The sequence below is a fragment of the Algoriphagus halophilus genome, assembly GCF_900129785.1.
GTDB lineage: Bacteria > Bacteroidota > Bacteroidia > Cytophagales > Cyclobacteriaceae > Algoriphagus > Algoriphagus halophilus.
The window spans coordinates 980,416-1,211,101 of sequence record NZ_FSRC01000001.1; the positions used below are offsets into that span (position 1 = coordinate 980,416).

The window sequence follows — 230,686 nt, forward strand, 5'->3', positions numbered from 1 at the left end:
GAATTTGATCGAATGAAGTTGCAGCAAGAGTATATCGGGGATTTTTTCGCCCCCTTCGTCAAGGAAAGTCCCGTGAAAATTGGGATGAAACACCTCGAAAGTATCCCATTGCCGAATGGATGCATTTTTGTGATCGGTTTGGTAGAGTTAATTGTAATGCCGGATGAAATCATCAATTCACTGGGGCAAATGGATTTATCTAGCTATATGGGAGTCGGAATTTCAGGTTTAAATACCTATTACGGGCTGAATATGTTAGATAGCTTCCCTTATGTGCGGGAAAATGAGATTCCTGAATTTGAATGAAAAAATCTGATTTGCCTACCAAAATTTGTCCAGTCTGCCAACGATCCTTCTCTTGGAGAAAGAAATGGGAGAAAAACTGGGGGGAAGTAAACTATTGCAGTGAACGATGTAGAAGAAACAAACACCATGGAAAAAGCCATTAATCTTATTTTTCCCCATCAACTTTTCTCAACGGGTCCTTTATTGAAAAATGGAAATGAGATTTATCTGATAGAAGAGTTTTTATTTTTTAAGCAATACCGATTCCATCAACAAAAATTGGCATTTCATAGGGCATCCATGAAAGCTTACCAAGATTTTTTGGAAAAAGAGGGTTTAACCGTCCATTATATTGAAAGCCATTCCGAACTCTCAGATATCAGGAAATTTAGTAAAGAAATTAATGACAAAAAGATAACAAAGATCCATTGTATTGATCCGGTTGACAATTGGTTGGAGAAAAGGGTAGGGGAAATGTCGAGGTCCTGTGAATTAATCCTTCACGAAAATCCTGCTTTTTTGAATAACAAGGAAGAGCTATCAACGTTTTTCAAGGTGAATAAGAAATCTTTTTTTCAAACTTCTTTTTACAAACAACAGCGAAAGGATAGAGGAATTCTTTTGGATAAGAATCAAGAGCCGGAAGGTGGAAGTTGGACCTATGACACAGAGAATCGAAAAAAATATCCTAAAGGGAAAACTCCGCCATCAATAACGTTTCCAGATGCTACTGAACATTGGAAGGAAGCAATGGATTATACCCAAAAGCATTTTGGAGAGAATCCTGGAAAATTAAGCAAACAACCTATTTATCCCATTGACCGAAAACAAGCTGCCGAATGGTTGGATCAGTTCTTGAAAAACAGATTTCACGAGTTTGGGGCTTATGAAGACGCCATTGTCAAAGAGGAGTCATTTTTGAATCATAGCATGTTATCTCCCTTGATCAACGCAGGTTTATTGGTACCTAATGAAGTTATCGAAAAGAGTCTGGAATTTTCAAAAAAAGAGAAGGTGCCCATTAACTCAACCGAAGGCTTTGTACGTCAGATTATAGGCTGGAGAGAATTTATTCGGGGGATGTATGAATGCAAGGGAAGTTATTCCAGAACGAGAAACTTCTGGGGATTTAAACGAAGGATCCCTGCCAGTTTTTATGATGGAACCACAGGCATAGAACCCGTTGATCAAACCATCAAAAAGGTTTTAAATACTGGGTATTGCCATCATATCGAGCGATTAATGATTTTGGGGAATTTCATGTTGCTTTGTGAATTTGATCCTGATGAGGTATACCGATGGTTTATGGAGTTGTTTATTGATGCCTATGATTGGGTCATGGTGCCCAATGTTTATGGAATGAGCCAATTTGCGGACGGGGGACTTTTTGCTACCAAACCTTATATCGGAGGCTCTAATTATTTGAAAAAAATGAGCGATTATCCCAAAGGGGACTGGGAAAAGGTTTGGGATGGGCTATTCTGGAGATTTATTGATGAACATCAAGACTTTTTTAAATCCAATCCACGTATCTCTATGCTTTATTATTCTTGGGAGCGAATGGGCAAGGAAAAGAAAGAAGTACATCTAACAAATGCCGAGAATTTTTTGGGGAATTTGTAAAGAAAATACAATTGAATAACTATTGAAATAAGCTCACCGCATTCGGTGGATCACGAAATATTTTAAGATAGCCCTTCGGGCAGATAAATTTAGGATTAAGCTAATGCCAAGATATTTCATAGAATATCTCTGAATTACTTAGAAATAAAATGGAAATAGACTCCTTTCAGTCGCGAAATAATGGTTTCATTTCGGGCAAGTTTTAAAAATAGAGTATTCACCTAGACAAGTATTTGGGAGTTTATTTCGCGAAGCCTATCTCGCCAAATGCGTATCTCAGCGCAGCTATATCTCGCAAAGCGTATCTTTTAATTAAGATTTTGATAAAAGCACCTTTAATTTTAAATTTAGTTATAAGTGGTAATTAATTTGAAGTTTAGATGAACTAAATTGTAGGTATTGTTTTATTAAATCTTTTTTGTTTTGAATTATTTAACCTTTAAAACACTTTTTAAGAAGGATTCAATCTTTCTATTGCTCAAAATTTTTGTCCCAGTGATCGCCCTTTTATGGGTAATGTTTTCGGTTGGGAAAATGAATGGGGTCAGTTTTGGATACCTGTCTAGAGATGCCATTCAAACGCTTTGGCATGAACCTAATGCGGAGGTAGAATTTTATATAGGTCTTTTGTCCAATATTGGAGTGATATTTTGGTGTTTTACAGCAGCTATCCTTTTCTTTTCAGTAAAACTTGCTAGAGACTATGGAAAACCGAAAAAAGTGATCCAATTTTTCTTTTATTCCGGAATATTATCCGTATTCTTTTTGGTAGATGATTTGTTTTTAATGCATGATGTGATCATTCCCTATTTTTTACATATCAGTGAAAAATTTCTCTATCTATTCTACGGTATGAGTGTATTAGCGCTATTATATCTATTCCGGGAAATCATTGAAGAATCAGATTACTTATTATTCCTTATTGCTTTTATTTCCATGGCAGGATCTGTATTTACAGATGTAATTCTGACGCTTGGGGTTACTTTAAAAGAGATTTACTTATTTGAGGATGGCTTTAAGTTTATCGGCATCATCAGCTGGTTTATTTACTTCGCCCGTACCTGCTATAATCATTTAAAAAGTAGGGTTTAATATTTTTAAGGAAGATTTTTTAATATTCAAAGAGCATAAAAAGGTATTTGAAATACCTTTTTATGAATAATAAATTCATTAATTGCTTTTAATTCTATTATTAAATCATTAAGTTTAATTGATTTTTAGGTTAACTTTTTACAATACCAAATGGAAATTCTTTCTTGGAGGAGAGAAATTTCTTTAAAGAGATTTATTTAAACTTAATGAACAACAGGACCAAATCTCCCGCATTTTCTGTCTTGATTCCAGACGGTGATGAAGCCAACGCCCTCTCTGTCGTCAGGTGTCTAGCAGAAGTGAAGAATATCCAAGTATTTGTGATATCTGAACACAAATATGCCCCCATACGATTTTCCCGTTATGTAAAGAAGTTTATCCATCTTCCTTTTGGAGATAATGAAAATTATTTGGCTGGGATAATAGAAGCGATAAAAAAGACAAAGGCGGATGTTTTGCTGCCTGTTGGAGTTCGGGCTGTCCGTTTAATCATTGAAAAAAAAGAAACATTTGCCAAAGTAATAGCTAACATAAACACACCTGAAATCCACTCATTTGATATAGCAGATGACAAATGGTTACTTTCTCGATGGCTGAAAGAGAATAATATTGCTCATCCGGAAACCTTACTTTTTAGTCCAGGTGATAACTTGGAAGAGGTTATTTCAAAAATTAGCTTTCCCATCATCGTAAAACCAAGAGTGGGATGGGGAGGAAAAGGAATTGAAATTTTTGAAAATAATGATCAATTCGAGGAATGGTATTCCGGGTTTGATCATAAAATGGACTTGATCGTTCAGGACTACATCAAGGGATATGATATTGACTGTAGTTTATTAGGGAAGCAAGGGGAAATACTTGCATATACCATCCAAAGAAGTATCAAATATTCAGCAGATTACCCCTGGCCTTATGGATTGGAATTTAAGAACCAGGAAGAGATTTTGGCAATTGTGGAAGATCTGGTCGAAAAATTCAATTGGTCTGGTATCGTGCACATAGATTTAAGGTATGACGAAGTGGAGAAACGGGCCAACTTAATTGAGATGAACCCTCGGTTTTGGGCCAGTGTAACAGCTTCTATTTTTGCCGGTGTCAATTTCCCATATCTTGCTTGTTTAACGGCTTTGGGGGAAGAGCTTCCAATCATAAAATTAGAGGATAAAATTGTGGTGAGGTCAGGGCCAGCAGTTAAAATGACCTGGAAGAGAATAGTTAAAAATCAAAAGAATTTAAACTTCGATAATTCGTTTTTGGAGTTCATTGCGAAGGACCCTTTACCTACGATCATTGGTGAGACTTTAGAATATTATCAGAATTTTAGAAATCGGTAAAAGGGAAGTTTGAAATGCGAAGAACGAAGATAAATAGATTCCGTAAGTGCCACTGTCTATAACAGTGTGTATTATTAAGGCGATACGCAATATGGACAGGCTTAAGAGCCAACCTAATGAAATATAAATGAACGAAGACAATTCATTGCAGCATAAAATGTTCCTGGAACTGAAAGATGCTGAGCTCTTTCGTAAAGCGGAATCTTTTGGTATAGAATACCTCGGGAGCATTTTTGACAGGAATGTATATCCTTCCAAGAGTGATCTCCATGATCTTTCAATATTTGAGGAAGATTTTCCGGAAAATTCCGGAGATCCCCTTGAAACTTTAAATCTTTTAAATAGATATGGAGCTCCCGGGACAACAGCTCAAATTGGCGGTAGATATTTTGGATTTGTTCATGGTGGAGTTATTCCAGTGGGGCTAGCGGCAAAAAATCTGGCCACATTTTGGGATCAAAACGCAACAGTATACCAGAGCTCTCCCATCTCCTCAAAATTAGAAACTGTCGTTCAAAAGTGGCTTGTCCAACTACTTGCACTGCCAAATGAAACCGTAGCTGGATTTGTAAGCGGCACCTCGACTGCCAATTTTTGTGCCTTAGCTGCAGCGCGATACCGGATATTAAAGAATTTGAATTGGGACGTCACGAAAAAAGGACTTTTTAATGCCCCAAAAGTTAGGATTGTAGCTGGAAGACAGGTTCATTCCTCCATGCTGCAGGCAATTTCTTTGGCTGGTTTTGGAATTGATACTATTGAATTTGTGGAGGTTGACGATCAAGGAAGGATTTTGGTAGATAAAATTCCCAAACTTGATCATACCACAATTTTATCTCTACAAGCGGGAAACGTAAATACTGGTGCTTTTGACAACTTTGCTTCAATTTGTAAGAAAGCTAAAGAGCAAGGGGCATGGGTTCATATAGATGGTGCCTTTGGACTATGGGCCGGTGCTACCCAACATTTTAACCATCTTACTACCGGGTACGAATACGCAAGTTCATGGGCAGTTGATGCACATAAGACATTAAACTCACCCTATGATTCCGGTATTATATTTTGTACCGATGAGGAGGCACTAATTTCAACTTTACATATAAATGCTGCTTATCTGCCAAATGACAATGAAAGAAATGGCATGTATTACGTACCAGAAATGTCAAGAAGGAGCAGAGTTATTGAACTTTGGGCTATTTTAAGATATCTAGGCCGAACCGGTATAGAAGAACTGATACATAATTTACACAAGCGTGCCGTTCAATTTGCTGAATTATTGAATTCCGAAAAGGGTTTTCTTGTGCTGAATCAGGTCGTATATAATCAAGTTCTTGTGCAATGTGATACTGATTCCTTAACAGATAAAGTTCTTAAAGAAATTCAAGAAATGAGGGAATGCTGGGTGGGTGGTTCCAGTTGGAAAGGACGTAAGGTTATCAGGATTAGTATTTGTTCCTGGGCAACTACAGAGGAAGATGTAAAAAGATCTGTTGATTCATTTAGGAAAGCCCTTAAGAATATAAAAAATTAAAGGTCTGCCTTATCAAATCATAAGGGGCAAATACACGTCCGATATTACTGGACCCTTACACAGTATTTCCTGATGCGTATATTCGATCGGAATAAACTATATGAGAATAGTTAGATGGATGGTCGAACCTGGCTGTTTTAGAATTTAGTGGGAACCATTTTTCAGAATCAGAGCAACTAGAAATTAAGTCTTTGCTACCAACTACAATGGTGATATTTTGAAATAAACATTCCAAAACAAAGCTCAAAAATGAATTAGTATTCAGCAAAATTTGGCGGAGTCAGCAAATATTTGACTTAGGAGTACAACTATGAGACTTTCTTAAAGCTGCTAGAGGATTAAAAGCACAGTTTTTTTAACTTAAACAGAAGAAGATGAAAAGATTTTATAAATGTTCTCCTCAGTTACCCGTAAGAAATTTGCGGCAAACACTTGACTATTATCGTGATGTGCTAGGCTTTACAGAAGAATGGACATTTGGGGATTTTGATGGGGGGATCCGTAAAGATGACTTACGATTAATTTTTTCTCAGGATGAGACCTTTACAAACGATATCAATAACAAAAACCATCGACTAGACCTCATGTGGTTTGTAACAAATATTGAGGAAATCTATGCAGATTTCAAACGACTGGATGTCAATATTATCGACCAGTTACAGGAACAACCCTATGGACTTAAGGAGTTTGCATTTGTTGATATCAATGGATACTGCATCCGAGTAGCCGAAAGTGTGTAAAAATCTGAACAACTAGGGTTTATTAGTAGCCTGACCGCTGAGAAGCTTTTTTGTTGAGTAAAAAGGAAATAGTATTGACTGAATTTGGAGATGTGATTATCAATGAAATCGGAGCAATCCATCGAAAATCCATTCTGGAAAAGTTTTAATCTAATTAGCTTGAGGCCAAAGTAATTTTAAAAAGAGCTTGGCTACCATAATTGCACTAAGAAATAAATAAAAATGAAAGCAGCGATCACCACCAAAGCCGGAAGTCCTGAGGTTATTGAAATTAAGGAGGTCTCTACACCCCAAGTAAAACTAGGTTGGGTTTTAATTAAGGTAAAAGCTTTTGGCCTGAATAGGTCTGAGTTATTTACAAGACGTGGTGATTCTCCAGGAGTTGAATTTCCACGCATTCAAGGAATTGAATGTGTAGGAGTGGTGGAGGAAGATCCTTCAAACACCTTTGAAAAAGGACAGCAAGTGGCAGCAATCATGGGGGGGATGGGAAGATTTTTTGATGGGGGGTATGCAGAATATACCTTGGCACCAATAGAAATAATTTTTCCTTTTACAAGTAGTTTGGATTGGGGGACCCTTGGAGCAATTCCAGAAATGTTTCAGACAGTATCTGGATCTCTCCATCAGGCACTTGAAATCCAAAAGGGTGAAACACTTCTAATTCGAGGAGGCACTTCATCCATTGGAATGTTAGCCTGCCAACTTGCCAAAGGAAAAGGATTGACAGTGCTATCGACTACTAGAAATTCAGAAAAGAGGCAGGCCCTGCTAGATAATGGGGTTGACCATGTTATTTTGGATGATGGAATTGTAAAGTATCAAGTCAGAAAGATTTATCCCAGGGGTGTAGATAAAGTGCTGGAATTGATTGGTACAAGGACATTAAAAGATTCTTTGAAATGTATTGCGCCTAAAGGAATGGTTTGTATGACTGGAATATTAGGAAATGAATGGACCATGAAAGAGTTTACTCCGATGGGGGATATTCCATCACTAGGTAGGCTTACTGTGTATATGGGGGAATCCAATAATCTTTCTAAAAATCTGCTTCAGGAATTTATAAATGATGTGGAAAGGGGAACTATCCAATTACGGATTGATAGGATGTTTCAATTAGATGAAGTTGTAAAAGCCCATCAATACATGGAAGAAAATAAAGCAAAAGGAAAATTAGTAGTGAAGGTTGAATAGTGTTAATCCACCGATTTGATCGTTTCTATAAAAGGTGAGTGGCCTCTGCTTTTCGGTAAAAAGGATTCCAGAAGTTGACGTTGAACTTAAGTACTAAACTGCCTCTTGCAGCTTCTATTTTGGCTAACGATTCCGTACTTTAATCCTTTCAATTTTTTATTTTAATACCTGCGAAACCAAACAATTCATGGGGAAACTAAGGGAGATCGTCAATCGGAATGTTTCTGGCAAGAAAGTACTCCTGCTCTTTATTTTAACTAATACGGTTTATGCCATCATGTTATGGATTACGATTCCAAAAACAATGGTTTATTCAAATGGGCTGAAACTCCTAGATATGATGCCCTTGGGATATAGTCCCGAATATATCACGAAGCTTTTAGAGACCTTAGGAGAGCAGGGAAGACAGATTTATTTGACGACGCAACTTCCAGTGGATATGATTTATCCATTTCTCTTTGGTCTAGGTTATGGGCTGTTAATGGGGTATTTATTAAAGAAACTGAATAAATTAAATTCCTTTTTTATCTACCTCTGCTACCTACCCATAATTGCAGGATTAGCGGATTATGCAGAGAATTTTGGAATCATGATCATGTTGAACAGTTTTCCCAATTTATCTTCAATTTCCATGAAGGTGACCAATGTATGTACGATTGTGAAAAGCATGACAACGACACTCTTTTTTTCGATACTATTGATTTTGGTATTCGTAGTTGGGATAAAATCTCTTAAAAAGAGAAGCTACACAAATGGTATCTCAGAATAAATTGCTGGCAAAGAACCACCTTATCAACTGCATAGAAAATTCATATGAACAGGGAAAAATCTATTTATTGGAAATCAATATTTGTGGAAATGGTCTTGGATTCTGAAATAGATTTAAAGATCAGCTAGGGATCTTCTCAATTCGGATTGGAAGATCGTACACTCGTTTTCCACAAGCTTGGTATACTGCATTGGCAATAGCCGCTCCGGTGGGAGGCATGGAAACTTCTCCTCCTCCTTCTGCAGGTAACTCAGGATGGTCAATCATCACTACTTCCACTTCTGGAATTTCATCAAATCGGAAAATTGGATAACTCATCCAGTCTTTACTGGTAATTTGATCTCCCTTAAAATTAACCTGTTCCTTTAAGGTCCAACTGGCAGCCTGGATCATTCCACCTTCAAATTGATTGGTGATTCCATCTAAGTTGATAATCTGGCCAACGTCTCCCACTGCCCATAATTTTTTGAGTTGGAGAATTCCTGCAGCTGGATCCACTTTTACATGTGCCGCTACAGCTGCATAAGCAGTATTATTTTTATACCTGGAAAAGGCCATCCCTATTCCTTCTCCAGTATTGACCCTGGCAGCGTTGCATAATTGCTGAAGTTTTTGGATTACAGCGATGGCTCTTTCATCATTTAAATGAGTGATCCTAAATGCAAAAGGATTGTTATTGGCTTTTTCTGCAAGTTCATCCATAAAGGATTCAATAGCGAAAATATTCCCATAGGAGCCTAAGCTTCGCAAGGAGGATACTCTCAAGGGGCCATTAAAAAAATGGGCATTCACCTGCATGTTAGGAAAAGCATAGTAGGGATCGGCATTACGATGACCTCCTCCTAAATATCCTCTTTGAGTTAAGGGTATGGGACCCTCCAGATATCTGGTGTCCAACAAGGTTGCTGGATCCCGATTGGGTCTCATACTGTGGGTATCGGTCCACACCTCAGATTTCCATGCGGTGATTTTCCCTTGATTGTCCAGACTGGCATGCATCTTCATGATCATCGCTGTACCATAGGGCTCCCAGGTATGTTCGTCAGTTCTAGACCACTGAACCCGGACATGCTTTCCAGGGTATTCAGTGGCAAGAATGGCTGCATCTGCAGCTGCATCATCTGCGGCATTATGTCCAAAACACCCGGCACCAGGGATTCCAGTCACATGAATCTTTGATTGATCCATCTTCAACATGGCGGCAATGGCGCTACGCATGGGGTATATTCCCTGACTATGGGACCAGATATGTAAAATGTCACCATCGAACAGTGCGATGCCACAAGCAGGACCAATGGCCCCATGTTGAAAATAGGGCTTGGTATATTCTGCTTGATAGGTCTGGTTCTCAGCAAAGGCTTTGCTAACATCCCCCTGGTCCCGGATGCTCTCAGGAGGCTCAGCAATGGACTTTAAATGCTTGTATAAATTTTCTTCCTCAGGGAAAGCTGTCTCAGAGGTCCATTCCGAATGGTTTTTAAGGTACCGCTCTGCTTTAACTGCTTGATACTCCCGTTCAGTGATGACTCCAACAAAATTCCCTTTTACCACAGTTTTTAAAACTCCCGATACTTCAGAAGAGAGCCCATCTAGGTCAATGGATGTTAAAGAGGATTGATAGCTGGCAGGTCGTAACACACGGGCATGTACCATCCCGGGAAACCGAAGGTCTTGCACATAGATTTCTTCCCCAATGACCATTTTGGGAATATCCTTTCTGTGGATGGCTTTCCCAATGTATTGGTAAGAGGAGCTATCTTTTATTGGGACTGGTTTGCTTACTTCCATTTCAATTTGAGCCCCATCAAGGATTTCAGCAAAATTTAATTTTTGGTTTTGATACCCTACATTCCCTTTTGAAAATGAAAGCTTTTCTATTGGTGCATTCAGTTGACTACTAGCAAGCTCCAATAGTTTTTTTCTTGCAGTCGCTGCGGCATATCGAACAGACATGGCGCTGTTTGGAACTGACCCACTTCCGGCAGTGTATCCTTCGTCTGGCGTAACTCCAGTTTCTGCCAAATGGACTTCCACTTGGTCTAAATCCAGATCTAATTCTTCCGCTGCTACTTGACAAATCGCCATTCGAATTCCTTGGCCCAATTCAACTTTTCCAGAATAAATCAATACCCTTCCATCTTCCAATACTTGCAGCCAGGCATTGACTGCACTGGCATTTCTCATACTTCCGGGTAAATCCCCATTGTAATCAATCCGCTTGGCCATGGTTTTTTCTTGTTCCTCAAAACAAGAACTCAGCAATGGGAAACCCACGCTGATAAATCCAATATTTCTTAAAAATTTCCTTCTTGATGTTTTGGGGAGCTCCATTTTGATCCTTATTGGGTTTTTGCTGCAGTTTTGATGGCCTTAATGATTCTGGAATGAGTGCTACATCTACATAGATTTAACTGCATTCCTTCTCTGATTTCTTGGTCATTGGGGTTTGGATTTTGATTCAATAAGCCCACAGATGCCATCACCATTCCATTGAGACAATAACCGCATTGAGCAGCTTGCTCTTGAACGAAAGCTTGCTGGACTGGGTGAAGTTCTCCGTTTTTCCCTCTTAATCCCTCCAAGGTGATTATTTCAGCATTACCTAAAGAGGATATCGGTCGCATGCAAGAGGTAGTGGCTTCTCCATCGATTAATACCATACAGGCTCCACATTGGGATAACCCGCATCCAAATTTGGGTCCGTTGAGTTCCAATTCATCCCTTAAAACATAAAGAAGAGGGGTGTCTGCATCGGTTTCTACCTCTTTGACTAAGCCGTTGATCCGTAATTTGTACTGGGGCATTGCTAACTAGTTTAATCTTCAAGATAAGTAATTGATTGCTTTATAGAAACAAAAGATATGTTAGCGGGAATAAGGATGTTTATGTTAGAAAATAGAAAGTATTTGTACATTGAATGGTATTGACTTAAACCCAATTTTCTTTTTGAATGAACTATCTCAAAAATCAATTTTATCCATTTTTTAGGTTCTTTTGCCTAGTTGGAGTACCTCTTTTGATATTTTCATCTTGTAAGGAAGAAGAGACCTCGCCAATACCACCCAATATTTTGGTAATCATTTCTGATGATCAGGGATGGGGTGATTTAGGTGTAAATGGAAATCCCTCTGTACATACCCCCCGAATTGATGCGATGGCTAAAGCTGGAGTTCAATTTACCCGCTTTTATGTCAGTCCTGTTTGTTCTCCAACCAGAGCAGAATTATTAACTGGGAGATACCATCCAAGAGGAGGAATATATGATACCTCTTCGGGAGGTGAGCGATTGGATTTAGACGAAACTACGGTTGCTGAGATTTTTCAATCTGAAGGGTATAGAACAGGTGCTTTTGGGAAGTGGCATAATGGCACTCAACCTCCCTATCATCCAAACAATCGTGGATTTGAGGAATATTATGGCTTCGCTTCCGGGCATTGGGGCAACTATTTCAGTCCCATGCTGGAACGAAATGGAGAAGTAGTTCAAGGAGATGGCTTTATCATTGATGACCTGACCAATCAAACATTAAAATTTATTGAGGAAGAATCCAATCAACCCTTCTTTGCTTGGTTGGCACTAAATACGCCCCATAGTCCCATGCAGGTGCCGGATCTGTGGTGGGATCGCTATAAAAATGATTCTATTCCTCCGCATAGGTATCAAGATTCAGAAAGCCCAGATAAAACACGTGCTGCTTGGGCGCTATGCGAAAATATCGATTGGAATGTGGGAAGAATTTTAGATCGCCTGGATAGTTTAGGAAAGCTTGAAAACACCATTGTGATTTATATGTCTGATAATGGCCCCAATGGTTGGAGATGGAATGATGGGTTGAAAGGGATTAAAGGCCATACCGATGAAGGAGGAGTACGCTCCCCATTCATTGTTTTTTGGAAGGATCATTTACAGGCAAAAAAAATCCATCAAGTGGCTGCCACCATCGACGTACTACCTTCTTTAGTTGATATGGCTGGGATTTCGATGAAGGAAACCAAGAAATTGGATGGGGTCAGTTTAAAACCTTTGTTGATGGGAGAGGATCAAGATTGGGAACAACGTTTCATCTTTTCTCATTGGAATGGAGCCGTCAGTGTGAGAAACCAAGACTATCTCCTGGATAAAGAGGATCGGCTGTTTGATTTGAAAAATGACCCTGGGCAATTGGAACCCATCATAAATCCCTCTGATTCCTTGCGCTCTCTATTTGTTGAGGCAAAGACCAATTGGAAGAAGAACGTATTGAGTGAGTTGGATCGAAATAGAAGAGAAGTATTTCCTATTGGCTATTCAAAAAGTACATTTACGCATTTACCAGCGAGAGACGGAATAGCCCATGGATCTATCCAACGATCCAATCGCTTTCCAAATTCCTCTTTTTTTACAAATTGGATTTCGGAGTCGGACAGTATCACCTGGGATGCTGAGGTCTTAACCAGTGGCAATTACAAGGCAACAATTTATTATACCGCAAAGGAATCTGCGGTGGGGTCTATCGTTTCCTTGGAACAGGGAGAAAATCAATTGGAAGCTCCTGTTTTGACAGCTCACGATCCTCCATTTGTAGCCGTGGAATATGATCGATATCCTAGGCAAGAGTCTTATGAAAAGAACTTTAGACCCCTAGAACTTGGAGTAATTCATTTAGATGAAGGGGGCCATTCAATCGCCTTGAAGTCTAAGAAGATAAATGGACCAGAATTTATGGAGGTCCGATTATTGGTTCTTGAAAAACTAGATGAATAGAAATGAACGTCTTTTTTAAGGTTTGGAGGATGGGTTTTAAAAGTAAGATTATGGAATTTCTTTTTCTAATCATGCTTGGAACCGTATCCTCAATTTTTGCTCAAGAAAAGGGCATTCATACACAGGTGGTTCGACTGAATGACGGAAGAGCCATCATCGACAAAGCTTGGTTTGAACGTCAAGGGATTGCCGGTTCGGATGCGAAGAATATTAATGGAGCCAGTTTGATTAGGATTCCGGATTGGTTGACAAAAAATGAACGTGCAGATCCTTCCGCACAGTACTATCTTTATTTTTCCCACCATCAGGGAAATTACATCCGTATGGCATGGTCAAGTTCGATTTTGGGGCCCTATACACTTTTTAATGCAGGCAATCAGGAAGATCCTAGCTTTCCCGGAAAAGGAGTATTGGATTTAGGTCCAGAGGATAAAATGGAATGGGTAAATGGAGCCAAAATGCAAGGTCATGTGGCTTCTCCCCATGTTTTGTTAGATTCAATAAATCAGCAATTCATCCTGTTTATACATGCTCCCTCCAATGGAAAAGGAAGTAGTAATTTTTCTACAGAATCACAAAAAACCTTTATAGGGGTTTCCCATGATGGATTAAATTTTAATGGGAGCATCTCTGAAGAAGAAATGATTGGAGGAATAGGAGCAGGTCAATCTGGCTTTGGGATGGTCAATCAAATTTTGGCAAATGCCTATTTGAAGACTTTTGAATACCAGGGTGAACTTTATGGATTTACCAATCACGGGGTCATTTGGAAATCACCTTCCAAGGATAAACCTTGGATCACTGCCAATAGCCCTATCCAGGATGCCTGGGAAGAGGGGAAGACTTCCGAAAACCCTGTCTTTTTGAATTTGAAAGTCATAAAAACAGTCGACTCAACACGTAAGGAAGTTTCTACACCCAGGCATTTTACCACTAGAATGAGGAAAGATGGACATACTTTAGAGGTTTGGTACACGAGTAGAGGCGATGCGCCGGAGCGGATTTTTAGAACTACCATGGATTTGAGAGGAAATTGGATGGATTGGAAAACCACACTTCCTCATGAAGAAATGCTCCGTCCCGAATTAGAATGGGAAGGAGTAAATTTACCGGTTCAGGCCTCAAAAAATGGAGCCGAAAATCATGTGAATCAATTGAGAGACCCGGAATTGTTTCAGGACGTTGACGGAAAATGGTATTTACTTTATAGTGGTGGAGGGGAAGATGCCATTGGAATTGCAGCGGTGATAGACAATTGAAGCGAAAGAAATCATCATTAATTCAATTTAATAGTAGGCCATAAGAAACTTGAAGCGGATTCTTCTTGCTCTCCCTAACTTTCCATTTTACCTTTAGCCACCGGTAATTTTACCCTTTATTTTCTTTTGATTATCCTTTAAAACCTATGAACCAAAAATCATTTTGGCTAGTAGTGATTGCCTTGGTGATCACTTTCGGGGCACAGGCCCAAAACACATTACATCCAACCTCTTCCGAATACCAATATCCTACAGATCCTAAAGTAATGGAGAAGTTGGAGCATTGGAGAGATCAGAAATTCGGTATTTTAATTCACTGGGGAATTTATGCGGTGCCTGGGATTGTAGAATCCTGGAGCATTGTCAATGAAGATTGGATTAATAGAAAAGACACGACTCAGAGTTATGAAGACTATAAAAAATGGTATTGGGGCCTAAAGGAGGAGTTTAATCCTACAGGTTTTGATCCCTCACAATGGGCTGACGCAGCTGCCAAAGCAGGTATGAAATACGTGGTGTTTACCACCAAGCACCATGATGGATTCAATATGTTTGATACCCAATTCACCGATTACAAAATCACCAATGGTCCTTTCGGTTCCAACCCAAAAGCAGATGTGGCTAAACATGTATTTGATGCTTTTAGAGCCAAAGACATGATGATTGGAGCTTATTATTCCAAGCCAGATTGGCATTCCCAATATTTTTGGTGGGATTATAGAGCCACTCCAGACCGGAATGTGAATTACGATATCCGGAAACATCCTTGGAGATGGAACCAGTTTGTACAATTTACCCATAACCAGCTCAATGAAATTACCACCAATTATGGGGACATAGATATCCTTTGGCTAGATGGAGGATGGGTTCGCCCTAAGTCCACAGTAAATGAAGAAGTATTAAGTTGGGGAGCTCCTATACCAGAATTTAGCCAAGAAATTGATATGCCAAAAGTGGCAGAGATGGTACGAAAAAACCAAGAAGGAATTTTGATCGTGGACCGCACGGTACATGGGCCATTTGAAAATTATAGAACCCCGGAACAAGGTATTCCCGCTACCATGTCTCCAGATCCCTGGGAAAGCTGTATCACACTTGGAGGCGCTTGGGGATATGTACCTAATGATCGATTCAAGCCATCTAGAAAAGTCATTCATTTGTTGATTGAAATTGTGGCAAAGGGAGGAAATCTCCTATTGGGTGTAGGACCAACAGCGAATGGATTATTCTTGCCCGAGCAAGTTGAAAGACTGGAAGAAATCGGTGCCTGGCTAAAGGTGAATGGAGAAGGGATTTATAATACCAGAGCCATAGAATCATTTCAAGATGGAGCGTTTTATTTCACCCAAGGAAAAGAAAAAGAACTTTTTGCCCTGTTGCCTTTGGAAGAAGGAGAGGAGCTAGGAGAACGTATATCTTGGTCTGTAAATCCTCCAAAGAAAGGAAGCAAAATCCAGGTCTTGGGAGAAAAAGGTTCCTTAAAGTGGAAGACAGAAAATGGGAAAACGGTTGTTTCCATTCCAAAAAGCTTGCAAAAGAAATTAGCGGAGGTTCCTGCCTTGGTCTTTAAATATGAAGTGGAATAGCTGTTTCTTATTAAAGTATAGAATAGAAGTCAGTGAAGATTTTTTCACTGACTTTTTTAATTTTTAGTCATTCAGGTTTACAATTCATTTTTAGAACTTTAAATTTAATTCATGATCAAAAGCCTCGATTTATTTTTCGACAAACCATCCAAGTGGCAGGAAGAATATCTTTTTATGAGAAAGATCCTTCATGAATGTGGCATGCAGGAAGAGCTTAAATGGGGGAAACCTTGTTACACTTTCAAAGGAAATAATATCGTGTTGATTCATGGGTTTAAGGAATACTGTGCCTTACTTTTTCACAAAGGAGCTCTACTCCAAGATTCGGAAGGGATTTTAGTACAGCAGACAGAACATGTGCAGGCTGCTCGACAACTTCGGTTTACATCATTGGAGGAAATAAAAAAGTGGAAGCCTAGTATCAAGCACTATGTTATGGAGGCCATAGAAGTAGAAAAGGCAGGTTTGGAGGTGCCTATGAAGAAGACCTCAGAATTTGAAATGGTTTCAGAGTTTAAAGAAAGATTGGAAGGGGATGCTTCTTTAAAAAGTGCTTTTGAAAATCTGACTCCAGGTAGGCAAAGAGGGTATCTATTATATTTTTCTCAGGCCAAACAATCCAACACCCGACAAGCCAGAGTGGAGAAATACCTTCTAAAGATTTTAGAGGGTAAAGGCCTGAATGATTGATTTTTTGTTTAGCCCTACATTTAAGTAGTCAACCTATTTCGAATTTCTGCATTCTGCATAAGGAAGATTGACTTTTTATTCATTTTAAGCATTTAAAAAGGATAGTTACTTGAGTAAAAATCCGCATTTTAAGTGTCGAATAATATGATCCACTTTATATGAGAAAATTAAGCATACTGATTTTTATTATTTGCCTTAGCTCCCAGGGTTTTTCACAGCAAGTGAATACCCTAAAGTGGTGGAACCCTGCGGAGAGTGATATTCCTGTGATAGCAGGTCAAGCTTGGGCTGAGGAAGTTCCTTCTATTTACCATAGGCTTCCAGCGAGGTCCGAAAGTGAAGTAAGAGAAGCAGTTTGGAATCTTTCCAAGCAATCCGCTGGGCTTTCCATCCGCTTTTGGAGTAATTCAGATACCATTGCGGTCAGATACAAGGTTACAAGAGGGGTCTCAATGCCACATATGCCCGCGACTGGAGTAAGTGGATTGGATTTATATAGTAAATCTTATGATGGAGAATGGCTGAGGATTTGGGGTAAATATTCCATTAAAGAAGAATCGCAATACACTTTTATTCTTAATGAAACCAGTTCAAAGTATGCGCAATATGGGCGCGAATACCAGTTGTTTTTACCCCTTTATAATGAGGTGACCGAACTGGAGATAGGAGTGGGGCAAGAAGCTACTTTTGAGCCATTACCGGTCAGAAGGGAAAAGCCAATCGTAGCTTATGGAACTTCCATCTGTCAAGGAGCTTGTGCTTCTAGACCTGGTATGGCCTGGACCAATATTCTGGAAAGAAAGCTGGAAAGACCTGTGCTGAACCTGGGTTTTTCTGGGAATGGTAGGATGGAGCCAGAAATCATTGAACTGCTGACCGAGATTGATGCCAAAGCTTATATCCTAGATTGCTTACCCAACTTGAGTCCAGATCAACATGATGTATATCAATTGACCTTGGATGCGGTCCATCAATTGAAATCCAAACGTCCCAACGTACCTATTATATTGACCGAGCATGTGGGCTATGCAGATGCATTGACCAATATGAAAAACTTTGAACATGTAAAAAGGCTCAATGAGCAATATAAAAAAGCTTTTTTGGCATTGAAGGAAGAGGGGATCAAAGGAATTTTCTTGTTGGAAAAAGAAGCGTTGGGCCTGGGGTTTGACTCATTTGTTGATATTATTCATCCAAATGACTTTGGAATGATTGAGTATGCAAATGCTTATGAAAAATTGATCCTGGATATTTTGAGCGAAGAAAAAGGACCCATTTCGACTATGGTATCTACTAGCCAAAGTAGAGATATTGCAGTTTACAAGTGGGAGGAGAGACATCAGGAGATTTTGAGGATGAATCAAGAGCAAGATCCAGAAATCTTACTTTTTGGTAATTCCATTGTGAATTTTTGGGGTGGAGAACCTAAGTCAAAGGCTGTTAATGGACAAACTTCCTGGGAAGAAATCATTGAACCAGCAGGAATACGAAATTTTGGATTTGGCTGGGATAGAATAGAAAATGTTCTTTGGAGAATTTACCATGATGAACTGGATGGGTTTGATGCAGAGAAAATTGTCCTGATGATTGGAACCAACAATCTTGGGTTGAACAGTGAGGAGGAGATCGTGAAAGGGCTGGCAAACCTGCTCCAAGAAATAAAAGAAAGACAGCCGAATAGCGAGCTGATGATGGTAGGAATATTACCAAGGAGAGGAATGATTGAGGAAGTAAATCACATCAATCTAAGAATTTCTCAAATGGCAGATTTGGCCAATGTGACCTATATAGGAGTTGGTCAAGGCTTATTGACCGCAGAAGGAGAGCTGAATGAATCGCTGTTTACAGATGGCTTGCACCCCAATGAGGAAGGGTATCAATTAATCGCAAAGGAATTAATTCAGGGATTAAATAATTGAGAAAAAGGCAGAAAACTCTGCCTTTTCTTAGGACACACTACCCTGACAGCTACTTCCAGCTCCGGCTGTACATCCATAGCAATGTTGACTGATGGCAATATCCCGGTCCTGAAGTAACCCTTCTTGGTAATCTGAAATATGTTTGATGGAACTCTTTACCGGAAGATGAAGCATTTGATTGAAATCGCAATCGTATAAATATCCATCCCAACTTACCGAAAGCGTGTTGGTACACATCACATTGGCAACGGTAGCAGGATTATAGGCTTCCACTAAGGTATACATGTACTCCTCGTAATTATCGGATGCTATCAAATAGTCCAAAAACCTACTGATGGGAAGATTGGCCAAGGCAAATAAGTTGTTGAATTCGATACCAAAATCTTCTGAAAGGGCTTTTTTGAAATCAGCTTCCAAAGCTGCCTGATCCCCTGGTAAAAATGCTCCTGAAGGATTATAAACCAAATCTAATTTTAAATCAGTCCCTACTTTTCCATAACCTACCTCATTCAGGCTTTTCAATGCCTCTATTGATTGTTCAAAGACGCCATTTCCCCGTTGGGAGTCTGTCTTCCCTTTGGTCCAATGAGGCATGGAGCTGACTACATGAATCTTATGTTTCTTAAAAAACTCAGGCAAATCATGGTATTTTTTATTGGATCTTAGGATGGTTAGATTGGACCTAACAATAAAATCCTGCACCCCAATTTTACTTGCTTCCTCTACAAACCAACGAAAATCAGGATTCATCTCAGGGGCTCCACCAGTTAAGTCAAGGGTATGCGCTGAGGTACTTTTTAATACTTCCAGGCATTGGGACATGGTTTCGCGGGTCATTATTTCTTTTCGATCTGGTCCCGCGTCTACATGGCAATGTTTACAAACCTGGTTACACATATAGCCCACATTGATCTGAAGAATTTCCAGAGATTTTGGACGTAGTGGGAATTGTCCTGATGTGGCGATTTTTTGTTGAAAAGTGGGAAGTTCTCCTTCTGCAAAAGGACCATGGGATAAAATCTCCAATTGCTTTTCCGCCTTTGCCAAGTCACTCTTCCTACGATTTAGAGATTGAATCATCATTTACATTTCCAGTTTATTCACTTTATTCATCATCTGCACCCCATGAACAAGCGTTGCTCCTCCTCTGATGGCTCCGGCTACATGCAGTGCTTCCATCATCTCGCCTTTGGTAATTCCTCTTTGAAGGCCATCTCCTGTATATGCATCTATACAATAGGGACATTGGATGGTATGGGCCACCGCTAATGCAATCAAAGATTTTTCTCTTGCAGATAACTCTCCTTCTTCAAAGACGCTGTTATAATAATCGAAAAATTTGCTTCCCAGTTCTTCATTCCATTCTGAGATTTTTCCAAATTTCTTTAAGTCTGCAGGATCGTAATATGTTTTTTGCATGGTGAGGGGTAGCTTAATTTGAGTTGAATTAATGAGTTTTTACTTTTTTAGGCTATTTCAGGTTCTTTTAATATTCTTTTTGTCTCTTAATTGACATTTGATTCATTTAAAACTTCAATTCATAAGACATGATGTGAATTTCAAATCCTTTAAAATGGTTCAATTAGTAATCGAACTTACGAGATTTTTTGATCGGTGGACTTATATAAGTTTTATGTTTTAAGAGAGGTACTGAAAGCCAACCCATTTTTCGATAGATTTGTTAGATAACATTTTTCAATTCAAAGTGAATAGCATTCGACAATCAACTTTCGAACAAGATGAAAATGGAGTTTGGGAGATTTTCTCAAAAGTGATCAAAACTGGGGATACCTATGTTTTTGATCCCAATACACCTAAAGAAAAATTGAAAGAGTATTGGTTTGCTACTTACATGAAAACCTTCGTTTTGGAAGATGAAAATGGGGGTGTTTTGGCTACTTATATCATTAAACCGAATCAAATTGGATTAGGAAATCATATTGCAAATTGCAGCTATATGGTCCATCCTGATCACCAAGGGAAAGGTTTAGGCAGAGGTTTGTGTGAACATTCACTTGCCTTTGCAAAAGCACAAGGTTATCGTGCCATTCAGTTTAATATTGTAATCAGTACCAATCAAGCGGCCGTTCGCCTTTGGAAGAATTTTGGTTTTGAGATCATAGGAACGACTCCCAATGGATTTAGACACCAAAAATTTGGTTTGGTAGACACTTATATCATGTATAAAAAATTGTGAAAGTTAGATTTTGATGACCTTCAATTTGAGTTTTAAGCTAGTAAATGAGCTGAAAGGAGATAGGTTCTCATCATTGTTTATCGTGTAAAAAATAAATTCTTAGTGTATATGCTTTCTTGTCAAAAACACCTGTTTAATCTAAAGCCTGGGGTTCACTATTTAAACAATGCCTACCGTGCCCCATTACTTGGGAGTTCGGAAGAAGCAGGGATTCAATCTATTATCAAGCAAAGAAATCCTTTTGAGTTTACCCAAGATGATTTTTTTGATGGGGTAATGGAAGTAAGAACCTCATTCGGTTCGTTGGTAAATTGTAAAGCCAATGAAGTAGCTGTAATTCCGTCTACCTCTTATGGCTTCACTTCTGTGTTGAACAATGTGCCAGGAGGAAAAGGCAAAAAAGCAATTGTAGTGAAAGATGAGTTTCCAAGTGGGTATTTTTCTTTAGAACGTTGGGTCAAGGAACAAGGTGCAGAATTGGTCATTATAGGTCCTGATCAGAACGAAGCCCAAAAAGGTGCCTCTTGGAACCAGCGAATTCTGGACAGCATTAATCAGGACACTGCGGTAATATTAATTTCCTCTATTCATTGGATGAGTGGGGTAAAATTTGACTTGAAGGCCATAGGAGAAAGGTGTCAGGAAGTAGGGGCTTATTTTATTGTCGATGGGACTCAGTCCGTTGGGGCCCTGCCCATGGATGTGAAAGAGTTTAATATTGATGCATTGATTTGTGCAACCTATAAATGGCTTCTTGGTCCATATTCCATCGCCTTGGCCTTTATTGGAGAAAAGTTTCAAGATGGTATTCCTTTGGAAGAATCCTGGATGAATCGGGTGAATGCTCGAAATTTTAGTTCTTTATCTGATTATGCAGATCAATACCAAGCCGGAGCAGGAAGGTTCAATGTTGGTGAAACTAGTAATTTCATTATGATGCCTATGTTGAAAGCAAGTTTGAGCCAATTGCTGGTGTGGAAACCTGAAGGAATTCAGGAATATGCTCGGTTGTTAAACCAGCCGTTGAGACAATTTATGGAAGAAATCGGGGGTGTGGTTGAAAAAGATGCCTATTTAGCCTATCATTTGATTGCTCCCAAATTGCCCCAAAAACTTGATCTGATTTCTCTTAAAAATAAACTGGATGAACATCAGGTTTATTTATCTGCGAGAGGAGAAAATTTGAGGATTTCAGTGAATGTCTTCAACACCGAGGAGGATATTGCCAAATTGCAAGAGGTTATCAGGGGAGAATTGTAAAATGTATTGTAGGGGGCACCTGAAGCAATTGCCTAAACTTTTCTTTTTATTTAGTAGATTCAGGTTTACTTTTTTTAAACAATACATGGAAAAAAGAACCTGTTTAAATTGTGGTGAGCCCATACGAGGTAGAGTAGATAAGAAGTTCTGTGATGATTCCTGCAGGAATAATTACAACAACCAGCAAAATGCAATCACCACCAATTTGATTCGGAACATTAATTATGCCCTAAAAAAGAATCGGAATATTTTAGAAAGTTTGATCCAAGAGGGAGAGAGTTTGGCCAAATCACCAAGGGATAAATTAATGAGAGCAGGTTTCAATTTTAAATATTTCACGCATTTGTACACCAATAAAAAGGGAAATCAATACCATTACTGCTATGATTATGGGTACTTGGAGTTGGAGGGAGATTGGTTTTTGATTGTAAAAGGAAAAGAATAATCTAATCTAAATAGGGATGAAAAAGCGCGTTACAGGAGTAGGGGGTATTTTCTTTAAAGTGAAAGACCCAGCAAAAACCAAAGATTGGTACAGAAAACATTTGGGACTTCATACGGATGAATATGGGACCACTTTTGAATATAGGAGTGCTGATAACCCAGAACAGAAAGAATTTTTACAATGGTCTCCCATGAAGGACGATACCACCTATTTCAAACCTTCGGAAAAAGATTTTATGATCAATTACTGTGTGGAAAATCTAGAGGAATTGGTAGAGGAGTTGAAAAAAGAGGGAGTCACTATTTTAGATAAAATCGAAACCTATGATTATGGGAAATTTGTCCATATTTTGGATCCGGATGGACATAGCATAGAGCTCTGGGAGCCCAATAATGAGGTCTATGATGACATGGTTGAAGACAAAACAAAAAGCTAATTGAAAAATTAACGATGGAAATACAACATCAATTTGATGGTAGAAAAGGATCTTTTTTTGTGGAAGAAGGGGTGAGAAGGTTCGCTGAGATGGTCTATGTCATGGCTGGGCCAAAAAAGATGATCATCGAACACACAGAAGTAGATGAAACACTAAAAGGACAAGGCATAGGGGAGAAATTATTGGAGGCTTTGGTTGAATATGTAAGAAAGGAGGGGATTAAGGTATTACCTCTTTGCCCATTTGCGAAAGCTACTTTTAAGAAACGCGAAGACTTACAAGACGTTTTAAGTTAATTCATTGCGATAATGATTTCTATCCAACAAGAGCAAATCATCCAATTGGAAGAATTTATCCATGTTTTGGAGGCTTCTACTTTGGCCAAGCGTAGGCCCATGGATGATGTTACGTTATTGACTCAGATGGTGAAAGGTGCAAATCTTTGGGTGACAGCAAGAGAGGATGGAAAGCTGATCGGTTTTATGAGAGGGATTTCAGACTTCTGTTACAGGACATTTATCGCGGATTTAGCGGTGACCGAAGCTTATCAAGGAAAAGGGATTGGAACGGAAATACTTGCTAAAACACGAGAAATTGCACCTACTGCCCGTTTAATTCTGTTTGCTGCAGAAGATGCAGAAGGTTTTTATCAAAAATTGGGCTTTCACTTACATGAGCGATGTTATCAATTGAAGACTGGAGAGCCATTCTCCTGATTTTTTGTTAAACTGCTTCCAAATTTAACCAACCAACCATTCACCCATGAGAAAATTAGTTCTTTCGGGGTTAGCATTAATGCTATCCCTTGGTGTTTTTGCGCAAAAAACTTACATCCACGCAGGGAAATTAGTGGATGTGAAAACAAAAAAAATCCTGACTGAGCAGACCATTGTAGTAGAAGGAGATAAAATTGTATCTGTTAGTGCTGGATACCAATCTGGAGGAGGAAGTGATCAAACCATCGATTTGAAGAATAGTACCGTGATGCCTGGTTTAATGGATATGCACGTGCATATTGAAGGAGAGACAAGTCCGACCAGGTACGTGGATGGCTTTAGAGATAATGAGGCTGACATTGCTTACAAAGCGGTCCCTTTTGCGGAAAAAACACTGATGGCTGGTTTTACTACCGTTCGTGATTTAGGAGGTTCTGGAGTGAATATAGCCTTGAGAAATGCCATTGCCGCTGGAAGAGTAAATGGCCCTAGAATTTACACGGCAGGAAGATCCATTGCTCCGACAGGTGGTCATGCAGATCCAACGAATGGAGTTAAAAGAGATTTAATGGGGGATCCAGGGCCAGATCAAGGGGTGATTAATGGGCCCTATGAAGCAAGAAAAGCGGTGCGCCAAGCTGTGAAATACGGTTCTGATGTCATCAAAGTAACTGCCACAGGTGGTGTTTTGTCCGTAGCTAGAGATGGTTCAGCTCCACAATTTCAGCAGGACGAATTGGATGCGATTGTTCAAACTGCCAATGATTTTGGAATTCATGTGGCAGCACATGCGCATGGAGATGAAGGAATGCAACGGGCAGTGAAAGCTGGGGTTCACTCCATCGAACATGGGACTATGATGACTGATGAGACCATGGCACTTATGAAAGACAAGGGAACCTGGTATGTGCCTACTATTACTGCAGGGATGACTGCTGCTCAGTTGGCTGAGGTTCCGGGATATTATCCTCCTGTTGTGGCTGAAAAAGCAAGAAGAATAGGCCCACAGATTCAAGATACATTTGCTAAAGCCTATAAAAGTGGCGTCAAGATCGCTTTCGGGACGGATGCTGCAGTGTACCCACATGGAGACAACTACCGCGAATTTATGTACATGGTGGAGGCAGGAATGCCTCATTTAGAAGCGATTCAAGCAGCCACCATCACCAATGCAATATTCATGAATATTGAAGATAAATTAGGCTCTATCGAAGGAGGTAAAATAGCAGATATCATTGCTGTAAATGGAGATCCCGAACAGGATATAGCTGTGATGAAAGAAGTGGTATTTGTCATGAAAGAAGGAAAAGTCTACAAACAATAATTGAAAGCTCGAGTATTCGGGCTTTTTATGTCTTAAATTAAATCCTATCAACCAATCTAAATCAAACAATCATGAAGATAAGATTAGTACTAATCCTATTTCTCGTCACCGGTTTTGCTTTTGCACAGGAAAACCCTGAATCGGAAAAAGAGACTCCAAAAGCACAGGTGTTTGAATCCAAACAGTCTGTTACGATTGATGGCAAGACCATTAACTTGAATGCGAAGGCGGGGACCTTTGAATTGAAGGATGAACAAAATAGGCCGATCGCCCTATTTGGTTTTACCGCCTATTTTAAGGAAAACCCTGAAAAAGATAGACCGATCATCTTTTCTTACAATGGAGGTCCAGGTTCATCTTCCTATTGGCTTCATATGGGAATTATGGGTCCAAAACGAATTGTGTTAGATGACCCAAATTACAATCAGGCAGGACCTTATGAGCTTACCAATAATGAATTCTCCATATTGGATGTAGCAGATGTAGTCATGATGGATCCTGTTGGAACGGGTTTAAGTGTTCCGATCGGTGATGCTACTGGCAAGGATTTCTGGGGGGTAGATCAGGATATCAGAAGTGTCAGCTTATTCATTATGCAATTTCTAAAGGAATATGACCGATTGAATTCACCAAAATACATTTTGGGAGAAAGCTATGGAACTTTCAGAAATGCCGGTGTGATGAGCTATTTACTGAACCAAGGATATGCTTTGAATGGGGTGATCATGGTTTCTTCCGTATTTGATTTGAGGACTCTGTTTTTTGTTCCAAATGAGGATATTTCAAATATTGCTTATTTACCCACTGTAGCTGTAACGGCAAGATATCATGATAAAATAACCAACAAAGGGGCAGATATTGAATCCTTTGTACAGGAAGTAAGAGAGTTTACCGAAAATGAATATGCCCCAGCTTTATTTAAAGGCAATACCATTTCTGATACTGAGAAGAATTCCATTGCGCAAAAACTGGAAGGATATACTGGAATTGATGCGGAGATCTGGAAAAGAGCTGATTTAAAATTGAATGCAGGGGAGACCTTTCAGGAACTCCTAAGAGATGAAGGAATGACAGTGGGTAGATTGGATTCCAGGTATAAAGGGATCAATTTGGATCCATTGTCAATGTCTGCCTTTACAGATCCTCAAAGTGATGCGATTTCTCCAGCGTACACCAGTTTATTCTTGGATTACTTCCACGGAGCTTTGGGAGTAAGTAAGGATTTAATGTATGCTCCTTCTGCCTATAGTAAAGATGGGTTTAAATGGGATTGGTCCCATAGCGGAAACCAATATTGGGGAACAACCGGTGCGATTACTACCCTTCCTGATATGGCCGATGCGTTGAGTAAAGATCCAAATATGAAAGTGTTGATCATGAATGGTTACTATGATTTAGCCACAGTTTTTTATGGGGTAGAGCATTCTATTTCTCATTTAGGATTGCCAAAATCAGCCGCAGATAGAATTAAAATGACCTATTATGAAGCGGGACATATGATGTATACGCATTTACCCTCCGCAGCAAAATTTAGAGCAGATTTAAAGGATTTTATTTCTGATACTTTAAGAAAATAAAAATGGAATCCAGCGGCCTGTTTCAATCAACTGTAAAAATGGAATAGGTTGCTGGTTATTTTTTCTATAAAAAACGCAAAATGGAATATCTCCGAATGCGTTTTATCTTAAACCATTGAATAATTACTTTTCAGGGATTAATCAGAGACCAAAACTGGTGGGACTGACTGCTGAGATCAATTAACCTTCTTCTTCGTATTGGGTAAGTTGTAGTTTGATTTTGTCAAGTGTAAGAGGCTTTTCAAGAAAGCCTGAGACAATGCTATATTCATCTGCTTTTTGCCGATCTTGAAAATCAATGGAGCTGGAAAGTATGACGATTTTATTGTTTCTATCAGGGAATTTTTCTTGATAGATTTCCAGAAACTCCCAGCCATTCATTACGGGCATATTGATGTCCAGAAAAATCAGTATTTTTTTATGAGAAGGTATTTCCGAGACTCGTTCAATAGCAAATTGACCCTCAAGAAATTCCTCAATATTGTCCGAAACTTCAACTTTGCTTAATAACCTATTATTGATCAGGTTATTGATGGGGTCATCATCCACGAGAAAAATGGCGTCGAAGTGAATCATTGAACGATTTAAAGTAGTCAGTTGGGTATTATCAGCAAAATACAATTATTCCATATCCTAGAAAAAGTATTTTTACCCTTTTTTATAATTAAATATGACTAGCCTCTAATTTTCAGATAAATAAAAAAGGAGACTGAATCAGTCTCCTTCCTTATTTGAGGGGTTGGAATTACATCATTCCACCCATTCCTCCTCCGCCACCCATTGGAGGCATTGCAGGAGCATCTTCTTTCACATCAGCTACTACACACTCAGTAGTAAGTAGTAATGCTGCAATAGAAGCTGCATTTTCAAGTGCCAATCTAGTCACCTTTGTAGGGTCAATTACACCTACAGAGAATAGATCTTCATATTTGTCAGTACGTGCATTGTAACCGTAGTTTCCAGAGTTTTCTCTGATCTTGTTGATTACCACAGATGGTTCACCACCAGCGTTCAATACGATAGTTCTCAATGGAGATTCGATTGCTTGTCTGATGATATTGATACCAGTGTCCTCATCTTCGTTCAGACCTTTAAGATCAGCTAGTGCTTCGCTTGCTCTGATCAAAGCAACACCACCACCTACAACAACACCTTCTTGAACGGCTGCTCTAGTAGCATGCAATGCATCGTCTACACGGTCTTTCTTTTCTTTCATTTCTACTTCAGTAGCTGCACCGATATAAAGGATTGCTACACCGCCAGAAAGCTTCGCTAATCTTTCTTGAAGTTTCTCTCTGTCGTAATCAGAAGTAGTTTTCTCGATTTGAGCTTTGATTTCAGAAACACGTCCTTTGATCGCGTTGGCATCGCCAGCACCGTTTACAATAGTAGTGTTGTCTTTGTCAATGTTGATTTTTTCAGCTCTACCAAGCATGTCAACTGTAGCGTTTTCAAGCTTGAAGCCTCTTTCTTCAGAAATTACAGTACCACCAGTTAAGATAGCGATATCTTCAAGCATGGCTTTTCTTCTGTCTCCGAATCCTGGAGCTTTCACAGCAGCTACTTTCAGTGCACCTCTGATTTTGTTCACAACTAGCGTTGCCAAAGCTTCTCCGTCTACATCTTCAGAAATGATCACCAAAGGCTTACCAGACTGAGCTACTGGCTCAAGAACTGGAAGCAATTCCTTCATGGAAGAGATTTTCTTGTCATAGATCAAGATGTAAGGCTGCTCCAATTCAGATTCCATTTTCTCTGTGTTGGTCACAAAGTATGGAGAAAGGTAACCTCTGTCAAACTGCATACCTTCTACAGTTTTAACTTCAGTTTCAGTACCTTTTGCTTCTTCAACAGTGATCACACCGTCTTTACCTACTTTGTCCATTGCGTCAGAAATCATGTTACCGATTTCTTCGTCATTGTTAGCAGATACGGTAGCCACTTGAGCAATTTCCTTAGAAGTAGAGATTTCTTTAGAGTTCTCTCTCAATTTGGCAACAACGGCAGTAACTGCTTTGTCAATACCTCTTTTCAAATCCATTGGGTTAGCACCAGCAGCAACGTTTTTGATACCTACGTTGAAGATGGACTGAGCTAATACAGTTGCAGTAGTAGTACCGTCACCCGCATTGTCTGCAGTCTTGGAAGCTACTTCTTTAACTAATTGAGCACCCATGTTTTCGATTGGCTCGGAAAGCTCAATCTCTTTTGCAACAGAAACACCATCTTTAGTGATTGTTGGTGCACCGAATTTCTTATCTAGAATTACATTACGACCTTTTGGTCCCAATGTGGTTTTTACTGCGTCAGCTAATGCGTCAACACCTTTTTTCAGGCGGTCTCTAGCATCTGTGTCGAAAAATAATTCTTTAGACATATTTTTTGATTTTTTAGGTTAACGTTTAGGTGATTGCTTAAAGGATAGCGAAAATGTCAGACTCTCTCATGATAAGAAAATCCTTGCCATCTACATTCAGTTCAGTACCAGAGTATTTTCCGTACAATACGGTATCTCCTACTGAAACAGTCAAGGGCTCATCTTTTTTACCATTACCCACTGCTACTACAGTACCTTTTTGAGGCTTTTCTTTAGCAGTATCCGGGATATAAAGTCCGGATGCGGTTTTCTCTTCGGCTGCAGCTGGTTGTACCAAAACCCGATCTGCAAGAGGTTTGATGTTCACGTTTGACATATTATGTATTTGTTTAAATGTTAGATTAAAATGCATATGGCTATTAGCACTTCCTGTGCCAGTACCAGATATTTAAAAAAGGCTGACAAATCGGCTGTAAATGTCAGGTAGCATCCTTCTTCAATGCGACAGATTTCAAAAAATTAACTGTCAATTTTTCCAAAACTGTCAGTTTTTATGTCAGATTTTAGTATTTTTTGGTAAACCTATATCCTATGAAGACATTGCCAAAAAACTGGATTGCCGAAGGATTGATTGATTTTGAGTATAAGAAATATCAACTTCTGGCATACTTACAGGAAACAGATCAACAATTTGACGCTGCCAAGCTTTACCCAGTATTAGGGGAGCTGATTGAGCACCATCGGCTTTTGGATGATTTGAAAAAGGGAAAATCAGAGATGAAAAGTCTTTTCCCTAAAGCTATTTCATCGATCGATGTCCAAAATGCAAAAATCCATTATCAACCCCGAGAAAAAGAAGGCGAATTGATGCAGGAAATAGCAAATATCACCGAATACGCACTTCCATTATTTTCTCAGCAAATCCACAAAGGAAAAGAGATTTATCAGCATGTGGAGAGTCAGGTCAAATTTGAGCCGGTGGGAATTATGCCTATTTACACCCAAGAAGGATTTATCCTGGTTTCCAAAGAAAACAGAGCAGACATCCATGCTTACCAATACCAATCCAACTTACTTCAACTAGCAGGAGAGAAGTTTAGAAGCGTAAGTATGTGGCTCGTTGGGGTGTTTCAAAAAACCATCGTCAACACCTTGGAAAGAATAAAATTGCAATTGATCCGAGAGGTGAAGGAGCTTCCAAACCCAGCAACTTGGAGGGTGCATAGTGCTCAAGATTTCCCAATGGAGGAAACCTTGATTCCTATTAGTAAAAGGTTGCTTTTACAGCATGTTGCCAAGTAAGGGACCTTCAAAGGATGATGTTACTAAGCTAATACCTCCTCTTCTTCAAGCGGAGCTTTTTCCTGCTTAGGAAGTTCTTCTTTTTCACGGGAAGCAATTACCTCTGCACCAGGTTTGTCGAATAAGATTCTCCAGCCCTCTTTGAAGTTATTGGCCTTTTTAAGGTCCTTAAAGATGTCTACCCATTCATGAAAGACTAGGTAAATGGGATTGTAGGAAGTGACAGGTTTAGTAATTCCATAAGTTGGCCTTTCTGCTTCAGGCATAAAGGTCCCAAACATCCTATCCCAAATAATAAATGTAGAACCGTAGTTCTTGTCCAAGTAATGCTCGTCACTGGCATGATGTACGCGGTGATGGGAAGGGGTAGTGAATATAAACTCTATGGGCCTAGGTAATTTCTTGATATACTCTGTGTGAATCCAAAATTGGTACAGCACTGCGATCTGGTGACAGATAAAGAAGACAAAGGGATTAAATCCCATAAACATAACAGGGAAGAAGAAAATCACTTTGATGTGTTGTGTCCAACCCAACCTGAACGAAACAGATAAATTGTATTTGGATGAATTATGATGGGTAATATGAGTTGCCCACCAAAAGCGCTGCTCATGAGCTACTCGATGTGCCCAGTATCTGGCAAAGTCGATGGCTACAAAACATAGAGGAAAAGACCACCAGGTTAAAGGGATGGTAAAAGGAGAAATGTTGTAGAAGAATAAAGCAGACCCAAAGGTCGCTACTTTTATCAATGCACTGATTCCCACATTGACCAGCCCAATGGTGGAAGCAGCGAAGAAGTCTTTGGTGCTATAGGCATCTTTTTTTTGATAGGCACTGATTCCCCACTCGATGAATACAAGCAGGAACATAATAGGGGCTGCCCAAAGGATAAGATTAGGCCAATTTTCAAGATGTAAGTCTTCCAGACTTATCGGTTTAGAATTCATAAATAATCCGAAAATGAATAGGGTGATTGAATGATTCTGGTAGCTCAAAAACGAATCGGCGAAGACCAGAATTTGGTGACTAGGCTAGAAATTACGATTTCTAAAATACTAAAACAAAAAAAGTCTGCCCTTTTGAGGCAGACTTAACATTTGTTGACGAAAATATTAATTATTTCCAGTTGTGTCTTCGCTTGTAGCTGGAGTAGACTCAGTAGGGAGTAAGCTCTCATCTTCTCCAAATGCAGGGGCAACAACTTGTTGCTTGGCACTTTCAATGTTTGGGGAAGAAAATTGATTGGGTTGGCTTCCTGAATAAAAAGCAGAAGATGCCAATGATAAAACCAAGATAGATACTGCTAAAACCCAAGTAGCTTTTTCTAGCACATTTCCGGTACGAGTAACTCCCATGATTTGGGATGCACTGCCTCCAAAAGCTGCTCCAACGCCACCTTTAGAGTTTTGACCTAAGATGACAAGTATTAAAAGCACTGCCAAAATCAGGATTACGGTGATTAATAAAGTAAACATATAGTAGTGATTATTCTTTCAGTTTTTCGATCAAGTCCGCAAAGTAAGACCTTTTATCCGGAAATTTCAACATCAATTTCTCATAAATTTTCTTTGCCTTGGGCTTTTTCCCTTGGTTAACCAACAGCTTTGCAAAGGATTCAGATAATAAGTCGTCATTTATTTCTGTGCTACTTGCAGCTAAATTCTCATTATTTTGGTTGGCTTCAATCTCTTTGATCGTTGCAAGTTTGATTTCTTTCTTGCTAAATGCTTTGATCAAATCAATTTGCTCTCTTTTCTTGGAATCGAGAATCTCTTTTTTTTCCTTTTTCTTGATCGTCTCGATCAAATCATCATTCGGAGATTTTCTTCTTTTCCGAACAGGTTTCGCTTTAGGCTTTTCTGCCGCTTCAGCTTCTACCTTTTGACCTTTTAGATTTTCTCCTAGCTGTAAAAGGGATTTTGTTCGTTGATTCGGGTCTTTGGACGTTTTGACATCTTCAGGCAGGAATTCTTCTTTTTGGGAATTCCTTGGGCTAGCATCTGCCTCACGCTCTATTAATTCCTTTAACCAAATCCGATTAGGACTGGTAATCGCTGCATAGCCTAAGGATTCAGAAGGAGCTTTCGGGTCTTTGCAATATTCATAACGGGCTGCCAGTACATGAGGAATCTGGAAATACGGGAAATTCTCCTGAATTTTTTTCAGAGACAATAAGTCACTTCTGCTAGGAGTTCCTGATTTATTGATTAATTCTATAAACTGTGCCGCGTTCAATCTGCCTAATTTTGGGTTTAATATAGGAAATTTACCAGTTAGCTACCGTTGCCGTAAAGATATCCTGAATAATATTTTCAAATATTTCTTCAACTAGTTGGCTTTCAACATCCAGCAAGGTGGTCGTCCTGGGATCATAGTCTTGGAAGAATGAAAACGTTCTTCTCAAATTTTCCTCTTCGTTGGTCAGGTTAATGTATTCCACTTCCACCGCGATGGTCAGCCTCATTTGTCCGGCTCGATCTGGAAGGTTAGGATCATTACTGGAAACCGCCGACTGAGGAGTAAGAGAGTAACGATTAATAGCTCCAGCAAATTGTAAATCACCATTACTTCTCACCAGTTCCAGCTGAGTGTTTCGCTGATAATATTCTTTTAATGATTCGGTGAAAAGCTGCTCCATATTGGCAGGACCACCTCCGGAATCGTTAAAGAAATTCTCCACAGTAAAGGTCTTCACCAAGTCGTAATTGATATTCGTTCCAGTGAAGCTGTATTTTACCGAACATGCCTGTAATCCGAAGAATAAACAGCAAATGAGAAGAACTGGTAATCTACTGGTCAATTTCATATTGCTTGATCTTCCTATACAAGGTTCGTTCTGAAATCCCTAAGTCACTCGCAGCATATTTTCTTTTGTTATTATGCTTCCGCAAGGCTTTTAGGATCATCTCTTTTTCTTTTCTTTCCAAAGAAAGTGAATTATCATCTTCCTCATGGTAAATATCTTCAATTACATCGTCCTCGTAATTGCTGTCAGGTTCATTCTGGTTTTTTTGAGGCGCAATAACCAAGGGAACAGAATAATTCGGATTGCTTTCACTTGGTTCATTTTTAGGCGCAGAACTATCCATATCCTCAAATAAACCTTGATGCTTTTGAATGATACTTTGGCTCAAACCACCGTTTTGATAGGATTCCAGAACAAGCTTTTTAAGATCGTTCATGTCTTTTTTCATATCAAAAAGAACCTTGTAAAGTAAATCCCTTTCCGAGAAATCAGTGGTTTCAGACTTGCTGCTCTGATTACCTAACGTCATCGGTAGTCTAGAATTATCTGCGGGTAAATACTTTGACAAAGTTTCTGCATCTACCTCACGTGAATCTTCCAATAAGGAAATCTGCTCGGCCAAGTTTTTTAACTGTCTGATGTTACCAGGAAATGGATATCTTTTTAATAAGGCTTGAGCATCCAAATCCAGAGAAATGGGTTTTACATGGTATTTTTCAGAAAAGTCTGAGGTGAACTTTCTAAATAACAGCACCATGTCATCTCCACGTTCACGGAGTGGAGGAACATAGATCGGTACTGTATTTAAACGGTAATACAGATCCTCTCTAAACTTCCCTTTTTCCACTGCATTGAGCAGTTTGACATTTGTAGCAGTAATTACCCGTACATTGGTTTTTTGTACTTTAGAAGAGCCTACTTTAATGAATTCTCCATTCTCCAAAACTCTTAATAAGCGAGCTTGGGTTCCAAGGGGCATTTCACCTATTTCATCCAGGAAAATAGATCCGCCATCTGTTACTTCAAAATATCCTTTTCTTGCCTCATGGGCACCTGTAAAAGATCCCTTCTCATGCCCGAACAATTCTGAATCAATGGTACCCTCCGGAATGGCTCCGCAGTTGATTGCTATAAATTTCCCATGCTTCCTTAGGCTTAAGGAATGGATAATCTTGGAAAAGCTTTCTTTCCCACTTCCACTTTCTCCCGTAATCAAGACAGTCATGTCCGTAGGAGCAGCCTGCATCGCCACTTGAATGGCATGATTCAGCAAAGGACTATTGCCAATTATTCCAAACCGCTGCTTGACACTTTGTATTTCGGAATCTGTAATCATTGAAGAGTTGGGTTCACTGTAATAATTTCTCCAAACAGAGTTGCAGTGGTACAATCAGTCACTTTAACTAAAACGTAATCTCCTGGCTGGTAGTCTCCCGCTGGAATAATTACCACTTTATTGGCTGAATTTCTTCCGCGGTATTCCTGATCAGATTTTTTGGAGGTCCCTTCGATCAAAATCAACTGTTCTTTTCCAATGTCCAATTTGTTTCTCTCCAAGGAAAGTTGGCTCTGCTTAGAAATGATTTCAGAAAGTCTTCTCTTTTTCACTTCCAAGGGGATGTCATCCTCATATTTCTTCGCAGCCAAAGTACCCGGTCTTTCTGAATAGAAGAACATATAACTGAAGTCATACTTCACCAAGTCCATTAAGGTCAAAGTATCTTGATGCTCTTCTTCTGTTTCTGTACAAAAACCAGCGATCATATCAGAAGAAATACCACATTCTTCTCCCAGAATATCTCGAATGGCTTGTACTCGGTTTAAGTACCATTCCCGGTCATAGGTTCTATTCATCAATTCAAGTACTCGGCTATTGCCGCTCTGTACAGGAAGGTGAATGTATTTACAAATGTTATCGTACTTCTTCATGGTATAAAGTACTTCATCTGTAATGTCTTTGGGGTGAGAAGTAGAAAACCTAACTCGCAAATAAGGAGATACCTGCGCCACCATTTCCAATAAATTGGCAAAATTAACGACTGTACTTACTTCCCCTTCTTTTTTGCTTAATCGGGCTTTGTTGTTTTCCTCCGGAGACCATTTGTAGCTGTCTACGTTTTGGCCAAGGAGGGTTACTTCCTTATATCCTTTTGCAAATAAATCCTGGGCTTCCGCTACAATAGAATGGGGGTCTCTACTTCGCTCTCTTCCTCTGGTAAAAGGTACCACGCAAAAAGAACACATGTTGTCACAACCTCTCATAATGGAGATAAATGCAGTAATCCCATTTGAGTTTAGCCGAACAGGAGCAATATCCGCATAAGTTTCTTCTCTGGACAGAAAGGTATTGACTCCTTTATTCCCTTCTTCAGCAGAAGCGATGAGGTTAGGAAGATCACGATAAGCATCCGGTCCAACCACCACGTCAACAATTTTCTCTTCTTCCAGAAGTTTTTCTTTCAGCCGCTCTGCCATACATCCTAAAACGCCAATGGTCATTTCCGGCTTGCTTTTTTTAGCTTTATTGAAGTCGGTTAATCTCTTCCTGACGGTTTGTTCTGCTTTTTCACGAATCGAACAGGTATTTAGAAAGATCACGTCTGCTTGGTTGAAGTCAGAAGTAGTGTCAAACCCATTTTCTTTCATAATGGAAGCCACAATCTCTGAATCAGAGAAATTCATTTGGCAACCATAACTCTCGATGTATAGTTTTCTGGATTTACCAGTATTCTCATCTACAGTGGTTTTAAAGTCACATGCTTGTGCTTCCTCACCGGAGATGATGTCAATGTCTTTAATTAGATTATCCATGTATAGAAATACTTTCGGGATGCGAAATTAATAAAATGCAGACAAAATGGCAGATTATCTTACTCTTTTTCTTTGCTAATTAGGAAAGCTTATCAAGAGGAGCTCATTTTGGTAAAAGGAATCTTAAGCTGCTCACCAAAATGTTGGTGTTCCTCTGTGATATTCAAGTTTGAAATACCCAATCCGAGCAATCGAATGGCCTTTGGAAGACTTTCTTGAAAAAGCAGCTCTTGGGCAATTTCCCAAATCGTGTCATTTTCGGGGTATTGGTCTAAGGTCTTGCTTCTAGTCTGTTGGGTAAAGTCTGCGAATTTGATCTTTAAGGTTACAGTCCTTCCTTTTACTCCACTTCTTTCTATCCGCTTTGCAAGTTCCAAATAGATCGCATGCAATGCCTCAATTAATTCAGAATCGGTAATTAAGTCTCTTTCAAAGGTGTTTTCAGCACTTAAAGATTTTCGGACCCGGTGAGGTTGAACCTCAGAAAGGTGAATACCTCTAACAATATTGAAGTAGTGAAGTCCGGATTTCCCAAATTTTTTGGATAAGAACTGTAGTGAAAACTGCTTTAGATCCGCCCCGTTATGAATACCGATTTTACGCATTTTTTCAGCAGTTACTTTTCCGATGCCAAAAAACTTACCAATTGGAAGTTTCTCCAGAAATGCTTCTGCCTCCTCCGGAAGGATATACGCCTGACCATTGGGTTTGTTAAGGTCGGAGGCAATCTTGGCTAGGAATTTATTGTAGGAGACCCCTGCCGAGGCATTGAGCCCAGTTTTTTCTTTGATTTTGGCCCGGATTTGTTTCGCAATAAGAATGGCTGAAGTCAGGCCTTTTTTATTCTCTGTGACATCCAAAAATGCTTCATCCAGAGATAGGGGTTCAACCAGATCGGTATATTCGTAAAACACTTCTCTAATTTGCATGGAGAGCTCTTTGTACCGATCAAATCGAGGTTTGGCAAAAATAAGATTGGGGCATTTTCTAGCTGCTATACTGGATGCCATAGCAGAATAAACACCAAATTTTCTGGCTTCATAACTTGCCGCTGCTACTACTCCCCGGGATTCGTTTCCACCTACTACTAATGGTTTGCCCCTCCATTCAGGATGATCCATTTGTTCGACCGAAGCATAGAACGCATCCATGTCTACATGAATGATTTTTCGGTACACATTAGGACTGATTTCTTCCATTTAACACCTCTCTGATGGCTTGGGATTTAAGTTCGCATTCCTCGTACTCTTGAACGGGGTCAGAGTCGATGGTAATGGCACTTCCTACTCCAAAATAGAGTTTTTTGTGTTCAAAGTCTGCAATGATACTTCGAATTACTACCGAGAAATCAAAATCTCCTGATTCATTGATCCATCCAATTGCACCGGAAAACCATCCTCTTTTGAATGATTCCAGTTGTTCAATCAGTTTCATAGTTCTGATTTTAGGGGCGCCGGTCATGGACCCCATGGGAAATGTCGCATGAATAATCTCTTTCAAAGAGGCTTCTTCCTTTAGGGTTGAACTCACGGTAGTGATCATCTGAAAGACCCTGGGAAGCGCATAGACTCCAAATAATTCATCTACTTTAACAGAACCAATTTCTGATACCTTAGATAGGTCATTCCTAGTCAAATCTGTAATCATGAGATTTTCAGCTCTTTCTTTTTCGCTGGCCAGTAACCTTTCCTTATTTAATCGATCATCTTCTTCAGTGGCACCTCTTCGGATTGTGCCTTTAATGGGTTGTCCGATCAATCGAAGATGGTTTCTTTTGATGAACCTCTCAGGAGAGGCTGAAACTAGCCATTGGTGTTTTGCTTTAAATAAGGAAGCAAAAGGCATAGGAGAAGTGGCTTGTAATCTGAAAAATGCAGTCAAAGGGTCCCATTGTTCAAAAGATCCTTCAAAAGATTGACAATAATTCATTTCATAAGTTTCTCCTTCGATGATATACTCTTGAATTTTCTTGACAGTAGCGATGTACTCCTCTTTTGTAGTTTGTCTCTTGAATGAACAAGAGGTACTCCCTTCTTCTATAGTGGTGTTTTCAACCTGTTTCCAAAAGGTATTTGGTAATGTTGTTTTACTTTTTATCAGATTACCTTGAAATGAAAAACTGAGTTCTGGAGTAAAAAAACACAGGTCAGGTAAATTAAAGGGGGCAAGATTTTCACTATCCAGCTTTTCAATTTGATTTTTTAAATCATACCCCAAGATTCCGACTTTGGTAATGTTCCTTTGATCATTCCAGAGCTCCTCTTCTGTCAATTGGGTATTGCCTACAAACAAAGAATCTTGGAAGGGTTTCTCAGGATATTCATAACCGTTCCCCTGAAAAAGTGCTAAATAATCGAAGTGGTTATTTGCCCAAGAGATTAATTTTTGTTTCCAGTTTGGGAATTCAGGGCGATATGAAAAAGAGTATTCATTCATGGAAGGACAAAAAAAAGAGGAATTCTTATGAATTCCTCTTATCAATTTAATAATACTGATTATTCTGAAGCTTTTACATCTAAAGAAAGAGAAACAGTATTGTAAATAAACTTATCTTTTGCTTTGTCGACTGCTGTAGCTTCATCACCATAAGCAAGTCCCCAAGCAGTTCTATCGATGTTAAAACCAGCTTTCGCAACTACAGCACCATTTTCTAAGCTTACTGCAGCAGGGAATTTAATGTTTTTAGTAGTTCCTCTCATGGTTAAGTTTCCGCTGATCCAGTGAGTTGGGTTTTCTGGAGAAAGTTCAGAAGAAGAAAGAGGCGTGTTGTCTGTCTCAAACTGCTCAACATCTGCAATCACGTCACCACTATTGAATGGCTCTACTGAAGTGATTTCAAACGTAGCGTTTGGATGGTTTTCGGCATCAAAGAAATCTGCAGATTGCAAGTGACCATAAAGCTTACCGTAGCTCTCGTCTGTTTCTTCCATATCTTCGATCTTAAGACCGGTAATATCAAAAGTAAATTTACCTCCGGTGATTTCTTCTCCTTTCACAGCTAAAGTTCCTTCTACTGCTGGGATTTTACCGAAATGCTGTCCAGCTGGCTTGTAGCCTCTCCAAGCAATGGTAGTAGCATCTGGAACAATTTCTAAAGTTTTACCTTCTGCTGCAGCAACTTCCTGAGCTTCTGAAGTTTCTACGGTGTCAGCAGGTTTGCTACATGAGAAAGCGATCAATGCTGTAGCAATAAATAATCCTGATAGTTTAATAGTTTTCATTGGTTGTTTTATTTGATAAGGGTTGAATACGTTGCAAATTTATGTGTATATACATGTAAACTCAAAATTTTTAGAAAAGTTTCATATAAATAATTTTATGTCGCAAAATTTATCTACTTAGATTTGAGTGAAACCTAATTGTAAATACGTGATGGCATTAATTATTCCAGTGAATTCAAAAGAACCGTCTTTTGGTGAAAATTGTTGGCTCGCACCTAATTCAACAGTAGTAGGTGAGGTTATGATGGGTAAAAACTGCACAGTTTGGTTTAACGCAGTTATCAGGGGAGATGTTCATAAAATTGAAATTGGGGATGATACCAACATACAAGATGGGGCGGTAATCCACTGTACTTATCAGAAGTATCCTACGATCATTGGAAATAAAGTTTCGATCGCTCATAATGCCGTAGTTCATGGCTGTACCATTCATGACCGAGTGTTAATTGGAATGGGAGCTATTGTAATGGATGGGGCAGTGGTTCATTCCGGTGCAGTCATCGCTGCTGGAGCAGTGGTTTTGGCTGGAACTGTGGTGGAGGCGAATTCGATTTATGCAGGTATGCCTGCAAAAAAAGTGAAGGATACAGGGGACGCTATGCAGGAGGTCATTGATAGGACTGCTAAAAATTACCCGATGTATGCCTCATGGTTTGAAAAAGAATAAATATTTCTAAAATTTATCTGAAGTACCATAAAAAAATAGCTAGCATTTAATGGTTTAAATTATATTTTTTTGTAAATTTCTATTGTCAAATACATTTTTTATGATTCCTAAAGCAATTTTTTTATCGCTTAGTAGGAGGGCAGTTTTGATATCTTTAACGCTCCTCTTTTTAGTATTCAATTTTCTATTGAATTATTTTCTACCTTCTGAGTATGCCTTAGATCTCAAATTTGCCTACACGGTGGAACAAGCTTATATCGCTATTGGAAATCTTTCTAAGCCAGACAGGGACTTATATCGAGTTGGAATTTTAGCATTGGACTTCCCTTATATGTTTGTCTATGGTATGCTTGCAAGCGGCTTACTGTTTTTAGTTTGGAAAAAACCTAAAGTATTACTCATTCCTTTAGGAATCGTACTTTTTGACTTAATTGAAAATATACTGATCATCCATATTTTAGATTCTTATCCGGTAGAAAAGCCCATTATGGTAACTTGGGCTTCCATAATCACTACATGTAAATGGTTGTTAGTATGCCTACTAGCATTATTCCTACTTGTAGGAACGGTGAGGTTGTATTTGACTAAAAATTTTTCCATCCTACAGCACCAGAATTCTGAAGCGAAGGAAATCTAATATTGGAAGAAGCCCTAACGGATTTTATACGCTATTAAAAAATCCCTCACTATAGAATTGATATAATGAGGGATTGATGTTTATAATTTAGGGAGTCCAACTACTTGGGTCTTTTCTCCAGGCGGATAGGGACTTTAAAGTTTCATCCGTAATATAATTTTTTAGGATCGCTCTAGGAAGAAGAGCTTCGTAGTGGCTTAAACAGATCAACTTGGTGTTTGAATTTTTAAAATTCTGATCTGCTATATCAAAACCATAAGTGAAAATGGCAACCATTCCAAGAACTTCAAATCCAGCTTTCCTTAAGTCTTCTACTGCTTTTAATGAACTACCTCCAGTTGAAACTAGATCTTCTACTACTACTACTTTTTGGCCTGGAGAAACTTTTCCTTCAATCATATTTTCCATTCCATGACCTTTGGCCTTGGAACGAACATAAATGAAAGGGAGCTCTAGATCATTGGCAATTAAAGCGCCCTGAGGAATACCTGCAGTGGCAACACCGGCAATGGCTTCTGCATCCGGGAAATAATGCATCACACTTCTTACCAATTGTTCTTTGATAAGATTACGGACTTTTGGAAAAGATAAAGACAGTCGATTATCACAATAGATAGGGGATTTCCATCCAGAAGCCCAAGTAAATGGGTTTTCTGGTTGAAGGCGAATGGCTTGTATTTCCAGTAATTTATCAGCTACTTCTGCAGCTACACTCGAGTCTAAGATTTCCATACCCCAAAAATAAGTGATAAACTTTGCGGAAGGTTGTTGCTGCTGATTTTTTTATGCATTTTTGGCTCATTCTGTAAATTAAAGACTCAGTATTTCTATGAGAATTTTTGTAAACGACAAGCCTTTGGAACTCCTTTCATATGAAGAGTTGGATGCAAAGAAATCTTATGAGTCGATTTACCGCCAACCAGATGAATTGTTAAACCAAGTTTCTTGGAATGATGATATTCTTTTTCATGAGCCTTCCCATGATCTGGTTATCAAGTTATTATATGTGCTGAGAACACGGAAGCTTAAAAATCTGGATTCCATTACCTTGGTGACCAATGATAAATCTGCGCTGAAAAAGTTTGTGAAAAGTAGGTTTATGATCATTAAAGCCGCGGGAGGGGTGGTGACCAACAAGAAGAAAAAAGTTCTATTAATTTATAGATTGGGTAAATGGGACTTTCCTAAAGGAAAATTTGAGAAGGGTGAGACTCCTGAACAATGTGCTGTGCGTGAAGTAGAAGAAGAATGCGCCATCAAAGTGAAATCAAAAAAACACTTATACAACACCTGGCATACTTATACCCAGAACAGAAAGAGCATTCTTAAAAAGACTTTTTGGTATGAAATGGAATGTTTGGATGATAAAGGTATGACACCTCAAAAAGAGGAGGGTATTGATGATATTCGGTGGTTTTATGAAACAGATGCCAAAATTGCCTTGGTCAATTCCTATCCATCCATGCGCTACCTGTTTAAGCAATTCATAAAAAATCGACCTAAGGTTCAGATTTTGTAAGGAAGGAATTCGGAAATATCTCCTCCATAACGATGTACTTCCCGGATTACTGTCGAACTGATTGCCGCGAAAGGCGGAGAAGTAATCAAGAATACGGTTTCAAGGTCTTCGTTTAAATACCGGTTCATCTGACTGATTGTATTTTCATATTCAAAATCAGTCGTATTTCTAAGCCCTCTTACCAAATAAGATGCATGATGTTTTTTAGCTAGGGTAGAGGTCAGCTCATTGTAAACAATTACTTTTACCGAGTCTATTCCTTTATAAACATCTTCGATCTTGCTGACCATCACATCGATGTCGAAGTAGCGATTTTGTTTGGTGGAGTTGTAGCCGATCCCGATGATTACCTCATCAAAAAGTTTCAAACTTCGGATTACTATGTCATGATGTCCCATGGTAAATGGGTCAAATGAACCTGGAAATATGGCTACTTTTTTCATGGGTTAATCGAATTGCCAGTAAGTTTCAAATAATCCTCTGGATTTCAAATGTTTAAATCCATGGGGATAATTTTGATTGGAATGAGGAGTCATCATTCGGAAATGGTGGAAATAACTTTTTCCCCAATCTTCTGAGATTCCATTCTGCTCGGTTGCCCCAAATAAACTGATGCGAACATAATTCTTATCAAAATTTAGCTGGGCGATAAGGATGCTCACATATTTGAGGATATCTGCCTTATCTTGAATTTCAAAAATATTGAATACGCTTAGTTCCTGATCAGTAAATGCAGCAAGGTAGATGTACTGATCAAATACACATACCAGGATTTCCTGTCCTATCAAATTAAACCGCTCCTTGAAAAGGTAGGAAAGAAAGGAAGTACCTCCGTGATAAAAGCTTAAATCAGAAAATCTTGCTTCTAAGGATTTTTTCGCTTTTCCATTCAAATAAGAAACCAACTGGATGTTATTGCTATCTAGCGGCGTGGAAAAGTAAAAGTTATCCTTTTTCAGATCTCCAATAAATGATAAGTAAGTTTCTTCTTTTCCAGGTTGGAATAAAACCCCCGGAACCAAACAAAAGTCAGGTTGATGAAGGTAGATTTTGGTCGGAAGGTCCAACTTCAATAAAGGGTCCGTGACAAGAAGTCCATCTAACTTATCCCAACTAAACGTCGTGTAAAAGTGTATGCCAATATTCGCCTGATTGTTATCCTTGGCAAAAACAGCAAGGGAATTGGGATATAAAAAAAGTGATAAGCTCGTTGTGTCTTCCACATCAAACTTATCACTTTTGAATACTTTAAGATTGTTTTCCAAAATCCGTAGGGATTATTTCCAGTTTCCTTCAGTAGAAGCGTCAGTTCTGGAACCCACTTTAAGGGCTTTTTCGTTATTGTTTAGTCTTCTTTCAGGATTGATTGGAGCAGGGTCTCTGATCTCGAATACCGCAACTTCATAGCTGTTTCTTTCGATTTTGTCTGCAAAGAACTCGAATTGCTTTCCGCCTGAACCTGGAACCACAGCAAGTGCTTCTAAGTTGAAGTCTGGGTATTTTCTATCGTTGAATAAAGAGTCTAATACATTGACAGAACCCAAGGTGTCAAAAGTAACGGTGGTTTCTTCTTTACCGTATTCTAACAATTTAGTAGTTTCTGTTCTTTGTACTAACCATATTTTACCTTCCTTGATAAATTGCTTCAAGGAGTCCCAGTTGTCTGCATATTTCCCGTTGGCTGCTTGGTATGCTAATTCAGCATCACGTAGCATTTGGAGCTTTTCGATAATGGCAGCTTCTGTTGCAGCAATTCTCTTTTCAGTTTCCACTACATCATCTACGCCTTTCCAAAGAAGGTAACCAAGACCTAGAGCAGCTAAAAGGAAGACAAAGGATAATACTTTCGTTAGATTCATTTTGATTAAATTTTAAATCAAGGTAAGGTTGAAGGTTTTTAAAACGTGCTATTTTATGGAAATATTTCCAAAATTAAAATATCCTTTCCACAAACCTAGGTCTTCAAGTGAATTTATTCGCCAAAAGATTTGATGAAGGGAGTCCTGAGGCAGTGAACGGATATCTTCCAGGCTCATCCATGCCAATTCATTTAGAATCTGGAATTCCTTACTAAGTTCGGGATCTTCTCCGAGTTTCAAAGAACCTCCTGTGGATTTTACGTTAAAAAAATGCTCCATGGCATGTAATGGAGGGTCTAAATACTCATGAACGAACAAATATTTAGTAATTTTAACATTTAGGCCTGTTTCTTCTTCGAATTCACGGATGAGATTTTGTGCTGCATTTTCTCCGTAATGCATCCCACCTCCTGGGACAGACCACAAAATCTTTCCATTTCCCATCAAATGTTTGACCATTAATAATTTATTGTCCTCGATTAGGATTCCATTTACCCGTACCCGTAAATGATTTCCAAATTTTGATTCGATTTCTTTGCTGATTTCGTTTTTTGACATTTACATTCGTTTCTATGGCTAAAGATAATCAGCACTTGCCGAAGCCTTCGGATTTATTGATCAAAAATTTCCCATTTCCTCCCACATCGGGACAATCCAGCTTTTTTAAGAAAATGGATCAGTTCCTGTTAATGGACTCCGGTTCCAAACCCACCTTTGTATTGCGGGGATATGCAGGTACAGGGAAGACATCTGTAATTTCAGCCTTGGTGAAAAGTTTACCTCGATTGAATATGAGGGCCCTGTTGCTTGCTCCAACAGGAAGAGCGGCCAAAGTGATGGGGAATTATAGCAATAGAGCTGCCTATACCATTCACAAAATCATCTATAAGCCCAAAGGAGAAGATGGGAACCTGGGAATGGGCTTTATCCTTCAGAAAAATTACTATAAGGATACTGTTTTCATCATTGATGAATCTTCCATGCTTGCTGATGATGGAGGGATGTCTGGGACCTTACTGGGGGATCTGATCCGATTTACCTTTCAAGGAACCGGAAATCGATTGATCTTGGTTGGGGATACCGCGCAATTGCCACCAGTTGGAAGTGATTATAGCCCTGCCTTAGAGTCCGGGTATTTGCTTAGGCATTTTCGTCTAGATGCAGACCAAATTGAATTGACAGAAGTCATGCGTCAGAAATTGGAATCTGGTATTCTGTACAATGCGACCAACCTGAGGGATCAATTAAAAAAAGAGCAACCGGAAATACAGATTACTACCAATCGATTCAAGGATACCTTCAAGATGACCGGAGAAAGGCTGGAAGATGGGTTAAGATATGCCTATGATAAATATGGGACGGAAAACACCACCATCGTCACTAGATCGAATAAAGCAGCAGTTCAGTATAATCTATACATCCGGAAAGTGATACATTTTTTTGAAGATGAGATCAGTACCGGTGATTTGTTGATGATCGTAAAAAATAACTATACCTACATGACTGACTCGGATCGGGTGAATTTCTTGGCCAATGGGGACATGGCAGAAGTGATGAAAATCAGATCCTTTGAAGAATTATATGGATTCAGGTTTGCTACCTTGGAACTTCGGCTGTTGGATTATCCAGATGAACCTCACTTTGAGGCAAAAGTACTCTTGGACACCCTGTATTCTCCGAGTCCCTCTTTGACCAGAGATCAATATAGGAGTCTTTACCAGCAAGTTTCAGAAGATTATGCAGATGTCGCCAGCAAAGTAGAACGGCAAGAACTCATTCGAAAGGATCCTTATTTAAATGCCTTGCAAGTGAAGTTTGCCTATGCTTTGACCTGTCATAAGGCCCAAGGAGGGCAGTGGAAGGCGGTTTTTGTGGATCAAGGATATCTGAAAGAAGATCAAGTAGACAAGGACTTTACCAGGTGGTTGTATACAGCTGTCACAAGGGCTACGGAGGAATTGTATTTGGTGAATTTTAATCCACTATTTTTTGTTAAATCACCAGAAAGTGAAGATTAAAGTGAAGTATTCAAGCATTTTTGGCAAGGTATTTTCAATTTAAAAAACCATTAGTAGTCAATTTCGTTGTTTGATGCTATTCGAAAAAATTGAATATTTGGAAACTAAAAAATAGATTAACCATGAAAAAAATAGCGATTCTATTTAGCCTTTTTGCATTTGCCTTGGTCTTTCATGCCCATGCACAAGAAGCTTCTGGAGCAGCAATTACCTTTAAGGAAAAGTCAATTGACTTTGGAGATATTACTCAAGGTGATAAAGTTTCACATACGTTTGAATTAACCAACACTGGAAAAGCTCCCTTGATCATTTCCAATGTAGCGGCAACTTGTGGATGTACAGTTCCTAGCTGGCCAAAGGAGCCGATTGCTCCAGGTACATCTGCTGAAATTAAAGTCTCTTTTAACTCAGCAGGAAAAATGGGTAAGCAAAATTCAGTTGTTAGAATTTATTCCAACGCTTCTGAGCCAATAGAGAAGATTTCTTTGATCTCCAATGTATTGCCTAAGACCAAGTAATTAAGAGTTTAATACGAATTAAATCAAAATATACCTCTCGGATTTCCGAGAGGTTTTTTTGTGGGATAAAAATTAGGAATGAGCGTTTTTGGCTATTTAAACTTGTTCTGATCTTTTTTAAAGTTCTTCATCATCTTTCCAAAATGCTTGTCCCGTTTCCGTTTTTCTGCTATGGTGGATTCGAAATGGGCCTTTTCCCGCTCCATTTTGAGGTAGTTTTCATAGGAAGATTGATCCAATTCTCCTTTTTCCAAAGCGTTTAGGACGCTACAACCCAGTTCACTAGTGTGGGTGCAATCCTTGAATTTACATTCCTTAGCCAAGGCAATAATCTGTTCAAAAGTTTGATCTAAGCCTTCACTGGTATCTGTCATTCCAACTTCCCTCATACCGGGATTATCAATCAGGATTCCTCCATTTTCTAAAATCAATAATTCCCGATGGCTGGTCACATGTTTTCCACGGTTTGTACTGGTGCTGATGGCATCCGTTTTCATGGATTGTTTGCCTGAAAGGATATTGGATAGGCTGGATTTACCAACCCCAGAGGACCCCAGTAAGCAATAGGATTTACCTTTTTGAATGATCTTTTTAATCTCCTCAATACCAATGAAACTTTCATTACTTATTGTAAACAAAGGAACATCTGTGATTCTATTCCGAACTTTTGCTACCAAGGATTGCAACTCTGAATCTTCAATTAAATCTATTTTAGTGAGGATGATCATAGGGATTACCTTGGCAGCATAGCAAATACTGAGGTATCGTTCGATCCGATTGATGCTGAAATCCCGGTCTACTGCCAAAACAATAAAAGCGTAATCAATATTGGTGGCAATAATTTGTTTTTCCCCGTGTTTTCCAACTGCCTGTCGTTCGATGATCGTTTTTCTGGGAAATACAGCGTGTATCAACGCATCCTTTTCATTGAAAGGAGAAATGGCCACCCAGTCCCCGACAGCGGGGAAATCAGCCCGGCTATTGGCAGTGAATCTTAAATTGCCGATAATTTCACTGTCGTATTCCGAGTCAGCCGTTCTAACTAGGTACCGTTCTTTGTGTTCGGATATTACTCTTCCCACCAAAAAAGAATCAAGATGATGCTCTTTTTGATAAGTAGCCAGCGATTCGGTATATCCTAATTCTTCCAGAGTCATTTCAGTTACTAACGTAGTCAAACGGGAGTATAAAAATTCAACAGACTAATTCCAGTAGGTAAAAGCAAATTAATTTACCAAAATCCTTTAAATCTTGGGTGGATTCGGTTTGAAGATTTAGCTAAATGTGATCAGGGGTTTATTTTCCTAATTTCAATATCCTGAGCGCTCCTTGCACCACCAAAACAAAAACGATGCTCCCAATAATCAAATCAGGCTTATTGGAGTTTAGCCAATGCACCAAAATTCCAGCTATAATGACTCCTAAATTGATGATGACATCATTGGAAGTGAAAATCATGCTGGCTTTCATATGCGCTTCTTCCTTCCCTTTGGATTGTTGTAATAAATAGAGGCATATTCCATTTGCAATCAATGCCATGACAGAAACATAAATCATGGTGGTAAAGTGGGGAAGGCTTTCATTTCCAAAAAATCTTCTCAATACTTCCAAGAATCCAAATGCAGCCAATAGAATTTGAAAATAGCCTGCCAGCTTTGCAATTTTCTTTTTCCGAACCAGTGTTCCACCTACAGCAAAGAGGCTGATTCCATAAACAAAAGCATCGGCAAGCATATCCAGACTATCTGCCACCAATCCCATGGATTTTGAGATCAGACCAGTGGAAAGTTCAATGATGAAAAAGGAAAAGTTGATCGCAAGGACTACCCAGAGTAATTTTTTCTGTTGGGAAATTTCTTCAAAATCGAATTGTTCTATTTTTTCAGTTCTCAACCTATTCCCGCCCAAATTCAAATCCAAAATGGATCCTTCAATTTTTTCAGTCCCTCCATGATGGTAAACAGTTAATTTCCTGTTAGGAATATCAAATTTCAATTGTTTAATACATGCTAATCCATCTAGCTTCATCCGGATTAAATTTTCCTCAGAAGGACAATCCATTTTTGGAATTTCAAAGGTTGATTTTTCCATTCAGGGGGAAGCTTTGCAAGTGGTTTATAAATGTTATATAGGCTTTGTTTTTAGCCCACGGAACACCTTAGATGTAAGTTTATTATTTAGATGTTAATGATTCCCGTTTTATTATTAAAATAAATTAAGGTTGAGAGCATAATGCTCGAATGAAGGGGAAAAGTAGTTTGCTTTCGGGTAGGGAATTGTTTGAAATGGGAGATAGGGACATCCAGGCTTTATTAATTTTGGTCATAAGCTACCTAATCCACTTGTATGATCAAGTAGTAGAATCCTATTTTTAATTTCTCGGGAAAAGGAATTTCCTATGCTTATTTGGGCCTAAAACATTCAAGAAGCCCTCTTTTGTTCAAGAAACCTTCGGAGCCCAACTTGCACATAGCATTCCATCAGCAGCCAAATCGGGATGTTCGCAATCTGCCCGATTCATTCGTTGGCAGCTTTTGCAGTGCATGGATTTGTTTAATTGCTGAAGAATAGAAAATTGGTCACATGTGTATTCTTCACTGACTTTCAAATCATGTGTTTTGCACATGTGGGATTCGGAAAAAGAGTTGCAATGGTTGCAGCTGGACGCGATTCGGATAGACATGGCTTTAAGATTTTAATGTCTATGAATTTACTTTAAAAAACATATAAAACCTTGTTAACCAGTAAATATGGAATTGTAATAAATAAAAATAGGGAAGGGACTAGAAAACCTAATTGGAGGTATTCCACTTAAATCCTCCTCATAAATCATGTTTATATTATAGACACTACTTTAACAGGATTTAAAAATATCGCTTGCAATAAACATTCACTTACTACTTAATTTTTTCATAATCCACACTCGCTTTTGCAGTTCCTTTGGGGTTGGGGTCCAGGTAAAGTTCTTGTTCTTTTAAAAGTTTGATCTTTTTTGATTCCCCTTTAAGAATGGTGATTTCATTGATGATTTTTCCGTCTTGTTGAATTCTAACCGTAAATTGCCTGTCCCCAATATTTTCAACAATTGCAAAGCAATCCTGTCCTTGGTAAGGATTAATCGTCGCGTCTTGACCAGGTCCTTTTCCTGTCATAATCATACTTTGAGAGGGTTCGAGTACAAATGTTGTTTGCGCATGGACTTCATACGCGGAGACAAAAGTCAAGCAGAATAATAAAAACAAGCGATTCATAGTATGAAATAGTTTGTAGTTGGGTTTCAACAAATAGACAAGGATTAAGAAAAATGCCACTGGTTTTATATAGTACTTACAGTGGCTTGTTTTTGTTTTAACTAAAAAAATCTGGAAATATTATTTGCTAACGTCCAGATATGGCACATGCCTCTGGGCTTTCAAATATCGGTAAATTTTCTTAGTTGCGTTTCACTGTCAGGTAACTAAGGTGATGCATGTGGTATATCGTTTGTTACCCGGTGTTCCTTAACCCCTAGAAACAAGAGACCTACAAGCATCTACTTAGACGGAACGGCTAGGTGTCGGTCAAAGTATTCGATTATCTTACCAAACAGGTAGCGATCGTAATTTTGCTCACGGCTCCATCCATGTGTTGCACCCGGTGCAAACGCAAAGTCGAAGTCCTTTCCCTGTTTAATCAGTTCTTCAGCTAACACGGTCACTGTCTTGAAGGGGACCACATGGTCTTGCATACCGTGGATAAACAGGAGTTTATCCTGCAGATTTGATGCATACTTGAGTGCTTTTCTATCGAAGATCTCCGGGTGTGTCTGTGGGGTACGGACAATCGCAACATCGTCCGTGCCAAAGAACATCGGGTCAACAGCCGCTGCTGCAGCAACCCCTACCTGGAATAAGCCCGGCTTCATCAACAGCGAATAAACGGAGAGTGTGCCACCGTAACTGCTGCCCCAAATACCGATGCGATCGGGATCGACATAATCCAGTGACTCCATGTAGGCAACGGCACTTGCATAATCCTCAATGTCCTGGTCCGCAAAACCCAGCAGGAACTCTTCACGGAATGCTCTACCATAACCGTCGCTACCTCGTGAATCCACCTGCATGATAATATATCCCTTCTTGACCAACAGTTGCTGCACGAGGCTGTAGTTACCGGCCCAGCGGTTTCTCGCTGTATTCGAATACACGGGCCCAAACAGCACTGGATACTTCTTACCGGGCTGCATATTTGTAGGTTTCAGAATCCGTGCATGCAGCGTGTATTCATCTACAAGACTGGGGAAACTAACGTATTCCGCAGCCGCCCAGGTTCGCTCCGTGAAGGCGGGCAACGGGGAATTGGTTACTCGCGTAGCGTCACCACCCTCGCTGCTTACCACATAAAGCTCGGGCGGTGATGTGTCATTGCTGTGCATGAACACCAAGTGCCGGCCATCCGGTGAGGGGTAGCCATCGTTCCTGCCCGAAAGACGTGTCACCTGCTCTGGATCGCCACCGGACATCTTCAGGCGATACACGTGTTGTTCGTACGGATTGACGCCGTTGCCTGGATAAAACAGTGCATCACCAGCAATACTTGGAGCGGACAGTACATCGTAGGACGGATCTGTCAGGAGCTGCGGAAGATCCCCAGACGGTGAGGCATCGATCGTGTACAGGCCGTAGCGATCACCCATATCGCTTAAGAAAACAACCTTCTTTCCATCCGGATGCCAGGTAGACCCAAACGATGTATACATGCGGCTCTCTCGAACACCTCGCCAAATCTCGCGCAGTTGGCTTTCTCCGGGTGCACCTACAAACAACTTACGTTCAACCGCCGTGTCGGATGCGATATCCACCAGCAGCGCACCGCTTGGTGACCAGTTGAAGTCGATGACCTGGTTGGCATGCGGATCTGGCAAATCTAGGTATATAATGTTACCACTTTCTACATCGAGCAGTCCAACCCTACGAATCTCATTTGGATCGCCCGGGTAACTTCTGCGTACTACGTTGGGATTCGTTTCATCAGCGAGGTAATCCGGGAACGGTACCTTTCGCATCTCACGTCTGTCAACGATGTGAAATGCAATTGTTTTGCCATCCGGGGACCATTTGTACGTTGGTCCACTCCAGATGCCTGGACCGATTTCACGTTCCGGTCGACTGTAGCGCCCCTTCTGTAAGCTCGAGAGACTGGCGATGCCGATCTTGGTGAGCTGGCGATTCTGTTTGGAAGGGAAGTCAGCAAGCCAAAGGTCACCGTTCCGTATATATGCCGCTTGCTTGCCGTTTGGCGATATCGACAGGTTATGTGCATCTGCCTGGACGGGCATCAACTGGAGGTCGTTTCTCTGGCTCAGCGAAGTCTGCCATAAGTTGTTACCTCGCAGGCTGACGATTGTGTTCGCGTCGGTCCATGCAATATCGCGCACTGATGCGGATGCCGTATCGGAATTAAGGCGCACTTGCTTCCCATCGCTTGTGAATACCCAGAGGCCACGCCTAGGATTTCCTGGTTCACTCCAGGAAAAGGCGAAGTGCTTGCTGTTTGGTGCCCAAGTGGGTTGGGACGGGGTTGTTCCCGTCAATTTTGGCGTTGCGAATAGGTCATCAAGAGTGAGCTCACCTTCCTGTGCTGTTACTATTGAGGGCAACATCATCAGTAAGCCTGCCACTACCCATGTTTGCCAAAAAGAGATCTGTTGCATGTGTTTGTTTTAGTAATTGTCTAGTGAAATAATCTTATACTGCTCAAATAGCGCTCTCGCCAATGAAGCGTACGTTTTCTGAAGGTTTTCCAAGTCGGATTTTTTTGGTTTTCTCCTTACCTCTTCCCTGGAATATAACAGCTTGGAGTAAAGAAGCTTGGGGCCTTTCAGAGTACTTTTCTATTCGTCTGTAACAAAGAAGGCCACGAAGAACGAACCTTGCGGGAACCACTGTCCGACTCATGTTTTCTTAGGTGTTGTTAGCCTCTATTATTTATTTGATTCAAGCTTTTTTATTCTATCCTTATAGTAGTCTTCGCCACTAATTTCATATGCTATTCTTGCATACTTTAATGCGTTTTCTTTGTCTTTTTCAGATTCAAAATAATCTGCCATAGAATCATATACATTAGGACTTTTGGGATAATAGTCAATGTTTATTTTAAAGAAAGCATATGATTTTTCACTCTGACCCATCGATAATAATTGATAACCAAGTCGATTTATTACTTGTTCTTCCGGCATAACAGTATACCCAAAATGACTACTTAGTTCTTTATTTCGTTTATTAAAAATGTTGAGTGCTTCGTCTACAGGCGTATCAGCGTTTTTAATTTTCATCAAATCATTTTTATTTTCTGGGTACCAACTAAAGAGAAAACATAAAGCATCATAGGTTGATCTTAGAACAACACTATTATGGTCTTCATTGTCATAATACTTCCAATCAAAATTTAGTTTATTTTGATTAGTTTCACTTGCTGTCTTTGCAAAGGTCAAAATATGACGAATATGTTCTGTTGCTCTTGAGTTATCTTTTAAAACAGAAGTCGTGTCAAGATTTAAATTTAATCTTGACATCGTATTAGCAACTCCTACAAAAAGTGATTTTTGAAAAAATTGAGTGTTCTTTAAATAAGTCGAATACTCTTTTAAATAATCGTAATCGCCACCCCTCCATAGACTGGGTTCAATTGCTATATAGTTATTAAAACTAGCGGAATTTAAAAATAATGAATTTAATACAAGTAAACCCCCAATTGAATGTCCAAAAAAGGTGCGATAAGGTGTTGTAGGATATTTGCTATCTACATAAGGAAGCAATTCATTTTGAATAAACTGAGTAAATTTCTCCCCACCACCAGGTAAAGGGGAAGCAGGACTTGGATTGTGGGGTTTTGTTGGTGTTAAATCTCTTAGTCTGTTAGTATTATTATCTACTCCAATAATAATCATTTCGGGTACTTTAACCCCTTCAAGTTGCTGCAGAATTGCTCTAATTTTAAGTAGCTGTGTATCTCCATCTAAAACGATGAGAACCGGATATTTTTTGTTCTTGTCAGATGTTACACTTTCCGGTACATGTACCCAGATCTTTCTGTATTCACCTAATGTTTTTGAATATAAACTATCAACAAGCCCTATTTCAAATAAATACTGTTGGTCCTTTTTTGATTGAGAAAATAATGAATTATGAATAATCATTATTAGTGAGATTGTAAGTATTATTAGTGGCTTATTAATCATATAATTTATTTTTTTTTAGTATTTGAGGCTAACGGTTTGGCTATGCGTAGTGCGGGATTAGGATGTACTCCATTCTCAGCCAACCAATATGTTTGTTAATTTTCACCGACTTTCATTTCAATACTACAACCTATATTACGTATTGGTTTTGTGGTAAAAGGTTTTTTATATTTTATTTTTTATGTTTATCCTCTGTTAATGATGATTATTTTATTTTAGAATAAGAGCGATTTTATCAGAATTACGCCATTTAGTTGTTATCTAGTTATAAGAATACTAAAGCTTCATTAAGCTAATCAGTTTACCCAATAGCTACTTGCTTTATTCCAAATTTTTTAATTTTAGAAGTTAAGGTAGTTCTAGGAAGGTTCAGTAAATGGGCAGCGCCATCTTCACCTGAAATTCTCCAGTTTGTAAGATTTAAAGCATTTATAATATTGTTTTTTTCTATTTCTATAATATCATCATTAGTAAGTATGCTGGGACTTTTAGAGTTTTCAGGGGTTTTATTTTCTGAATTAGGCAAAATGGAATCAAGATTAAAATTTCCATCCTTGGAAGTGATAACACCTCGTTCAATAATATTTTGAAGCTCTCTGACATTTCCCGGCCAATGATATAACGATAGTTTATTCAAATCCCTTTTCGTTAATGGCATTACATACAGGGCTTTGTTTTTGGTGAATTTTTCAAAAAAGGCATTAGCAATCAGTGTAATGTCATCTCCTCTTTCTCTTAGAGGCGGTATATTGATGGGAAAAACATTAAGTCTGTAAAAGAGATCTTCTCTAAATTTACCTTCTTCAATTTGTTTTTGAAGATTTCTATGGGTTGCTGCAATTATTCTAACGTCCACTTTTTTGGTTTCCGAACTTCCAACAGGCTCGAAAGTACCTTCTTGAATCACCCGTAATAATTTTGCTTGTAATGGCAATGGAAGCTCGGCTATTTCATCAAGAAATATGCTTCCTTGATCTGCTAATGAAAACCGGCCTTCTCTTGCTGTTAATGCTCCAGTAAAAGCCCCTTTAACATGTCCAAAGAGTTCACTTTCGATTAATTCAGCAGGTAGCGCGGCGCAATTTAATGTGATCATAGGTTTAGAACTTCGATCACTTGACTCATGTACCGCTTTAGCAAATAATTCCTTTCCTGTGCCAGTTTCACCAAGAATCAATACATTGGCATTAGTCCTTGCAACCTGTATTACTTGTTCAAGACATTTTTTGATAGGCTCACTGTCACCAATAATATAATTGAATTGTTGTGCATTTACTTTTTCTTTGAGCATGGCAGTTTCAGCATGTAATTCTTTAATTTTCATATTGCTGGATACCTCATCTTTAATGTTTCTTATAAATAATGCATAGTATAGATTATTCTCAAATAGGTAGGAGGATAGATTTATTTTGGTGGGAAAGGACTCGCCCTTACAATTGAGACATACAAAAGGTTCTTCGAAATTTAGTGAGCCATTTGTGTCACATAAATTGTTGTAATTTAGAATTGATAATTCAAAGGTTTTGGAGGAATGAGCATCAAATAGATTCTTAACATCTATACCTAAAAATACAAGGTCTTTAAATTCGAATAGTTGATTAGCAGCATCATTAGCTTGAGTAATTTTAAACTCTGAATTGAATTCAATGATAGCATCGGTTGTGCCATTCACTAATCTGTATAATTTAGATTCACTTTCAATTACTTTTTTTTGGATTAGTTCACGCCTTAACTCTGCAGCTGCTCTTGATGCAAATATTTTAAAAATCGCAAATACTTCAGGAATTTCAGGCATGGGTTTATTGTCTAATAAGGCCAAATGGCCAAGTATTTTCCCATCTATATCTCTTAAGGAAATGCCCATATAACTAACTGCTCCTAAAGGCTTAAGATCAGGGTCTTTTGGGTAGAGATCAATTACTTTATTAGGTATATGACAAATGTCGTGACCATTTAAAACGGGTTCACACGGGGTATTGGGTACGGAATACTCATATTTATCTACGTATGCCCCGTCCAACCAAAAAGCCAGGGCATTCAATTTATTTTGGTCCTCCCAGTATTCTGTGACCCATACGCCATAGACATCTAAAATTTCAGCTAAATGCTTTACCAAAGCTTCAAAAAATTCTTTCCCTGTAAATTGAGAGGTACTTTCTACAATTTGTTTTAAAGCAATTATTGAGGGTGTGCTTTTTTGTGGTTGCATGATGAAAAATAATTACTGACGAATTTAAGTTACCTGAAAAATGAATTATGACGAAATATCGTCAACACTATTTGATAATATTTATTTTAAAACACTGATAATCAGTGTATTGTGTTTTAGGTATGAGGCATGTTTATTCCTAAACATTATAAACAAAAAAATATTTTAAAAATGGAAACATTACAAAAAACAGTAAACGGATTCAAATCTCAAGATATTATGGATACCGTTGGAGCAATTCAATCTAACCCTGAAATTGCAAAATTTAAATTTAGAGCTAGAAACAAATGGATTTCTGGAGGACACAACAGAAGTACTATTCAAGATTTTTATGGTGCTTGTAGAGAAGACGAAACCAGAAAGGAACCATTTGTTTTTGACAACAGTGAACCACCAATTTTATTGGGAAACAACGAAGGTGCTAACCCTGTAGAATTTATTCTTCATGGTTTGGCTGGTTGTATGACCACAACCATGATGCTTCATGCTGCTGCCAACGGAATTTCTGTGGATCATGTAGAGTCAAGTTTAGAAGGAGATCTCGATGTTCAAGGTTTTTTAGGATTGGACGAAACTATTAGAAATGGGTATCAGAAGATCAAAGTGAACTTCAAGATAGAAGGAGACCTTACAGAGGAAGAAAAGCAAAAATTAATTTCCTTTGCATATATGTCACCTGTTTTTGACATTGTTACGAACAAAGTTCCAGTGTCCTTATCACTTAATGCGTAAAGGAAGAGTTGCATTTTGTAACTTATATTAAATAATAAAGGACCATAAGGGCCTTTATTATTTAATATTAATTTGTCTTTTGTAAACGTTCAGTATATGCCGTGTTTTACTACGCTATATACATTGTTGGCATTTCGTAAATTATTTTTTCATGTTTTCTAATTTGATTTTGAAGCCATAATAAGCATTAATTAGAAAAAGTAAATTTGTGAGAGGCCCTATTATTAATGCTTGTTTCCAGCCGATAAAACCCATGAATGATATGGAAAAAGCAATAAGTGCAATACTTGCAAAGCCAACAGCAGAAAATCGAATCCATTTATTTAATAACAAGTCATAGAGATATAGATGTATCAGACCTCCAAGGAAAACTATATTTCCAAATACAAAAACGACGATAGCCATTTGATTAGCCATTTCTGCAATTTCAAAAGGCGTATTTTGATAACCGCCAAGCATAATTGGATATAAACTGAGTGAAATTAATTGGCCAACAGAAACTAACGTCCAACTAATCTTTTTAAAGTTAATAGCGAAATAAATTGCTCCAATTGCAATCATAGTCATAAAAACAAATTCGGCTTTCCAATGGCCTGCATAAATATCCCAATTCTCGTTTATATAATTATGTCTTTCAAGGGGATCTAATGGCGCTTTACTCGAAAGATAGATATAAATTCCAATGGTAATGTTTATAAACAAATTTCCTAGTATCCAAAGTGTTTTTGCTAATTTCATATCTTATTATTTATAATGAATACCAACGTTTTGGCTATGATGAGTGGGGATTAGAAAGCACTAACCTTTCCTCTCGCACATAGCCACGCCTTTATTTAAATTTAAAACTTGTTGCGGACTTTCCAATCCCCACCAAAGTATCCTGACCGTTAAAACCCCATTCATTTATAGCATTTGTTAGCAATATTTTAATCAGTTAGTATTTTAACATTCAATAATTTGGCAATATCCTTGGCCGAATTCTTAGACAATTCAATTAGTTCACCGTTCGCATTCTTCTTGGAAGTTCTCACTCCCTTCAGAGGAATTAATTTGATCAATTTTCCGCTCTTGAGTTGTAAGTGGATTGAGCTTGCGATAGTATCGGATCCTTGAATTGCTCCGTTGGAATTTTTTAGTCCTGAATTCCTTTTATTCTTTATCAAGACGTGACTTATATCGTCAATTTGAATGAATTTTTTACCTGTGAATTTATTCAACACAGCCATTCCAGTCTGATTATTGATTATCAATGTTCGAAAATTAAGTGCTATTAAATCTATAAATCCAAAGAAAAGTAAAAGCCCGAATGCTCCAAGTATGGATATTAGAATGTTAGCTATAAAAGTATTGGACATTTTCATATTAAGAAAAGCTAATACAATTAAAGCCATCCCAAGAATAAAAAGGAAAAGGAATTCGAACATGGTTATTGGGAATTTAAAGCTCACCTTCGTTTGCCCATTTCCTATTCGTTCTACTTCAGTAATTTTCTTCAATTGTGAATTTTCAATTATTGCTAACGTTTGTGTATTAGCCTGTGCGTTTAGTTGCCACGAAGCTACACATTTGGATAAAAATAAAGCATTCTGAGGTAAAGCGTAATTCGTTTTTAGGAAGCTTTGTTTGGTGATTTGGGTGAGGTGGGGGATTCTGAACCGAAACGGCTAGCATGGCTTAACACCGTGTTAGGCAACGTGATATTTAAGGAGTAAATCCACTTCCGTTTTTAATTTCGGAAGATGATTGATCAAAATCGACCAAATGTTTTCATCTGATATACTATCGTAAGCGTGAATCACTTAATTTCTTAATCCTACAATTGCACGAGCATTTTTTATTTTCTCTTCAAATAAATCATCCCTTTTTAAGATTCGATTAACTGCTTCTCCAATGATTTCAAGGTTACGTTCAACCGCTCTTTTCAACATTGTATTTTCCTTATAATCGAAAAAGTTAAACTCTTCTTCTGGAAAAAATGATTCAATTTCCTCAATTGATAGTTTGATGTCAAACAACCACTTTTCAATTCTCTCATCCATAGATCAACTGTTTTGTTCTTTCTATAGAGCGGATCAAAACAGGGTTTTTTAAAGTTTGTTCTTCAACTAAATCGACTTTCCGTTTCAATAAGCCCTCAAGCTTACTTTTAAAGTCCATGTAGTTTTCAAAATAACGACCTAAATCAAACTTACGGAAGCTAACAAGCAAGTCCACATCACTTGATTCTGTAAAAGCATCAGTTTCAGCAGAACCAAAAAGGTATAGCTTATCCACTTCGTGCGAAGAGCATAATTGAATGATTTTATCAATATTGTTTTTTACTATACCCATATCTCATAAATACGAAAATGATTGAAAAAGGAAACTAAGGCTATGATAATGTTGCCTAACGCCAAGATGAATTTGGTTTGAAAGATAATATGTGAATGTTTACCGTTCCCCGAGCATGTTTGCTTTGCCTTTGTTAGGTACAGGCTTTTTTATTTTTAAGTCCTTTATTTCAGTGAATTTTGAAAAGTAGTTCTCCTGACTGTCGAAGGTGTAGCCATTGGTTTCGAGTCCAAGTTTAAAATCTCGGGTTTCGATTTCTAGAACTGTTGGATCTATTGAATACTCTCCAACTCTCATTCTGAAGTATCTCGCAATTTCAATACGAACTCCAAGTTTCAAGAGTATCCACATAGGATAAAGCCAAATAGGTTCAACAATCTCTTGACCTTTTCTAAGTTCAAGTTTACTGATGTCTGAGAAAGGAATGGGGATGGAAATAGATTGATTGTTCTTGAATACTCTTAGCAGAAGTCCATTCGTGAATGTTTGAAGGATTCCTTTCGCATTCTCCATCAACTCTATTCGCTCCACTGAATCAAAGGACTTAATGAAATAAGTGGTGCTTCCGATCAAACCATTTTTCACTTCTTCTCCAATTATCTGAAGAAGTTTGTATTACGGGACGTCATGTGAATTGAAGTACGTCATTTCATTTTCAGCTTGCACCTAACGGTTTGCATATGGCTTTTGGCGGTTTCGGAACACTTTCTCCCCCCTGAAACCAAAGCCTGCTTAGGAGCGAAAACCTTATTTTAAGACGTTCAACCGGCATAAGCTATATGTGATGTTATGTGGTGTTTATTATTCTTTCGCAAAAAATATCCTAACATTATTATCGGTTTTAACCGGGATACCTTTGATTTTTCCGGGTATCCATCTTGAATAATTAGTTTTTAGTTCCTTTACCGCAATTTTGAATAAATAATCTCTAAATTTCTTATTCTCTTCCAAATGAGGCACAAAATTGCTTATATAAAAGTCTGAGATTGTGCTGTCTTTTTCTATTATAAAGCCTATGTCAAAAAAAGGCCAACCTCCGTATTCAGTTTTATCTTCCACGATATTTAGATTATTTACTTTTATAGTTGTTAAATAATCTCCATTTCTTTCTAATTCTTTTGGTAGTCTTGGCCTTTCGTCACAATCCCAATATCTCACAAGTATATTTTCTGATTGAGTACGAAATAAGAAAAGACTATCAGCTTTTTCATGCAGATCTTCTTTGAAGCCTATTCCATATTTCTCAATAATTACTTTATCCATGAAATCCCCATAACAACCCTGTGTTTGACCTTCATAAATTACATCACTTATTAAGTCAAAATCGAATGTCAATCCATATTCTTTGCAAAGTTTCCTTAACTCACTTTCATATCGAATATCTCCAAAAAGAAACCCAATAGGTTGGGTGAATACAACCCTTCCATTTTCTATATCTTTTTTAGCTCTTTCTATTTCAAAAATGCAGAGTGTATCATTTGAATTAGGGTTATTTAAATATTGAATTCTCTCAAGTAATTCATCTACATAAAATTTCTGCTCGTCCTGTGAATAACCATCAATTGAAATTAGTAAGAAAATTAGGAATAGGTACCTCATATTATTTCAATGCCACATAACGTCCCGTATAAAAAATTGTGCTAGCTGGCGAGCTGGATTGTCCGCAGGACAATCCGCTAAGCAAGAGAGAAGGGAGTTTCGATTCGAGACAGGCTTAAGCATTGTTTTTATATATTGTTGGCACACGTTTATTTTCCAGTCCGATAGTCCGTATTGGAGAAGTCAAAACCAGAAAAATCTTTAAAAAGTAAAATATTTTTCTCCTGTGTTAAGTAATCTTTTAAAACTTCATGCTTCCCTTTTGGAAAATTGATTTGTTCACCTGTAGTTAAATATGTGTTTCCCCCAAATTCACACGTACACAATTTGCCTCGTATCGCTGTTGCGTAAACTCTTACTTCTTCACGGTAGCCTTCTTGCCATTCCTTTTTAATTTCCTGGATCTTCTTCCTATTCTTTTTAACTAATACTCGCAATTCAGTAAGATATTCGCTGTAATTATCAGGAAAATTGAATTCCGTATCAGTAGTCATTGTATAAGGATAAGAAACCTTTCCAAGACAACAAGATTCCAATTGTTCGCTCCCATAAAATTCGTGTAGAAAAAGGGAAGAGATTTTAGGTTCTTTATATTCATCTACTTTCTCATACTTTTCCAATTCCGCAATCCAATAGTAAATAAAAGTTCCGTGAGAATCTTTATTTCTGTCCATTTCAAAAGTCAGAATCACGAATTCTTTTTCAGTCAGATTTTGAGTAAATCCGCTGAATGAAATTAGTAGTAGAAATATTAAAATTACCTTATTTTTCAATTTAGAAACGTTTTTTTATATGTGTGCCAACGGGATTCAGCTTGGAGACGGCGGGCAATCGGAGCCGTTCTCTTACAGCCTACTCCTAACTCATATAAGATCCTAAACTTTCTATTTACTCGGAACCGCCCGCTGTCTTCCAAGGTGATGTTAGCAGAATTCATTTTATCCCTTCCTGTAATACTTAATTTCCTTAACCCTCCACTTACTTTTATCTTTTTCAATCAGAATTAATGTAGATGTACCAGTTTTTTGAAAACCACCATCTTTCCAAATGGTAATGTAGTAAAAACCTTGAGTAAGGCTGTCGTTGAAACTCACTCTACTAATTTCAGATCTAAACTTGAAATTTTCATTGGTATAATTTTCTTTAAAATCTATCGGTTCAATTCTGTATTTTTCATTTAAGTAAAGACTATTAAAACCAATATATCTTGACTTAAGTGTTGCAAAGTTCTTTGTGGTAGTCAAATCAAAGTAAACAATATCACTAGTATCATAGATATTAATTAACCAATGATTTTGCTTAATAACTTCAGGTAACGAAATCAAATTACCATCAAATTCTGCAATATGACTAATTCTACATTTCTTTTCTACAAGCTCCTTGAAAATCAATTCCGATGAATTATCGTCTTCATTGAATGGAATTGTATCATAAAAACTACTTAAATCATCTTCAATCCACTTACAGTAGTTTGAATAATAAAATGATTCAAATACCTCTGGAAGAGTTTTTGAAAGCGAGGTAATTTCCTCATTTTCATACACATAATTACCTTTACAACTAAGTAAAAGTATCATCTTTAAAATCATGAATTTCCTCGGTCTCAACTTTTCTTTTTTTGATTTTCTGCTAACGGTCCTCAGCTTGGAGACGGTGGGCATTCGGAGCCCTTCGCTTCCAGCCTACAACTAACTTGTTAAAGGGATAGATTTTCATTTTTACTCGGTTCAGCCCGTTGTCCTCTAAGGTGGTGTTATAGCGCGTATTTCCTTTTTTAGAGTTCAATGGAGATTTTTACCTTCCCACCTAATCCTTTTTCAACAATTTCATAGAGGGTTTTCAGTGTCAAGTTACTTCCGTTGTTCTCCACCCTTGAAATGTAGGTTCTTTTCTTATCCACCAATTCCGCTAATTGCTCTTGGGTGAGATTTTTGTCCTCTCTTGCCTTCTTTAATTGCAAGCCAATTTTGAATGACTCAACATCCCTTTCTAATTCATCCCTGCGTTCGGTTCCTTTGACCCCGTACACATCATCTTTGATATCTTTCCAGCTCTTTGTATTCATTTTCCTTTCTTTTTTCCTTTTTTAACTTCCTTTTCAGCATAATATTCATCCATCAGTTTGGCAGCCTTTTCGATTTCCTTGGTTGGTGTTTTTTGGGTTTTCTTTTGAAAGCCATTGAGAAGTATCACTAGCTTTCCTTCATCGAAAAAACAAAACACCCTCCATATATTAGATGCCAACTGAACCCTGGCTTCATATAGCCCTTTCTTTGTTTTGATAGCTTTCAGGTAAGTTTCTGGAACTCTTTCCAAAGTTTCAATCGCTTCAATGACCTTAAAAACCTTGTTTTGAACTTTTTCTGTTTGGGCTTTTAAAAAGTTCTCAAAATGGTCCTGATAAGCAATGACCTCCCTTACTTTTTCCATAACGTAAATGTAACTTAAAAGTTACTAATCTCAAATTGCGAAAGCCTATTATTTGAGTAATTGACTTTCAAAAACATCTTAGGTTAGTTTGAAATCCATTAATTCAATAGATTAAAATTAGGACATTACAATCCTCCTTTTTTCAATTTCTCAACAAGCCAAAAATTAAAATTGGCAAATAACTTACCAGAATATTTAACAAAGCTATGCTATACTTAAATTTTTGAATTTTAGCTACTCCAATAATTAGGAGACCAAATGACTAAAGCCAGAGCAAATAAATTATCCCATAATTTATATTTTCCAACTTTGGTTCTACCCCGAAAATAAAAATTGAAATTTGATAGATTAGGACAATATTCAATGGGAAAAACGAAAGGGAGCAAATATTGGACATTTTTCTTAGAGTGGATTCTCCTTTCCAAATCTTGCCACAAAATTTAATAAGTCCTGGTATAATTAAGCCAAGCATCAAGAAAGATAATCCAATACCTAAAGGCAATGCAAAAAAGAAAGCCCAAATCCTTCCTCCTTCATCAAAAATAGAGGCTATATCTGGATATGCATCTAACCCGAAGATTAAACCGTTTCCTATTATTGGCAGTATCAGAAAAGGTTGTTTTTCTCTACTTGCTAATTCTTCAAAAGTAACTCTAGGGTTAATCCAAATGCTTTTGTATGGATTCATGTTCTAGTATGCGCTATAACGACCAGCTATGATGAGTGGGGATTAGAAAGCACTAATCTCTCGTCTCGCACATAGCCACGCCTTGATTTAAATTTAAAACTTGTGGCGGCCTTTCCAAGTGCCGCCAAACTATCCTGACCGATAAAACCCCATTCATTCATAGCAAATGTTATGCACCTTTACCCTCTTCGTTCTTGCTATGTTGGGCAATAATGTTCGCCATTTTCTCATCTTGAGCCTGTTCCTTCTCCTTCTGAAATTTCTTAATCCAGAAAGCAATAGCAAAAACAGGAACTGAAAATGTTAAGAACCAAGGAGCAACTAAACCCGACTTAGAAAAGCCAGCTCCCAGAAGTTGAAAACTGATGAGTTGAAAGTCAAATTCGCTAGTTGTCCAGTTCAGTTTGAACTTGATAAATGTAAACAAGATTCCTATAATCCAAAGCCATTTACGTTTCATTGGTGTTCGAATAGCCGCTACTAAAGTGAAAATGACAAAACCAACGGAGGCAATAGCCAGGATGAAAAATATGTAGTTAATAGCAGGCTTTCCAGAAAACGTAAAGGCATGGATTTTCGACAAGGGTGCTTCCATCCATCTTGCGTCAAATCCTGTTACTGTTAGTTTGTTCCCTTCTTTTAAGATGTTGAAGAAGAAATAGATTGACTGTTCATCAAGTTCTTGTTCGTACTCAACAATATAGTTTGTTGTTGGATTGTCGCCCATGAAAGAAGTATATCGACCATTTATCATGTTCAGCGAGTCCAACTGTAGTGAACTGATTCCAGATGCAATGTTAGACATGAAGGTTCGGCCTTCTTCGTTCTGCATGTTCTCAGCGACTTTGGTTAGACATTCGTCAATTTGATTTTGTTGAATATCTGTGATGAATGTTCTTGCAAACTGATCTACTTCGGTTGGGACAATCTTGCTCAGTTCAATGTTCGGATTGCAGGAAATGAGAGTTCCGAGCATTAGGGCGGTTAGTATTCTTTTCATTAATTCGTCTTGTATTTATGGTGCATAACGGTTAGGCTATGCCCAGTAAGGGATTTCTAAGAGAAAACCTTTTGGATTGCACTGAGCCAAAGCGTTGCATTTTGTTTTTATCTTATTTATTTTAAAAGCCAAATCAACGATTTGGCGGGTATGTTATGACAGCCAACTTTTCAATTTAGCAATGAAACCCTTTTTGGGTATAGCCATTGTTGTATGCTGGCTTTTTTTAATTTTCAGATTGTCCTTTGACTCGATTATCGTTTTCTCTGTATCACCCCATTCCCATCTGTAAACGCAGATATCATCACTTTCACATTTAGGGCAAGTCTTTAACCAACTTTGGAATTTTGAAACTTCAATTTCGGATGTAGTCAAATACTTTTTAATTCTTATGCGTACAGATTCAATTTCTTCTGTATCTATCCAATTAGAAATTGGTAAGAGGTTTTCCAGTTCGTCTTTCTTAATCAAATCCGTTATCAGTTCTGGTAAAAATTTAAAAGAAAGATATTGTTCAATTTGATTTTCATCTAGCCTTGAATGTCCGCAATTTCTGCATCGCCATCCACTCATTTGCCCAGTTCCGTATTGGTAAAATTTTAATGATGTTGGTGCAGTGTCAATCCGGTGTTTCGCTAAACTCCAACATAGGTTTTTGATTGTGTCAAATACTTGGTTGTTCCAAATACCCAGTTTGTCAGTTCCACCAACATATAAGTCATTTATCGACCCCATTCCACCGTACGCACCTAGATGATGTTTTACATCTTTTTTAGACTCCCACAGTTCAATATCCGTACTTATCCAATTAGCCCAATGTGAATTATCAGACTCTTCCAAAAGTCGTTTTAATATTCTTAATGATATTTTATAATGGTCTGTCATTCTGCTTGCATACAACGGTTTGTGTATGGTGTCGTAGCATCCCACAGGGTGCTATGCACCATACACATTGTTGTGTTTTCGTGCTTTATTTTCAGGTGTTATTTCAACTCTAGTTGATTCCAATTACAGCCCAATGTTTTTTGGTGGATACTTTTTGAATGTTGCCGCATGCGATTTCAACTGTGCACCTAAAGAAGCTAACCAGGCATTTCTACGATGCCCTACAGGCATTTCTTCTTTTGGGTCTATGTATAAATTGAACAGCCAAGGTGCTAGGCCAACATCCTGAATAGTTGCATAGTCAATCCACATATGAGGTGCTTGTGGGATAATGACTTTAATGTGTTCTTTGTATTCTCGCATTCGAATGCCCATCAGTTCAGTACCCCACCAAAAATAAACCGATTCCCGATTCCCCTTTCCATTATCGTGAAACAGGAAACTTGATTGGTCAATAAAATCATAATATCTGTCATCAGGGAGTTCGTCTTGAGAAATGCCTGCAAGGCGTAGGCTAGTGCCGAACAGATCCATTAAATCAAAAACATCATCACTTGCTCTTCCAGGGCTTATCATTCCTTTCCAATAGGCAATACCCGGTACGCGAACACCACCTTCGAATGTTGTTCCTTTAGCTCCTCTAAACGGAGTATATCCACCATCTGGCCAGGCATCCATTTGCGGGCCGTTGTCTGAAGTGACGAAGACAAAAGTGTTTTCTAATTCACCTGCTTCTTCCAATGCTTTAAGAATTCGACCAATATGCATGTCTACTTCAACAACAGCATTTTTATAGGGGTATTTGGCAGCACTAAGCCCTGGATAATCAGGGTTGTCAAAATTATCGGCATGCACTTTCATAAAGCAATGCTCAATAAAGAAGGGCTTATCCGATCCAGACAATTCCTTAATCTTAGAAATGGTAAAATCGGCCAATTTATGGTCAGCACGTCCCATGTCTCCCAGGCTTTTGATTTCCTCCAGTTCGTTGGTTGTCCCGTCTTTAAAGCCATGCGTCAAGTGATTAGCTGGACGAATAGTTTCAAACGCTTTAATAAGTTCTTCATTAAGCACCAAATCAGGGAAACGTCTTGGGTCAATTCCTTGAGTAATCTCTTTTTGGGCCGGATAATAGCCGTAATATTCATCAAAACCTACATCGTGCGGGCGCATGCCTTCAGCTTCACCCACATGCCATTTTCCTGTAAGCAGGGTATAATAGCCGTTGTCGCTCAGTAGTTTGGGTAGGCTTACTTCATCGGCCCATGGATTCTTAGTTATCTTATCGCCTGCCAATATAGGACGAGTTAATCCCGTGCGAACAGGAAGCCTTCCTGTTAAAATGGCTGACCGTGTTGGGGTACAGGTTTGTTGGGAATAACAGGAGGTCAATTTTAAACCTTCAGCAGCCAGTTTATCCATTGCTGGTGTCGCGGCACCAATAGCAGCTCCACCTCCATAAGCGCCAGGTTCTCCATACCCCAAATCATCAATAATGATCCATACTATATTTGGTTTCTTACCCGTTTTTTTCTCAAGCTCAGCTAGTTTTTGAGTTATGTCTTTATCTTGTTCAGGGTGAGGAATCGAGGGTTCAAAATTCTCGACCGTCTTAATCGCTCGATTAAAACTTTGGGCGTTTGATTCAAAATATCCTATAACCAGAAAGAGTCCGATTAACGTTAAATGGAGAGCTTTTCTTTTCATATTATTACCATTTTATATTTAATCTTGCATGAAACACAACGTTTTGCAGCTACCCGAAGGTGGTGATTTCGAAGCACTTCACTGTCATGCAGGCAGAAACTTTGATAGAAGCACAAAGCTTGATTTAACCACTGAACCGCCACTTTTGGGTAGGTGCTGTTATGCACAGTAGCTTTTGATTATTGTTTCTGATTCTCTTTTCATTTCTTCGAATGTCCTTACAAATTCGTCACACCGTTCTTTTGCAATTGGGCTATTCTTTTTTACAAATCCTGCTCGTTTGCCTAAAAATTCAAAATTGTCCTGATAATCCCAACATAAGTCCCACGAACAGCCTTCAAAGTTCGGAAAAGCTGCTTGAAGAAAGGCATATTCATTTGTCTTAAATGTTGCCCGTCCAATTTTAATTTTCTTTAATTTTTTCAAATGTAGTATTGGTAGAAATGAAGGAAATTCTGTCTTGCTAATAATAAAACCTAATGAGAAAACTTCAAGGTTTGGAAGTCCCTTTAAGAACTCAAAGTTTTCTATCGGTTGATTCCAGTCAAGTGTTCCGTCAATATGTAAATACCTTAAACTATTAAGTCCTTTTAATCCGTCAAAATTTGAAACTCTACGCAGATTCTCAAAATGCAAAGATTTTAATTTTGTCAATTTAATTAATGGTGTCAAGTCTGAAAAGCCAGAAACGTATTCAAGTATAACTTCTTCTAAATTTATTAGGTCACCAAGAAATTCAATGTCCTTAGCTCGGAAAAATGTTACCCTAATTCTTTTGAGATTTGTCAATTTACGAATTGCTTGAACTTGTTCTTTACTTGGGTCGTGTAGAGTCATTTCTTCAAGATTTTGACATTCAAAAACTTGTTCCCAATGCTCTTTTTCTTGAGTCTTACTTATGGTTAAGATTTTCACTTCGTCTTTGTTTGCAATTTCAAAGTCCGCTATAAATGCAAATCTTTCTCTATTTGGAATTGTCGTCCAATAGTCGCCCGTCCTGTCTAAAAAATCTCCAAAATGATGTTTCATTGTCGTGTCTTGCTATTGTGCATAACGGTTTGGCTAAAGCTAGTGCGGCTTTGCGTGAATTCTTAAAGAACCGAGATCGACATTGTCAACCGTATCATAGTCTGCCGAAGGCGAAATGACCGCATTAGCTTTAGGTATTGTTAGCGCCAGTGTTTGTATTCATTTTTTGATTTTCAAGTCGCCTGAAATTGGATAGGTTTTAGTTATATCGTTAAGCTGTCTTACCATTTCGGAAATAATTGTCTGGTCAAAATTTATCTCAAAATCAAGTTTGTTTCCTATTCCTGCATCGTCCATTACAGAGCAGTCAGCTTCAAAATGTCCGATCCCATCTCCTTTAATTTTTATTTCAACCTGTCCTTCCATTGTATTAAAGGATGCCGTTCCGTCCAACTTGTCATAAAGCTGCGAAAGACTTTTTTTGAATCTTTCAAAGTCAGTAGTCATTAAGTCACACTCAAATTGTCCTGAGAAACCACCTGCCTTGACGATCACATTTGATTTAATCCAATTCCTGTCCCAGTCGAGTTCAGCGTTTGGATAATTCAAATTCATCAATTCAATTCTAATGAAGTCTCCGCTGTCCTTTAGTTCAAAATATATTGTTTCGTTGTCGGTCATTTTACATTGGCGCTAACGTTTGTATATCCCCAATTGGGTATATCATCCGAAATAGGATCGGTATCCACAGGTAGTTGGTGATATTTCTCATTTATGTTAACTTAGTAAACTTAGTTAAATGTCCAATTTATCCAAGGGACTTTGTATTTGATCAAATCCTTTTGTGGTAATATGGGTGTAAATTTGTGTTGTTTTTGGGCTTTCATGCCCCAACAAACTTTGGATGTATCTGAGATCAGTACCATTCTCCAAAAGATGGGTAGCGAAGGAATGCCTTAGTGTATGAGGTGTTACTTTTTTTCTGATGTTGGTTTTTGATACTGCTGCCTTTACAATGGATTCAATACTGGTAGTGGAATATTTTATTGGTTTCTCTTTTGTACTCCCTTGTCCCTCGAAAAGGTAATATATAGGTCTTTCTCTTTTGATGTATTCCCTTAAAATTGTTAATGTTCTTTTTGATAATATCGTGTACCTGTCTTTTTTACCTTTGGCTTGTTTGATGAATATCTGCATTCTCTTGGAATCTATGTCATTGATCGTTAAATCAATTAATTCGGATACTCTCAATCCTGCAGAATAGATGGTCATCAAAATTGCTTTGTGCTTTAAGTTTTTCGTTGCATTAAAAATGGATATGATTTCTTCCTGACTGCAGACTGTGGGTAATTTTTTTTCTCTGATTGGCCGATCCACATGGTAGAATTTACGCTCGCCACCTTTTACTTTTTCAAAATAAAATTTAATTGCATTGATCGCTTGATTTTGTAATGAGCTTGAAACTTTCCGCTCCGTTACCAAATATCTTGAAAATTCCAATATTTCTTTCTCGCCTAAACTGTCTATTTCAAGATCTGGAAAGTGGTTTATAAACTCTTCAAAAAGGGGGATGTAAGCTCTTATAGTACTTGGGCTATATCTCCTTTCTTTAAGCTTGTTCACATAGGCCTCTGGACATTTTTTATAATCTGGAATAGATAAAGGACTGGTTTTTGGTTTTATTTTATTCGCTTTTTCCTGCTTAAAGATGAGTTTTAAACCTAATTCTTCAATTTTCTTTTTTACTTCTGCTTCATACTGCTTGGAATAAGGAATTGTCCACCATTTGTTTTGAGTGTCCCATTTGTAATAGGGTATTGTTTTGAGATACCTAATTAGTTCAATTTTAAAACCAAAAATCAATTTGATGCGTCCACTGTTGGCATGCACCATTACTACCTCATTTTCCTGAATGACGCCTTTTTTGGTAACTGGGCTTGATATTTCTAAGTGGATTTGTAGTATTGAAATCCTGTTACCAAAATACCCCTTTACCTTTTCCAGATTCCCAGGATAATGGGGGATTTCCCAAAGAAAAAGATCTTTATTCCAACGTGAATAAAGAATGCCTCTCACAAAGCTGATATCAGCTTCATTTTTTGGCATTTTCAAGAGAATCTTTCTCCCCTTTACTTCTATTTCAACTGCTTTATTCATTAAAAAAATATTCAAAAGTTGCGTATATACAGCTATATGGTAAATATGCGAAATAATTCTAAATAATTAGTTCATCTATTAATTATTGTATTATTGATATCGTAGTTATTCCTTGAGTAGTTAATTCGAGATTTATGTTCTTAGATTTAAATTACAAGCTGAACTGAATTCCCTGAATTCAGGTTTACCAATCTTAACGCACTATTTCATGGCTAAAAAAGCAGCACGCAAAGTGACCATGGGTCAGGTATTTAAAACCATCATCTGGCCCAGAAGAAAGCATTTATTTTTAGGTCTTTTTTTGATCATTATCAGTAGACTCGCCAGCCTAGTGCTCCCAGGAGCCAGTAAATACCTGATAGATGATGTGATACCCAGCAATGACCTGACCATGCTCAAATGGTTGATTATTGCCGTTGTGACCGCCATCGTGATCCAGTCGGTCACCTCTTATGCCCTGACTCAAATCCTGAGCGTGGAAGCACAAAACCTGATCGCCAAGTTAAGGTCCCAGGTCCAAAGTCACATCATCAAACTTCCTATCCGATTCTTTGATAATACTAAAACTGGAGAATTGGTGTCCAGAATCATGTCGGATGTGGAAGGAGTGAGGAACCTGGTCGGAACGGGCTTTGCCCAAATGGTAGGGGGGATCTTGACGGCTATCATTTCGCTGTTTTTACTGATCAGCATATCTCCTAAAATGACCTTGTTTGTGCTGCTTCCTGTGGTGATTTTCGGTTTGGTGTCCTTAAAAGCCTTTGGAAGAATCCGACCGATATTCAGGGAAAGAGGAAAGATTAATGCGCAGGTGACAGGAAGGCTTACCGAAACCTTGGGAGGAATACGAGTGATCAAAGGATTTAATGCCGAGCAACAGGAAATCAAAACCTTTGCCAGAGGGGTAGAAGAGCTGTTTTTGAATGTAAAGGCAAGTTTGACGGCTACCAGCTTTGTGACTTCTGCAGGAGCCTTATTGCTTGGGCTAGCTTCTGCAGGGATCATGGGTTTGGGCGGTTATATGATCATGCAAGAGCAATTGACATTTGGGGATTTCCTGGCTTTTACCCTTTACTTGGGATTTATGATTGCTCCGATTGTTCAGATGTCAAACATTGGAAGCCAGTTGACTGAAGCTTTTGCAGGATTAGATAGAACTGAGGAAATCATGAATACTCCTTTGGAGGCAGACGATAACCTGAGAACTTTGTCTTTGGCCAAAATTAAAGGAGATATGGTTTTTGACCGAGTTTCTTTTTCTTATGAAGAAGGAAAAGAGGTGGTGAAAGAGGTAAGTTTTGAAGCACCTGCTGGATCTGTGACTGCCTTGGTAGGGACTTCAGGTTCAGGAAAGACTACTATTGCCGGACTGGCAGCTACGTTCTTAACTCCAGACTCTGGTAGTATTTACCTGGATGGAAATGATTTGGCTACGGTGACGCTGGACTCTTTCAGGGCCCAATTGGGTGTGGTATTGCAGGATGATTTCCTCTTTGAAGGGACTATTCGGGAAAATATTCTGTTCCCAAGACCTGATGCCTCGGAGGAACGATTGCTTCAGGCAGTTCATGCAGCACATGTACAGGAATTTACAGATCGCTTTGAAGATGGTTTGGAAACCTTGATAGGAGAACGAGGGGTGAAGCTTTCCGGCGGACAGCGACAAAGAATTGCCATTGCACGAGCCATCTTGGCTGATCCAAGAATATTGATTTTGGACGAGGCTACTTCAAATTTGGATACGGAATCAGAAACTTTGATTCAAGCGAGTTTAAAAGACTTGATGAAGGGAAGAACCACCTTTGTGATTGCACACCGATTGAGCACGATCAGACAGGCAGACCAGATTTTGGTGATCGAACAAGGCAAGATTGTAGAAAGAGGGAAGCACGAAGAATTGATTGCTTTGGAAGGAAGGTATTATCAATTGTATACTTATCAGGCGAGAATATAGGATATAAGATGTATGATGTAAGAAGTCATAAATCAGTTTAGAGTGTTCAGGTCCCAGTATTCAGAACTAAAAGTTAAGAGTAAGACTGCCAACTCCCCCTTTGAAAAGGGGGTAGGGGGATTGATAGTTGAAGTGAGAAGTAGGTAGTACGAAATAGGAAATCTGAAGTATTGAGAACTGCCAACTGAATACCGACCACTAACCACTGATTCACATTTCCTTGATCAAAGGGATTATATCTGAAATCTGTTCGGCTTGATAAAAGTGTTCGTGTTCAATTTCATGGTGGATCATTTCATGCTTCCACGTCACATGAAATGGGATATGAATGGCATGACCCCCGAGTTTTAATACAGGGAGTATATCTGATTTTAAGCTGTTTCCCACCATTAAAAATTCGGATGGATAAACATCCAAATGCTTGATGAGCTTTAGGAAATCAGTTTCCTTTTTTTCGCTCATGATTTCTATATGATGGAAATAAGCCTCTAAACCTGATTTCTTGAGTTTCCTTTCCTGATCTACCAAGTCGCCTTTGGTAGCCATTACCAGTCTATAATCCGAACTCAGTTCTTTTAAGACCTGCTCTACTTCGGGAAGCATTTCCACTGGTTTACTCATCATTTCTTTTCCAATATCCATGATTCGCTCTATCATGCTTAATGGAATGTTCTTTTCAGATACCCGAATGGCGGTTTCAATCATAGATAGCATGAAGCCTTTGATGCCATAGCCATAGATGTTAATGTTTTCAATCTCAGTATGATATAATTCCTTTAAAGAGCTGTGTTGAGGCATGAAATCCTCTAACATCTCCGTGAATTTTTCTTCAGCCTCCCGAAAAAATGGCTCATTGACCCAAAGGGTATCATCTGCGTCGAAAGCGATAACTTTAATCATGAAATTTTAAAATTGAGATGTTGTAAAAATTGAGGATTAGGGAATAAAATGATTAGTTCCATTTTAAAAATAAAGATACTTTAAAACCAAAAAATCATTCGATTGTTCAAAATAGATAGCTTTTGATTAAAATTGCTTTCTAGCCCTCCTCTTGTGATCACGATTCATCTCCTACCAAGGTTCAGGGCAGGTGGCAATGGACTTCGAAATTGTTTACACAGGGTTACGAGCTTCGTTCCTCTGCTTTTCACCCTGTGCCAATGACATTTAATCCCGAAGAGGTTTTGTTGCCAACGATTGATTAATTGGTATAACTACCCACTGTGATTGCCTACTGCCCACTTTCCAAAGACTGCATCCAATCCAACAACACCTCTCTCCATCCAGAAACAGGGCCTTTACCTAGGCCAAAGCCGAAACCATGTCCACCGGTAGGATAGATATGCAGTGAAGCAGGAACTCCCTTGGCATGAAGGGCTTTGTAATATAAAAAGCTGTTTTCGATCGGAACCCCTTTGTCATCCTGTGCATGTACCAAGAACGTAGGAGGGGTGTCTTCAGTGACGTTCAGTTCACCCGAAAAACGATCGATCAACTCTTGTGGAGCGTTTTCTCCGATTAAGTTTCTTCTAGATCCTGAATGGGCACTGGCATCCCTGAATGAAATAACCGGGTAAGCTAAAATTGAAAAGTCTGGACGTGCCGGTAATGCATCGATCGCATCTTTTGGTCTATCCACCTCATGCTCATATTGGGTACTTGCTGTCGAGGCTAAATGTCCACCAGCAGAGAATCCCAAGACACCGATTTTGTCTGGATCTATTTGCCAGTCGTTTGCATGATGTCTTGCCAGTCGAATAGCTCTTTGTGCGTCGAGTAAGGGAACCTCCTTCCCATCTGTCAGTGATTTGGAATCGGGGAGTCTGTATTTAACGACAATTCCAACTATTCCTTGGGTGTTTAGCCATTTGGCAAAATCCCTTCCTTCCCAGTCATAAGCTAGAATATGGTATCCACCTCCAGGAAAAATGACTACTGCTTGTCCTGTTCGTGATTGCTTACTTGGTAAAAAGACTTCAATCTGAGGAATCTGAACATTTTCAATTCGAATAATTCCTTGCTCCACGGCTTTTTCTTCCAAACCCATATCCGTTTGAAGGGGTGGAGTGCCTTCCCATAGTGGTAAAACGATTTCTTGAGCAAAAGAACTGCTAAAGGTCATACTGAGTAAGAGACCGAAAAATAGTGATTTCATAGGTTCATTTATTGGGCTTCAATTGGAAAGATAAACTCTCCAAACAATTTGGTTTTGAGGGTTTAAAATACTCATTTATTTGAGTTCTTTGGTAGTTTTTGGTCCCGCTATTTTGAAAGAGTTAGTTTTTGTATCTATTTCTAATCCCCATCTTTCCAAATTGGGTAGTTCCAAACTTTTTTCCCGGTATTCATCTGGAGTCATAATGGGAATCCCATAGATGATCGGAAAATACCGTTGGCAGGATTCGCAAGTGAGTAATCCTTCTATGATTTCCTGATACTCAGTTTCTTGGATGACTTGGATCTTTAAGTCGCTTTTGTCAAAAGGACAACAAAGTTTATCTACTAATTTTCGATTCATGTAAATGCTATTTAAGTTGTTGGAGATAGGTTTGGACAGCCATTTCAGGGTCTGTAGAGTTTAAGATTCCGGAAATAACCGCAATTCCTTCGAAGGAGAAATGGCTAAGTTTTTCCAGGTTCTCTGGGTTGATTCCGCCTGAAAGGAAGATCGGCAATGAAGTCAATTTCCTGGCTTGCTGGATACTTTCAGGGTGAACTAACTCACAGGTATCAACTGAGGAAGAAGGGAATACTGAACAAAAGCTGATGTATGATAATTGATTTTCCTCCGCCCATAAGATCAGTTCCTCTTGATTGCCTACAGTTAGTCCAATGATTTTACTTTTTAAAGATTCCCTTATTAGCTCAAATTCTTCTGGTACTTTGTCTAAATGTACCCCATCCAAATTGCACTTTTCGGCTAATTTCCAATCCTCATTGATCAGTACTGGAACTTGATAAGTCTGTGCAATTTTTTTGATATCCTGACAGAATTTGATCTTGTCTTGTTCGGTGACTTGTTCAGGCCAGTGATTCCAAATTTGAAGTAGTTGAACCCCTCCTTTGAGTGCTTGTTGGGTTTTTTCAAGTAGTTCTAGCCAGGGTTGATTTGGATCCAGAACCAAATATATTCCTTCTAGTTTTTTCATGTCATACCTTGTTGTAAAGCTTTGAAGAATGCTCCCCAATAAGGGTCAATTCCATTGAATTCAAAATTTGATGATCCACCGGACTTATCTAGTAAGGTATTCTTAGGACTATTTGTGAAAGTACCAATGGAAACGGCCGGAATTCCTTCATCTTTTAATCGGTTGATGAGTTTATTTTCACTTTCCGGGGTAACCGCCATAATCATAGATCCTGCTCCAATTGAAATAAGCGGGTCGATCCCGAAAAGTTCGGACACCTGTTGAACTTCCGTTGGAACAGGTATATCTGCAACATTTACAGTGAAACCCAAACCAGAGGCACTGGCCATTTCCTGAATTGCACCTAAAATCCCTCCCTCCGTAACATCATGCATGGCATGTAGCTCTTGGTGTGGAGTGAGTGTTTGATGTGCTAATCTTGCTTCCTTCAATACGGAAAGTTTCCAGAAGTTATCCGCCGCAGTTTGTTGGATCTTTTTTCCCAAAGCAGACTGAACTGTTTCCGGAAAGGACATAGCCAAGAGTGATGTAGATGAAATAGCTGCATGTTTGGTGAGGATAATAGCATCTCCATCTTTGGCTAATGAGCTAGTTAGAATTTGGTTTTTGGGAGCTTTCAAAAAGAAAGTACCCCCTCCGGAAATGGTAGATTCAATTCCAGGGATTTGCCCGGTATGCCCACCTGTGATGCTGATCTCCATTTCCTCACAAAGGGAATGAATATGTTGCCAATATTCCTGGAAATCTTCCCTGCTTAAGCTTAATGGTAAATTGAGCACAAACTGAGCATATTGTGGTCCGAAGCCCGTTGTACTCATATCATTGGCCAATAAATGTACCGAAAGCCATGCAGAAACCTTCATTCCCAGACTTGGGATCAATGAAAGAGGATCGCTCGAAATGGCCAAGGCATCTCCATTTCCAATATCCACCATGGCAGTATCTACTCCGAACCTGGGCCCATGAATGACCTCTTTTCTTCCAGCTCCACAGAAGTTTAAAACATCTTCTTTAAACACCTCCGAGCTGACTTTACCCGCTGAATTCTCAAAAGCTCCCATTAGACATCCAATAATTGAACATGGAACCCAAAGAAATCACCATAGGGGATTTTCCATTGTTTTTTAGGGAACCATTTTGGCAATCCAGTGGCGTTCCATTCGATTTTGTATTTCCGGTCAGGCAAGGCTTTTGCTACCAATGCTTCCAGGGATGCGGGAGTATAGAAATGGGCAGTCACATAATAATTGTTTCTTCCGAAAACCTGCTGGACTTTACGTCGGAGTAGTTTGGGGGTATTTCGGTTCATCATTCCAAAAATGATCCCATACTTTCCTACTCGAACCGCTTCTTGGATTACCTGAATAGGGTTTTTGTAATATTCGAAGGTGGTGACAAAAGCCAATGCATCAAAGGAATGATCCTTGAAAGGCATATGATGTGAATCAGCCATCACCAGGTCTCCGTCAAATAATTGTACCCCTTGTGCCAACATAAAAGGAGAAATGTCTCCTCCGGTAGCTTCCAATCCGATTTCATGCCACCAGCGGGTAAATCGGGTAGTTCCGCAACCAAATTCCAATAAGGTTTTCACCCGATGATCCTGTTTGATGAGTTCCTCCAAGGTCTTTTTTTGCCAGACTTCCTGGAATTTATAAGGGCCCTCGTAGTAATCTTCGTAATGGTCGGTATCATCCCGGTTGAAAAACCATTCTTTTCTACCTTGCCAATTTCGAAGCCCATCAGGAGCTACTTCAAATTTTTCTTGTTTGATCAGTTTACTCATTCGTCTATGTTCATAGACCTGAATGAATCCCAGAAATGGAGAGAAAGTGAAAAATAAGGAGGTTCACAATTCCTACGCTGGCATTATCCAGATCAGGTTTTCGGGTATCATCTCAGCCTTTTGGGCACCCCGTTGTAAATTTTGTTCTACACAAAGATAGAAAGAAGAAGGAAAGGGAAAAGTCTTTCCGCTTTTGAATTCAAATACCTGACTTAGGCTTTAAACTCAAAAATTTTCTCAGTAATCGCCCATCTCCAATTAGCCGGAGTACCTGGGAGATTGGTCTGATATTGTCCAAGGAAGGTCTCCCATTCCTGCACTTTTGGATTGCTCTCATCTAGTTTTGCCTTCTTTTCGAAAGAGAAATCCTCGTCACCCACCAAAATCATGGTTAGTCGGTTCTGCCATCGGTATATGCTCATTTGCAAAACTCCAGCAATCCGAATACTTTCAATGATTTCTGGAGCCACTGCCTTATGACATTCCACATAAGCTTGAATGGCTTCTTCTTCATTTTTCAGGTCGCAGATCAGTACATATGTTTGGGTTTTCATTGGGCAGAAGATTTTACTCGAACACTAAACAATCCTACAAATACAAAACAGATTAAAGGAAGAATAAAGGAGAAATTGACCTCAGGTACCCCTAAAATTAGCGTGTCATCGTAACCTGCCCCTCCAATATCCATGATCATTCCTTGTAAGGTAGGCATGATAGCACCTCCCACAATTGCCATTACTAAAAAGGCAGCAGCAAACTTGGAGTCTTCTCCAAGACCTTCCAAAGCGATACCATAAATGGTTGGGAACATCAAGGACATAGCAAAGGAAATCGCTACCAAACTATACAAACCTAACATCCCGGGAAGGAATATGGCTCCAGCAGTAAATAGAATGGCTAATACAGAGAATATGGCTAGTAACTTTGCCGGAGCAAAAAACTTAAATAAGTAGGTACAAATCCATCTTCCAATTAAAAATACCACCAAAGCAGAGTACCCATAATTCACTGCAGATGCATTGGAAATCCCTAATACTTCGGCGTATTGGTAGATATAGGTCCAAACCATGATCTGAGCACCTACATAAAACATTTGTGCAAAAGTTCCTTCCACAAAATTCCTTTTGGCCAATAACCTTTTCATGGTAGCAGCAAAGTCAATTCGGTTGTTAGCGTCTTTGCTTTCGGGCATTTTGGCTAAAGCAATGATGACTAAAATGGCCAAAACCACCAAACCAAGCATCACATAAGGATTTCGTATGACCATCAAATCCGCAGTTCTGATCACGGCCTTGGCGGATTCATCCAAGGCCGTGAAGATGATATTTCCATCCGCATCTGTTTCATTGGATTGGAGGGCATTTAGGATGAATTGTTTGGCTACAAACAAGCCTGCCAAAGCTCCCATTGGGTTAAAGGCCTGGGCTAAGTTCAATCGTTGGGTAGCGGTGGCTTCTGGCCCCATAGCCAAAATATAGGGGTTGGCAGTGGTCTCCAAAAAAGCCAAACCAAAGGTCAAGATGTATAAGGAGGCCAAGAAGAAACCATAACTTTCCCAAGCTGCAGCTGGGTAAAATAGGAGGGCTCCGAATCCATACAGACCAAGTCCTAGTAGAATACCTGTTTTGTAGGAGTATTTTTTAATAAAAAAGGCAGCGGGAAGTGCCATGGTAAAGTAGCCTCCATAAAATGCCATTTGTACCCAAGATGCCTGGGTGTTATTCAATTCCAACACTCTTTTAAAGGCTGCCACCATGGGGTTGGTGATGTCATTGGCAAAACCCCATAAAGCAAAGAGGGAGGTGATCAGAATAAATGGAAGAATTAAATTTTTGGGGACTAGGGCAGGTTTTTGGGTTGGGTTGTTCATTAAAGAGATCGGTCAAGGTGGGTATATCCTCCATCCACAAACAGGTGTTGTCCTGTCATATGGGAGGCTTTGTCAGAAAGTAAGAAAATGCTCATGGTAGCGATTTCCTCTGGAGTAGTCATTCTATTTCCTAAAGGAATATTTTTAGTAATATCCGCTAGCTTCTGTTCTGGGTTATCAAAAGTTTGAATCCAGTTTTGATAAAGGGGAGTGTAAACCTCAGCAGGGATTACCGCATTGACTCTGATTTTATATTTCAGTAATTCCACTGCCCATTCTCGGGTCAGGGACAATTGTGCTCCTTTGGCAGCGGTATAACCGGAAGTTCCTCCCTGGCCTGTAACCGCAGTCTTACTACTGATATTGACAATGGCTCCTTGCGTTTTTTTCAAATGAGGAAGCGCATAATGGGCCAGCTGGTAATAGTGGAATAAGTTTTTGGAAACTGAATTGGCAAATGCTTCTGGGGAACCATTTTCTAGGCCCACGCTATCGTTGGCGCCTGCATTATTCACCACACCGTCAATCCTTCCAAATTTCTCAATGGTCAACTTGACCGCTTTTTCGGCATCACTTGCTTCCAAGAGTCTGATAGGAATTTGAAGTGCTTTCATGGGGGCACGTTCTAAAATCAACTCTCCTTCCTCGATGGAAGGGTCAATGATGATCGGGATCGCTCCTTCATCAATCAATCCATTGGATATTGCTCCTCCAATTCCTTTGGCACCACCACTGATGATGATGACTTTATCTTTAAGATTTAAATCCATTTTGGGTTGTATTAATCTATATTATTCTTTTATCCCGTAAAAATCCACTGCATTTTCACCCATAATTAATTTTTTCTCAGAAGGTGAGAGCTTGTCGGTAAAACGATCTACCAACTCAAATACTTGTTCATATCCTGCAGCGACCAAACATACCGGCCAGTCGGAACCAAACATCAATCTCTTGGGACCAAAAGCCTCCAAAACAATCTCCATGTAATTTTCAAAATCATGGGGTTTCCATGTTTTCCAATCCGCCTCGGTGACCATACCGGATAGTTTGCAGGAAACATATTCCCGCTCTGCGATAGGGGCAAGTTCCTTTTTCCATTCTCTCCAGATTCCCAGCTTAATATTGGGTTTAGCCAAATGGTCAATGACAAATGGTTGCTCTGGACTTCGTTTCAAAAAATGAAGGGTAGCTTCCAGTTGATTAGGAAAGATCAGAATATCATACGTATATCCCCGCCTTCCTATTTTTTCAATTCCACGGATAAACTCTTTTCTAAGCATGTATTCCACCGGTTTGTCTTGCAAAACTTCCCGGTATCCTTTGAGCTTTTTGTGTTTGGAAAACTGGTCAAGATCCTTGTCTAAGGCATCACTACCTAAATCGGCCCAACCTACTACTGCTTTGATTTCCTTGAACTCCTCCGCTAAATCAATTAAAAATGCGGTTTCATAAAAACTTTCATCAGCCTGAACAGCCACACAGCCATCGAGCTGATGTTGGGAAAGTAAAGGGATCAGGTCATCCGGAAGAAAATTCTTCTGGATGACCTTCATATCTTCATTGATCCACTGATGTTTTTGTGGATTATACTTCCAGAAATGCTGATGAGCATCTATTCTCATGCTTCCGGATCATTGACTGCCACTTGCTTGGAAACGCCCAATCCATCGATTCCTAGCTCCACTACGTCTCCCTCCGCCAAATATCTTGGTGGGTCAAAGCCTAACCCTACTCCGGCTGGGGTTCCGGTGGAGATTACATCTCCAGGCAATAAAGTCATGTATTGACTGAGGTGTTCGATGAGGGTAGGTATATCAAATACCAAATCAGAAGTATTGCTGTCCTGAATCGTTTCCCCATTAAGCTTCAGCCAAAGTCTCAAATTATGAGGATCAGGAATCTCAGTTTTGGTAGCCAAAAAGGGGCCTAGTGGAGCAAAATTGTCCGCACTTTTACCTTTAACCCACTGCCCACCATGTCGAAGTTGAAAATCTCTTTCACTGACATCGTTATGTAAGCAATAACCTGCTACATAATCCATGGCATTTTCCTTACTGACATACTTGGCTCTTTTTCCAATCACTACCGCCAGTTCAACTTCCCAGTCAGTGGCAACGGAATTCTTTGGAATATAAATTGGATCAAATGGTCCGCATAGGGAAGAAGTAGCTTTCATAAAGATGATTGGTACCTCGGGAACTGGCATACCTGATTCAATGGCATGTTTCCTGTAGTTTAATCCAATGCATACAATTTTGGAAGGTCTGGCAACAGGAGAGGCAATTCTACTACCTTCAGGGATTTTAGTTAAGGTATCGAGGTTTGCTTCTAACCAAGCATCCAATCGATCGAGCCCATTTTCAGCAAAGAATTGCTCGTTCCAATCTTCGAGGAAGCCAGAACAATCCAGGTAGTTTCCTTCTTCATCTATAATTCCTGGCTTTTCCTGACCAGTGTCTCCAAATCGTATCAGTTTCATAATCTAGTGTCTAGAATTTAGTAAAAGGTATTTTGAATTGAGTATGTAGAATTAGTATCAAGAATTAGGGTAATGAACAAATGCCATATCGTCGATTGGATAATAGTCTATATTCCTAAATCAAGCATGTAAATTCAATTTATTTTACATTTTAAGTCCTAAGAACCCTCCGTCAATAGGAATATTGGTGCCTGTAATAAAGCTACCGGCATCAGAACTCACAAAATAGGCAAGGTTCGCAATTTCTTCTGGGCTAGCCATTCTTCCAATAGGTTGCGTTGCAGAAAGTTTTTCAAACATTTCCTTTTCCTGACCTGGATAGTTTTTGGCTAAAAACCCATCCACAAAAGGAGTGTGGACTCTTCCCGGAGATAGGCAATTGCATCTAATTCCATCTGCCACATAATCTCTGGCAATACTTAAAGTCATGGAATAGGCAGCTCCTTTGGTCATGGAATAGGCGAAGCGATCCGGAATCCCAATGGTCGCAGCAACAGAAGCCATGTTTAAAATAGACCCACCACCATTCTCTTTTAACTTAGGTAAGGCCGCTTTGGTACAGTTAAACATGCCTTTTACATTGACTTGAAATACTTTGTCAAAGTCTTCTTCAGAGGTGTTTTCAACTTTTCCAATATGGGATATCCCCGCATTATTAATGAGCACATCGATTTTTCCAGGAATGCTTTTGATGGCATTCTCAGTTTCTGAATAGGATGCTAAATTACATTTGATAAATGTGGCAGATTTTCCCTCGGCAGTAAGTTCTTTACTAATGGTTTCTCCAGCATCGTTGAGATCCAAGAAATACACATGACTTTCCTCCGAAGCAAATTTTTTTACCATTGCCAGACCTATACCACTGGCTCCTCCGGTTATTACTATGGTTTTATTTTTCATGATTTGAATAAAAAAAATTAAGATAATGTCGCTTTTTACCAACCGCAACGACTTTTGATTTTAAGCTACAGTTTTACTGTTTCACCGGTCTTTACCGATTCATCGCACGCAAAAGCGATCTTTAAACTGTTTAGGGCATCATCCAAATGATCATCCAAATTAAGGTCATCCCGAATAGATTTCAAAAAGAAAGATTGCTCTCGGTTACAAAGCTCCTGATGTCCAGGTTCATCCTTCATATCAATCCATTCGTCTTTTTTAGTAAACTTGTTTTCTGCATTGATGTCGGCATGGTGGACTCGAATGGATTCTGTTTTGGTATGGCTATCCACATCATCAGATTTTCCGGATGACCCGGCTTCTTTGGCAGTAATTGAAACCGATCCATTCGGGCCAAAAACATCTTTGACAAAGAATGCTGTCTCGCTGACCATTGGACCCCAACCTGCTTCATACCATCCGACAGAACCATCTTCAAAACGGATCTGTAGTTGACCATAATTGTAATTGTCATTGGCTATGGCATCGGTTAACCGGGCACCGATTGCAGATACAGATTTGGGCTTAGAACGGGTCATTTGACACATCACATCGATGTAATGGACTCCGCAATCCACAATGGGACTCAGGCTTTTCATCAGGTTTTTATGGACCTCCCACATATAGCCTTGGCTTTGCTGGTTCAAGTTCATCCGCATCACCAGAGGTTTTCCCATTTTTTGGGCTTCTTCTATAAATCTAATCCAAGAAGGATGATGTCTCAAGATATATCCTACGACCACCTTTTTGTTCTTTTCCTTTGCTTTGGCAATGATCTTTTCACAACCCAATACAGAATCGGCCAATGGTTTTTCTATAAAAACATGGCAATCAGCTTCCAGGGCAGCTAAAGCAAATTTTTCATGGGTGTCCGGATAGGTGCTGATGCAAACCGCATCTGGCGAAGTTTTTTCTAATGCAGATTCAAAATCTTCAAAGAGAGGATAGGCTGCTTGCAATTTTTGATTGAGTTTTTCTTTACTGTTTCCTCTGGCAACCAATCCGCAAATTTCAAACTCAGGAAATTGATGGTAAGCGGCGGCATGAGAAGCTCCCATGTTTCCGCAACCAACCACTAATATTTTGATGGGTTTCATGGATTTGAATTTTTAAGTTTTTCGATTTTGGAAGGAGATAGGTATTTGATTTTAATTTTCATGGTAACAGGCTTTAATGGTTCATCTTTGTCATCAGTTTCTAAATGAGCGATGGTTTCCACAACATCCATTCCTTGGACCACCTGACCGAACACGGTGTAATCTCCATCTAAGCGATGAACTCCTTCCGGATTTTGAATGATGTAAAATTGACAGCGCGCACTGATTTTTTCAGGATTTCCATCTCTTCCTGCACCTACAGCGCCATAAACATGGGTGAGTTCTGGAGTGATTTCCGGAGCAAGTAAATATTCAAGATCATTAAAGCCTTCTTCTGTATCAGGACATCCACCTTGATTGACAAAATTGGGTATGACACGGTTGAAAGTAAGTGTATCCCAATAGCCTGCATTTGCCAATTCAATGAAACTATCACGATGGTGAGGAGTTTGATCTGCAAGGGAAATTAAGATTTTTCCATAAGGAGTTTTGATCTCTCCAATTGGTACCTTGTTTGAGGTTTGACTAAAAGTTAAAGAACAAACCAACCAAACAAATAGTAAAGTCAAAATGCAGTGTTTATTTTTCCGGGACATTTCAATTTGAAAATTAAGCGTTGTAATAAATCTAGGTATGAAAATGGGGCATTTTGATCTGTTTTCAATGGGTTAACTAATATAATTCGTGCAATGGACAAGCAATCATCAATTCTTGACAATGAGTTAGAAAGGCTTTTGGCATTAAGCAATCTGGATTTAGATTATTACGATGCAAAGCATGGAATTGAATGGTTGACTGAAATGGCCGCCACTGTGGCCGGTACGCAAGTCTCTCTGGTCAATTTGATTGATTCCTATACCCAATGGAGTATTGCCTCGGTGGGAATAGAATTGACTCAGATGCCTAGGGAAGATTCTGTTTGCCAATATACACTAGGGAACGAGGAAGGGGAATTATTTGAAGTCGATGATTTAAGGCTAGATGAACGTTTTAAAGAAAAGAAGTATGTCACAGAGAACCCAAATCTGACTTATTATCTAGGTGTTCCGCTGAAAACATCAGAAGGGTATAATCTGGGATCACTTTGTGTGATGGATGTGGAGTTGAAACAGATTAGCCAGGAAAAAAAAGAATTGCTTAAAATGATCGCTAGGCAAATTGTGGATCGCTTGAAAGTGAACAGCAAGGTTCATGATTTAAAGATTCAAATGGGGGAGCTACATCAAAGTCAAAAAAAGCTTGCCCATGATATTCGAGGGCCATTAGGTGGGATTATGGGGCTTGCAGAAATTATCAAAAGCCAAGGGAAGGATATTGACCCGGAGGAAGTAATGGAATACATGGATTTGATCGAAAAGAGCGGAAAATCAATGATGGATCTTGCTGATGAAATTCTAGGCCAGCACTATGATGCTTCTCATCACCGAACCATGGAACTTGAAGATTATCAGCTCAATTTAAAATCTTTCCGAGCGAAAATCATAGACATGTTCACTCCTCAGGCCATTCTTAAAAAAATCGACCTTCAGGTGATTTTGAATGAAGAAAATCAATATATGCCTTTCCCAAAGGCCAAACTGATGCAGATTGTTGGGAACCTAATTTCAAACTCGATTAAGTTCACTCCAGAAACTGGCTCCATAAACATCGTTTTGGATTTAATTTTTGAGTCCAGTACCATGATATTGGTAATAAAAGTAAAGGATTCTGGAATGGGAATGCCTCAGCAAAAGATAGATCAATTGCTTTCCAATGAGGTAGTTACCGAACTTGGAACTTCTGGAGAGAAGGGTTTTGGCTTTGGGGTGAAAATGGTTCGGAAGTTGCTAAACGATCTCAATGGAGAAATGGACATCCAATCCCAAGTTGGAAAAGGGACAGAGTTTACAGTTAAAATCAGTTTTAACTAACCGAGTTTGACTCTAGACTTTTCTTTTGATTATTCACCGGATTGGCATACATGGCCAAGAAATTTTTAACCATCAATGCGTTCTTGGTGTCAACTTTTTCGACCAACCTTTTTTCAAATGCATTTTTCTCTTCCTGTGTATAAAAGGAGAGGTACTCTTCATCTCCATACAAGAGATCATGAGCAATGTAATTACTTGGCCAAAGTTTATATCCAGACCAGATTTTTTGATCAATGACTGCCGCTAATTGGGAAAGCTTCTCGCCTAGGTTGAGCTCTGTTTTGGAAATCTCGGCAATCTCCTGATCTATTATACCATTGACCTGAATATGAATTCTCTTTTTGGTACCCATGATTCCTCTTAAAAGATTTAAGAAGTCCTCATTTTCACTCTTAATGTATTTTTCATCTCTTGACTTTGCCAGCAGCTCAGGCATTTTTAAGATGTCTGTTGGATCGTATTCGTAAGAAATAGAAATTGGCACCACTTTGATTTTTTCGAAGTAAGCAAAAGGGTCATTGCCTTCTTCGGCTAACGTGAGCATTTTCAATACGCCACGGTGGGTTGCATCATTTCCATCCTTGGTTCTTCCTTCTCTTTGTGCAGTCCAAACAGACCTGTTTTCATGTACCAACGACTTTTTAATATAAGCAGAAGCCAATTGAGAACTTTCCAATAAAGCTCTTCCTTGAAGTCCTCTTTTGATAGCAAAATTTCTATTGAGTCTAGAAAGTGTATGCAAGAATTTCTTTTTGATCAAATTGTCTCCAATAGCAGAGGTGGTTAAAACCAACCCATTCTCATAAAGACAAGAATTGAGCAAAGAGGTGTCGAGGATAATGTCCCGATGGTTGGAGATAAACAAATATGCGGTATTGGGCTCCAACTGCTCGAAACCGCCGATGCTTAGTCCATCAGAACTTTTTTCAAGCACTTTTTTTACTCCGGGGTAAATAAAGTTGATTTGAAAATCCCTTAAAGAATGGGTATGCAACATCAGGTCTTTCCAATGTTCTTTTGAGTCTGAAGGAAAGGTGAAATTCATCATGGCCTCCAGCATAGGGTCATCCACTATTTCTCGAATGGCAGCATTGGCTTCTGCATCGTAAAATGGCCTGATAGAATCAAAATTTGACATAGTACAAGGGCGAGTGAGACTGCAAAAAGCAAAATTTAGGTCAATTTTTGAAGAATAATCGCTAAATGATTTTTAACCAGAAGGCTAATTAATCCCATTTCAGATGTTTAGAGATAAACATGAGATGGTAAGGAAGTGCCTCGGTCCAGTATTCCCAGGTATGGGCTCCAGGCCTTTCTGTGTAATCATGAGGAGTTCCGTTTTCTAATAGCAATTGATGCATTTGCCTATTCGTCTCTATTAAGAAATCATCAACGCCAATATCGAAAATCAGGGCGATTCCATTGTCTTTCATTTTATCAACTAGTCCCACGGCAGTGTACGTGGAAAAAGGAGCTTCATAGTTCAAATCACTCCCAAGCATCGCCTTTTGTTGAGATTGTCTCAATTGTTGAAAACTTTCAGGGACTTTCCATAATCGGGTGTCAATATTCATGACTCCGCTCATGCTCCCTGCAGCGATGAATAAATCGGGATGTTTGGCACTCAGCATCATGGCTCCATGGCCTCCCATAGACAAACCAGTAATTGCCCTGGATTCTTTTTTAGCTAGCGTATGGTAGTTTTTGTCTATTTCAGGGATAAGCTCTTGTGTGATATAGGTTTCGTATTGAACGGAATCCATCATGGGGCTATCATAATAATAGCTTGCAGGGCCTACTCCAGGAGTCACAATGATCAAATTATATTGTTCGGCCATTTTATTGACGATTCCTGGTTCTGTGACCTTTTTATGCCAATCGTCAAAAGCACCACTTCCTCCATGAAGTAAATATAGAACTGGAAGCTTTTCAGCGTTTGAATATCCAGATGGGGTGGTTACGGCAGCCTTTAGGGTTTTCTTCATGGCTTGACTATACACTTCGATGGTGTCCACAGTGGCCTGGGCAAACACCAAAGAAGGTAGGAAGGTTATTAAGAACAATAATTTCTTCATAGTGAAATAGGTTTTTGGGTGATTTCAGTCTCCAAAATAGGGATAATTCTAAAATTAAAAGGGGCTTGATCATGACAATAGTCATTTTCTTGGGATTTGATTTTGTTTATCTTTCATCTATCAAAATGAAAAACGAAAACCTTCAAAATATTGCAAACCTTCTGATCGTATTGATCTTGGGTTTTATCCTTCTTAAAGAAGGCTCATTTATTATAGTTCCCTTAGTTTGGGGAGTGTTTTTCGCCTTTGCCTTAAATCCTATGTCCAATTGGATAGAGAAAAAACGAATTCCAAGGGGCTTGGCGATTTTAAGTAGTATTCTAGTGGTCAGTTTATTGGCCTTGAGTGTTTTTTATTTGTTACTCAACCAAGTCATAGGACTGATCAGCGATATTCCTGAAATCGGAAGTGTCTTTAACACACGAGTAGAAACCTACCTGGCTGATTTGCAAGAATTTTTTGGGGTGGAGTTAAATTCCAATGAATTGCTGGATAAGGTGGGGCTATTTGATTTTGGAAGTCTGAATAAGACCATTTTTGCAACCGGAAAATCCATTGTGTTGGCAGGAATTATCCCGCTTTATATTTTTTTATTGATGTATTACAAAGACTTTTTTGTGGAGTTTTTGATAAGAAGATCCAAAGACTCCAATGAAAAAATCATCAATTGGGCAAAGGATTCTGGTAGAGTAATTCAATTTTATTTGGCAGGAATGCTGAAAGTAACCGCAATTGTAGCACTGATGTCAGGGGTGTTTTTCTATTTGATTGGCGTTAAGTACTTTTTGTTGTTTGCTGTATTTATAGCCTTGATGAACTTAATCCCTTACGTGGGGGTATTTATCAGTTCCTTATTTGCCATTTTGTATGTTTTTCTGACCACCGACTCATTGGCTTATCCCTTGATTACATTCTTTGTGTTATGGGGGATTCAATTGATTGAAAATAACCTAATCACTCCTTTGGTAGTAGGATCTGAAGTCAAAGTCAATGCATTGGCCGTGGTTTTGGCAATTCTAATTGGAGGATGGGTATGGGGAATATCCGGAATGATATTATTTATCCCGCTAGTAGGGGTTTTGAAAATTACTTTGGAAAAAAATGAGAATCTAAAAGCCTATGGATTTTTATTGGGAGATGAGATTACCATTTCTGAAGAAAGTGAGAATTTTTGGAAGCTGATCAAAAAGAATTTTCGCAATTCTAGTAAGAAGTGAATTTTTAAGATAATCCGAGTATTGCCAACGCTCTAAAGCGCAGTGATTTTCGTTCATTAGCCCTCTTTTTCAGAAAAAGATTAATAAAAATGAAAATTTTTAAAGGAAGAAGGAACTTATTTTCCTTTGCTGTGATTGAACGTTCATTCAGTCATGGAAAATTTACTCAACAAAAGAAAATGCATCCTTGAAAGTGCTCTTGAATTGATCAATGAGCAAGGCTTTCATGGTAGCCCTATTAGTAAAGTAGCGAAGAATGCCGGTGTGGCAGCAGGGTCAATTTATACCTATTTTGAAAGTAAGGAAGAATTGATTTTGGGGATTTATGAATATGTCTCCGAAAACATCAAAACCTACGTTTCGGAAAAAGATGACGAGACTTTGGATTTTAAAAGTAGGTTCTTCAATTATTGGAAAAACTACACGAGATTTTTTGAGCAGAATCCCGCGCAACACGGGTTTTATGATCAATTTTTAAATTCTCCTTTTAATTCAGAAAGCTCACAGCAATTTCCCAATGTCTGGCATGAGTGGTCCTTTGGATTTTTCCAGTCTGGAATAGATCAAAGGGCCATCAAAAACATGAACCCAACGATCCTCGCCATTTTAGTCAACTCGAATATCAATTCGGTAGTGAAGATCAAAAATAACTTCAAAGCAAAACTGGCCCGTAACAAGGTGGACTTGGAGGAAATTTCCAAGCTCATTTGGGAGGGTATAAAAAGCTGATAAACCCAAAGTTTTTAGGAAGTCAATTTTATTCAATTATCAATTTTATGTTTAAAAAGTATGTTCTACTTGTCGGTATGGGAGTTTTACTTCTTTCGACATCTGGCTATGCACAGGAGAACCCACCAATTCCTCAAGGAGAATTAACCTTGGAGCAAATTTTAGAATATTCCTTGGTGAATAGTCCCATGGTAAAGCAGTCCCAAATTGATCAAGAGATTGGGGATCATGAAATCAAGGCAAGTTTGGCAGATTGGTATCCTCAGGTAACTCTTTCTGGAGCGGGAAATTATAACATTAAACTTCAGACTTCTGTGATCGGAGACCAATTGATCACTTTTGGCCAGCCTTGGAATTCCAATCTGATGTTTCAAGTGAACCAAACCCTATTTAATAGGGATCAACTGTTTGCTTCCAAATCGTCCAAATACTATCGGGATCAGCTGGACAAAGCCATTAAAAATACCCGCATTACCACCATTGTGGAAGTAAGTAAGGCTTATTATGATATTCTTTTGGCGGAAGAGCAACTCAATGTATTGAATGAAAACATTGGGAGGTTGGAAAAGCAATTGAAGGATGCCAAAAACAGGTATGAATCAGGCTTGGTAGACAAGACCGATTACCAAAGGGCCAGTATTTCCTTATCCAATGAGATGAGCGTCAGAAATAGGGTTCAAACATCTTTTGACGCGAGGTATGCCTATCTCAAACAGTTGATGGGCTGTCCTGAGGAATTCGAGTTTACGGTGAGTTTTGACCGTGAGGAAATGCTCTCTGAAATCTACATGGATGCTTCTGAACCATTGGTTTTGGAAAACAGGGTGGAGTATCAATTGATGCAGACCCAACAGACCTTAAATGAAATCCAGTTTAGCTACGAAAAGTGGAATTACTTGCCGCAGTTATCCGCTAGCTATAATTACAATTGGCTGTATTTCAATCAGGAGTTTTCCAATCTGTATAATCAGGCTTACCCTACCTCTTCAGTTGGGCTGACCTTATCCTTGCCAATCTTCCAAGGAGGAAAAAGAAATCACCGAGTACGGGTAGCAGACCTCCAAGTCGATCGAGGTGCCATTGATTTGCAAAATCTAGGTAATCAAATCACGACAGAATATGAAGTAGCCTTAACTACCTATCAAAGCGACGTTTATGCATGGGAAAATATCCGTGAAAATATGAAAATGGCTGAGGAGGTATATGACATCATCAAATTGCAGTATGACGAGGGGATTAAAGCCTATGTGGATTTGGTGGTGGCGGAATCAGATTTAAGAACTGCTCAGATCAACCATTTAAATGCCATTTTCCAGGTTTTGGAGAGCAAACTCGATCTAGAAAAAGCCTTGGGACTAATCGAATAATATTAATAGCGAATCTATAATTCTACATATAATGAAATCTAATTTTAGCAAAGTTGCCTATTTAGCACTGCTATTCGCAGTTTTTTCCTGTGGTACAAATCAGCAGGCAGGTCCACCTCCAGCTGCCGCAGTATCGGTAACAACGGTTCAAGTGGAAAGAAAGCCTGTGATTGGCATGGATGTTTACCCAGCTACCCTTGTCCCTTTGAATGAAGTGGAAATCCGGCCTCAAATCAGTGGCTACATCACCAATATTTACATCAAAGATGGTCAGGAAGTAAAGAAAGGTCAGAATCTCTATGAGATTGACAGAAGCAAGTATGCTGCAGCACTTCAACAAGCAGAAGCCAATCTTGCCAGCGCAAAAGCAAATCTCGATAAACTGGAGAAGGATCTGGAGCGGTATAAAAGATTGGATGAACAAGATGCGATTGCCAAGCAACAATTGGATCACGCGCAGACGGCCGTTTTGGATGCGAAATCTCAAATGGCATTTGCCAATGCCCAATTGGAATCTGCTAAAACTGATTATTCCTATTCTGTTTTGAAAGCTCCTTTTGATGGCAGGGTAGGTATTTCCCAAGTGCGTTTAGGAGCTCAGGTTTCTCCGGGTCAACCGCTTTTGAATACGCTGTCTTCTACTGATCCTATGGCCCTGAATTTTGTGATCAATGAAAAAGAAATTCCGCGTTTTAACAAGCTGTTGAAATCAACTGATATTCCAGATTCCCTAATGACTATCGAATTGAGTGATGGGAGTATTTATCCTTTCCAAGGGACCTTGACCACTATGGATCGTGCAGTAGGCCGTCAATCAGGTACCATCAACCTTCGGGTAAATTTTCCCAATCCCAATCAGGATTTGATCGCTGGAATGACTGTGAATTTAAGGGTGCTCAATGAGGATATTGGGGACCAGATTACAATCCCGTATAGATCCGTAACAGAGCAAATGGGTGAATATTTTGTGTACGTAGTCCAACCTGATAATACCGTGAAGCAACAAGTGGTTCAATTGGGTACACAAATTGGCAATGAAATCGTCGTTCGAGGCGGATTGGAGGAAGGTTCGAAAATTGTCGTTACTGGTATCCAAAATCTACGTGAAGGGGCGCAAATCGTAGAGCAATCGACCCAAGTTCAATAATTTCTTTTTACACGACTTGATTAATTAACCAATGATATCAGACGTATTTATAAAACGGCCTGTCACCGCAATGGTCATCTCCATTGTCCTGGTGATGGTCGGGGTCTTAGCCATCCTAAACCTTCCTGTTACCCAATACCCCAATATCACTCCACCAGTGGTTTCAGTATCGGCTAATTATACAGGGGCAGATGCAAAGACTGTGGAGCAAACTGTAGCTACCCCTATAGAAACCCAAGTGAATGGTACTCCCGGAATGGCTTATATCTCTTCCAACAATACCAGTACCGGCCAAATGCAAATGGACGTTACGTTTGAAGTAGGGACAGATATTGATATTGCCACTTTGGATGTGCAAAACCGGGTTTCTATCGCAGAACCGGCTTTACCTGAAGCAGTTCGTAGGCTCGGGGTAGTGGTTCGAAAAAGAAATCCATCCATTATGATGGTGTTGAGCATTACTTCGCCGAATGGGACCCATGATAGCAAGTTCTTATCCAATTATGCCAATATTTTCATCAAAGATGCTTTGCTCCGTGTCAATGGAGTGGGGGATATCACCGCGATCGGACAGGATTTCAGTATGCGTGTTTGGCTTCAGCCGGATAAATTGGCACAGTATGGGATTTCTGCCAGAGAAGTAACCACAGCGATCCAAGAGCAAAACTTGCAAGTGGCAGCTGGTACGGTAGGAAGTATGCCTCAATTTGATTCCCAAGCTTTTGAATATCCGATTACTGTCAATGGTAGATTGGAAAGAGCGGAGGAATTTGAGGACATCGTCTTGAGGACAAATCCTCAAGATGGAACCTTGGTGTATTTAAGGGATGTGGCCAGAATTGAATTAGGTCAATTTGATTATGGTAGGTATTCCACCTTGGATGGAGAAGAATCTGCCATTCTATTGATTTATCAAGCTCCAGGAAGTAATGCGCTTGAGACTGCCGAGGGAGTATATGCTGCGTTGGAAGAACTTCAGAAATCGTTCCCTACGGATATGAAATACACAGTTCCATTTGAATCGGTATCTGTGGTGGAAGTTTCCATTGATGAGGTGCTTCATACCTTTGGAGAGGCTCTTCTTTTGGTGGTCATTGTGGTGTTCTTATTCCTTCAGAGCTGGAGAGCTACTTTAGTTCCCGTGCTGGCAATTCCGGTATCCATCATTGGTACCTTTATATTTTTCCCTCTGCTTGGGTTTACGATCAATACATTAACACTATTCGGCTTCGTATTGGCAATTGGTATAGTGGTGGATGATGCCATTGTGGTAGTGGAAGCGGTTCAGCATTACATAGATTCCAAAAAGATTTCTGCCAAGGAGGCCACTCGATTGGCGATGAAGGATATTACTGCTCCTGTAATTGCCATTGCCTTGATTTTGGCCGCAGTGTTTATTCCGGTGGGATTTATTCCTGGAATTGTAGGTAGAATGTATCAGCAATTTGCCATCACCATTGCTATTTCGGTGTTGATTTCTGCCTTTGTTGCCCTGAGTTTGACCCCTGCCTTATGTACGCTGTTGTTGAAGCCTTCTGAGGTGAATGAAAAAGGGAAAGGGTTGAATAAGTTCTTCTACAAGTTTAACCAATGGTTTGATCGAACCACCCAGTCTTATACTTCTGGAGTAAAAGGAGCGATCAAAAAAGCACCACTTATGCTGATTCTACTGGTGTGTATTTTTGTTGGAACGTTCGGCTTATTCCAGACCAAACCAACAGGTTTCTTACCTACTGAAGATGAGGGTAGATTGTATGTGACCTTGCAATTGCCAGAGGGTGCTGCAAGTAACCGTACTCAGGAGGTCATGCAGAAAATGAACAATATTTTTGCTGAAACAGAAGGGATTAACCATGTGACTGGTATTGGTGGATTGAATGTGATCAACTTCTCTTTCAAACCAAATGCAGCTACTTTCTTTGTTCAGATGGATCCTTGGGACCAGAGAACAGAGCCTTCTCTTCAGCTGGGGGGCATGTTGGCGACTTTGAATCAAAAATTTGCAGCGATCACAGAAGGGAATATCGTAGTGGTACCACCGCCGGCTATTCCTGGCTTAGGAAGAACGGGTGGATTCAGCTTCATGTTGGAACAACGGTCCAGTACAGGAGATATCAAGGAATTTGAGGCTGCATTGGGTAAGTTCTTGGCAGCAGCCAATCAGCGACCTGAGATTGCGATGGCTTATAGTTTCTTTACTGCCAAAACGCCTGGATACCACGTGACTGTAGACCGTGAGAAGGCGAAGAAGCTCGGTGTTCCATTGACTGAAATTTTCACTACCATGTCTAATTACATGGGTAGTTCCTATGTAAATGATTTTACCAGATACGGAAGGAACTTCCGGGTAGTCGCACAGGCCGATACAGCTTATAGAGCAGGGATCAATAACCTGGAGCAATATTACGTGAAAAGCACGGGAGGTGAATCCGTTCCTTTGAGTGCATTGATCAATTATGAGGTCGTAGAAAATGCACCTGTGATTTCTCACTATAACTTGTTCCGCTCTGCGGAAGTCAATGGAAATGCAGCTCCAGGCTACAGTAGTGGTCAAGCTCTAGCAGCTTTAGAGGAAGTGGCAGCAGAAGTGCTTCCAGCCGGTTATGGCTATGATTTCTCTGGTTTAAGCCGGGAAGAACTTTCCTCAGGGAATAGGACCATTCTGATTTTCGCCTTGGCCATCGTACTGGTTTCTCTGTTGTTGGCGGCCTTATATGAAAGCTGGTCTGTACCATTTTCAGTTCTCTTGGCATTGCCTTTGGGAGCATTTGGAGCCATCATAGCCTTGCATTTCCTGCCAAAGCTAGATAATAACGTCTATGCCCAAATTGGTCTGATTACGCTGATCGGTCTGGCAGCAAAAAATGCCATCCTGATTGTGGAATTTGCTAAAGAAAGGGTAGATGTTGGCATGCCATTGATCAAGGCTACTTTGGATGCAGTAAGATTGAGATTACGTCCGATCATTATGACCTCTCTTGCATTTATCCTCGGGGTAGTTCCACTGGCAATTTCAAATGGAGCGGGAGCCGTGGCTAGACAGACTATTGGTTGGACGGTAATTGGAGGAATGATGGCAGCGACTTTCCTTGCTATTTTCTTCGTACCGGTATTGTATGTGGTGATTACCAAAATCGCCTATGGCAAGAAGACTTTAGCCGAGCTAGAAGCGAATTATGATCCAAATGCGCATTTACATCATTAATTAGAACAGCTTAAAATGAATCAAACCTCTCGGTAACAAGTAACTTATCGAGAGGTTTTTTTATATCAGAGAGGAAGAAACAGGTGTACAGCTAATGTTAATTATTAACAGTATCTGAAAACTTAATTGCTATGGAGGTCCCGATGATAAAGTTATTATTGGAGAAACTGGTTTTAGTTTCAAAAACACTGTCTTTACTATGCAACCAACGTCCTTCTAGTCTACCTACAATGTTTTTAACAGGAGAGTAGTCTATGTTTAATGAAATTCCTGTAGTAAGGAAACCGTTGAACGTATTGGTTGGAATGATGATTCCTGATTTGTCTTGGTAGTATTCTGCTCGTATAGCCGTTTTCCAGGACTTGTTGATTACATATTGGCTGATGATGATTGGACTAAACCAGAGATTATAATCAGAACTTCCATTTTCATTTTGCTGGAAACCAAAATCAAAAGCGGTAATCAGGTTAATCTTTTCTGTCAATTGGAAAATCCCATAAAGGTCATTAAAATACCGCATTCTTCTAGTGCTATCTGGATCATCTGTGCCAATAAAAGTACTCCAGTTCAAGGATATTTTTTCTGAAGGGCTATAGGTGATTTGGGATCCAAAACTGGGTAATGAATTTCCTTCCAATCGCTGAATGCGCTGCCAACCGTTTACAATGAGAGCTGCTATTTCCCAATTTTCATGGGGGTTGAAAGTTAGTTTTGCCCCAGTTAAAAAATAGGGTGAATTTTCAGCTAAGAGGGAACGAGTTAAAGTCAAGTTATCCATTGAAATTGCGCTTTCAAATCCAATATGAGAAGGTAGTACTCCTGCATCCAACCATAAATTATTTTTCCTGTTAAGGGAAATCCCAATAGTTGCTTCAAAAATATTTTTTAAAACCCCTGGTTCTGCGGCATAATTATCATTCGCATAGGTTCCAGTTTGAAATGCGAAATTGGCGCGATATTTCAGGTGTTCTACGCCAAATTTCACCAATCCTAAATTCAAGTTAAACTCGTTGTGTCGATTGTGATTGAATAAAAATGGCTGTCTTTCGGTGCTGGATGGTCGATTAAAGTCATATACATAAAATACATCAGCAAAGCCCAAAATGTTGATCTGAGGTTTTTGATTCCAAGTACTATCCACTTGCGCGGACAAGTTGAAACTGATTAAAAAGAGAGCAAAATTAACATACTGCTTCATCTTCCAATTTTCATTTCTGCGAACGGGTTTATTGAATATAGCAAAAGAGATTTTAATAGTTTTTCAAAGCTATTTCTTGATTCAATATGGCTTCAAACACCCCATCTAGGCTATGTGAGCAATATTTAAGGTTGTAATTTTCTAGTATTCAAGATAAAAATATAATCCTTTAGGTTTATTGCGCATCATGTGGACCTTGTAAAACTGCTGCCAATGAGAACAGTATTTTCTATGTAAGTCTAACCTTTAGGTAAGGATAAATGAAATGAAATAGAGTTACTGAATTACTTTTTAGATTTCCCTTAATAAATAAAAAAGCCGACAATTAACTTGTCGGCTCTTGAGTATGTCACCTTAAAATAAGGCTTTACTAATTGATGTTTTCTACATCAACCTCTGTTTAAATACTATTTCCAGAAATCAGCATTATCAATACCCGCATCCTTGGCAATAAAGACTGGATCTTTCCCCTCTTTTTTCTGCTTTTTGTAGTCTTTAAATGCTTTCATCGCTGGTTTTCTCAGTAGAAGGATTGCGATTACGTTGAGCCAAGCCATCATTCCAACTCCGATGTCACCCATGGTCCATGCCAGAGCAGCTGTTTTGATAGAGCCATAAAAAGTAGCGATAAGAATTGCTACTCTAAGTACCCAAATAGCCCATTTGTTATTGGACTTTCTGATCAAATAGCTCAGGTTAGTTTCAGCAATATAGTAATATGCCATGATGGTGGTAAAGGCAAAGAACAGGAGGGAAACAGCCACGAAACCTTTACCTAAAGCAGGGAAGTGAGTTCCCACGGCAAACTGAGTGTATTCTGGTCCAAAGGAGACCCCAGGAAGATTTTCTACAATGAAACCACCTTCAGGGTTCAATACATTGTATTGGCCTGTAAACAAGATCATCAAAGCAGTGGCAGTACAAACGAAGATGGTATCTACATAAACTGAAAATGATTGAACCAAGCCTTGCTTCACTGGATGCGAAACCTCTGCAGCTGCGGCGGCATGCGGTGCAGTACCTTGACCTGCTTCATTGGAATAAATTCCTCTTTTTACTCCCCATGCAATGGCCATCCCGAAAACTCCAGAAAAGGCAGCTTCCAAGTTCAGTGCGGATTTGATGATCAGGGCAAAGATGGAAGGTACTTCAGCTATATTCATCAAGATGATTACTACCGCCATTAAAATATAGGCTGCGGCCATAAATGGAATAACCACTTCTGCCACTTTACTGATTCTTTTCACTCCTCCAAGGATGATTAAGGCCAGGAAAGCAGTGATAATGATTCCAGTATATAAAACAGGGATATCAAATGCATTTTCTACACTTAAGGCAATACTATTACTTTGTACTCCAGGCATAAATAGGGCAGTAGCAAGGATGGTTGCAAATGCAAACACCATGGCATACCATTTTAACCCTAATCCTTTTTCAATGTAATAAGCAGGACCACCTCTATATTCCCCATTATCTACTTCTTTATAAATCTGCCCAAGAGTAGATTCCACAAATGCAGAAGCCGCACCAAGAAAAGCAATCACCCACATCCAGAAAATTGCGCCAGGTCCACCCATGGCGATGGCAGTGGCTACACCTGCAATATTACCAGTTCCTACTCTTCCTGATATCGCGATGGCAAAGGCCTGAAAAGAAGAAACTCCTTTTTCAGAGGATTCACCTTTGAAAAGGAGTTGTATCATTTCCTTGAAATAAGTGACTTGAAGGAATTTGGTCACAAATGAAAAATAGATCCCTGCCCCAAGACATAATAAAATTAAGGCATCACTCCATACTACAGCATTAATTGCTTCTACAATTTCTTTCATTTTTTATTTGTATACTTCTAAATCTATAAAGTTCTCGATTGCTTGGGTTTATTTTAAACCCGAAGAAAGCAAAAATTCCCCTATTAATTGAGAAGAATCGTTTTAAAAGGGCTTAATTCATGATTGAAAGCCATTGAAAAGTATGTAGCATTGGAAAAAGCTTATTTTTTGAAAAGATTATTTAATTCTTTCGCTAGCAAATTTCAATTTTGTTCAGCTACTCGTCTTTATCTAAATACCCATTGATGATTTTTTCGATTTCTTGATTTTCGGAAAGTTCGAGAAGGGCTCTATTGACCTCATAAATCAAATCGGACTCAACAGGGAATGCAAATCCATAACCTTGTTTGAAATATTCTGCCTTAGCGATGTACAGGTTTTCGGGGTGATTTTGTTTCGTGTAATAAAGAAGTTGGGGTCTATCAAACACAACTGCTTCTACCTCCTTCGCAAGTAATTTATCCATGGCCTCCTGAAGCGAACTTGACTCCACGGCTTTGGCTTTATTCTCTTTTAAAAAGTTGACAGCTGGGGAATTCATCAGTGTGCCTGCCTTTTTTTGGGAAAGTTCTTCTATGTGAAGAATGGTGGATGTTCCCATGGAATTAATGGTCAATGTGCTGGCAATTCCTGCGACCATGGATGTAGCAAAAATTAAAGAAGTTAAAATCCAGGTACCGGTAATTATCCTGCCCCAGAGGGTGACTGGAGCCTTGTCCCCATATCCAACCGTGCTCATGGTTACGATAGCTAGCCACATCCCGTTTCCAATTCCATTTACTGGTTCTTTGGGAAATTGATCGGGAGAATTTTTTCTTTCAGCAAGCCAAAGCAGAGTTCCTACAATGGCTAAAATGAACAAAAATATTCCAACCGCTATTACTAATTGAAGACTAAAAAACGGTTCGATTTTTTTCCAAAAAGAGAGCTCTTCATTTCTGGATACAATTGATAAACTAGAATTGTAAAATGGCTGGGAGAACCGCATATTTTCCAGTCTAGTTGAGGTAATGCTGATAGGGCCCACTACCACATCCACCTTGTTTTGACTAAGGTCGGAAAGTGCATGTTCCACTTGATCAAAGTATTGGTAAGTAAAAACCCAATTTTTTTTGGCAGCTAATTCCTCCCAAATCTCGACCGCAATTCCTTCTGAATCGGAGTTGCTCGGAAAAACGAAAGGCTGGCTACCTGCTACTCCAACCAATAACGTGTCTGAGGTAGAAGACTCAGTTTGTGCCAAAAGATTGGGCCTTTGGAAGCAAAATAATAAAAGAAAAAAAATAGTGTGGACGTAAATACTTGTTGATCTCGACATGAAAATTTAGTTATGAAGATTTCGATTTGATCCAGGTGATGCCTTCTGAAAAGGCATGGATTGGACCCTCAGGTGATTAACAATGAAGGAAGAGTTTGATCATTCAACCATCAATTGATCATACCAAAAATCTTAACCAAATCAAAAAACAGAAGGTATTACTGGTTGTTTGGGGGAAAGTTTATTCCATTAGTGGCTAAATTTGTAAATCTTATCATCAAATCCACAGATGTACAATTCTTGGTTTTGGTCCACTCCAAAAGAAGAAATAGCAAAATCCGTATCAAAAAGTTCTGTATTGACGGGACTGGATGGATTGCTGATATCCAAACTCCAGATTCTACCTGAGACATAATCTGCATAGATATATAAACCCTGTAATTCTTGGATGCTTGGGCCTCTGTAAACATAGCCACCCGTTACTGAAATGTCACCTTTGGAGCGGTCATATTCCCAAACGGGCAATTCCAAACCCGTTTGATTGCAATTTGAGGAATTAAAGCAATGAAACCCTTCCATGGTATTCCATCCATAATTTCCTCCTTTTTGGATGAGGTCAATTTCTTCGTATCTATTTTGTCCTACATCTCCCACCCAAAGCTGGCCATTTTGCGAATCAAAGCTAAATCGCCAAGGGTTTCGTAGCCCATAGGCATAGATTTCTTCTCTGAACCCTTGATTGTTGTTGATAAAAGGATTGTCAGATGGAATAGCATAGTTGTCAGCTCCATTCGTTTGATCTACATCGATCCTTAAAATAGTGCCAAGTAAGGTGTTTCTATTTTGTCCGTTTCCTTTTGGGTCACCACCACTTCCTCCATCACCTACAGCTATATACAAAAAGCCATCAGGTCCAAAAGAGATTTGACCTCCATTATGATTGGAATAGGGTTGTTCAAATTCCAAAAGCACCAATTCGCTACTTGGGTCTGCTTGATTAGGGTTTGCAGAAGAAACAGAGAATCGGGAAATTACTGTTCTATTAGGGCTGGATGCAGTATAATTCACATAAAAGTAGCCATTACTGGAATAATTAGGGTGGAATGCCAAGCCCAATAGGCCTTCCTCGTTTCCAGAATCATCCACCTGAGCTTCAATGTCGAGAAAGGTTGATTTGGAAGTGACAGTTGATTCATTTTGGAAGACTGAAATCACTCCTCGTTGCTCTACTACAAACACACGATTGGTATTGTCTCCTGCATTTTGAAAATCCACGGGTCTAGTGAACGAAAGACCCGGAAAGGCCTCTACTACGGCTAAATTTCCAGTTGGGGTAGAGGGATTGGAAGAGGTGCTTTGTGAACAAGCCTCATGGAAAAATAAGGTCAAAAGGAGAAAAGTTTGGATAGATTTTTTCATTAGGAAAATAGAGTAAGGGATACTGTTAAGTTTCTCTTTTTAAGTTAGATGAAATAGGTTAAGCGACCAAATTTTAAAAAAATGAACGGTTCAGTGTAGGGCACAAAAAAAGCCAACACATTTCTATGTTGGCTTCTTAAGTCGGGGTGGCAGGATTCGAACCTACGACCTCCTCGTCCCAAACGAGGCGCGATACCGGGCTACGCTACACCCCGATTCCATTCGGAAAAAGAATTTTTAAACTCTTCCCCCAGAACCGGATGCAAATGTAGTGAATTATTCCTTTTTTCAATTTTCTAGAACAAATAAATTGAAAAAAATGGCGGATAATTTTAGGGTAAAAAAGTGGATTTAGAGTAAGTGGTTGGATATGAATAGATTGGATGGGTCCGTATTTCATTTATTTAAAGTGTAACTTCAGAATTACTTCAGAGTGTTTCAAGAATTTGAATTATGAAAATTTTATTGGTCGAGGACAATGCAGAACTTGCCGAAAATGTGGTAAGGTATTTAGAGCAAGAAGGGATTCTTTGTGAAACTGCTAGTACCTTATTTGATGCAGAAGATAAATTGCTTTCTTACAGTTATGATTGTGTTTTGCTGGACCTTATGCTTCCCGATGGAGATGGACTCCAATTACTCAAACTGATCAAATCAACAAAGCAAACTCCCAATGTTTTGATCATTTCAGCAAAAGGTTCTTTAGATGACAAAATCCTTGGGTTGGATCTAGGGGCAGACGACTATTTGGCGAAACCGTTTCACTTGTCTGAATTATTAGCTCGCCTGAAGGCCATTTATAGAAGGGCAAAACTGGATGGGATCGATGTTTTGGAAATTAATGAAATTTCAATCCATCATGCCACATCGGAAGCCTACGTTAACAAGAAATTACTTGATTTGACCAGGAAGGAATTTGATCTGTTGATCTTCTTGATCACCAACAAAAATCGAGTTCTAGGAAAACAGGCCATCGCCCAGCATTTATGGGGAGACTACACGGATAATTTGGCAAACTTCGATTTTGTTTACCAACACATCAAAAACATAAGGAAAAAACTCACAGAAGCAGGGGGGAAGGATTACCTCAAAACCGTCTATGGTATTGGGTATAAATTTGACGAAAATGCAATATAGGCTCATTAACATTATTACTTTTTTATACCTGATCTTAACCTTAGCAGGGTTGCTGATCAGTGGATTATTCATTTACCTCAAAATCGAGTCAGAGATTGATTTTGAAACAGGGAGAGAATTAGACCGACAGGTGGATTCAGTAGCGGATCAGATTAGAAGAGGGAACCCCTATCAAAGTCTGATCACGGACCAATTGGAGATTGATATGATTCCATTTGAGAGACCTGTTGAAGAACTGTATTTGAGGGATACCTTAGCCTATCACGAATCCAGTGATAGAAAAGTAAAGCAGCTGAAGGCTAGTAAATCCTATAAAATCGGAGGAGAGCATTATAGGATTTCCTATTTCAACATTGTAGTAGAAACAGATGATATTACTGAAACCGTGGTATTTACTATGGGAGTAGTGTTTCTATTGCAGCTTGCATTCATTGTATTCTTTTTAAGGGGGATTTCCAACCGGATTTTACTCCCTTTTCAAAAGTCCTTGAAGAAAATCCAAAACTTCAATTTTGCAGCGAACGAGCCCTTTGTATTTGAGAAAAGTAACATTAAGGAATTTGATCAGCTTAATGAATTTTTGATGCGCATGTCCAATAAGTTGTTGAAGGACTATAGACAAATTAAGGAATACTCAGAAAATATTTCCCATGAAATTCAAACTCCAACCACTGTAATCCGAGGGAAACTCGAACATTTAATGAATGAGGGAATGACAGAAAAACAATCGGAATTGATTCATTCCGCCTACCAAAACAACGAACGGATTCAACGAATAGTTAAATCCTTGAGCCTACTGGCCAAATTGGAAAATAATGAATTTGAATCTCCCCAGGCAATCAATTTTTCGGATGTTTTGCTAAAAAACATAGAACTAACTGAAGAACTGATTGAGGGAAATGGATTGCAACTTGAACAATCAATTGATCCTGAAGTTACTGTAGTGATACATCCATTTACCGCTGATGTAATGATTCAAAATCTAATTAGCAATGCTGTCAAGCACAATCAAGCACAAGGCTGGATTAAAATTCAACTCAATTCAGATTATTTATGGGTGGAAAATTCTGGTTCTCCTTTGAAGAAAGACCCTGAAGTTCTTTTGAAACGATTTGAAAAGGAGAGTGACAAGTCGGATTCTATTGGTTTGGGATTGGCAATCGTATCCCAAATTTGTAAATCTTATGGGTTGAATTTTCAGTATTCATCTGAAGGGAATTTACACAGTGCAAAAATCAGCTTTCGTTAATCAACTTCAAATTTGATTCAGAATCAGTTGGTAAATTTCTATCAAACTTAAAAACCAACTGATTTAATGATGAGAGTAAATTCCTATTTTTTCCTGTTTTTTATCCTGTGCTTTGCATGTATAGTACATGGTTCCTTTGGACAAGATTCAAGGGTGACAGGGGTATTGGTAGATTCTGAATCCAAAAAGCCTTTGCCTTTTGTTCAGGTAGCTCTTTTTGGTTCTCAAGATTCCACATCACCTGAATCCTTTGGAGATACAGATGAAAGTGGAAGGTTTTCACTTCAAGTAAATCCCGGAGAATATGCGTTTAAAGCGTTCTTCTTAGGGTATTCTGATTTGAATATCCCGAATGTAATAGTCTCAGGCACTGAAGATTTAGGTACACTTGAATTGAAAAGTGAAAACCAAAATTTGGAGGAAGTAGTTGTAGAAACTTCAAAAATGCCTGTTCGGACCACCATGGAGGGGCTGACCATCACTCCCGATAACAACTTGGCCAATACTGGAGGTACCTTATTGGATGTGCTAAGGAATACTCCTTCTATTTCTGTAAGTGAAGATGGGGCCATTTCTTTACGTGGAAGTTCAGGTACCAATATCCTGATCAATGGAAGAAATTCCTCTCTTACCCAAAACTTAGATCAATTACCCGCCAGCGCGGTAGAGGAAATCAAAATAATCAATAACCCAAATGCTCGATATGATGCTGAAGCTGAGGCAGGTGTAATTGATATTGTATTGAAAAAAGGAATTGAGTTGGGAACACATGGAGGAGTAGAAGCTACGTACGGAACTAGAAACAGGACAAATCTGGGAGCCAGAATTAGTCATAGAAGCCTGAAATGGAATACCTATGCTGGATATAATTACCGCAATTGGAAAAGTATAGGGACGCGAGAATCCACTCGTTTTCTTTTTGAAGATGATGAGTCGCTAATTCAGAATACAAATAATACGGACCATGATATCGGGCATAACCTGAACTATGGAGCCGACTATTACTTTGGTAACAATGTGTTGAGTTACGAAGGAGTGTTTCAAGCCAGTGAGAACTGGCAGACCAATACGTTGTTCGCGGAGCAAGTGAGAGGAGGCAAGGAGTTCAATTATGTCCGACGAAATTCTGAGAATGAAACGGATGATGGGTTGGATAATGCCTTGATTTTTGAACACTCATTTAAAGAAAAGGGACATTTGTTGCGCGCCTCTGCTAGCCATTCGTATCGAAATCAATACAAAACACAAAACATTGAAATCTTCAATAATAGTTTGAATCCTGATCCTGGGAATTTAACTGGACAGGAGCGGGCATTTACGGATGAGGTTAGAAATATTTCTGTGTTTCAGGCAGATTATATTAGGCCATTTGAATCCGGGAAATTTGAGACTGGTTTGAAGTCTACCCTACGTAAATTTGATAATGATTATCAATACCTGAGATTTCAGGAGGCGAGCCAGGACTTTGTTTTAGATCCAGCAATTAGTAACCGATTTATTTACAAAGATCAAATTCATGCGGGTTATATGGTTTATTCCAAAACCAATCCCAAGTTTGAATATGCAGTTGGCTTAAGAGGGGAATTTACCAAAGTGGATACGTACCTGGAGAACACTAATGAGACCAACAAACAGTCTTATTTTAACCTGTTTCCAAGTGTGCAGGCCCTTTATAACTTGAATGACCAGCATGCCTTAAAAGTCACCTACAGTAGAAGAATTGATAGGCCAAGAGCATGGAGATTGAATCCTTTTCCGGATATCACTGATAGTTTGAATGTTAGAAGGGGTAATCCGGAATTAGATCCTGAAATGATTAATTCTTTCGAATTAGGACATTTGGCTAATTTCGAAAAATCCAGCTTTACCACTAATCTGTTTTATCGTAAAGTGAATGGCCAAATAGATTTCATCACCATCATTGAAGATGGGATATCTTACTCACAGCCTGATAATTTACTTTCTTCACAATCCTATGGTGTAGAATTGATTACCACCAATGAGATTACTAATTGGTATGCTGTAAATGGAGGTTTGACACTTTTTCAAATTGCTGTAGATGGCTCTAATATCGGAGAGGAATTTACAAATTCAGGATTTTCCTGGAATGTTAAATTGACTCAAGACTTTAAACTTCCTTTAGGGATTAACTTTCAGTTGGTCGGCAATTATGAATCTCCTGAGATTGAAGCACAAGGAAGAGATTTGGCACAATACTACTTTGACGGAAGTTTACAAAAATCATTCTTGGATGGTAAGGGAAGCTTGACGTTTAGTGCTCGGGATATTTTTGACACGAGAAGATTTGCGGGCAATACGCTAACCAATGCTTTTTCACAGGAGTTTTATTCCAAAAGAGAAACGCAGATCTATTTACTATCTGCAAGATTTAATTTTTAGAGGTAACAATGTTGGGTTTTATGAACGAAAGAAAAAGGCAGAGATTCTCTGCCTTTTTCTTTTAATAGGTTGCTTAAAACCAATTAGCGACCACCTATTAACCTGAATAGGATGGCTATTACAGCCAAGACTAATAAAATGTGAATCAGTCCGGAAACGCTATAAATAAATACGCCTAATATCCAACCGATTAATAGGATTACCGCTATCAGATATAATAAAGAACTCATGGTGTTGGTGGTTTAGTTTCTACTAATTTTTTTAAACGAAGTCCAATCCAAATGCCAAAGCAAAAATGGCCTTAGAAGTCCTAAAAAGAAGGGTTTATATAGGATATTGATGTAATGTTGGGGAAAAATGTTCCCGAAAAAAGGTGCTTAGGGTCAACATTTTAAGTGGGCTTCTGTTCTGATTTCCAATATTTTTTGATCCTTATCCTTTATTCCCAAGACCTAGCAAGTTGGTTTTTTTTGGTAGAGGATCTGGTTACTAATTCAGTTTTGAGGCTTTTGAATTCAAGCGGAGAATTAGGGTCCTGAATTTGATTCAATAAAAAACCAGCTGCAATAGATCCCATATCAAAAGGTCGTTGGTTGACGCTGGTCAATTGGGGAGTCACATAGGTAGAAATAGGCTCATCGGCATAACCTACAATAGCAACCTTGTCTGGGATGGAAATGCCCTCATTCCTTAGAACATTGACAGCTTCAAAAGCCAAATAATCACTGTAGGCGAAAACCCCATCTACGGGATTCGTTTTTATATATGTCCTGATCTTTTCAGGCAATTCAGGATCATTTCCTTCGAAAATCAACTCCTCATTATAGGGTATCTGGTGTTTCCTTAAAGCCTCTTTGTAGCCCATGAATCGATTAAAAGAAGTAGAAAGCACTTTTGGACCTTTGATATGGATGATTTGGGTACAACCGGTTTGTAGAAGAAAGTCCACTGCTTGAAATGCTCCTTCAAAATCATCTGAAATTACATAGGAAGTCTCAATTTCTTCACAGATCCTATCCATCAAAACAAGCGGTGTTTCACTCTCCAACACTTCCTGTAAATGACCAAATTCATCGTTTTTCTTGCAAACCGTAGCCAAAATTCCATCCACCCGGGCATCCAATAAGGTTTGAAAGGATTTGATTTCCTGCCTCTTTTTCTCGTTAGAAGTGCAGATCAATAATTGGTATCCCGCTTTTGAGGTGACACTTTCTATTCCTGCCAAAACCCTACTATAAAAATGATGCGTGAATTCAGGGATAATCAAGCCGATGGTTTGGGTTTTGTTTTCGACCAGACTCCTCGCAATAGGATTTGGTCTGTATCCCAGTTCTTTCGCTAAAGCCTGAATTTGCTGCTTTTTCTTTTCGCTTACCTTTCCCCCTCCATTCAATGCTCTTGATACTGTAGACGGGGTCACGTTCAAAGCTTTGGCTATGTCGGTAATACTTACTCTTTTCTTTTTCATTTCGGGCTTAAAATCCGTCTAAAATAGCAAAAAAGAGTCAATCCAACTCATGCATCATGAGTATGAAGAGTTGGGCAAACGTTTGACCACAAAACTCTTAAATGGATTTCTGATATTGTATTGAAAATTGAATTTCATGCTTGTAAGTCTTTACAAGAAAACCTTCTTTGAATTAGGATGCAATTAGGGAAAACAGGACTTGAAGTCCCATCTATGGTAATTGGCACCAGTTCACTGGGAAATCTTTACCAGTCCAGTTCCTTTTCGGATAAACTGGAATTGGTGAAAACTGCCCTGGATTGTTTCCCAGGTCTTACGGTCTTTGACTCTGCTGGAAAATATGGAGCAGGGTTAGCCTTGGAGTCATTAGGTAAGGCTTTAAATGAGGTAAATGTGCCCAAAGATCAAGTGGTCATCAGCAATAAATTGGGGTGGAGGAGGGTTCCTTTGAAGGGAGCTGAGCCAACCTTTGAAAAAGATGTTTGGAAGAATTTGGAATATGACGCGGTACAGGATATCAGTTATCAAGGTATTCTGAACTGTTTTGAGGAGGGGAATACACTTTTGGGGGGATATAAATCTCAATTGGTTTCCGTGCATGATCCGGATGAATATTTGGCTCAAGCGGTATCTGATGCTGATTATAAAATACGGTTTCAGGATATTTTAGAGGCTTATCGAGCCTTGGCTGATTTGAAAAAAGCTGGGAAAGTGAAGGCCATTGGGGTAGGGTCTAAAAGCTGGGAAGTGATCCGGGAAATCTATGAGCAAGTCGAGTTGGACTGGGTGATGATCGCCAATAGCATGACGATCTATAGTCACCCATCTGAATTATTGCATTTTATGGAGCAAATGAAATATGATGGGGTAGGAATTATCAATTCAGCAGTATTTCACTCTGGGTTTTTGGTAGGAGGAGACTATTTTGATTACGAGTTTGCCGGTTCAGATAATCCAGCATTTCAGAAGCAACATCAGTGGAGGTCTAGTTTTTTTGAGCTCTGCACATCTTGGGGCATTGATCCAGCACATGCTTGTATACAGTTTGGCTTACGTTTTCCAGGAGTATCTGCATTGGCCCTGAACTCGACTTCTACAAAACGTATTCAAAAGAATGCAGCCTATTGCCAAACTCCTATTGAATCGGGTTTTTGGAAGGAACTAAAGGAAAAACAATTGATAAAAAGAGATTCGGAAATCTCCATTTAATTAAAAGATGATGAAAGAATTATCCTGTAAAACTCCAGGGGAATTTGAATATAAGGATACCCAAAAACCAATCCTTTCCCAAGGGAATGCAATTATCAAAATCAAGCGTATCGGGATCTGTGGAACAGATCTGCACGCATTTGAAGGAACGCAACCTTATTTTTCTTATCCAAGGACATTGGGCCATGAATTAGCTGGTGAAGTCTTTGAAATTGAGTCTAATAGCGAATTTCAAATAGGAGATCTGGTGACTATTATGCCTTATTTCAGTTGTGGAACTTGTGTGGCCTGCCGAAAGGGAAAAACCAATTGTTGTCAAAAAATCAGTGTTTTTGGAGTTCATGAAGATGGGGGGATGAGAGAATATGTGTCTGTGCCCATTTCCACTTTGATCAAAAGGGAAGGACTTCAGTTGGATCAGCTGGCGATGGCAGAGCCGTTTGCCATCGGTGCCCATGGTGTAAGAAGAGCAGGAGTGAAACCCGGAGATCGGGTTCTGGTCATAGGAGCCGGCCCCATCGGATTAGGGGTGATGGAATTTGCGAAAATCGCGGGAGGAGAAGTCATTGCTTTAGACATCAATGAACAACGACTTGATTTCTGTAAAAACATATTGAACATCGCGCATACCCTGAAAGCCAGTGAGCAAACAAAAAGGGAAATTGAAGAATTGACCAATGGGGATTTCTGTGATGTAGTGATTGATGCGACGGGTAATTCTACAGCAATTCATCAGGGTTTTCAATACATGGCTCATGGAGGGACCTATGTGTTGGTAGGTTTGCAAAAAGGAGAAATAGCATTTTTTCATCCAGATTTTCATAAAAGAGAATCTACACTCATGAGCAGTCGAAATGCTACCAAAGCTGATTTTGAGCAGGTGTTGGAAGCTTTGGCAAGTGGAAACATCAATGTAAAAAATTACATCACCCATCGAGTCAATTTTGAGGGGGTGAAGTCCAATTTTGAATCATGGCTGGACCCCAAAACAGGAGTTATCAAAGCCATGGTAGCAATATAAATATCCCAAATGAACCCGATTCAAGTGCGTAAAATTATTGTATTCTTTGCTGCTCTCCTTATTTTCACTCAGGTTAGTTTTGCTCAAATTGAAGAAAGGCCACGACCTGCCGAGTGGAACAACTTAGTGCCAGGAGCTAAGTTTATTGATCTTTTTCAACCAATTCCACCAATTGGAAAATTGACTGCTGATACTTGGGGCACTGCTACGGTGAAACCTCGGTATGTGGACAATGGAATTGAAGATAATGAATGGTCCTACTGGGGTGGCAACATTCTAAAAGGGGAAGATGGTCAATTTCATTTATTCGTTTGTCGCTGGAGGGAAGACTCACCCAAAGGACATCATGAATGGCCTAGATCGATCGTGGTACATGCGGTATCCGGTCACTCAATGGGGCCATTTAAAGTTATTGGAGAAGTTGGAAAGGGGCATAACCCAGAAATCTATCGAACTGCGGACGGACACTTTGTGGTCTATGTGATCGACGGATATTATGTGTCTGAATCTCTTGACGGTCCTTGGGAATACAGCAAATTTGATTTTGACCAGAGAGACCGACCAATCATCGAAGGGCTTTCCAATCTAACTTTTGCTCGTCGTGAAGATGGTTCCTATCTCATGGTCTGTCGTGGAGGAGGAGTTTGGTTCAGTAAAGATGGAGTAAGTACCTTCAATCAGGTTTCCAATGAGCGAGTTTATCCTCCAGTTGACGGTAGATTCGAAGATCCTGTTATCTGGAAAGACCATGTTCAGTATCATTTGATTGTAAATGATTGGTTGGGAAGAATAGCTTTTTACCAGCGTTCGAAAGATGGGGTTCATTGGAAAACAGATCCAGGAGAGGCCTACATGCCTGGAATTACCACTTATGAAGACGGGACCATTGAAGACTGGTTTAAATATGAGCGAATCAAGATTTTTCAGGATGAATTGGGAAGAGCAGTACAAGCCAACTTTGCGGTGATAGACACTTTGAAAAATGAAGATAAGCCCAATGATAGGCATAGTTCCAAGAATATTGGGATTCCATTGAAGGCAGGAATGCAACTGGAATTGTTGAATAAAAAAGCCATCACTCCTAAGACAAAATCTATCAAAGTATTGGTGAAGGCTGAACCGGGTTTTAACCCTCAACAAGACTTGGATTTGGCCTCCCTTCGCTTTGGGGCATCTGAAGAAGTCAATTTTGGAAGAGGAGCAAAGGTGCTCAGTTCTCAAGCTAAAGGGGATGACTTGGAAATTTCTTTTGAGGGAAAAGGCAATGGATTCAAAGAGGATAATTTTGCTGGAAAGATGATCGGGAAGGACAATAACGGAGACATGGTGTTCGGCTTTTCTAGACTACCTTGGGTGAATTACAATCCCGAAATCCTTTCGGCAAGAAAGCCTGAAATTGATAAAGAAAAAGGAATTGTAAGGGTGAAAGTTGAGAATTTTGGCCAAATAAAATCCAAAAAAGCAAAAGTGATTGTAGAGGTTTTTGAGGACGGAAAAAGTGCTTTTACCTCAGAAGGGAAGGTTCATTCCTTAGATCCATTTGAAGGAATCCGGATAGAACTTCCCTATGATCAATTGATCCCTCTAGGCTCCGATTTGACCTATAAACTTACCATTCTACCTTCTAATGGTGAAATGGAAATGCTGGAAGGTGAATTATAAGTATCAGTAAATTCAATGAGTTAAAAGCAAAAGTTCTTCTAATACATCAACTTCAAACCCAAAACCTACTCTTATGAGACATTTGATTTTTTACGTTTTACTATTCATTTCCTTGCAAGCATTTTCTCAGCAAGAGATGAAGCTATGGTACAAGCAGCCAGCTGGAAAAGTGTGGACAGATGCCTTGCCTATTGGGAATGGAAGGCTGGGTGCCATGGTATATGGCAATGTGGACACTGAAATCCTCCAACTTAATGAGCATACAGTTTGGTCGGGAAGCCCCAATAGAAATGACAATCCTGATGCTTTGGATGCCCTTCCTGAGATCCGGGAATTGATTTTTGAGGGAAAACAGAAAGAGGCGGAGCAGCTAGCTTCCAAAATGATCCAGACCAAGAAATCTAACGGGCAGATGTTTCAGCCTGTGGGAAATCTAGAAATATCCATGGCAGATCATGTAGAATTTGAGGATTATTACCGTGAGTTAGATATTGCCCATGCGGTTGCGAAAATCAGCTACACTGTCAAAGGGGTGACTTACACCCGGGAGGCCATAGCTTCGATTCCTGATCGGATTATTGCGGTGAAGTTAAGCGCCAATAAACCGGGTATGATTTCATTTAGCGCAACATTTTCGAGTCCGCATCAAAAATCTGGAGTTAAGACCAATGCTTCGAATGAATTAGTACTGATTGGAACAACCTCAGATCATGAGGGAGTACCGGGTAAAGTCAATTTTGAGGGGATCGCTAAAATCCAAACAAAAGGTGGTACGTTTAGCCAAACGGATACAGCTTTGGTTGTGAAGGATGCCGATGAGGCTACGATTTACATTTCCATTGCTTCCAATTTTATTCGATATGATGACCTCTCAGGGGATGAACATGAGAGAGCGAATGGCTATATGGAAAAAGCTTTTTCTAGGAGTTTTGAAGCGATCCAGAAAGATCAGCGGGAGGCCTATCAGCATTATTTTAATCGGGTAAAGTTGGATTTGGGTGACTCAGGGGCTTCAAAGCTACCTACTGACGAACGTTTAAAGAATTTTAGAAATACCAACGATCCCCAGTTGGTAACACTGTATTACCAATATGGCAGATACTTATTGATCTCTTCTTCCCAACCTGGTGGACAACCCGCCAATCTCCAAGGAATTTGGAACAAAGAGATGATGCCGCCTTGGGACAGCAAGTATACCATCAATATCAATGCGCAGATGAATTATTGGCCTGCGGAAAAAACCAATCTTTCGGAATTGCATGAGCCCTTCCTAAAAATGGTTCAGGAAATGGCAGAAACTGGACAGGAAACTGCCAAGGTGATGTATGGAGCAAGAGGTTGGATGGCTCATCATAACACAGATATTTGGAGAATTACGGGGCCTGTGGATGCCATATTTTGGGGTATTTGGAATGGAGGTGGAGGTTGGACCAGCCAGCACCTTTGGGAACATTACCTGTATACCGGTGATCAAGAATTTTTGTCATCTATTTATCCGGTCTTAAAGGGAGCTGCACTGTTTTATGCAGACTTTTTGGTGAAAGATCCTCGAAACGGTTGGTTGGTCATCAATCCAGGAACCTCACCGGAAAATGCCCCCCAAGCTCATGGAGGGTCTTCTTTGGATGCAGGCACTACCATGGATAATCAAATTGTTTTTGACGTCTTTAGCACGGCGATTCAAGCTGCAAAAATTTTGGATAAAGATGCCTCATTTCAGGATACCTTGAAGCGGTTGAGAAAGCAACTTCCTCCAATGCATATCGGGCAGCATGGCCAGCTTCAGGAATGGCTGGAGGACATTGATGATCCTAATGACCACCATCGCCATATCTCCCATTTGTATGGATTCTTCCCATCCAATCAGATATCTCCATTCCGAACTCCTGAATTGTACCAGGCTTCCAAAACTACCCTGATTCATAGAGGAGATGTCTCTACAGGTTGGAGTATGGGTTGGAAAGTAAACTGGTGGGCCAGAGCCTTAGATGGGAATCATGCCTATACATTGATCCAAAACCAACTATCTCCTGTGAAGGGCACCAGAGAAGGTGGAGGTTCTTATAACAACCTTTTTGATGCACATCCACCTTTTCAGATTGATGGGAATTTTGGCTGTACTTCTGGGATCACAGAGATGTTGGTACAAAGTGCCAATGGTGAGGTTCATTTGCTGCCCGCACTTCCAGATGCCTGGCCTGAAGGTAGTATTTCTGGAATCAAAGCAAGAGGAGGTTTTGAAATTGTGGACATGGAATGGAAGGATGGGAAAATACAAACGGTGACCGTGAGATCTGATTTGGGTGGAAACCTCCGTTTGCGAGTTCCCAATTCCTTGAATGTGAAAGAGGGAGTTTTGAATCCGGCAAAAGGAGAAAATTCCAATCCTTTTTACTTCGTAGAAGAGACTCCAGCTCCGGTGATTTCTGATCAAGCTAATTTGGAAAAACCTCAATTGAATCCTGGCTATTCTTATGATCTAGCCACGGAAGCTGGAAAAACCTACGTATTGATGATGAATTGAATGAACCCCTTAAATCTATACCCCATGTTTTCAAGAGCTTTAATTGTCTTGGTACTTTGTTTTATCGGTAACCAAAGCTTTGCCCAAGACCCGAATTTTTACATTTTTCTGAGTTTTGGTCAGTCCAACATGGAAGGAAATGCCCGGTTCGAACCACAGGATACAGTATCAAATCCCCGTTTTCAATTGTTACAAGCAGTGGATTGCCCCGATCTGGGCCGAGAAAAAGGAAAATGGTATCCAGCCATTCCACCTTTGAGTAGGTGTAATACAGGAATTACACCTGGAGATTACTTTGGGAGAACTTTAGTGGAAAATTTACCCGATAGCATTCGGGTCGGAATTATCAATGTCTCAGTTGGAGGCTGTAAAATCGAATTGTTTGATAAAGATAATTATAAAACCTATACGGCTACAGCACCGGATTGGATGAAAGGAATGATCGCCCAATACGATGGGAATCCCTATCAAAGGTTGGTTGAATTGGGGAAATTGGCCCAGGAAACTGGGGTCATCAAAGGGATCCTGCTGCATCAGGGTGAATCCAATACAGGAGATCAAACCTGGCCTACCAAGGTCGCAGGGGTCTATGCGAATTTATTGGCAGATTTAAGTTTGGAACCCAATTCGGTCCCACTATTGGCAGGTGAACTGGTCAGTGCTGAAGAGGGAGGAAAATGCGCTAGCATGAATCCGATCATAGGCACCTTGCCTGAAGTCATCCCGAATGCTTATGTGATTTCTTCCCAGGATTGTGAGGCGATCAAAGATGGATTGCATTTTTCAGCAGCTGGTTACCGATTACTGGGTTCGCGATATGGTGAGAAGATGACTGAGCTTTTAAAGAGTAATAATTAATAAATTAGGCCTAGTTCAAACCCATAAACCTAAAACCATATGAAACGATTTTTCAAGTTGATTTTTGTGTTTTGCCTTGTTGGAAACACGACAATAGGACAAGTTCTGGAAAAAGAAGCACCTGCAGGCTTTGATCAAGTTCAAGCTGAGATTCCCCATGGAAAGATTGATTCTATTCAATATCGATCCAAAACGGTTGGGACGACCAGAAAGGCGCTGGTTTATACACCTCCAGGTTATTCCAAAAGTGATAAGTATCCGGTTTTATACCTATTGCATGGTATTGGAGGTGATGAAAAAGAATGGTTGAAAGGAGGGCATCCTGAAGTGATTTTGGATAATCTGTATGCGGAGGGGAAACTGGAGCCCATGATTGTAGTCATGCCAAATGGTCGAGCGATGAAGGATGATAGGGCTGTAGGAAATATCATGGCTCCTGAAAAAGTAGAGGCATTTGCTAGGTTTGAAAAAGATTTGTTGAATGATTTGATTCCTTTTATAGAAAAGAAATATCCTGTTTTAACTGATCGGGAAAACCGAGCGATTGCAGGTCTGTCAATGGGGGGAGGGCAGTCCCTGAATTTTGGCCTAGGGAATTTGGATAAGTTCGCCTGGGTGGGAGGATTTTCTTCCGCTCCCAATACCAAAGCTCCTGAGGTTTTGGTTCCTGACCCAGCAAAAGCCAAAGAATTATTGAAGGTACTTTGGATTTCCTGCGGGAATGAAGATGGGCTGCTTAGTTTCAGCAAGAGAACTCACGATTATTTGGTACAAGAGGAGGTTCCCCATATCTATTATTTGGAATCAGGAGGGCATGATTTTAAAGTCTGGAAGAATGGGCTGTACATGTTTTCCCAGCTATTATTTAAGCCAGTAGATCAATCAAAATTCAATAAATATAGTCCCATAGGGACCCCGGCGGCTACCAATATTAGAAACTCCAAATACCCTCAGATTTATCCTGATCACAGAGCCAAGTTCAGAATCAAAGCTCCTGAAGCTGAAAAAATCCAATTGGACCTGGGTAAGAAATATGATATGATCAAAGGGGAAGATGGAGTGTGGGAAGTGATGACCGATTCTTTGAGTGAGGGTTTTCATTATTACTCCTTGATCATTGATGGAGTGGCTGTGGTGGACCCATCCAGTGAGGCATTTTATGGGATGGGTAGGTTTGCAAGTGGCATTGAAGTGCCTTTTAAAGGAGATGGATACTATCAATTAAAAGATGTGCCACACGGGGAAGTGAGAAGAGTAAGATATTTTTCGACAGCGCTGAGATCCTGGAGGCAATTTTTCATCTATACTCCACCGGGATACGAAACGAATACAGCGGAAACCTATCCAACTTTGTATATCTATCATGGAGGAGGAGAGGATGAAACAGGTTGGGCAAGACAAGGGAAGACCGATCTTATAATAGATAATTTGATCTCAGAAGGTAAGGCAAAAAAGATGTTGGTGGTGATGGCAGATGGGAATATGCCAGCCAGTGCGTTTACTGAAAATGGCCTAAGGCAATTTGAGCGGGAGCTCAAAGAAAGCTTGATTCCCTACGTGGAGAAAAATTACAGGGCTAAGTCCAGTGCTGCCAATCGAGCCTTAGCTGGACTTTCCATGGGAGGATTACAGACCTTGTATGCAGGTGTAAATAACACTGATTTGTTCTCCTATTTGGGAGTCTTTAGTTCGGGTTGGATAGCCGGTAGGCAGACAGAAATTGTGGATGCCCAATATGCCTTTATGAAAGAAAATGCTTCTAAAATCAATCAGGATCTAAAGTCATTTTGGATAGCTATGGGAGGAGAACAGGATATCGCCTATCAGAACTGCCAGATAATGATGAAAAAGTTTGACGAAATAGGGGTGGATTATTCCTATTCAGAGTATCCTGGAGGTCATACTTGGCCAGTATGGAGAAACAACTTGTATAATTTTGCTCAGGTGATTTTTTAGAATTCTAGGCTTCCTATTTCTTGAGCTCTTTACCTAAATCATAAAAACAAAACCCCGATTACTGAAAGTAATCGGGGTTTGAGTGGGCCCACCTGGGCTCGAACCAGGGACCACCTGATTATGAGTCAGGTGCTCTAACCAACTGAGCTATAGGCCCTTCAAAATCAAAGCAGGTAATAGCGTGTTCTATTTGTCCTAAACCTTGGTTTTGGGAGTGCAATGTTACATATTTGAAATCAAATTCACAACCTAATTAGTGCATGAAAAACGTTCCTGATGCGGATTTTTTGATTTTTGATCTCGGTAATGTGATCGTAGATATTGACTACCAAAAATCTTTGGATTTAATCAAAAAGGAATTGCCTGATTATCATCATGATAAGGTGGATCAATTTTACTTGACGGAGTTTCATAAAAAATATGAAAAAGGTGAAATTAATTCTGAAAAGTTCAGAGAGGAGGTTAGAGATTATTTCGAAAAAGACTGGAATGATGAAAAGGTAGATGATATCTGGAACTCGCTGCTCAAAAATATCCCTGCCGAACGAATTGATTTGATCTCAAAATTAAAGGACAAATATAGATTGGGGATTTTAAGCAATACCAATGAAATCCATATAGAAGCAGTCTATAACATGCTGAGAAAAGATTTTCAGTTGGATAATTTTGATCCCCTGTTTCAACATGTGTTTTATAGCCATGAAATGGGAATGTCAAAACCTTCTCCAGAAATTTATCTTAGCATGGTGGAACAATTAGGAACCAAACCTGAACGGGTGGTTTTCTTTGATGATTTGGAAGCAAATGTCAAAGGAGCAAAATCCATTGGTATCCAAGCCGTCCATGTGACTGGACCTCAAATCATATTTGACTATTTAAAGCATGTATAGCAAAAAGGAACTTCTGGTTCACAGTCTATTATTTATTCTCACGTTAATCACAGCCACTCTCGCAGGGGGAGAATGGGTGATGAGTAAGTCAGTGTTGGCGACAGGGGAACATTTCCTCACCTTAGATGATTTTTGGAAGGCTACGGCATTTTCCATCCCTTTTATTGGGATTTTATTGATTCATGAGTTGGGGCACTTCTTTACCTCTTTATATCACAAAGTAAGATGTAGTTTACCCTTCTTTATTCCAGTATGGCTTGGTTTTATTGGTATCCCCTCCATTGGAACCTTTGGAGCGGTGATCAAAATGAAAGGCTTTGTCAACAGTAGGAAGAAATTCTTTGATATTGGTGTGGCAGGTCCTTTGGCTGGATTTGTTGTAGCACTGGGTGTATTGATTTACGGCTTTTCTACATTGCCTCCGGCGGATTATATTTATGAAATCCATCCTGAATACGCTGATGAAAGCTTCCAAGGATATGGGGAGGACGCCATCGATTTTGAGCTGGGTAATAACCTGCTTTTTTCTGGGTTGGGGGAAGTTTTTGCAGATCCAGAAAGACTTCCGGAGATGGCAGAAGTAATTCATTATCCTTTTCTGTTTGCGGGATATTTGGCCTTGTTTTTCACTTCACTTAATCTACTGCCAATAGGCCAGTTGGATGGAGGACATGTGATTTTTGGACTTTTTCCAAAGTCCCATCAGTATGTCTCTTTGATCGCCTTTACGGGGTTTATAGGATATGCCGGTTTGGGATTTATTTCCCCTTATTTGCCAGGTGATGATTTGTTGATTCGAATCCCTCTTTATCTGGCATTTCTTTACATCTGCTACAGCAAGTCAGGGCTAAGTGTCCAAAACAAGTTGACGATTGTGTTAAGCTTGGCAGCTGTTCAATATGCCATTGCTTTTGTAAAACCTGAATGGGAAGGTTATCAAGGCTGGTTGTTTTTCGGGTTCCTGCTGGGACGAATCATGGGCTTAAAGCACCCAGAAGTCTCGGGTTTGAGAGAAATAAGCACCTCGAGAAAAATTATTGGTTGGATAGCAATCCTAATTTTCCTGATCAGCTTCTCACCCAAACCATTTATGTTTTCATAAAAAAAGCTCCACAAAGGGAGCTTTTTTTATAAGTTGTTATAAGCCATTATTCCACCGAGTACGTTTCGAACTTTTGTGAAACCTTTGGATTCCAAAAACTTCTTGGCATTGCCACTTCTGGCCCCAGATCTGCAATGCACCACGATCTCTTGATCTTTATACTGATCGATTTCATCTAATCTATGAGGCAAGTCTCCTAAAGGAATATTCATAGCCCCAAGGTTATCATCATCATATTCCCATTCTTCACGAACGTCTATGAATACAAATTTTTCGTTTTTGTCTAACCTGGCTTTAAGGTCTTCTACAGTAATATCTTCCATATTTCTATTTAACTAAAATTCTTATTGATTGAGATCCATCTTCCGAAACTACATTGATTACGTAAATTCCAGGATGTTGTCCTGTAAAATTAATAATTTCCCCTTCTTGACTACGTTCTCTTTGTAGAAAAATCTCCCTGCCAAAAGAATCAAAAATCCGTAAATCACTGTAACTCCCCTCCAAATTCAGAATAGTCTCCACAGGATTTGGGAAGACTTTTATCAATCTAGCTTCAGGAACAGAGCTTTCTTCAAAGGGAGCATCCACACTGACATGAGGTCGGATCATCATGGCTCCTTGAACTTCCGTATTTTCTTCCCAAGCTCCTAAGACATTATAATATAACTTGTCTCCTTGGTCATTGGATTTATCAAGTCCTACATGAATAAAATCGTTGGTAAACTGGGCGTAGCCAATGTAGAATTCTCCGGATACTTGAATATTCGTGTCCAAGGAATAGTACAAGAATTCCTCTCCGGCTTCTTTTACAGGTATCAAGTCCTCTCTTCTATAAATAGGTCCTTGATCTAAGTCTTTCCAAACTAGAATGTCAATGGCTTGATTTGCTTGATTGGGATTCGTGAAATTGATGGAAATCCCTTTTAAAAAGACCTCCTCCGGAGTATCATATTTCACGGCTAGCATTCCTGATTTTTGATTGATGCCTGCAGCATAATCTGCGGTCCCCCTATCATAAGAAAAATAGTCTTGAACAGGGAAATAGCTCTTTACGGTGTCATTTACACGATAATCAAGGGTCTGAAAAAATGTCGTGTCATTTCCGTCTACCTCAAAATACAAATCATCACCAGTAGTAAGGGAAGTCTTGAACTCTAGGGCAGATGCACCACTCGAAATAGGAGCTTCATCAAATTCATTGCTAGTAAAGCTCCTTCTTTCTTTGGAATTAGGTACTGGGTCAAAGGGGGTATTTTGATTGATAGCCACGATGCTATTCGTCAAAGTATCCCGCAGCTGAATGGTGTATTCCATCGCTCTAAACCTGTTCTCTAAATTGTAAAACTGATTCTCAATTCTACTCCAAAAACCCTCCTGATTACCTTCAATTAATGGGAATGGGTAAGCAGCATAATCTCCTAATTGAACCTGATTTACTTGGGTTAGACTTCTGTCTTTGTAGTTCAAATCAGTGGTTGACCTACCGTAATTGAAATACACATAATCCAAAATCCAGCTATCAAAAGGGCCTACTTGTCTTCCATCCGCTACGAATCGGAATTGGAATGCCTCATGCTGATATTCAGGTCCAACCTGAATGATTTCTTGGGAGAACATGGTTTGGTTTTCTTCAATTCCTCCAAATTGATTCCATACAGTGATCCAATTTCCTGATTCATTTAGAAACTGTAAAAAGAACTGATCGTTGCTGTCGGGATATTCTGCTTTTCCACCTGCTTGCCAAAAGTAACTCAAGTACAGTGAGTTGGAGTTTTGGCCAGATAAATCAAAAACCTTGGAGGTCAACATATCAGTAATACCAATATCCCTTTGGGAGAGGGAATAGGGCTTACCATTGGCATCCACTCCATTAAACAATACTTGTCCTACAGAGGGCGCATCAATTCCGATAGTTTCTGTATAGGAAGCTCCGTTTACCTCCCAAACCATGGTGTCCAATCCTTGAGAGAAGTCATCCCAAAAAGGAATGGGTTGCGTATCTTGAATTCTTAACTGTTGACGTTCGGCAGTATTTTTCGGGATTTTTACTTGATGGATAGGGGCAAACTCCACGATTTGAGCATGAGACTCTAATTCCAAGCCTAAAAATAGGAGGAAGGCACATGTACAAATGAGGGATAGGCCTTTGCCCATTGATTTAAAAATTTTCTTTAGAGATCCAAAGCTCAATCAGTTCTCCGGTTTTTACTTGAGTTCCTGCAGGAGGAATTTGCATAAAGATTTTACCAGGAGCTACGGTATCGTTTTCAGCGAAATTTTTATCTCCAACTCTTAATCCAGAACCTAAGATTAAAAACTCTGCGTCAATTTCATCCATTCCTGTCAAACTTGGGACTTCTAAGATCTGATTTCCCAATCCGTCACCCACCACTAAGTCAATTCTGGCCCCTTTTGGAATTTCGAATCCTTCAGGTACATCCACACCCCTATATTTTTGCTCCAATACCACATTGATACCAATGTCTGGTACATACACAATGTCCCCTCTTTCTAAGCCCATGTTTGCCAAGATTTCCTGCACATTTTTAAGGGGTGTATTCACCAAGTTAGGCATTTTAAGCATTGGTGCATTTCTGGCATTCAGGGTTAAATAGATTTTTCTTCCAGTTTTAACCTGTGAATTTGCTTCCGGAAATTGCTTGAGAACTGCCAAAGGTTTTTCGTCTGTGCTAAAAGCAGAGTCTACCGATACCTCATACTCTAAACTTGCATCTTCTAAAATACTTTTGCCTTCCTCAAAGGTATATCCGCTCAAGTCAGGAACAGATACTGTTTCACCATGATTGGTGTACATAGGAAGGTAAAGCTTCAGAAATAAGTAACCTAGTAATACAGAAAGCCCGATCACAATAAATAGATTGATCAATACTTTCTTTATGGAATAGTTAAATGAACTCATTTTGAAATGTTACGATAGCTAAAGATACATGGGAAATTGAAACCCTACAACGAAGAGATTCCCAAAAACCAGCTTAACCACAGACAAAAAATAAGCCGAAGAATGAACTTCGGCCTGAAAACAAGTTAATTTATTATTAAACGCCTGGTTTCCTGTATGGTAGGGCTGGTGATTTTGATGATGAATACTCCCTTTGAAAATAATTCTGTACTAAAAGAATACGTTTGGTTGAGGGTGCCAGGGTAATTTAAATCCTGGACAACCATACCCGAGGTAGAGATCACTTGAATATTTACATCTTCAAACTGAGCTAAATTAAATGCAATATTGAATAGGTCTCGTGCAGGATTAGGGTAGAGTATACTCATTCCTTCCCCAGGAATAACGGGGTCCGGGTTAGCACTTTGGAATAATTCAATATTGTCCAGATAAATCGGACTGTCCTCGCTAGATCCACCAGCTACCACAAAGGCCAGCCTAATTTTACCATCTGTCAATCCCGCGTATTCAGTTAAGTTGACATATTTTCTGGCATAGTCATTCACTGAGTTTGGATTGGCTTCACCAGAAGACACAGTAGAAATTTCTGATCCGGAAATTTGGTATGCGATGGAAAAGTCTTGGCCTCCGTCTGTACTTACCAATACATTGAAGGTGGTAGTACTACTCACTTCCCCTGCCGCTAAATCAAAGAAAACACTGGCTTGTTTTCTGCTGCTTAAATCAAATATAGAGGTTCCCAACCAGTAGGTATTTCCTTCTTCTTGGTTTTGAAGCCTGGCCACATTGTTTGGTCCTTCTCCAGAATTGATAGGGATAATCTCCCAAGCAGTCTGATCCGATTCTGGGTTGATGGTTTGATTGATCGGAGTAATACTGGATGAGTTATTGAAATTCTGTCTCCAAGGGGTTAGAATGGTATTATCATCTTCAATAACATACCGGGTTAAGTCATCTGAATTGTCGCCGTTTTGATCAAAATTTGGCTGCCTAACTTCTATCTCAATTTTGTTTTTGCCTGAGGCAGTAGATTTTGGAGAAGATAAAGTAAAGTTCTCACCCGGTTCTACGCTGGAACCACTGGCCAAGAAAGTTTGTGTTACTCCATCATTTGTACTCTTAGAAAAGATAAACCTAGAAACAGGTAGATTTCCAGTGTTTTGAAGGAGATATATCTCATTATCCTGTTCACCGTCTGCAATCGGAGAAGGGGTAATCATTTCATTGATGGACAGTTCATACTTGAATTGCTCTGTCGGTAGAATACGGATGTTTCGAATGTATACATTATTACCGTAGGAGTTTTGATTGATAAACGCGAAGCGTATCGTACCCAGGTCCCTGTATTCACTTAAATTGACGATCTCAGTTCTGAATTGAGAGGAGGTAGATACAAAGAATTCATCTAAGGTTGGCTCCACTGTTTCCAGACTTTGACCAAATTTCTGATAGGTGGCGTTAGCCAAATCAAAATTATTTCCACAGTCTTGGGAAACCGCCACAATCAATTGATCCTCGAAACCGGATTGATCATAATTTGCATAGGCAAGTTCAAACACAATTTGAGCATTAGGATATTCTTCTAAATTAATCAAAGGAGAAATGAAATAGTCTAATTCTCCAGGTGCTTCATAATTGTAATTGGATATAGTAACTAAAGACTGACTTACACCTGAAATCGAACGGGTGGTTTTTTCCCAAGTAAAGCTCTCATCCGGATTGTCAACAGTAAATTGTCCAGGGAAATTCGTCAAATCAAGCGTATAAGGCAACGTGATTTCCTCTTGGATCAATGGCATAGAGCTTCTGATGTTATTGGATTCATTCATATCAGGCTGATCATTTGCCTCTATGATCTTGAATTCAACCGTTGTTCCAGAAGTCTGTAAAATAAAATCATTGAAACTTACTAAGGTAGACTCACCAGTCTCTAAATCGAAGGTCACTCTTTTGCTTTCCAGAAGCGTTCCATTTCTTCTCAACTCTATTCTTCCAGAAGTAAGCCTATTGTTTCCTGCATTTAAAACTTCAATAATCGGGCTCACTGTGGTGGAACAGATGTATTCTGAAGGAGAAATAATTTTGGAAATAGCGAGGTCCAAATCGAGTAATTCAGGCTCTTGAGTGGCTCTATTGTTCACAAGGGTCACTCTTCTGGGACTGTTTTCCAAGACCACATTGAATCGCTCCACCTGCCCTTGTGTAAATAAATTCATACATGCATCAGGGGTATAATCCATGTAATTTTGAATCATATCCATAGACCCACAGCTCGTGCGGGTGAAGTTGGGACTACAGGTATTGTTGGAGGCATCTTGCTCCGGGGTGTCCGCAACGAAATCGTCCACTCCACATCCACCATCACCCCAGATATGTCTCAATCCAAAATAATGGCCCACCTCATGCGTAGCAGTTCTTCCCAAAGAAGCGGATATGGCGCTCCCACCGACACCAAAAAAACGATAATCAATCGTTACCCCATCAGTGATTGCTGAGGTAGGCGGAGAATTTAGCCCTGGTAAGTCGGAGATAGGGAAGGAAGCATATCCTATAAAGGGATTGATCAAGGGAACCACCCAAAGGTTCAAATACTCTTCAGGATTCCACTGGGACAATTGCCCGATAATTGTGGCGTCAGTTTCTGGATTATAAGTGTTTTTAGGACCTTGAATTCTTACGATTCCATCGGTAGGTAAACCATTGGGATCTTGTTTTGCTAATACAAATTCAATGTTAGCATCTGCTGCGACAGGTAAAAATTCTGACGGAGTATTGACTGCATCCGCGTTTAAACGGCGGAAATCTTCATTTAATATTCTTATTTGCTCTAAAATTTGGCTGGTAGGTACATTGGGTCCTACGCCTTCTGCCTGTCCGTTATGCACAATATGCACCACTACCGGAATCAATCGATGTTCTGAATTGGCCCTGGCAGAAATCTGAGGGTTGGCTTTTCTTGCCTCAATTTTTTGGTCTACCCAGTTTTCAAAGTATTGTTTGGTGCCAAAAAAACCGAGTTCTTTTTCTTGTTTGGCTTCTAAAAAAGCATGCGCACACTTTCCAGTATGCGCATGATTGGTATTGTTACTTGTCTGACCGGTTACATCAACGATGTTGAATTGCTGGGCGAATGATATTGAAAACGTAAAAATAGCTCCACAAAGGAGTGAAGTGGCTTTTGAATAAAAGCGAAAACCTTTTTTCATCCAGATTCAAATATTAGGCGACAGTCAGATTGATGGCTTCCACCTTGGTGATTTCAGGGATCGCTCTCTTGATTGCGTCTTCGACACCAGCTTTTAAGGTCATAGAGGACATCGGACAAGAACCACAAGATCCCATCATTTCAATTCTCAATACCATATCATCGGTTACCTCTACAATTCTCACGTTCCCTCCATCAGCCTCTAAATAGGGTCGAATGGTGTCCAAGGCAAACTCTATTTTACTTTTTAATTCTGCTTCCATTTTTTTAACCTTTAATTTCTACTACCTCAGTTTTAGCATTTGAGGCATTTCTAATGGCTACTTGCCTAGCTACTTCTTCAGCAAGATCCATATAGGCTTCTTTTGTCAATCCATCTTTCATTACAGCTGGATATCCCGTATCCCCACTTTCTCTTATACTCTGTACTATTGGGATTTGACCAAGAAGGGGTACTTCATATTTTGCAGCTAATCTCTTGCCACCTTCTTTACCAAACAAATAATATTTATTATCGGGTAATTCTTCTGGCGTAAAATAAGCCATATTTTCAACAACACCTAAAACGGGAACATTAATTTGTGCCTGTCTAAACATGGATAAGCCTTTGCTTGCATCGGCCAGCGCAACTTTTTGCGGAGTGGTAACAATGACTGCTCCTGTGACTGGAACAGTTTGCACCATGGTCAAATGAATATCGGAAGTACCAGGAGGTAAATCAATCAATAAATAGTCCAACTCGCCCCAATCTACATCTGAAATAAATTGTCTTAATGCTGAACTTGCCATAGGCCCCCTCCATACAACAGCACTTTCCAAAGGAGTCAAAAACCCAATGGACATCAACTTTACTCCATATTGGGTAATCGGAATGATGATATTTTTCTCCCCAACTTTTTTGACAGAGGGTTGCTCTCCCTCCACATTGAACATGGTAGGAATAGAAGGTCCGGAAATATCCGCATCAATAAGTCCCACCTTTGCACCTGATTCTGCCAAAGCTACAGCAAGGTTGACTGAAGTAGTTGATTTTCCCACGCCACCTTTACCTGAAGCAATAGCAATGATGTTTTTAACATTTGGAAGAACTGGAGCGGCATCTCTCACAGTGGTAACTTGAGAGGTCATAAAGATGTCCCACTCAATATCCTTTCCAAAGTCCGCCACTAACTCCTCCAGACAATTATTTTTGATTACTTCTTTTAAAGGACAAGCCGGAGTGGTCAATACCACGTTAAAACTGACTTTGTTGCCTTCAATATTTATTTTTTGAATCATTCCCAAAGTGACCAGATCCTTTTTTAAATCAGGATCTTGTACTCTGGAAAGTGTTTTTCGGATCGCTTCCGCAGATAAATGCATCGGATGATTGTTGAATTTTTTTGCAATTTAGGGACTCTCTCTGGCTTAGAAAAGTCAAAAGAGTTACTTCATGTTCGATTAACTTAGGTATTTGGTAAATAGTTCGGACATTTTCGCTCCTTTTAATAAATTGAAAGATACCTTTGTCGTTTAAATGTACCCATGGGAATCAGTAAACTTACCACAGATAAAGTAAAAGAAAGAGTAGACATCGTTGAGGTGGTAGGGGATTATGTGCCTTTGAAAAAGAAAGGCCAGAATATGTGGGCTTGCTGCCCTTTCCATAATGAAAAGAGTCCCTCTTTCTCGATTTCTCCCGCTAAGCAGATTTATAAATGCTTTGGTTGTGGAAAAGCAGGAGATCCCATTCAGTTTGTGATGGATATAGAGGGAGTTGGGTTTACAGAGGCGATCCGGCACCTGGCAGGAAAATACGGGATTGAGGTAGAGGAAGATCAAGAGCGGACCCCTGAGCAGGATCAAGCTCAAAGCGAACGCGAAAGCCTGTATATCGCTTTGGGTTTTGCAAGAGATTTTTTTGTGAAAAACCTCCAAACGCCGGAAGGAAAATCCATAGGTCTTAGCTATTTCAAAGAAAGGGGATTCTCCCCAGCGATCATTGAGAAATTTGATCTAGGCTATGCCTTAGATGGTTGGGACCATTTGTTGAAGGCTGCTAAATCTGCTGGGTTCCAGGAAGAGATTTTACTGAAAGCTGGGCTTATCCTTCAAAAAGAGGGAGACGCCAGTAGGGTATATGACCGATTTAGGGGGAGGGTAACATTCACCATTCACAATATCGGGGGGAAACCCATTGGTTTTGGAGCCAGAATTCTCACAAAGGATAAAAACCAGCCTAAATACATTAATTCACCTGAAACTGCGGTTTACCATAAAAGTGATGTGCTATATGGCATGTTTCAGGCAAAGAAGGCCATTCGGGAAAAGGACAATTGCTATTTGGTAGAAGGCTATACAGATGTGGTATCTCTTCATCTTTCAGGGATAGAGAATGTGGTGGCTTCCTCTGGAACTTCCTTGACGGACGGACAAATCAAACTCATCAAGCGATTTACAGATCAAGTGACGGTTCTCTATGATGGAGATTCTGCTGGGATCAAAGCTTCTCTCCGAGGGATTGATCTTCTTTTGGAAGGAGGATTAAATGTGAAAGCGGTGGTGTTCCCGGATGGGGAAGATCCAGATAGTTATTCAAGAAAAGTGGGAAGCCAGGCATTCCAAGACTATTTGGCGCAAAATTCACGTGATTTTATCGGTTTTAAAATAGGCTTGTATAAAGACGAGTTTGTAAAAAATCCAATTCGGAAAGCAGAAGTAATCCGTGAGGTGATCCAAAGTATAGGAAAAATACCTGATCCTATCATAAGGTCCGTATATGCGAAAGAAGCGGCAACTTTATTGGAAGTTGAAGAAGATGTAATTCATACGGAGTTAAATAAGTCCTTATTAAAAACTCAAAAGGACCATTACAATCAGCAACAAGATCCGCCTATACCTGAAACTGGGTTTGAAGAATTTCTACCTACGGAAGAGAGAACTCCTTTTTCTGATATTTTAAAAGTTCAGGAGCGGGAAATGGTCCGACTACTCATTAATTATGGATGGGAAACTCTGGATCAGGAAGAGCTTCATCTGTGCGATTATTTACTGGCAGAAACGCAGGATCTGGAGTTTGAAACACCTGTATATGAAAAGATACTATTGACCTATCGGCAGATTTTAAGGAGAGGGGAAGTGCCTTCTGTAGACCTTTTTATCAGGCAAAAGGATGAAGAAATGCGTCAGGAGATCATTGACTTGGTAACCCCAAGACATGAGGTTTCCAACCATTGGCATGAACGACATCAGATTTTTATCAATACTGAATCCGATAATCTGTCCCTGACTGGATTTAAATCCATCTTGAGGTTGAAGCGGAGGGTGGTTCAAAAAATGATGGAAGAGGCGAAGCAAAAGATAAAATCAGCCGAATCAGACCAGGAAGCAGATGTGAAAATAGATGAATTGCAAAAAATCTATTTTGAGTTAAAAAAGGTTCAGTTAGAAATAGATAAAGAACTTGGAATTGTCATTGGGTAAAACCAAACTTTCTTTGGTTGCAACCTGTTTTGTTAGGAAAGCGTGTAAATTTGCAGTTCCGATATGAATTCAAACCCAAATCTTGTGGAAAATTATCAATTAGATCCCATTGAAGATGCGATCGAAGCAATCAAAAATGGTGAAGTAATCATTGTCGTTGATGATGAGGATAGAGAGAATGAAGGAGACTTTGTATGTGCTGCAGAAAAGATTACTCCAGAGATCGTCAATTTTATGGCGACTCATGGACGAGGACTTATCTGTGCGCCTCTAATTGAAGATAGATGTGAAAAACTAGGCTTGGATATGATGGTGGGCCAAAACACAGCTGCATTTGAAACACCTTTCACTGTTTCAGTTGACTTAATAGGCCATGGATGTACCACAGGTATTTCAGCCTCAGACCGTGCAAAAACCATCAAGGCATTGGTAGATGATAGCATTGATCCAAATGAATTAGGAAAGCCGGGTCATATTTTCCCATTGAAAGCTAAGCGAGGCGGAGTATTAAGAAGGGCAGGTCATACCGAGGCCGCTATTGATTTTGCGAGGTTAGCCGGTTTTTCTCCTGCTGGTGTGCTGGTAGAAATCATGAATGAGGATGGGACCATGGCCAGGTTGAATGATTTGGTGAGCGTTGCCAAAAAATTTAATCTCAAACTTGTTTCAATCAAGGATTTGATTGCGTACCGATTGAAGAAAGAATCCTTAATCAAGCGGGAAATTGGAGTGGAGATGCCTACTGAATTCGGGCACTTCGATTTAATCGCATTCAAACAAACCAATACAGAGGAAATCCATATGGCCTTGATCAAAGGATCTTGGGAACCTGATGAACCAGTATTGGTCAGGGTACACTCTTCCTGTGTAACAGGTGATATTTTCGGTTCTTGTAGATGTGATTGTGGTCCACAATTGCATGCTGCCATGGATATGGTAGAAAAGGAAGGAAAAGGAGTGGTATTATACATGAATCAAGAGGGTAGAGGTATCGGTTTGATCAATAAGTTGAAGGCGTATAAGCTCCAAGAACAAGGAATGGATACAGTGCAGGCTAATTTGGCCTTAGGTCTTCCAATGGATAGCAGAGATTATGGTGTTGGAGCTCAAATATTGAGAGATTTGAATATTAGTAAAATCCGGCTGATTTCTAATAATCCCCAAAAAAGAGTGGGTTTGATTGGCTATGGGTTGGAAATTGTGGAGCAAGTGCCCATAGAAATATTACCAAATCCTCACAATGAGCGTTACCTACAAACCAAGAGAGATAAAATGGGACACAACATTTTAAAGTAAAAATGTTGTTAAATTAAGTTTCGAAAAGAAAGTAATTCTAACCCAAATTTTAGATTTACGTTAAATAAGGCATGACTACAACCATGAAAAAAGCAATCTTCACCCTGAGCTTAGTTTTCTTTGGCCTTGTGACTGTCATGGCTCAAAATCAATTTCCTTCCCAAGTTTGGCATAAAGGAAATATTTATGGGGCTGACGGGCAGACCTTTTCAGGACTTATCAAATACGATCTGGATAATAACCTCGTTCAACTAAAAAGCGAGAGCATTATAACTTTGACCGCATCCAATGTCTCAAACTTTGAAATATATGATGAGATTTTTGGAGGCGTTAGAACCTTTTATAGTCTCCCATTTAGTTTAAATGGAGATTATGAAACACCTATCTTCTTTGAAGTTCTTACGCAGGGTGATGACATCGCATTACTATGTAGAGAGTACATCGCAACAGATTCCAGAAGTATGGGGGCATATGGGGCGATGGGAATGAACCCATTTTGGGGACCTCAAACCATGACCGGATACCGATTAGCCTTTAATTATTATTTTTTCAAAAATGGTAGAATCCAAAAATACAACTTGAAGAAAAAAGAGTTGTATAATTACCTCACAGGTTATGATGATGAAATAGATTTGTTTATGAGAAAAAACAGATTGGAACATGACAAGAGAGGGGATTTATTAAGGATTACTGCCTATTACAACGAATTGAATAAAAACTAATGCCTAAGCCACTTATTCTTGTCTCAAATGATGACGGGATCACTTCCAAGGGAATACGAGTTTTAGTTTCTGTGATGAAAAGGTTGGGTGAAGTCGTGGTGGTAGCGCCAGACAGTCCCCAATCAGGTATGGGGCATGCCATTACCATAGGAGAGACACTGAGACTAACTGAGGAAGAGATCTTTGAAGATGTGAAAGCCTACAAATCCAGTGGTACGCCTGCTGACTGCGTGAAGCTGGCAAAGCATTATGTTTTAAAAGATAGAACTCCTGATTTGGTAGTAAGTGGGATCAATCACGGTTCAAATACCTCTATTTCAGTCTTATATTCAGGAACCATGTCAGCAGCTATTGAAGGGGCCTTAGAGGGACTTCCTTCCATCGGTTTTTCATTGTGCGATTACTCTTCTAATGCCGATTTTTCTCATGTGGAGGAATGGGTGGAAAAAATAGCCATACAGGTTTTGGAAAATGGAATCTCCAAAGGGGTAGCTTTAAATGTAAATTTCCCCCCTAAAAGGAATGAAGATATCAAAGGAATAAAAGTATGTAGGCAAGCGGATGCAAAGTGGCAAGAGGAGTTTGATGAGCGATATGATCCAAATGGCAGAAAGTACTTTTGGTTGGCGGGCAACTTCGTGAATTTTGATAAAGGAGAGGATAATGATGAGTGGGCTATTGCCAATAATTATGTATCCATTGTACCCTGCCAGTATGATTTAACTGCACACCATTCGATCAGCCAGATCAATAAAGAATGGGATTGGGATAAACTTTGATTTCTTTGAAAATCAAGGGGTTTAATGTATTTATTTAAGTGATTTTTTCAGAATTCTGATGGTAAAGTTCTGAGTTCTTTTATTTTTGGGCAGCGAAGAGATAGGAAAATTAAAAAATTGGGTAAAATTGACTAACACTTTATTTATTGAAGGATTAGGTCAAGATTGATAATTTCAGGCGTGAAAAGAAAGCTAGGCAATTTTTTGTTTTTTATAATGGTCCTCATACTATCGTTTGAGGGTAAAGCGCAATCATTAGTAAATGTTGATAGCTTAAAATCGGTATTAAATAATACGGAGGGGAAAGCTCGTGTCGAAACATTAAACTTGCTCGCAACCAATTTGAGAGAATCTGAACAGGAGTCCGCTTTTAATTATGCGTTAGAAGCAGAAGGATTAGCGCATTCTATTGGAGATATCTCAGGTGAAAGTCTGGCTAAGGAAAATATCGGATGGATATATTATAGAAGGGGTCAGTACCAAAAGTCCTTTGATTTCTCAAAAGATGCGTATGAGCTAGCCCTTCAGGTTGATAATATGAAAGTCGCAGCGAGGCTTCTTAATTCAATGGGGGCCTTGTATTACGAGCAGCAGAATTTTGATCTGGCAATTGAACAATTCAAAAAAGCATACTTGCTAAGTAAAAGGGAAGGTGACCTCTATACTCAGATCCGAAGTTTGAACAATGTGGCCTATAATTTCAGTCAGAAAAATGAACTGGATTCAGCGTTATATTATGCCAAATATGCCATCGAAGTTAATAGAAATGCAGGCTCACCTTACTTGACTGCATTCGCTAATCGTGTCATCGGTGATATTTATTATACTACCGGGAATTACGATAGTGCCGCTTCCATATTTGAAAATTCGCTCAATGAAGCAAGACTTCAACATGTGAAAACCACCGAAGCAAGTGTGACTCACAGACTGGGAGCAACGTATTTGAAACTAGGCAAATTAAGTGATGCAGAAAAAGTTTTGCTTGAAGGTGTCAAGGTTTCAGAAGAGAACAAGTTCTTGGATGAGTTGGCTAAAAACCATAAATATTTGGCGCAAGTCTATGAAGAAAAGGGAGATATAAGGAATGCCTATCGACACCAAAGTACCTACGTGGTTTTAAATGATTCTTTAGTGGATAAAGGCAACAGGGATAGAATTGCGCTCCTTCAAGGGATGTTCCAGGAGGATTTGGATAAATCCGAATTAAACCTACTAAAGGAGCAAAATGAAAATCAGGCGCAAAGATTAAAGTTAATCAGAAGAAATTATTACATCATTGCCATTGCCATTGTATTGATATTGGGTCTTTTGATATGGCTCTTCCTATTGAATAGAAACATTAAGAAATACAATGATTTCCTTTTGGAGCAGAAAAGAAAGATTAAGGATCAAAATATAGATCTAGAAGCTAAATCACTGCAGCTCGAAAAAATCAATGAAACCAAGAATAAACTGTTCTCTATTTTGGGACATGATTTAAAGGCTCCAATAGGACAAGTGAAGTCGGTAGTTGATTTATTGATTCAAGGAATGCTTACCAAGGAGGAATTTGAGGAGTTGCTGAAAGTACTCAATAAAGATATTAACTCGGTTCACTTTACCCTGAACAATACCTTAAAGTGGTCCATGGCCCAGATGGAAGGTTTTAAGCTTAAAAAAATGCCCTTCAACTTATATGATTTGGTAGCTTCTAACCTGACTTTAATCGAACCTCAGCTCAAAGAAAAGGAAATAGTAGTTTCTAATTTGATGCAAAAAGACCAGCTGGTATATGCAGATCAGGATTTGATGGAAGTGGTGGTGAGGAATATTTTAAACAATGCGGTAAAATTCTCAAAAAGGAATGGGACTGTGGAGATTACTACTTCACCGAAAGGTCAGTTCGTAAAATGGTGTGTACAAGACCATGGGATTGGTATTAAAGCATCCCAAATCAAAGAAATTTTAGGCAAGGACTACATAATCACCGATTCCCAAAAGGGAACTGAACAGGAAAAAGGCTCTGGACTTGGCCTTCAGCTGTGCAAGGAATTTGTCCGAATGAATGGGGGCGAAATTTACATCCAGAGCAAAGAGGGGGAAGGCACAAGAATTTGTTTAGACATCCCTCAGGGAGACTTAATCCAAGATTCGAACACCTCTGCTAAAAAGGAAATCTCTCAAGCTTAATTCCTTTTTCAATATCCCTAAGTCTACCATGTTTTGCATGGCCTTCAGTAGTTCCTGCTTAGAAACTTCTGCTTTGGTGGCCCATTGGGTTTGGGTTAACCATTGCTCCACATCTTCCGGATTCAATTCATAGTTGGTGGCAATTTCTGAAACAGTAGATTTCGATTGTTGAAGATGAGATGATTCTTTATATACCATATCTCTGAGTTGTAGAATGACATCTCCGAAGGCCTCCAAAGCTTTGTCGGATGCAACCATAACAAAACATGGCCAAGGGCTTGAAACTTCCCCAATTCTCTTTAATTCATGAGAATCCACCCATGGTTTGGTGGTATATTTTTCCCATAAAAACATTTCAGGCTTCTCGGGCACCATCGCTTCCAATGCTCCGGGTAGATTTCCAATAATGGAAAAGGATAGGCTTCCCTTCTCCCAATTTTCCCTTTTTGCCAAAACATAGGACATTAATTGGGAACCGGAACCCATTCTACTTATTAAAAAAGAAGGTTTTTGTATCTCCGATAATTGGTTAACTGGGGATTTACCATGAATATGTATTCCCCAAATCAAAGGAGACTTCACATGGAAGCCCACCATTTTTGCCGGACTACCATTTTCAAAATCTTGGAAAAAGCTTTCAGTTAGAACTAAGGCTACCTCTGTTTCCCCATTTCGGATGGCTTTGTTCATCTGACCAGATCCTCTGGATTCATCTGTCCATGTCACTTCAATTCCTTTGGAGGCAAATGGTTGTCTAGCGATTACATTTTTCCAAGGCAGATTAAAGTGTTCGGGGACTCCTGTGATTCTTAAGGTTTTCATGGGGATCAGAATTTGATTCGGTAAAAGTATAAAAGCCAACCCTAAAATTGATTCGACTCATCAAAAAATGGAAAATTTAATCAAGAGTGGCTTTCCCGTCTTGGATAAGAAGGTTACTAAGTCCTGCAAGGAATACTAATGACCCAACTAATAGCATGGTGTTAATGACAGCCTGCCCATAAATCAGTTTTCAAGAAAGTTGACTCCTCCTATCCATCTTGTATTTACTGCTAAAGAAGAAAAAATCAAAGCATGGTTCATGGAACCAGCCCTTTAGAGTTTATACTTCTCACGCATTCAAAACCGAATTTTCCTTCTTCTTTTTCAAAATGAAGCTTTAAACACTTTACTATTTGAAAGAAGGGATAGGGAAATCGCTGAATCTTCGGTCTATATGACAATTTAGATTTAGATGTAAGGGATATTATTGATGGTATTTATATCTTTGAGCCGATTGAAGATAAATAAGTGCTGGAAACACACTTTTTTAAGAAATAACCAAACCTAATTCAGATATGAAATTTAAACCTGGAGTAAAATACGGTGAAGAACTGAAAGATCTTTATGCTTACGCCAAAGAGAATGAGTTTGCAATGCCTGCTGTCAATGTAATTAACACCAATTCAGTGAATGCGGTGATGGAAACAGCAAAAAAGGTAAACTCACCTGTGATCATTCAATTTTCGAATGGTGGAGCTCAGTTTTTTGCGGGTAAAGGATTAAGCAACGATGGCCAAAAGGCAAGTATTGCCGGTGGAGTTTCCGGGGCTCATCACGTGCACCAAATGGCTGAGGCTTATGGGGTTCCTGTCATTTTGCATACAGATCACGCTGCGAAAAAATTATTGCCATGGATCGACGGGATGTTAGAAGCTGGAAAAGCATACTATGCTACCCATAAAAGACCGCTTTTCAGTTCACATATGCTTGACCTTTCGGAGGAGCCATTGGAAGAAAACGTTGAGATTTCTTGCAAGTACTTTAAAGAGTTTGCCAAGCTGGATATGGCTATTGAAATTGAATTGGGTGTGACTGGTGGAGAAGAGGACGGTGTGGATAATACCGACATAGATTCTTCAAAACTCTATACTCAACCAGAAGAAGTGGCTTATGCCTACGAAAACCTGAAGAAAATCGGAGATTTATTTACCATCGCTGCGGCATTTGGAAATGTTCACGGTGTCTACAAGCCTGGTAATGTGAGCTTAAAGCCTATTATCTTGAAGAATTCTCAGGATTTCATCAATGAGAAATATGGAACTACTGGTAAGCCATTGAATTTTGTGTTCCATGGTGGTTCTGGATCTTCTGTAGAAGAAATCAGAGAGGCTAACTCCTATGGTTCTATCAAAATGAATATCGATACCGATATGCAATGGGCATTCTGGGAAGGTATTCTTGCTTATTACAAAAAGAATGAAGGATATCTTCAGACTCAATTAGGGAATCCTGAAGGAGCTGATAGCCCGAATAAAAAATATTACGATCCAAGAAATTGGTTGCGTAAAGGCGAAGAGAACTTCGTGAAAAGATTAGAGCTAGCTTTCGATATGCTAAATGCAGTAGGAAGAAATTAATCGAATTCATCAAAAAAGTCACTTCAATTCAAGTGACTTTTTTTTATGTCTTATTCCAATGAAAATATCCAACATAATCCTCGTCTTGATGGGAGTAACCCTACTTACATCTTGTGAATCCCAAGTTCCCCCAAATGTTGTGAATTATTGGCCTAAAGCAGGGATTACTTATGAAATCTTTGTCCAGTCATTTTTTGATACCAATGGAGATGGGATAGGTGACCTAAATGGGGTCACTCAAAAGTTGGACTATGTTTCAGATTTGGGAGCCAATGCGATTTGGCTGATGCCGATCATGCCTTCTCCCAGTTACCATAAGTATGATGTGACAGATTATAAGGCAATTCATCCCGATTACGGGACTTTAGAGGATTTTAAGAACTTGTTAGAGGAAGCTCATAAAAGGGATTTGAAGGTGGTGATTGACTTGATTATCAACCATACCAGTAGCGAACATCCTTGGTTTTTGGAATCAAAAAAAGGCAGGGATAACCCGTATCGGGATTATTATGTTTGGGCTCAAAAAGATACGATCGCGGACTTTATTGAAAAGAAAAAGGTCACGTTGGATTCGGACAATATCAGGCAATGGCATGATCCAGGAGATGGGGAGGATTTTTATTATGGCTTTTTTTATGGTGGAATGCCGGATTTGAATTTCGACAATGAACAGGTAAGGAAGGAGATTTTTGAAATAGGGAAGTTTTGGTTGGAAGAAATAGGGGTGGATGGTTTTCGACTAGATGCCGCCAAACATATATACCCGGATGAGCGGGCAAAAGACAATCATGAATTCTGGAAAGAATTTAGGTCTGAAATGACCAAAATCAATCCAGACTTGTATTTGGTAGGAGAGGTGTATGATCAAAAAGAGGTGGTGGCTCCTTTTCTTCCTGGATTGCCGGCCCTATTTAATTTTGACTTTCATTATACCTTGATTGAATCCCTGAATAAAGAAGATGGGAAACTATTGGTAGATAAAGAAAAGAGTGTGTTGGACTACTATGAACGTATTACTTCAGATTTTATTGATGCAACCATATCTTCCAACCATGACCAACCCAGGCTCTTAAATGAGCTGAAATCAGATCAGGCAAAGTACAAACAGGCAATCGCTATTTTGATGAGCATGCCAGGAGCTCCTTACTTGTATTATGGAGAGGAAATAGGGATGTTGGGTTTGAAGCCTGACGAACATATACGAGAGCCATTTTTATGGGAAAGACAAGCGGAGGATAAGGGAAGAGCAACTTGGATCAAACCCATCTATTCCACAGATTCTACGGTAACTCCACTTGCAATTCAAATGAAAGATGAATCCAGTTATTTTCATCACTATCAGGAACTTATTCATTTGAGGAATTCTACTCCAGCCTTGGCTATTGGAAGTTTAGAAAAGTCCACAGAAAATTACCCTAAATCAATCATGGCATTCAATAGGGTGTTGGGAGACCAAAATTTAATGGTGATTCACAATGTGGGGAAAAAGCCTGTTCAATTGCCAATTCCAAGCGATTTTCAAACGGTTGTTTATGAATTGGGAAGCGTAAAGTGGAAAGGAAATGAGCTAAGTCTTGGCAAAAACGCCTCAGTGGTACTATCAAAATAAAAGGGACTCTTTTGGAGTCCTTATCATATTTATTTACGTAGAAAGAATTTTTGCGACTCTAAAATCTTCCTCATCCACCGGTTTAAAAGTTAAAAGTACATTTGGTCATTTAAAACTATCCAAGTATGACTTTTTACTGATTTTTGTATTTTTTAAATAAAAATTAGGTCAACTATAAATTTTTTATATGATTATCTATTCAATTTTATAAACTTAATTATTTATGAAAAATCTTAAAAAATTAGCAAAACCTTTGTTTTTATTCGTTTTCGTAGGAGCCATGTCGGTGACTTTTTCAGCGGTTGCTGCTGATTGTTGAGCTTCAAATGACAAAGGATGTACCGATAGATTAGGAACTAACTATCCGTTTGATAGAGATGGAACTCCAAATTGTGACCCTCCTGTTGAAGTTTAATTAATTCAAATAGTTGCGCAATAGATCATGCGCAACTATTCCTTTTTAAAAAGTTAATAGCAAATCCTTTAATAAAGCATATTGTACTAAAGTCTTATCTATACTTATTACAAGTAGAGGGATTTCATTCGATCCCTCGGTACTCCAGATTCTTGTAAATGAATTAGAAGGATTTTTAATACCGGATCAACTGTATATCAATAGTTTTAATTATGAAAATCAAATTTTTCTTATTCATCCTCCATACCATCTTATTAGGTTCAGTATCCTGCTCTGATAGAGAAGAAGTCATAGAAATAGTCGAGCTAAAATCTAAGAAATTCTATTTCGAGGAGATAAAAATTCCCATGTTGATACAGTCCAAGAAAGGTAAATTGGTGGTTTCAGAACATCCGCGAATAGCTCCTGGTTTACCGCTTTTACATGTCGTAAACGGAGGTGATATGACCTATGAATTTTCACATGGAAAGGTTGGTTTTGGTCCGGGAGAGCTATCTGATGTTTCTGGATTTGATCTTGGCAGTAATGACTCTACCTTTTGGGTTTATAGTGCTATGGAGAAACGAATAAGTGAGTTTTCACTTTTTGAATCATCCGATCTTGCTAAAGACCAGATAAAACAGCCGGAAAATTTTTTTAAAGCGACAGATTGTCTTTTTCTGACGGATTCAACGTTTTTAGGGATGTTTGTTGATTCTCCTCATCGATTGGTTGAATTTGGCTTTGACAATGATTTTGAAAAAGGCTATGGGACGCTAGAAAATTTCACAGCCAGGAATGACTTAGATAATTATAATTTATCCCAGATAAATTCAGGCTGGTTTAGGTCAAATGAAGATAAATCGATCTTTGCTATCGCATGTATTTATTATGATAAGCTCGAAGTGTTTAATTCAAAAACAAAGGAATTTAAAACTATTTATGGGCCTGATCTTGAAGTCTTTGATTTTGAAGTTAAATATAAAACCAGTGGACCTTCACTGCTTTTTCCTTGGGAAGCTCCTTACCAGTACAGAGACATCGCCATCACGAATGATCGAATTTATGCCCTTTATGGTGGTATCAGTGAGCCAGAAATCTCTCAAACATCTGAGATAGCGAGGATTATAAGAGTTTATGATCTGGATGGTAATTTGTTGGAACTGTACCATTTAGATAGATCACTTCGAAGTATCGAATTGGATATAGAGAATGAAAAGATATACGGAATCACCACAGATAGTGATCCTGGTATTGCTTTCTTTAAACTTCCTTGAATCAAAAAAACTCCGGAAAATAAACTTCCGGAGTTTTTTAATTTGGAATCTTAATAATATCAGGTAGAAAGAATTTTTGCGATTCTAAAATCTTCCTCATCCACCGATTTATCGTCTACAATTGCTTTTTTAATTGGCGTGTAAACCACCTTGTTATTGATCAAACCAGCCATGACATCGTATTTGCCTTGCAATAGACCTTCAACAGCTGCAACCCCTAATTTGGATGCAAGCAAACGGTCAAAGGAAGAAGGGGCTCCCCCTCTTTGCAGGTGACCCAGGATGGTCACTTTGATGTCATAAGATGGAAGGAATTTCTTTACTTTTTCAGCGATTTCACCTGCTCCACCACTTTTACCACCTTCTGCTACAATCACGATGTTGGAGGATTTTTTGGCTTTGGATCTAATCTTTAATTTGTCCACCAAATGGTCAATTGGCATCTTCTTTTCAGGAATCAAAATAGCGGCAGCAGCACTACCAATACCCGCATTGATGGCAATAAATCCAGCATCCCTACCCATTACTTCCACAAAGAATAGTCGATCATGTGAGGTGGCAGTATCCCTGATCTTGTCAATTGCCTCAATGGCTGTGTTGCAGGCAGTATCGAATCCAATGGTAGAATCCGTTCCTGATAGGTCATTGTCTATCGTGCCCGGTAATCCAATAGAAGGGATTCCAAATTCTTGGAAAAACAAGTGCGCCCCTGTTAAAGATCCATCTCCACCAATCACTACCAAGGCGTCAATTCCATGAGACTTGATGTTCTCATACGCTTTTTTTCTTCCTTCTGGAGTTCTGAATTCTGCACTTCTGGCTGATTTCAAGAAAGTGCCTCCTCGTTCCAAAACGTGGGTGATGTATTTGGAATCAAGTTTTTTTATGTCATTTTGAATGAGACCTTCGTATCCACGATAAATCCCATACATCTCCAAGTTATAGTAAAAACCTGCCCTTACAGCAGCTCTGATTGCAGCGTTCATTCCAGGTGAGTCGCCCCCGGAGGTCAATACGCCTATTTTCTTGATAGTCTTAGGTTCCATTAAAGGTTTGGGTTAAAGGCTTTTAAACATTAGTTCTGCAGAAGCAGGATTGGTAGCCAAAGGAATATTGTGCACGTCACATATTCTCATCAGCATTTGTACATCAGGTTCATGGGGATGCTTATCCAATGGGTCTCTAAAAAAGATGACCATATCTAACTCCTTTTGGGCTGCCATGGCTGCTATTTGGGCATCACCTCCAATTGGGCCAGATAGCAGTTTCTCTACGTTAAAGCCTGATTTTTCGATGTGAGATCCCGTTGTGCCCGTAGCAACAAGTTGTACGTCAACCATTTCGAGTTTTTCTCGAAACCTACTTAAAAAATGTACCATGTCGGCTTTCTTTCCGTCATGGGCGATTAGGGCAATTTTCATGTACAGGTATTAACAGGTTTGAAGCCAAAGTTAGAAAAAAATCTTTTTTTCCAACTTTGACGAAATTAAATAAACGTGAAATATTAAACTTTTAGCGACTTCTTTTGAAATTCCTTTTCTCAGGGTTAAGGCACAATTTTTTCCAAGTGAAACAGGAATGTATATTCCATTGCCAATTCTTTGAGCGCATTAAATCTACCTGAAGCTCCGCCATGTCCGGCATCCATATTGGTATGCAATAACAACAGGTTATTATCGGTCTTTAATTCACGAAGTTTTGCCACCCATTTGGTAGGCTCCCAATATTGTACCTGGCTATCATGGAGACCAGAGGTGACCAATAAATTGGGATAATCTTTTGCCGTGACATTATCATAAGGAGAATAGGATAGCATGTAATCGTAATATTCCTTGTCTTTCGGATTTCCCCATTCCTGAAACTCTCCGGTAGTTAATGGAATACTTTCATCCAACATGGTAGAGACCACATCCACAAATGGTACACTGGCTATGAGTCCATGGAAAAGATCCGGTCTCATGTTCATTACCGCTCCCATCAATAAACCTCCCGCACTTCCTCCCATGGCATATAAATGTGGAGTAGAAGTATACTTCTCCTCAATCAGGTGTTCTGCACAGGCTATGAAATCGGTAAACGTATTTTTCTTTTTCAGCATCTTTCCATCCTCGTACCAATGCCGTCCCATATCTTCTCCACCTCTAATGTGTGCTATCGCAAATACAAACCCTCTGTCCAAAAGGCTTAATCTGCTAGATGAAAAATAAGCTTCCGTACTAAAACCATACGAACCATAAGCATACAATAAGAGTGGACTCGATCCGTCTGGTCTAAAAAGCTCTTTTTTGTAAACAAGAGAAATAGGGACCATGACCCCATCAGGAGCTTTCGCCCAGATCCTGGCGGAATGATAGTGACTTTGATCATAGCCTCCGACTACTTCTTGTTGCTTCAAAAGCGTTTTAGTCTGCAATGCCATGTGATAATCGTAAATGCTGGAAGGGGATACCAGGGAGTTATATCCAAATCTGAGCGTTTCCGTGTTGAATTCGGGATTGGTACTGATCCAGGCAGTATACGTTTCATCGTCAAATTCAAGCTGATGTCCAGGACTCCCATCCCAAGGTTTTATCAATATCTGTACTAAGCCATTGCTTCTTTCCTGAGTGACCAGGTAATGAGAAAATAACTCGAAGTCTTCCAATAACACATGCTCCCGATGGGGAATCACATCTTCCCAATGTTCTATAGAGGGAGAGGAGATGGGTGCTTTTACCACCTTGAAGTTTTGTGCCTGATCATTGGTTCTGATCCAAAAATAATCGTCATAATGATCTGCAGCGTATTCCAGGTGAGGGACCCGTGGTTGCAGTAACTGAAAATCTCCATTTGGTTGATCCGATTTAATAAATCGAATTTCAGAGGAAATGGTACTTTCTGAATGAATAAAGATGTATTCTTCGGATTTGGTACTGACTACATGGCAAGAAAACTCATCGTCCGTTTCCTCAAATACTAGTCGATCCTCTTCTACAGGAGTGCCAAGAACATGTCGGTATATTTGATGGGCACGTAGGGTTTCTGGATCTTGTTTGGAGTAGAAGATGGTTTGATTATCTGAGGCCCAAGTTAAGTTTCCAGTCACATTGGGAATGGTATCTTCCAGGAGTTCACCGGTACTTAGGTCCTTGAAATAAATGGTATAAATTCTTCTTCCCACCTCATCTGCGGCAAAGGCCAATAGGTGCTGGTTTGGAGAACTAGAGGTGCCACCCACTTGGTAGTAACTTTTACCCTCAGCGAGCTTATTGACGTCCAACAGAATTTCCTCAGGATGATCTAAAGAGTTGGCTTTTCTGCAATAGATGGGATATTCAGACCCTTTTTCATATCGGGCATACCAATAATATCCGGATTTAAAATAGGGTACACTTTGATCATCTTCCTTGATCCTTCCTTTGATTTCTTCAAAAAGCGCTTTTTGAAATTCTTCTGTATGCTTTAGGTTCTCTTTCAAAAAGGCATTTTCCTCATTCAGGTATTCGATTACTGCTGGATTTTCCCGTTCTCTCATCCAAAAGTAATTGTCTATTCGTTGATGACCATGAGTTTCTATAATCTCTGGTTTTTTGGCTGCAATGGGTGACTTCATATCTTGATTTACTAAGCTGCAATGTTAATGAAAAAATGGGGTAGCAGGTTCCATTTTTGTATAAGTAAGCACCGAAAAGAAGATGAGCTAATAAAAAAAGTGATTAGTATTTTATTCAAGTACTTGTTTACAAAGAGAATAATTAAAATATTCAGTCAAATTATCAACCATTAACCTTTTATATATGGGAATGCTTAAAGAGTTTAAAGACTTTGCCGTCAAAGGCAATGTGGTCGATCTGGCCGTTGCTGTCATCATAGGTGGTGCCTTTGGAAAGATCGTTACCTCATTTGTAAATGATATTGTCATGCCTCCGATAGGCTTGATGATAGGAGGGGTCAATTTTAAAAATTTGGCTGTTGTTTTGAAAGAAGCGGTCGTAGATGATGCAGGGGAAGTGGTTACTGCAGCTGTCACTTTAAATTACGGAGCTTTTATTCAAAATGTAGTGGACTTTACCATCATTGCTTTTGTGATTTTTCTGGCAGTGAAAGCCATTAACAACATGAAAAAGAAAGAAGCTGCTGCACCGCCACCTCCGCCACCAGCACCTCCAAAATCTGAAGTATTGCTAGAGGAAATTAGAGACCTTCTGAAAAATAAGGAAAAGTAATCCTTCCAAAAAAAAATAGCCCCAAACCTACATCTCGTTCGTTTGGGGCTATTGTTTAGCGGTCTTCCCGTCTTTGTCTTTGGTATATATGCCGGGCAAAATCCCTTGAAAGACCATTCAATAGAAATAGTTGATTGTAACTGATGACCGAAGAAGCCTTACTCACGAATTTTTTCTCCTCGTTGAGTAATTGTTGTTGTAGCTCAAATCGTTTCTCTACCCTGTTTTTTGCCTCCTCTTCTGAGATCGGCTGATCTCTCCGGTCATTAAGTTCAGCCATTTGACGAATCATGGCTTCTCTTTTATCACTGAATTCATTGTAGATGGGCCAAAACTTTTCAGCTTGCTCTGAATTCAAATCCAAGCGCGTGGTAATAAAGGCCACCTTTGCAGCTTTTAATTTTTCGGGATCATATCTTTCTCCACCTCTCTGGGCATAGACAGCTCCAACTAATAAGGTGAATAATAGGACTATTGTATATTTTTTCATGTTCAATACCAGATTTCTTCCTGCTCTGATGAAGCATCCTCAATGAAAGGATTTTCATCTTGAATAATTTCATTTAATATCTCCTCCGGGTTGTCTGACATACTGAGTATATCTTCTGCCGACCAATACTGACTATCGATATAAAGATCGATTTCCTGCTCCATGATCAATTGTTCTGAAGTAGCATCCATTTTAGAGTATTGCCAGACTCCTAACCCTGCGATCAAGATCACTGAAGCAGCCCATTTCATCCAAGGATCACTTTCCTTTTTGTTGGCTTTCAATATGATCTGATCTGGAAGCTTGTCAAAGTATCCATCAGGTGACTTTAAATCTTTTATTTTTGGCAGTGTTTGCATACTAATTATTAGACTTAAAATTGGGTCAATGGTTTATTCTTCTAATACGCTTTGTTCAATTTTTTTTACCGCATGATGGTAGCTTGCTTTTAAAGCCCCTATGCTGGTACCGGTTATTTCAGCGATTTGATCATAGGTCAAATCTTCCTGGTTTTTTAGTTGGAAGACTAGTCGTTGCTTTTCAGGGAGGGATTGCATTGCCCGTTGTAATTTCATCTGTATTTGATCCCCATCAAAATGATCCGGGTGGTTCAAATAGGATTCTATTTTTTCTTGATAATCATCCATAGAGAAGAAAAAACGCTTTTTTTTCTTCTCTAAAAATGTGAGGGTTTCATTGGTTGCAATTCTATAGAGCCAGGTAAATAGGCTCGATTGTCCCTGAAATTTATCAATATGATGAAAGGCCTTGATAAAGGTGTTTTGGGTTAAATCATCCGCATCTTCATGAATCAAAACCATTCTTCGGATGACATGATATACCTTTTTCTGATACGTCTGGATCAATTGCCGGAAACCCATATCCCTGCTTACTGGGCTTTGAATCAAATGTAGAATTTCCTGATCTTTAGTATTCATCATTAAGACTTTGACCCTAAAAGCCGAGCGAGGTTTAATAGAATATCAAAAATTAGTTTTTAAACTGCTATTCACAAAAAAACCTTCAGCAAGATCGTTGTAGGTTATTCTTACTGAAGGTTTAAAAAAGAAGTTGGTTTGAATGTTAGATTTCTAATATGTAGTCAAGAATTCCTGCATTTTTCCCTTTCGGTCTTGTCACCAAAAGAGGCATACTATCGTTGTACTGGATTAATCTTTCGGCCATACTTCCTATAAATAGGGCAGTAGCAGCAGTCCTCCCTTTGGCTCCAATAATGATGCCGTCAGCTTTGATTTCCAAGGCCTTGGATACGATTTCTTCCACAGGGTCATCATTGTCATCCTTGGTATAAATCGGAGTGATCTTGATTCCCTTGGTATCTATTTTTCTGATAAATTTCTTGTAGTTTATTTCAGCATGTAGCTGCATGATTTGGGAGAATTCTTCATACGTTTTCCCTGTATAATGATAGCCTGAAGGAACTGAATAAACGTTTTGGCAAACAATTTCCAGATTATCTTTTCCATATTTATCAGCAACCATAATGGCTTCTTCCAGTGCATCTTTTGAATATTCTGAAAAATCGCTTGGAACCAATAGCTTGGTTAATTTAGGGAGGGACCCTTCTGGAATAATCAGGAGTGAACAACTTGCTCTTCTTGCCAGTCTAAGTGACGCAACCCCCGTACCAGGCAGATTAATTTTTCTACCTATAATAATCATATCAGCAGATTTCTCTTCTGCGAGCTTAAGGATTTTCTTGGAGAGAGAACCTTCTTTAACAACATAACTAAACGATACCCCTTTGGTATCCTTGTAGTTTTCTTTCACGACTGCTTCCATCGCTTCCTTTCTCTCATTGATCATGTTTTCAACAAGATTTGGGAACTCTTCTAGGACTTCTTTTGGAACAGTAAGGTTCTTAATAACATTTACAAAATAAATTTTCTTGGTCTGATTGACTTTCGAGATAAATTCTGCGTATTGGACCAACGTTTGATCCATTGGACTTTGATCTAGGCAGACGATTAGCTTTTTTATCAGATACATAATTCTCCAAAAGGTTTTGAGAGTGCAAATTTAGTTGGTTTCAAAAGAATGTGTAATGAAATTATAGAATAAAATTTTGAAATTTTAATTATTACAATTTTAAAAGTGCTTGTGACGGTACACAAGTATATGATTGTTAGGTACGAAGAGAACTAATTTTGAAAAAATAAAGAAAATTTAAACTACCGTTTGTCAATTGTTTGTCGAATTAAAGCCGATTCATTTAAACCTCCCCATTTTTATCCCGTATATTTGTAGCGGTCCGGGTCGTCGACATGTTCAAACTTCACAATTAACAAAATCACCGAGTGAAGCCCTCTCCAAAAACAGGCCTCACCTCTGTTCTGAATTTCAGGACGGGGCCTCGTCTCTTCGGAGTCAGGATAACAGTGGAAGTTTGCGGTTTCAAGGCAGCTCAAATCTTGTCTACTAGGAGGTTTGTAACACTCTAAGATCCGGACTTTTTACTTTTTAATTTTTCCAGAATCCATCTCCATTCTTCTTTTCCAGCTCCAAATACGAAGGAAAAAAACAGATACCCGATTAATACACACCCTGAAGTCAAGACCATCTCTAACATCGGTCCCTGTCCAAATTTCAGGAAATACATCGGAAGATAGGCCGCTATTCCCACTGCTAATATCTTAAGCGTTTCTATTGAGAAAGGATCAAATTGAAGTTTGATTTTTAGAAAGATATATTTCACCAAATTAAACAATAGCATGACCAAGGCAGAGGCAATTGCTGCTCCTTCAATACCATAAATGGGGATCAACCAATAATTAAGTCCAATAATGGTCAAACTCATGAGGATGGTGGCCACTAAATTGAATCTGTAATATTTAGAAAAAACCAACACCTCGCTATTGACTGAAAAGACCACATCAAATAGTTTTCCCAAACCAATAAGGAACACCACATACTTTCCAGTCTCATATATTTCTCTATTCGGGATCAAAAAATATAAACTGTCAATGTTGGCCCAAATCCCAATAAACAGTAAGAGGCAGATGTATAACTGCCGGTTGGAAACTTGCTTGTAGAGAAGATTAATTTCCTGAAAATTACCTTTAGTGAAATGGGCTGCGATCACCGGCATGACAACTTGCGAAATGGCCCTTCTAGGAAGTTCTATCACCAAAGCCATACTAAAGGCAATGGTGTAAATAGCATTCGCTTCCAAACTCACCATGGAACTTACCATGATGCTGTCAATTTTCATGATGAGGGTAGATGCTGCGGTAGCCAAAAAAGTGATTAGACTAAATCTTAGAAATGAACTTCTAAATCCCTTTGGAAAATTGCTCCATCGAAAATCAAACTTCAAAACACCCAGCCAGAGCAAATAAATCAATACTCCTGAAGTGGAAATCCCATACACCAAGACGAGTCCATACATCACAAATTCAAATCCTATCCAACCTAGGAAATAGGTTCCTACTAAGATTCCGGTCAGTAATCTTAAGAATACTTCCCTAAAAAAAGTAGGTACTGCGACTTTTAAATAGGACCGGGCATAGGAGTCAAAAATGCTACTCAAAAGGGAGAAGAGTGTAATCAATAACACCACTTGCAGGAAGTCGATTACTTGCGGTGAATTGGTTGCAAATAAGGCAATGAGTTGAGTTTTGAAAAGGAGAAATAAGGAGCAAACTAAAAAAAAACCACCTAATGCAAGGAGAATACTAAAGCTTAGGAAAGCGGAATGATTTGATTTGAGCTTTGGAAAATAACGGGTAATCCCATGACCCAAGCCCAACTGAGCAAAAGGAACAAACAATAAGCCCAAATCCTGAATGGTTCGGAATGTTCCTAATTGGGATGCTTCTAATGCATACGGAAATAACCATAACACATTAAAATAGCCTATGACTACTCCAATGTATGAGAAAAGTGCTGTTTGAAGACTCTGCTTGGCTATTTTGCCCATGAGCTTAAAAGTATCAAAAAAACTTAAAAATTGGGCGAAGAAAGAGAGGGTTTAGTTTTTGGCGCACTTTTCACAGCCCGGCTCTTTTTTGGTTTTTCCAAAGAACTTCCTTCCCAAAAAGAAGAGGGCTCCTACCACTAATAATCCAACTAATAGTTCCTGTACCATATTATGAAAAGATATTATAGGTGACTAAGGCGGCTACGTATGCCAAAACAGTCATATACACTGTTTGAATTAACGGCCATTTCCAACCTTTTGTTTCTCTATATACCACGGCAACGGTACTCATACATTGCATCGCAAATACGTAGAATACCATTAAAGAAAAGGCAGTTGCCTTATTGAATACTTTGTCTCCTGTGGACGGGTTGATTTGCTGGTTTAACTTTTCCCGGATGGTTAATTCATCTTCCACATCCGATCCAATACTATAAATGGTGGCAATCGTGGATACGAAGACTTCTCTTGCAGCGAAGGAAGTGATCAGGGCAATTCCAATTTTCCAATCATAGCCTAAAGGTTTGATGACTGGCTCAATTCCCCTACCCATGATTCCAATGAAAGAACTCTCTAGCAGTTGAGAAGAAATCTCTGATTCAATCAGCTCATGTTGGTCTTCTGGAGCTTGTGCTAATCGTTCTTCACCAGCCGTCCTGATTTCCTCCATTTTGGAAGGAGGTCCATAAGATGCTAAGACCCATAGGACCACAGAAATTGCCAAGATTACTTTACCAGCCTCCGTGACAAAGGTTCTGGATTTGTTGTACATGGTAAGTAGTACATCTTTCCAGCGAGGGGTTCTATAGGTTGGTAATTCCACCATCAAGAAGCTTTTCTCTTCAGATTTAAGAATCAATTTCAGAGAAAATGCAGTAACCAAAACGCCCAAAATCCCCAAAAGATAAAGTCCTAAAAGGGTAAGGGCCTGAAGGTTAATGAATCCAAAGTTTTCATTGGGAACTACCAATCCGATTAGGATAATGTAAACTGGCAGTCGGGCAGAGCAACTCATTAATGGAGTTACCAAAATGGTGATGATTTTCTCCTTCCAATTTCCAATGTTTCGAGCAGCCATTACTCCAGGGATGGCGCATGCAACGCCCGAAACAAGTGGAACGATACTTTTGCCATGTAGGCCAAATGGACGCATCCACCTATCCATCAAGAATACCACACGGGACATGTATCCAGTATCCTCAAGAATCGCCAGAAAACCAAATAACAGGGCGATCTGAGGAATAAAGATGACTACTCCTCCAATCCCGGGTACGATCCCCTCTGAGATTAAACTAGTCAATGGGCCAGGAGGGAGAACGCTGTTTACCCACCCACTGATTTCTGCAAATAAACCATCGATCAAGTCCATTGGGACAGAAGCCCAAGTGAATATGGTTTGAAAAATCAACAGGAGAATGCCAATGAAGATGGCGTACCCAAATACAGGGTGAAGGAAAATCTTATCCAGGGTGGAAGCAGGTTTTTTTGCTTCTTTTTTAACCACACAGGACTCTACAAGATTGGTGATTTTTCTATACCGCAAGGTGGTCTCTTCCAACTGAGCACTTTCAAGGTCAAATTTTTGATCTGCAATCAATGATTGAATCCAAAGACGATCTTCTGGATTGATGGAACGGTCTTTTGGACCGAATCGAAGCATTTGATAGGCTCGATAGTCATTTTTAAGATCAAACTTCTCTTTAATTGGCTGAATTAAAGACTGGGGAATTACTTCAGAAATATCGAGGTAAGAGGAGTCTACACTGAAATTCTTCTCATGGATTAATGTCTTGATTTGTTCAAGGCCTTTAATTCCCCTGGCATCTGTGCTAAGAATAGGAACTCCCAGAGATTTGTAAATCTCATAACTACGGATTTCCAGGTTTTTTTTGGCTGCTAAGTCAGCCATGTTCAATATGATTGCAAGTTGAACGCCCAAATCAATGAGTTGGGTGGCTAAAAATAGCCCTCTTGAAAGTTGACAAGAGTCTATGACCATCAACACATAGTCCGGTCTTTTCTCTTTGTCAATATGGTTTAATACTCGATGAGCAATAATTTCGTCCTCGGAATTGGGATAAAGGCTGTAGGTACCTGGAAGATCTAAAATTTCGTAGGTAGCACCTTCATAATTCATCCACCCGGTTTTCTTGTCAACTGTAACTCCAGGATAGTTGCCTATTTTTTGGTTTAAACCAGTTAATTGGTTGAAAATCGTAGATTTCCCAACATTAGGATTGCCTATCAAGGCTATTTTTGGAGTTCGAGTGGTAGATCGAATAGTTGACTCAGACATGAATGTTATAGCAATTGAACCTCAATCAAGGCCGCTTCAGATTTTCTGAGTGCCAAAAGGGTTTCGTCCATTAGGAAAGCCATCGGCCCTCCCATAGGAGCTGCGTGATTTAAGGTTATGGTTTTACCGGGCAGAAAGCCAAGTTCCATCAAATTAATTTTGAGCGGGGAAGCGGAGATCTGTCTAATAATAGCAGATCTGGATTCGGTCATGGTATCAGCGGTAATATGCATAGGTTTTAGTGGGTGATAACCCATGTCGCAAAAATAGAACTATTTGGAATGAATCTAAAGAAAAATAAATAAGATTTTTGTCAGTTTTTCGAAGGGTGAAGCTACTTTATACTCAAAACGACTTCATTTAACACTTTTTCTACCTGGTTTTCTAAAAAAAATCGAATACTGAAAGTGATAACTATCTCTTTTTCAGGATTTTTTATAAAGTAAAGTTTGAAAGGTTCGTAACTGTATATTTCTTGTTTTTCGGTGAAAAAATCTTCTATGTTTTTTGGACTAACGGTGAAATCAGAACTTATTTCGAAATAATCATTGAGAATTTCGCCAACCTTGAGGACGGTTCCATCTCCAAGTGTCACCTCATTGGAATTGTAAATTTCCAAATACAACAATGCATTCGTCGATTTAGGAGGTACAGGTGAACAGGCATATACCAGTCCTGGAAAAGCGCCTTTGGAGAAGGGGTCGGCCTCGGAAACAAATTCAAATTCCTCGACTTTTATGGATTTATAAACTTCATTATAAGGTAGAAAAAGCTCATCGGATACCTCAACTCCATTTGAGTTGTAGCTTGCGGATGAAAAAGAAATGATATTAAAATTTCTGACTTGAGGTGCGGGGCCACAACCGCAGGGATTAGTACAAACCACATCACAGGAAATTGGCAAAAGTGCCAACACCAAAAATACAAGAAGGGTAGCGATGGAATTTTTAAAAGAAGTTCCCATTTCCTCGGTGTTGAATTATAATCAAAGATCTATAATTCAATGGAAATGGGAAATTTTCAATGGGATAAGTTTAAAAAGAAGCTTTTATAGAAAAGGTAAAATTCCTTCCAGATGCCGCTAAACCTGAACTATAGGGTCTATATCGTTTATCTCCTATATTTTCAATTCCAGCCATGAGATCCAAGGATTTTAGAAGTTTGTAAGTGCCCTGAAGATTGAAAGTAGTCCAGGAAGGAGAGTAGGGGTTGCCATTTTCATCTAATGCATACAAATGTGGTTTCCCAATTTCATCCATTGGCATATCTTCAAATGCAACTTCTCCGCTATACATGGTACTTAACTCAATTTTCAATTTGTTTTTGGAATAGGTCAACCGGGTTAATCCAAATAACGGAGCAGCATGTCTGGAAGGGCTTGTACTTTCATCATCTAACTCTTCTTTGCCTTTTTGCCAATTGATTTTTGAATAAACTAGCCAGTTTTGAGAAGGAGACCATTCTACCCCTGCCTGCATACCAAAGATCTTGGCAGATGCAGCGTTTTGAATCGCTAAAACCTTACTTGGCACTCCTTCATAGGGTATGCTGTCTTGTCCATCCAATTGAAAGGGTCTTCTTACCATAGCATGATCTAGGTAAGTATAAAAGACAGAGGCGTCAATTTTTAGGAAGCTTCCCCAATGTTTATTGAGGTTGATTTCGGCATTATAAACGTATTCTGGCTTTAAGTCTGGGTTTGGAATTATGATCGCACCTGGCTCCGAATCAAAAAATTTACCTAAGTCATCTACATTGGGTGCTCTGAATCCAGTGGATACCTGGGGGGAAATCGTCCAGGTAGAAGAAGGATTCAGGATTAACCCCAAAGAACCGGTGAAAGCACCGTTATTGTTACTTGTTTTTTGATAAGGGAGAGGGAAGAATGCTGCATTGGAAGCAAAGTCCGCAGAAAGAAAAACCTGATTGTAACGAAGCCCTGTTTGAAGTTTTAATTTTTCTGAAAGGTGTGCATGGTAGGTTCCGTATGCTGCCAAAGACGTCCATTCTGATGTCGGGTACCTAGCAGAAGCAGCCATAGTTTCTCCTGATTGAATGTTGGTCTCAACTCCTGTGGATGCTACACCATTGTATACCGTTTCAATTCCATAACTTAAAAAGCTTTCTTGGTTGATGTTTTTTACCCAATCGGCATTCAGAGACCAAGCATTTACTTTTTCAACCCGGTCAAACAAACTGTAGTCATTAAACCTTCTGTTGATGCGACTTTCTTCGAAGTATTGTTGGGCTAATTTGATGCTCATTTGATCATAGAGCTTTCCATTTCCAAGTTGGTTCAGCGTCAATTGGTTCATCATCCATACTTGAGGGCCGTAATTCCATATCGCATACCTGGGCTTATCCAATGAACCCTGAATTAAACGATCATATCTAGGAATATCTGAAGAGCGGGAGTAATGAAAGCCATATTCCCAATCCGTTTTATGGGAGGGATTAAAGCTGATTTTTTGCATTAAATTAAGTTGGGTATACCCGCTTGTTTTCTGAATTAATGGATCAGGATTTTCTAAAACAAGATCCCCATCGGCTGAAGGAATGACATACCATGATCTTAAATAATCATCTGGGCCATGTTTACCCATTTTTAAATCCCCATAATCAAAATGGGATACACTGGTTAAAAATGCCCATTTCTCTGTCGCAAGAGAAATGTCCCCATGAAATGTCTTTTCATGATTGGAGGAGGCAAAACGGCCAAATAGATTTCCATTGATAGAAAGACCAGAATCAGAAAAGTTAGGTTTCAATGTTTCAAATGCCATGACACCTCCCAACGCATCACTTCCAAACATGACTGAGCCCGGACCAAATAGAACTTCGGTATTTTGAATGGCCAAGGGGTCTATAGAAATGACATTATGGAGATTTCCACCTCGAAATATGGCTGTATTTACTCGGACCCCATCTACGGCATAAAGGAGACGATTGGCAGAGAAACCTCTGATCATGGGACTACCACCGCCCTGTTGACTTTTTTGGATGAAAACGTCTCCATTGCTGCCTAACCAGTCTGCGGTAGTGGAGGGGGACCGCAATTGGAAGTTATCCTTATTAAGAACTGTGATTTTGCCTGGAATATCTTGGTTACTTTGACGCCATCTACTACCTGTCACGATTGCTTGTTCCATCTGTATTAACCCGGGACTTAAAAAAACTTGATAGTCTGAGTTTTTTAATTCTTCCACTGAAAAGGATACAGATTCAAACCCTAAAAGCTGAAAATGTATTTCTGCTTGCTCAGAAAAAATAGAGAGGTCAATCTGCCCTTTTGAATTCGTGATCGCACTTAAATAAGGTTCATTTCCAAACACCAAAACCCCTGGAATGACTTGTTTGCTGCTTTTTTCGTAAACAGTAAGCACTTGTCCGAAGGAAAGAGTACAAGAGAAAAAGATGAATGAAAATAATAATAAGTAAATCTTCCTCATAAATGGATAATAGGTACCGGAAGATGAAAGTAAAAGATAGGATTTAGATTAAATATTGCTTTGGGTAAAATGGCGATAAGTTGTTTTGGAAGGTATGAAAGTAAAAAAACCGGTCTTTTTAAGACCGGTTTACGTTAAGCTTTTCCTTTAAGCATCAGATTCCAATACATAAAAGGTAGGCCGTATTTCTTCAAGAGCCACATCGAATACTGCTCTTTAGTGGTGTCTACAAATTTTGAAATTAGAGGGTCACTGTCCCTTACATTGTCATATTTAAATTCTGCAAGTACCATTTTGGAATATCCGGTTACCAAAGGACAAGAAGAATAGCCGTTGTAAGCCGCTGATCCCACATGATTGGTATGGATCAATTTTAACAAATTTTCAACTAAGACTGGGGCTTGTTTTCGAATTGCCGCCCCTGTTTTGGCTGTTGGTAAAGCTGCAACATCACCTAGGGAAAAGATATTCGGAAACCGAAGATGTTGTAAAGTATTCTTATCCACATCTATCCAACCTTTATTCGGACCTTCTTGAATGGAGACGATGGAATCCCTAATAAATTTTGGAGCTCCTTGGGGAGGGGCCAGGTGTAGGAAGTCAAACGCAAGTTTAATTTCATCTTCTCCTACCAATTCCTCACCAATGGTATTGCCTTCCACTTCCTTGGAAGCATCTCCTTTAGGTTTGATGTACTTGAACGTGATTTCCTTTTTGTCAGGATCAATCTTTACAGGCGCATAAAACGGCTTGAAAATGATTTCCCGGTCATGTATTATTTGATTGAGCGTATTGGCAAAATCAGGGACTCCAAATATGACTGTTCCCGGAGTCGCAAATATGACATTTGTTTTGTCCCTTACTCCGGACCGACGGAAATATTCTTCAGCTAAATACATGATTTTTTGAGGAGCTCCACCACATTTGATAGGGGTGGTAGGCTGGGTAAATACCGCATTTCCGCCTTTAAATTTTTGAAGTTGTTCCCAAGTGTACTCCGGGTCGGTATAATTACTACAAACAATTCCCTTTTCCATCGCTTCAGGAAGTCCGGGAAGCAATTCGGGCATCATGACCAAACCTGGGGCAACTACTAAATATTCATAGGTGATCTTTCCTGAATCTTGAGTGGAAACTGAATTGTGATCGGGGTCTATTTCTGTTGCATAATCTTTAATCCAATCTACCCCTTTCGGTATATAATCAGCTTCACTTCGCTCGGTATCTTTGAAATTATAAGTTCCTGCTCCTACCAAGGTCCAAGCGGGTTGGTAGTAATGTTTCTCAGATGGTTCAATGATAGCCATCGATAAGGATTTATCTTTTCTCTTAAGTTGAGCAGCCACAGTGATCCCTGCAGTTCCCCCTCCTATAATTAAAATCTGATAATGCTTCATGGGTTAGTGAATTGATATTCATAAATTTAACAAAGCAAGGCGTAGTAAAAGGTGATATTTATCACATTTTCAAAATTTGTGTTTCAATTCAACACCTTAAAAATTAGGTCAAAATTACAGGGGATTTAGTTGGTGTTTTTGGGGTAAAATTTTTAAATTAAAATTCTGTTTTTCAAGAGGTTAACTCCTGAGTGTTTATTTTTTTTAAGCCTTTCTTTTTATCCCTTGAAAAATGCATTAAGTCTTACTTTTAATCCTTTTTATCATGGAAAAAGACCAGCTGGAATCGCTATTGTCCAATGTTTTTGGTCATTTAAATGCAGAAAAATCTTCAGAGAAAAAACAATGGGATGAAGGAATACCACTATTGGCAAAATCTTTACTGATTCAGGATAGCCAAGAAATTCAAGAGGATTCATTTAGTTTTGAGAATTCAGAACTTTTTTTTCATGAAAGAATTCCCAAGAAAAAGATTGAGCTCATTAGGAAAGAGGCTGATAAAGCAACAGTAAAGGAAGACGATCCTCGTTTGAAAGCTTTTGTTAGAGAAGTTCCTGTCAAAAGCACACAGATTAGGGCGAGTACGCCCAAATGGGCAGCGGGTGCAAAGGTGGTCAAATCGATTGGACCCTTGAAAAGGGTGGATGGAAGAGTGGTAGTCATTGATTTTTATAGAGTAACCAAGTTGGTGGGGATTTACCAACAAAACAGTAGCCTTCCTGTCCTTTTATTTAAAGCAACTTTTAAAGAGTCGAAAGTAAAAAAGATCAAGGCTGCTCCGATAGAGGTAACAAAAAACTATGATGTTGCGGCGGGTAGTTTTTATGTGCGTGCGGATATGCTTGCCAACAATGCACCAAATTCCCGCTATGTAGGATTTTTGGTGAAAGACGGGAGAATTCAATTAAGTGCAGACCCTGTTTTACAAGGAGAGAAGCTTATTTTGGCTGCCACTACTTCTGTCCAGGTAAGTCTGGATTTAGATCAGGCACCGAATCCTGCCAATTCGAAAAGCAAACATGGAAGAGATGCATTTGAGGCGAAGATCAATACTCCTGATAAACTTAATTTTTCATTTACTGGCGCCTCCAAAATTCAATTAAAAGAAATAAGTGACGCCCAATGCACAGTGTATGGAGAGAAGGCTTCCTTCAAAAGGTCTAATAAGGTACCAAAGTATAATTCCCAACTTTCAAGATTACTCATCCCATTTGATTGTTCGGAGTCAGAATTTGCTCCAAAAAAGCAGAAAAGTCCTATGGTGGAATTTTCTGGAAGTGCACCTATTCAAGATTCTTGGTGGGCAATTCCTGCAGCGGAGCTGGACATCGCAGCCCCTTTGGAGGTGGCTGGATCCGGAGGGATTCTTCAACTTCTCCAATCAGGTATCAAACTAAAATGGCAAGGACTGCAGGCCAGGAAGCTCTTATTAGAGAATCCGTTTCTTTTGGTAGATGTGGGAAGAATCGGGATCACAGATGTGTTTTCCAATGGGGAAGGAGCATTTCAGGAAATGGATCATTGGAAAGATGATTTAAATGAACATGGAACATCCATCTCTTTGAGCCTTAAGAAGGGAGCCCTGTTTTTATATAATTCCCTGGCTGAAGGAACTGAAATGATAGCTGGATTGGTCAATTCTGAAATCAAGGTGGATAGGCCATTGCAAGTCAATGGATTGCCTGTTTCTGTGAAAACAAAAAATTCAGCTTTGATATTGGCAGGAAGCGATGCCAAGAAATTGATATACCTATTTGATGATAATATACTTTGGGACAATAAGTTACCCTTTAGTAAAGTTCCTGATTTTAAAAGTATCGCCATCGCACTGGAAAATGCACTATTTACCATATCTCCTGCAAATGGAGCTTTGGTATTCGGAGAGTGTTCAGAGAACTGGAAAAAAATCCTTAAAAGTCAGACGTTCTTGGTGTTTGGTATGCTGAGTTACATGCCTACTTTACCTGATCCTTATGTCGCCAACCTAGGATTATTTGCAAGACAATTCGGTGATAAAAGGAAAGGAATTGATGGGATCAAGAGTTGGCTGGTTTGCCAAATCAGCCAAGAACCTCAAGATGAAAAATCGGATGCTGTAGCAGTCAAATTCCATTTTGGTCCTGCCAATACCTCTACTTCCGGTCAAGGGGATATTGCCATGGCCGCAAGCACGGTTTCCATGAATCAAGTGAAATCAGAGGCTGTAGCAGGTACCTTAAAAGCCGTGAATACTGCTGCTGCAAGTGATAATGGATTGCCTCCCTATGAAGATCAATTGGATCCCTTCATGAGGCCATATGATACGGAGTATTTTGCCTTACTGGACGTGAGTTCAAATGCCAATCAGTTGGGGGTAAGTATGGGATTCCCCAGAAGGGATCGGGTAACTACGGGAATAGCTCATTCAGTTTCAGAATCTGAAGCAACGATTTCCCAATCCGGTCAATTGATTTCTGTGGAGGGAATGGAAGTCATTGCTCCTGGAGCAATGACCCGCTTATTCATGATGCCTCAAGTAGCATGGGAACCAATTTTCAATTTAACTCCTCCTGGAAAAGCCAAGCCGGGAGATCCTCCGGTTTTATTCAACTACTATCCCAACGATGGGGGTCCAACTAGGATTTTGAATAATCATCCGGAACGGATAGCCATTTCACCAAAACCTTTGGTTGAATTTATCCTGGATAAATATCAGAAAAAGGAAACTTCAGTGGATGCACAATTTACCCTTTCATTTGGAATGAAAGCTTTGGCAGAGTTGAGTCATACCAATGCCAAAGAGACCATCAAGCCTGAATTGGATCATGTGAGGCCTAATTTCCCAAATCAATTGGAAGGAGGGATTCAAATCCGAGCAACAGCTGGAAATTATGGTAAAAAGGATCCTGCTGAACCTAAAATGAATGACTCCTCCATGTTTGCAGGATTTACTGTTCAGTTAAATAATGTACTGGGGATGAATGGTGTAGCTACTGGAGCTTCTACTTTAGGTCAAAGTGTTACGGAGATTTTTAATGGTGAATTCTTCGTCAACCAAGGCAATCCCACCCAATTACTTTCTAGAGGTGTTCCGGTAAGCAAAATTGATTTTTCAGGATATGGAGCCAGTATGTTTAGTAATTGGTTGAGCCCATCTGCTGCCATCGCCCAAACAAGCCAAGCAAGATTTGATGTGATGCTTGGGAGGACAGGACACGAAGTAATTCAAGTGAAAAGCATCGTGTATCCTTGGGGGATTCGTGTGGTAAGAACAATCACTATTTTTCGGACAAGTTCAGGCTTTGTGTTTAGAACGGATAGTGGTTGGCAACCTGAATCAGATGGGATTTTTGATTTTAGAGCGAAATACATTGACGAATCATTCCCCGGAAAATTGGAGGAAAAAGAGCGATATGAATTACACCCCGGTACACTTAGGGGGCTTTTTAATATTTCCAATATTCAAGAAGATGGGTCGGTAGCCGACTTTGTGACTTCCAATCAGATCCAAGTTGGGAAAAAATACATCAATGAAAGTGGAGATGTCATCGTCAATAGTGAGACTTCAGATGGCTTAAGCTACCTGGATCAACAAGTCAAATGTGTTGCAGTTTACTTCGATGCAGATGTGGAGATTGAGAATTTAGTGCAAGGGCATAAGAATGGAAGAACTCCTGCTAAAAAGATCTTAGGATATGTTCAGTTGTCTCCCCCTGGAATTCCCTTGACCCCAAAGCAACTCAATGCCTTGTTGGGGTTACAAGGAGGTTTGATCGGAGGGGATGTGGATTGTGTGATGGATGTAGGTGGCACAGGTCAGTTGATGCAAATCAACCGATTTGATATTTCACCTTCAGAAAAACCAGGAAATGAATTTGGGAATCCAATTTTTGTCGCCTCTACAAGGGGATCAGTCATTCTTCCCAAAGATGGAAGTTGGAGTATGGTGCAGCATGAAACAGGTACAGGAGAAGTGACTCCTTTACCTCCCCATGTTCCTATTCCATTAATTCGAATCGGAAAATGGGTAGCAGAAAAAGTCGTCAGCAATTCAGATGTCAATAATAATCTGGTTCGGTTGGCGCATCCTATGGAGATTTTAAGAGATCCGGTAGAAGGCACTTTTAATTATGGATTCTTACAAAGTACCTCCACTCAAAAAGCACTCTTTTTGACTCCTAGCTATAAGAAAGGAGTTTCCAAGCTATTGAGTAAAACTCCTCCGATCTTTTCAGACGCATACAAATTGATGAATGGAAGCAGTATTTTTCCCAATGTGGGAGATGCCTACTCCAATTATGGAAAGGCCATGGCTTTATTGGAAGGAGTTGATGACCAGGGGAATAAGGTCAAGGCATTTATTGAAAATGCGGCCACCGATGGAGGAAGGAAAGTGCTGGAGTTGATGGAGATTACGGCTAAAGAGGAAGCAGGGAAAATTGTTGATAAAGGATTTAAACTCTTATCAGGTGAAGCGAATCAGGCGCTGAATAAAGCTTTGGCATTTGATGTCCCTAATTTTGACCCATTGTATTTGGTGAATATGGATTCATTGAAAATCTATATTGAATACAAAGCGACTCAGGGAGACCCGGGAAATAAGCAGTATGTGGATTCCAAGTTGAATTTCGATGTCGATTCATTTGCAAATGACTTAGCGGACACCTGGAAGAGTAAGGTAAATAATGTTGGAATGGTGGTTGACCTCGGGTCATTTGAACGATTGATTACCATCAAGGGGAATTTTGATGCTGGGAAGGGAAAAGAAACTGGGTATGCTGGAGACAAGGATAATCCCGGTCCTTTGGATGGGATTCCATTACCTGAAGTGGAATTTAGCCCAGCCTTAGAACCTGTTATTGAATTGCTACAGATGCTGGCAGCCTTGAGCACCGGTGATTATGGTGCAGTCATGCGAAAAGGTCTACAAATAGCCATGAGTAATGCTGGAGAAATCTGGGAATATAAGTTTGAGGCGTCCAAAGAAATTCCGTTGATACGCTTCCCGCCCGAAGACTCCGTATATAATTCACCTCAATGTCCATTAAGATTGGAAGCAGGTTTGGCACTTGGGGTTTATTTCAATGCTGCTTTAAAAGTGACCACAGACCCTAAACAATTACTTCCTACAGCGGGCGGATTTATCCAGTTCAATGGCGGCTTGGAGGTGATGTGTGTAACTGTAGGAGCAGCAACGATTTATGCTGTGGGTTCGGTAGAGGTCAAAATCGCTTGCGATACCAAAATAGGCCCGAGCCTCATGATGAAATTTGGTTTTGGAGCCAATATTTCTGTAGGACTTCCGGTGGTTGGTAATGTCAGTGTTACCTATATGGTAGGTTGCGAAATGTATGCCGATGCAAATGTCATTGAAGTAACTGCCTTCATGCTTTTCAAAGGACATGCGAACCTATTGGGTGGAGTGGTAAGTGTCACCATTTACATAGAAGCAAGCGGTACTGTCAAGAGAATTTCTAGCCCAGAGAGAACAGATTGTACTGCTTCTGTGACTTTTGGTTTAGACATAAGTATTTGCTTCATCATCAACATCAGCTTCGAAGAGACTTGGCAAGAAAGTCGACAGATAGCCTAATTTTTTATTAAAAACTCGAATTATGGAACCTAAAAGATTGATATCCTTAATGACTTTTCCTCAGCGATTTGATGGGAATACGCTGACTTTAAATATTGTCGTAGTGCCAAGGAATACAAACCCCTTTTCCACTTGGTCCACGGGCCTTCCCAATCCAACTAATGTGCCAGGATTTGCGAATTTTCAACCGGAGTTTAGTTTGTCTATTGTCAGAGGTTCGGAAGATTTTCCTTTGAGTAATGCGACTGCTCCGAGTAGAATTCCAATTGTACAGGCTGTAAATGTGATACCGGCTTCCAATAAGGCAGATATTATTCAAAAAGTGGCCGATGCCATGCCTTTACCAATCACGGATAACACGGATAAATTGCCTGCCCCGGTACCAGTAGAAAATAGTATTAAAAAATACTTGCCGTTTTCCTATCGTGATCGTTTCAATTTCACCCAGCCTAGACACCCCAATGCCGTGACGGATGATGGATACCATTGCGCCGTTCGGGATAAAATTCCAACAATCAATTACCAACCCAGGACGGAGTTGAGTTGGGGAAAAGTATTTGCCAACATTTTGAGACAACCCCTCTTGGCGAAAGCCTGCGGGATGATTTACGAGGTACAGCTTCAAGTGCAGGCAGATTGGTTTGAAGATGGGGGTTATATCTATGCGGATATAATAAATGACCCTTATGCAGTGGCCCAGGCCGGATTGCTTGAACATGCTGATGGACCTTTGATCAAGCGATATGCTGCAAAAATCCCAACACTAACGATGGGAGAAAGCCGCCCTGTATTTGCCCCGGTTTTGTTTCCTGTTTTATATAAGAAGGTATCTGATGCAAGTGAACCTGTGCCATTGGGTCCTTGGGATGAATTATTTATGGAGGCTCAGACATATAATGATGGATTTGCCAAAATTGTACATGCCAACCAACCGGTCAGTGGTAATTTATTGGAGGAAACACAAGATGAATTACCTCCCCAATCCGATTCTGGTATTCGCCTGGGTTGGGATGATGAGCAGATTCTTGTTTGGTACTTGCGGCAAATGATTGAAAATCCCTCTGATCCGGGTTCCAATGAACGGATTGATGCTCCTTTAGGAGTCATGGGATACCATATAGATGTTAGGCAAGCTAGCCCGGGTAATGATTGGGAAAGTTTGAATAGCATTGAAATCAATGAAGCTGAAAATATGTTTTCAGGTCAACTTGACTCAAGTTCAACGGAGCTTCCCTACCAAGTCTACCCCAATAAAATCAGTGGCCCAAACAGCGACCATTATTGGTTGCCCATGTATTATGCCCATTGGATTGGAAAAAATCTGGTAACTGAGGATCAGGATGCCTTGGAAATCTACAGGAACCATGAGGAAAATGGGGGCATTCAAGGTGTGGTGCAGGATAAGAAAGTAGTGCAGAATAAGACCTTGATTCCGACTCCATTGACAACTCAGCTTCGATATGGAAATAGCTATGAATTCAGGATTAGGATGACTGATATTTCAGGTGGAGGTCCGAATTTGGACGATGAGCCCTTAAATGCAGCACCTAGTCCCGAAACCAGCGTTTCTTTCAAGAGGTTTGTAAATCCTGCGATGTTGAGAATTGAGAAACCGATAGAGATCAGAAGTAATCTAAGGACTTATTTCAATGCGTTGGATGATGATGAAACGCAATTTGACCCGAATCCAAGTTTTTCAATTCAGCGACCATTGTTGGAATATCCTGCTGTTGTCTTTACCAATAAATACCAGGGAATAGGTCAGGACCCAGTGGCACTTTTGAAAGCCTTGCCTTTCCAGGAAGATGGATTAAAACCTGCTTTGCCTGATCCTGATGTAACGCATGTAAAGATCCGAGTGGAGGTAAAATCTCTAAGAATGGATACCCAGTTAAGCCAAAAAGGAGATGATAGTTTCATTACCTTGTATGAAACAAACAGGTTTTTTCCTGAGGAGTTTGAGGGTACGCTCACTATTCCCATGGAATTCATTGATGTTCCGGTATTGAATTTAGGAGAGCCTGCCAACCCGTTTTTAAGGGATGATTTATTGATAGACGACCTCAACGGAATGGAAGGCTTGATCCTACCGACGGGAAGACATATCCGGATATCCATGAGAGCAGTGGCAGTCAGTGATGGAGCTCCTGAAAGTTATTTTGGCTTTATTGATGAAGAGGAGGATAAGGATAGTCGCTATGGTAAAAACCAACAGTTTATGTTGTATAAAGAGCCTAGCATTGAAGATGATTTATTGCAACCTTTTGAGGCGATTGCTCCAGTTCAGGCGTTGTTTTTAAAACCTGACTCTGTTCCAACGGTTAAAGGTGATATTTATAAATCCTTAATAAGGAGGAATTCAGAAGAGGAGCAATCAGGTGTGGTAGAAAGATTGGCCGATGCCTTGGGGGTGAGGGCCAAAGGCTTAACCTTGGTGGCTCCTAAAGGAGAACGAATTGCTTTTGGATGTAATTCAAGGATCAGACATACCCTTGCGCCAGACGGAAGTTCTATCACGTTTGCTACTAAAGCAGACCTATATAATCATTGGATTGCTACCTTAAGTTATAAGATCAACAGAGACTGGGCCTGGGATTCCCTGGAAGATGTGGGGTTTGTGATCGAAAGGGCTTATAAATTCCGAAAGGATTCCGAGTCTGAGACAAGAGTCAATACTTATTTAGGAGATATTGAAATCAAGCATACGGTTTCCTTCGAAGCCCTACAGGCAGATAGCTTTGATCGTGTGAACAGGAATTATACGAGAATCATTTACATTGATGCCCTAGACCCCAAAAATGAGCTCAAACAACCCAATGGTGAACTAAGATTTCCAGATGAAATATGGGCAGAATATAAAATCAAGCCCAATGTAAAATCAGGTCATCCGGAACCTGCCATCATTGAAACGGATCAGTTGACGCTTCCAACTGTTTTACCTCCAGCTCAAGTCCCAAAATTAGTCAGTGTAGGGATTGCCTTTTCACCTTATGAAAGATCGGATGATTATAGTTCTTCTGAGGCGAGGAAAAGGTATTTATGGGTTGAATTTGATCAACCTGTGGAGAATCCTGATGACACCTATTATTGTCGTGTATTGGGCAATGCTCCGGATCAACTGTTGGCCAGTAATGAAGGGGATCAGTTTGTTCCTCCGGAAGAAGCAGCCATTAGTTTGGATCCGGAATTAACCAGACAGATCATTCCGGGACAAAGTGATGATAAAGCAGGAATTGCTGCAATGCAACCCATGACTGCTGCTAGTGATAGTGATCGACATTATATTCTTCCTATTCCCTCAGGAATGCATGCTGAAAGTCCTGAAATGTTTGGGTTTTTTACCTATGAATTCAGGGTGGGACATGGTCATTGGCCAGATAGAGAGGATAACCTTTGGTCTACTGCCCAAGGAAGGTTTGGAAGGCCATTGAGAGTGACAGGGGTACAACATCCTGCCCCGACCCTGCTTTGCTCTTTGAACCGGAGTAAAAATCATTTGTATGTCAGCGCCCCGTATGCGAAAGCAGTGCATAATGGTAAGAATGTAACTTCAAAACCTCCAAGGACCAGTCTCTGGACATTGGTATATGCGCAAGTTTTCCAAGCCGATGGGAGGGATTTTAGAAACATTTTATTAGGTGAGATCGAGATGAAAATCGGTGTTAGAGTGAATACGGATCCAAAAGAATTGAAAAAAATAAATGACTTGACACAGCAGGTTTATTTCAAACCGACCATTGGTGATTATACCAAAGGAAGTGTCAGCATCAATCCTAACCTGATTAAAACAGGGAATTTAATTGCTTCAATAAAAGATGAGCATCCCGTGGGAACAGCAATCGTGACCTCCCAGGATATTGCTGATAAGCTCAAGCAATTAGGATTGCCAGAAGATAGTCCTTTAAGTGTGTTGGTAGTGGAGGTTTTTGGGAATATTACCAATATCCATGACCACTTGAATCAATCCAGAAGTCAAAGGTCAGGAGAGGTGTCAGGAAGGTTCGCGGAGGGTTTGAAAGCTAAAAAAGCAGCAACTAACTTAGTTTCAACCATTAGACCTTTGAGTAGGGGCTTGGGACATTTTAGGATATTGAGGACTTCACCACTTACTAAAGTTCCGTTTGTTTGTTGTCCGACCTGTTAATGGATGACTGGTACATTGGAAGCTCCTGGAACGTTTTCAGGAGCTTTTTTATTGAAATGTTCATTAAATCAATAAAAAGTGATTTTTATCACCTAATTGGTTTCCACTACTTCTTAAATTTGATTTTTATGCATTATGAATCTAGAAGAGCTTAAATCGTACTTACCCAATTTTACAGACCCCAAACTGCTTCAAGCGATTTTGGATAAAGGTCAAATTATTCATTTGGCAGCAGGTAAGGTTCTCATGGAACCCGGTCAATTCGTAAAAATGGTACCCATAGTTTTAGAGGGGTCTATCAAAATCCTAAGAATGGATGAAGAAGGGAAAGAGCTGTTTTTGTATTATTTGGATGCCGGTGAAACCTGTGCCCTGTCTTTGACCTGTTGCGCAGCTTCAAAACCAAGTGAGATAAGGGCAATAGTAGAAGAGGATACCACGTTGGTTGGAATTCCGATTGCAGTACATGAACAATGGACGGATGAATTCAGGCAATGGAAAGATTTTGTGTCCAATACCTACCAAAGTAGATTTCAGGAAATGCTGGTAGCATTAGATGCTGTGGCCTTCAAACGAATGGATGAACGCTTGATGCGATATATTGTGACTAAAATGAAACAACATAAAGCCAATGAACTTCATACCACGCATCAAGAAATCGCCAATGAATTGGGAACCTCCCGTGAAGTAATTTCGAGATTATTAAAGCAATTGGAGAAGAAAAAGTGGATTGAACTGGGTAGAAATGTGATCTATATCCGTGATGATTTTGAAGAGTTGATTAGTAAATAATCAAGTCATGATTAGGAGGGGAACGTGTGTATGATAGGCCATTTGTAAAGATTTACTCTTCGTGAGGATTTGCTCCCAAAGGTTTTTATGATGATGGCACATGACTAGAATGGTGTCATCATTTTTAGAAAGGTATTGTTCCATGCCATTGATCAAGTCTTCCGAATAAAACGTATGAAGCTTAACAGGAATCTCTGGATATTTTTTTTGTACAAAAGCCTCTAATCCAAGCACGCAAAGTTCTTCTTTAAAATTCTTCTGTAATTGAATATGAAGAAATTCTAATTGTAAATTCCAGTTCTTACTTAACGAGATTACCCATTCTATAAAAGGCTCTTCATGTTCGGCAAATTCCAAGGCAAGAGTTACTTTTTCAATGTGATCGATTTTAGTTTCGCTAGGCACCAAAAGTACCGGGCAAACAGAATTCTTTACTACCTCTACCGAGGTGCTTCCAAATAATTTCTGTTCAATCCCACTTGCTCCGTGAGTTCCTAAGACGATTAAATCTGCATTTATTTCTTCTGCTGTTTTGGCAGTCATGATAGAAACCGTTCCCTCTTTGATGAGGTAATCCATCTTAACTCCCTCTTTTTTAGTTTCTTCAATCAGCCCTTGTATGTATTTTTCAGCATCTCTATGCATACCATCTATGACAATAGCTGCTTGCGCCGCAAAATCATAAATTGCTTCAATGACATGCAAGATGGTAATCGTTGCATTTTTCTTTTTTGCTAAGATGATCGCAAAGTCAAAGGTTTTTTTCGAGTTTTCGGAAAAATCTAAAGGCAGTAAAATTCTCATAGTAACCCGTTTTTTTTATAATTTACAAAAAAGGATCTTCGGGATCACCTTCGATTTGTTTTCTTTTTTACATTCTTTGTAGTTTCTATTTGTACCATTTTCCCTAGCTATCTGAACTTATTTTTATTTTCCGATCAAGTGTAACATTTGTCACTACTTACCGCTACCAGCTAACGTACTTTTGTGGTGTTAATTCTGAATAAAAAATTATGGATTTAGTAAATATTATAGGATTTGCATCTGCAGTAATCATCGGGGTCTCCCTAGGACTTATTGGGGGAGGAGGATCTATATTAACGGTTCCTGTACTGGTATACATCTTAGGTGTGGAACCAGTATTGGCGACAGCTTATTCGCTATTTGTGGTGGGTAGTACTTCATTGGTAGGCTCCTTTACCTATATGAAGAAGAACTTGGTGGATTATAAAACCGCTTTGGTTTTTGCAGTCCCTTCGTTTATCGCAGTCTTTTTAACAAGAAAATTCCTGGTTCCGGCTCTGCCAGATCCCTTATTTTCTATAGGAGGGTTTGAATTGGCTAAAAGTGTGGGGATTATGGTGTTTTTCTCAATCATCATGCTGGCAGCATCCTATTCGATGATCAAAGAGAAAAAGGCAAATAAAGAAGAAGGAAATGGAGAGGTGAAGTTTAACTTCCCCATGATCGCATTAGAAGGATCCGTAGTTGGACTGGTAACAGGTATAGTGGGTGCTGGGGGAGGATTTTTGATCATTCCTGCTTTGGTAATACTTGCGAAATTACCTATGAAAATGGCCGTAGGGACTTCTCTTCTAATTATTTCTGCAAAATCTCTTATAGGATTTCTTGGAGATGTGGCCAACCAACCAATTGATTGGAAGATGCTGATCATCTTTACTGCATTGTCTATCATTGGGATCTTTATAGGAAGTTCATTGTCTAAAAAGATCAATGAAAAAGCACTGAAAAAAGGATTTGGATGGTTCGTTCTTGGAATGGGAATTTACATTATATCCAAAGAACTGATATTCGTATAGTTTAGTCCTATGTGACTTTTGATACTGATAGTCAATAAGTTTTGAAAGACTTTTGCGTCAAAATTAATCCTATGAATAATTCTTCCAATACTGTGTCCAAGAACTATAGAGAAATTGCTTCCGGTGAATTTCATGATTTGGCAATAATGCCTCATACCATAGTAGTGGATGTAAGATCAGCAGGTGAGTTTGAAGGAGGAAAAATTAGAGGGGCAATTAACCTGGATGTATCCTCAAGTGATTTCATGAATCAAATTCAAAATCTATCGAAGGATATCACTTATTTGATTTATTGTAGAAGTGGAAATAGAAGTGGAATGGCCTGTGCAATCATGAATGAAATGGGTTTTAAAGAGGTTATTAATCTTAAACAGGGATTATTATTATGGCCATTTGAATTGGTCTAACTTATCATAGTTATTGTTGTAAAAAGAGTCTAATAGGCTCTTTTTTTTGTTTTCGGTTGAATACAACTAGGATTAAATGATTGTTTTAGAAGGTGATGGAACCTTGATTTCTAGACAGGGTGGAGAGTAATTCATTGAGAGGTAAAAGTTTATGGGGTATTTTTATCGAACTTTTTAACTCTTGAATTCCTTATCCTTTGTAAACTAAAATATAAAAGATGAGCCAGATTAGCAGGGGAAAATAATAGGAAATAAGCACGACAATTGAGCATTCTCCCAGCCCTCTGTTACTGATCATATGAAATCCATAAAGCCATAGAATTCCATAAAAAATTTCAAAAATATTAACGGTTCCCAAGGCATAGTGGTATTGGGCAGCCACATTTTCAGATCCTAGTAAGGATAATAGTGAAAATGGACGATACTCATCAATTTCTTGAAAAGTGACGGAAGAGGAAGGATTTAGGTAAACAAGAAGTCTAATCAGTTCTGGGAAAATAAAAATCACCTCTGCGACTAAAGCAAATTTCCATAGTTCTTTATAAGGTACTTTGTATCCCAAGAAAAAAGCTCCAAGCCAGAATAAAAAGGAGATGGCAGTGAATTTCCAAAGAAGCGCGAAGGGTGTCCAAATGTAATTAAGTGCATTGAAAATATGGAAAATCATAAAGTCTCCACGGCTTTCCAAGGCATCATAATCTGGGATTGATTCCAGGATTAACGTATTGGTTAAATACCTAATGGATAAGAATAAAATTACCAAAATGAAAAAATATATTCTTTTGTCGAAATCTATTGTCTCTTTAAGACGTTGTGCTTCTATGGAAAGTGGTTTTGCCATTTTTTGATGATTCTCATCCAAATCTAAAAGATTGTTTGGGATTCCATCTAATTTTGCAATGTCATTCATTGAAACATGATTAAAAAAATTATAGCCCTTAGTTTATTTTCAGTATTGCTATTCAGCAAAGTAAATGCCTTTAGCCAGTCTACCTTAGCCGATACATTCAAGGTAGAACAGTCCCGGTATTTATTGCTTGATAAAGGTTTGCAGTTTAGGATAACCAAATCAATCAATAGCATGTATGATTTCAATTTTCCGGTAGCTGAACGGGATTTCGCAGTGTTGGCGTACCAATACCCGGATCATCCCTTGCCTGATTTTTTGATGGCTCTTGGATATTGGTGGAGAATAGAAGTAGATGTTACCAATGAGAAATATGACGATATCTTCATTCAGTATTTGGATCGCGCAATTGAAAAGGCTGAAGCCATTTATGATGAAGATGAAACCAATAAAGAAGCTGCTTTTTTTTTAGCAGCGGGCTACGGCTTCCAGAGTAGACTCTATTCTGAAAGAAAGAAATGGACCAAAGCAGCTTGGGGAGGAAAGAATGCATTGAAATACATGGAATTGAGTAGAGGGGAGGAGGAATTCAACCCAGAGTTGCTATTGGGAGATGCACTTTTCAACTATTTTTCTGTTTGGATTCCGGAACATTATCCATTGCTTCGACCTGTCATGGCTTTATTTCCAAAGGGAAGTAAGGAATTAGGACTGCAGCAATTGGAACAAGTGGCGACAAATGCATTTTATACCCGAGTGGAGGCACAGTATTTTTTATTTAGACTGTATGCTTCTGAGGAGAAGAAACCTTATGAAGCATTACGTATTTCAGAGTACTTACATTCCAAATTTCCAAATAATCCTTATTTCCATCGTTCCTATGCGAGGCATTTATATACGGTGGGGCGTTGGACTGAATCGTTGGACCAATCTCTGGAAATCTTGGATAGGATTGCTGCCAAGCAAGTGGGGTATGAGGCAAATTCAGGAAGATATGCATCCTTTTATGCAGCAGAATATTATAGAAGGATTGGAGATATGGTTGAAGCAAAGAAGTATTACTTACAAACCATTTCCTATGGAGAGGAATCTGAGTCACAAGAAAGTGGGTACTATCTGCACGCTTTAGTTCAACTAGGAAAAATGGAGACAGCAGCAGGAAACAAATCTTTAGCTAAAAAATACTTTAAAGAAGTTAAGCGTTATGCAAAGCGAAAACACCCCGCTCATCAGGAAGCTAGGGATTTTATAAAAAAGAATAAACTTTAAATAAAATTCTCTCGTAATGTTGTGTGTGATACAGGAGATAATTTGAATTTTTTTGAGAGACTGAGGGATTTTGAAAGGATTCTTTGCTTAAACCCACCGATTTCTTAATAAAATTTCGAATTGCGGTATTAAATTATCATAAATCACTTTAAAATTTTAAGCAAATATTATAATTTTGCACAACAGAAAATTTTGTAAAACCAGAGATCATGGATAATAGCGTAAGAATAAAATTTGATAAAATTGATAGAAGAATTTTAGAAATACTTCAGGGGAATGCTAAAATCACAAATGCTCAACTATCAAAAGATATAGGTCTTTCGCCTGCACCGACTTTGGAGCGAGTGAAAAAGTTAGAGCAGTCTGGGATAATCAAAAGCTATCACGCTAAACTTGATCCAGAGAAAATTGGCTTAGGGGTAAGTACCTTCGTTCTTGTTAGTTTGATTGGACACAACAAAGGAAATATTGATGCTTTCATGAGAGAGATCAATGGTATTCCTGAAGTGATTGAGTGTCATCATATCACCGGTACAGGAGACTTTATTTTAAAAATCATTTCTAAGGACATCACTGCCTATCAAAAATTGATGCTTGAAAAAGTTTCTGAGATCAAGGAAGTAGATTCCATGCAGTCTATGGTGATTTTATCTACCTTCAAGGACTCTAAAGTATTGCCAATCCCGGCTTAATTAAATTAAAACGGAAAATTTTGGGGTGGCTTTGGTCACCCTTTTTTTTTGAATACAATGAAAGGAAACCCCTGGAAAACTAAAGAAGTCAAAGAGATTTATCAAAATCCTTGGATTAAGGTGGAAGAACACCAAGTAATCAACCCAGCAGGAAATTTGGGGATCTACGGAAAAGTGCAGTTTAAAAATAAAGCACTTGGGATTATTCCTTTGGATTCGGATGGGTATACTTGGATCGTAGGTCAATATCGCTACCCTTTAGATGAATATTCCTGGGAAATCCCTATGGGTGGGGGACCAATAGGAGTTGATATTTTGGAAAGTGCCAAAAGGGAGTTGAAAGAGGAAACTGGGCTTACTGCTAAAAAATGGACGGAAGTAATGCGTATCCATACTTCCAATTCGGTGACAGATGAAGAAGGGTTTGTTTTTTTAGCAGAAGAACTTACTGAGGGTTTAACGGAATTTGAGGAGACGGAAGTGTTGGAGATCAAAAAAATACCATTTAAGGATCTGTTAACCATGGTGATGAATGGTGAGATCACCGATGGGATCAGTATTGCAGGAGTTCTTAAAGTTGCCCGGATTTTGGGTATATAAGTCATGACAATCAAGGATCATTTTAAAATTACATTTAACCTGGCTTTTCCGGTGATGTTGAGTCAGTTGGGACAGGTTTCCGTTGGTGTTGCAGATTCCATGATGGTGGGAAGACTTGGGGCACTACCCTTAGCGGCTGCATCACTTGGAAACAGCATCTTTTTCGTGATTTTAATGTTTGGAATGGGGGTTTCTATGGGAATAACCCCTTTGGTGTCAGTTGCTGAAGGTAAAGGGAAGCCTAACCGAATCTCGCGTTTGTTTCAACATGGGCTTTGGATCAACATTATTGCCAGTTTCTTGTTGACCTCGATCGTCTTGATTCTTGCACAGGGCTTGCACTTTCTAGACCAACCAGAAGAGGTAGTTTCCTTGACGATTCCCTACCTGTTTGTGATCACCGCATCTCTGTTGCCTTTTATGATTTTCCAAACGTTTAAACAGTTTGCAGAAGGCTTGTCGCAGACTAAGCAGGCGATGTACATTACCATCTTTTGTAACCTTGTCAACGTATTCCTGAACTGGGTTTTAATATTTGGAAAGCTGGGTGCTCCGGAAATGGGCTTAATGGGAGCGGGGTGGGCCACCTTACTTTCTAGAATATTAATGCCAATTATGATGGGTTGGTATGTGCTAAAAGCAAAGAGGTATCAGGTTTTTCAACTTTCCATGAATTTAAAGAAATGGAGTTTACCCATGTTTAGCCGAATTCTAAATGTAGGTATTCCCACAGGCTTTCAATATATTTTTGAGGTAAGCGCCTTTAGTACTGCAGCCATCATGATGGGATGGCTGGGGGTGAATGCACTCGCAGGCCACCAGATTGCAATCAATTTGGCCTCCATTAGTTATATGATGGTCGCAGGATTATCCACTGCGGGAATGATTCGTGTAAGCAATCAAATCGGAAGGGCAAATTTCAAAGCGATGAAAGAAGCAGGAATGGTGGTATATGCTATGTCTATGATTTTCATGGCTACTACCGCATTGATTTTTATCACGTTCCGGAATTTCCTCCCCACTCTTTATATTGATGATCCAGCAGTGATTTCCTTGTCCTCTTCCTTATTGGTCATAGCAGGCCTGTTTCAATTATCGGATGGGGCCCAAGTGATTGGTTTAGGGGTATTGAGAGGGATGGAAGATGTGAAAGTCCCCACCTACGTGACCCTGATAGCTTATTGGATTTTGGGTCTGCCTTTAGGGTATTTATTGGCTTTTGAATTTGGTTTTGGAGCAAAGGGAATTTGGTATGGACTTTTGATAGGCTTAAGCGTGACCGCATTTTTACTTTACTTTAGGTTTAGAAAATTAAGCAGAGAAAGATTTCAACTATCAAAACCAACCCTCCCAGTAGTTTGACCATTTACCAAATGAAAGAAGGGTTAAATTGAATAATGAATTATATTCAAGAATTAATAAATCTGAATATGATCAAAAAAATACTCTCTCTTTTACTCATAGTGATAGGTGCACAAAGTATCTATGCCCAAGATTTTGCTGTTTTAACCCAAAGGGAACAAGCTCAGGTAATTGATAGCTGGTTGGATGATAGAATCACCAATTTATTGCCCGAGCTGATGACAGAAACCGGAATAGACATGTGGGTAGTAATATCCCGAGAATACAATGAAGATCCGGTCATTCGAAAACTACTTCCTGCCACCTGGATGGCTGCGCGTAGAAGAACCATTTTGGTGATGTATCAACCTGCACCAAATGGGCCAGTAGAGACCTATGCTGTAGCTAGATATGATGTGGGAAAAGCATTTAAAAGAGCTTGGGATCCGGAATCCCAACCGGATCAATGGGAGGCTTTGATGGATTTAATCAAAGAGAAAAATCCAAAAGCCATTGGACTGAATTATGCCAAGGATTATGGTCATGCAGATGGATTGACCATGAATGAATACCAGATTTTCCATGAGTATTTGCCGGAAAACTTAAAATCAAAAATCGTATCTGCACAGACATTGGCAGTTAGATGGTTAGAAACGAGAACACCTGCGGAAATGGCTACCTATCGCCATATTCAAGAAATAGCACATCAAATTGTTCAACAAGGGTTATCCGAGCAAGTGATAACCCCAGGTGTAACCACTACGGATGACGTGGTTTGGTGGTATAGAGAAAAAATCAAATCCATGAAGCTGGACACTTGGTTTCACCCATCTGTAGATATACAGCGTCCTGACCCTGCTTCTCAGGATGCAAATCGATCTTTTGCCTCGACACCAGCTTCACAGGTCATCATGCCAGGGGATTTACTTCATATAGATTTTGGAATCACTTATCTACGATTGAATACAGATACGCAAGAAATGGCCTATGTTCTGAAATTGGGAGAAACAGAAGTTCCCGAATATTTGCAAAAGGCATTTGAACAAGGAAACAGGGTGCAGGATTTGTTGACTCAGAATTATGTTTCCGGAAGAACGGGCAATGAAATTTTGAGAGAGACCAGAAAACAGATGGATGCTGAAGGGATCAAAGGAAGTATTTATACACACCCACTTGGATATTATGGGCATTCGGCTGGTCCTACCATTGGTATGTGGGATAATCAAGGGGATACTCCAGGAGCAGGAGATTTTCCGCTACATGCCAATACAGGCTATGCGATTGAACTCAATGCAGTGGTTTTTGTGAAAGAGTGGAATAAAGAAGTTCGAATCATGCTGGAAGAAGGGGCATTTTTTGATGGAGACAAAGTAAATTATTACAATGGCCGACAAAAAAAGATTTTAGCCATTCCAAGACCCACCGGATACCTAGGAAATTAAATCAAAAGAGCCCGAATTTATTCGGGCTCTTTTGATTGGTAGTTATCCTTTTTAATCAACATGAGATAAAAGAATGCCAAAAAGGCCATCCCGGCACTGACTATGAATACCCATTGAAAATTTGCCGGATTGTTTCCATAGACCCAACCTGAAACCAAAGCTCCCACACCAATTCCCGCTTCTAGAAAAATATACATGGTGGCCAGAGCTCGGCCTCTATAATGATTTAGTGAAAGGTCAACTACCCAAGCTGCTGTAGTGGGACTGTACATTCCAACCGCTGCACCATATAAAACTCCTGATAGCATTAATACGGCTTTTGACTGCACAAATGCGATGGATAGCATGGCTACTATTAACAGAAAGCAAGCAACCCGCATCACGGGTATTCTCCCGTATTTATCTGAGGCTCTTCCTGCCAAGAGGCGAATTCCCAAAGAGGAAAGCGTAAAGACCGCAAAGAACAATCCCTTGTTTTCAATCTGTAGATGACTGGATAAATCTGGAATAATGGTTAGTACAACTCCGAAGGAAAAGACAGATAGGAAAAGAATAGTAGAAGGGACCAATACTCGTTTTTCGATGAGTTCATCTTTTTTCAAGCGGAAAAGCTTAAAGGAGAATTTTTCCTTTTCAGGTAAGGTCTCTTTTAATCTAATCAAGATTAAAATTGAAAAAATAGAAGTAAAGGCAGAGGTATAGAATAACGTATTTAGCTCCCAATGGGTAGCAATCCATCCGCCTATGGCTGGACCAGCAGCCATTCCTAAAGATCCAAATAAGGATTGGATTCCCATCGCTTCTCCTCTTTTTTGAAATGGTACAATGTCAGCCACATATGCAGAGGTGCCTGTTGGTTTGAATCCAGTTGAAAATCCATGGATGAAACGAAGAAATAGAAAGCCAGCTACAAAATTGAGAATGGGATATAATAGACCAACAATAAAGCAAATGGAAGTCCCAAAAATCATGACTGGAATCCTTCCGATTTTATCGGCAAGTTTCCCACTAAAAGGTCTAGATAGACCTGCTGAAAGCGTAAATAAAGAAATTATCAATCCTTTGTATTCTTCCCCTCCCAAGGAACTCAGGTAGTTTGGTAGCTCCGGAATGATCATGTTGAATGAGGAGAAAAACAGGAACGAACTCAGGCAAAGAAGAAAAAAATTGAGTGTAAAAAAGGAAGGGATTAATTTCATCTAGGTATTGAAGATCAAAAAAGGCCAGAAATTAATCTGGCCTTTCCATTAGTTTTTATTTGCTTCTTCTTCACTTTGAGCCAACAGGTAGGCTTTCATGAATTCGTTTAGACCACCATCCAATACGTGTTGTGTATCTGAGGTTTCATAGCCTGTTCGTGCATCCTTGACAAGTTTGTATGGATGAAGTACATAGTTTCTAATTTGAGAACCAAAGTCAACTCGCAACTTGGAAGATTCGATTTTTGCTATTTCCGCATTTCTTTTCTCCACTTCCAACTGGAACAACCTTGATTTCAACATCTGCATTGCCTTTTCCCTATTGGCCAATTGAGAACGCTCAATTTGACAAACTACGACGATCCCAGTAGGCTTGTGAGTCAGCTGAACTTTGGTTTCCACTTTGTTCACGTTCTGACCTCCAGCTCCTCCCGATCTAGAAGTATGCAATTCAATATCGGCCGGATTGATGTCAATTTCAATGGAATCATCCACTTCAGGATAGGCATATACTGAGGCAAAAGAAGTATGTCTACGCCCTCCTGAATCAAAAGGTGAGATACGTACCAAGCGGTGTACACCAGTTTCTGATTTTAAGAAACCATAGGCAAGGGGTCCTTCAAATTCCAAAGTACAGGATTTAATACCTGCTACGTCGCCTTGTTGCACGTCTACTTCACGGACTTTGTAACCATTTTTTTCTCCCCACATGATGTACATTCTCATGAGGATAGAAGCCCAATCATTACTTTCTGTTCCACCGGCACCAGGATTGATCTCCAATACAGCGTTAAGTTGATCCTCCTCTGAAGAAAGCATTTTCTTCAATTCGAGTTCTTCAACCACGTTTTTGGCTTTTTCATATTCTGTTTTGATTTCCTCTTCTGAAACCTCGTCTGCACTATAGAATTCGTATAGCACATCCAGGTCTTCAATAATTTTATTGAGGTTCTCAAAAGCGGTGGTCCAAGTTTTTCTTGCTTGGATCTGCTTCATGGTTTTTTCCGCTTCTTCCGGATTATTCCAAAAGTCAGGTTGGGCTGATACAGCCTCAAAATCTTCTATTTCTGCTTTCTTACGATCGTAGTCAAAGATACCTCCTTAAAGCCGAGGTGCGAGCTTTCAAGTCTTTCAGTTGTTCTGAAGTCATCTGTCTAGGTGTAAAATTTAGGATGCAAAATTCCGAAAAAAAGTCTGTTAATACTAATGGATTTCAATTAATCCATTCGCATCATGATAATTTGAATATGATTTCTCCCTCGGTGCTTGAAGGTTTTGTATCTCAAAGGCAACATCGCCAGTCCAGTAGCCAGTAAAACACCTGAGGTGATTCCAACCCCCTTGTCAACGGTCACCTCCCCATCATGGTAAAGGCTGTTGATCATATCTACCGAGATCAAAATGATTCCTGCTCCCAAAACCAGGGAGTTGAATGCTCTTAATGTCCCATTTCGTTTATCTTTTCTACGGATATCAATCTCTTCTATATCCATTGGAGAGATGATATTTTCAGTCATATAGATATAATCCTGATCGATCTTTTCGATCACATCCGTAATAAAATATCCTATTTTTTTGCTTTTATAGGTAATTTCTTCTCCTGGATAATAGCGGATCTGGGATTTTTGATTAGCACCACGTTTTAATAGGATAAAATCCCTTGACTGGGCCTGGACCAACAAGGGTATGCTGATCAAGAAAGAAAAAAGTAACAGCTTTTTCATTTAGCCTAAATAACTAATTTACGAAGTCAAAATAGGAACTTTTTAAAGTCTTTTAATAAAAAAAGCGGGAATTAATAATTCCCGCTTTCATTTAAATCTTGATGATCCAATCATGGGGATCTGCTATAGTCCCATATTTTATCCCATCTAATTCTGCGAGCACTTTGTTGGAAAAGGCATCAGAGGATTTTGTAGGTAAAATATAATCAGTTCCGTTCACATTGATTCTTTCAATATGTGCGATCGTTGCGGCAGTACCTGTACCAAAAGCTTCCTCAAGAGTTCCGTCTTTCAAGGCCGTTTCCAGTTCAGATACAGTCAAGAATCTTTCTTCAACAGGCTGACCCCAGTCTTTAGCCAATTGAAGCACGGAATTTCTAGTGATTCCTTTCAAAATGGTGCCTGAGTTAATAGGGGCAGTGATCAAGGTTCCATTGATTTTGAACATGACATTCATGGTGCCACTTTCCTCTATCTTACTATGACTTTTTCCATCTGTCCAAAGTAATTGGTCATAACCGGATTTCTGGGCTTTTTGTGCAGGATATAAAGACGCAGCATAATTACCAGCTGTTTTAGCAGCACCAGTTCCTCCTTCAGTAGCTCTGGTAAATTGGGTTTCCACTTTGACACTTACCGGCTTGCTGTAGTAATTACCTACAGGGCATGTGAAAATGATGAATTTATAGGTATCAGAAGGTTTTACTCCGATGTAGTCATCGGTAGCAAACATGAAAGGCCTGATATACAGGGAAGAACCTTTTGCATCCGGAACCCAACCCTTGTCAAGTTCTAACAATTGAATCATACCTTCCATAAAAATATCTTCTGGAATGGCTGGCATACACATTCTTTCGGCAGATTCATTCATTCTGGACCAGTTTGCATCCGCTCTAAAGACCAAGACCTCGCCTTTGTCATTTTTATAAGCTTTTAAACCTTCAAAAATAGACTGTCCATAATGAAGGGTAGCGTTTGCAGGACTCAGGACCAAAGGAGCATAAGGTTCAATTCTTAAATCTGTCCATTCTCCATTTTTGTAATCAGCCACAAACATGTGGTCACTAATTGTTTTACCAAATACCAGATTAGAGAAATCGGTTTTGGGTAAGCGAGAGCTGGTGGTAGCTTCTACAGGGATGGCAAGTGATGTTTTCATAAGTTATGCCTTTAACTGGTTCAAACCAGTGTGAAATACAATGTTAAATTCGCGGCTTCCAGGTAATTTCCTCAGCGCCTAATTCCTGACTCATAGCTCTTCCCAACACAAAGAGAAAATCCGAAAGTCTATTTAGATATTGAATTATCAAATCTGAAACTTGTTCGAAAGATGCTAATTCAACGGTGATCCGTTCCGCTCTCCTACAAACTGTTCTCGCCAAATGGCAAAATGAAACAGATTGATGTCCTCCCGGTAAGATAAATGCTTTTAAAGGAGGAAGCTCCATTTCCATCAGATCCATCTCTTTTTCCAAAAGAATAATATCCTCTAGATGAAGGTCCGGTTTTTTTACTTTTTCCTTGCCTGGAACAGTGGCTAAATCTGACCCAATGGTAAATAACCTATCTTGAATTTCTTTTAAAAGATCCCCTCTTTTTTGATTTACGGGTTGATCTCTAACTAATCCAAGGTAAGAATTTAACTCATCGATTGTCCCATAAGCATCTATTCTTAAATCAGATTTTGGGACACGAATACCCCCCAATAATGAGGTGATACCTTTGTCTCCTGTTTTTGTATAGATTTTCATCGGCAATCTTTTGATCTTCCGACAAAAATAAGAATCTATTTGTAAAAAAATGGATAATTAGGTGTGCATCGCAACTCCACGTGTAGGATTTGGATTTATTGTGTCCGTTTCAACCAGTCCATCCCTTAATCTCACAATTCTATGGGCATAATGCGCAATGTCATCCTCGTGCGTAACCATGATAATGGTGTTTCCTTTGGCATGTAACTCATGAAACAATTCCATGATTTCATAAGAGGTTTTGGAATCTAGATTACCTGTGGGTTCATCCGCTAAAATAATACTTGGATTATTCACCAAAGCCCTGGCAATCGCCACACGTTGTCGTTGACCACCTGAAAGCTCATTGGGCTTATGCTTGGTTCTATCTCCAAGTCCAACATTGGAAAGGGCTTGAAATGCCAATTCTTCTCTGTCTTCTTTGCTATATCCTGCATAGACCAATGGCAAGGCTACGTTTTCCAGACAGGTAGCTCGTGGAAGTAGGTTAAAAGTCTGAAATACAAATCCGATTTCTTTGTTTCGAATCTCTGCCAATTCATTTTCAGTCATGTCACTGGCATCTTTATTATTTAGAATATAGGTGCCAGAAGTAGGGGTGTCCAAGCATCCGATGATATTCATCAAGGTAGATTTTCCTGATCCAGAGGGACCCATAAATGCTACATATTCACCTTTATCTACTGTAATGGATACAGACTTAAGAGCCTGAATCACTTCAGCTCCCATTTTATAGGTTTTATTTATTTCATGGGTTTCAATTACTCTGCTCATGGATGCTATTTTTTGCTGAAGATAAATTATATGCGTTAAAAAATTAAAAGTAGACTAGTGAAATTACGTGAAATATATGGCTAAGTTTAAAAATTAAGTTTTTCCAGTTCAGAATCAGACACCCATTCCCTCAGTTTTGCTAATGCATCATCAGCATAATTATCCAGGTTAATCCTTCTCGCAGCCTGTATTTTCCGGATCCATAATAAAGGATCATGATTAAACTGAGATATATCATTCAATAATTCATATTGAGTGAGTGGATCATTAATCCTTTCTGCAGCAGCTAATACCAAAGGAGTGAAATAAGGATTAGCCGTTAATTCCTCGCCAAGTCCCAGCCAATGAGTGAAAGATGTCAAGGTTTCCTCCTTTTGCCAGTTTGGATCGGCAAGGAATTTTGCTAATTCTTCCCTGTTTTCAATATGGCCTGCTAAATAGGTTCCAACTTCTTGGATTTGATTTACTTCCAAACCATGGGCCTTGTAACTAAGGAGTCTAACAGACAGATCTAATTTTAATTCAGAATCAGGGAATGATTTCCATTCAGAAAATAAGCGTTGAGGGAATGATTCATGAAGGTTTTTGATCAAGTCAAAATACTGTTTGCTGATCCCGGCTGATTCTGATAAAAATTCAGGCGAAATAACTTGATATTCAGTTTTGATTTCTTCGGCATTCCCATTGTATCCTGAGAGAAGCAAAATCGCGATATGGTGGGGTTGAAATGCCTTGAAGCCTTTTTCTTCAGCCACAATCAACTCTCTAGCTGCTTTTTTGAAATCAAGGTTTTGAGCTAATACCTGAGAAGAAAGATTTAAATAATAACCTGCAGAACCTGGGTTTCTAAACGCTAAGCCATTCAAATTTTTGACTGCTTCAGAGATTCTTCCTGCACCTAAACTTCTGATGACCGCTGTTTCCTGGATATCCATTAAATAATCTGCCATTTCTGGCTGCTTACTGAGGCTATCCAAAAAGGTCAGTTCCTGGCTAGGGTCGGATCGGTCTCTATCCGAAAGTAAATTTCTCCAGCCTGCATGGAGGAGCATGGGGCTTTGTTCTTTTTCTAAACCGGATTTGATGGCACTTTTTAACGCATTACTGGATAAATTGGCGGACGCATTGTTCAATGCCAACTGATTGATTTGTCCAATTAAGTCTGCTGGATTTTCATTCATTTCACCCTTGAAGCCCAATTTTGTCCGCAAAGCCGATAAATTAGATAGCAGGGTAGGATGGTTTTGAGCATGTTCCTCCAGTGTTTGCACGGCTTTTTCTTCCTGGTTTATCTTGACATAGAAAAGCGCGAGATTATTGGCTAAATAAGGATTGGAAGGAAACATATCCAGCCCTTTTTCCAAGTAAAAGATCGATTCAAACAGTTTGTCTTCCCGATGTAATCGATTACTTAAAAGGATGATATTATCTACTTGGGGATATTCTGCAAAACTCTCTTCCAAATGTTGCTTCGCCAAGGTAGGTTGGTTCAATTCAAACAGGAGCTGTGCAGTGAGGTGTTTTGCCTTGTTGTTTTTTCTGTATTTAGCCCAGGAGTTTTCATAGAGAATACTTGCTTCCAGCTGTTGACCTGATTGGTAATAATAATCTCCCATTATATTATTCGTCAGGGCATTCAGCTGAACCGAGATGATCCCTTCTGCATAGATGGTCAGCACCAAGATTGCCATTAAGCCCCCAATCCGAAGATGATAATAGGGGAGCGAATACGGTTTATAAAGAATTTCATCAATGGCCTTTCCAGAATCCATGATGGACAAAAAATTACTAAAAAGGTATACGATAAAGAAGAGTGTAAATCCTATCTGACTATAGAGAAATAGATGCTTTACCAGTTCTTCGCCCGGTTGATTTCCGCTTATAATAAGTTTCCAGCAAAGCCATAAGGTCAGTCCAAAACCTAAGAGATGGAGTATTTTTAGGGTTTTTCCATCTGCAGCCAACTTCGGTATTTGGTTGATTTTTGAATTGAAAGATACCCATCCCAATGCTCCAACCGGAATTAATAGATATAGGGGAGAAAATCCGAAAAATGGAGTGACTAAATCTCCTGTCATCTCCATAAACAATAGAAAAAGTGTGGCAAGATATCCTATAGAAATAATCCCCATTTGGTAGGAGATTTTCATGCCTAAGTCCTTATTCGTTCTTGCCAAAAGAATATAGATTCCTGAAACAAAACTATGTCCATTCCAAAATATCCAGGCAATACATAAACCCAAGGCCATAACTGTTGAATACTCTGAAATAAATAGGATTGGTTGGGTGATGGGACTAAGCTTAACCAAGATAAAAATGGCCAGCCCAAAGCTCATGGTAGTGATCAACCATTTAAGGATAAATGATAAATTCTGACCCCAGATATGAAGAAAAATAACAGGAACCAAAGAACCCACTAAAACAATGATCAAGGGTAAATTAGCACTAGCTCCCCCGATATTTAACCCATTGAAATTACAAAGTGTAACCAATACGATCCAACCGATCCCTCCAGCTACAATTGCCATTTTATTGAATCCCGAGAGCATGGTCAAAAAAGAGGAGGCTATTAGAAAGACCAATCCAAAAAAGAAATAGGACTCCATTGGATTAATTGCCATGGGTAAGGAATGAAATTCCTGAAAAATCAAAAAGTTGTCAATGTTGATAGGGTAGGCAAGCGGCCCTATTTGAACCCAATCAAATGGCACGGCAATCCTGTCCAAAAATGTTGCACTTTCTATCACCTCATAAGGCATGGGGTCCAATACCAAGTAATAAAGTGCAAAAAGCCCTCCAGCTATCAGAAGTAGGAGGGCAAGTAGACTGGAAATTTGATAGCCTTGATTTGAATTTTTTAGACTCATTATTCTAATACTTTCGGAACTCTAAAGTATTCTGCATCTCTTTTTGGAGCATTTTTTAAAGCAGCTTCATGATTTAAATGTGTGCCACTGACATCTTCTCTCATATCATTTACTTCTGAAGACATAGTGGTTAAAGGTTCTATATTGTCCGTGTTTATTTCATTCAACTGTTCTACCCAGTCCAAAATCTGACTCATGTCCCGAGACATTTTTTCAGCACTGTTTTCATCAAATTCCAATCTGGCTAAATGAGAGATTTTTTTGATGGTGGTTTTATCGATTCTCATAAGTTTTCGGCATCTAAATTCAATTGATTCTGAATGACATTAAAACATTTTTGTTTCAAGGTTTCCTCAGTGTCTTCCTCAGTAGGTAAGATCACTTCATGGATCACCATTTTTGCAGGCCTCCAATTTAGTAATAACTTACCGTCATCAGGCAAAATTATATGATTATAAGATAAAGTGACCGGGATAATGGGGATTTGTTTGGATATGGAAATTTTGAATGCTCCGATTTTAAAAGGAATCATCTGAGGAGGGTTTTTGGTGTAAATACCTCCTTCCGGGAAAATGATCAATCCACTTCCATGCTCAATGGCAGCAATAGATCTTCTCATAGTTTCCGCTCGGCTTTTAAGTCGCTCACGATCCACTGCGATATGTAACTGTTTGAAGTAATAACCAAATAATGGAGCTTTTCTGATAGAAGCTTTTCCCACAAACTGAACATCTCCGGGAATAAATCCCATCATGGGAATGTCTAAGTAGCTGAAGTGGTTTGCTACGAAAATATAAGGTTGCCCCTTTTTTGTTTTAGCTCTATTCTCGATTTTAACAGGCAGGAAAATCAAAGAGAAATATACTCTGGCCCAATATCGATTGATCTTTCTTCCAAATTTTTTGAAACCTGGAATCCATATGCAGATCAGTATAAAAGGGAAAATCAGAATAAAGCTTATGATAAAAAGAAGCCCTGCATATCCTGAATAAATTCTTCTCAAAATCTTATTCATGATTGATCATATGGTTGGCCACTTTGATAAAGTATCCCAGCATCAACTCTTTGACATTAGGATCTAGGTCCATTTGATCTATAGCAGTCATCATGGCATTGAGCCAGTGGTTTCTCATTTTGCTATCGATCTTCCAATTAAGATGCCTCATCCTCAATCTTGGGTGCCCTCTTTGTTCGGAGTAGGTCTGAGGTCCTCCGAAAACCTGAAGTAAAAATAAAAAAAGACGTTCTTCTGCAGGAGCCAGATCCTTTTCAGGGTACAGGCTTCTTAATGCTTCATTTTTTTTAACTTCTAAATAAAATAAGTGGGAGAGATGACGGATTTTTTCTTCTCCTATCTCTTCATAAACAGACTGAAATGGATTCATGCTGCAAACTTAAGGAATTCCAAAAAGTTTAAGCCTCTGATTTTTTGACTTTCAGAGAAGTTCCTTCCGTCGAAATGACAATGATGGGCTCTCCCTTGTCTATAAATTCTCCCCTGGAATAGGCATCATAAATTTCACCTTCAATTTCCACCCTTCCGCTAGGTCGCAGTCTGGAATGAACAATCCCTTTTTGTCCTTGTAAACTCTCTGAATAGAAACTGGAAGTATAACCATCTCGTTTTTGTTGGGTTCCAGCTAGGGAAATGGCACTGAATGCCTTCCATTCATTGACCTTTGGAGTGAGCCAAAAAACGATCCCCACAGATGCAATAGCCGCCAAGATCACCGTCAGTAAGGCGGTAAATAATTCAGAGGCTGGGACAAATTCAAAGTCAAAGTTTTCATTGGGGAGCATGCCCAATACCAATCCGGAAAGGATACAGGTGATCCCCAGAATTCCAAAAATCCCAAAACCGGGAATGACAAAAAGCTCTAGCGCCAAGAGAATAATTCCCGCAACAAAAACAATGATTTCCCAGTTGTCGGCTAAGCCATTTAAATAATAGGGAGTAAAATACAATACGACTGCAATCAAAGATGCTACTAAAGGAAAACCTACTCCAGGTGTTTGCAATTCAAAATAGATTCCACCTATGATGATGAGGATTAAAAAACCACTCACCGCTGGACTAAGAAAAAAAGCAATGATTTTTTCGGTAAAGTCGGTTTGATAGGAAATGAGGTTGGCATCTGAAAGATTTTGATCTTGAATAAGTTGATCCATTGAATTATACTCTCCATCACAAAATCCATATTTTTTTGCTTCCGAAACGGAAAATGTAATCACAGAACCAGCCTCACTTATCCCCTCGATTTCTATATTCTCATCTACCATGGCTTCCGCAATTTTTGGATCACGCCCTTTGGCTTCAGCCGTACTTCTCATCATGGACCGCATGTAGGATTGATATTTGTCCGGTGCAGCGGCTCCATCCATGCCATTTACCACGGTGGCTGCTCCAATACTTCCCCCAGGGGCCATAAATATTTTATCACTGGCAATGGAGATTAAAGCTCCAGCTGACGCAGCATCCTTATTGATAAAAACATAAACAGGAATGGAGGATTCCAAGATCATAGTTCTGATGTCATCGGCATCATTGACTGCCCCTCCATAGGTATCCATTTCAATGATGATAAGATCTGCAGACGCTTCTTTTGCCTGTTCTAGTGCCAACTTCACTTTTCGATTCATGGCAGGGTCAATGTCCTCATCGATTTTAAATGTAAATACGGTATTTACAGCTTGGTCTTGAGCTTTTAAGAGCAAAGGGAAAAAGACTAGTAAGGTAAAGAGATGTCTAATTAGGGTCTTCATATAGATTTGTACGCAATTGCAAGGAAAATATACGAAAAGGCAGCGGAAACTGCTGTTTTTACCAACTTTGGTTTAAAAAATCTCATCTTTGTATTCTCAAGATTAATCACAGGATTATTGTTTTCTAGCATAATTCTTGTTTCTACTGCAAATCGAAATTAATCTTGTATTTAGAATACATCAATTATTCAATCCCAACACGTATTATGATTTTCGGATCTAGATTCCATGTAGCCATATTCTCAGGTTTTCTAATGATTTCAAGTGCTTCCCTTGCTTCAGAAATGACAAGTATAGATTCAGTAGGAGTGGAGAGAGTTGGTGACAAGACTTATATCCTTCACGCTGTAGAGCCTAAAGAAACTCTTTTCGGAATTAGTAGACGTTATGCAGCTCCGGTAAGTGAAATTATTGAGTCAAATGCGGTTCTAAAGCAAGGACTGAAGATTGGTCAGACGATTCGGGTTCCATTTATTGCTAAATCCGAAATTCCTGATGGGGCAAGTCTTCATAAAGTAGTCCCTGGAGAGACCCTTTTCTCCATTTCAAAAAAATATGGAGTGACTGTGAGTGAGGTGATGCAATGGAATGAGTTGAAAGGAAATGACTTAAGCGTGGGGCAAGCGCTTATTATTAAAAAGCCAGTTGCGGCAGCTCAACCCAAAGTGGAACCAGTGGTTCAAGAAAGCCCAAAGACGGAAGTTGCAGTAGTCACTACCACCAACACTACTACTTCTGCTCCCGTGAAAAAAATGGAGTCTGAAAAGCCAAAAGTGGTTGAAAAGGAAGCTGAAAAGCCAGCTCCTGCACCTGAAAAAGTTGAATTGAAAGAAGTGGCAGAGAAAAAGGCTGCGGAAAATGCAGTGCCTATTGCACCTGGAGAATGGGTTTCCCATGAGGTGAAATCTGGTGAAACGTTATTTTCCATTGCCAATCAATACCAAGCAAGAGTGGAAGATTTGATTACCTGGAATGCTTTAACCTCCAATAATGTTCGAGTAGGACAAACCCTGAAAGTGGGTAGAGGAGAAGTAGGTCCTTCTACAGTGCCAATTGTTGGGACACCAAGAGTGGTTTCCGATGCAGATGAAATGAACATCCCCGCCAATCCAGATAATGCTTCCGGAGGTTTTAAAAACATTAAGGAAACTGGACAGGCTGAATTGATCGAAGGGACTGGAGGTCATAAAAAATATTTGGTACTTCATAGAACGGCTCCTGTTGGGACGATCATGAGAATTAAAAATGAAGAAAACGACGTAACTATTTTTGCCAGAGTGGTGGGAACACTTCCTGAGACGGGAGATAATAGCAAACTGGTAATCAAGTTATCTCAAGCGGCTTATGATCAACTGAAAGCCGTGAATCCAAGATTCCCTGTAGAAGTCATGTACTAAAAGGACTTTTTAGGAAAAGAATTTATCAATGAACCCCGGCCTTGTCGGGGTTTTTAATTTCCCTCATTTGGTCCATATTTTTTGATTATACTTTATAGAGGGCTAATTTTGTGGCTGATGAATAAGGCTCAACTCATTTTCCACCACATCTTTCGCTTTATCTGGAATGCCATTTTTGTCATTTCCTATCCGATCTTGGCAAGCTTTGGATTACTTTTTATTGGCCTAACGTATTTGTTTTCACTACTCTCCAGATTCCTTACACGATTGAAACCAGAAGGATCCAAAGTGGTATTGAAAGAGGAGGAATGGGAAACGCTTCCTTTTTCCAACGACTTATTGGAGGCTAAACTCTGCAAACAAATTATGTTCGGACCCTCTGGTTTCAAATTGAGGAGGAAAGATGGAGTGCCTACCGTCTTAAGTGATTATGTGTTTGGAAATAAAGTCAGGATTTTAGAAGAAGGTTTTCTTCTTGAAAAATGGAATAGTACGGAATCCAAAAACTTACCGGATTTTGATATTTGTCTTTATAATCCTGATGCAGATACCTTAAAGCCATTGACGAATATTAAATGTTTTGACTGGCATGTTTCCGAAAAGGTGGACAATGAACTTTCCTTCAAATGGTTTGACGGAACGCAAGGAGGAGAAGTGAAAGTTGCACTTTGATGCATCATCTGAAGGAATTCTTAGATGAAAAAGTAGTTCAATATAACCAGCCCGGTTTTATTGAAAATGATCCAGTGTCGATTCCCCATTACTATTCCAAAAAGGAGGATATTGAAATCACTGGTTTCTTCGCCGCTATTTTGGCTTGGGGCCAGCGAAAGACCATTATTAATAAGTGCAAGGAACTGTTTCAACTGATGGATCATGCTCCTCATGACTTTTTAATCCACCATCAGGAACAGGACTTGAAGCCGTTTTTAAACTTTAAACACCGTACCTTCAATGATATTGATACCCTGTATTTCATTCATTTTTTAAGTTGGTTTTATAAAAATCATCGCTCTCTCGAAGAAGCATTTTTGTTAGGATGGAAAGAAGGGGATGAGGCCATGGAGCCCATGTTGAAATCATTTCATGACTTTTTCTTCCATCTTCCAGAAGCCCCTCAAAGAACCAGAAAGCATATTGCCACCCCAGCTCGAAAAGCAGCATGTAAAAGGATCAATATGTATTTACGTTGGATGGTTCGTAAGGATGATTCGGGAGTAGATTTCGGGATTTGGAACCAGATTCAGCCTTCTCAACTCATATGTCCCTGTGATCTCCACGTAGATAGAGTGGGGCGGAAGTTAGGATTGATTACCAGAAAACAAACCGATTGGTTGACTGCCATAGAACTCACTGAAAGGCTGAGGGAATTTGATGCAAAGGATCCGGTGAAATATGATTTTGCACTTTTTGGCTTAGGAATAGAAGAGAAATTTTAAGGCGTTTTGAATTCCTTGATCTTTTTTTCCACAAAATCTAAAATTAATCCCATTCCGAATGCAGTGCCGGTTTTGGTTTTTGCAAATTCTGAATCTTTAAATGAAACCCCAGGGATATCGATATGGGCCCAGGAGGGATGCTTGTGAATGAAAGCTTCCAGAAATTTTGCTGCCGTAATAGCTCCTGCATAAGGTTTGCCATGGTAATTTTTAATATCTGCTATTTCGCTGTCCATTTCAGATCTGTAGGCATCCCAGATGGGAAGAGGCCAAACTTTTTCTCCGCTTCTCAATCCAGATTCTTGAAGGTGAGAAGAGAAACTTTCATTATTAGAAAAAAGTGCTCCGCACTCATATCCAAATGTTCCTAATGCACTTCCAGTTAAGGTTGCTAAATCCAATAGATGATCCGGTTGATAAGTTGAAACCATGTAGGATAGACCATCGGCTAGGATCAGCCTTCCTTCTGCATCTGTATCTATTACTTCTATGTTTAAACCCGAATGTGAGCCGATGATTTCACTTGGTAGATATGCTTCTTTATCAACTGCATTTTCCACAGATGGAACAATGGTGGTTAGGTTTATTTCAAGCTTTAAATCGGCAATCAGTTGAGAGGCAGCTAAAACTCCTGCAGCTCCTCCCATGTCGGATTTCATATCTACCATTCCAGAAGTTTTGATATTAAGCCCTCCGGTATCAAAGGTGACTCCTTTCCCTACTAGCCCTAAGTGGAATTTTGCATTGGGATGGCGATATTCCATGATGATGAATTTAGGTGGTTTAGCACTTCCTCTTCCCACTGCTAAAAATGCTTTCAGGCCTGTTTCTTCTGCTTTCTTTTGATCAAAAATGATTGTTTTCGAATTTGGTTTGTTAGCCCATTCCTTTGCCCAGTTTGCCAAGTATTCAGGAGTAAGAACATTAGGAGGCAAATCGACCAATTTAAATCCTTCCATTTTTGCCTTGGCAATTTTTCCTGCCCTGGATAAAATTCCTTCAATTTCAGGATGGTTGGTTCTTATTTCCACTTGTAGGCCTAGGTACTCCCTGGGTTTTTCTTTTTTATAAAATCCAATGGAATAAGATCCAAGTTGAAAGCCTATCAATGCACTTTCAATTAATTCCTTATTGCAAGAATCCGGAAATTCTAAAATGATTTGATCCTTCACCAAATCCTTGTTTTTTGCCAAAACTCTTCGAAAACAGGTTTCAACCTCATAAGATTCAAACTGCTTTCCTAATCCGATTAACAGGAGTATATCTTGCTTGGACTCGACTAAAAAAGTACTGTCTTTTTTGCCTGAAAATAAGGAAGGGTTGACCGGTATTCCCACATGTTCTTGAAGAGTTTGATTCAGTAAATCTTCTTGGACGGGGATAACTTTCAGACCTTGGCTTTTTGATGAGATGGGTTGGATATAAAAATTCATGGTTACTAGCGACTAGGAGGAGATAAATTATATGCTTTGTTCAGGTCTAAAACGGATTTCTTCCGGGTAAGGGAAGGCATGGATCAGTTCACCTTTTAGTATCCGTTTTTGGACCTCTTGCCAATATTCTGGCGAAAATAAGTCTTCATGGTAGGTTAAAAAATGTTCCTTTAAATCTTTTCTTCCAATCATCCATCTTTTAAAATCTTCAGGGAATACATCGTTTTTTGCGATAGAATACCAGGGTTCAGGAGCATAGATTTGTTCATAAGTTTCCGCTTTCGGCTTGACTCTGAAATTCATGTCCGTCAGAAACTCAATTTCATCGTAATCATAGAATATAACCCGTTTTTGCCTGGTCAAACCAAAGTTCTTGGTCATCATATCCCCAGGGAAAATATTGGCCTGAGCCAGTTGCAGAATTGCTCTTCCATAATCTTCGACCACTTTTTTACCTTCTTCCGTATCACAATGTTCCAGATATAGGTTTAAGGGTTCCATTTTTCGCTCCGTATAGAGATGTTTTAATATCAAATGGGTGTCCGTAAACTTCAATAAGGAGTTGGTTGTATTTCGAAGTTCAGTAAGCAATTCGGGGCTAATTCGATCTTTGGGTATTTTAAAATATTCAAATTCATGGGTGTCAGCCATTCTTCCGACCCTGTCATGAAGGGAAACAAGCTTGTACTTTTCCCTCACTTCTTGACGTGTCATATTTTTAGGAGGCTCAAAATGATCTTTGATCAATTTGAAAACAATGTTTAAGGATGGGAGGGTGAACACCGTCATAACCATGCCTTTGATTCCAGGGGCTATTACAAACTGATCCGTACGATGATCAAGGTGATGTAGAAAATCCCTATAAAAAAGGGTCTTTCCATGTTTGTTAAATCCGATGGCATTATACAATTCATGGATTTTTTTATGGGGAATTACTGAGCTTAGAAAGGCAACAATCTCAGAGGGAACTTCAGCTTCCACCATAAAATAGGACCTGGTGAAGCTAAAAATATGACTCATGAGGTTAGGGTCAAAAATCAGCGTATCTACAAACAACCCTTTTTTTCCATTGAGAACAGGAATAATAAAAGGCATCCATTTCTTTCCGACAAAGGTCCTTCCTATTAAATAAGCTGCTTTATTTCTATAGAAAACAGACTTCAAGATTTGGGTCCTAGTTTCGGGATCAATGTTGTAACGGGTAAGAATAACTTTTTGGACTCCTTCAATCAGGAATTGAATGTCCCTTTCCTTATCCATAAATGGAACGCCAAAGTCGAAGTCATCTAATATCTGCCGGATGATTTTATCCAGCCCTAACCCTTCAGGATAATCTCGGATCAAATCAGAGTTTTCTCTTATGCTACAAAAGTCATGGCCTTCCATCACAAACATGAGTTCCTCATCAATAGAAATATTTTCATAGGTTTTGCGAATCACCGAATTGAAAAAAGTTTCTGCGATTTCCAATTCAGGTTTATCAGCGATTAAGGTGGTGTAATGAGTTTTAATTGTTGCCCAGAGTACTCGGTCTGTACTTTTTTCTCCCATTAAGTCTTTACAGGTAGCCGCCAAAGGAAACAGTAAATCCTTATATAAACGAAGTCGCTGTTTATGATTGAGTTGGATTGCTTTCCAATTTCTTTCACTAAAATATTTTGGAGTTAACCTGGTATAAGTGTTGAAAGAGTGAATGTAAGTATTGAACCCATCTAAAATTTTATGTGCTACCTGTTTATCAAGGTTTTTTGTCATGCTTAAAGATTATTGCCGAAATAGATTTGAACAAGATACTAAGGATAAAAATATTTTAAATTTGAAATAGATTATTTGTCCTGATTTTTAGGCCTTTAACATAAAAAATAGGGGAGGAAATAAAATTTTGAAAATCTTTCGCAATCGATTGTTTGGAGGATATGAAAACATTTTCTACTTTTCGCAAGTATTCATGAATTGAATATCTACAATAGGTTTAATAGGTTTGAGAGCAGGAAAAGGCCAGGATTTTATCCAGGCCTTTTTTGTTTTTTACTAACTCTAGATTAGTTTCAACTTCTGCTACAAGATTTCTATGAAAGTATCTATTTCCTATACACTTCGAATCCTCGTATTAATGGCCTTAACAGGTTTTTTTTATTCCTGCGAAAGTTCTGATTCTGAATCTGAAGGGGCAATACCTGATAGGAATGTTGATGAGGAGGAATCAAGAAAGTTGAGAAGTTTCTTGGAATTTGGGCTTGGAGAAAAGTCCGACTGGAAATCTCATTGGATGGAGCAAATTGGAAATTTTGAGGGAATTGATTTTTCTTTAATTCAGACAGATTCTATTGATCCAATGGAAATGCCGGAGAAAAATCCAATTTTACCAGGAGACCCTCTTTTTCCTTACCAAATCCCACATCCAGAAGGGAATGGAACCATGGATATATATAGCTATAAAGTGGAAGCCCAAGAAGGATTGGACTCACCATTTTTAAACCCTGATTCCGAAGTAATTTGGTATCGGGAGGATGGGATGAAGGAACGTCTGTTATTTATGGGTCCATCTGGTATGTTTGAGGAAGGCTTGTGGTTAAATAACACCAATTTTGTCGTGTTTGGGTATTTTCAAGAAGAGGCTGGATTTAGGCCCATGGCTTGGATTATTGATTTAGATACTCACCAACTCCATCGGTATCAGTTGAACAAGGTGGCCTCAGAATATGCTCCTGAGTCCTATATAAATAACAAGATTAAGAAAGTTGACCTGAGTTGAAATGGAGTTTCTTGAAGTCATAGAAATTCTAAAATCTGGTTTAAAAAATCCACTTCCAGGAATAGATGCTCATATGGTCATGTCCCCAAGGCCTATCAATATGGCGCGGTTTAACCCAGAACGACCTAAAAATCACAGGAAGGGTGCAGTACTTCTTCTTTTTTATCCAGATCAAGGAGAAGCTTTTTTTCCATTGATCAAAAGGCCTGTATATGAGGGAGTGCACAGTGGACAAATTGCATTACCTGGAGGTAAAATGGAAGAGGAAGATCCTGATTTGATCCATACTGCTTTGAGGGAAGCATCTGAAGAGGTGGGAGTGAACCCTGATAAGGTGGAAGTAATTGGAACCATGACAGACCTTTACATAGCTCCCAGTAATTTTTTGGTTACCCCTGTTATTGGATTTTCTACCCTCAAGCCGAATTTTATACCCGAGGAAAAGGAAGTTGAAAGAATCATTCAAACAACGGTGAGGCATTTGACTAGCCCGGAGGTTAAAAAGCAGAAAACCCTTGAAATCAGTAAGTCATTTAGATTAGATACGCCCTATTTTGACATTGATCAAGAAGTGGTTTGGGGAGCTACAGCGATGATTTTAGGGGAATTGCTTCAAATTTTAGAGAAAGGAAAATAACCTGCCGGTGTTTTTCTCAAGTTTATTATAGGTATTATTGAAAATCACTCCGTATTTCGAAGCATGGAAGAACACAGCCCTTTATTTACAAATGACGCAGTAGTTTTTGGGATTTTGATGGCTATTTTGGCTATTGTATTTGCTACATCTGCTAGTGAGAATCGTTTTTTTAGAAAGTTTTATAAAGTAGTTCCTACAGTCTTGCTGTGTTACTTTATACCAGCCTTATTTAATTCATTTGGGTGGATCTCAGGGGAAAGTTCAGGAATTTATAGGGTAGCGAGTAGGTATTTATTACCTGCCTCATTGGTACTTTTTACCCTAAGCATTGATTTAAAAAGCATATTGAAGTTAGGGCCTAAGGCTTTGACTATGTTTTTGGCAGGTACATTTGGAATTATGATTGGAGGACCTCTAGCATTGGCTACAGTAGGTTTTATCCAACCAGAACTGTTGGGAGGGAGCGGGCCCGATGAGATTTGGAGGGGGTTAGCGACCATTGCTGGTTCCTGGATAGGAGGAGGAGCAAACCAGACCGCCATGCTGGAAGTTTTTGGAGCAAGCCCTTCTTTGTTTAGTCAGATGATTGCCGTGGATGTATTGGTTGCCAACCTATGGATGGCTGTTTTGTTGTATTGGGCTGCCAAACCAGAAGTATTCGACAAAAAGTTTAAAGCGGACAGTTCTGCGATCTATGAGCTTCGAGATAAAATTGCAGAGTTTAGGGCCGGGATCATGAAAATCCCCAATTTGGCTGATACCATGTTGATTCTTGGAGTTGGATTTGGGGTGACCGGATTCTCTCATTTGATAGCTGATGCCATTGCTCCATTTATCGGAGAAAATTATCCTCAATTAAGCCAATATTCATTGGATTCAGCCTTCTTTTGGATTGTGGTGATTGCCACTACAGTTGGCTTGCTCCTTTCTTTCACCAAAGCTAGAAATTTAGAAGGGGCAGGAGCCTCTAGGATGGGCAGTGTTTTATTATACATCTTGGTAGCATCGATTGGGATGCAAATGGATTTAGGAGCAGTATTGGATTCACCTATTCTTTTTTTAATAGGGATTTTATGGATGTTTTTTCATATCCTGATTATGCTGCTGGTCGCCTATTTTATCAAAGCCCCGTTTTTTTATGTGGCAGTTGGATCCCAGGCCAATGTGGGAGGAGCAGCTTCAGCTCCGATTGTAGCCTCAGCTTTCGATTCTTCGTTAGCACCAGTAGGAGTACTGCTGGCAGTATTAGGATATGCTGCGGGTACTTACGGCGCTTATTTATGTGGTTTAATGATGCAGGCTGTATCAGGAGGTTAAATGGAATCCAAAAGAAAACTTGTTTTTGTGTGCGGGGGATCTGATTGTAAAAAAGCAGGTTCGAAAATTCTGAATAAGGAAATAGCCAAAGAGCTTAAGTCTTCAGAATTAAAAGGTCAATGCAAGTTGATCAAAACCAAATGCATGGATTTTTGTAAATCAGCACCAGTGGTTATTGTTGGTGAATTTGTTTGCAAAAAAGCGGATCTCGAGAAAGTTACCCAGCAAATAAAAAAGTCCTGAAATCTCAGGACCTGATGTTACAATTTTGTGGTTTTTACTGCTGTACCACTGACAGTGACCATGAGCATCCCATCCCTGATGGTTTCATAATCCAAGTCGATTCCTACTACTGCATTTGCCCCAAAAGCACGAGCTTGCATTTCCATTTCTGAAGTTGCTGTAGCTTTTGCTTCACGTAAAACTTGCTCGTAGGAAGATGCTCTTCCTCCAACGATGTCAGTGATGCTTGCGAAAAAATCTTTAAAAACATTGGCGCCAATGATTGTTTCCCCAGAAACAATTCCTAAGTATTCCGTGATTTGATAGCCTTCAAGATTTGGGGTGGTTGAAATGATCATAGATTGAATTTTGATTTATAAACTTATTAATTGTCATTTTATCACGAATTAAATCTGATCGAGGTTTTTCTTTTTTGACTTTTTGTTGGAAAAGACTAATTAGTAATAGCCAAGAATTTATAGTTAAATTGAAAGTAAGTCTTTAGGAGGTTGGTTTGTAAGCCTTCTTTTAGCCATATTAGCTAACATTTTTTGAATTAAGGGAAGCTCTTAATGATAAGATGAGTAGAAGAAAAGTATGACAAAGTTCCAACAATTTGATATTTCCCATTTTTTTGATCAACTAAGAGAGCCACTTTTTTTGATCGATTCAGAGGAAATTATTTTTTTCAACGAGTTCTTTAAATCAAATTTTAATTCGTTGAATGAAGATTGGAAGGAATTCGTTCAAGACCCTGAAGTCATAGAGCTATTAAAAAGCTATTTCGATGGGAATGAATTAAAACCTATTACATTTTTAAAGTCTCTTCAATCAAAAAACGTTGAAGATCTTCTATTTGAATGGAGTTTTACTCCGCTTCCATCCAGCTATCAAGATCGTTTTATAATTGTTAAAGGAGTACGATCCACTTTTGCCCATGAAACCCAATCTGATTTCAGTTTAAAATACCTGGAGAGCATTCTGACAAATACGCATGATTTAATCACTGTTTTAGACCAGGAGGGGCGATATAAGTTTGTTGGGCCCACGGTCGGTCAAAAACTTGGATTTAATGCAAATGATCTCCTTGGGAAAAATTTTAGGGAACTGATTGATGCAGGGATTATAGAAATAATAAAGGGGAGTTTTGAGGAGGCATTGGAATCAGATCAAGAGGTCAATATTGATTTTTGGGTTCATCAAGGGAATGGTAAAAAAGTCTACATAGAAAGTTTTGCCAAAAACCTTCAGCATCATCCTCAGATCAAAGGAGTGCTTTTTAGTGCTAGAGATATTACGGAATATATTCAAACCGACCTTTCCCTTCAGAGACGTTTCGAACTAGAAAATATCATCAATAAAATTTCTTCTCGTCTTTTGAATGGAAACCCAAAAGATCTCAGTAAGAACTTTCAAGAGTCCTTGGAGATTTTAAGTCCATTTTTGAACGCTCGATATTCTACTGTCCTATTTTTAAATTCAGAGGATGGGGGATTCGAAATATTAAGTAAATGGGAAAAGGAAGGTGAATACTCCATTCCAGATGCTCAATTAGTCTCAATAGTTGACTTGGTGAAAGAATCAACAAAATCCGAGGATTTTGGAAAAGTGAAACTCATTCGATCCACGGAGGAATCTTTTTTCATTTTAGTTCCAATAATTTCCTCTCATAAACTAAAAGGGGTGTTAGTTCTTGAGATTGATAATTTGACCAGTTATTTAGAAGAAAACGAACTTCAAATTTTGAGGCAATTGGGGGATATTCTATCCGGAGCTTATCAAGGAGGCCAATTACTTCGAAAAATAGAAAGAAATGAAACCTTACTTGCTACCACCGAGCTTCTGGCCAAGTCAGGATCCTGGAGGTACATCCCTGCTAGAAAGAGTTTTCATTTCTCAGGAGGTTTAGCCCATATGTTTGGTATGGGGGAAAGCCCAACCTATGCAAAATTTTCCAAGTTGATCTACAGCATGGAAAAAGAGTACCGACAGGGATTTATCCATAATCTGAAAGAAACAGTTGCCACCCATAAATCTACTTCGGGGGAATTTGTAATGCTCTCACCTGAAAAGAAGAAGGTGGTGATCCAATACGAAATAGATGCGAGGAAGCACTTTTTCAATCAACGTGTGGAAGTGGTAGGTTTTTGTACAGATATTACCCATAAAAGGGCCTCTGAGGAAAATTTACTGCTTCAATCTCAAATTTTAGCGCAGGTAAGCGACCCCATTGTGGTGACCGATCCAGACCTTAATTTCATTTATTTAAATGAAGCTGCTAGAGGGTTGTTGGGACAGAGTGGGAAACAAACTATATCAGGAAGCATCAAAGAGTATTTCAAATTTGAGGACAAGGATGCGAGTTTGAATGAATTTTTAATAAAAAAGGGGGAATCTTCCTTATGGAAGAATGAAGTGTTCATTAAAATTCTTGACCGTCCATTAGAACCATTTGATATTTCTATCCAGACTATTTTTTCAGAAACAAATGAAAAAATTGGGTTTTCATTTGTCTTAAGAAATCTAACTGAAAAATATGAAACCGAAAAGTTGGCTCGAAGGGCTCAAATGATTGTTGAAAATAGTCCAACCATTCTTTTTAGGACCGACCCCAACAATGATTTTGAATTGGTTTATATCTCAGAAAACATCAGTCGCTTTGGCTATGATTCCAAGACCCTTTTAAAAGAAAAAAAGTCTATACTGGATTTATTGTACCCTGAGGATGCACGTCAATTCAGAGAGAAAGCAAAATCGATTAAAACTGAGAAAGGAATACAATCATTTTCAGGAGCTTATCGGTTTAGAAATGCCAATGGGAAATATACTTGGGTAGAAGACCAGACTCAAGATGTACTCAATGATGCAGGAGAGATTATTCTGCATGAGGGAATTTTTCAAGATATCAATGATCGAAAAAATCTTGAGGAAATCAATGAAGAGCGAGATAGGCAATACCGAATCTTGGCTTCCAACATACCTGGTACCAATATCTTCTTGCTGGATAAAGAGAGGAAATACATAGTGGCAGAAGGAACCAATTTTGAGAATTGGGGAATGTCAAGTGAAGATTTTGAAGGGAAGTTTTTATGGGATGTCCAGCTGACCTCTTATGAGGAAGTGAATGAATTGTTGGACAAGGTTTATTATGAAAGGGAGATCATAGAATCTAAACTTCAAATAAACGGCCGGTATTATTCCAGAATTTTTAGACCTATCATTATCCGGGATGAGGTGGAATTTGTCTTGAGTATTATTCGGGACATTACGGAGGAACACCAGGCTAAAATTGACCTCCTACAATCGGAAGAGAAGTACAGAACCTTGGTAGAAGAATCTACAGAAATCATTTTCTCTTTGACCGAGTCATTTGATCTGAAATACGTTTCCCCGAATGTGCAGCAGTTTTTAGGTTACCAGGCAGAGGAGGTAATTGGAAGGTCGATTTTTGAGTTTCTGAACCCAGATGACATGGGTAAGTTTCAAGAAATGCTCGAAACCACTGAGGATTTTCTTTCTGTCAATCAATACTTGGAATTTCGTTTGAAGCATAAGAATGGTGAATTCAAAGTTTTCAATTCCAATGGAAAGATGGTTAAAACCAAAGATGGAAAGGAGAATTATTATACGGGGATTGCAAGAGATATTTCCAAGCTAAAAGAGGCTCAAAAAGAATTGTTGAAAGCCAAGGAAAATGCTGAGCAGGCTTCACAGATTAAGTCTCAATTCTTATCCGTGATGAGCCATGAAATCCGTACCCCAATGAATGCGGTGATCGGACTTTCACACTTGTTAGTGGAAGGGAACCCACGTCCTGATCAATTGGAGAATCTTAAAACCTTGCAATTTTCAGCAGAGAACTTAATGGCTCTGATTAATGATATTTTAGATTACAATAAAATTGATTCCGGTAAAGTGGAGTTGGAGTCAGTTCCTTTTGATCTTCAAAATGTTGTTTCTCGAATTGTCCATTCTCATAGTTTTCAAGCCCATGAAAAGTCAGTTTCAGTAGATTGTGAATTTGATCCAAACCTTCCAAATCAAGTGGTCAGTGACCCGATCAGGCTAGGTCAAATTATCAACAACCTCTTATCCAATGCCATTAAATTTACCGAACATGGGTTTGTAAAAATAGTCCTTGAAGAAATTCATAGAGACCATGAATTTACGGAGATAGAATTTAGGTTTGAGGATAGTGGGATTGGTATACCTGAAGATAAACGAGAAAGTATTTTTGAGGCTTTCACACAAGCTTCTTCTTCCACCACTAGAAAATACGGTGGTACCGGTCTGGGATTAGCAATTGTTAAAAGGTTGGTAGAATTATTTGGGGGTGAAATTTCAGTGAGCGCAAGAGAAGGGGGAGGAAGTGTTTTTAGGTTTACTTCTAAACTTCAAATAGGAAAACTACATCGGGTAGTAAATAAAGATGGGGTAGGTGATTTGGGAAAGGCTCTCCAAGAGGCATCCATCTTAGTAGCAGAGGACAACTATGTCAATCAAATTCTTATTCAAAAATTTCTAAAGAAATGGGAAGTTGGAAGATTAGTCATCGTTTCAAATGGGAAAGAAGCTCTTGAAAAATTTAAAGATGAGGATTTTAATTTGGTCTTATTGGATCTTCAAATGCCGGTGTTGGATGGCTTTGAAGTAGCCCGATCTATTCGTTCCTATCAGCAAGAAATGAAACGAAAAACCCCGATTTTAGCTTTGACAGCGACTTCACTTCAAGAGGTGAAAGATCAGTTAATAGAGATAGGATTTAATGATTTTATTCCAAAGCCATTTGTCCCAGAGATACTCTACGAAAAATTAATTTTTCATCTAAGCGGTAAAGATCACTCTGAAATGTCGGTTTAGCATTACTTTTGCCTTGTAAGGTTTCGGACCAGTTGGCCTATTTCTAATAGAGTGATTAAATGCCTTTTTTTTCAAGATTATTTCTGTTAATCCTTTGTTTTGGGATTTTCTTCAGTGCTTCCGCCCAAAGACTTGTAACCAAAAGACCATCCTTCTATTTTTTGGCAGGTACTTCAGGAGCGAAGTTGAATCAATTCGATAAATTGCTGGAAGAGAGAGGGCTTACGGGCCTAAGAAATAGGTATAACACCATTGGGTTGGGGTATCAGGTAAGGTATAATGATTTTGTCATCGGGATGGAACTTTATCATAATAGAGGTTCTAAAAGTGAGTTTGATCACTACAAGTTATATTATAGAACATCCAGAGCTTTATTGAATGTGGGATATGCCTTTATAGAAGAGTCAAGATTTCAACTCATTCATTATATGTCGGTGGGAGCAGGATTTTTGAATTTTCAGATGCTACCACAACATCCCAGCGAGAATTTAGGTGATTTTTTGAATGATCCATCCCAGGGATATATTCTAAGGAAAAAGGATATCCAAAAAGGCACCAAACATTATGGGAATTTTTTAACTGAAATAGGTTTCCAGCTTAGTTATGATTTCGATATTCTAGGCAGAAACGAAGCCTTAGAAGTTTTGATGAAATTAGGTTATGGATTTAGCCCTTTTGAGGGCAAATGGAACCTTAACGGAATTTCTTTTGACAATGCTCAAAGTGGTGCATTTATTAGGGTTGGCGCCGGATTGACCTTACCAGATAGAAATTTCTTTTATAAAGATGCAAGTATCGGGGTTTCTATGATTAGTGGAATTCATTTTACTTCTCCTACTGAATTTAATGAGCAGCTGGAGGAAGCTGGTTTTAATGCCTTGGATGGTTCTCCTTCCAATTGGGGACTTCGAATTTTAGGCGAAAGTGGAAATCTGCTTTACGGTTCGGATGTCTATAATTTAGCTATGAATGGGGCAGCGAACAATATCAGAAACCATACTTTGAATAGTCTTCGTGTATATGGGAATCTTGGGATGAAATTTATCCAATATAGAAATATGTCTATTGGGGTATTGGGAGGGATTGGTTATGGAAATATCCGATATACTAATACCCAAAAGGGAAAACCGGATTTTCCAGAACTTTTTGAAAAGCCACGTTTTGATGGATACCTAAAGAATAGTGGCTTGATGGCCAAGCCAGAAATTTTTCTGGAATATGGGGTTCCTATTGGGAAAAGAAATCTATTTGATGTGATTCTTACAAGTTCATTTGGCTATGAGTTGCCTCTGGCTAATTACAAACTAGGAGACTTTAACATGTCTGGATATATGTCCGCTCCTTATTTGAGTTTTGGATTAGGGATCAGGCCTTAGTCGCAAAGCAATAAAATTTAATCCACCCAGCAAATTTGACCAGACAATCTGTTTTATTGGCAAAATGATATTACCTTTGGTCTGCTTATCGAGAAAGACCGAGGGAAGGGCCCTAAGACGTCTTAGCAACCTGTAGCCAAGGTGCTAACTCCCATCCCGATTTTCGGGAACAGATGAGCGGATAAGTCCAGGTACTTTTTTCCGTGTTTTGCTCGATTAGCTGTATAAAATAATAATGATGCAAAACAGAACCGAACTTCTACTTCAGCAATTTTCTAAAAGAATTCTAATTCTGGATGGTGCGATGGGGACAATGATCCAACGTTATACCCTTACGGAAGAAGATTTTAGAACACCTGAATTGGCTAATCATCCCAAGGCTTTGAAGGGCAATAATGACTTATTGTCTCTTAGCCGGCCTGATATCATCAAGGCAATTCATGCAGAGTATTTAGATGCTGGTGCAGATATTATAGAAACCAATACCTTTTCAGGAACCACTATTGCGCAAGAAGACTATGATCTTCCTCATTTAGCCTATGCTATCAATTATGAATCGGCAAAATTGGCCCGTGAAGTTGCTGAAGAATATAGTGCTAAAACTCCTGACAAACCAAGATTTGTAGCAGGAGCAATTGGCCCTACCAATCGAACCGCCTCGCTATCTCCAGACGTCAATGATCCAGGGTATCGAGCTATCACCTTTGATCAGCTTGCGACAGCCTATGCCGAGCAGGTCAGAGGATTGCTTGATGGAGGTGCTGATATACTATTGGTAGAAACGATTTTTGATACCCTGAATGCGAAAGCCGCACTTTATGCAATCCAGGATGTCTATGAAGAACGGGGAATTCCATTGGATCCTCAAGATGGAGGAATTCCAATCATGATTTCTGGAACGATTACAGATGCTTCCGGAAGAACCCTTTCAGGCCAAACCACAGAGGCATTCTTGATTTCTGTATCCCATGTTCCCTTGCTGTCAGTCGGTTTGAATTGCGCCTTGGGAGCAAAGGAATTAAGACCTTATTTGAAAGTATTGGCTCAAAAAGCGCCATTCTATGTGAGTGCTTATCCCAATGCGGGATTGCCCAATGAATTTGGAGCATATGATCAGGGAGCGAATGAAATGGCTGATCAAGTAAGAGACTTTTTAAAAGAGGGCATGCTCAATGTCTTAGGAGGTTGCTGCGGGACTACTCCTGAGCATATTGCCGCACTGGCAAAACTTGCAGCAGGCTACGAGCCAAGAAAATTACAACAAGAAGTAGAAGAAACCCTGGATTGAGGCGATGGAAACGAATCATTACATGAAATTATCTGGGTTAGAACCATTGGTTTTGACTCCCGAAATCAACTTTGTCAACATAGGCGAAAGAACCAATATTACAGGTTCTAAAAAATTCGCAAGATTGATCTTAAATGGTCAATATGATGAGGCGCTTGAAGTAGCATTGGATCAAGTAAGAGGTGGTGCTCAGGTTTTGGATGTCTGTATGGACGAAGGGATGCTTGATGGAGAAATGGCCATGGTCAAATTTTTAAATTTGATAGCCTCCGAACCAGAAATCAGTAGAATTCCCATCATGATTGATAGCTCTAAATGGGCTATTATTTTGGCTGGATTAAAATGTATTCAGGGGAAAGGGATCGTAAACTCTATTTCCCTGAAGAATGGGGAAGAGGAGTTTATCAGCCAAGCCAAAACGATCAAGAAATTTGGAGCAGCAGTGGTGGTAATGGCTTTTGACGAAGATGGTCAGGCCGATACTTATGATCGTAGAATTGAAATTTGTGAACGTAGTTATAGAATCCTGGTAGATCAAGTCAAGTTTAATCCCCAGGATATCATTTTCGATCCTAATATATTTCCAGTAGCAACAGGAATGGAGGAGCATAGAAGAAATGCTTTGGACTTTTTCTTGGCTACCAAATGGATCAAAGAGAACTTGCCGGGAGCCAAGGTGAGTGGAGGAGTTAGTAACGTCAGTTTTTCTTTTCGAGGAAATAACCCGGTAAGGGAAGCCATGCATGCGGCCTTTTTGTACCATGCTATCCATCATGGGATGGACATGGGTATTGTCAATCCTACCATGCTGGAAGTCTACGATGACATTCCTAAGGACTTGCTGGAAAAAGTAGAAGATGTTCTTTTTGATCGAAGAGAAGATGCTACTGAGCAATTGTTGGAATTTGCTGAAACAGTAAAAACTTCGGGCAAGAAAGAAGTGGTCAATGAGGCTTGGAGATCTGACCCGGTAGCCAAAAGAATCGAACATGCCTTGGTCAAAGGAATTTTGGACTTTATTGTCGAGGATACTGAAGCGGCAAGATTGGAATTAACTAACCCATTAAAGGTGATTGAAGGACCATTAATGGATGGAATGAATGTGGTAGGAGATTTATTTGGAGAAGGTAAAATGTTTCTTCCCCAGGTAGTTAAGTCTGCTAGAGTGATGAAAAAGGCAGTTGCTTACCTGGAGCCTTTTATGCCTTTACCAGAAGAGGGGCAGGAAGAAAGCTCCTTGAAGAAAATTTTGATGGCAACGGTCAAAGGAGATGTGCATGATATTGGGAAAAATATCGTTGGAGTTGTCTTAGCTTGTAATAGCTACCAAATCATCGATTTGGGAGTGATGGTGGATGCACAGAAAATCATTGACGAAGCGATCAAAAATAAAGTGGATATCATAGGTTTGAGTGGATTGATTACCCCTTCATTAGATGAAATGGTCAATGTGGCTTCCGAAATGGAAAGACAAGGGTTGAAAATTCCTTTGTTAATTGGAGGAGCTACGACTTCTAGAATTCATACCGCAGTTAAGATAGATCCGGTTTACAGCGGGACTGTCGTTCATGTGACAGACGCTAGTAAATCCGTACCTATTGCAGGGGAAGCAATTTCGGAGGAGACGAAAGAGGCTTACAGATTAAAGATAAAGGAGACATATGCTCGATTGAGAGTAGAGCATGAATCCAAGCAAGCTGTAAAACAGTTGGTTTCTTATGAAGAGGCAAAAGCCAATCCAGTAGAAATAAATTGGGAAAGTTTTGTTTCGGTAGAGCCGAGCCAACTGGGGAATACCGTTTTAAAAGAACTAGATCTCAATGTATTGCGAAATTACATTGATTGGACTCCTTTCTTTAGTACTTGGATGCTAAGTGGTAGATACCCGAAGATATTAGAAGATCCAGTAGTGGGCATAGAAGCCAAAAAGTTATTGGCTGATGCCAATCAAATGTTGGATAAAATAATAGAAGAAAAGTGGCTTTCTGCAAATGCAGTATTTGGGATATATCCTGTAAAACGAATAGGTGATGACGTTCAAGTGCTCAATACTGAGGGACAAAGTATCGGCAAGTTTCATTTTCTTAGACAGCAAGGTAAAAAAGGAAAAGGAGTGCCCAATCGTTCCTTAGCAGATTATATCCATCCTGAAAATACAGATTACTTGGGTTGCTTCGCAGTAACTGCAGGAACAGGAATGGAAGCGAAACTAGCTGAATTCCAGAAAGCTGGAGACGATTATAATGATATTCTGTTTAAGGCTCTAGCTGATCGATTGGCAGAAGCAGGTGCGGAATACCTTCATGAAATAGTAAGAAAAGAGTATTGGGGATATTCGAAAGGAGAAGCGCTTTCCAATGACTCTTTGATTCGAGAAGAATACCAAGGAATACGACCAGCTCCTGGGTACCCTGCATGTCCAGAGCATTCAGAAAAAGAGGAGATTTCCAGATTACTTGAAATGGAGAAAAATGCCGGGATCACACTTACATCTAGCTATGCAATGTATCCTACTTCTTCTGTTTCTGGATTTTATTTTGCCAACCCGGATAGTAAATATTTTGGATTGGGAAAAATAGGAGAAGATCAGGTAGCTAGTTATGCGCAGAGAAAAGGAATATCCCTGAAAGAAGCAGAAAGTTTACTATCTCCAAACTTAGCTTATCAACCCAATACTAATCTTGCCTCACAACCTATATGAAAATTACCGAACACTTGAAAAAAGCAGATCAAACGCTTTTTTCCTTTGAAATATTACCCCCTTTGAAGGGGCAAAGCTTAAAAGAATTGCTAGAGGGAATCGCTCCTCTGATGGAGTTTAAACCTCCTTTTGTAGATGTGACCTATCATCGCGAAGAGTATATTTATAAAAAGCATCCCAATGGCTTGTTGGAAAAGATCAGTACCAAAAAGAGACCTGGAACGGTGGGTATCTGTGCTGCGATAATGAATAGATTCCAAGTGGATGCTGTTCCACACTTACTTTGCGGTGGTTTCAATAAGGAAGAGACAGAAAATGCACTGATAGATTTGAATTTTATCGGGGTAGAAAATGTCTTGGCTCTTAGAGGGGATGCCCCAAAGACAGAGGGTAAGTTTATTCCTGAGCCAGACGGGCATCACTTTGCCAGTGAATTGGTGGAGCAAATTGTACGAATGAATAATGGGAAGTATTTGCACGAAGAAACTGAAACGAGTTTCCATACTGATTTTTGTGTTGGAGTAGCAGGATACCCAGAAAAGCATTTTGAGGCACCTTCTATGAAATTTGACTTGAAAAGGTTGAAAGAAAAAGTAGAAAAAGGAGCCGAATACATCGTTACTCAAATGTTTTTTGACAATCAAAAGTATTTTGAGTTTGTGGATCAAGTTCGGGAAGCAGGAATTACCGTGCCCATTATTCCTGGGATTAAGCCAATTACGACGGTAGGTCAAATTACCATGTTGCCTAGGACTTTCTTTTTAGATCTTCCTGATCCATTAATGGATGAATTGGAAAAGTGTAAAACCAATGCGGAAGTGAGAGAGGTAGGAATTGAATGGGCAATAAAGCAATGTAAAGAGTTAGTGAAAGCGGAGGTGCCTTCCTTGCATTTCTATACCATGAGCAAGGCTGGTACTACTTACGCGATTGCGAAAGAGATCTTTTAATGCTCTTAAAACAAAATAGAGAACCCTTCCCAACTATTGGGAAGGGTTCTTTTTTAGAGGGGACTTGGTGATTAATCCTTCTCTAATCCTATTCGAATCTCTTCGACTTTTTTCTTCGACTCTGTACTTAACTTATCAAAGTTCTTTTCGAGCCAATCCAAACTTTCTTGAGTGGCATCTTCCATATTTTCAATGGTTTTTTCTGTACCTTCTTCCACGTCACTTGTGGTTTTCTCCCACCAGACCTCTATATTTTTCAAATGCATATCGGCAGTTTCTTCAAACATTTCCTGATCAGTTTTACCCTTTTCCACGATGGTTTCATACCGTGTTTCGATCAATTCTATTTGTTGAACATCTGTCTTTAAGTCTTTGTAGACAATCTCTGCTTTTCTGTCTAGGCTATCATATTTTTGATCAATAGCAGTCCAATTATGAACGGGGACTATTTTGACAGCAGTTTCAATACTGTCCACATAACCTTCCAAGTTGGCCGTTACTTCTACCTTATCTTGTTCACTATATTGTTTTGTTTCACAAGCAAAGACTGAAAATAATGCAGCACTAATTAATAAAGTTGATTTAGTTTTCATAGTTAATTATTGTTGGTCATATCCTATAGATGCAATGATATGACCAAGTTTCAGGATGAATTGATAAGCTTGATTAAATAGCCTTTAAAATGGCAGTTAGGCCGATTTTATTGTTGTTTGTTGTTGGTTTTCAATAAGTTGTGTTTCCTGAATGCAGGAATAATATCCCCGTTTTATCCTTTTGTTCACCATTTTAGGTTTAAAACTTAGTTTAAAAGCTATTAGTCTACTACCATCAATTCAAAGGAAAGGGGCTTTCAAATAATTTTCCCAGTTTGCCTACTTGAACTTTATTAAATTCACGGATGATTAAATTAATCGAGTGTCCACGTGATGCCATGCAGGGAATACCTCATTTTATTGATACTGCCATCAAGGCTGCCTATATCAATCAATTATCTGAGGTAGGCTTTGATACCATTGACTTTGGAAGCTTTGTAAATCCCAAGGCAGTTCCTCAAATGAAGGATACGGAGGAGGTATTGAGCCTCTTGGATTTGCATCATTCCAAATCAAAACTATTAGCAATCGTGGCTAATTTACGTGGAGCTGAGGATGCTGGGCACTTTCCTGAAATAGATTACTTGGGCTTCCCGCTCTCCATTTCTGAGACTTTTCAGCAGAGAAATACCAATAAATCCATATCGGAAGCCTTCAATGAACTGGAGGAAATACAAAATCTTTGTGAGGTAAAAGGGAAAATTCTGGTGACCTATTTAAGTATGGGCTTTGGAAATCCCTATGGGGAGGAGTATTCTCCGGAAATGGTTTTAAACTTCGTTGAACGGCTTGACCAATTAGGGGTAAAAATTATCTCTCTTTCAGATACCATCGGAGTCGCCAATCCGGCATTGATCACGGAGCTATTTGAGACTCAAATTCAGGCTTTTCCTAACATTGAATTTGGTGCACATTTACATAGTACCAGAGAGACCATTGGTGAAAAAGTATTAGCTGGATTAAAAGGGGGATGTACTCGTTTTGATGGTGCTTTAAATGGATATGGGGGATGTCCAATGGCAAAGGATGACTTAGTTGGAAATATGGCTACAGAGGTGATGGTAGAGACGCTTGAAAAAGCAGGTCATGATTTGAAATTGAATAAAAGGGAGTTGAAAGAAGCCATGAAATTGACTCAATTTGTTTTTACTGAAGTTTAAATGTCGCATAAAATACAATCAAAAGTTAAAGCACTAAGGCTCTACCGGGTTCTTCACCGATGGTTAGGTATACCTTTGATTATCTTCTTTTTTATCATTGGCATCACTTCAATCTTATTAGCCTGGAAGAAGAAAGCAGAGTTATTACCGCCTACCACAAAATCCCAATCTGAACAAAAAGAGAACTGGATCTCGCCTACCGAGATGATTGCAGTGGCACAAACGGTCATGGATAGTTTGGGCGAATCAACCGAGGTGGACCGAATCGATATCAGGCCGGATAAAGGCATTGCTAAGGTGACTTTTAAAACCCATTTTACAGAAGTACAGGTAGATGGTTATTCTGGAGCGGTTCTATCAGTAGATACCAGACATTCTGATTGGATAGAAAAAGTGCATGATGGAAGTATTGTTGATTATTATTGGACCGGGGAGGAGGGGGCCAAACTTACCTATTCCACGTTGACCTCTTTGGGATTGATTTTTATGAGCTTGAGTGGATTTTATCTTTGGTATTTTCCAAAGCGAATACGCAAGCTCAAGAATTCTTAGGCAAGGAGTTTATATCCCTTGCCAGGGAGAGAATGGACAATTCCTTCAAACGCTAATAGGCTATTATTGCTTAAATTATTTCAGGCCCAATGGTTGAAGCTGACCAACGTGCTATCAAATACCGTAGCTTTCAACGATCGGTTTTTGAATTGAATTCTTCCCTGATATTGATTAAAAAATCTTTGATTTGCTGAAGCTTTTGAACAGCTGCAACCTTATCAAATCCTTGCTCTTTTCCGGATTTTATAACTTCTTGAGCGCCTTGCAGGGTATAGCCTTTTTCCTTGACCAGATGATAGATATATCTTATTTTCTCAATATCATCTTTGACATATCGACGGTTTCCCTTTTTATCCTTTTTAGGATGAATGATGTCAAATTCACCTTCCCAGTAGCGAATGAGTGAAGGGGCCACCTTAAACATTTGGGCTACCTCACCTATGGAATAATACTTCTTTTCTATTTCTCGCTCTTTGTACGGCACAGTAAAAATTTATTTAACACTAAATTAATCAAAATGCGAAACAATGCTCAAGCATTGCTTTAAGGTTTCTAAAAAAAAACGAAAAAATTAACGGTTTAGTACTTGTAGCATGTGTACAGCTGCCAAACCGGCGGTCTCAGTTCTTAACCTGCTTTTTCCCAAGGATACTGGTTTAAATCCATGTGTAAATGCATGCTCTATTTCCTTTGGATCAAAGTCTCCTTCTGGCCCGATCAGAATTAGATAATTTCCTTTTGGTTTTGCCAAGTCCATCAAATGATGATCATGATTTTCATCTACATAAGCGATGAGTTTTTGAAAATCATCCCATTCAGGATAGGTTATAAAATTCTTGAAATCAAGGGTTTGGTTGATTTTTGGTGTGTGATACTTTAAACTTTGTTTGCATGCTGAGATCATCTTTTTTTGTAGCCTTTCTGTCTTTAGAAAGCTCCTTTCGGAATTCATGGTCGAAAGTAAAGTCAATTCGTGAAAACCGATTTCCGTCACCTTTTCAATCATCCATTCCATTCGATCTGGACTTTTAGTCGGGGCAATTGCAAGATGAATATAAAAGTCATCCGCAGGAACTTGCTCACTGGAAATCACCTGGAGTATAGATTTTTTGGGATTGGCATCTGTCAACCTGCATTCATACAAATTGCCTTCGCCATCCGTGACATGAATGATATCTCCAACAGATTTTCGAAGTACCCGGGTCAGATGTTTGGATTCATCCGGTTCCAGATAAATGGTAGGAGGTAGAATATCCTGTTGAAAAAAGAGCTGCATAAGTCCAAAATTAAAATTTATTCTTTGAGAAAGCACCTATTGAATCAAAGTTAATCGCATATCTAATCAGATAATAAAATTCTGATGACTTCGGAAATAGGATGAGTTGTTTTTCTGAGGGAAAAATATTTTCAAATTTTATTTACAAATATGAATGAAATATATTAGATTCATATTTGTAAATGTAATAATCATGATATGAAAGGATATCATTTAGGGGAATTAGAGGAGCTTGTCTTATTGGTTGTAGGGATTTTGGATCAGGAGGCCTATGGAGTTTCGGTATCGGAGGAAATCAAAAGTCAAACCGGTAGGAAAGTCAATATTAGTGCAATTCATACGGTGTTGAACCGATTGGAAGAAAAAGGTTTTGTTAAATCTCATATGGGAGGAGCGACTGAGGAGAGGGGAGGGAGAAGAAAGCGTTTGTTTAGCCTTTCGGCAAATGGTAGAGCTGCCATTAATGAAGTGAAGATGATGAGGAATAGACTGTATGATCAGTTGCCGCCATTAGCATTAGATTTTTCCCATGGATAAGAAGCGCCACCATGATCCGCCAAAACTAGCAGATAGATTTCTGGAGTTTTATTGTGTTCCAGATCGATTGGAGCAGATCCAAGGAGATGCTTATGAGATATTTTATCTGGATTTAGAAGAAAAAGGACTGTCTTACGCCCGCTTAAGATTCATTTTCCATGTGTTGAGTTTTTTCAAATGGAGCAATATCGGGTTCAGCAAATTCATGAATTTAAAAACTAATAACACGGTGATGATTAGAAGTTATTTTAAAATAGGTTGGAGAAATATTCTTAAGCAAAAAGGCACCACCTTTATTTCTGTTTTTGGATTGTCCTGTGCAGTGGGTTGCTGTATAGTGGCTTACTTGTTTATTGCAAACATTTGGTTTAAGGGATTGAATCAGCCCAACAAAGATGAAATCTATCAACTGGTATATACTTCAGAAGAAGCTGAGGGAATGGTGACTTATGGAACTGTCGCTGAAGCTGTCTCCGAATTGATTCCGAATACCCTAAACCATGTAAAAAACCAAACTAGGGTATTGTATGAGTTTCCATTAGTGATTCAGGATCATGAGAGCTTTTTTCAGCGGTCCATTTACGTGGATCCTTCTTTTATGGAAATGTTTAAGTACCGAATGGAGTACGGGTATCCAGGTGCTTTGAAAGTGCCTGATCAGGTGATTCTTACCCATCAGCTATCGGAGAAGCTATTTGGTGATTTGCATCCTATTGGTCAGGAACTATCCTTAGTGATCAATGGGCAAGAAAAGCTTTTCAAAGTTGGAGGTGTTTTGGAGGATTTGAAAGACATGGATATGTTTACTTTTGATCTCATTGTCAATGTTGAATCTCATCCTCATACCATCACAGATCTCCCTTTGAAAGATGCTTGGAGCAAAGAACTATGGACCTTCATTCAGGTGGAAGAAGGGGCAGATATTGCTCGAATGGAGTCTGAGTTGGAGGGTTTCACCAAAATTCAAAATCAAGTGAACCCTGAAAAACCTTATGTCAACATGGGGTTGATTGCTTACCCGGATATTATTTATCATGTGGGCAAAATTGAAAGAGGAGTCAGGGATTTTTTGGGTATTGGCCCTCAGATTCTATTGGGCACCATTGGACTTTTCATCCTTCTGCTAGCGGTATTTAATTATATCAATTTATCCGTATTAATGGCCTCCAGAAGGCTGAAAGAGATTGGGGTTCGAAAGGTAATTGGAAGCAAAAGGAGTCAATTAGTTTTCCAGTTTCTCAGCGAAAACCTATTGATCTGCTTTTTTGCTATTTTTCTGGGATGTCTTCTGGCTGGGTTTATTTTTCTCCCGGGATTCAATGATATCGCCTCCAAAAACCTCCAAATTGATTTATTTCGGGACAAAAACATCTGGATATTTTTAGGGTCCATGTTGTTAGCTATCACTTTAATTACAGGATTGTATCCAGCTACCTATTTATCCTCATTTAAACCGATCGGTATTTTAAAAGGCAATCAAAAAATTGGGAGCAAAAGTGTATTCACCAGTGTGCTGTTATCATTCCAGTTTACCTTGGCTATTATCAGTATGGTAGCAGCTATTGCCTTTGTGCAAACCAATTATATCAATGCCAACAGAGATTGGGGATACAGTGCTGCGGATAAGATTATTGTCAATGTGCCGGAGTCCAAAGATTATGTACCACTGAAGAACAAGCTTTCAGCACTCTCGTCGGTGGTGGAAGTAAGCGGAAGCCAAGATTACGTGGGAAATTGGATAAGGGAGGAGGAAGTTGAAATAGGAGAAAAGAAATACAAAGTCAACTTCTTGAATGCGGAGTCCAATTATCCAGAATTACTGGATTTGGAATTGAAGCAGGGGCGAATGTTTAATCCCGATCTGATTACAGATACTCAGGAATCACTATTGGTAAATCAAACGTTTCTGGACCAGTTTGGATTAGAGTTCCCGATCGATCAAACCGTTGCCATCGATAGTGCTAATTACCATGTCATTGGAGTGGTTGAGGATTTTCATACGACATTTTTCAAAAATGCCATTGAACCCATGGCGATTCGTGCTTCCCCTGATTCAGTGTTTAATTACTTGACATTAAAAATGAATCCCGGTTCTGCGGAAGGATCCATGGAATCCGTTAAGAAAATTTGGCATGAAACGGTGCCGTTAGGCCTATTTGAAGGGAAGTTGCAGACCGAAGTATTCGAGCGGGAAATTGCAGATGTGAATGGGGTTGCGAAGTTAATTTCCTTTTCAGCCACACTTTCTGTCATCCTAGCGCTATTGGGTCTTTTCGGTTTGGTATCCTTGAATATGACTGCCCATATCAAAGATTATTGTATCCGAAAAGTCTTTGGGGCAAATATAGAGGACCTATCCAAGAAATTGCTGAAGCGATATTTGATTATATGGAGTATTGCCGCAGGGATTGGAAGCGTTTTCTCTGTCTTCTTCATTTCATCTTTCTTGGACAGTTTTTTTGCGTTCCATTCTGGGGTGGGGGTTATACCTCTAGGGTTTGCCCTAATCATTTTATTAGCTGTGATCTTTACTACTGTTGCTTCGCAAATTTGGAAAGTGGTCAAAGCAAATCCGGCAATGATTCTCAAGTCTGAGTAGATTCATTGCTGGTTTTTTCTGAAAGAAGCAATTATAGCGTTCAACTTGTAAAGAGTTAAACGCTTTTTGTGATGGGTTAAGAACAAAAAAAAGCACATTTCTTATTAGAAATGTGCTTTAAACCAAATAACCTTATAACCAATTTACCCTTTTGAAATTTCCATATTGACGTTCTTGCCTTTGATGGTATTGTGCTTCATTACTTTGATCACGTGATCAGCATCTTTTTGAGGCACATCCACAAAGGAGAAGTTGTCATATATATCGATTCCTCCAATAGATCTTCCAGGAACGCCGGCTTCACCAGCAATAGCTCCTACGATATCATTGGGACGGATTCTATCTCTTTTACCTAAGTTGATGAATAAACGAGCCATGTTGGCATCTCTAACTCTTTCAGGTCTTCTTCCCCCTTCTCTTCTTCCGCCTCTTTCGCTTCTTTCGCCTCCGCGTCTATCGCCTCTTTCGCCACGACCGAATCTATCTCTTCCTCCATCTCGACCACCTTCACGGCCGCCTTCTCTTCTTCTATCTCCATAGGAGCTTAAGCTAAAGTCCTGATCTCTCATTTCTTTCACTACATCTCCCATCTGAAGCTTCATCAAACCAAGAGCGATCTGTTCGATAGACAGCCCTTCAGTCAATAGTTGACCTACTGTAGCTTCGAAGATTTGATTATCCTCTTCTTTGCTCAATACTTTATGAACGTCTTTTACAAATTGCGCTTTCTTCAATTCAATCAATTCAGCAACAGACGGAGGAGTCATCTTGGTGATCGAAGCTTTGGTGAATCTTTCCAAATCTCTGATCTTTCCAAAATCTCTTCTACCGGTAACAAAATTGATGGCAATACCTGATTTTCCTGCACGGCCTGTTCTACCGATACGGTGTACATAAGACTCATCGTCCAATGGCAAATCGTAATTGAAAACCGCTTCCACATTGTCAACATCAATCCCTCTTGCCGCAACGTCAGTTGCAACTAGAACTGTGCATAGACCTTTACGGAATTTGTTCATTACTTTATCTCTTTGAGCCTGAGATAAATCTCCGTGAAGTGCTTCAGCAAGGATACCTTTAGAACCTAAAGATTCGGTAGCCTCATCGGTCATTCTTTTGGTATTACAGAATACTACGCTCAATGCATAGTTATTTACGGTCATCAATCGAGCCATTAATTCCAATTTCAATGAAGGTTTCACTTCATAGAATACTTGCTCGATACGATCTACCGTCAATTCTTTTTTAGCAACCTTGATGATTTCAGGGTTGTTTTGATATTTCCTTGTTAAATCTAGAATAGGCTTTGCCATGGTTGCGGAGAAGAAAACAGTTTGTCTTTCTTCAGGCATTTCCTGCAAAATTGCTTCAATATCATCTCTGAAGCCCATATCTAGCATTTCATCCGCTTCATCCAATACGATGATTCCGGCATTATCCAATTTCAAAGTACCACGGTTGATGTGATCTTGTACACGACCTGGAGTACCTACGACGATCTGAACTCCTTTTCTAAGGGTTCTGATTTGCTTGTCAATTGATTCACCTCCATAGATCGCCACAGAATTGATCCTTCTGTGGAATTTAGCCAACTTCTGGATTTCACCTTCTACTTGAACTGCAAGTTCACGAGTAGGGCAAAGGATGATAGCTTGTGGGTGATTTAGATCTGGATCTACCAAATCAATAATTGGAATAGCAAAAGCTGCAGTCTTTCCAGTACCGGTTTGAGCTTGTCCGATGACATCTCTACCTTCTAGTACGAAAGGAATAGCTTGTGATTGAATTTGGGAAGGTTGGGTATAGCCCATCTCTTCCACGGACTTAAGAATTTCGTCAGAAATTCCCAAGTCAGAGAACTTGAGTGTATTTTCCATGATGTTTCCTTACTTTTCTTGCCATGTACTCCTAGTGATTATCCCAGACAAGCGACAGTAAGGATTTCACGGCTCAGAAAAATTGTTCTTCGTCTTATTGACGGTGCAAAAGTAGAATAAATTATTTTGAAAACAAAGCTTTATTCAAAAGTTTCTATAAATGCAGCTATAGGATCAAGCTTGTGAGCAAAATAAATTTGGTTTCTAGATAAATGACTTGTCTTTTGCTGCTTCAGTGGTCATTTCCTCAGCTAATTCTTTTCCTAAATAATTATCAATCAAACTATGCCCCAAATACAGTAGGGGAGTCAAAACCAAGGCAACCACAAATTTATAGATGTAATTCATGATGCCCACAGCAATAATTTGACTTAAACTCCAATTTCCAAAGACATAAAATGCGATGCCAAGAACTACAAATGAGTCAATAAACTGAGAAACAAAGGTAGAACCTGTTGCTCGCAGCCAAATCATTTTTTCACCAGTAATAGCCCTTAATTTTTGAAATACATATACATCGATTAATTGGCCCAATAAAAATGCGGTCAATGATCCAATGATGATTCCTCCTCCTTGTCTGAATAGGGTGTTGAAGGCATAATCAATATTAAAAGGAACCCCTGATGGCGTTTCTGAATTTACTTCTAACCAAAAATCCGCTGGTACTAACCTGGTTACTACCATGATGACTAAGAAGGCATATCCTATCAGTCCCGCGGTTAGAAAACTGATTTTTCTTACACCTTTCTTTCCAAAATACTCATTGATGATGTCAGTGGTAATGAATACCACAGGCCAAATAATCGCTCCTGCTGTCAAGTTAAAGTCCAGGACAAATTCCCCAAAAAAGGTCCAGTTGACTGGTTCAAACCCAAGTGTTTTTTCACCGGAAAAAATCTTTACTCCAATTATTTCAGCCAAAATGGCGTTTGTCAAAAAGATGCCTCCTAAAATGATGAATAGGTTGGTTTTCCTGGAGTTTTGAGATTTATTCATACGGCTGGATTGACAGGATAGGTTTGACCTTCTTCACTAATGATACTGTTTGGAAAAACTTGTATCGCCTCTTGATGCATTTGACCCAACTCTTTATATCTGGAAGAAAAGTGTCCTAATAATAAGCTCTTTGCACCGGATAAAGAAGCAATTTGAGCGGCTTGGGCACTGGTACTATGAAAAGTTTCAGCAGCGCGAGCTTCCTCTGCTGTCAAAAATGTGGATTCATGGTAAAGCAAATCCACCTGTTCCAGAAATTTGGTGATGCTTGGATCAAAAATAGTATCGGAACAAAATGCATATTTCCTCATCGAATGCATGGGATAAGTATATTCCGAAACTTGGATGAGGTTCCCGTTTTCCATCATAAAGTTATTTCCCAATCTAAGGGATTGGATTGCATCTACAGGAATGGGATTTTCTTCCAGTTTTTTCTTGATTAAACTTCTTAGTCCGGGTTTTTCAGTAATTAAAAATCCAGTAGTGGGCAGGCGATGTTTTAAAGGGAAGCTAGATACTGTAAATGAAGGGGCATCCAGCAAAATATTACTTCCTTCAGTTGAAGTCTGCACAAAAGTTAAAGGATATCCCAATTTGGTATTACTCCAACGGAAATTTGTGGTAATGATGTCATTTAGTCCTGGAGGGCCATAAATGGTCAAAGGACTTGTTCTTTTCGAAAGATTATAAGAGGAGAGTAGGCCAATTAAGCCCAAGTAATGATCGCCATGCAGGTGGCTAATAAAAATGTGATTGATGCGGGAAGTTTTGATTTTGTACTTCCTGAGTTGCATCTGGGTTCCCTCACCGCAATCCAGGAGCAAAAGCTCCTGGCCAAAGCGGATTACTTGAGAGGTATGATTTCTTCCATGAACAGGGATGGAAGAAGTGTTTCCTAATATGGTGACTTCAAAGTCTGGAATCAATCTTCCTCCTCTTCTTCTTCACCACTTTCAATCTCATGCATGAAGATCGCCTCACCAGCTTCTTCCAATGTGCTGACTAAGTTGAGCTTTTTATCAAGCATAGAGATTTTCAACAATTTCATGACATGGTCCTGAATTCCGGAGATAACGAATATTCCTCCGTTTCTTCCAAATTCACGATCCCCAACAAGTAGAGCGCTTAATCCGCTGGAATCTACGTATTTAACCTCGCTAAGATCAAGTACCATGTGAGGATAGCCTTCTGCATGGATGGTTAAAATCTCAGATTTTAATGCAGGAGCAAGCAAGGAATCGATTTTCTCCTCTTGCGGGGAAAATACAACGTATTGTTCTTTTTTATCTATTGAGTATTTCATAACATTTATAAATATTAACCCAAATGGGCAAGTATTGCTTTTTCTATTCTATCGGAAATTTGACTGGTTTCAGCTTTTTGGAACGATTCGCCAGTGATTTTTTCAAACAGCTCAATATAGCGATCAGAGATGCTATCTACAATTTCATCTGTCATTTCGGGAACAGTTTGTCCTTCTTTGCCTTGAAAACCATTAGAAATCAACCATTGTCTCACAAATTCTTTGGACAATTGTTTCTGGGGAAGTCCTTTTTCCTGATTCTCTTCATAGCCTTCTGCGTAGAAATACCTGGAAGAATCGGGGGTATGAATTTCATCAATCAGTAAAATTTCGTCTCCAAACTTTCCAAATTCATACTTGGTGTCCACCAAAATCAATCCCATGGCATTGGCCATTTCTTGACCTCTTTTGAAAAGTGCGCGCGTATATTTTTCAAGTACAGCATAATCCTCTGGACTCACGATTCCTTGTTCCAAAATAGCCTCTTTAGAAATATCCTCGTCATGACCTTCAGAAGCTTTGGTAGTCGGAGTAATAATGGGTTCCGGAAAAGGGTCGTTTTCACGCATGTGTTCTGGTAGCTCTACTCCACAAAGTGTTCTTTTTCCAGCTTTGTATTCCCTAGCTGCATGTCCCGCCATATATCCTCTTATTACCATCTCTACCTTGAATGGCTCACATTTTTTACCAATCGTCACATTTGGATCCGGGGTAGCAGTTACCCAATTAGGAACGATATCAGAGGTAGCTTCTAGAAATTTTGCAGCAATTTGGTTTAATACCTGACCTTTGAAAGGGATGGGTTTAGGCAACACTACGTCGAAAGCCGAAATTCTATCGGATGCTACGACTACAAGTTCTTTTTCAAAAATATATACATCACGTACTTTACCCTTGTAAAATCCGATCTGTCCGGGAAATTTAAATTGAGTTTCTTTGATAGCGTTGCTCATGCGAATTCAGTTTTGGCAAAAATAGAAAAGCTTTTGCTTTCTTCTCTTTCGATTTCCATTATTTATGATCTTTGGCTTCTATTTTCATGAACCTCAGTCCGGATTAAATTTCCATTTTCATCAAAAAACTCCTGCTTGCCTGAAAGTAATCCCTTTTGATATCGCCGGATTTCTTCGAGTGAGCCATCCTCTCTAAATATTTTTACTTCACCTTCTAGATTTCCATTGAGGTAGTTCAGCTCAAAGTTTACCTGTCCATTTTCATGATAGGTGACCTCTTTGGTGATATTGCCCTGCGAATCAAAATTCTTTTGTGCTTTGAGTTTCCCAGATGCATAGTATTCTTTATAAGGTTCTAAAGCGACGCCTTTTTTGAAAGTTCCTTTTTCCTTGATTTCACCTGATTGATAATAAATGACAAGCTCGCCTTCTGCAAGTCCTTTTTTATAGGTGCTTCTTCGCAAAGGCTCTCCGGTTTCATAGTTGAGATCATAGGAACCATGGAGCTCTCCTCTTTTATAATCTCGGATGGCTTCAATCTCCCCATTTGGAAAATAGACGGTTTCACGGCCATCCAAATCTCCTTCAATATAATAGGCAGTAATCTGAGGTGTTCCATCCTCGTAAAACTCCTCGTAGGTACCATCGAGTGTTCCGTCCTGGTAATATATTCTTGAGGCTAAAACCCCAGATTCATAGTATTTTTCACTTAAACCATTGGGTTTATTGTTCATGAATACCGTTTTGTCCTGGACTTGACCATTTTCAAAATAGGAAGTCACTAAACCTTCAATTTGATTCCCTTCAAAAGTCAATTCCTGACGGATTTGTCCATTTGGATAAAAGCTTTTGCTAGGGCCTGATCGCTCATCGTCTACGAATTGAGTGATTCTGGTAGTGTCACCTGTTCTTGGGTCCAAATCGTAAAAAAGTCCCTCTTTTTTATCATCCTTTAGATGTCCTATTAAAATCAGGTTGCGCTCTTCATCGAATCGTTTGACGATGCCTTGAGCTACTCCATTGACTTTAATATAGACTTCTTTAAGAGTAGGGAAGTCCCCACCGTAATAAGTCCTTACTGTGTCTTGTCCAAAAACGGAACTATTGATAAGTAATGATAAAAAGAAGAAGATGACTGGAAATTTCTTTCCCATATTCAATTATTCCGATTAGATGTGTTGGACTAGCTCCAACGATTAGAGTTTTTCAATAACGATTGCTGATGCTCCTCCGCCTCCGTTGCATATTCCTGCCACTCCGATTTTCCCAGCTTTTTGATGTAATACAGAATTTAAGGTAGAAATAATTCTAGCACCAGAAGCACCCAGCGGATGACCTAATGAGACTGCGCCCCCAAAAACATTCAGGCGATCATTGTTCAGGTTTAATTCTTTTTGATTCGCTAATGCCACTGCTGAGAAGGCTTCATTAATTTCATAATAATCTACTTCCTCTGCCGAGACACCTGCATGTTTGAGCGCTTTTGGTATAGCCAAGGCTGGTGCTGTGGTAAACCAAAGTGGGTCCTTGGCAGCATCTGCAAAACCTCGGATCTTAGCAATAGGAGTAAGGCCAAGCGCTTCTAATTTTTCTTTACTTACCAAAATCAATGCGGAAGCTCCGTCATTCATAGTACTGGCATTTGCTGCTGTGACGGTACCTTCTTTATCAAATACTGGGCGCAGAGAAGGGATTTTGTCAAACATGACATTCTTATATTCCTCGTCTTCGTCTATGAGGATTGTCTCACCCTTGCGACCTTTCATTTCTACAGGAACCACCTCTTCTTTGAAGTAACCTTTCGCCCAAGCATCTGCAGATCGTTGATAAGATTGAATTGCATAGGCATCTTGTTCCTCTCTACTGATATTCATTTCACGTGCTGTATTATCAGCACAATTTCCCATTGGGAACTTATGGTAAACCTCGAAAAGTCCGTCTTTAACCAGGCCATCTACGAATTCGGCATTTCCATATTTGTATCCAAATCGAGCTTTCGGAACATAAAAAGGAACATTAGACATGCTTTCCATTCCTCCAGCTACTACTACCTCATTGATTCCAAGCATAATGGATTGTGCTCCAAACATGACCGCTTTCATTCCTGAAGCGCAGACCTTGTTGACCGTGGTGCAAGGAACATCATACCCAATTCCAGCCCCAATAGCTGCTTGTCGAGCAGGAGCCTGTCCTAAATTAGCAGAAATCACATTTCCCATAAACACCTCATTTACCTCCTCGGAGCTTACCCCTGATTTGGCCAAAGCGCCTTTGATAGCTGTACTTCCTAATTCGATTGCGGTTAAACCTGCTAATTTGCCACCAAAACTTCCCAAAGGAGTTCGAACTGCGGCAACTATAAATACTTCTTTAAACATGCTATTTGGGTTTTAATAAATCTAAGAATAAACTGAGGGATTTGTACGAATAAATTTGACTCGAATGGACCCAGTAACTGGATTTGAAAGTCAATTAATATCTGCAAATCAGAAACGAAGTATCAGTTCCAAGGATTGAAATTTTAAGCCTATGCAATCCCTTGATTTACCAATCCGGAATCCCTCTTTTTGGTCTTTGAGTAGGCTTTTTCTTATTCTGCTGGATGTATCGCAATTCTGCAGCATTCATACTCTCCAAAATTTGGGCAGCTTGTTCGGGGGTCAAATTCATGGCTTTGAGTTTTTCTTTAAACTCTTCCATGGCCTTTTGTCTATCCTCTAAATTGGCATCCATTTGATCGTTGGCATTTTCGCCTACCTCATCTTCTGTTTGCTCCGATGGATCTCCTTCCTGTCCCTCTTTTGCTTGATCTTCTTGGGTCTTTTCTCCCTGATCTTTTTGCTGTTGCTGTTCAGATTGTTCTCCTTCTCCCTGCTGATTATCATCTTTCTGTTGCTGATCCTGATTTTGCTGAGGGTCTTGGTTTTGTTCTTGTTTATCCTGTTCTTCCTCTTGTTCTTTTTCCAGTTTTTCTTTCAAAGCCTGAAGCTTTACATCTCCCGGAAACTTTCCAAGTCCTTCATTTACAGTATTTAAAGCTTGTTCTTTTTCTGTTTTTACATAAGACCTTGCCGCTCTGTTAAAATAATCTCCAGAAGTCTGTGCACTTACTGGAAACCAGGCAAGCATAAAGATTAATCCGAGAAATGTTAGTATTCTAGTTTTCATCGATTTCTGTGACTTCGGTTAAGGTACTAATAAACTCTTGATAGGCAGCAACAGTTTCATCCTGCTGCAAAGCCTCGTTCATTAAGTTCAACGCATCTTTAAATCTAAATTGTTCCACTAAACGATCTGCCTCTGCTTTTTTACGCTTGGCAAACTCGGATGGCTCGGGCTTATTTTGATCTTCATTTTTGCGCTCCTCATCCCTCTGCAACCAGCGAGCCAACATTTCATAGTTATAACGGGCCACTTCATTGGTGGGGTCTTTGATCAATGCAGACTGAAATTTATTTAATGCAGCCTCATATTCCTGCTTATTTCCAAGTAGCACACCGGATTGATTGAAGGAAAATGAAGAAATGGTTTTGTCAGGAGAGATCGAAGCCTTGTCAAAAGAGGCAGCCGCTTCCTCCGGCTTCTCAGAATATTGATAACTTAATCCAAGATCAAAATCCAAATGGGGGGAAGCATATTGAAAGTTTTCTATTAAAGCCAAGTGCTTTTCAACAGAAAGCTCATACTCCGTCTTGGAGTAACTTTCTTCCGCTTCCTCAATGGCTGTATTGAGGCGTGAAACCCGAGTCCAGGAGGCAGGAATTAGCATCAAGGTTGCCAATAAAACTTTGCTCCAACTCATCATTATAATTTAATGGTTTTAATGGGTAAAATCATATCTATTAAAGATAGGGCTAATGCAGCAAGAAGAAAATAGAAATACTTATTTGCTGAGGCTTCCACAATTCTGGAGCCCGTCACTCCACCTTCTAATCTCTCTAAACTGTTGATCAATTCACCGATCTCTTGGACTTGATCAGAAATCTCAAAATACTGACCGTTTGTTTCAGCAGCAATTTGTTGGAGAGGAGTTCTCTCTAGGACGGACCTAGCAGGTTCTCCGGTCTGAGGATCGATCACCACGCCATTTCCCCTTGGGATGGTGCTTCCTGCTTCCGTTCCTATACCCAAGGAAAATACTTTAACTCCTAGGTCATTCAGTTGACCGCCTATTCCTTCCAATTCATCACCAAAGTTTTCTCCGTCAGAAATCAAGATCACTGATTTGGATTTCACTTCTTGACTTTCATCTTTTTCAAACCGATCCAAGGCAATTCGAAGTGGAGAATTCAAGTCGGTCCCAAAATTGGGAACCAATCCGGTATTCAATCCATCAATATAAAGTTGAAGTACGCTTTGGTCAAAGGTCAGTGGGCATTGTAAAAATGCCTCTGAGCTAAATATGATCAAACCTATTCGGTCTGAAGGAAAGCTTTTAGTCAGTTCTTTTAATTCAAACTTCACCCGCTGAAGTCTACTAGGTCCTATGTCAGTGGCATTCATGGATTGGGAAAGGTCCACCGCAATGAATATATCTTTGCCCTCTTCTTTTATCTCTTTGGTAGAAGTACCAATGGAGGGACCCGCAAATGCTATAAGAAATAATACGAAATAGGTAGTCCTAAGTACCATTTTGGTAAATAGTCTTCTTTTTTCTACTTCTAGCCGCTTATTGATTGACCAATACCTAGTTAGGTAAACGAAATATAACAAGCCAAAAATACCGGCTAATAAGAGTGTGAGTTTTACGTCGGGATATGCCCAAATCATGGCCTGAAATTATAAAATAAACCTTACTTTAAAAGCAGCTAATAAACGAGTGGTCGGATGCATGCCTAAAGAATTGAGAAAATTAACAAACATTAATTTTAAATATTAGTATAACAATGAAGTTAAAGCACTAAAGATCGAAGAATGCAGCTTTTCCGTAAGGATTTCATTTTTTTATTTGTCTGGATACTATTTGGGATATCAGGTACACTTTCGGCTCAAAACAATTCTATACTAATCGGAGAAGTCCTGGACGCGAGTAATTCCGAGCCATTAATTGGAGCAAGCGTATATTGGGAAGAGGACGTTTCATCTGGGGTAGTGACTGATTTAAATGGGAAATTCCGACTGAAAAGCCGGGAATTGCCCTCAAAATTAGTGGTATCCTATGTTGGATATGAACAGTCAATCCGAACTATTTCGAAAATTGAAGAAGGTAAAGATGTTCGATTTTTCTTAAAACCTTCAGAGCTTTCTTTGGATGAAATCATCATTCAAGAAAGGAGGCCTGATGAACAGGTCCGGAATTTGGAAACAGGAAAATCAAGGATTCCTATTGAAACCATCAAGAACATCCCTGCATTATTCGGAGAAGTGGATTTGCTTAGGAGTTTGCAACTTCTTCCAGGAATTCAGACTGCTGGTGAAGGAACCACAGGATTATTTGTACGTGGTGGATCTGCAGACCAAAACTTGGTTCAGGTGGATGGTGCCCCTGTTTATAACCCTTCTCACTTTTTTGGTTTCTTTTCAGTCTTTAGTCCGGATGCGTTAGATCAGGTAGATTTATACAAAGGTAATATGCCTGCTAGTTATGGTGGGCGACTTTCCGCTTTGGTGGATGTTTCTTTAAAAGAAGGGAATAATGATCAAATTCATGGTCAGGGAGGAATTGGAACGATTTCTTCTCGATTGATGCTGGATGGTCCACTTTTTTCTGAGAATTCGACTTTTGCAATATCAGGGAGGAGAACCTATGCGGATCTATTTTTGAAACTCTCCAATAACGAGGATATAAGGAACAATAAATTAAACTTTCATGATTTAAGTGCCAAATTCGCATTTCGTTTAGGTGACAAAGATAAATTGACTTTTTCCAGCTATGAAGGAAGTGATTTTTTAGGGTTGGACGACCAGTTCGGGTTAGGCTGGAGAAATTGGGTGAGTTCGGCTACCTGGGGACATACCATTTCTGAGAATTCGTTTTTCGATTTAGAAGCATACCACTCCAGATATAATTATCAAGTAGATTTTGAAGATCCGGATAATGGTTTTAGTTGGAGAAATAAGCTTTCGGAATCTGGGATGAAGGGACAATGGAGTTGGAACAAAACAGACCGATTCCAATCCTATTGGGGATTTCAAAGTCAATATTACCATTTTGCACCCATTGGTTTAGATCCTAAAGGAGGAAGTGCCATCGAACCAATCACCACCAATCCGAAAAACGGAATTCTAACTAGTGTCTTTGCAGGAATGACAAAGGAGTTAAGCCCTAAATTAAGTGCTGAATTGGGATTGAGATGGGGATTTTACCATCAGATAGGAAAGGGGGTAGATTACTTCTATGAAGGTGGAATTCCAGATGAAGAAGTTGAAGTTGACAGTATTGGATATGCTAGTTTTAAACCCATGCATTTCTATCAAGGGCTAGAGCCAAGGTTAGCCTTTAGATATTTGGTAAATGATGAATTTTCAATCAAAGCTGCCTACAACAGAAATTTTCAATACGTACAAATTGCTACCAATAGTTCAGCAGGACTTCCTATTGACCGATGGATCCTTGCAGGGAAATATATGGCTCCATTGCGATCAGATCAGGTATCTATTGGGTTTTACAAAAATTTCTTGGATAATAAATGGGAATTTTCTGTAGAAACCTATGCCAAGGATATCAGAAATGTTATTGACCTAAAAAATGGGGCCTCAGTGCTTTTTACGGATCAGGTTGAGACGGAGATTCTGACAGGAGATGGCTATGCTTATGGAGTAGAATTTTTAGTAAGAAAAAATGTAGGAAAGACCACAGGTTGGCTTTCATATACTTATTCAAGGACCTGGAGGAAGATTGATGGAATAAGTTTAGGGGAGCGATATAACCCACGATATGATAGACCCAATGATGTTACTTTGGTATTGAATCATGAGTTTTCTCCTGCATGGTCAGCAGGCTTGACTTTTGTGTACACTACTGGACAGGCGGTTTCATTTCCTATAGGGACCTATGAGGTAGACAATCAAGTGATACCTCTTTACTCTGAATACAGAAATACAGATCGTTTTCCTGATTATCACCGAATGGATGCCTCTATCACTTGGAAAAACCCGGATAAGGGAAGGAAATGGAAAGGGAGTTGGAATTTTAGTATCTATAATTTGTATGGAAGGAAGAATCCTTTTGCTTATGAATTCAGAGAGCTATTTAATGGTCAAATAAATTATGATCCAGATGTGGACGGCCCCGTGGTGTCCAAAGAGCAAGGGATTGTGATGACTTATTTATTTACTTTTTTACCCTCCATCACCTATAACTTTCAATTTTAAGATGAAAAAATTAGGCTACTTACTAGTAATAATGGGACTTTTTTCTTGTCAAGAAGAGGTAACACTTCCATTAACTACGTTGGATGAGGTAGTACCTGTGATCGAAGCAACTTGGACCGATAGACCATTTTTTAATGAAGTGAAAGTTTCCTTGGCTGAAAACTATTTTGATACGACAGATATAACCATCATTTCTGAAGCAGAGGTATCCATATTGGTGCCTGGAACCCAAGAGCGGATCCCCTTTCGATTTAATAATGAAACCAAAAGTTATAAACCTATATCAGATAATTATGTAGCAAAAGTTGGGGTGACCTATGAAGTACAAGTGAGATGGGAAGATGAATTGTATTCAGCAAGAGGGTTGATGCTAGAAGCGCCAACTTTAGATAGTTTGACCTATAGCTACCAGGAAGAACGATTGTTTAGAGAGGAGGGATATTACATCAAAGTTTATGGGAAGATCCCTTTTGAAGAAGATAATTATTATAGGATTCGGGTAATTGAAAACGATACCTTAAGAAATGATCGGGATGATTACCTATTGTTTGACGATACGTTTGGATTGAAGTTTTTTGAAGAAGGCTTGGAGTTGAATTATCCTTTCGAAGAAGGGGATAGGGTGAGACTTGAATTGTTCCGTATGAACAAAGATACCTATGATTATTTCACGCAATTGGTAGGGTTGTTATTCAATGACGGGGGATTGTTTAGCCCTCCTCCACAAAACCCTGAAACCAATTTTAAAGTGGATTCGGGCAAAGGAAAAGTCTTGGGTTATTTTCTTGTTTCTCCGGTATTAAACGAATCGATTTTTATAAAAAAGGAATAATCCTTTTTTTATTTCTTATTTAATCGTAATATTACGATGTATTAAAAGATCACGTCAATGCATTTCATCTTTAATGAATTTTTTTCCAAAATTTCTCTCTCCAAAAGAATGTTGGTAGAGAAAGTTTCTGTTGGGTTTCATTAAAGGAGAAAAAAATTTGAATTTATTTATCGTAATATTACAATTAATAGCTATGAAACTATCAGAGTTAATCACAGAATTGAAAGGATTGGAAGAGTTGAGATTTGTTCTTCCGAATGGTGAGCTGATTCCTTCCCATTTTCACGTCACTGAAATAGGCCAAATCAATAAGAAATTCATTGATTGTGGCGGAAAAATCAGGGAAGAGAAATCAGTATCATTCCAGCTTTGGGAAGATGGGGATTTTAATCATAGATTAGGAGCCAAGAAGCTTTTACATATCATTGACTTGTCCATCCAAGCTTTGGGCTTAGAGGATCATGGAATTGAGGTAGAATACCAAGGAGATACCATCGGTAAATATGGCATTCAAGTCATGGATGGAAACATATATTTGACTAGTAAACAGACTACCTGCCTAGCCAAAGAAACCTGTGGAGCTCCTAATTCAAGTACTGAATTATCAATAAATGAAATAGAGGCAGCAATTTCTTGTTCACCAGAAGGAAGCTGTTGTTAAATTAACGTCATGGAGCTTTATCCAAAATTAGAGCAAACCCTTACTGAGGTTCAACAAACTCCTATTCAGGAGAGCCGGAAACTGGAGTTAGCTCCTTTGATCCAATATATCACTCAAAAGCTGAATAATGGCGATCCGGTCAATTTGAACTTTATATGTACTCATAATAGCCGCAGGAGTCAGTTCTCCCAAGTTTGGGCTCAGGTGGCTTCAGATTATTATGGGATTGATATTGGAAGTTATTCAGGGGGTGTAGAAATTACCGCATTTAATCCTAGGGCTATAAACTCTTTAAAAGAAATGGGCTTTGAAATTCAATCAAGCCCTGGATCAAATCCTACTTATGAGATTAAATATGCCAAGGACCGGGCTGCTATCATTGCGTTTTCAAAAATTTTCTCTGATGAAATCAACCCAAAGAATGATTTTGCAGCCGTAATGACCTGTGACCATGCGGATAAAAATTGTCCATTTATACCTGGGGCAGAAGTCAGACTTCCTTTGAAATATGAGGACCCAAAATTATTTGATGACACTGAACTAGAGCGTCAAATGTATAGGGAACGATCCATTCAGATTGCCTCTGAGCTATTTTATGTTTTTGGGATGGTTCAAAAACAAGTAAGCCAAACATGAAGGAGCTAATTGTCAGTTTAATTGAAGTTTTTCTTTCAATAGTTTAAAATCTACGGGTTTAGTCAAAAACTCATCAGCCCCCAAACTTTTGGCGGTATTGTAATTTTGCTCGTCTCCATAAGCTGATATCATCATGACGATGGGCTTTGGGACGAGCTCTTTTTGCTTAATCTCTTTCAAAAGCTCCAAGCCGCTCATGCCGGGCATATTGATATCAGAGAGAATTAGGATTGCTTCGTGATTCAATTGATCAATGTACTGCAATGCCTCTTTTCCTGAAAAAGCGAAGACAAAGTCTACTGCTTTAGAACGTATTTCCTTTCTGAACCGCTGTTCAAATAAGGTTTTCACGTCTACTTCATCGTCTACAACAAGAATTTTCATAATCTAAAGTTTTGGAATAATAAGTTTGAATTGTGCTCCTGAACCAAGTTCCGAATCCACTTGAATTTCCCCTCCATGAAATTTAATGATATCATAGCTGAGGGATAGTCCCAGGCCTGTACCTTGGCCTGTAGGTTTAGTCGTGAAAAATGGTTGGAAAATCTTTTGTTTAACCGAATCGGAAATACCATTTCCGTTGTCTTTGATCAAGATCTCGATATGGTCTTGATAATTTTTGGTAGTCACTTTTACAGTGGGAATGAATTCGCTGCCATTTAACTTTTGCTTCTTTTCGGAAGCTGCATGGAATGCATTGGTGATGAGGTTGAGGATTACCCTCCCTACATCCTGTGCTACCACATTGATTTTAGGCAAAGTTGGGTCAAAATCCGTTTCCATATTGGCATTGAAGGATTTGTCTTTTGCTCTTAATCCATGGTAGGAAAGCCTTAGGTATTCATCCGCCAAAGCATTGATATCCGTAGGGTCTTTCTGTCCATTACTGGATCGGCTATGTTGAAGCATGCCTTTTACAATGGCATCGGCCCTTTTGCCATGTAAGTTTATTTTTTCTTCATTTTCAATGATGTCTTTGATGAGTTCCGCAACTTCCTCTTTGTTGCCAGCATCCATTTCTTCTTTTAATTCAACCAATAATTCAGCATTTACCTCTGAGAAATTATTTACAAAGTTCAGTGGGTTTTGTATTTCATGGGCAATTCCAGCTGTCAATTCACCCAGTGAGGCCATTTTCTCAGACTGGATTAATTGAGTTTGTGTGTTTTTAAGTTCCTCGATTTTTTCTTTCAGCTGAATAGTCCGATGGGTTACCTTTTCCTCTAAAATTCTATTCTCTTTTTGAAGCCATTGCGAACGTAAATACACGATGATATAAGTCAAGCCTGAGAATAAGGTGAAAAATAGGAGGTAAGCCCACCAGGTTTGCCACCAAGGAGGAAGAATGGTGAACTCAAAGGAGGCTGGATCACTCCAAACTCCGTTGAATCCACTCGTTGCAACTTTAAAATTATATTCTCCCGGAACTAAATTATAATAGTTTTTGGAGTTGCTGATAGGAGATGGGGAGGACCAAGAATCATCTGCTCCTTCTAATACATAGCGGTATAGAATTTTATCTCTGCCCTTGATTGCGGGATTGTTGAATGAAAAATTAAAGGAGTTTTGGTCATAGGGCACTTTCATGCCAATTGGTAAACCACTTGCCAGGTTTAAACTATCCCATTTTATTTTTTCATGGTTTATTAGCCCTGAATCCAAAGGCAAGGTGCTTTTGGTATATAAAATAGATTGATCAGCACTGTAAATAGAATCCGTATCTGAAAGCTGGTTTTTTAAATAGGAAGAGTTTATAAATTTGGGGCTTTCACCCATCACCTTAACCGAAGAGATACTCACAGTCGGTTTAATGGTATCTATTTCAGCTTTTTGTTCTATCACGGAAAGAATAGGCGCTGCTGCCCACCACATTTGTCCGGTAGAGGTATAAATGGCAGTTGCCTGGTTATAATCGTTAAAAGGAAACCCTTCGGGTTTACCGAACCTAGTAAATTTCCATGGTTTATCCGGGTTTTTGGAGGTTGGTCTAACCACTTTTACAATTCCATTTTCAGACCCTACATAAATATCTTCACCTACGGCAAGCATATCATACATAATAGGAGGTACCATTCCGTTTTCAGGAAGAACATTGGTGATGCTCATGGAGTCCAGATTAAGGATTGAAAATCCATTGTCACCTCCAAAAACCAATTCCTTTTGTGGCGTTTGAAGAAGCATGGATACATAATCACTCGTTAAACCATTGAATTTCCCTAAATAAGTAACGGTATTATTTGAGGGATCCAATACATTGATTCCTAAGTCATTTCCTAACCAGAGTTTCCCGTTTTTATCTTCTTCAATGAGCCAAATTCTACTGGAAGAAAGCCCTGAGAATTCATCTATTTTGTAAAAACTATTTTCAGCCGGTTCATATTTGATCAATCCATCCAGAGTTCCCATCCAAATAGATCCGTCATTTTTTTCATGAGCCTTCCAGAATATTCTAGAAACTTCGGCTTTAAATTGAAATAGTTCCGCACTATTTTGTTCTAAATCAATAATCACATATCCTCTAATTCCTCCAATAAACAATCTGTCGTTTTTGAGTTTACTGATAGATCTGTAATTGTTTACGAGTAAGTCATTTGGGAATTTTATTAAGTAAAGTTTTTCTAGATCAGGATCATATACATTGATCCCTTCATAAGTAGCCAGCCAGATTTTTCCGTTTTTATCTTCTGCCATACCCCAGGTGTCATTGCTGGCCAGACCATTTGATTTATCAAAATGCTCTGCAAGAATACCTGTAGGATTGATTAATAAGGTTCCAACCAACGTAGTTCCTACCCAGAGATTTCCTTTTGAGTCCAGTAAAGAAGCACTAGGAATTCCAGCACCTCTGACTTCTGCTCCTGTTGGAATTTTTTTCATCAGGTTTTTATGGGGGTCATATAAGGTAATGGTATCATTGTCCACTATCCACAACCTTTCTTTTGAGTCAATTTGAAAAGACTTCCCTTGTCCAAAATACCCTTGTTTGTTGCCCAATGTCCATAACTCTTCACTTTCTAAAGAGATTCCTTTGGCTTCATCAGAAAAATTCCCAATCCAAACCACTCCATTGGAATCTTCTTTGAAATTGGCAGCAATTGATTTTATATCATATCCGCTTTGTTCGTCCAGTATTCTAATGACGTTTCTTTGAGGGTTTAGTATGCCGATTTTTCCAATGAAACCTATCCAAATATTTCGATTTGAATCCATAAATAGACCTGCCGAAAAAATCCCGGTCTTTTCTGTCAAGGCAGTTAAAAACTTGATCGTTTTGGTTTCTCTATCAATGAATGAAACTCCTCTTTGGGTATTGGAAAACCAAATAAGTCCTTTTTCATCTTCCATTAACCTAATGAAATCGGAGCCGATTTTATATTGTTCAACCAGTTTGATTTGTATATCTAACAGATACAATCCTGTTCCATTGGCTATCATGGCAATTTTTCCATCAGAAAGTAAAATCATTTCTGAAATTGGATCCTGATTTCCATCCAATGTTCTTTGGGTGAAATTGTAGTTTTCAAACTGGTCTCCAGTAAACCGATGAATTCCTTTCTCTGTGGAAAACCAAATGGATCCTTGGAGATCGTCAAGTATGGCATATACCGAGTTTCCCAAAAGTCCTTCTGATTGTCCGATTCTTAAAATTCCTGAAGTTGTGTTTTCCCATTTTGTCAAGGAGCCAAGCTTGGTGATGGTGGGCTCCTCTAACAAATACCTGATATGGGGAACGGTTTCTGTTTGAATAGTATCTAGGTTGATTTGAATTTCTTCAGGGTTTTTCCAATTAATTGGACTCTTGGAAATAGGGGCTAGAAGGGGTTTGAAATCATGGATGGAAAAGTGTTGGGAAGGGTAATTACTTAAACGGAAATTTATTTTCGAGATTTTAGGAAGGTTCTCCTGTTCGATTTTTTCCCATTCAAAAGGTGCGAATTCAGGAAAGGAAAAAGGCTTGGTGACAGGCGTGGAAAGTCCGGATGGATTATCTGGAAAAGGAACTTCTGAACTTTGCTTGCATGATGCGAAAAACAACAGCAAACAGCATGTTGACAAAAAGTTTATATAGGATTGATGATTCATCTTCATTTCATTCCTTCTTTTGTGAAATTTCAATTAAGATGGAGGTTCCTTCACCTATTTTGCTTTCTACCTTGATAGTACCTCCATGCGCTTTGATTATATCATAACTTAGACTTAGGCCTAAACCAGTTCCTTGTCCAGTTTCTTTAGTAGTAAAGAATGGCTGGAAGATTTTATGTCTTATTTCTTCAGGAATTCCATTTCCATTATCGCTGATTTTCAATTGAATTTGATCGCCCATCTTTTTGGTGGAAACGGATACTACAGGTTGGAATGATTCTCCGAGTTGTGATTTTTTTTCATTGACTGAGTAAAAAGAGTTATTGATCATATTTAATAACACTCTTCCAAAGTCCTGGGCTACGATTTCTACTTTAGGCAAATTAGGATCAAGATCCAATTTCAATTCAGAATTGAAGGATTTGTCTTTGGCACGTAAGCCATGGTAGGCCAATCTTAAATATTCATCGGCCAAGCCATTAAGGTCTGTCCATTCCTTTTGACCAGTGCTTGCTCGGGAATGTTGAAGCATTCCTTTGACAATAGAGTCGGCT

General features: G+C 39.3%; 204 protein-coding genes, 2 tRNA genes, 1 pseudogene and 2 riboswitches (2 of these 209 running past the window's edge). Of the genes and pseudogenes, 86 read left to right on the forward strand and 121 right to left on the reverse strand.

All coding sequences use genetic code 11. The features are described from left to right. The 9 genes from BUR11_RS04110 to BUR11_RS04150 all read left to right on the forward strand — a co-directional run. Nucleotides 1-306: the 3' end of a flavin reductase family protein gene (locus BUR11_RS04110; RefSeq protein WP_074223538.1), read on the forward strand. It extends 324 nt beyond the left edge of the window; only the last 306 of its 630 coding nucleotides appear in the window; the start codon falls outside the window, past its left edge; its stop codon occupies nt 304-306. Then, entirely contained in the window at nt 303-449 is a 147-nt protein-coding gene (locus tag BUR11_RS04115; protein WP_074223539.1) for a DUF2256 domain-containing protein, read from the forward strand. Before BUR11_RS04110 ends, BUR11_RS04115 begins: the two co-directional genes overlap by 4 nt. Continuing rightward, complete coding sequence (locus tag BUR11_RS04120; protein ID WP_317045221.1) at nt 406-1,908, forward strand: cryptochrome/photolyase family protein; 1,503 nt, start codon at nt 406-408, stop codon at nt 1,906-1,908. The genes BUR11_RS04115 and BUR11_RS04120 overlap by 44 nt, the downstream gene beginning before the upstream one ends. A gap of 495 nt (nt 1,909-2,403) precedes the next feature. Beyond that, on the forward strand, nt 2,404-3,000 hold the full coding sequence (locus tag BUR11_RS04125) for a hypothetical protein (protein WP_143185826.1): 597 nt from the start codon (nt 2,404-2,406) through the stop codon (nt 2,998-3,000). 206 nt (nt 3,001-3,206) lie between these two features. Next, a complete protein-coding gene (locus BUR11_RS04130) occupies nt 3,207-4,334 on the forward strand; it encodes a carboxylate--amine ligase (protein WP_143185828.1) in 1,128 nt (375 codons plus the stop codon). A 127-nt stretch (nt 4,335-4,461) separates the two neighbouring features. After that, on the forward strand, nt 4,462-5,865 hold the full coding sequence (locus tag BUR11_RS04135) for a pyridoxal phosphate-dependent decarboxylase family protein (RefSeq protein WP_074223543.1): 1,404 nt from the start codon (nt 4,462-4,464) through the stop codon (nt 5,863-5,865). Nucleotides 5,866-6,239: 374 nt separating this feature from the next. Further along, nucleotides 6,240-6,605, forward strand: coding sequence for a VOC family protein (locus BUR11_RS04140; protein WP_074223544.1), 366 nt, complete (start codon nt 6,240-6,242; stop codon nt 6,603-6,605). 222 nt (nt 6,606-6,827) lie between these two features. Next, nucleotides 6,828-7,799: a zinc-binding alcohol dehydrogenase family protein gene (locus tag BUR11_RS04145; protein WP_074223545.1), complete on the forward strand. Its 972-nt coding sequence runs from the start codon at nt 6,828-6,830 to the stop codon at nt 7,797-7,799. Nucleotides 7,800-7,986: 187 nt separating this feature from the next. Further along, complete coding sequence (locus BUR11_RS04150) at nt 7,987-8,568, forward strand: hypothetical protein (protein WP_074223546.1); 582 nt, start codon at nt 7,987-7,989, stop codon at nt 8,566-8,568. A 120-nt stretch (nt 8,569-8,688) separates the two neighbouring features. On the opposite strand, the gene BUR11_RS04155 is transcribed toward BUR11_RS04150, so the two are convergent. Next, nucleotides 8,689-10,899, reverse strand: a complete 2,211-nt coding sequence (locus tag BUR11_RS04155) for a xanthine dehydrogenase family protein molybdopterin-binding subunit (protein WP_074223547.1) — start codon at nt 10,897-10,899, stop codon at nt 8,689-8,691. Between the two features lie 8 nt (nt 10,900-10,907). Further along, nucleotides 10,908-11,372 carry a (2Fe-2S)-binding protein gene (locus BUR11_RS04160; RefSeq protein WP_074223548.1) on the reverse strand — a complete coding sequence of 155 codons (465 nt, stop codon included), beginning with the start codon at nt 11,370-11,372 and terminating at the stop codon, nt 10,908-10,910. A gap of 146 nt (nt 11,373-11,518) precedes the next feature. Between BUR11_RS04160 and BUR11_RS04165 the strand changes: the two genes are divergently transcribed. From BUR11_RS04165 to BUR11_RS04185, 5 genes are all read left to right on the forward strand, one after another. Next, the gene (locus BUR11_RS04165) at nt 11,519-13,312 is read left to right on the forward strand and encodes an arylsulfatase (protein ID WP_074223549.1); all 1,794 of its coding nucleotides are present in this window, start codon (nt 11,519-11,521) and stop codon (nt 13,310-13,312) included. Between the two features lie 71 nt (nt 13,313-13,383). Continuing rightward, nucleotides 13,384-14,571, forward strand: a complete 1,188-nt coding sequence (locus BUR11_RS04170; protein ID WP_143185829.1) for a hypothetical protein — start codon at nt 13,384-13,386, stop codon at nt 14,569-14,571. A gap of 146 nt (nt 14,572-14,717) precedes the next feature. Next, nucleotides 14,718-16,157, forward strand: coding sequence for an alpha-L-fucosidase (locus BUR11_RS04175; protein WP_074223551.1), 1,440 nt, complete (start codon nt 14,718-14,720; stop codon nt 16,155-16,157). Between the two features lie 111 nt (nt 16,158-16,268). Then, nucleotides 16,269-16,847 carry a YdeI/OmpD-associated family protein gene (locus BUR11_RS04180; RefSeq protein ID WP_074223552.1) on the forward strand — a complete coding sequence of 193 codons (579 nt, stop codon included), beginning with the start codon at nt 16,269-16,271 and terminating at the stop codon, nt 16,845-16,847. A 158-nt stretch (nt 16,848-17,005) separates the two neighbouring features. Continuing rightward, on the forward strand, nt 17,006-18,766 hold the full coding sequence (locus tag BUR11_RS04185) for an SGNH/GDSL hydrolase family protein (protein WP_074223553.1): 1,761 nt from the start codon (nt 17,006-17,008) through the stop codon (nt 18,764-18,766). A 27-nt stretch (nt 18,767-18,793) separates the two neighbouring features. Here the strand turns inward: BUR11_RS04185 and arsS are convergent, their stop codons facing one another. After that, nucleotides 18,794-19,846 (reverse strand): arsenosugar biosynthesis radical SAM (seleno)protein ArsS, encoded by a 1,053-nt coding sequence (arsS, locus tag BUR11_RS04190; RefSeq protein WP_200800398.1) that lies wholly within the window; start codon nt 19,844-19,846, stop codon nt 18,794-18,796. Nucleotides 19,847-19,849: 3 nt separating this feature from the next. Continuing rightward, on the reverse strand, nt 19,850-20,185 hold the full coding sequence (locus BUR11_RS04195; protein ID WP_074223555.1) for an arsenosugar biosynthesis-associated peroxidase-like protein: 336 nt from the start codon (nt 20,183-20,185) through the stop codon (nt 19,850-19,852). Nucleotides 20,186-20,471: 286 nt separating this feature from the next. On the opposite strand from BUR11_RS04195, the gene BUR11_RS04200 reads away from it, so the two are divergent. From BUR11_RS04200 to BUR11_RS04235, 8 genes are all read left to right on the forward strand, one after another. Continuing rightward, nucleotides 20,472-20,963 carry a GNAT family N-acetyltransferase gene (locus BUR11_RS04200; protein ID WP_074225108.1) on the forward strand — a complete coding sequence of 164 codons (492 nt, stop codon included), beginning with the start codon at nt 20,472-20,474 and terminating at the stop codon, nt 20,961-20,963. A 108-nt stretch (nt 20,964-21,071) separates the two neighbouring features. Next, nucleotides 21,072-22,223: an aminotransferase class V-fold PLP-dependent enzyme gene (locus BUR11_RS04205; RefSeq protein WP_074223556.1), complete on the forward strand. Its 1,152-nt coding sequence runs from the start codon at nt 21,072-21,074 to the stop codon at nt 22,221-22,223. Nucleotides 22,224-22,308: 85 nt separating this feature from the next. After that, nucleotides 22,309-22,668, forward strand: coding sequence for a DUF2116 family Zn-ribbon domain-containing protein (locus tag BUR11_RS04210; RefSeq protein WP_074223557.1), 360 nt, complete (start codon nt 22,309-22,311; stop codon nt 22,666-22,668). Between the two features lie 16 nt (nt 22,669-22,684). Continuing rightward, on the forward strand, nt 22,685-23,104 hold the full coding sequence (locus BUR11_RS04215) for a VOC family protein (protein WP_074223558.1): 420 nt from the start codon (nt 22,685-22,687) through the stop codon (nt 23,102-23,104). Nucleotides 23,105-23,118: 14 nt separating this feature from the next. Further along, nucleotides 23,119-23,400 (forward strand): GNAT family N-acetyltransferase, encoded by a 282-nt coding sequence (locus BUR11_RS04220; protein WP_074223559.1) that lies wholly within the window; start codon nt 23,119-23,121, stop codon nt 23,398-23,400. A gap of 12 nt (nt 23,401-23,412) precedes the next feature. Then, on the forward strand, nt 23,413-23,820 hold the full coding sequence (locus BUR11_RS04225) for a GNAT family N-acetyltransferase (RefSeq protein WP_074223560.1): 408 nt from the start codon (nt 23,413-23,415) through the stop codon (nt 23,818-23,820). A gap of 46 nt (nt 23,821-23,866) precedes the next feature. Continuing rightward, complete coding sequence (locus BUR11_RS04230) at nt 23,867-25,144, forward strand: metal-dependent hydrolase family protein (protein WP_074223561.1); 1,278 nt, start codon at nt 23,867-23,869, stop codon at nt 25,142-25,144. A gap of 71 nt (nt 25,145-25,215) precedes the next feature. Further along, on the forward strand, nt 25,216-26,721 hold the full coding sequence (locus BUR11_RS04235) for a S10 family peptidase (protein WP_074223562.1): 1,506 nt from the start codon (nt 25,216-25,218) through the stop codon (nt 26,719-26,721). Between the two features lie 180 nt (nt 26,722-26,901). Here BUR11_RS04235 and BUR11_RS04240 read toward each other — a convergent pair whose 3' ends face one another. The 3 genes from BUR11_RS04240 to BUR11_RS04250 all read right to left on the reverse strand — a co-directional run bounded on the left by BUR11_RS04240 (nt 26,902) and on the right by BUR11_RS04250 (nt 29,414). Continuing rightward, on the reverse strand, nt 26,902-27,297 hold the full coding sequence (locus BUR11_RS04240) for a response regulator (RefSeq protein ID WP_074223563.1): 396 nt from the start codon (nt 27,295-27,297) through the stop codon (nt 26,902-26,904). Nucleotides 27,298-27,466: 169 nt separating this feature from the next. After that, the gene (gene groL, locus BUR11_RS04245) at nt 27,467-29,098 is read right to left on the reverse strand and encodes a chaperonin GroEL (protein ID WP_074223564.1); all 1,632 of its coding nucleotides are present in this window, start codon (nt 29,096-29,098) and stop codon (nt 27,467-27,469) included. Between the two features lie 37 nt (nt 29,099-29,135). Next, nucleotides 29,136-29,414 (reverse strand): co-chaperone GroES, encoded by a 279-nt coding sequence (locus BUR11_RS04250; protein ID WP_074223565.1) that lies wholly within the window; start codon nt 29,412-29,414, stop codon nt 29,136-29,138. A gap of 215 nt (nt 29,415-29,629) precedes the next feature. On the opposite strand from BUR11_RS04250, the gene BUR11_RS04255 reads away from it, so the two are divergent. After that, the gene (locus tag BUR11_RS04255) at nt 29,630-30,340 is read left to right on the forward strand and encodes a hypothetical protein (RefSeq protein ID WP_074223566.1); all 711 of its coding nucleotides are present in this window, start codon (nt 29,630-29,632) and stop codon (nt 30,338-30,340) included. Nucleotides 30,341-30,363: 23 nt separating this feature from the next. Here BUR11_RS04255 and BUR11_RS04260 read toward each other — a convergent pair whose 3' ends face one another. The 9 genes from BUR11_RS04260 to BUR11_RS04300 all read right to left on the reverse strand — a co-directional run bounded on the left by BUR11_RS04260 (nt 30,364) and on the right by BUR11_RS04300 (nt 39,121). Then, nucleotides 30,364-31,290, reverse strand: a complete 927-nt coding sequence (locus tag BUR11_RS04260) for a sterol desaturase family protein (protein WP_074223567.1) — start codon at nt 31,288-31,290, stop codon at nt 30,364-30,366. 165 nt (nt 31,291-31,455) lie between these two features. Next, nucleotides 31,456-31,818, reverse strand: coding sequence for a preprotein translocase subunit SecG (gene secG / locus BUR11_RS04265; RefSeq protein ID WP_074223568.1), 363 nt, complete (start codon nt 31,816-31,818; stop codon nt 31,456-31,458). Between the two features lie 10 nt (nt 31,819-31,828). Next, nucleotides 31,829-32,578 (reverse strand): hypothetical protein, encoded by a 750-nt coding sequence (locus BUR11_RS04270; protein ID WP_074223569.1) that lies wholly within the window; start codon nt 32,576-32,578, stop codon nt 31,829-31,831. 31 nt (nt 32,579-32,609) lie between these two features. After that, entirely contained in the window at nt 32,610-33,149 is a 540-nt protein-coding gene (gene lptE, locus BUR11_RS04275) for an LPS assembly lipoprotein LptE (protein ID WP_074223570.1), read from the reverse strand. After that, a complete protein-coding gene (locus BUR11_RS04280) occupies nt 33,133-34,425 on the reverse strand; it encodes a sigma-54 interaction domain-containing protein (protein ID WP_074223571.1) in 1,293 nt (430 codons plus the stop codon). The genes lptE and BUR11_RS04280 overlap by 17 nt, the downstream gene beginning before the upstream one ends. Continuing rightward, the gene (miaB, locus tag BUR11_RS04285) at nt 34,422-35,900 is read right to left on the reverse strand and encodes a tRNA (N6-isopentenyl adenosine(37)-C2)-methylthiotransferase MiaB (RefSeq protein ID WP_074223572.1); all 1,479 of its coding nucleotides are present in this window, start codon (nt 35,898-35,900) and stop codon (nt 34,422-34,424) included. The genes BUR11_RS04280 and miaB overlap by 4 nt, the downstream gene beginning before the upstream one ends. A 92-nt stretch (nt 35,901-35,992) precedes the next feature. Next, nucleotides 35,993-37,099, reverse strand: coding sequence for a DNA polymerase IV (gene dinB / locus BUR11_RS04290; RefSeq protein ID WP_074223573.1), 1,107 nt, complete (start codon nt 37,097-37,099; stop codon nt 35,993-35,995). Continuing rightward, nucleotides 37,080-38,336, reverse strand: a complete 1,257-nt coding sequence (locus BUR11_RS04295) for an anthranilate synthase component I family protein (RefSeq protein ID WP_074223574.1) — start codon at nt 38,334-38,336, stop codon at nt 37,080-37,082. Before BUR11_RS04295 ends, dinB begins: the two co-directional genes overlap by 20 nt. 59 nt (nt 38,337-38,395) lie before the next feature. Continuing rightward, nucleotides 38,396-39,121: a YceI family protein gene (locus tag BUR11_RS04300; protein ID WP_074223575.1), complete on the reverse strand. Its 726-nt coding sequence runs from the start codon at nt 39,119-39,121 to the stop codon at nt 38,396-38,398. A 151-nt stretch (nt 39,122-39,272) separates the two neighbouring features. Here BUR11_RS04300 and BUR11_RS04305 point away from each other — a divergent pair, with 151 nt between their 5' ends. Both BUR11_RS04305 and BUR11_RS04310 read left to right on the forward strand, forming a co-directional pair. After that, entirely contained in the window at nt 39,273-39,788 is a 516-nt protein-coding gene (locus BUR11_RS04305) for a gamma carbonic anhydrase family protein (protein WP_074223576.1), read from the forward strand. Nucleotides 39,789-39,888: 100 nt separating this feature from the next. Continuing rightward, the gene (locus tag BUR11_RS04310) at nt 39,889-40,425 is read left to right on the forward strand and encodes a hypothetical protein (protein WP_074223577.1); all 537 of its coding nucleotides are present in this window, start codon (nt 39,889-39,891) and stop codon (nt 40,423-40,425) included. A gap of 87 nt (nt 40,426-40,512) precedes the next feature. Here the strand turns inward: BUR11_RS04310 and pyrE are convergent, their stop codons facing one another. After that, entirely contained in the window at nt 40,513-41,157 is a 645-nt protein-coding gene (gene pyrE, locus BUR11_RS04315; RefSeq protein WP_074223578.1) for an orotate phosphoribosyltransferase, read from the reverse strand. A gap of 97 nt (nt 41,158-41,254) precedes the next feature. Here pyrE and BUR11_RS04320 point away from each other — a divergent pair, with 97 nt between their 5' ends. Beyond that, nucleotides 41,255-41,944 carry an NUDIX hydrolase gene (locus BUR11_RS04320; RefSeq protein ID WP_074223579.1) on the forward strand — a complete coding sequence of 230 codons (690 nt, stop codon included), beginning with the start codon at nt 41,255-41,257 and terminating at the stop codon, nt 41,942-41,944. Here BUR11_RS04320 and coaD read toward each other — a convergent pair. Genes coaD through BUR11_RS04340 form a run of 4 tightly spaced genes read right to left on the reverse strand, consistent with a single transcriptional unit; the run spans nt 41,932 to nt 44,361 of the window. Then, a complete protein-coding gene (coaD, locus tag BUR11_RS04325; protein WP_074223580.1) occupies nt 41,932-42,387 on the reverse strand; it encodes a pantetheine-phosphate adenylyltransferase in 456 nt (151 codons plus the stop codon). The two genes, BUR11_RS04320 and coaD, sit on opposite strands and share 13 nt — an antisense overlap. Nucleotides 42,388-42,390: 3 nt before the next feature. Further along, a complete protein-coding gene (locus tag BUR11_RS04330; protein ID WP_159439203.1) occupies nt 42,391-43,209 on the reverse strand; it encodes a DUF3822 family protein in 819 nt (272 codons plus the stop codon). 12 nt (nt 43,210-43,221) lie between these two features. Next, nucleotides 43,222-43,803, reverse strand: a complete 582-nt coding sequence (locus tag BUR11_RS04335; RefSeq protein ID WP_074223582.1) for a hypothetical protein — start codon at nt 43,801-43,803, stop codon at nt 43,222-43,224. A 48-nt stretch (nt 43,804-43,851) separates the two neighbouring features. Further along, a complete protein-coding gene (locus BUR11_RS04340; RefSeq protein ID WP_074223583.1) occupies nt 43,852-44,361 on the reverse strand; it encodes an NUDIX domain-containing protein in 510 nt (169 codons plus the stop codon). A 14-nt stretch (nt 44,362-44,375) separates the two neighbouring features. On the opposite strand from BUR11_RS04340, the gene BUR11_RS04345 reads away from it, so the two are divergent. Both BUR11_RS04345 and BUR11_RS04350 read left to right on the forward strand, forming a co-directional pair. Further along, nucleotides 44,376-45,821, forward strand: coding sequence for an ATP-dependent DNA helicase (locus BUR11_RS04345; RefSeq protein ID WP_074223584.1), 1,446 nt, complete (start codon nt 44,376-44,378; stop codon nt 45,819-45,821). A gap of 122 nt (nt 45,822-45,943) precedes the next feature. Further along, complete coding sequence (locus BUR11_RS04350) at nt 45,944-46,339, forward strand: DUF1573 domain-containing protein (protein WP_074223585.1); 396 nt, start codon at nt 45,944-45,946, stop codon at nt 46,337-46,339. 92 nt (nt 46,340-46,431) lie between these two features. On the opposite strand, the gene rsgA is transcribed toward BUR11_RS04350, so the two are convergent. The 7 genes from rsgA to BUR11_RS04385 all read right to left on the reverse strand — a co-directional run bounded on the left by rsgA (nt 46,432) and on the right by BUR11_RS04385 (nt 55,767). Continuing rightward, the gene (gene rsgA, locus BUR11_RS04355; protein WP_234982089.1) at nt 46,432-47,517 is read right to left on the reverse strand and encodes a ribosome small subunit-dependent GTPase A; all 1,086 of its coding nucleotides are present in this window, start codon (nt 47,515-47,517) and stop codon (nt 46,432-46,434) included. A 118-nt stretch (nt 47,518-47,635) separates the two neighbouring features. After that, the gene (locus tag BUR11_RS04360; protein WP_074223587.1) at nt 47,636-48,430 is read right to left on the reverse strand and encodes a cation transporter; all 795 of its coding nucleotides are present in this window, start codon (nt 48,428-48,430) and stop codon (nt 47,636-47,638) included. 349 nt (nt 48,431-48,779) lie between these two features. Beyond that, nucleotides 48,780-49,022, reverse strand: coding sequence for a hypothetical protein (locus tag BUR11_RS21075; protein WP_074223588.1), 243 nt, complete (start codon nt 49,020-49,022; stop codon nt 48,780-48,782). A 214-nt stretch (nt 49,023-49,236) separates the two neighbouring features. Next, on the reverse strand, nt 49,237-49,590 hold the full coding sequence (locus tag BUR11_RS04370) for a hypothetical protein (RefSeq protein WP_074223589.1): 354 nt from the start codon (nt 49,588-49,590) through the stop codon (nt 49,237-49,239). Between the two features lie 281 nt (nt 49,591-49,871). Continuing rightward, the gene (locus BUR11_RS04375; protein ID WP_074223590.1) at nt 49,872-52,031 is read right to left on the reverse strand and encodes a prolyl oligopeptidase family serine peptidase; all 2,160 of its coding nucleotides are present in this window, start codon (nt 52,029-52,031) and stop codon (nt 49,872-49,874) included. Between the two features lie 270 nt (nt 52,032-52,301). After that, a complete protein-coding gene (locus BUR11_RS04380) occupies nt 52,302-53,516 on the reverse strand; it encodes an alpha/beta hydrolase-fold protein (RefSeq protein WP_159439204.1) in 1,215 nt (404 codons plus the stop codon). 343 nt (nt 53,517-53,859) lie between these two features. Further along, nucleotides 53,860-55,767 (reverse strand): sigma-54-dependent Fis family transcriptional regulator, encoded by a 1,908-nt coding sequence (locus BUR11_RS04385; RefSeq protein WP_074223591.1) that lies wholly within the window; start codon nt 55,765-55,767, stop codon nt 53,860-53,862. A gap of 171 nt (nt 55,768-55,938) precedes the next feature. Here BUR11_RS04385 and BUR11_RS04390 point away from each other — a divergent pair, with 171 nt between their 5' ends. Next, nucleotides 55,939-56,499, forward strand: a complete 561-nt coding sequence (locus tag BUR11_RS04390; RefSeq protein ID WP_074225110.1) for an OsmC family protein — start codon at nt 55,939-55,941, stop codon at nt 56,497-56,499. Nucleotides 56,500-56,640: 141 nt separating this feature from the next. On the opposite strand, the gene BUR11_RS04395 is transcribed toward BUR11_RS04390, so the two are convergent. The 17 genes and pseudogenes from BUR11_RS04395 to BUR11_RS04475 form a co-directional block, all read right to left on the reverse strand. Beyond that, nucleotides 56,641-57,237, reverse strand: coding sequence for a hypothetical protein (locus tag BUR11_RS04395; RefSeq protein WP_074223592.1), 597 nt, complete (start codon nt 57,235-57,237; stop codon nt 56,641-56,643). A gap of 188 nt (nt 57,238-57,425) precedes the next feature. Then, the gene (locus tag BUR11_RS04400) at nt 57,426-57,923 is read right to left on the reverse strand and encodes a hypothetical protein (RefSeq protein ID WP_159439205.1); all 498 of its coding nucleotides are present in this window, start codon (nt 57,921-57,923) and stop codon (nt 57,426-57,428) included. A gap of 261 nt (nt 57,924-58,184) precedes the next feature. Then, nucleotides 58,185-58,538 (reverse strand): annotated as a pseudogene (locus tag BUR11_RS04405) (HepT-like ribonuclease domain-containing protein). Continuing rightward, nucleotides 58,531-58,830 carry a nucleotidyltransferase family protein gene (locus tag BUR11_RS04410; RefSeq protein ID WP_074223594.1) on the reverse strand — a complete coding sequence of 100 codons (300 nt, stop codon included), beginning with the start codon at nt 58,828-58,830 and terminating at the stop codon, nt 58,531-58,533. The pseudogene BUR11_RS04405 and the gene BUR11_RS04410 overlap by 8 nt, the downstream one beginning before the upstream one ends. A gap of 99 nt (nt 58,831-58,929) precedes the next feature. Continuing rightward, on the reverse strand, nt 58,930-59,415 hold the full coding sequence (locus tag BUR11_RS04415) for a hypothetical protein (protein WP_074223595.1): 486 nt from the start codon (nt 59,413-59,415) through the stop codon (nt 58,930-58,932). A 216-nt stretch (nt 59,416-59,631) separates the two neighbouring features. Then, nucleotides 59,632-60,429: a hypothetical protein gene (locus tag BUR11_RS04420; protein ID WP_074223596.1), complete on the reverse strand. Its 798-nt coding sequence runs from the start codon at nt 60,427-60,429 to the stop codon at nt 59,632-59,634. Nucleotides 60,430-60,578: 149 nt separating this feature from the next. Further along, on the reverse strand, nt 60,579-61,202 hold the full coding sequence (locus BUR11_RS04425) for a hypothetical protein (RefSeq protein WP_074223597.1): 624 nt from the start codon (nt 61,200-61,202) through the stop codon (nt 60,579-60,581). Nucleotides 61,203-61,367: 165 nt separating this feature from the next. Beyond that, a complete protein-coding gene (locus tag BUR11_RS04430; protein ID WP_143185831.1) occupies nt 61,368-62,018 on the reverse strand; it encodes a hypothetical protein in 651 nt (216 codons plus the stop codon). 185 nt (nt 62,019-62,203) lie between these two features. After that, the gene (locus BUR11_RS04435) at nt 62,204-62,494 is read right to left on the reverse strand and encodes a helix-turn-helix domain-containing protein (protein ID WP_074223599.1); all 291 of its coding nucleotides are present in this window, start codon (nt 62,492-62,494) and stop codon (nt 62,204-62,206) included. Further along, nucleotides 62,491-62,859, reverse strand: coding sequence for a type II toxin-antitoxin system RelE/ParE family toxin (locus BUR11_RS04440; protein WP_074223600.1), 369 nt, complete (start codon nt 62,857-62,859; stop codon nt 62,491-62,493). Before BUR11_RS04440 ends, BUR11_RS04435 begins: the two co-directional genes overlap by 4 nt. 262 nt (nt 62,860-63,121) lie before the next feature. Beyond that, nucleotides 63,122-63,547, reverse strand: a complete 426-nt coding sequence (locus BUR11_RS04445) for a YIP1 family protein (RefSeq protein ID WP_074223601.1) — start codon at nt 63,545-63,547, stop codon at nt 63,122-63,124. A 169-nt stretch (nt 63,548-63,716) separates the two neighbouring features. Beyond that, complete coding sequence (locus BUR11_RS04450; RefSeq protein WP_143185833.1) at nt 63,717-64,547, reverse strand: hypothetical protein; 831 nt, start codon at nt 64,545-64,547, stop codon at nt 63,717-63,719. Nucleotides 64,548-64,700: 153 nt separating this feature from the next. Then, a complete protein-coding gene (locus BUR11_RS04455) occupies nt 64,701-65,432 on the reverse strand; it encodes a DUF6966 domain-containing protein (RefSeq protein WP_143185835.1) in 732 nt (243 codons plus the stop codon). Between the two features lie 123 nt (nt 65,433-65,555). Continuing rightward, nucleotides 65,556-67,139: a sulfatase-like hydrolase/transferase gene (locus BUR11_RS04460; protein ID WP_143185837.1), complete on the reverse strand. Its 1,584-nt coding sequence runs from the start codon at nt 67,137-67,139 to the stop codon at nt 65,556-65,558. Nucleotides 67,140-67,298: 159 nt separating this feature from the next. Continuing rightward, nucleotides 67,299-68,168, reverse strand: coding sequence for a leucine-rich repeat domain-containing protein (locus tag BUR11_RS04465; protein WP_074223604.1), 870 nt, complete (start codon nt 68,166-68,168; stop codon nt 67,299-67,301). Between the two features lie 159 nt (nt 68,169-68,327). After that, nucleotides 68,328-68,789 carry a WapI family immunity protein gene (locus BUR11_RS04470; RefSeq protein ID WP_074223605.1) on the reverse strand — a complete coding sequence of 154 codons (462 nt, stop codon included), beginning with the start codon at nt 68,787-68,789 and terminating at the stop codon, nt 68,328-68,330. A gap of 114 nt (nt 68,790-68,903) precedes the next feature. Then, complete coding sequence (locus tag BUR11_RS04475) at nt 68,904-70,265, reverse strand: tyrosine-type recombinase/integrase (RefSeq protein WP_074223606.1); 1,362 nt, start codon at nt 70,263-70,265, stop codon at nt 68,904-68,906. A gap of 208 nt (nt 70,266-70,473) precedes the next feature. On the opposite strand from BUR11_RS04475, the gene BUR11_RS04480 reads away from it, so the two are divergent. After that, nucleotides 70,474-72,219 carry an ABC transporter ATP-binding protein gene (locus BUR11_RS04480; RefSeq protein ID WP_074223607.1) on the forward strand — a complete coding sequence of 582 codons (1,746 nt, stop codon included), beginning with the start codon at nt 70,474-70,476 and terminating at the stop codon, nt 72,217-72,219. Nucleotides 72,220-72,429: 210 nt separating this feature from the next. On the opposite strand, the gene BUR11_RS04485 is transcribed toward BUR11_RS04480, so the two are convergent. From BUR11_RS04485 to BUR11_RS04550, 14 genes are all read right to left on the reverse strand, one after another. Beyond that, the gene (locus tag BUR11_RS04485; protein WP_074223608.1) at nt 72,430-73,119 is read right to left on the reverse strand and encodes an HAD family hydrolase; all 690 of its coding nucleotides are present in this window, start codon (nt 73,117-73,119) and stop codon (nt 72,430-72,432) included. 331 nt (nt 73,120-73,450) lie between these two features. Beyond that, nucleotides 73,451-74,374, reverse strand: a complete 924-nt coding sequence (locus BUR11_RS04490) for an alpha/beta hydrolase (RefSeq protein WP_074223609.1) — start codon at nt 74,372-74,374, stop codon at nt 73,451-73,453. Between the two features lie 75 nt (nt 74,375-74,449). After that, nucleotides 74,450-74,737, reverse strand: a complete 288-nt coding sequence (locus tag BUR11_RS04495) for a Trm112 family protein (RefSeq protein ID WP_074223610.1) — start codon at nt 74,735-74,737, stop codon at nt 74,450-74,452. Between the two features lie 7 nt (nt 74,738-74,744). Further along, nucleotides 74,745-75,368, reverse strand: coding sequence for a thiamine phosphate synthase (locus BUR11_RS04500; protein ID WP_074223611.1), 624 nt, complete (start codon nt 75,366-75,368; stop codon nt 74,745-74,747). Further along, on the reverse strand, nt 75,365-76,429 hold the full coding sequence (locus tag BUR11_RS04505) for an AIR synthase family protein (RefSeq protein ID WP_074223612.1): 1,065 nt from the start codon (nt 76,427-76,429) through the stop codon (nt 75,365-75,367). The genes BUR11_RS04500 and BUR11_RS04505 overlap by 4 nt, the downstream gene beginning before the upstream one ends. Further along, entirely contained in the window at nt 76,429-77,154 is a 726-nt protein-coding gene (locus BUR11_RS04510) for a class I SAM-dependent methyltransferase (RefSeq protein WP_074223613.1), read from the reverse strand. The genes BUR11_RS04505 and BUR11_RS04510 overlap by 1 nt, the downstream gene beginning before the upstream one ends. 52 nt (nt 77,155-77,206) lie before the next feature. Beyond that, nucleotides 77,207-77,296, reverse strand: a riboswitch (TPP riboswitch). 70 nt (nt 77,297-77,366) lie between these two features. Beyond that, nucleotides 77,367-77,708 carry an L-rhamnose mutarotase gene (locus BUR11_RS04515; protein WP_074223614.1) on the reverse strand — a complete coding sequence of 114 codons (342 nt, stop codon included), beginning with the start codon at nt 77,706-77,708 and terminating at the stop codon, nt 77,367-77,369. Continuing rightward, nucleotides 77,705-79,024: an L-fucose:H+ symporter permease gene (gene fucP / locus BUR11_RS04520; RefSeq protein ID WP_074223615.1), complete on the reverse strand. Its 1,320-nt coding sequence runs from the start codon at nt 79,022-79,024 to the stop codon at nt 77,705-77,707. The genes BUR11_RS04515 and fucP overlap by 4 nt, the downstream gene beginning before the upstream one ends. Beyond that, nucleotides 79,024-79,794: an L-fucose dehydrogenase gene (locus BUR11_RS04525; RefSeq protein ID WP_074223616.1), complete on the reverse strand. Its 771-nt coding sequence runs from the start codon at nt 79,792-79,794 to the stop codon at nt 79,024-79,026. The genes fucP and BUR11_RS04525 overlap by 1 nt, the downstream gene beginning before the upstream one ends. A 21-nt stretch (nt 79,795-79,815) precedes the next feature. Further along, on the reverse strand, nt 79,816-80,646 hold the full coding sequence (locus BUR11_RS04530) for an amidohydrolase family protein (protein WP_074223617.1): 831 nt from the start codon (nt 80,644-80,646) through the stop codon (nt 79,816-79,818). Further along, nucleotides 80,643-81,503, reverse strand: coding sequence for a fumarylacetoacetate hydrolase family protein (locus BUR11_RS04535; protein ID WP_074223618.1), 861 nt, complete (start codon nt 81,501-81,503; stop codon nt 80,643-80,645). Before BUR11_RS04535 ends, BUR11_RS04530 begins: the two co-directional genes overlap by 4 nt. Nucleotides 81,504-81,647: 144 nt before the next feature. Further along, nucleotides 81,648-82,403: an SDR family NAD(P)-dependent oxidoreductase gene (locus tag BUR11_RS04540; protein WP_074223619.1), complete on the reverse strand. Its 756-nt coding sequence runs from the start codon at nt 82,401-82,403 to the stop codon at nt 81,648-81,650. A 65-nt stretch (nt 82,404-82,468) separates the two neighbouring features. Then, entirely contained in the window at nt 82,469-83,539 is a 1,071-nt protein-coding gene (locus BUR11_RS04545) for a Gfo/Idh/MocA family protein (RefSeq protein WP_074223620.1), read from the reverse strand. Then, nucleotides 83,536-84,108, reverse strand: a complete 573-nt coding sequence (locus BUR11_RS04550) for a peptidylprolyl isomerase (protein WP_234982093.1) — start codon at nt 84,106-84,108, stop codon at nt 83,536-83,538. The genes BUR11_RS04545 and BUR11_RS04550 overlap by 4 nt, the downstream gene beginning before the upstream one ends. Nucleotides 84,109-84,228: 120 nt before the next feature. Between BUR11_RS04550 and BUR11_RS04555 the strand changes: the two genes are divergently transcribed. Next, nucleotides 84,229-85,449, forward strand: coding sequence for a GAF domain-containing sensor histidine kinase (locus tag BUR11_RS04555; RefSeq protein WP_074223622.1), 1,221 nt, complete (start codon nt 84,229-84,231; stop codon nt 85,447-85,449). On the opposite strand, the gene BUR11_RS04560 is transcribed toward BUR11_RS04555, so the two are convergent. Continuing rightward, nucleotides 85,442-86,587, reverse strand: a complete 1,146-nt coding sequence (locus BUR11_RS04560) for a 1-acyl-sn-glycerol-3-phosphate acyltransferase (RefSeq protein WP_074223623.1) — start codon at nt 86,585-86,587, stop codon at nt 85,442-85,444. The two genes, BUR11_RS04555 and BUR11_RS04560, sit on opposite strands and share 8 nt — an antisense overlap. An 88-nt stretch (nt 86,588-86,675) precedes the next feature. Continuing rightward, nucleotides 86,676-87,524: an alpha/beta hydrolase gene (locus BUR11_RS04565; RefSeq protein WP_074223624.1), complete on the reverse strand. Its 849-nt coding sequence runs from the start codon at nt 87,522-87,524 to the stop codon at nt 86,676-86,678. A gap of 71 nt (nt 87,525-87,595) precedes the next feature. On the opposite strand from BUR11_RS04565, the gene BUR11_RS04570 reads away from it, so the two are divergent. The 5 genes from BUR11_RS04570 to BUR11_RS04590 all read left to right on the forward strand — a co-directional run bounded on the left by BUR11_RS04570 (nt 87,596) and on the right by BUR11_RS04590 (nt 95,189). Then, nucleotides 87,596-88,741, forward strand: coding sequence for an AI-2E family transporter (locus tag BUR11_RS04570; RefSeq protein ID WP_234982095.1), 1,146 nt, complete (start codon nt 87,596-87,598; stop codon nt 88,739-88,741). Between the two features lie 153 nt (nt 88,742-88,894). Beyond that, nucleotides 88,895-89,470 (forward strand): TetR/AcrR family transcriptional regulator, encoded by a 576-nt coding sequence (locus BUR11_RS04575; protein ID WP_074223625.1) that lies wholly within the window; start codon nt 88,895-88,897, stop codon nt 89,468-89,470. A 47-nt stretch (nt 89,471-89,517) separates the two neighbouring features. Then, complete coding sequence (locus BUR11_RS04580; protein WP_074225113.1) at nt 89,518-90,837, forward strand: TolC family protein; 1,320 nt, start codon at nt 89,518-89,520, stop codon at nt 90,835-90,837. A gap of 31 nt (nt 90,838-90,868) precedes the next feature. Beyond that, nucleotides 90,869-91,984, forward strand: a complete 1,116-nt coding sequence (locus BUR11_RS04585) for an efflux RND transporter periplasmic adaptor subunit (protein ID WP_074223626.1) — start codon at nt 90,869-90,871, stop codon at nt 91,982-91,984. 31 nt (nt 91,985-92,015) lie between these two features. Continuing rightward, nucleotides 92,016-95,189 carry an efflux RND transporter permease subunit gene (locus BUR11_RS04590; protein WP_074223627.1) on the forward strand — a complete coding sequence of 1,058 codons (3,174 nt, stop codon included), beginning with the start codon at nt 92,016-92,018 and terminating at the stop codon, nt 95,187-95,189. Nucleotides 95,190-95,286: 97 nt separating this feature from the next. On the opposite strand, the gene BUR11_RS04595 is transcribed toward BUR11_RS04590, so the two are convergent. From BUR11_RS04595 to BUR11_RS04615, 5 genes are all read right to left on the reverse strand, one after another. Then, nucleotides 95,287-96,387: a porin gene (locus BUR11_RS04595; protein ID WP_074223628.1), complete on the reverse strand. Its 1,101-nt coding sequence runs from the start codon at nt 96,385-96,387 to the stop codon at nt 95,287-95,289. A gap of 407 nt (nt 96,388-96,794) precedes the next feature. After that, nucleotides 96,795-98,216, reverse strand: a complete 1,422-nt coding sequence (locus BUR11_RS04600) for an alanine/glycine:cation symporter family protein (protein WP_074223629.1) — start codon at nt 98,214-98,216, stop codon at nt 96,795-96,797. A 217-nt stretch (nt 98,217-98,433) separates the two neighbouring features. Continuing rightward, entirely contained in the window at nt 98,434-99,459 is a 1,026-nt protein-coding gene (locus tag BUR11_RS04605) for a transporter substrate-binding domain-containing protein (protein ID WP_234982097.1), read from the reverse strand. A gap of 264 nt (nt 99,460-99,723) precedes the next feature. Continuing rightward, on the reverse strand, nt 99,724-100,893 hold the full coding sequence (locus BUR11_RS04610; protein WP_074223630.1) for a PQQ-dependent sugar dehydrogenase: 1,170 nt from the start codon (nt 100,891-100,893) through the stop codon (nt 99,724-99,726). A gap of 141 nt (nt 100,894-101,034) precedes the next feature. Next, nucleotides 101,035-101,108: transfer RNA gene (locus tag BUR11_RS04615), tRNA-Pro, on the reverse strand. A 238-nt stretch (nt 101,109-101,346) separates the two neighbouring features. Between BUR11_RS04615 and BUR11_RS04625 the strand changes: the two genes are divergently transcribed. The 3 genes from BUR11_RS04625 (at nt 101,347) to BUR11_RS04635 (ending at nt 105,679) form a co-directional block, all read left to right on the forward strand. Further along, nucleotides 101,347-102,030 (forward strand): response regulator transcription factor, encoded by a 684-nt coding sequence (locus BUR11_RS04625; protein ID WP_074223632.1) that lies wholly within the window; start codon nt 101,347-101,349, stop codon nt 102,028-102,030. Then, nucleotides 102,020-103,279 (forward strand): sensor histidine kinase, encoded by a 1,260-nt coding sequence (locus BUR11_RS04630; protein WP_074223633.1) that lies wholly within the window; start codon nt 102,020-102,022, stop codon nt 103,277-103,279. The genes BUR11_RS04625 and BUR11_RS04630 overlap by 11 nt, the downstream gene beginning before the upstream one ends. Nucleotides 103,280-103,345: 66 nt before the next feature. Further along, complete coding sequence (locus BUR11_RS04635) at nt 103,346-105,679, forward strand: outer membrane beta-barrel family protein (RefSeq protein ID WP_317045223.1); 2,334 nt, start codon at nt 103,346-103,348, stop codon at nt 105,677-105,679. An 83-nt stretch (nt 105,680-105,762) separates the two neighbouring features. Here the strand turns inward: BUR11_RS04635 and BUR11_RS21080 are convergent, their stop codons facing one another. Together BUR11_RS21080 and BUR11_RS04640 are read right to left on the reverse strand one after the other, a co-directional pair. Further along, entirely contained in the window at nt 105,763-105,909 is a 147-nt protein-coding gene (locus BUR11_RS21080; protein ID WP_143185839.1) for a lmo0937 family membrane protein, read from the reverse strand. 209 nt (nt 105,910-106,118) lie between these two features. Next, nucleotides 106,119-107,147, reverse strand: coding sequence for a LacI family DNA-binding transcriptional regulator (locus BUR11_RS04640; protein WP_074223635.1), 1,029 nt, complete (start codon nt 107,145-107,147; stop codon nt 106,119-106,121). 177 nt (nt 107,148-107,324) lie between these two features. Here BUR11_RS04640 and BUR11_RS04645 point away from each other — a divergent pair, with 177 nt between their 5' ends. From BUR11_RS04645 to BUR11_RS04670, 6 genes are all read left to right on the forward strand, one after another. Then, a complete protein-coding gene (locus BUR11_RS04645) occupies nt 107,325-108,356 on the forward strand; it encodes an aldo/keto reductase (protein WP_074223636.1) in 1,032 nt (343 codons plus the stop codon). Nucleotides 108,357-108,366: 10 nt separating this feature from the next. Next, a complete protein-coding gene (locus BUR11_RS04650; RefSeq protein WP_074225115.1) occupies nt 108,367-109,377 on the forward strand; it encodes a zinc-binding alcohol dehydrogenase family protein in 1,011 nt (336 codons plus the stop codon). Nucleotides 109,378-109,401: 24 nt separating this feature from the next. Then, nucleotides 109,402-111,039, forward strand: a complete 1,638-nt coding sequence (locus BUR11_RS04655) for a glycoside hydrolase family protein (RefSeq protein WP_200800381.1) — start codon at nt 109,402-109,404, stop codon at nt 111,037-111,039. A 73-nt stretch (nt 111,040-111,112) separates the two neighbouring features. After that, nucleotides 111,113-113,563, forward strand: coding sequence for a glycoside hydrolase family 95 protein (locus BUR11_RS04660; protein WP_074223638.1), 2,451 nt, complete (start codon nt 111,113-111,115; stop codon nt 113,561-113,563). A gap of 24 nt (nt 113,564-113,587) precedes the next feature. Further along, nucleotides 113,588-114,421: a sialate O-acetylesterase gene (locus BUR11_RS04665; protein WP_074223639.1), complete on the forward strand. Its 834-nt coding sequence runs from the start codon at nt 113,588-113,590 to the stop codon at nt 114,419-114,421. Nucleotides 114,422-114,460: 39 nt separating this feature from the next. Beyond that, nucleotides 114,461-116,377 carry an alpha/beta hydrolase-fold protein gene (locus tag BUR11_RS04670; protein WP_074223640.1) on the forward strand — a complete coding sequence of 639 codons (1,917 nt, stop codon included), beginning with the start codon at nt 114,461-114,463 and terminating at the stop codon, nt 116,375-116,377. 83 nt (nt 116,378-116,460) lie between these two features. Here the strand turns inward: BUR11_RS04670 and BUR11_RS04675 are convergent. Continuing rightward, a tRNA-Ile gene (locus tag BUR11_RS04675) sits at nt 116,461-116,534 on the reverse strand. Nucleotides 116,535-116,637: 103 nt separating this feature from the next. Here BUR11_RS04675 and BUR11_RS04680 point away from each other — a divergent pair. After that, nucleotides 116,638-117,267, forward strand: coding sequence for an HAD family hydrolase (locus tag BUR11_RS04680; protein ID WP_074223641.1), 630 nt, complete (start codon nt 116,638-116,640; stop codon nt 117,265-117,267). Further along, complete coding sequence (locus BUR11_RS04685; protein ID WP_074223642.1) at nt 117,260-118,369, forward strand: site-2 protease family protein; 1,110 nt, start codon at nt 117,260-117,262, stop codon at nt 118,367-118,369. Before BUR11_RS04680 ends, BUR11_RS04685 begins: the two co-directional genes overlap by 8 nt. Before the next feature lie 26 nt (nt 118,370-118,395). Here the strand turns inward: BUR11_RS04685 and BUR11_RS04690 are convergent, their stop codons facing one another. The 6 genes from BUR11_RS04690 to BUR11_RS04715 all read right to left on the reverse strand — a co-directional run bounded on the left by BUR11_RS04690 (nt 118,396) and on the right by BUR11_RS04715 (nt 125,859). Beyond that, nucleotides 118,396-118,692, reverse strand: a complete 297-nt coding sequence (locus BUR11_RS04690; protein ID WP_074223643.1) for a rhodanese-like domain-containing protein — start codon at nt 118,690-118,692, stop codon at nt 118,396-118,398. A 4-nt stretch (nt 118,693-118,696) separates the two neighbouring features. Beyond that, entirely contained in the window at nt 118,697-120,526 is a 1,830-nt protein-coding gene (locus tag BUR11_RS04695) for a T9SS type A sorting domain-containing protein (RefSeq protein ID WP_074223644.1), read from the reverse strand. Between the two features lie 4 nt (nt 120,527-120,530). Then, on the reverse strand, nt 120,531-121,292 hold the full coding sequence (locus BUR11_RS04700) for a PASTA domain-containing protein (protein WP_074223645.1): 762 nt from the start codon (nt 121,290-121,292) through the stop codon (nt 120,531-120,533). A 125-nt stretch (nt 121,293-121,417) separates the two neighbouring features. Continuing rightward, complete coding sequence (locus BUR11_RS04705; protein WP_074223646.1) at nt 121,418-124,498, reverse strand: T9SS-dependent choice-of-anchor J family protein; 3,081 nt, start codon at nt 124,496-124,498, stop codon at nt 121,418-121,420. Nucleotides 124,499-124,511: 13 nt separating this feature from the next. Beyond that, on the reverse strand, nt 124,512-124,760 hold the full coding sequence (locus BUR11_RS04710) for a NifU family protein (RefSeq protein WP_074223647.1): 249 nt from the start codon (nt 124,758-124,760) through the stop codon (nt 124,512-124,514). A gap of 4 nt (nt 124,761-124,764) precedes the next feature. After that, nucleotides 124,765-125,859 (reverse strand): Mrp/NBP35 family ATP-binding protein, encoded by a 1,095-nt coding sequence (locus BUR11_RS04715; protein WP_074223648.1) that lies wholly within the window; start codon nt 125,857-125,859, stop codon nt 124,765-124,767. A gap of 162 nt (nt 125,860-126,021) precedes the next feature. Here BUR11_RS04715 and dnaG point away from each other — a divergent pair, with 162 nt between their 5' ends. The 5 genes from dnaG to BUR11_RS04740 all read left to right on the forward strand — a co-directional run bounded on the left by dnaG (nt 126,022) and on the right by BUR11_RS04740 (nt 132,925). Further along, nucleotides 126,022-127,959 carry a DNA primase gene (dnaG, locus tag BUR11_RS04720; protein WP_074223649.1) on the forward strand — a complete coding sequence of 646 codons (1,938 nt, stop codon included), beginning with the start codon at nt 126,022-126,024 and terminating at the stop codon, nt 127,957-127,959. 63 nt (nt 127,960-128,022) lie between these two features. Further along, nucleotides 128,023-129,255: a bifunctional 3,4-dihydroxy-2-butanone-4-phosphate synthase/GTP cyclohydrolase II gene (locus tag BUR11_RS04725; protein ID WP_074223650.1), complete on the forward strand. Its 1,233-nt coding sequence runs from the start codon at nt 128,023-128,025 to the stop codon at nt 129,253-129,255. An 83-nt stretch (nt 129,256-129,338) separates the two neighbouring features. Next, nucleotides 129,339-129,977, forward strand: a complete 639-nt coding sequence (locus BUR11_RS04730) for a hypothetical protein (RefSeq protein ID WP_074223651.1) — start codon at nt 129,339-129,341, stop codon at nt 129,975-129,977. After that, entirely contained in the window at nt 129,977-130,756 is a 780-nt protein-coding gene (gene surE / locus BUR11_RS04735) for a 5'/3'-nucleotidase SurE (RefSeq protein WP_074223652.1), read from the forward strand. The genes BUR11_RS04730 and surE overlap by 1 nt, the downstream gene beginning before the upstream one ends. Nucleotides 130,757-131,083: 327 nt before the next feature. After that, entirely contained in the window at nt 131,084-132,925 is a 1,842-nt protein-coding gene (locus tag BUR11_RS04740) for a tetratricopeptide repeat-containing sensor histidine kinase (RefSeq protein ID WP_159439206.1), read from the forward strand. On the opposite strand, the gene BUR11_RS04745 is transcribed toward BUR11_RS04740, so the two are convergent. Beyond that, on the reverse strand, nt 132,875-133,747 hold the full coding sequence (locus BUR11_RS04745) for a type 2 periplasmic-binding domain-containing protein (protein ID WP_074223654.1): 873 nt from the start codon (nt 133,745-133,747) through the stop codon (nt 132,875-132,877). The genes BUR11_RS04740 and BUR11_RS04745 overlap by 51 nt on opposite strands. Before the next feature lie 515 nt (nt 133,748-134,262). On the opposite strand from BUR11_RS04745, the gene fbaA reads away from it, so the two are divergent. The 3 genes from fbaA to BUR11_RS04760 all read left to right on the forward strand — a co-directional run bounded on the left by fbaA (nt 134,263) and on the right by BUR11_RS04760 (nt 138,604). Beyond that, a complete protein-coding gene (fbaA, locus tag BUR11_RS04750) occupies nt 134,263-135,324 on the forward strand; it encodes a class II fructose-bisphosphate aldolase (protein ID WP_074223655.1) in 1,062 nt (353 codons plus the stop codon). A gap of 58 nt (nt 135,325-135,382) precedes the next feature. Next, entirely contained in the window at nt 135,383-136,933 is a 1,551-nt protein-coding gene (locus tag BUR11_RS04755) for an alpha-amylase family glycosyl hydrolase (protein WP_074223656.1), read from the forward strand. A 627-nt stretch (nt 136,934-137,560) separates the two neighbouring features. Beyond that, nucleotides 137,561-138,604: a BF3164 family lipoprotein gene (locus BUR11_RS04760; RefSeq protein WP_074223657.1), complete on the forward strand. Its 1,044-nt coding sequence runs from the start codon at nt 137,561-137,563 to the stop codon at nt 138,602-138,604. Between the two features lie 59 nt (nt 138,605-138,663). Here BUR11_RS04760 and pfkA read toward each other — a convergent pair whose 3' ends face one another. The 3 genes from pfkA to BUR11_RS04775 form a co-directional block, all read right to left on the reverse strand. Then, nucleotides 138,664-139,650: a 6-phosphofructokinase gene (gene pfkA / locus BUR11_RS04765; protein ID WP_074223658.1), complete on the reverse strand. Its 987-nt coding sequence runs from the start codon at nt 139,648-139,650 to the stop codon at nt 138,664-138,666. A gap of 12 nt (nt 139,651-139,662) precedes the next feature. Then, nucleotides 139,663-140,025 carry a methylglyoxal synthase gene (locus BUR11_RS04770; RefSeq protein ID WP_074223659.1) on the reverse strand — a complete coding sequence of 121 codons (363 nt, stop codon included), beginning with the start codon at nt 140,023-140,025 and terminating at the stop codon, nt 139,663-139,665. 125 nt (nt 140,026-140,150) lie between these two features. Then, nucleotides 140,151-142,196: a S9 family peptidase gene (locus tag BUR11_RS04775; protein ID WP_074223660.1), complete on the reverse strand. Its 2,046-nt coding sequence runs from the start codon at nt 142,194-142,196 to the stop codon at nt 140,151-140,153. A 184-nt stretch (nt 142,197-142,380) separates the two neighbouring features. Between BUR11_RS04775 and mscL the strand changes: the two genes are divergently transcribed. Continuing rightward, nucleotides 142,381-142,809 (forward strand): large-conductance mechanosensitive channel protein MscL, encoded by a 429-nt coding sequence (mscL, locus tag BUR11_RS04780; RefSeq protein WP_074223661.1) that lies wholly within the window; start codon nt 142,381-142,383, stop codon nt 142,807-142,809. Nucleotides 142,810-142,864: 55 nt separating this feature from the next. On the opposite strand, the gene BUR11_RS04785 is transcribed toward mscL, so the two are convergent. The 10 genes from BUR11_RS04785 to BUR11_RS04835 form a co-directional block, all read right to left on the reverse strand. After that, nucleotides 142,865-143,299 carry a Spy/CpxP family protein refolding chaperone gene (locus tag BUR11_RS04785; protein WP_074223662.1) on the reverse strand — a complete coding sequence of 145 codons (435 nt, stop codon included), beginning with the start codon at nt 143,297-143,299 and terminating at the stop codon, nt 142,865-142,867. Between the two features lie 2 nt (nt 143,300-143,301). Continuing rightward, entirely contained in the window at nt 143,302-143,658 is a 357-nt protein-coding gene (locus BUR11_RS04790; protein ID WP_074223663.1) for a hypothetical protein, read from the reverse strand. A 33-nt stretch (nt 143,659-143,691) separates the two neighbouring features. Next, nucleotides 143,692-144,240 carry an RNA polymerase sigma factor gene (locus BUR11_RS04795; RefSeq protein WP_074223664.1) on the reverse strand — a complete coding sequence of 183 codons (549 nt, stop codon included), beginning with the start codon at nt 144,238-144,240 and terminating at the stop codon, nt 143,692-143,694. Nucleotides 144,241-144,382: 142 nt separating this feature from the next. Then, nucleotides 144,383-145,309, reverse strand: a complete 927-nt coding sequence (locus tag BUR11_RS04800) for a universal stress protein (protein ID WP_074223665.1) — start codon at nt 145,307-145,309, stop codon at nt 144,383-144,385. A 448-nt stretch (nt 145,310-145,757) separates the two neighbouring features. Beyond that, nucleotides 145,758-147,239, reverse strand: a complete 1,482-nt coding sequence (locus BUR11_RS04805) for a lipopolysaccharide biosynthesis protein (protein WP_074223666.1) — start codon at nt 147,237-147,239, stop codon at nt 145,758-145,760. A 169-nt stretch (nt 147,240-147,408) separates the two neighbouring features. After that, a complete protein-coding gene (gene feoB, locus BUR11_RS04815) occupies nt 147,409-149,535 on the reverse strand; it encodes a ferrous iron transport protein B (RefSeq protein WP_074223668.1) in 2,127 nt (708 codons plus the stop codon). Nucleotides 149,536-149,540: 5 nt separating this feature from the next. Next, nucleotides 149,541-149,768 (reverse strand): FeoA family protein, encoded by a 228-nt coding sequence (locus BUR11_RS04820; RefSeq protein WP_074223669.1) that lies wholly within the window; start codon nt 149,766-149,768, stop codon nt 149,541-149,543. A gap of 101 nt (nt 149,769-149,869) precedes the next feature. Continuing rightward, the gene (locus BUR11_RS04825) at nt 149,870-150,499 is read right to left on the reverse strand and encodes a hypothetical protein (RefSeq protein ID WP_074223670.1); all 630 of its coding nucleotides are present in this window, start codon (nt 150,497-150,499) and stop codon (nt 149,870-149,872) included. 70 nt (nt 150,500-150,569) lie between these two features. After that, nucleotides 150,570-152,984 carry a TonB-dependent receptor gene (locus BUR11_RS04830; protein WP_074223671.1) on the reverse strand — a complete coding sequence of 805 codons (2,415 nt, stop codon included), beginning with the start codon at nt 152,982-152,984 and terminating at the stop codon, nt 150,570-150,572. Nucleotides 152,985-153,118: 134 nt separating this feature from the next. Further along, nucleotides 153,119-154,381: an NAD(P)/FAD-dependent oxidoreductase gene (locus BUR11_RS04835; RefSeq protein WP_074223672.1), complete on the reverse strand. Its 1,263-nt coding sequence runs from the start codon at nt 154,379-154,381 to the stop codon at nt 153,119-153,121. A gap of 265 nt (nt 154,382-154,646) precedes the next feature. Here BUR11_RS04835 and BUR11_RS04840 point away from each other — a divergent pair, with 265 nt between their 5' ends. The 3 genes from BUR11_RS04840 (at nt 154,647) to BUR11_RS04850 (ending at nt 164,889) form a co-directional block, all read left to right on the forward strand. Beyond that, nucleotides 154,647-159,953 carry a hypothetical protein gene (locus tag BUR11_RS04840; RefSeq protein WP_074223673.1) on the forward strand — a complete coding sequence of 1,769 codons (5,307 nt, stop codon included), beginning with the start codon at nt 154,647-154,649 and terminating at the stop codon, nt 159,951-159,953. 22 nt (nt 159,954-159,975) lie between these two features. Further along, nucleotides 159,976-164,097: a hypothetical protein gene (locus BUR11_RS04845; protein WP_074223674.1), complete on the forward strand. Its 4,122-nt coding sequence runs from the start codon at nt 159,976-159,978 to the stop codon at nt 164,095-164,097. 135 nt (nt 164,098-164,232) lie between these two features. Next, nucleotides 164,233-164,889, forward strand: a complete 657-nt coding sequence (locus BUR11_RS04850) for a Crp/Fnr family transcriptional regulator (protein ID WP_074223675.1) — start codon at nt 164,233-164,235, stop codon at nt 164,887-164,889. Here BUR11_RS04850 and BUR11_RS04855 read toward each other — a convergent pair whose 3' ends face one another. Beyond that, nucleotides 164,890-165,693 (reverse strand): universal stress protein, encoded by an 804-nt coding sequence (locus BUR11_RS04855; RefSeq protein WP_074223676.1) that lies wholly within the window; start codon nt 165,691-165,693, stop codon nt 164,890-164,892. Nucleotides 165,694-165,902: 209 nt separating this feature from the next. On the opposite strand from BUR11_RS04855, the gene BUR11_RS04860 reads away from it, so the two are divergent. Both BUR11_RS04860 and BUR11_RS04865 read left to right on the forward strand, forming a co-directional pair. Beyond that, nucleotides 165,903-166,709, forward strand: coding sequence for a sulfite exporter TauE/SafE family protein (locus tag BUR11_RS04860; RefSeq protein ID WP_074223677.1), 807 nt, complete (start codon nt 165,903-165,905; stop codon nt 166,707-166,709). A 71-nt stretch (nt 166,710-166,780) separates the two neighbouring features. Beyond that, nucleotides 166,781-167,116, forward strand: a complete 336-nt coding sequence (locus BUR11_RS04865) for a rhodanese-like domain-containing protein (RefSeq protein ID WP_074223678.1) — start codon at nt 166,781-166,783, stop codon at nt 167,114-167,116. Between the two features lie 190 nt (nt 167,117-167,306). Here BUR11_RS04865 and BUR11_RS04870 read toward each other — a convergent pair whose 3' ends face one another. Then, a complete protein-coding gene (locus BUR11_RS04870; protein ID WP_234982100.1) occupies nt 167,307-168,026 on the reverse strand; it encodes a sulfate ABC transporter permease in 720 nt (239 codons plus the stop codon). Nucleotides 168,027-168,032: 6 nt separating this feature from the next. Here BUR11_RS04870 and BUR11_RS04875 point away from each other — a divergent pair, with 6 nt between their 5' ends. The 5 genes from BUR11_RS04875 to BUR11_RS04895 all read left to right on the forward strand — a co-directional run bounded on the left by BUR11_RS04875 (nt 168,033) and on the right by BUR11_RS04895 (nt 173,307). Next, nucleotides 168,033-169,232, forward strand: a complete 1,200-nt coding sequence (locus BUR11_RS04875) for a tetratricopeptide repeat protein (protein ID WP_074223679.1) — start codon at nt 168,033-168,035, stop codon at nt 169,230-169,232. 209 nt (nt 169,233-169,441) lie between these two features. Then, a complete protein-coding gene (locus BUR11_RS04880; RefSeq protein WP_074223680.1) occupies nt 169,442-169,924 on the forward strand; it encodes an Lrp/AsnC family transcriptional regulator in 483 nt (160 codons plus the stop codon). 57 nt (nt 169,925-169,981) lie between these two features. Then, on the forward strand, nt 169,982-170,524 hold the full coding sequence (locus BUR11_RS04885) for an NUDIX domain-containing protein (protein WP_074223681.1): 543 nt from the start codon (nt 169,982-169,984) through the stop codon (nt 170,522-170,524). A gap of 3 nt (nt 170,525-170,527) precedes the next feature. After that, nucleotides 170,528-171,886, forward strand: coding sequence for an MATE family efflux transporter (locus tag BUR11_RS04890; protein ID WP_074223682.1), 1,359 nt, complete (start codon nt 170,528-170,530; stop codon nt 171,884-171,886). 68 nt (nt 171,887-171,954) lie between these two features. After that, on the forward strand, nt 171,955-173,307 hold the full coding sequence (locus BUR11_RS04895) for a M24 family metallopeptidase (RefSeq protein WP_074225117.1): 1,353 nt from the start codon (nt 171,955-171,957) through the stop codon (nt 173,305-173,307). 17 nt (nt 173,308-173,324) lie between these two features. Here the strand turns inward: BUR11_RS04895 and BUR11_RS04900 are convergent, their stop codons facing one another. From BUR11_RS04900 to BUR11_RS04950, 11 genes are all read right to left on the reverse strand, one after another. Continuing rightward, nucleotides 173,325-174,506 (reverse strand): MFS transporter, encoded by a 1,182-nt coding sequence (locus tag BUR11_RS04900; protein ID WP_074223683.1) that lies wholly within the window; start codon nt 174,504-174,506, stop codon nt 173,325-173,327. A 48-nt stretch (nt 174,507-174,554) separates the two neighbouring features. After that, a protein-coding gene (gene prfB / locus BUR11_RS04905) for a peptide chain release factor 2 (protein WP_143185841.1) occupies nt 174,555-175,656 on the reverse strand; the annotation gives its coding sequence in 2 pieces (ribosomal slippage) (nt 174,555-175,595 and nt 175,597-175,656; 1,101 coding nt in all). A gap of 67 nt (nt 175,657-175,723) precedes the next feature. After that, nucleotides 175,724-176,230, reverse strand: a complete 507-nt coding sequence (locus BUR11_RS04910; RefSeq protein WP_074223685.1) for a hypothetical protein — start codon at nt 176,228-176,230, stop codon at nt 175,724-175,726. Between the two features lie 91 nt (nt 176,231-176,321). Continuing rightward, nucleotides 176,322-177,389 (reverse strand): branched-chain amino acid aminotransferase, encoded by a 1,068-nt coding sequence (locus tag BUR11_RS04915; RefSeq protein WP_074223686.1) that lies wholly within the window; start codon nt 177,387-177,389, stop codon nt 176,322-176,324. A gap of 43 nt (nt 177,390-177,432) precedes the next feature. Then, nucleotides 177,433-177,981: a cob(I)yrinic acid a,c-diamide adenosyltransferase gene (locus BUR11_RS04920; RefSeq protein WP_074223687.1), complete on the reverse strand. Its 549-nt coding sequence runs from the start codon at nt 177,979-177,981 to the stop codon at nt 177,433-177,435. Between the two features lie 57 nt (nt 177,982-178,038). Next, entirely contained in the window at nt 178,039-178,755 is a 717-nt protein-coding gene (locus BUR11_RS04925; RefSeq protein ID WP_074223688.1) for an ABC transporter ATP-binding protein, read from the reverse strand. An 86-nt stretch (nt 178,756-178,841) separates the two neighbouring features. Beyond that, the gene (locus tag BUR11_RS04930) at nt 178,842-181,622 is read right to left on the reverse strand and encodes a tetratricopeptide repeat protein (RefSeq protein WP_074223689.1); all 2,781 of its coding nucleotides are present in this window, start codon (nt 181,620-181,622) and stop codon (nt 178,842-178,844) included. Then, nucleotides 181,622-181,909 carry an Asp-tRNA(Asn)/Glu-tRNA(Gln) amidotransferase subunit GatC gene (gene gatC, locus BUR11_RS04935; RefSeq protein ID WP_074223690.1) on the reverse strand — a complete coding sequence of 96 codons (288 nt, stop codon included), beginning with the start codon at nt 181,907-181,909 and terminating at the stop codon, nt 181,622-181,624. The genes BUR11_RS04930 and gatC overlap by 1 nt, the downstream gene beginning before the upstream one ends. Continuing rightward, nucleotides 181,906-182,637, reverse strand: coding sequence for a lysophospholipid acyltransferase family protein (locus BUR11_RS04940; protein WP_074223691.1), 732 nt, complete (start codon nt 182,635-182,637; stop codon nt 181,906-181,908). The genes gatC and BUR11_RS04940 overlap by 4 nt, the downstream gene beginning before the upstream one ends. Next, nucleotides 182,630-183,007, reverse strand: coding sequence for a globin domain-containing protein (locus tag BUR11_RS04945; RefSeq protein WP_074223692.1), 378 nt, complete (start codon nt 183,005-183,007; stop codon nt 182,630-182,632). The genes BUR11_RS04940 and BUR11_RS04945 overlap by 8 nt, the downstream gene beginning before the upstream one ends. Before the next feature lie 28 nt (nt 183,008-183,035). Further along, nucleotides 183,036-184,385 carry an NfeD family protein gene (locus tag BUR11_RS04950; protein ID WP_200800382.1) on the reverse strand — a complete coding sequence of 450 codons (1,350 nt, stop codon included), beginning with the start codon at nt 184,383-184,385 and terminating at the stop codon, nt 183,036-183,038. A gap of 206 nt (nt 184,386-184,591) precedes the next feature. On the opposite strand from BUR11_RS04950, the gene BUR11_RS04955 reads away from it, so the two are divergent. From BUR11_RS04955 to BUR11_RS04965, 3 genes are all read left to right on the forward strand, one after another. Then, on the forward strand, nt 184,592-185,782 hold the full coding sequence (locus BUR11_RS04955; protein WP_074223693.1) for a DPBB and LysM peptidoglycan-binding domain-containing protein: 1,191 nt from the start codon (nt 184,592-184,594) through the stop codon (nt 185,780-185,782). 117 nt (nt 185,783-185,899) lie between these two features. Next, nucleotides 185,900-186,454 carry a hypothetical protein gene (locus BUR11_RS04960; protein WP_074223694.1) on the forward strand — a complete coding sequence of 185 codons (555 nt, stop codon included), beginning with the start codon at nt 185,900-185,902 and terminating at the stop codon, nt 186,452-186,454. After that, nucleotides 186,454-187,221 carry a TIGR02757 family protein gene (locus BUR11_RS04965; RefSeq protein WP_074225119.1) on the forward strand — a complete coding sequence of 256 codons (768 nt, stop codon included), beginning with the start codon at nt 186,454-186,456 and terminating at the stop codon, nt 187,219-187,221. The genes BUR11_RS04960 and BUR11_RS04965 overlap by 1 nt, the downstream gene beginning before the upstream one ends. Here BUR11_RS04965 and BUR11_RS04970 read toward each other — a convergent pair. Beyond that, nucleotides 187,218-188,654, reverse strand: a complete 1,437-nt coding sequence (locus BUR11_RS04970) for a leucyl aminopeptidase family protein (protein WP_074223695.1) — start codon at nt 188,652-188,654, stop codon at nt 187,218-187,220. The two genes, BUR11_RS04965 and BUR11_RS04970, sit on opposite strands and share 4 nt — an antisense overlap. Nucleotides 188,655-188,681: 27 nt before the next feature. Continuing rightward, the gene (gene aceK, locus BUR11_RS04975; protein ID WP_074223696.1) at nt 188,682-190,409 is read right to left on the reverse strand and encodes a bifunctional isocitrate dehydrogenase kinase/phosphatase; all 1,728 of its coding nucleotides are present in this window, start codon (nt 190,407-190,409) and stop codon (nt 188,682-188,684) included. A gap of 316 nt (nt 190,410-190,725) precedes the next feature. Between aceK and BUR11_RS04980 the strand changes: the two genes are divergently transcribed. The 4 genes from BUR11_RS04980 (at nt 190,726) to BUR11_RS04995 (ending at nt 193,606) form a co-directional block, all read left to right on the forward strand. Continuing rightward, nucleotides 190,726-191,409 (forward strand): bifunctional isocitrate dehydrogenase kinase/phosphatase, encoded by a 684-nt coding sequence (locus BUR11_RS04980; RefSeq protein ID WP_143185843.1) that lies wholly within the window; start codon nt 190,726-190,728, stop codon nt 191,407-191,409. Between the two features lies 1 nt (nt 191,410). Next, nucleotides 191,411-192,046 carry an NUDIX hydrolase gene (locus BUR11_RS04985; protein WP_074223698.1) on the forward strand — a complete coding sequence of 212 codons (636 nt, stop codon included), beginning with the start codon at nt 191,411-191,413 and terminating at the stop codon, nt 192,044-192,046. 63 nt (nt 192,047-192,109) lie between these two features. Next, nucleotides 192,110-193,363 (forward strand): DUF819 family protein, encoded by a 1,254-nt coding sequence (locus BUR11_RS04990; RefSeq protein WP_074223699.1) that lies wholly within the window; start codon nt 192,110-192,112, stop codon nt 193,361-193,363. Then, the gene (locus BUR11_RS04995) at nt 193,364-193,606 is read left to right on the forward strand and encodes a (2Fe-2S) ferredoxin domain-containing protein (RefSeq protein WP_074223700.1); all 243 of its coding nucleotides are present in this window, start codon (nt 193,364-193,366) and stop codon (nt 193,604-193,606) included. A gap of 17 nt (nt 193,607-193,623) precedes the next feature. Here BUR11_RS04995 and BUR11_RS05000 read toward each other — a convergent pair whose 3' ends face one another. Beyond that, on the reverse strand, nt 193,624-193,944 hold the full coding sequence (locus tag BUR11_RS05000; protein ID WP_074223701.1) for a YbjQ family protein: 321 nt from the start codon (nt 193,942-193,944) through the stop codon (nt 193,624-193,626). A gap of 238 nt (nt 193,945-194,182) precedes the next feature. Between BUR11_RS05000 and BUR11_RS05005 the strand changes: the two genes are divergently transcribed. The 5 genes from BUR11_RS05005 to metF all read left to right on the forward strand — a co-directional run bounded on the left by BUR11_RS05005 (nt 194,183) and on the right by metF (nt 204,760). After that, the gene (locus tag BUR11_RS05005) at nt 194,183-198,445 is read left to right on the forward strand and encodes a PAS domain S-box protein (RefSeq protein WP_074223702.1); all 4,263 of its coding nucleotides are present in this window, start codon (nt 194,183-194,185) and stop codon (nt 198,443-198,445) included. Between the two features lie 59 nt (nt 198,446-198,504). Continuing rightward, nucleotides 198,505-199,821, forward strand: coding sequence for a hypothetical protein (locus BUR11_RS05010; protein ID WP_074223703.1), 1,317 nt, complete (start codon nt 198,505-198,507; stop codon nt 199,819-199,821). Nucleotides 199,822-199,903: 82 nt separating this feature from the next. Next, a riboswitch (SAM riboswitch) is annotated at nt 199,904-200,001 on the forward strand. A gap of 58 nt (nt 200,002-200,059) precedes the next feature. Next, entirely contained in the window at nt 200,060-201,109 is a 1,050-nt protein-coding gene (locus BUR11_RS05015) for a homocysteine S-methyltransferase family protein (protein WP_074225120.1), read from the forward strand. A 4-nt stretch (nt 201,110-201,113) separates the two neighbouring features. After that, nucleotides 201,114-203,810 carry a methionine synthase gene (gene metH / locus BUR11_RS05020; protein ID WP_074223704.1) on the forward strand — a complete coding sequence of 899 codons (2,697 nt, stop codon included), beginning with the start codon at nt 201,114-201,116 and terminating at the stop codon, nt 203,808-203,810. Further along, entirely contained in the window at nt 203,807-204,760 is a 954-nt protein-coding gene (gene metF, locus BUR11_RS05025) for a methylenetetrahydrofolate reductase [NAD(P)H] (RefSeq protein ID WP_074223705.1), read from the forward strand. Before metH ends, metF begins: the two co-directional genes overlap by 4 nt. A gap of 71 nt (nt 204,761-204,831) precedes the next feature. On the opposite strand, the gene BUR11_RS05030 is transcribed toward metF, so the two are convergent. Further along, the gene (locus BUR11_RS05030) at nt 204,832-205,353 is read right to left on the reverse strand and encodes a hypothetical protein (RefSeq protein ID WP_074223706.1); all 522 of its coding nucleotides are present in this window, start codon (nt 205,351-205,353) and stop codon (nt 204,832-204,834) included. Between the two features lie 305 nt (nt 205,354-205,658). Between BUR11_RS05030 and BUR11_RS05035 the strand changes: the two genes are divergently transcribed. Together BUR11_RS05035 and BUR11_RS05040 are read left to right on the forward strand one after the other, a co-directional pair. Beyond that, complete coding sequence (locus BUR11_RS05035; protein WP_074223707.1) at nt 205,659-206,513, forward strand: hydroxymethylglutaryl-CoA lyase; 855 nt, start codon at nt 205,659-205,661, stop codon at nt 206,511-206,513. Beyond that, nucleotides 206,514-207,065: a PepSY domain-containing protein gene (locus BUR11_RS05040; protein ID WP_074223708.1), complete on the forward strand. Its 552-nt coding sequence runs from the start codon at nt 206,514-206,516 to the stop codon at nt 207,063-207,065. A gap of 130 nt (nt 207,066-207,195) precedes the next feature. Here the strand turns inward: BUR11_RS05040 and BUR11_RS05045 are convergent, their stop codons facing one another. Beyond that, complete coding sequence (locus BUR11_RS05045; RefSeq protein ID WP_074223709.1) at nt 207,196-207,549, reverse strand: MerR family transcriptional regulator; 354 nt, start codon at nt 207,547-207,549, stop codon at nt 207,196-207,198. Between the two features lie 87 nt (nt 207,550-207,636). Then, entirely contained in the window at nt 207,637-208,341 is a 705-nt protein-coding gene (locus tag BUR11_RS05050; protein WP_074223710.1) for a 16S rRNA (uracil(1498)-N(3))-methyltransferase, read from the reverse strand. Nucleotides 208,342-208,539: 198 nt separating this feature from the next. Between BUR11_RS05050 and BUR11_RS05055 the strand changes: the two genes are divergently transcribed. After that, nucleotides 208,540-208,878, forward strand: a complete 339-nt coding sequence (locus tag BUR11_RS05055; RefSeq protein WP_074223711.1) for a PadR family transcriptional regulator — start codon at nt 208,540-208,542, stop codon at nt 208,876-208,878. Continuing rightward, nucleotides 208,871-211,477 (forward strand): ABC transporter permease, encoded by a 2,607-nt coding sequence (locus BUR11_RS05060; protein ID WP_074223712.1) that lies wholly within the window; start codon nt 208,871-208,873, stop codon nt 211,475-211,477. Before BUR11_RS05055 ends, BUR11_RS05060 begins: the two co-directional genes overlap by 8 nt. Nucleotides 211,478-211,620: 143 nt before the next feature. Here the strand turns inward: BUR11_RS05060 and BUR11_RS05065 are convergent, their stop codons facing one another. The 10 genes from BUR11_RS05065 to BUR11_RS05110 all read right to left on the reverse strand — a co-directional run bounded on the left by BUR11_RS05065 (nt 211,621) and on the right by BUR11_RS05110 (nt 221,376). Continuing rightward, a complete protein-coding gene (locus tag BUR11_RS05065) occupies nt 211,621-213,354 on the reverse strand; it encodes a DEAD/DEAH box helicase (RefSeq protein WP_074223713.1) in 1,734 nt (577 codons plus the stop codon). Between the two features lie 204 nt (nt 213,355-213,558). Further along, on the reverse strand, nt 213,559-214,350 hold the full coding sequence (locus tag BUR11_RS05070) for a queuosine precursor transporter (RefSeq protein ID WP_074223714.1): 792 nt from the start codon (nt 214,348-214,350) through the stop codon (nt 213,559-213,561). Further along, a complete protein-coding gene (locus BUR11_RS05075; RefSeq protein ID WP_074223715.1) occupies nt 214,347-215,276 on the reverse strand; it encodes a ribonuclease Z in 930 nt (309 codons plus the stop codon). The genes BUR11_RS05070 and BUR11_RS05075 overlap by 4 nt, the downstream gene beginning before the upstream one ends. Then, a complete protein-coding gene (locus BUR11_RS05080; RefSeq protein ID WP_074223716.1) occupies nt 215,273-215,653 on the reverse strand; it encodes an STAS domain-containing protein in 381 nt (126 codons plus the stop codon). Before BUR11_RS05080 ends, BUR11_RS05075 begins: the two co-directional genes overlap by 4 nt. A gap of 14 nt (nt 215,654-215,667) precedes the next feature. Continuing rightward, on the reverse strand, nt 215,668-216,606 hold the full coding sequence (locus BUR11_RS05085) for a phosphoribosylaminoimidazolesuccinocarboxamide synthase (RefSeq protein WP_074223717.1): 939 nt from the start codon (nt 216,604-216,606) through the stop codon (nt 215,668-215,670). Nucleotides 216,607-216,668: 62 nt separating this feature from the next. Next, nucleotides 216,669-217,760: a toxin-antitoxin system YwqK family antitoxin gene (locus BUR11_RS05090; RefSeq protein ID WP_074223718.1), complete on the reverse strand. Its 1,092-nt coding sequence runs from the start codon at nt 217,758-217,760 to the stop codon at nt 216,669-216,671. Between the two features lie 42 nt (nt 217,761-217,802). Then, the gene (locus tag BUR11_RS05095) at nt 217,803-218,984 is read right to left on the reverse strand and encodes an acetyl-CoA C-acyltransferase (RefSeq protein WP_074223719.1); all 1,182 of its coding nucleotides are present in this window, start codon (nt 218,982-218,984) and stop codon (nt 217,803-217,805) included. A gap of 166 nt (nt 218,985-219,150) precedes the next feature. After that, nucleotides 219,151-219,774, reverse strand: a complete 624-nt coding sequence (locus BUR11_RS05100) for a hypothetical protein (protein WP_074223720.1) — start codon at nt 219,772-219,774, stop codon at nt 219,151-219,153. Continuing rightward, nucleotides 219,764-220,411, reverse strand: a complete 648-nt coding sequence (locus tag BUR11_RS05105) for a hypothetical protein (RefSeq protein ID WP_234982102.1) — start codon at nt 220,409-220,411, stop codon at nt 219,764-219,766. Before BUR11_RS05105 ends, BUR11_RS05100 begins: the two co-directional genes overlap by 11 nt. Continuing rightward, nucleotides 220,411-221,376 carry a VWA domain-containing protein gene (locus tag BUR11_RS05110; RefSeq protein ID WP_074223721.1) on the reverse strand — a complete coding sequence of 322 codons (966 nt, stop codon included), beginning with the start codon at nt 221,374-221,376 and terminating at the stop codon, nt 220,411-220,413. Before BUR11_RS05110 ends, BUR11_RS05105 begins: the two co-directional genes overlap by 1 nt. 144 nt (nt 221,377-221,520) lie before the next feature. Here BUR11_RS05110 and BUR11_RS05115 point away from each other — a divergent pair, with 144 nt between their 5' ends. From BUR11_RS05115 to BUR11_RS05130, 4 genes are all read left to right on the forward strand, one after another. Beyond that, nucleotides 221,521-223,920 carry a TonB-dependent receptor gene (locus BUR11_RS05115; protein WP_074223722.1) on the forward strand — a complete coding sequence of 800 codons (2,400 nt, stop codon included), beginning with the start codon at nt 221,521-221,523 and terminating at the stop codon, nt 223,918-223,920. A gap of 1 nt (nt 223,921) precedes the next feature. Next, a complete protein-coding gene (locus BUR11_RS05120; protein ID WP_074223723.1) occupies nt 223,922-224,752 on the forward strand; it encodes a DUF4249 family protein in 831 nt (276 codons plus the stop codon). Nucleotides 224,753-224,945: 193 nt separating this feature from the next. Continuing rightward, nucleotides 224,946-225,413 carry a DUF6428 family protein gene (locus tag BUR11_RS05125; RefSeq protein WP_074225122.1) on the forward strand — a complete coding sequence of 156 codons (468 nt, stop codon included), beginning with the start codon at nt 224,946-224,948 and terminating at the stop codon, nt 225,411-225,413. Between the two features lie 9 nt (nt 225,414-225,422). After that, nucleotides 225,423-226,049, forward strand: coding sequence for a low molecular weight phosphatase family protein (locus BUR11_RS05130; RefSeq protein WP_074223724.1), 627 nt, complete (start codon nt 225,423-225,425; stop codon nt 226,047-226,049). Between the two features lie 12 nt (nt 226,050-226,061). On the opposite strand, the gene BUR11_RS05135 is transcribed toward BUR11_RS05130, so the two are convergent. The 3 genes in view from BUR11_RS05135 to BUR11_RS05145 are tightly spaced (at most 55 nt apart) and all read right to left on the reverse strand, a layout consistent with a single transcriptional unit that may run on beyond the window. Next, the gene (locus tag BUR11_RS05135) at nt 226,062-226,433 is read right to left on the reverse strand and encodes a response regulator (protein WP_074223725.1); all 372 of its coding nucleotides are present in this window, start codon (nt 226,431-226,433) and stop codon (nt 226,062-226,064) included. 3 nt (nt 226,434-226,436) lie between these two features. Further along, the gene (locus tag BUR11_RS21085) at nt 226,437-230,084 is read right to left on the reverse strand and encodes an ATP-binding protein (protein WP_074223726.1); all 3,648 of its coding nucleotides are present in this window, start codon (nt 230,082-230,084) and stop codon (nt 226,437-226,439) included. Between the two features lie 55 nt (nt 230,085-230,139). Continuing rightward, nucleotides 230,140-230,686 carry the end of an ATP-binding protein gene (locus tag BUR11_RS05145; RefSeq protein WP_084560861.1) on the reverse strand. The gene runs 797 nt beyond the window's last position, so the window shows 547 of its 1,344 coding nt (coding positions 798-1,344); the start codon falls outside the window, past its right edge; the stop codon is at nt 230,140-230,142.

Coding starts and splice junctions, on each gene's coding strand:
- BUR11_RS04230 (WP_074223561.1), top strand. CDS start 23,867: ATGAGAAAATTAGTTCTTTCGGGGTTAGCATTAATGCTATCCCTTGGT.
- BUR11_RS04820 (WP_074223669.1), bottom strand. CDS start 149,768: ATGCATATTACCGCTGATACCATGACCGAATCCAGATCTGCTATTATT.
- BUR11_RS05015 (WP_074225120.1), top strand. CDS start 200,060: ATGCAAAACAGAACCGAACTTCTACTTCAGCAATTTTCTAAAAGAATT.
- BUR11_RS05000 (WP_074223701.1), bottom strand. CDS start 193,944: ATGATCATTTCAACCACCCCAAATCTTGAAGGCTATCAAATCACGGAA.
- BUR11_RS04660 (WP_074223638.1), top strand. CDS start 111,113: ATGAGACATTTGATTTTTTACGTTTTACTATTCATTTCCTTGCAAGCA.
- BUR11_RS04215 (WP_074223558.1), top strand. CDS start 22,685: ATGAAAAAGCGCGTTACAGGAGTAGGGGGTATTTTCTTTAAAGTGAAA.
- BUR11_RS04495 (WP_074223610.1), bottom strand. CDS start 74,737: ATGAATCGAAAATTAGTAGATAAACTTTGTTGTCCTTTTGACAAAAGC.
- BUR11_RS05030 (WP_074223706.1), bottom strand. CDS start 205,353: ATGAAAACTAAATCAACTTTATTAATTAGTGCTGCATTATTTTCAGTC.
- BUR11_RS04680 (WP_074223641.1), top strand. CDS start 116,638: ATGAAAAACGTTCCTGATGCGGATTTTTTGATTTTTGATCTCGGTAAT.
- BUR11_RS04695 (WP_074223644.1), bottom strand. CDS start 120,526: ATGGGCAAAGGCCTATCCCTCATTTGTACATGTGCCTTCCTCCTATTT.
- BUR11_RS04895 (WP_074225117.1), top strand. CDS start 171,955: ATGATCAAAAAAATACTCTCTCTTTTACTCATAGTGATAGGTGCACAA.
- BUR11_RS04555 (WP_074223622.1), top strand. CDS start 84,229: ATGGACAAGCAATCATCAATTCTTGACAATGAGTTAGAAAGGCTTTTG.
- BUR11_RS04595 (WP_074223628.1), bottom strand. CDS start 96,387: ATGAAGCAGTATGTTAATTTTGCTCTCTTTTTAATCAGTTTCAACTTG.
- BUR11_RS05135 (WP_074223725.1), bottom strand. CDS start 226,433: ATGAAAATTCTTGTTGTAGACGATGAAGTAGACGTGAAAACCTTATTT.
- BUR11_RS04665 (WP_074223639.1), top strand. CDS start 113,588: ATGTTTTCAAGAGCTTTAATTGTCTTGGTACTTTGTTTTATCGGTAAC.
- BUR11_RS04910 (WP_074223685.1), bottom strand. CDS start 176,230: ATGAAAAAGCTGTTACTTTTTTCTTTCTTGATCAGCATACCCTTGTTG.
- BUR11_RS04470 (WP_074223605.1), bottom strand. CDS start 68,789: ATGACCGACAACGAAACAATATATTTTGAACTAAAGGACAGCGGAGAC.
- BUR11_RS05085 (WP_074223717.1), bottom strand. CDS start 216,606: ATGAGCAACGCTATCAAAGAAACTCAATTTAAATTTCCCGGACAGATC.
- BUR11_RS04930 (WP_074223689.1), bottom strand. CDS start 181,622: ATGAGTCTAAAAAATTCAAATCAAGGCTATCAAATTTCCAGTCTACTT.
- pyrE (WP_074223578.1), bottom strand. CDS start 41,157: ATGGAAATCTTAGACTCGAGTGTAGCTGCAGAAGTAGCTGATAAATTA.
- BUR11_RS04995 (WP_074223700.1), top strand. CDS start 193,364: ATGGAATCCAAAAGAAAACTTGTTTTTGTGTGCGGGGGATCTGATTGT.
- BUR11_RS04625 (WP_074223632.1), top strand. CDS start 101,347: ATGAAAATTTTATTGGTCGAGGACAATGCAGAACTTGCCGAAAATGTG.
- pfkA (WP_074223658.1), bottom strand. CDS start 139,650: ATGGAACCTAAGACTATCAAGAAAATAGGCGTATTGACCTCCGGGGGC.
- BUR11_RS04370 (WP_074223589.1), bottom strand. CDS start 49,590: ATGAATCGCTTGTTTTTATTATTCTGCTTGACTTTTGTCTCCGCGTAT.
- BUR11_RS04950 (WP_200800382.1), bottom strand. CDS start 184,385: ATGAAGACCCTAATTAGACATCTCTTTACCTTACTAGTCTTTTTCCCT.
- BUR11_RS04630 (WP_074223633.1), top strand. CDS start 102,020: ATGCAATATAGGCTCATTAACATTATTACTTTTTTATACCTGATCTTA.
- BUR11_RS04225 (WP_074223560.1), top strand. CDS start 23,413: ATGATTTCTATCCAACAAGAGCAAATCATCCAATTGGAAGAATTTATC.
- BUR11_RS04760 (WP_074223657.1), top strand. CDS start 137,561: ATGAAAATCAAATTTTTCTTATTCATCCTCCATACCATCTTATTAGGT.
- BUR11_RS04845 (WP_074223674.1), top strand. CDS start 159,976: ATGGAACCTAAAAGATTGATATCCTTAATGACTTTTCCTCAGCGATTT.
- BUR11_RS05010 (WP_074223703.1), top strand. CDS start 198,505: ATGCCTTTTTTTTCAAGATTATTTCTGTTAATCCTTTGTTTTGGGATT.
- BUR11_RS04825 (WP_074223670.1), bottom strand. CDS start 150,499: ATGGGAACTTCTTTTAAAAATTCCATCGCTACCCTTCTTGTATTTTTG.
- BUR11_RS04185 (WP_074223553.1), top strand. CDS start 17,006: ATGAGAAAATTAAGCATACTGATTTTTATTATTTGCCTTAGCTCCCAG.
- BUR11_RS04410 (WP_074223594.1), bottom strand. CDS start 58,830: ATGGGTATAGTAAAAAACAATATTGATAAAATCATTCAATTATGCTCT.
- BUR11_RS04280 (WP_074223571.1), bottom strand. CDS start 34,425: ATGATTACAGATTCCGAAATACAAAGTGTCAAGCAGCGGTTTGGAATA.
- BUR11_RS04505 (WP_074223612.1), bottom strand. CDS start 76,429: ATGGGAGCTTTTGAGAATTCAGCGGGTAAAGTCAGCTCGGAGGTGTTT.
- BUR11_RS04135 (WP_074223543.1), top strand. CDS start 4,462: ATGAACGAAGACAATTCATTGCAGCATAAAATGTTCCTGGAACTGAAA.
- BUR11_RS04770 (WP_074223659.1), bottom strand. CDS start 140,025: ATGAAAATTGCCCTAATCGCCCATGACGGAAAGAAAGCCGACATGGTA.
- BUR11_RS04305 (WP_074223576.1), top strand. CDS start 39,273: ATGGCATTAATTATTCCAGTGAATTCAAAAGAACCGTCTTTTGGTGAA.
- BUR11_RS04510 (WP_074223613.1), bottom strand. CDS start 77,154: ATGAGTAAACTGATCAAACAAGAAAAATTTGAAGTAGCTCCTGATGGG.
- aceK (WP_074223696.1), bottom strand. CDS start 190,409: ATGACAAAAAACCTTGATAAACAGGTAGCACATAAAATTTTAGATGGG.
- BUR11_RS04870 (WP_234982100.1), bottom strand. CDS start 168,026: ATGAATGACATTGCAAAATTAGATGGAATCCCAAACAATCTTTTAGAT.
- BUR11_RS04445 (WP_074223601.1), bottom strand. CDS start 63,547: ATGAATCCATACAAAAGCATTTGGATTAACCCTAGAGTTACTTTTGAA.
- BUR11_RS05040 (WP_074223708.1), top strand. CDS start 206,514: ATGTCGCATAAAATACAATCAAAAGTTAAAGCACTAAGGCTCTACCGG.
- BUR11_RS04565 (WP_074223624.1), bottom strand. CDS start 87,524: ATGAAGAAATTATTGTTCTTAATAACCTTCCTACCTTCTTTGGTGTTT.
- BUR11_RS04575 (WP_074223625.1), top strand. CDS start 88,895: ATGGAAAATTTACTCAACAAAAGAAAATGCATCCTTGAAAGTGCTCTT.
- metF (WP_074223705.1), top strand. CDS start 203,807: ATGAAAATTACCGAACACTTGAAAAAAGCAGATCAAACGCTTTTTTCC.
- BUR11_RS04145 (WP_074223545.1), top strand. CDS start 6,828: ATGAAAGCAGCGATCACCACCAAAGCCGGAAGTCCTGAGGTTATTGAA.
- BUR11_RS04515 (WP_074223614.1), bottom strand. CDS start 77,708: ATGAAAACCCAAACATATGTACTGATCTGCGACCTGAAAAATGAAGAA.
- BUR11_RS04700 (WP_074223645.1), bottom strand. CDS start 121,292: ATGAGTTCATTTAACTATTCCATAAAGAAAGTATTGATCAATCTATTT.
- BUR11_RS04420 (WP_074223596.1), bottom strand. CDS start 60,429: ATGAGGTACCTATTCCTAATTTTCTTACTAATTTCAATTGATGGTTAT.
- BUR11_RS04295 (WP_074223574.1), bottom strand. CDS start 38,336: ATGAATGAATACTCTTTTTCATATCGCCCTGAATTCCCAAACTGGAAA.
- BUR11_RS04310 (WP_074223577.1), top strand. CDS start 39,889: ATGATTCCTAAAGCAATTTTTTTATCGCTTAGTAGGAGGGCAGTTTTG.
- BUR11_RS04430 (WP_143185831.1), bottom strand. CDS start 62,018: ATGATTTTAAAGATGATACTTTTACTTAGTTGTAAAGGTAATTATGTG.
- BUR11_RS04400 (WP_159439205.1), bottom strand. CDS start 57,923: ATGTTCGAATTCCTTTTCCTTTTTATTCTTGGGATGGCTTTAATTGTA.
- BUR11_RS04585 (WP_074223626.1), top strand. CDS start 90,869: ATGAAATCTAATTTTAGCAAAGTTGCCTATTTAGCACTGCTATTCGCA.
- BUR11_RS04590 (WP_074223627.1), top strand. CDS start 92,016: ATGATATCAGACGTATTTATAAAACGGCCTGTCACCGCAATGGTCATC.
- BUR11_RS05065 (WP_074223713.1), bottom strand. CDS start 213,354: ATGGAAAATACACTCAAGTTCTCTGACTTGGGAATTTCTGACGAAATT.
- BUR11_RS04960 (WP_074223694.1), top strand. CDS start 185,900: ATGAATAAGGCTCAACTCATTTTCCACCACATCTTTCGCTTTATCTGG.
- BUR11_RS04220 (WP_074223559.1), top strand. CDS start 23,119: ATGGAAATACAACATCAATTTGATGGTAGAAAAGGATCTTTTTTTGTG.
- BUR11_RS04805 (WP_074223666.1), bottom strand. CDS start 147,239: ATGGGCAAAATAGCCAAGCAGAGTCTTCAAACAGCACTTTTCTCATAC.
- BUR11_RS04440 (WP_074223600.1), bottom strand. CDS start 62,859: ATGGAAAAAGTAAGGGAGGTCATTGCTTATCAGGACCATTTTGAGAAC.
- BUR11_RS04880 (WP_074223680.1), top strand. CDS start 169,442: ATGGATAATAGCGTAAGAATAAAATTTGATAAAATTGATAGAAGAATT.
- BUR11_RS05115 (WP_074223722.1), top strand. CDS start 221,521: ATGCAGCTTTTCCGTAAGGATTTCATTTTTTTATTTGTCTGGATACTA.
- BUR11_RS04345 (WP_074223584.1), top strand. CDS start 44,376: ATGGCTAAAGATAATCAGCACTTGCCGAAGCCTTCGGATTTATTGATC.
- dinB (WP_074223573.1), bottom strand. CDS start 37,099: ATGGAAGAAATCAGTCCTAATGTGTACCGAAAAATCATTCATGTAGAC.
- BUR11_RS04450 (WP_143185833.1), bottom strand. CDS start 64,547: ATGAAAAGAATACTAACCGCCCTAATGCTCGGAACTCTCATTTCCTGC.
- BUR11_RS04600 (WP_074223629.1), bottom strand. CDS start 98,216: ATGAAAGAAATTGTAGAAGCAATTAATGCTGTAGTATGGAGTGATGCC.
- BUR11_RS04985 (WP_074223698.1), top strand. CDS start 191,411: ATGGAGTTTCTTGAAGTCATAGAAATTCTAAAATCTGGTTTAAAAAAT.
- BUR11_RS04195 (WP_074223555.1), bottom strand. CDS start 20,185: ATGCAAAAAACATATTACGATCCTGCAGACTTAAAGAAATTTGGAAAA.
- BUR11_RS04965 (WP_074225119.1), top strand. CDS start 186,454: ATGCATCATCTGAAGGAATTCTTAGATGAAAAAGTAGTTCAATATAAC.
- BUR11_RS04835 (WP_074223672.1), bottom strand. CDS start 154,381: ATGAAGCATTATCAGATTTTAATTATAGGAGGGGGAACTGCAGGGATC.
- BUR11_RS04205 (WP_074223556.1), top strand. CDS start 21,072: ATGCTTTCTTGTCAAAAACACCTGTTTAATCTAAAGCCTGGGGTTCAC.
- BUR11_RS04255 (WP_074223566.1), top strand. CDS start 29,630: ATGAAGACATTGCCAAAAAACTGGATTGCCGAAGGATTGATTGATTTT.
- BUR11_RS04955 (WP_074223693.1), top strand. CDS start 184,592: ATGATTTTCGGATCTAGATTCCATGTAGCCATATTCTCAGGTTTTCTA.
- BUR11_RS04990 (WP_074223699.1), top strand. CDS start 192,110: ATGGAAGAACACAGCCCTTTATTTACAAATGACGCAGTAGTTTTTGGG.
- BUR11_RS04540 (WP_074223619.1), bottom strand. CDS start 82,403: ATGAAAAATAAAACCATAGTAATAACCGGAGGAGCCAGTGGTATAGGT.
- BUR11_RS04435 (WP_074223599.1), bottom strand. CDS start 62,494: ATGAATACAAAGAGCTGGAAAGATATCAAAGATGATGTGTACGGGGTC.
- BUR11_RS04850 (WP_074223675.1), top strand. CDS start 164,233: ATGAATCTAGAAGAGCTTAAATCGTACTTACCCAATTTTACAGACCCC.
- BUR11_RS04640 (WP_074223635.1), bottom strand. CDS start 107,147: ATGAAAAAGAAAAGAGTAAGTATTACCGACATAGCCAAAGCTTTGAAC.
- BUR11_RS04175 (WP_074223551.1), top strand. CDS start 14,718: ATGAACCAAAAATCATTTTGGCTAGTAGTGATTGCCTTGGTGATCACT.
- secG (WP_074223568.1), bottom strand. CDS start 31,818: ATGTTTACTTTATTAATCACCGTAATCCTGATTTTGGCAGTGCTTTTA.
- BUR11_RS04785 (WP_074223662.1), bottom strand. CDS start 143,299: ATGAAAAAATATACAATAGTCCTATTATTCACCTTATTAGTTGGAGCT.
- BUR11_RS04890 (WP_074223682.1), top strand. CDS start 170,528: ATGACAATCAAGGATCATTTTAAAATTACATTTAACCTGGCTTTTCCG.
- metH (WP_074223704.1), top strand. CDS start 201,114: ATGGAAACGAATCATTACATGAAATTATCTGGGTTAGAACCATTGGTT.
- BUR11_RS05110 (WP_074223721.1), bottom strand. CDS start 221,376: ATGATTTGGGCATATCCCGACGTAAAACTCACACTCTTATTAGCCGGT.
- BUR11_RS04165 (WP_074223549.1), top strand. CDS start 11,519: ATGAACTATCTCAAAAATCAATTTTATCCATTTTTTAGGTTCTTTTGC.
- BUR11_RS04855 (WP_074223676.1), bottom strand. CDS start 165,693: ATGAGAATTTTACTGCCTTTAGATTTTTCCGAAAACTCGAAAAAAACC.
- BUR11_RS05120 (WP_074223723.1), top strand. CDS start 223,922: ATGAAAAAATTAGGCTACTTACTAGTAATAATGGGACTTTTTTCTTGT.
- miaB (WP_074223572.1), bottom strand. CDS start 35,900: ATGGATAATCTAATTAAAGACATTGACATCATCTCCGGTGAGGAAGCA.
- BUR11_RS04635 (WP_317045223.1), top strand. CDS start 103,346: ATGATGAGAGTAAATTCCTATTTTTTCCTGTTTTTTATCCTGTGCTTT.
- BUR11_RS04795 (WP_074223664.1), bottom strand. CDS start 144,240: ATGATGAATACTAAAGATCAGGAAATTCTACATTTGATTCAAAGCCCA.
- BUR11_RS04375 (WP_074223590.1), bottom strand. CDS start 52,031: ATGCAACAGATCTCTTTTTGGCAAACATGGGTAGTGGCAGGCTTACTG.
- BUR11_RS04865 (WP_074223678.1), top strand. CDS start 166,781: ATGAATAATTCTTCCAATACTGTGTCCAAGAACTATAGAGAAATTGCT.
- BUR11_RS04545 (WP_074223620.1), bottom strand. CDS start 83,539: ATGAAACCCATCAAAATATTAGTGGTTGGTTGCGGAAACATGGGAGCT.
- lptE (WP_074223570.1), bottom strand. CDS start 33,149: ATGAAATTGACCAGTAGATTACCAGTTCTTCTCATTTGCTGTTTATTC.
- BUR11_RS04210 (WP_074223557.1), top strand. CDS start 22,309: ATGGAAAAAAGAACCTGTTTAAATTGTGGTGAGCCCATACGAGGTAGA.
- BUR11_RS05105 (WP_234982102.1), bottom strand. CDS start 220,411: ATGATGAGTTGGAGCAAAGTTTTATTGGCAACCTTGATGCTAATTCCT.
- BUR11_RS05080 (WP_074223716.1), bottom strand. CDS start 215,653: ATGAAATACTCAATAGATAAAAAAGAACAATACGTTGTATTTTCCCCG.
- surE (WP_074223652.1), top strand. CDS start 129,977: ATGCCTAAGCCACTTATTCTTGTCTCAAATGATGACGGGATCACTTCC.
- fucP (WP_074223615.1), bottom strand. CDS start 79,024: ATGAACAACCCAACCCAAAAACCTGCCCTAGTCCCCAAAAATTTAATT.
- BUR11_RS05125 (WP_074225122.1), top strand. CDS start 224,946: ATGAAACTATCAGAGTTAATCACAGAATTGAAAGGATTGGAAGAGTTG.
- BUR11_RS04705 (WP_074223646.1), bottom strand. CDS start 124,498: ATGAAAAAAGGTTTTCGCTTTTATTCAAAAGCCACTTCACTCCTTTGT.
- BUR11_RS04260 (WP_074223567.1), bottom strand. CDS start 31,290: ATGAATTCTAAACCGATAAGTCTGGAAGACTTACATCTTGAAAATTGG.
- BUR11_RS04475 (WP_074223606.1), bottom strand. CDS start 70,265: ATGAATAAAGCAGTTGAAATAGAAGTAAAGGGGAGAAAGATTCTCTTG.
- BUR11_RS04730 (WP_074223651.1), top strand. CDS start 129,339: ATGAAAAAAGCAATCTTCACCCTGAGCTTAGTTTTCTTTGGCCTTGTG.
- coaD (WP_074223580.1), bottom strand. CDS start 42,387: ATGAAAAAAGTAGCCATATTTCCAGGTTCATTTGACCCATTTACCATG.
- BUR11_RS04300 (WP_074223575.1), bottom strand. CDS start 39,121: ATGAAAACTATTAAACTATCAGGATTATTTATTGCTACAGCATTGATC.
- BUR11_RS04235 (WP_074223562.1), top strand. CDS start 25,216: ATGAAGATAAGATTAGTACTAATCCTATTTCTCGTCACCGGTTTTGCT.
- BUR11_RS21075 (WP_074223588.1), bottom strand. CDS start 49,022: ATGTCTATCCGAATCGCGTCCAGCTGCAACCATTGCAACTCTTTTTCC.
- BUR11_RS04490 (WP_074223609.1), bottom strand. CDS start 74,374: ATGAAATCACTATTTTTCGGTCTCTTACTCAGTATGACCTTTAGCAGT.
- BUR11_RS04710 (WP_074223647.1), bottom strand. CDS start 124,760: ATGGAAGCAGAATTAAAAAGTAAAATAGAGTTTGCCTTGGACACCATT.
- BUR11_RS04460 (WP_143185837.1), bottom strand. CDS start 67,139: ATGAAAAGAAAAGCTCTCCATTTAACGTTAATCGGACTCTTTCTGGTT.
- mscL (WP_074223661.1), top strand. CDS start 142,381: ATGGGAATGCTTAAAGAGTTTAAAGACTTTGCCGTCAAAGGCAATGTG.
- BUR11_RS05070 (WP_074223714.1), bottom strand. CDS start 214,350: ATGAATAAATCTCAAAACTCCAGGAAAACCAACCTATTCATCATTTTA.
- BUR11_RS04980 (WP_143185843.1), top strand. CDS start 190,726: ATGAAAGTATCTATTTCCTATACACTTCGAATCCTCGTATTAATGGCC.
- BUR11_RS04150 (WP_074223546.1), top strand. CDS start 7,987: ATGGGGAAACTAAGGGAGATCGTCAATCGGAATGTTTCTGGCAAGAAA.
- BUR11_RS04885 (WP_074223681.1), top strand. CDS start 169,982: ATGAAAGGAAACCCCTGGAAAACTAAAGAAGTCAAAGAGATTTATCAA.
- BUR11_RS04690 (WP_074223643.1), bottom strand. CDS start 118,692: ATGGAAGATATTACTGTAGAAGACCTTAAAGCCAGGTTAGACAAAAAC.
- BUR11_RS04685 (WP_074223642.1), top strand. CDS start 117,260: ATGTATAGCAAAAAGGAACTTCTGGTTCACAGTCTATTATTTATTCTC.
- BUR11_RS04610 (WP_074223630.1), bottom strand. CDS start 100,893: ATGAAAAAATCTATCCAAACTTTTCTCCTTTTGACCTTATTTTTCCAT.
- BUR11_RS04800 (WP_074223665.1), bottom strand. CDS start 145,309: ATGTATCTGATAAAAAAGCTAATCGTCTGCCTAGATCAAAGTCCAATG.
- BUR11_RS04940 (WP_074223691.1), bottom strand. CDS start 182,637: ATGAATAAGATTTTGAGAAGAATTTATTCAGGATATGCAGGGCTTCTT.
- BUR11_RS04140 (WP_074223544.1), top strand. CDS start 6,240: ATGAAAAGATTTTATAAATGTTCTCCTCAGTTACCCGTAAGAAATTTG.
- BUR11_RS04535 (WP_074223618.1), bottom strand. CDS start 81,503: ATGAAACTGATACGATTTGGAGACACTGGTCAGGAAAAGCCAGGAATT.
- BUR11_RS04320 (WP_074223579.1), top strand. CDS start 41,255: ATGAGAATTTTTGTAAACGACAAGCCTTTGGAACTCCTTTCATATGAA.
- BUR11_RS05090 (WP_074223718.1), bottom strand. CDS start 217,760: ATGGGAAAGAAATTTCCAGTCATCTTCTTCTTTTTATCATTACTTATC.
- BUR11_RS04650 (WP_074225115.1), top strand. CDS start 108,367: ATGAAAGAATTATCCTGTAAAACTCCAGGGGAATTTGAATATAAGGAT.
- BUR11_RS04915 (WP_074223686.1), bottom strand. CDS start 177,389: ATGAAAACATCACTTGCCATCCCTGTAGAAGCTACCACCAGCTCTCGC.
- BUR11_RS04945 (WP_074223692.1), bottom strand. CDS start 183,007: ATGAATCCATTTCAGTCTGTTTATGAAGAGATAGGAGAAGAAAAAATC.
- BUR11_RS04925 (WP_074223688.1), bottom strand. CDS start 178,755: ATGAGCAGAGTAATTGAAACCCATGAAATAAATAAAACCTATAAAATG.
- BUR11_RS04485 (WP_074223608.1), bottom strand. CDS start 73,119: ATGATTAAAGTTATCGCTTTCGACGCAGATGATACCCTTTGGGTCAAT.
- BUR11_RS04335 (WP_074223582.1), bottom strand. CDS start 43,803: ATGAATCTAACGAAAGTATTATCCTTTGTCTTCCTTTTAGCTGCTCTA.
- groL (WP_074223564.1), bottom strand. CDS start 29,098: ATGTCTAAAGAATTATTTTTCGACACAGATGCTAGAGACCGCCTGAAA.
- BUR11_RS05095 (WP_074223719.1), bottom strand. CDS start 218,984: ATGTTTAAAGAAGTATTTATAGTTGCCGCAGTTCGAACTCCTTTGGGA.
- BUR11_RS04350 (WP_074223585.1), top strand. CDS start 45,944: ATGAAAAAAATAGCGATTCTATTTAGCCTTTTTGCATTTGCCTTGGTC.
- feoB (WP_074223668.1), bottom strand. CDS start 149,535: ATGTCTGAGTCAACTATTCGATCTACCACTCGAACTCCAAAAATAGCC.
- BUR11_RS04790 (WP_074223663.1), bottom strand. CDS start 143,658: ATGCAAACACTGCCAAAAATAAAAGATTTAAAGTCACCTGATGGATAC.
- BUR11_RS05100 (WP_074223720.1), bottom strand. CDS start 219,774: ATGAAAACTAGAATACTAACATTTCTCGGATTAATCTTTATGCTTGCC.
- BUR11_RS04830 (WP_074223671.1), bottom strand. CDS start 152,984: ATGAGGAAGATTTACTTATTATTATTTTCATTCATCTTTTTCTCTTGT.
- BUR11_RS04340 (WP_074223583.1), bottom strand. CDS start 44,361: ATGTCAAAAAACGAAATCAGCAAAGAAATCGAATCAAAATTTGGAAAT.
- BUR11_RS04755 (WP_074223656.1), top strand. CDS start 135,383: ATGAAAATATCCAACATAATCCTCGTCTTGATGGGAGTAACCCTACTT.
- BUR11_RS04875 (WP_074223679.1), top strand. CDS start 168,033: ATGATTAAAAAAATTATAGCCCTTAGTTTATTTTCAGTATTGCTATTC.
- BUR11_RS04130 (WP_143185828.1), top strand. CDS start 3,207: ATGAACAACAGGACCAAATCTCCCGCATTTTCTGTCTTGATTCCAGAC.
- BUR11_RS04395 (WP_074223592.1), bottom strand. CDS start 57,237: ATGAAATTAGCAAAAACACTTTGGATACTAGGAAATTTGTTTATAAAC.
- BUR11_RS04645 (WP_074223636.1), top strand. CDS start 107,325: ATGCAATTAGGGAAAACAGGACTTGAAGTCCCATCTATGGTAATTGGC.
- BUR11_RS04745 (WP_074223654.1), bottom strand. CDS start 133,747: ATGAAAACCTTAAGAATCACAGGAGTCCCCGAACACTTTAATCTGCCT.
- BUR11_RS04725 (WP_074223650.1), top strand. CDS start 128,023: ATGAATTCAAACCCAAATCTTGTGGAAAATTATCAATTAGATCCCATT.
- BUR11_RS04970 (WP_074223695.1), bottom strand. CDS start 188,654: ATGAATTTTTATATCCAACCCATCTCATCAAAAAGCCAAGGTCTGAAA.
- arsS (WP_200800398.1), bottom strand. CDS start 19,846: ATGATTCAATCTCTAAATCGTAGGAAGAGTGACTTGGCAAAGGCGGAA.
- BUR11_RS04570 (WP_234982095.1), top strand. CDS start 87,596: ATGACAATAGTCATTTTCTTGGGATTTGATTTTGTTTATCTTTCATCT.
- BUR11_RS04580 (WP_074225113.1), top strand. CDS start 89,518: ATGTTTAAAAAGTATGTTCTACTTGTCGGTATGGGAGTTTTACTTCTT.
- BUR11_RS04155 (WP_074223547.1), bottom strand. CDS start 10,899: ATGGAGCTCCCCAAAACATCAAGAAGGAAATTTTTAAGAAATATTGGA.
- BUR11_RS21080 (WP_143185839.1), bottom strand. CDS start 105,909: ATGAGTTCTTTATTATATCTGATAGCGGTAATCCTATTAATCGGTTGG.
- BUR11_RS04455 (WP_143185835.1), bottom strand. CDS start 65,432: ATGACAGACCATTATAAAATATCATTAAGAATATTAAAACGACTTTTG.
- BUR11_RS05005 (WP_074223702.1), top strand. CDS start 194,183: ATGACAAAGTTCCAACAATTTGATATTTCCCATTTTTTTGATCAACTA.
- BUR11_RS04170 (WP_143185829.1), top strand. CDS start 13,384: ATGCTTGGAACCGTATCCTCAATTTTTGCTCAAGAAAAGGGCATTCAT.
- BUR11_RS04530 (WP_074223617.1), bottom strand. CDS start 80,646: ATGAGAATAGATGCTCATCAGCATTTCTGGAAGTATAATCCACAAAAA.
- BUR11_RS04670 (WP_074223640.1), top strand. CDS start 114,461: ATGAAACGATTTTTCAAGTTGATTTTTGTGTTTTGCCTTGTTGGAAAC.
- BUR11_RS04160 (WP_074223548.1), bottom strand. CDS start 11,372: ATGCCCCAGTACAAATTACGGATCAACGGCTTAGTCAAAGAGGTAGAA.
- BUR11_RS04840 (WP_074223673.1), top strand. CDS start 154,647: ATGGAAAAAGACCAGCTGGAATCGCTATTGTCCAATGTTTTTGGTCAT.
- BUR11_RS05035 (WP_074223707.1), top strand. CDS start 205,659: ATGATTAAATTAATCGAGTGTCCACGTGATGCCATGCAGGGAATACCT.
- BUR11_RS04715 (WP_074223648.1), bottom strand. CDS start 125,859: ATGCATTTATCTGCGGAAGCGATCCGAAAAACACTTTCCAGAGTACAA.
- BUR11_RS04360 (WP_074223587.1), bottom strand. CDS start 48,430: ATGGAAAAATCAACCTTTGAAATTCCAAAAATGGATTGTCCTTCTGAG.
- BUR11_RS04240 (WP_074223563.1), bottom strand. CDS start 27,297: ATGATTCACTTCGACGCCATTTTTCTCGTGGATGATGACCCCATCAAT.
- BUR11_RS04180 (WP_074223552.1), top strand. CDS start 16,269: ATGATCAAAAGCCTCGATTTATTTTTCGACAAACCATCCAAGTGGCAG.
- BUR11_RS04775 (WP_074223660.1), bottom strand. CDS start 142,196: ATGAAGTCACCCATTGCAGCCAAAAAACCAGAGATTATAGAAACTCAT.
- BUR11_RS05130 (WP_074223724.1), top strand. CDS start 225,423: ATGGAGCTTTATCCAAAATTAGAGCAAACCCTTACTGAGGTTCAACAA.
- fbaA (WP_074223655.1), top strand. CDS start 134,263: ATGAAATTTAAACCTGGAGTAAAATACGGTGAAGAACTGAAAGATCTT.
- BUR11_RS04900 (WP_074223683.1), bottom strand. CDS start 174,506: ATGAAATTAATCCCTTCCTTTTTTACACTCAATTTTTTTCTTCTTTGC.
- dnaG (WP_074223649.1), top strand. CDS start 126,022: ATGGGAATCAGTAAACTTACCACAGATAAAGTAAAAGAAAGAGTAGAC.
- BUR11_RS04480 (WP_074223607.1), top strand. CDS start 70,474: ATGGCTAAAAAAGCAGCACGCAAAGTGACCATGGGTCAGGTATTTAAA.
- BUR11_RS04500 (WP_074223611.1), bottom strand. CDS start 75,368: ATGAAAAAACTAGAAGGAATATATTTGGTTCTGGATCCAAATCAACCC.
- BUR11_RS05060 (WP_074223712.1), top strand. CDS start 208,871: ATGGATAAGAAGCGCCACCATGATCCGCCAAAACTAGCAGATAGATTT.
- BUR11_RS04920 (WP_074223687.1), bottom strand. CDS start 177,981: ATGAAAATCTATACAAAAACAGGAGACAAAGGTATCACCTCATTATTG.
- BUR11_RS05055 (WP_074223711.1), top strand. CDS start 208,540: ATGAAAGGATATCATTTAGGGGAATTAGAGGAGCTTGTCTTATTGGTT.
- gatC (WP_074223690.1), bottom strand. CDS start 181,909: ATGAGAATCGATAAAACCACCATCAAAAAAATCTCTCATTTAGCCAGA.
- BUR11_RS04390 (WP_074225110.1), top strand. CDS start 55,939: ATGGAAACATTACAAAAAACAGTAAACGGATTCAAATCTCAAGATATT.
- BUR11_RS04115 (WP_074223539.1), top strand. CDS start 303: ATGAAAAAATCTGATTTGCCTACCAAAATTTGTCCAGTCTGCCAACGA.
- BUR11_RS04465 (WP_074223604.1), bottom strand. CDS start 68,168: ATGAAACATCATTTTGGAGATTTTTTAGACAGGACGGGCGACTATTGG.
- BUR11_RS04525 (WP_074223616.1), bottom strand. CDS start 79,794: ATGGATTTAAATCTTAAAGATAAAGTCATCATCATCAGTGGTGGTGCC.
- BUR11_RS04560 (WP_074223623.1), bottom strand. CDS start 86,587: ATGTCAAATTTTGATTCTATCAGGCCATTTTACGATGCAGAAGCCAAT.
- BUR11_RS05050 (WP_074223710.1), bottom strand. CDS start 208,341: ATGCAGCTCTTTTTTCAACAGGATATTCTACCTCCTACCATTTATCTG.
- BUR11_RS04385 (WP_074223591.1), bottom strand. CDS start 55,767: ATGCAACCACAAAAAAGCACACCCTCAATAATTGCTTTAAAACAAATT.
- BUR11_RS04250 (WP_074223565.1), bottom strand. CDS start 29,414: ATGTCAAACGTGAACATCAAACCTCTTGCAGATCGGGTTTTGGTACAA.
- BUR11_RS04380 (WP_159439204.1), bottom strand. CDS start 53,516: ATGATTATTCATAATTCATTATTTTCTCAATCAAAAAAGGACCAACAG.
- BUR11_RS04860 (WP_074223677.1), top strand. CDS start 165,903: ATGGATTTAGTAAATATTATAGGATTTGCATCTGCAGTAATCATCGGG.